Annotated in this window: 191 protein-coding genes, 2 tRNA genes and 3 pseudogenes (1 of these 196 only partly in view); 114 read left to right on the forward strand and 82 right to left on the reverse strand. The window is 52.3% G+C overall.

Annotation, left to right across the window (positions count from 1 at the left end; all coding sequences use genetic code 11):
- From EYC98_RS09955 to EYC98_RS10000, 10 genes are all read left to right on the forward strand, one after another.
- A protein-coding gene (locus tag EYC98_RS09955; RefSeq protein WP_279245194.1) for an arylsulfatase crosses the window boundary here: on the forward strand, positions 1-720 show its final stretch. Its footprint begins 801 nt before the window's first position; only the last 720 of its 1,521 coding nucleotides appear in the window; its start codon lies off the left edge, out of view; its stop codon occupies positions 718-720.
- A gap of 253 nt (positions 721-973) precedes the next feature.
- The gene (gene thrS, locus EYC98_RS09960; protein ID WP_279245195.1) at positions 974-2,899 is read left to right on the forward strand and encodes a threonine--tRNA ligase; all 1,926 of its coding nucleotides are present in this window, start codon (positions 974-976) and stop codon (positions 2,897-2,899) included.
- A 39-nt stretch (positions 2,900-2,938) separates the two neighbouring features.
- Positions 2,939-3,433, forward strand: a complete 495-nt coding sequence (gene infC, locus EYC98_RS09965) for a translation initiation factor IF-3 (protein WP_279246067.1) — start codon at positions 2,939-2,941, stop codon at positions 3,431-3,433.
- 58 nt (positions 3,434-3,491) lie between these two features.
- Complete coding sequence (rpmI, locus tag EYC98_RS09970) at positions 3,492-3,686, forward strand: 50S ribosomal protein L35 (RefSeq protein ID WP_279245196.1); 195 nt, start codon at positions 3,492-3,494, stop codon at positions 3,684-3,686.
- A 31-nt stretch (positions 3,687-3,717) separates the two neighbouring features.
- Positions 3,718-4,074, forward strand: a complete 357-nt coding sequence (gene rplT, locus EYC98_RS09975) for a 50S ribosomal protein L20 (RefSeq protein ID WP_279245197.1) — start codon at positions 3,718-3,720, stop codon at positions 4,072-4,074.
- Between the two features lie 166 nt (positions 4,075-4,240).
- Positions 4,241-5,260, forward strand: a complete 1,020-nt coding sequence (pheS, locus tag EYC98_RS09980; RefSeq protein ID WP_279245198.1) for a phenylalanine--tRNA ligase subunit alpha — start codon at positions 4,241-4,243, stop codon at positions 5,258-5,260.
- Between the two features lie 51 nt (positions 5,261-5,311).
- Positions 5,312-7,687: a phenylalanine--tRNA ligase subunit beta gene (pheT, locus tag EYC98_RS09985; protein ID WP_279245199.1), complete on the forward strand. Its 2,376-nt coding sequence runs from the start codon at positions 5,312-5,314 to the stop codon at positions 7,685-7,687.
- 15 nt (positions 7,688-7,702) lie between these two features.
- The gene (gene ihfA, locus EYC98_RS09990) at positions 7,703-8,056 is read left to right on the forward strand and encodes an integration host factor subunit alpha (RefSeq protein ID WP_279245200.1); all 354 of its coding nucleotides are present in this window, start codon (positions 7,703-7,705) and stop codon (positions 8,054-8,056) included.
- A complete protein-coding gene (locus EYC98_RS09995; protein WP_279245201.1) occupies positions 8,037-8,429 on the forward strand; it encodes a MerR family transcriptional regulator in 393 nt (130 codons plus the stop codon). Before ihfA ends, EYC98_RS09995 begins: the two co-directional genes overlap by 20 nt.
- Positions 8,430-8,493: 64 nt before the next feature.
- Positions 8,494-8,570, forward strand: a tRNA-Pro gene (locus EYC98_RS10000).
- Between the two features lie 166 nt (positions 8,571-8,736).
- Here the strand turns inward: EYC98_RS10000 and EYC98_RS10005 are convergent.
- From EYC98_RS10005 to EYC98_RS10015, 3 genes are all read right to left on the reverse strand, one after another.
- On the reverse strand, positions 8,737-10,137 hold the full coding sequence (locus EYC98_RS10005; protein WP_279245202.1) for an adenylate/guanylate cyclase domain-containing protein: 1,401 nt from the start codon (positions 10,135-10,137) through the stop codon (positions 8,737-8,739).
- Positions 10,134-11,561, reverse strand: a complete 1,428-nt coding sequence (locus EYC98_RS10010) for an adenylate/guanylate cyclase domain-containing protein (RefSeq protein WP_279245203.1) — start codon at positions 11,559-11,561, stop codon at positions 10,134-10,136. The genes EYC98_RS10005 and EYC98_RS10010 overlap by 4 nt, the downstream gene beginning before the upstream one ends.
- A gap of 299 nt (positions 11,562-11,860) precedes the next feature.
- Entirely contained in the window at positions 11,861-12,874 is a 1,014-nt protein-coding gene (locus EYC98_RS10015) for an LLM class F420-dependent oxidoreductase (RefSeq protein WP_279245204.1), read from the reverse strand.
- Between the two features lie 79 nt (positions 12,875-12,953).
- Between EYC98_RS10015 and moaC the strand changes: the two genes are divergently transcribed.
- From moaC to EYC98_RS10085, 14 genes are all read left to right on the forward strand, one after another.
- Positions 12,954-13,445, forward strand: coding sequence for a cyclic pyranopterin monophosphate synthase MoaC (moaC, locus tag EYC98_RS10020; protein ID WP_279245205.1), 492 nt, complete (start codon positions 12,954-12,956; stop codon positions 13,443-13,445).
- Positions 13,438-13,692 (forward strand): molybdopterin converting factor subunit 1, encoded by a 255-nt coding sequence (gene moaD, locus EYC98_RS10025; protein ID WP_279245206.1) that lies wholly within the window; start codon positions 13,438-13,440, stop codon positions 13,690-13,692. Before moaC ends, moaD begins: the two co-directional genes overlap by 8 nt.
- Before the next feature lie 8 nt (positions 13,693-13,700).
- Positions 13,701-14,168, forward strand: a complete 468-nt coding sequence (gene moaE, locus EYC98_RS10030; RefSeq protein WP_279245207.1) for a molybdopterin synthase catalytic subunit MoaE — start codon at positions 13,701-13,703, stop codon at positions 14,166-14,168.
- A 91-nt stretch (positions 14,169-14,259) separates the two neighbouring features.
- Entirely contained in the window at positions 14,260-14,742 is a 483-nt protein-coding gene (locus EYC98_RS10035) for a flavin reductase family protein (protein ID WP_279245208.1), read from the forward strand.
- Between the two features lie 3 nt (positions 14,743-14,745).
- On the forward strand, positions 14,746-15,276 hold the full coding sequence (locus EYC98_RS10040; RefSeq protein ID WP_279245209.1) for an NUDIX hydrolase: 531 nt from the start codon (positions 14,746-14,748) through the stop codon (positions 15,274-15,276).
- A 28-nt stretch (positions 15,277-15,304) separates the two neighbouring features.
- Entirely contained in the window at positions 15,305-16,618 is a 1,314-nt protein-coding gene (locus EYC98_RS10045) for a DNA recombination protein RmuC (RefSeq protein ID WP_279245210.1), read from the forward strand.
- Positions 16,615-17,097: a thioredoxin-dependent thiol peroxidase gene (gene bcp / locus EYC98_RS10050; RefSeq protein ID WP_279245211.1), complete on the forward strand. Its 483-nt coding sequence runs from the start codon at positions 16,615-16,617 to the stop codon at positions 17,095-17,097. Before EYC98_RS10045 ends, bcp begins: the two co-directional genes overlap by 4 nt.
- A 34-nt stretch (positions 17,098-17,131) precedes the next feature.
- A complete protein-coding gene (locus tag EYC98_RS10055) occupies positions 17,132-18,832 on the forward strand; it encodes an FAD-binding protein (protein WP_279245212.1) in 1,701 nt (566 codons plus the stop codon).
- A 25-nt stretch (positions 18,833-18,857) separates the two neighbouring features.
- Positions 18,858-19,952 (forward strand): MBL fold metallo-hydrolase, encoded by a 1,095-nt coding sequence (locus EYC98_RS10060; protein ID WP_279245213.1) that lies wholly within the window; start codon positions 18,858-18,860, stop codon positions 19,950-19,952.
- 75 nt (positions 19,953-20,027) lie between these two features.
- Complete coding sequence (locus EYC98_RS10065) at positions 20,028-21,260, forward strand: cytochrome P450 (protein ID WP_279245214.1); 1,233 nt, start codon at positions 20,028-20,030, stop codon at positions 21,258-21,260.
- Between the two features lie 9 nt (positions 21,261-21,269).
- Entirely contained in the window at positions 21,270-22,259 is a 990-nt protein-coding gene (locus EYC98_RS10070) for an NAD(P)H-quinone oxidoreductase (protein WP_320415550.1), read from the forward strand.
- Between the two features lie 2 nt (positions 22,260-22,261).
- Complete coding sequence (locus EYC98_RS10075; RefSeq protein ID WP_279245215.1) at positions 22,262-23,131, forward strand: SDR family oxidoreductase; 870 nt, start codon at positions 22,262-22,264, stop codon at positions 23,129-23,131.
- A 32-nt stretch (positions 23,132-23,163) separates the two neighbouring features.
- Positions 23,164-23,616: a nuclear transport factor 2 family protein gene (locus tag EYC98_RS10080; RefSeq protein WP_279245216.1), complete on the forward strand. Its 453-nt coding sequence runs from the start codon at positions 23,164-23,166 to the stop codon at positions 23,614-23,616.
- Positions 23,617-23,636: 20 nt separating this feature from the next.
- Positions 23,637-24,386, forward strand: a complete 750-nt coding sequence (locus EYC98_RS10085) for an SDR family NAD(P)-dependent oxidoreductase (RefSeq protein WP_279245217.1) — start codon at positions 23,637-23,639, stop codon at positions 24,384-24,386.
- Here EYC98_RS10085 and EYC98_RS10090 read toward each other — a convergent pair.
- Entirely contained in the window at positions 24,383-24,886 is a 504-nt protein-coding gene (locus EYC98_RS10090; RefSeq protein ID WP_279245218.1) for a MarR family winged helix-turn-helix transcriptional regulator, read from the reverse strand. The two genes, EYC98_RS10085 and EYC98_RS10090, sit on opposite strands and share 4 nt — an antisense overlap.
- A gap of 173 nt (positions 24,887-25,059) precedes the next feature.
- Here EYC98_RS10090 and EYC98_RS10095 point away from each other — a divergent pair, with 173 nt between their 5' ends.
- The 7 genes from EYC98_RS10095 to thrH all read left to right on the forward strand — a co-directional run bounded on the left by EYC98_RS10095 (position 25,060) and on the right by thrH (position 31,432).
- On the forward strand, positions 25,060-25,842 hold the full coding sequence (locus EYC98_RS10095; protein ID WP_279245219.1) for an exodeoxyribonuclease III: 783 nt from the start codon (positions 25,060-25,062) through the stop codon (positions 25,840-25,842).
- Between the two features lie 33 nt (positions 25,843-25,875).
- Entirely contained in the window at positions 25,876-26,211 is a 336-nt protein-coding gene (gene yajC, locus EYC98_RS10100) for a preprotein translocase subunit YajC (protein WP_279245220.1), read from the forward strand.
- A 24-nt stretch (positions 26,212-26,235) separates the two neighbouring features.
- Positions 26,236-27,264 carry a D-cysteine desulfhydrase family protein gene (locus EYC98_RS10105; RefSeq protein WP_279245221.1) on the forward strand — a complete coding sequence of 343 codons (1,029 nt, stop codon included), beginning with the start codon at positions 26,236-26,238 and terminating at the stop codon, positions 27,262-27,264.
- Positions 27,265-27,326: 62 nt separating this feature from the next.
- Positions 27,327-28,655 carry an alanine/glycine:cation symporter family protein gene (locus tag EYC98_RS10110; protein ID WP_279245222.1) on the forward strand — a complete coding sequence of 443 codons (1,329 nt, stop codon included), beginning with the start codon at positions 27,327-27,329 and terminating at the stop codon, positions 28,653-28,655.
- Between the two features lie 99 nt (positions 28,656-28,754).
- Positions 28,755-29,654 (forward strand): 5'-nucleotidase, encoded by a 900-nt coding sequence (locus EYC98_RS10115; RefSeq protein WP_279245223.1) that lies wholly within the window; start codon positions 28,755-28,757, stop codon positions 29,652-29,654.
- A 92-nt stretch (positions 29,655-29,746) separates the two neighbouring features.
- On the forward strand, positions 29,747-30,721 hold the full coding sequence (cysB, locus tag EYC98_RS10120; protein WP_279245224.1) for an HTH-type transcriptional regulator CysB: 975 nt from the start codon (positions 29,747-29,749) through the stop codon (positions 30,719-30,721).
- 93 nt (positions 30,722-30,814) lie between these two features.
- Entirely contained in the window at positions 30,815-31,432 is a 618-nt protein-coding gene (gene thrH / locus EYC98_RS10125; protein WP_279245225.1) for a bifunctional phosphoserine phosphatase/homoserine phosphotransferase ThrH, read from the forward strand.
- A gap of 18 nt (positions 31,433-31,450) precedes the next feature.
- Here thrH and pabB read toward each other — a convergent pair whose 3' ends face one another.
- Positions 31,451-32,812 carry an aminodeoxychorismate synthase component I gene (gene pabB / locus EYC98_RS10130; protein ID WP_279245226.1) on the reverse strand — a complete coding sequence of 454 codons (1,362 nt, stop codon included), beginning with the start codon at positions 32,810-32,812 and terminating at the stop codon, positions 31,451-31,453.
- Positions 32,813-33,124: 312 nt separating this feature from the next.
- Between pabB and EYC98_RS10135 the strand changes: the two genes are divergently transcribed.
- The 6 genes from EYC98_RS10135 to EYC98_RS10160 are packed head-to-tail and all read left to right on the forward strand — an operon-like array spanning position 33,125 to position 41,640.
- The gene (locus tag EYC98_RS10135) at positions 33,125-34,852 is read left to right on the forward strand and encodes an acyl-CoA carboxylase subunit beta (RefSeq protein ID WP_279245227.1); all 1,728 of its coding nucleotides are present in this window, start codon (positions 33,125-33,127) and stop codon (positions 34,850-34,852) included.
- Positions 34,853-34,884: 32 nt separating this feature from the next.
- Positions 34,885-37,692: an ATP-binding protein gene (locus EYC98_RS10140; RefSeq protein WP_279245228.1), complete on the forward strand. Its 2,808-nt coding sequence runs from the start codon at positions 34,885-34,887 to the stop codon at positions 37,690-37,692.
- A gap of 10 nt (positions 37,693-37,702) precedes the next feature.
- Positions 37,703-38,113, forward strand: coding sequence for a methylmalonyl-CoA epimerase (gene mce / locus EYC98_RS10145; protein ID WP_279245229.1), 411 nt, complete (start codon positions 37,703-37,705; stop codon positions 38,111-38,113).
- 15 nt (positions 38,114-38,128) lie between these two features.
- Positions 38,129-40,288, forward strand: a complete 2,160-nt coding sequence (gene scpA / locus EYC98_RS10150; RefSeq protein ID WP_279245230.1) for a methylmalonyl-CoA mutase — start codon at positions 38,129-38,131, stop codon at positions 40,286-40,288.
- 30 nt (positions 40,289-40,318) lie between these two features.
- Positions 40,319-41,281, forward strand: a complete 963-nt coding sequence (meaB, locus tag EYC98_RS10155; protein WP_279245231.1) for a methylmalonyl Co-A mutase-associated GTPase MeaB — start codon at positions 40,319-40,321, stop codon at positions 41,279-41,281.
- A 32-nt stretch (positions 41,282-41,313) separates the two neighbouring features.
- Positions 41,314-41,640, forward strand: coding sequence for a Rieske (2Fe-2S) protein (locus EYC98_RS10160; RefSeq protein ID WP_279245232.1), 327 nt, complete (start codon positions 41,314-41,316; stop codon positions 41,638-41,640).
- An 18-nt stretch (positions 41,641-41,658) separates the two neighbouring features.
- Here EYC98_RS10160 and EYC98_RS10165 read toward each other — a convergent pair whose 3' ends face one another.
- The 7 genes from EYC98_RS10165 to EYC98_RS10195 are packed head-to-tail and all read right to left on the reverse strand — an operon-like array spanning position 41,659 to position 47,524.
- Complete coding sequence (locus tag EYC98_RS10165) at positions 41,659-42,177, reverse strand: DUF7931 domain-containing protein (RefSeq protein ID WP_279245233.1); 519 nt, start codon at positions 42,175-42,177, stop codon at positions 41,659-41,661.
- Positions 42,170-43,282 (reverse strand): JmjC domain-containing protein, encoded by a 1,113-nt coding sequence (locus tag EYC98_RS10170; protein WP_279245234.1) that lies wholly within the window; start codon positions 43,280-43,282, stop codon positions 42,170-42,172. Before EYC98_RS10170 ends, EYC98_RS10165 begins: the two co-directional genes overlap by 8 nt.
- Before the next feature lies 1 nt (position 43,283).
- Complete coding sequence (gene purB / locus EYC98_RS10175; RefSeq protein ID WP_279245235.1) at positions 43,284-44,660, reverse strand: adenylosuccinate lyase; 1,377 nt, start codon at positions 44,658-44,660, stop codon at positions 43,284-43,286.
- Between the two features lie 32 nt (positions 44,661-44,692).
- Positions 44,693-45,337: a high frequency lysogenization protein HflD gene (gene hflD / locus EYC98_RS10180; RefSeq protein WP_279245236.1), complete on the reverse strand. Its 645-nt coding sequence runs from the start codon at positions 45,335-45,337 to the stop codon at positions 44,693-44,695.
- Between the two features lie 3 nt (positions 45,338-45,340).
- Complete coding sequence (gene mnmA, locus EYC98_RS10185; protein WP_279246069.1) at positions 45,341-46,423, reverse strand: tRNA 2-thiouridine(34) synthase MnmA; 1,083 nt, start codon at positions 46,421-46,423, stop codon at positions 45,341-45,343.
- Between the two features lie 57 nt (positions 46,424-46,480).
- Positions 46,481-46,924 carry an NUDIX hydrolase gene (locus tag EYC98_RS10190; RefSeq protein WP_279245237.1) on the reverse strand — a complete coding sequence of 148 codons (444 nt, stop codon included), beginning with the start codon at positions 46,922-46,924 and terminating at the stop codon, positions 46,481-46,483.
- Between the two features lie 21 nt (positions 46,925-46,945).
- On the reverse strand, positions 46,946-47,524 hold the full coding sequence (locus tag EYC98_RS10195; protein WP_279246070.1) for a pseudouridine synthase: 579 nt from the start codon (positions 47,522-47,524) through the stop codon (positions 46,946-46,948).
- A gap of 117 nt (positions 47,525-47,641) precedes the next feature.
- Between EYC98_RS10195 and icd the strand changes: the two genes are divergently transcribed.
- The 3 genes from icd (at position 47,642) to clpA (ending at position 51,639) form a co-directional block, all read left to right on the forward strand.
- Positions 47,642-48,898 carry an NADP-dependent isocitrate dehydrogenase gene (gene icd, locus EYC98_RS10200; RefSeq protein ID WP_279245238.1) on the forward strand — a complete coding sequence of 419 codons (1,257 nt, stop codon included), beginning with the start codon at positions 47,642-47,644 and terminating at the stop codon, positions 48,896-48,898.
- Positions 48,899-48,982: 84 nt separating this feature from the next.
- Positions 48,983-49,321, forward strand: a complete 339-nt coding sequence (gene clpS / locus EYC98_RS10205; RefSeq protein WP_420887178.1) for an ATP-dependent Clp protease adapter ClpS — start codon at positions 48,983-48,985, stop codon at positions 49,319-49,321.
- Positions 49,322-49,350: 29 nt separating this feature from the next.
- On the forward strand, positions 49,351-51,639 hold the full coding sequence (clpA, locus tag EYC98_RS10210; protein WP_279245239.1) for an ATP-dependent Clp protease ATP-binding subunit ClpA: 2,289 nt from the start codon (positions 49,351-49,353) through the stop codon (positions 51,637-51,639).
- Between the two features lie 76 nt (positions 51,640-51,715).
- On the opposite strand, the gene infA is transcribed toward clpA, so the two are convergent.
- From infA to trxB, 4 genes are all read right to left on the reverse strand, one after another.
- Positions 51,716-51,934 (reverse strand): translation initiation factor IF-1, encoded by a 219-nt coding sequence (gene infA, locus EYC98_RS10215; RefSeq protein WP_279245240.1) that lies wholly within the window; start codon positions 51,932-51,934, stop codon positions 51,716-51,718.
- 100 nt (positions 51,935-52,034) lie between these two features.
- A complete protein-coding gene (locus tag EYC98_RS10220; protein WP_279245241.1) occupies positions 52,035-52,745 on the reverse strand; it encodes an arginyltransferase in 711 nt (236 codons plus the stop codon).
- Positions 52,742-53,461, reverse strand: coding sequence for a leucyl/phenylalanyl-tRNA--protein transferase (gene aat, locus EYC98_RS10225; RefSeq protein WP_279245242.1), 720 nt, complete (start codon positions 53,459-53,461; stop codon positions 52,742-52,744). Before aat ends, EYC98_RS10220 begins: the two co-directional genes overlap by 4 nt.
- Before the next feature lie 20 nt (positions 53,462-53,481).
- Positions 53,482-54,432, reverse strand: coding sequence for a thioredoxin-disulfide reductase (gene trxB, locus EYC98_RS10230; RefSeq protein ID WP_279245243.1), 951 nt, complete (start codon positions 54,430-54,432; stop codon positions 53,482-53,484).
- 245 nt (positions 54,433-54,677) lie between these two features.
- Between trxB and EYC98_RS10235 the strand changes: the two genes are divergently transcribed.
- From EYC98_RS10235 to EYC98_RS10265, 7 genes are all read left to right on the forward strand, one after another.
- Positions 54,678-56,990, forward strand: a complete 2,313-nt coding sequence (locus EYC98_RS10235; protein WP_279245244.1) for a DNA translocase FtsK — start codon at positions 54,678-54,680, stop codon at positions 56,988-56,990.
- Positions 56,987-57,589, forward strand: coding sequence for an outer membrane lipoprotein periplasmic chaperone LolA (gene lolA, locus EYC98_RS10240; protein WP_279245245.1), 603 nt, complete (start codon positions 56,987-56,989; stop codon positions 57,587-57,589). The genes EYC98_RS10235 and lolA overlap by 4 nt, the downstream gene beginning before the upstream one ends.
- Positions 57,579-58,949, forward strand: a complete 1,371-nt coding sequence (locus tag EYC98_RS10245; protein WP_279245246.1) for a replication-associated recombination protein A — start codon at positions 57,579-57,581, stop codon at positions 58,947-58,949. The genes lolA and EYC98_RS10245 overlap by 11 nt, the downstream gene beginning before the upstream one ends.
- Before the next feature lie 3 nt (positions 58,950-58,952).
- Complete coding sequence (gene crcB / locus EYC98_RS10250) at positions 58,953-59,330, forward strand: fluoride efflux transporter CrcB (protein ID WP_279245247.1); 378 nt, start codon at positions 58,953-58,955, stop codon at positions 59,328-59,330.
- Positions 59,331-59,342: 12 nt separating this feature from the next.
- Positions 59,343-60,641: a serine--tRNA ligase gene (serS, locus tag EYC98_RS10255; protein WP_279245248.1), complete on the forward strand. Its 1,299-nt coding sequence runs from the start codon at positions 59,343-59,345 to the stop codon at positions 60,639-60,641.
- A gap of 3 nt (positions 60,642-60,644) precedes the next feature.
- Positions 60,645-62,063 (forward strand): siroheme synthase CysG, encoded by a 1,419-nt coding sequence (gene cysG, locus EYC98_RS10260; RefSeq protein ID WP_279245249.1) that lies wholly within the window; start codon positions 60,645-60,647, stop codon positions 62,061-62,063.
- 106 nt (positions 62,064-62,169) lie between these two features.
- Complete coding sequence (locus EYC98_RS10265; protein WP_279245250.1) at positions 62,170-62,697, forward strand: hypothetical protein; 528 nt, start codon at positions 62,170-62,172, stop codon at positions 62,695-62,697.
- On the opposite strand, the gene EYC98_RS10270 is transcribed toward EYC98_RS10265, so the two are convergent.
- The gene (locus EYC98_RS10270) at positions 62,694-64,877 is read right to left on the reverse strand and encodes a carboxy terminal-processing peptidase (protein WP_279245251.1); all 2,184 of its coding nucleotides are present in this window, start codon (positions 64,875-64,877) and stop codon (positions 62,694-62,696) included. The two genes, EYC98_RS10265 and EYC98_RS10270, sit on opposite strands and share 4 nt — an antisense overlap.
- 145 nt (positions 64,878-65,022) lie before the next feature.
- On the opposite strand from EYC98_RS10270, the gene EYC98_RS10275 reads away from it, so the two are divergent.
- The 3 genes from EYC98_RS10275 to EYC98_RS10285 are packed head-to-tail and all read left to right on the forward strand — an operon-like array spanning position 65,023 to position 67,929.
- Positions 65,023-65,487 carry a nitroreductase/quinone reductase family protein gene (locus EYC98_RS10275; RefSeq protein WP_279245252.1) on the forward strand — a complete coding sequence of 155 codons (465 nt, stop codon included), beginning with the start codon at positions 65,023-65,025 and terminating at the stop codon, positions 65,485-65,487.
- 25 nt (positions 65,488-65,512) lie between these two features.
- Positions 65,513-67,411: a TonB-dependent receptor plug domain-containing protein gene (locus tag EYC98_RS10280; protein WP_279245253.1), complete on the forward strand. Its 1,899-nt coding sequence runs from the start codon at positions 65,513-65,515 to the stop codon at positions 67,409-67,411.
- Positions 67,412-67,413: 2 nt separating this feature from the next.
- Entirely contained in the window at positions 67,414-67,929 is a 516-nt protein-coding gene (locus EYC98_RS10285; RefSeq protein ID WP_279245254.1) for a gamma-glutamylcyclotransferase, read from the forward strand.
- Between the two features lie 81 nt (positions 67,930-68,010).
- Here the strand turns inward: EYC98_RS10285 and EYC98_RS10290 are convergent, their stop codons facing one another.
- Positions 68,011-68,889 (reverse strand): hypothetical protein, encoded by an 879-nt coding sequence (locus EYC98_RS10290; protein WP_279245255.1) that lies wholly within the window; start codon positions 68,887-68,889, stop codon positions 68,011-68,013.
- A 327-nt stretch (positions 68,890-69,216) separates the two neighbouring features.
- On the opposite strand from EYC98_RS10290, the gene cyoE reads away from it, so the two are divergent.
- The 7 genes from cyoE (at position 69,217) to EYC98_RS10325 (ending at position 75,811) form a co-directional block, all read left to right on the forward strand.
- Positions 69,217-70,101 (forward strand): heme o synthase, encoded by an 885-nt coding sequence (gene cyoE, locus EYC98_RS10295; RefSeq protein ID WP_279245256.1) that lies wholly within the window; start codon positions 69,217-69,219, stop codon positions 70,099-70,101.
- A 16-nt stretch (positions 70,102-70,117) separates the two neighbouring features.
- On the forward strand, positions 70,118-71,206 hold the full coding sequence (locus EYC98_RS10300; protein ID WP_279245257.1) for a cytochrome c oxidase subunit II: 1,089 nt from the start codon (positions 70,118-70,120) through the stop codon (positions 71,204-71,206).
- Between the two features lie 25 nt (positions 71,207-71,231).
- Positions 71,232-73,010 (forward strand): cytochrome c oxidase subunit I, encoded by a 1,779-nt coding sequence (locus EYC98_RS10305; RefSeq protein ID WP_279245258.1) that lies wholly within the window; start codon positions 71,232-71,234, stop codon positions 73,008-73,010.
- Positions 73,007-73,624 (forward strand): cytochrome c oxidase subunit 3, encoded by a 618-nt coding sequence (locus EYC98_RS10310; protein ID WP_279245259.1) that lies wholly within the window; start codon positions 73,007-73,009, stop codon positions 73,622-73,624. The genes EYC98_RS10305 and EYC98_RS10310 overlap by 4 nt, the downstream gene beginning before the upstream one ends.
- Before the next feature lie 36 nt (positions 73,625-73,660).
- On the forward strand, positions 73,661-74,326 hold the full coding sequence (locus EYC98_RS10315; protein ID WP_279245260.1) for a heme-copper oxidase subunit III family protein: 666 nt from the start codon (positions 73,661-73,663) through the stop codon (positions 74,324-74,326).
- A 15-nt stretch (positions 74,327-74,341) separates the two neighbouring features.
- On the forward strand, positions 74,342-74,725 hold the full coding sequence (locus EYC98_RS10320) for a cytochrome C oxidase subunit IV family protein (RefSeq protein WP_279245261.1): 384 nt from the start codon (positions 74,342-74,344) through the stop codon (positions 74,723-74,725).
- A gap of 363 nt (positions 74,726-75,088) precedes the next feature.
- Complete coding sequence (locus EYC98_RS10325; RefSeq protein WP_279245262.1) at positions 75,089-75,811, forward strand: PEP-CTERM/exosortase system-associated acyltransferase; 723 nt, start codon at positions 75,089-75,091, stop codon at positions 75,809-75,811.
- 85 nt (positions 75,812-75,896) lie between these two features.
- Here EYC98_RS10325 and EYC98_RS10330 read toward each other — a convergent pair whose 3' ends face one another.
- On the reverse strand, positions 75,897-76,454 hold the full coding sequence (locus EYC98_RS10330; protein ID WP_279245263.1) for an NAD/FAD-utilizing enzyme: 558 nt from the start codon (positions 76,452-76,454) through the stop codon (positions 75,897-75,899).
- A 301-nt stretch (positions 76,455-76,755) separates the two neighbouring features.
- On the opposite strand from EYC98_RS10330, the gene EYC98_RS10335 reads away from it, so the two are divergent.
- Positions 76,756-78,282 (forward strand): arylsulfatase, encoded by a 1,527-nt coding sequence (locus EYC98_RS10335; RefSeq protein ID WP_420887174.1) that lies wholly within the window; start codon positions 76,756-76,758, stop codon positions 78,280-78,282.
- On the opposite strand, the gene EYC98_RS10340 is transcribed toward EYC98_RS10335, so the two are convergent.
- From EYC98_RS10340 to EYC98_RS10360, 5 genes are all read right to left on the reverse strand, one after another.
- The gene (locus EYC98_RS10340) at positions 78,279-79,442 is read right to left on the reverse strand and encodes an acyl-CoA dehydrogenase family protein (RefSeq protein ID WP_279245265.1); all 1,164 of its coding nucleotides are present in this window, start codon (positions 79,440-79,442) and stop codon (positions 78,279-78,281) included. The genes EYC98_RS10335 and EYC98_RS10340 overlap by 4 nt on opposite strands.
- A 31-nt stretch (positions 79,443-79,473) precedes the next feature.
- Positions 79,474-80,538, reverse strand: a complete 1,065-nt coding sequence (locus EYC98_RS10345; RefSeq protein WP_279245266.1) for a metal-dependent hydrolase — start codon at positions 80,536-80,538, stop codon at positions 79,474-79,476.
- Positions 80,539-80,542: 4 nt separating this feature from the next.
- Positions 80,543-82,930, reverse strand: a complete 2,388-nt coding sequence (locus EYC98_RS10350; protein ID WP_279245267.1) for a DUF748 domain-containing protein — start codon at positions 82,928-82,930, stop codon at positions 80,543-80,545.
- Between the two features lie 141 nt (positions 82,931-83,071).
- Positions 83,072-83,347 carry a hypothetical protein gene (locus tag EYC98_RS10355; RefSeq protein WP_279245268.1) on the reverse strand — a complete coding sequence of 92 codons (276 nt, stop codon included), beginning with the start codon at positions 83,345-83,347 and terminating at the stop codon, positions 83,072-83,074.
- Between the two features lie 385 nt (positions 83,348-83,732).
- The gene (locus tag EYC98_RS10360; RefSeq protein WP_279245269.1) at positions 83,733-85,142 is read right to left on the reverse strand and encodes a TIGR03013 family XrtA/PEP-CTERM system glycosyltransferase; all 1,410 of its coding nucleotides are present in this window, start codon (positions 85,140-85,142) and stop codon (positions 83,733-83,735) included.
- A gap of 314 nt (positions 85,143-85,456) precedes the next feature.
- Here EYC98_RS10360 and EYC98_RS10365 point away from each other — a divergent pair, with 314 nt between their 5' ends.
- Positions 85,457-85,954, forward strand: a complete 498-nt coding sequence (locus EYC98_RS10365; protein WP_279245270.1) for an inorganic diphosphatase — start codon at positions 85,457-85,459, stop codon at positions 85,952-85,954.
- Positions 85,955-85,968: 14 nt separating this feature from the next.
- Here the strand turns inward: EYC98_RS10365 and EYC98_RS10370 are convergent, their stop codons facing one another.
- On the reverse strand, positions 85,969-87,564 hold the full coding sequence (locus tag EYC98_RS10370) for an acyl-CoA ligase (AMP-forming), exosortase A system-associated (RefSeq protein ID WP_279245271.1): 1,596 nt from the start codon (positions 87,562-87,564) through the stop codon (positions 85,969-85,971).
- 117 nt (positions 87,565-87,681) lie between these two features.
- Between EYC98_RS10370 and EYC98_RS10375 the strand changes: the two genes are divergently transcribed.
- The 11 genes from EYC98_RS10375 to prsT (EYC98_RS10425) all read left to right on the forward strand — a co-directional run bounded on the left by EYC98_RS10375 (position 87,682) and on the right by prsT (EYC98_RS10425) (position 105,311).
- Complete coding sequence (locus EYC98_RS10375; protein WP_279245272.1) at positions 87,682-89,013, forward strand: UDP-glucose dehydrogenase family protein; 1,332 nt, start codon at positions 87,682-87,684, stop codon at positions 89,011-89,013.
- Complete coding sequence (locus EYC98_RS10380; protein ID WP_279245273.1) at positions 89,013-90,017, forward strand: NAD-dependent epimerase; 1,005 nt, start codon at positions 89,013-89,015, stop codon at positions 90,015-90,017. Before EYC98_RS10375 ends, EYC98_RS10380 begins: the two co-directional genes overlap by 1 nt.
- Entirely contained in the window at positions 90,010-90,789 is a 780-nt protein-coding gene (locus EYC98_RS10385) for a S1 family peptidase (protein ID WP_279245274.1), read from the forward strand. The genes EYC98_RS10380 and EYC98_RS10385 overlap by 8 nt, the downstream gene beginning before the upstream one ends.
- Entirely contained in the window at positions 90,779-91,327 is a 549-nt protein-coding gene (locus EYC98_RS10390; protein ID WP_279245275.1) for a low molecular weight protein-tyrosine-phosphatase, read from the forward strand. Before EYC98_RS10385 ends, EYC98_RS10390 begins: the two co-directional genes overlap by 11 nt.
- Before the next feature lie 209 nt (positions 91,328-91,536).
- Positions 91,537-92,304, forward strand: coding sequence for a PEP-CTERM/exosortase system-associated acyltransferase (locus tag EYC98_RS10395; protein ID WP_279245276.1), 768 nt, complete (start codon positions 91,537-91,539; stop codon positions 92,302-92,304).
- Positions 92,305-92,372: 68 nt separating this feature from the next.
- Positions 92,373-93,245, forward strand: a complete 873-nt coding sequence (locus EYC98_RS10400; protein ID WP_279245277.1) for a ThiF family adenylyltransferase — start codon at positions 92,373-92,375, stop codon at positions 93,243-93,245.
- A gap of 298 nt (positions 93,246-93,543) precedes the next feature.
- The gene (locus tag EYC98_RS10405) at positions 93,544-94,491 is read left to right on the forward strand and encodes a PEP-CTERM sorting domain-containing protein (RefSeq protein WP_279245278.1); all 948 of its coding nucleotides are present in this window, start codon (positions 93,544-93,546) and stop codon (positions 94,489-94,491) included.
- 182 nt (positions 94,492-94,673) lie between these two features.
- Positions 94,674-97,442 (forward strand): XrtA/PEP-CTERM system TPR-repeat protein PrsT, encoded by a 2,769-nt coding sequence (gene prsT / locus EYC98_RS10410; RefSeq protein ID WP_279245279.1) that lies wholly within the window; start codon positions 94,674-94,676, stop codon positions 97,440-97,442.
- Positions 97,443-97,480: 38 nt separating this feature from the next.
- Positions 97,481-100,720, forward strand: coding sequence for an outer membrane lipoprotein-sorting protein (locus tag EYC98_RS10415; protein WP_279245280.1), 3,240 nt, complete (start codon positions 97,481-97,483; stop codon positions 100,718-100,720).
- Complete coding sequence (locus EYC98_RS10420; RefSeq protein ID WP_279245281.1) at positions 100,720-102,522, forward strand: DUF1302 family protein; 1,803 nt, start codon at positions 100,720-100,722, stop codon at positions 102,520-102,522. The genes EYC98_RS10415 and EYC98_RS10420 overlap by 1 nt, the downstream gene beginning before the upstream one ends.
- Positions 102,523-102,557: 35 nt before the next feature.
- On the forward strand, positions 102,558-105,311 hold the full coding sequence (prsT, locus tag EYC98_RS10425; RefSeq protein WP_279245282.1) for an XrtA/PEP-CTERM system TPR-repeat protein PrsT: 2,754 nt from the start codon (positions 102,558-102,560) through the stop codon (positions 105,309-105,311).
- 110 nt (positions 105,312-105,421) lie between these two features.
- Here the strand turns inward: prsT (EYC98_RS10425) and prsR are convergent, their stop codons facing one another.
- Both prsR and prsK read right to left on the reverse strand, forming a co-directional pair.
- A complete protein-coding gene (gene prsR, locus EYC98_RS10430; protein ID WP_279245283.1) occupies positions 105,422-106,777 on the reverse strand; it encodes a PEP-CTERM-box response regulator transcription factor in 1,356 nt (451 codons plus the stop codon).
- The gene (gene prsK, locus EYC98_RS10435; RefSeq protein WP_279245284.1) at positions 106,774-108,840 is read right to left on the reverse strand and encodes an XrtA/PEP-CTERM system histidine kinase PrsK; all 2,067 of its coding nucleotides are present in this window, start codon (positions 108,838-108,840) and stop codon (positions 106,774-106,776) included. The genes prsR and prsK overlap by 4 nt, the downstream gene beginning before the upstream one ends.
- Positions 108,841-109,028: 188 nt before the next feature.
- On the opposite strand from prsK, the gene EYC98_RS10440 reads away from it, so the two are divergent.
- A complete protein-coding gene (locus tag EYC98_RS10440; RefSeq protein WP_279245285.1) occupies positions 109,029-110,345 on the forward strand; it encodes a nucleotide sugar dehydrogenase in 1,317 nt (438 codons plus the stop codon).
- 4 nt (positions 110,346-110,349) lie between these two features.
- Here the strand turns inward: EYC98_RS10440 and EYC98_RS10445 are convergent, their stop codons facing one another.
- The gene (locus EYC98_RS10445; protein WP_279245286.1) at positions 110,350-111,219 is read right to left on the reverse strand and encodes an AAA family ATPase; all 870 of its coding nucleotides are present in this window, start codon (positions 111,217-111,219) and stop codon (positions 110,350-110,352) included.
- 295 nt (positions 111,220-111,514) lie between these two features.
- Here EYC98_RS10445 and glmS point away from each other — a divergent pair, with 295 nt between their 5' ends.
- From glmS to EYC98_RS10515, 14 genes are all read left to right on the forward strand, one after another.
- On the forward strand, positions 111,515-113,368 hold the full coding sequence (gene glmS, locus EYC98_RS10450) for a glutamine--fructose-6-phosphate transaminase (isomerizing) (protein WP_279245287.1): 1,854 nt from the start codon (positions 111,515-111,517) through the stop codon (positions 113,366-113,368).
- Positions 113,369-113,443: 75 nt separating this feature from the next.
- Positions 113,444-114,073, forward strand: coding sequence for an XrtA/PEP-CTERM system exopolysaccharide export protein (locus EYC98_RS10455; protein ID WP_279245288.1), 630 nt, complete (start codon positions 113,444-113,446; stop codon positions 114,071-114,073).
- 14 nt (positions 114,074-114,087) lie between these two features.
- Entirely contained in the window at positions 114,088-115,635 is a 1,548-nt protein-coding gene (locus EYC98_RS10460) for an XrtA system polysaccharide chain length determinant (RefSeq protein ID WP_279245289.1), read from the forward strand.
- Positions 115,632-116,750 (forward strand): XrtA-associated tyrosine autokinase, encoded by a 1,119-nt coding sequence (locus EYC98_RS10465; RefSeq protein ID WP_279245290.1) that lies wholly within the window; start codon positions 115,632-115,634, stop codon positions 116,748-116,750. The genes EYC98_RS10460 and EYC98_RS10465 overlap by 4 nt, the downstream gene beginning before the upstream one ends.
- A 2-nt stretch (positions 116,751-116,752) precedes the next feature.
- Complete coding sequence (locus EYC98_RS10470; protein WP_279246072.1) at positions 116,753-118,216, forward strand: TIGR03016 family PEP-CTERM system-associated outer membrane protein; 1,464 nt, start codon at positions 116,753-116,755, stop codon at positions 118,214-118,216.
- 61 nt (positions 118,217-118,277) lie between these two features.
- Positions 118,278-119,099, forward strand: coding sequence for an XrtA system polysaccharide deacetylase (locus EYC98_RS10475; RefSeq protein WP_279245291.1), 822 nt, complete (start codon positions 118,278-118,280; stop codon positions 119,097-119,099).
- The gene (locus EYC98_RS10480) at positions 119,096-120,136 is read left to right on the forward strand and encodes a FemAB family XrtA/PEP-CTERM system-associated protein (protein WP_279245292.1); all 1,041 of its coding nucleotides are present in this window, start codon (positions 119,096-119,098) and stop codon (positions 120,134-120,136) included. The genes EYC98_RS10475 and EYC98_RS10480 overlap by 4 nt, the downstream gene beginning before the upstream one ends.
- A gap of 24 nt (positions 120,137-120,160) precedes the next feature.
- Positions 120,161-121,666, forward strand: a complete 1,506-nt coding sequence (gene xrtA, locus EYC98_RS10485; protein WP_279245293.1) for an exosortase A — start codon at positions 120,161-120,163, stop codon at positions 121,664-121,666.
- Position 121,667: 1 nt separating this feature from the next.
- The gene (locus tag EYC98_RS10490) at positions 121,668-122,840 is read left to right on the forward strand and encodes a TIGR03088 family PEP-CTERM/XrtA system glycosyltransferase (RefSeq protein ID WP_279245294.1); all 1,173 of its coding nucleotides are present in this window, start codon (positions 121,668-121,670) and stop codon (positions 122,838-122,840) included.
- Positions 122,841-122,845: 5 nt separating this feature from the next.
- Entirely contained in the window at positions 122,846-124,741 is a 1,896-nt protein-coding gene (locus EYC98_RS10495) for an XrtA/PEP-CTERM system amidotransferase (protein ID WP_279245295.1), read from the forward strand.
- Positions 124,738-125,940, forward strand: a complete 1,203-nt coding sequence (locus tag EYC98_RS10500; protein ID WP_279245296.1) for a glycosyltransferase family 4 protein — start codon at positions 124,738-124,740, stop codon at positions 125,938-125,940. Before EYC98_RS10495 ends, EYC98_RS10500 begins: the two co-directional genes overlap by 4 nt.
- Positions 125,937-127,115 (forward strand): glycosyltransferase family 4 protein, encoded by a 1,179-nt coding sequence (locus EYC98_RS10505; RefSeq protein WP_279245297.1) that lies wholly within the window; start codon positions 125,937-125,939, stop codon positions 127,113-127,115. Before EYC98_RS10500 ends, EYC98_RS10505 begins: the two co-directional genes overlap by 4 nt.
- A 188-nt stretch (positions 127,116-127,303) precedes the next feature.
- Entirely contained in the window at positions 127,304-128,899 is a 1,596-nt protein-coding gene (locus EYC98_RS10510; RefSeq protein ID WP_279245298.1) for a glycosyltransferase family protein, read from the forward strand.
- 196 nt (positions 128,900-129,095) lie between these two features.
- The gene (locus tag EYC98_RS10515; RefSeq protein ID WP_279245299.1) at positions 129,096-130,058 is read left to right on the forward strand and encodes a glycosyltransferase family 2 protein; all 963 of its coding nucleotides are present in this window, start codon (positions 129,096-129,098) and stop codon (positions 130,056-130,058) included.
- A gap of 40 nt (positions 130,059-130,098) precedes the next feature.
- Here the strand turns inward: EYC98_RS10515 and EYC98_RS10520 are convergent, their stop codons facing one another.
- Positions 130,099-131,280, reverse strand: coding sequence for a glycosyltransferase (locus tag EYC98_RS10520; RefSeq protein WP_279245300.1), 1,182 nt, complete (start codon positions 131,278-131,280; stop codon positions 130,099-130,101).
- A gap of 180 nt (positions 131,281-131,460) precedes the next feature.
- On the opposite strand from EYC98_RS10520, the gene EYC98_RS10525 reads away from it, so the two are divergent.
- From EYC98_RS10525 to EYC98_RS10540, 5 genes and pseudogenes are all read left to right on the forward strand, one after another.
- On the forward strand, positions 131,461-133,089 hold the full coding sequence (locus EYC98_RS10525) for a nucleoside/nucleotide kinase family protein (RefSeq protein ID WP_279245301.1): 1,629 nt from the start codon (positions 131,461-131,463) through the stop codon (positions 133,087-133,089).
- A 108-nt stretch (positions 133,090-133,197) separates the two neighbouring features.
- The gene (locus EYC98_RS10530; protein ID WP_279245302.1) at positions 133,198-134,133 is read left to right on the forward strand and encodes a lysylphosphatidylglycerol synthase domain-containing protein; all 936 of its coding nucleotides are present in this window, start codon (positions 133,198-133,200) and stop codon (positions 134,131-134,133) included.
- 4 nt (positions 134,134-134,137) lie between these two features.
- Entirely contained in the window at positions 134,138-135,199 is a 1,062-nt protein-coding gene (locus tag EYC98_RS10535; RefSeq protein WP_279245303.1) for a glycosyltransferase, read from the forward strand.
- A 183-nt stretch (positions 135,200-135,382) separates the two neighbouring features.
- Positions 135,383-135,451: pseudogene (locus EYC98_RS21785) on the forward strand (hypothetical protein); the annotation flags it as partial.
- A gap of 96 nt (positions 135,452-135,547) precedes the next feature.
- Positions 135,548-135,724, forward strand: a pseudogene (locus EYC98_RS10540) (transposase); the annotation flags it as partial.
- Positions 135,725-135,767: 43 nt separating this feature from the next.
- Here EYC98_RS10540 and EYC98_RS10545 read toward each other — a convergent pair.
- On the reverse strand, positions 135,768-136,574 hold the full coding sequence (locus EYC98_RS10545) for a hypothetical protein (RefSeq protein WP_279245304.1): 807 nt from the start codon (positions 136,572-136,574) through the stop codon (positions 135,768-135,770).
- Between the two features lie 512 nt (positions 136,575-137,086).
- Here EYC98_RS10545 and EYC98_RS10550 point away from each other — a divergent pair.
- Positions 137,087-138,595, forward strand: a complete 1,509-nt coding sequence (locus EYC98_RS10550) for a glycosyltransferase family protein (RefSeq protein WP_279245305.1) — start codon at positions 137,087-137,089, stop codon at positions 138,593-138,595.
- A 268-nt stretch (positions 138,596-138,863) separates the two neighbouring features.
- Here the strand turns inward: EYC98_RS10550 and EYC98_RS10555 are convergent, their stop codons facing one another.
- The 5 genes from EYC98_RS10555 to EYC98_RS10575 all read right to left on the reverse strand — a co-directional run bounded on the left by EYC98_RS10555 (position 138,864) and on the right by EYC98_RS10575 (position 145,605).
- Positions 138,864-139,541 (reverse strand): class I SAM-dependent methyltransferase, encoded by a 678-nt coding sequence (locus EYC98_RS10555; RefSeq protein WP_279245306.1) that lies wholly within the window; start codon positions 139,539-139,541, stop codon positions 138,864-138,866.
- Between the two features lie 183 nt (positions 139,542-139,724).
- Positions 139,725-141,758, reverse strand: a complete 2,034-nt coding sequence (locus tag EYC98_RS10560; RefSeq protein WP_279245307.1) for a hypothetical protein — start codon at positions 141,756-141,758, stop codon at positions 139,725-139,727.
- 23 nt (positions 141,759-141,781) lie between these two features.
- Positions 141,782-143,125 (reverse strand): class I SAM-dependent methyltransferase, encoded by a 1,344-nt coding sequence (locus EYC98_RS10565; protein WP_279245308.1) that lies wholly within the window; start codon positions 143,123-143,125, stop codon positions 141,782-141,784.
- Positions 143,126-143,223: 98 nt separating this feature from the next.
- A complete protein-coding gene (locus EYC98_RS10570; RefSeq protein WP_279245309.1) occupies positions 143,224-143,463 on the reverse strand; it encodes a hypothetical protein in 240 nt (79 codons plus the stop codon).
- Positions 143,464-144,105: 642 nt separating this feature from the next.
- Positions 144,106-145,605, reverse strand: coding sequence for an oligosaccharide flippase family protein (locus EYC98_RS10575; RefSeq protein ID WP_279245310.1), 1,500 nt, complete (start codon positions 145,603-145,605; stop codon positions 144,106-144,108).
- 561 nt (positions 145,606-146,166) lie between these two features.
- Between EYC98_RS10575 and EYC98_RS10580 the strand changes: the two genes are divergently transcribed.
- The 3 genes from EYC98_RS10580 to EYC98_RS10590 all read left to right on the forward strand — a co-directional run bounded on the left by EYC98_RS10580 (position 146,167) and on the right by EYC98_RS10590 (position 150,353).
- The gene (locus tag EYC98_RS10580) at positions 146,167-147,039 is read left to right on the forward strand and encodes a hypothetical protein (RefSeq protein ID WP_279245311.1); all 873 of its coding nucleotides are present in this window, start codon (positions 146,167-146,169) and stop codon (positions 147,037-147,039) included.
- A gap of 55 nt (positions 147,040-147,094) precedes the next feature.
- Positions 147,095-148,381: a putative O-glycosylation ligase, exosortase A system-associated gene (locus EYC98_RS10585; RefSeq protein ID WP_279245312.1), complete on the forward strand. Its 1,287-nt coding sequence runs from the start codon at positions 147,095-147,097 to the stop codon at positions 148,379-148,381.
- Positions 148,382-148,466: 85 nt separating this feature from the next.
- Complete coding sequence (locus EYC98_RS10590) at positions 148,467-150,353, forward strand: asparagine synthetase B family protein (RefSeq protein WP_279245313.1); 1,887 nt, start codon at positions 148,467-148,469, stop codon at positions 150,351-150,353.
- A 57-nt stretch (positions 150,354-150,410) separates the two neighbouring features.
- Here EYC98_RS10590 and EYC98_RS10595 read toward each other — a convergent pair whose 3' ends face one another.
- A complete protein-coding gene (locus EYC98_RS10595; RefSeq protein ID WP_279245314.1) occupies positions 150,411-151,367 on the reverse strand; it encodes a polysaccharide deacetylase family protein in 957 nt (318 codons plus the stop codon).
- Between the two features lie 158 nt (positions 151,368-151,525).
- Here EYC98_RS10595 and EYC98_RS10600 point away from each other — a divergent pair, with 158 nt between their 5' ends.
- From EYC98_RS10600 to EYC98_RS10615, 4 genes are all read left to right on the forward strand, one after another.
- Positions 151,526-153,277: an arsenate reductase/protein-tyrosine-phosphatase family protein gene (locus EYC98_RS10600; protein WP_279245315.1), complete on the forward strand. Its 1,752-nt coding sequence runs from the start codon at positions 151,526-151,528 to the stop codon at positions 153,275-153,277.
- Entirely contained in the window at positions 153,274-154,011 is a 738-nt protein-coding gene (locus EYC98_RS10605; protein WP_279245316.1) for a tetratricopeptide repeat protein, read from the forward strand. Before EYC98_RS10600 ends, EYC98_RS10605 begins: the two co-directional genes overlap by 4 nt.
- A gap of 227 nt (positions 154,012-154,238) precedes the next feature.
- Positions 154,239-155,216 carry a glycosyltransferase family 2 protein gene (locus EYC98_RS10610; RefSeq protein ID WP_279245317.1) on the forward strand — a complete coding sequence of 326 codons (978 nt, stop codon included), beginning with the start codon at positions 154,239-154,241 and terminating at the stop codon, positions 155,214-155,216.
- Complete coding sequence (locus EYC98_RS10615; RefSeq protein ID WP_279245318.1) at positions 155,213-156,016, forward strand: hypothetical protein; 804 nt, start codon at positions 155,213-155,215, stop codon at positions 156,014-156,016. The genes EYC98_RS10610 and EYC98_RS10615 overlap by 4 nt, the downstream gene beginning before the upstream one ends.
- Positions 156,017-156,056: 40 nt before the next feature.
- On the opposite strand, the gene EYC98_RS10620 is transcribed toward EYC98_RS10615, so the two are convergent.
- The 4 genes from EYC98_RS10620 to EYC98_RS10635 form a co-directional block, all read right to left on the reverse strand.
- Complete coding sequence (locus EYC98_RS10620; protein ID WP_279245319.1) at positions 156,057-157,730, reverse strand: sulfatase-like hydrolase/transferase; 1,674 nt, start codon at positions 157,728-157,730, stop codon at positions 156,057-156,059.
- 74 nt (positions 157,731-157,804) lie between these two features.
- Entirely contained in the window at positions 157,805-158,677 is an 873-nt protein-coding gene (locus EYC98_RS10625; protein WP_279245320.1) for a hydrolase 1, exosortase A system-associated, read from the reverse strand.
- A 9-nt stretch (positions 158,678-158,686) separates the two neighbouring features.
- On the reverse strand, positions 158,687-159,502 hold the full coding sequence (locus tag EYC98_RS10630; protein WP_279245321.1) for a hydrolase 2, exosortase A system-associated: 816 nt from the start codon (positions 159,500-159,502) through the stop codon (positions 158,687-158,689).
- Entirely contained in the window at positions 159,499-159,750 is a 252-nt protein-coding gene (locus EYC98_RS10635; protein ID WP_279245322.1) for an acyl carrier protein, read from the reverse strand. The genes EYC98_RS10630 and EYC98_RS10635 overlap by 4 nt, the downstream gene beginning before the upstream one ends.
- 239 nt (positions 159,751-159,989) lie before the next feature.
- On the opposite strand from EYC98_RS10635, the gene EYC98_RS10640 reads away from it, so the two are divergent.
- Positions 159,990-161,180, forward strand: coding sequence for a TIGR03087 family PEP-CTERM/XrtA system glycosyltransferase (locus EYC98_RS10640; protein ID WP_279245323.1), 1,191 nt, complete (start codon positions 159,990-159,992; stop codon positions 161,178-161,180).
- Between the two features lie 186 nt (positions 161,181-161,366).
- Here EYC98_RS10640 and EYC98_RS10645 read toward each other — a convergent pair whose 3' ends face one another.
- From EYC98_RS10645 to EYC98_RS10685, 9 genes are all read right to left on the reverse strand, one after another.
- Entirely contained in the window at positions 161,367-162,275 is a 909-nt protein-coding gene (locus EYC98_RS10645) for a glycosyltransferase family 2 protein (RefSeq protein ID WP_279245324.1), read from the reverse strand.
- Positions 162,276-162,375: 100 nt separating this feature from the next.
- Entirely contained in the window at positions 162,376-163,665 is a 1,290-nt protein-coding gene (locus tag EYC98_RS10650; protein WP_279245325.1) for a hypothetical protein, read from the reverse strand.
- Between the two features lie 70 nt (positions 163,666-163,735).
- Positions 163,736-167,803, reverse strand: a complete 4,068-nt coding sequence (locus EYC98_RS10655; RefSeq protein ID WP_279245326.1) for a VanZ family protein — start codon at positions 167,801-167,803, stop codon at positions 163,736-163,738.
- 191 nt (positions 167,804-167,994) lie between these two features.
- Positions 167,995-169,116, reverse strand: a complete 1,122-nt coding sequence (locus EYC98_RS10660; RefSeq protein ID WP_279245327.1) for a right-handed parallel beta-helix repeat-containing protein — start codon at positions 169,114-169,116, stop codon at positions 167,995-167,997.
- Positions 169,117-169,402: 286 nt separating this feature from the next.
- Complete coding sequence (locus tag EYC98_RS10665; protein ID WP_279245328.1) at positions 169,403-170,731, reverse strand: hypothetical protein; 1,329 nt, start codon at positions 170,729-170,731, stop codon at positions 169,403-169,405.
- A gap of 106 nt (positions 170,732-170,837) precedes the next feature.
- Positions 170,838-171,641, reverse strand: coding sequence for a S1/P1 nuclease (locus EYC98_RS10670; protein WP_279245329.1), 804 nt, complete (start codon positions 171,639-171,641; stop codon positions 170,838-170,840).
- Complete coding sequence (locus EYC98_RS10675; RefSeq protein ID WP_279245330.1) at positions 171,628-172,794, reverse strand: iron-containing alcohol dehydrogenase; 1,167 nt, start codon at positions 172,792-172,794, stop codon at positions 171,628-171,630. The genes EYC98_RS10670 and EYC98_RS10675 overlap by 14 nt, the downstream gene beginning before the upstream one ends.
- Before the next feature lie 15 nt (positions 172,795-172,809).
- Positions 172,810-174,198, reverse strand: coding sequence for a glutamine synthetase family protein (locus tag EYC98_RS10680; protein WP_279245331.1), 1,389 nt, complete (start codon positions 174,196-174,198; stop codon positions 172,810-172,812).
- A 5-nt stretch (positions 174,199-174,203) separates the two neighbouring features.
- Positions 174,204-175,307 carry an NAD-dependent epimerase/dehydratase family protein gene (locus tag EYC98_RS10685; RefSeq protein ID WP_279245332.1) on the reverse strand — a complete coding sequence of 368 codons (1,104 nt, stop codon included), beginning with the start codon at positions 175,305-175,307 and terminating at the stop codon, positions 174,204-174,206.
- Positions 175,308-175,390: 83 nt separating this feature from the next.
- Here EYC98_RS10685 and EYC98_RS10690 point away from each other — a divergent pair, with 83 nt between their 5' ends.
- Entirely contained in the window at positions 175,391-176,083 is a 693-nt protein-coding gene (locus EYC98_RS10690) for a VOC family protein (protein WP_279245333.1), read from the forward strand.
- A 35-nt stretch (positions 176,084-176,118) separates the two neighbouring features.
- Here EYC98_RS10690 and EYC98_RS10695 read toward each other — a convergent pair whose 3' ends face one another.
- Genes EYC98_RS10695 through nudC form a run of 3 tightly spaced genes read right to left on the reverse strand, consistent with a single transcriptional unit; the run spans position 176,119 to position 179,245 of the window.
- Positions 176,119-177,306, reverse strand: coding sequence for a CaiB/BaiF CoA transferase family protein (locus EYC98_RS10695; RefSeq protein WP_279245334.1), 1,188 nt, complete (start codon positions 177,304-177,306; stop codon positions 176,119-176,121).
- 51 nt (positions 177,307-177,357) lie between these two features.
- Positions 177,358-178,404, reverse strand: a complete 1,047-nt coding sequence (gene sohB, locus EYC98_RS10700) for a protease SohB (protein WP_279245335.1) — start codon at positions 178,402-178,404, stop codon at positions 177,358-177,360.
- Positions 178,405-178,417: 13 nt separating this feature from the next.
- Complete coding sequence (nudC, locus tag EYC98_RS10705) at positions 178,418-179,245, reverse strand: NAD(+) diphosphatase (RefSeq protein WP_279245336.1); 828 nt, start codon at positions 179,243-179,245, stop codon at positions 178,418-178,420.
- A 139-nt stretch (positions 179,246-179,384) separates the two neighbouring features.
- Here nudC and nhaB point away from each other — a divergent pair, with 139 nt between their 5' ends.
- The gene (gene nhaB, locus EYC98_RS10710) at positions 179,385-180,893 is read left to right on the forward strand and encodes a sodium/proton antiporter NhaB (protein ID WP_279245337.1); all 1,509 of its coding nucleotides are present in this window, start codon (positions 179,385-179,387) and stop codon (positions 180,891-180,893) included.
- Between the two features lie 44 nt (positions 180,894-180,937).
- On the opposite strand, the gene dnaQ is transcribed toward nhaB, so the two are convergent.
- Genes dnaQ through EYC98_RS10725 form a run of 3 tightly spaced genes read right to left on the reverse strand, consistent with a single transcriptional unit; the run spans position 180,938 to position 182,867 of the window.
- On the reverse strand, positions 180,938-181,651 hold the full coding sequence (dnaQ, locus tag EYC98_RS10715) for a DNA polymerase III subunit epsilon (RefSeq protein ID WP_279245338.1): 714 nt from the start codon (positions 181,649-181,651) through the stop codon (positions 180,938-180,940).
- A complete protein-coding gene (rnhA, locus tag EYC98_RS10720) occupies positions 181,648-182,103 on the reverse strand; it encodes a ribonuclease HI (RefSeq protein WP_279245339.1) in 456 nt (151 codons plus the stop codon). Before rnhA ends, dnaQ begins: the two co-directional genes overlap by 4 nt.
- A complete protein-coding gene (locus EYC98_RS10725; protein WP_279245340.1) occupies positions 182,100-182,867 on the reverse strand; it encodes a class I SAM-dependent methyltransferase in 768 nt (255 codons plus the stop codon). Before EYC98_RS10725 ends, rnhA begins: the two co-directional genes overlap by 4 nt.
- A 72-nt stretch (positions 182,868-182,939) precedes the next feature.
- On the opposite strand from EYC98_RS10725, the gene EYC98_RS10730 reads away from it, so the two are divergent.
- The 4 genes from EYC98_RS10730 to EYC98_RS10745 are packed head-to-tail and all read left to right on the forward strand — an operon-like array spanning position 182,940 to position 187,191.
- A complete protein-coding gene (locus EYC98_RS10730) occupies positions 182,940-184,484 on the forward strand; it encodes a LysM peptidoglycan-binding domain-containing protein (RefSeq protein WP_279245341.1) in 1,545 nt (514 codons plus the stop codon).
- 4 nt (positions 184,485-184,488) lie between these two features.
- Entirely contained in the window at positions 184,489-185,562 is a 1,074-nt protein-coding gene (locus tag EYC98_RS10735; protein ID WP_279245342.1) for an AraC family transcriptional regulator, read from the forward strand.
- Between the two features lie 10 nt (positions 185,563-185,572).
- Complete coding sequence (locus EYC98_RS10740; protein ID WP_279245343.1) at positions 185,573-186,694, forward strand: methyltransferase; 1,122 nt, start codon at positions 185,573-185,575, stop codon at positions 186,692-186,694.
- Positions 186,691-187,191, forward strand: coding sequence for a low molecular weight protein-tyrosine-phosphatase (locus tag EYC98_RS10745; protein ID WP_279245344.1), 501 nt, complete (start codon positions 186,691-186,693; stop codon positions 187,189-187,191). Before EYC98_RS10740 ends, EYC98_RS10745 begins: the two co-directional genes overlap by 4 nt.
- Position 187,192: 1 nt before the next feature.
- Here the strand turns inward: EYC98_RS10745 and EYC98_RS10750 are convergent, their stop codons facing one another.
- Genes EYC98_RS10750 through EYC98_RS10760 form a run of 3 tightly spaced genes read right to left on the reverse strand, consistent with a single transcriptional unit; the run spans position 187,193 to position 194,845 of the window.
- A complete protein-coding gene (locus EYC98_RS10750; RefSeq protein WP_279245345.1) occupies positions 187,193-188,842 on the reverse strand; it encodes an AMP-binding protein in 1,650 nt (549 codons plus the stop codon).
- Between the two features lie 26 nt (positions 188,843-188,868).
- Positions 188,869-192,213 (reverse strand): UvrD-helicase domain-containing protein, encoded by a 3,345-nt coding sequence (locus EYC98_RS10755; RefSeq protein WP_279245346.1) that lies wholly within the window; start codon positions 192,211-192,213, stop codon positions 188,869-188,871.
- Positions 192,206-194,845 carry a PD-(D/E)XK nuclease family protein gene (locus tag EYC98_RS10760; protein ID WP_279245347.1) on the reverse strand — a complete coding sequence of 880 codons (2,640 nt, stop codon included), beginning with the start codon at positions 194,843-194,845 and terminating at the stop codon, positions 192,206-192,208. The genes EYC98_RS10755 and EYC98_RS10760 overlap by 8 nt, the downstream gene beginning before the upstream one ends.
- A 101-nt stretch (positions 194,846-194,946) precedes the next feature.
- Here EYC98_RS10760 and EYC98_RS10765 point away from each other — a divergent pair, with 101 nt between their 5' ends.
- Positions 194,947-196,014, forward strand: coding sequence for a 3-deoxy-7-phosphoheptulonate synthase (locus tag EYC98_RS10765; protein ID WP_279245348.1), 1,068 nt, complete (start codon positions 194,947-194,949; stop codon positions 196,012-196,014).
- A 13-nt stretch (positions 196,015-196,027) separates the two neighbouring features.
- Here EYC98_RS10765 and nfuA read toward each other — a convergent pair whose 3' ends face one another.
- Entirely contained in the window at positions 196,028-196,606 is a 579-nt protein-coding gene (gene nfuA, locus EYC98_RS10770; RefSeq protein ID WP_279245349.1) for a Fe-S biogenesis protein NfuA, read from the reverse strand.
- Positions 196,607-196,777: 171 nt separating this feature from the next.
- Between nfuA and metH the strand changes: the two genes are divergently transcribed.
- The 3 genes from metH to EYC98_RS10785 are packed head-to-tail and all read left to right on the forward strand — an operon-like array spanning position 196,778 to position 202,042.
- Positions 196,778-200,479 (forward strand): methionine synthase, encoded by a 3,702-nt coding sequence (gene metH, locus EYC98_RS10775; protein WP_279245350.1) that lies wholly within the window; start codon positions 196,778-196,780, stop codon positions 200,477-200,479.
- Positions 200,480-200,484: 5 nt separating this feature from the next.
- Positions 200,485-201,828, forward strand: coding sequence for an MATE family efflux transporter (locus tag EYC98_RS10780; RefSeq protein WP_279245351.1), 1,344 nt, complete (start codon positions 200,485-200,487; stop codon positions 201,826-201,828).
- Positions 201,821-202,042, forward strand: a complete 222-nt coding sequence (locus EYC98_RS10785) for a DUF2970 domain-containing protein (RefSeq protein WP_279245352.1) — start codon at positions 201,821-201,823, stop codon at positions 202,040-202,042. Before EYC98_RS10780 ends, EYC98_RS10785 begins: the two co-directional genes overlap by 8 nt.
- Positions 202,043-202,074: 32 nt before the next feature.
- Here the strand turns inward: EYC98_RS10785 and EYC98_RS10790 are convergent, their stop codons facing one another.
- On the reverse strand, positions 202,075-202,212 hold the full coding sequence (locus tag EYC98_RS10790) for a hypothetical protein (protein WP_279245353.1): 138 nt from the start codon (positions 202,210-202,212) through the stop codon (positions 202,075-202,077).
- A 318-nt stretch (positions 202,213-202,530) separates the two neighbouring features.
- Here EYC98_RS10790 and EYC98_RS10795 point away from each other — a divergent pair, with 318 nt between their 5' ends.
- The 3 genes from EYC98_RS10795 to EYC98_RS10805 all read left to right on the forward strand — a co-directional run bounded on the left by EYC98_RS10795 (position 202,531) and on the right by EYC98_RS10805 (position 205,872).
- Positions 202,531-204,198 (forward strand): nitrite/sulfite reductase, encoded by a 1,668-nt coding sequence (locus EYC98_RS10795; protein WP_279245354.1) that lies wholly within the window; start codon positions 202,531-202,533, stop codon positions 204,196-204,198.
- Positions 204,182-204,610, forward strand: a complete 429-nt coding sequence (locus EYC98_RS10800) for a DUF934 domain-containing protein (protein WP_279245355.1) — start codon at positions 204,182-204,184, stop codon at positions 204,608-204,610. Before EYC98_RS10795 ends, EYC98_RS10800 begins: the two co-directional genes overlap by 17 nt.
- An 89-nt stretch (positions 204,611-204,699) precedes the next feature.
- Positions 204,700-205,872, forward strand: coding sequence for a cation:proton antiporter domain-containing protein (locus tag EYC98_RS10805; RefSeq protein WP_279245356.1), 1,173 nt, complete (start codon positions 204,700-204,702; stop codon positions 205,870-205,872).
- Positions 205,873-206,001: 129 nt separating this feature from the next.
- On the opposite strand, the gene EYC98_RS10810 is transcribed toward EYC98_RS10805, so the two are convergent.
- The 3 genes from EYC98_RS10810 to EYC98_RS10820 all read right to left on the reverse strand — a co-directional run bounded on the left by EYC98_RS10810 (position 206,002) and on the right by EYC98_RS10820 (position 208,770).
- Positions 206,002-206,703 (reverse strand): VPLPA-CTERM sorting domain-containing protein, encoded by a 702-nt coding sequence (locus EYC98_RS10810; RefSeq protein ID WP_279245357.1) that lies wholly within the window; start codon positions 206,701-206,703, stop codon positions 206,002-206,004.
- A 388-nt stretch (positions 206,704-207,091) separates the two neighbouring features.
- A complete protein-coding gene (locus EYC98_RS10815; protein WP_279245358.1) occupies positions 207,092-208,021 on the reverse strand; it encodes an electron transfer flavoprotein subunit alpha/FixB family protein in 930 nt (309 codons plus the stop codon).
- Positions 208,018-208,770, reverse strand: coding sequence for an electron transfer flavoprotein subunit beta/FixA family protein (locus EYC98_RS10820; RefSeq protein WP_279245359.1), 753 nt, complete (start codon positions 208,768-208,770; stop codon positions 208,018-208,020). The genes EYC98_RS10815 and EYC98_RS10820 overlap by 4 nt, the downstream gene beginning before the upstream one ends.
- A 220-nt stretch (positions 208,771-208,990) precedes the next feature.
- On the opposite strand from EYC98_RS10820, the gene EYC98_RS10825 reads away from it, so the two are divergent.
- A complete protein-coding gene (locus EYC98_RS10825; protein WP_279245360.1) occupies positions 208,991-210,643 on the forward strand; it encodes an electron transfer flavoprotein-ubiquinone oxidoreductase in 1,653 nt (550 codons plus the stop codon).
- Between the two features lie 93 nt (positions 210,644-210,736).
- Here EYC98_RS10825 and EYC98_RS10830 read toward each other — a convergent pair whose 3' ends face one another.
- Positions 210,737-211,258, reverse strand: coding sequence for a DUF1285 domain-containing protein (locus tag EYC98_RS10830; RefSeq protein WP_279245361.1), 522 nt, complete (start codon positions 211,256-211,258; stop codon positions 210,737-210,739).
- Between the two features lie 119 nt (positions 211,259-211,377).
- Between EYC98_RS10830 and EYC98_RS10835 the strand changes: the two genes are divergently transcribed.
- A complete protein-coding gene (locus EYC98_RS10835) occupies positions 211,378-212,187 on the forward strand; it encodes a hypothetical protein (RefSeq protein ID WP_279245362.1) in 810 nt (269 codons plus the stop codon).
- Here the strand turns inward: EYC98_RS10835 and EYC98_RS10840 are convergent.
- From EYC98_RS10840 to fabG, 18 genes and pseudogenes are all read right to left on the reverse strand, one after another.
- On the reverse strand, positions 212,180-213,352 hold the full coding sequence (locus tag EYC98_RS10840; protein ID WP_279245363.1) for a phosphoglycerate dehydrogenase: 1,173 nt from the start codon (positions 213,350-213,352) through the stop codon (positions 212,180-212,182). The two genes, EYC98_RS10835 and EYC98_RS10840, sit on opposite strands and share 8 nt — an antisense overlap.
- Positions 213,353-213,374: 22 nt before the next feature.
- Entirely contained in the window at positions 213,375-214,148 is a 774-nt protein-coding gene (locus EYC98_RS10845; RefSeq protein ID WP_279245364.1) for a 4'-phosphopantetheinyl transferase family protein, read from the reverse strand.
- A gap of 19 nt (positions 214,149-214,167) precedes the next feature.
- Positions 214,168-216,051 (reverse strand): SurA N-terminal domain-containing protein, encoded by a 1,884-nt coding sequence (locus EYC98_RS10850; protein ID WP_279245365.1) that lies wholly within the window; start codon positions 216,049-216,051, stop codon positions 214,168-214,170.
- Between the two features lie 107 nt (positions 216,052-216,158).
- Positions 216,159-216,452, reverse strand: a pseudogene (locus tag EYC98_RS10855) (HU family DNA-binding protein); the annotation flags it as partial.
- Between the two features lie 106 nt (positions 216,453-216,558).
- A complete protein-coding gene (lon, locus tag EYC98_RS10860) occupies positions 216,559-218,967 on the reverse strand; it encodes an endopeptidase La (protein WP_279245366.1) in 2,409 nt (802 codons plus the stop codon).
- 157 nt (positions 218,968-219,124) lie between these two features.
- A complete protein-coding gene (gene clpX, locus EYC98_RS10865; RefSeq protein ID WP_279245367.1) occupies positions 219,125-220,414 on the reverse strand; it encodes an ATP-dependent Clp protease ATP-binding subunit ClpX in 1,290 nt (429 codons plus the stop codon).
- A gap of 160 nt (positions 220,415-220,574) precedes the next feature.
- A complete protein-coding gene (gene clpP / locus EYC98_RS10870) occupies positions 220,575-221,216 on the reverse strand; it encodes an ATP-dependent Clp endopeptidase proteolytic subunit ClpP (protein WP_279245368.1) in 642 nt (213 codons plus the stop codon).
- 39 nt (positions 221,217-221,255) lie between these two features.
- A complete protein-coding gene (gene tig / locus EYC98_RS10875; RefSeq protein WP_279245369.1) occupies positions 221,256-222,599 on the reverse strand; it encodes a trigger factor in 1,344 nt (447 codons plus the stop codon).
- Positions 222,600-222,630: 31 nt separating this feature from the next.
- Positions 222,631-222,715 (reverse strand) — tRNA-Leu (locus EYC98_RS10880).
- A gap of 155 nt (positions 222,716-222,870) precedes the next feature.
- A complete protein-coding gene (locus tag EYC98_RS10885; protein ID WP_279245370.1) occupies positions 222,871-223,905 on the reverse strand; it encodes a beta-N-acetylglucosaminidase domain-containing protein in 1,035 nt (344 codons plus the stop codon).
- A gap of 285 nt (positions 223,906-224,190) precedes the next feature.
- On the reverse strand, positions 224,191-224,538 hold the full coding sequence (locus EYC98_RS10890; RefSeq protein WP_279245371.1) for a PilZ domain-containing protein: 348 nt from the start codon (positions 224,536-224,538) through the stop codon (positions 224,191-224,193).
- 32 nt (positions 224,539-224,570) lie between these two features.
- The gene (gene holB / locus EYC98_RS10895) at positions 224,571-225,560 is read right to left on the reverse strand and encodes a DNA polymerase III subunit delta' (RefSeq protein WP_279245372.1); all 990 of its coding nucleotides are present in this window, start codon (positions 225,558-225,560) and stop codon (positions 224,571-224,573) included.
- Positions 225,554-226,201, reverse strand: a complete 648-nt coding sequence (gene tmk / locus EYC98_RS10900; RefSeq protein WP_279245373.1) for a dTMP kinase — start codon at positions 226,199-226,201, stop codon at positions 225,554-225,556. The genes holB and tmk overlap by 7 nt, the downstream gene beginning before the upstream one ends.
- 24 nt (positions 226,202-226,225) lie before the next feature.
- Positions 226,226-227,242 (reverse strand): endolytic transglycosylase MltG, encoded by a 1,017-nt coding sequence (gene mltG, locus EYC98_RS10905; protein ID WP_279245374.1) that lies wholly within the window; start codon positions 227,240-227,242, stop codon positions 226,226-226,228.
- Positions 227,239-228,096, reverse strand: coding sequence for an aminodeoxychorismate lyase (pabC, locus tag EYC98_RS10910; protein ID WP_279245375.1), 858 nt, complete (start codon positions 228,094-228,096; stop codon positions 227,239-227,241). The genes mltG and pabC overlap by 4 nt, the downstream gene beginning before the upstream one ends.
- 8 nt (positions 228,097-228,104) lie before the next feature.
- Positions 228,105-229,343 carry a beta-ketoacyl-ACP synthase II gene (fabF, locus tag EYC98_RS10915; protein WP_279245376.1) on the reverse strand — a complete coding sequence of 413 codons (1,239 nt, stop codon included), beginning with the start codon at positions 229,341-229,343 and terminating at the stop codon, positions 228,105-228,107.
- A 209-nt stretch (positions 229,344-229,552) separates the two neighbouring features.
- Positions 229,553-229,789, reverse strand: coding sequence for an acyl carrier protein (acpP, locus tag EYC98_RS10920; protein ID WP_279245377.1), 237 nt, complete (start codon positions 229,787-229,789; stop codon positions 229,553-229,555).
- Between the two features lie 146 nt (positions 229,790-229,935).
- Positions 229,936-230,679: a 3-oxoacyl-ACP reductase FabG gene (gene fabG / locus EYC98_RS10925; protein WP_279245378.1), complete on the reverse strand. Its 744-nt coding sequence runs from the start codon at positions 230,677-230,679 to the stop codon at positions 229,936-229,938.
- Between the last annotated feature and the right edge of the window lie 7 nt (positions 230,680-230,686).

Genomic DNA, 230,686 nt, shown 5'->3' on the forward strand with positions numbered 1-230,686 from the left:
GATGACTTGGGCATTGCGGACAACACTATCGTGTTTTATTCGACTGATAACGGTCCACACATGAATACCTGGCCTGATGCAGCGATGACGCCATTCCGCGGCGAGAAGAATACTAACTGGGAAGGTGGCTGGCGCGTACCGGCTATGGTCCGCTGGCCTGGCAAGATTGAGGCTGATGCTGTCTCCAACGAAATCATGCACCACATGGATTGGTTGCCTACGTTCTTGGCGGTCGCCGGAGAGCCTGATGTTAAAGAGAAGTTGCTGTCAGGGCACCGCGCCATGGGCCGGAAGTACAAGGTGCATTTGGATGGGTACAACTTCTTACCTTATCTCACGGGTGAAACTGAAACTGCTCCCCGCGATGAAATCTTTTACTTCTCCGACGATGGCGATCTGACCGCATTACGCTATCAGGACTGGAAGCTGATCTTTATGGAGCAGCGAGCTGAAGCGACTATGCAGGCATGGATCGAGCCTTTCGTGCCGCTTCGCGTCCCCATGATATATAACCTGCGCCGCGATCCGTATGAGCGCGCTAGCATTACTTCCAATACCTACTTTGACTGGTTGCTTGATCATGTCTTCCTGTTGGTTCCTGCGCAGGAGTATGTAGGTGAGTTCCTGGCTACCTTCAAGAAATACCCGCCACGTCAGAAAGCCGCGAGCTTCTCGCTGGACCAGGTGATGGACAAACTCCAGGACGGCGTGGCCAGATAAAGGGCCGCGTCAAAGACGACATGAATTTCGCCCTACAGGGCGCGCCACGCCCCCTGTAGGAAGAGTTCATTCTTCCATTCCCACCCTGAAAGCACTCAACAGGCAGAATAAATTCCGCCCTACAGCGGCGTCTCTGCCTGTGGTATTATCGCGCGCTAACTTCAACCTCAATCGATCAGCATCCACACTTCCAGTAAATGAGCTGACTCACGTGGCCTTTAGTAGGGGCCACCACTGACATAGGACAGCAGCAATGCCAGTAATTACCCTGCCTGACGGCTCTCAACGCACGTTTGAGCAACCTGTTTCCGTACATGAAGTCGCAGCCGACATAGGCCCCGGTCTGGCCAAGGCGGCCTTGGCTGGAAAAGTCGATGGTCGTGAGGTTGATACTTCCTTTGTTATTGAGTCCGATGCCGAGCTGGCAATCATTACTGATCGTGATGAGGAGGGCTTGGAGGTTATCCGCCATTCCACTGCGCACCTGCTGGCAATGGCGACACAGGAGCTGTTTCCCGGTGTCCAGGTGACCATCGGCCCTGTTATAGAAGATGGCTTCTACTACGACTTTGCTTCCGGCCATGCTTTTTCCACTGAAGATCTCGGAAAAATTGAAAAACGCATGGAAGAAATCGTGCGCGATAATGTGATCGTCGAACGGGTTGTGATGACTCGCGATGCCGCCATCAAGACCTTCCGCGAGATGGGAGAACACTACAAAGTTCAAATTATAGAAGCGCTGCCCGAGGGCGAAGAAATTAGTCTGTATCGGCAAGGGCCGTGGATGGATTTGTGTCGGGGCCCCCACGTCCCCAGTACTGGCAAACTACAGGCCTTTAAGTTAACCAAAGTTGCTGGCGCATACTGGCGCGGTGACTCGAAGAACGAAATGCTACAGCGTGTGTATGGCACAGCCTGGCGCAATAAAAAGGAACTCAAGGCCTACTTGCGGCGTATTGACGAGGCGGAGAAGCGCGACCACCGTAAGTTGGGTAAGAAATTTGACCTGTTTCATATGCAAGAAGAAGCTCCGGGGATGGTGTTTTGGCACCCCAAAGGCTGGAGTATCTATCAGACCATTGAACAGTATATGCGCGAGCAGCAGCGGCTACATGATTACTCAGAGATCAAAACCCCTCAATTAGTCGACATGTCACTGTGGGAAAAGTCTGGCCACGCGGATAAGTTCGGTGATGACATGTTCATGCTCAAGACCGAAGACCGTGACTTCGCTGTAAAACCAATGAACTGCCCATGTCACGTTCAGGTCTTTAATCAGGGCCTGAAGAGCTATCGTGACTTGCCACTGCGGTTGGCCGAGTTCGGCTCCTGTCACCGCAATGAACCCTCGGGTTCACTGCACGGCATTATGCGCGTACGGGGCTTCGTGCAAGATGATGCGCATGTTTTTTGCACAGAGGAACAGGTGCAGCCGGAAGTATCCAAGTTTATCGATTTTTTGCACGAGGTATATGCCGACTTTGGCTTTGAGGAGGTCATATACCGGCTCTCAACGCGTCCCGAACAACGCGTGGGTAGCGACGAAGACTGGGATCGGGCTGAGGCTGCCTTGGCCAAAGCGCTGGATAATCACGAGCTACCTTGGCAGGAGCTGCCGGGTGAGGGTGCTTTTTACGGCCCCAAGATCGAGTTTTCGTTGAAGGACTGTATTGGCAGGGTATGGCAACTGGGCACTATTCAAGTTGATTTTTCGATGCCAGCGCGCCTCGATGCCCAGTATGTCGCTGAGGATGGATCGCGTCAGGTTCCGGTGATGCTGCACCGCGCTATCCTGGGTTCGTTTGAGCGTTTTATCGGTATTTTGATTGAGCAGTACGAGGGTAACTTCCCGGTCTGGCTGGCGCCGGAGCAGGCCGTTATTCTCAATATTACGGACAAACAGGCCGAATATAGCAAAAAGGTGGAAGATTCCTTAAGAAACAAAGGGTTTCGGGTCATTTCGGACTTGAGAAATGAGAAAATCGGCTTTAAAATCCGCGAGCACACAATTCAGCGCATTCCTTATCTGTTAGTAGTAGGGGATCGTGAAGCAGAAACAGACACTGTGGCCGTGCGTGCACGCAATGGTGAGGACCTGGGATCAATGAGTATTGATGCCGTAAGTGGGTTGCTCAGCCAGGACGTAGCGCGTCGCGGTCGTATTGCAATGGAGAAGTAGATTATCAAAAAAGAGAAAGGCAAGGGCAAGCGCTCGCCGATTAACGAAGAAATTGTAGCAACAACCGTACGTTTAATTGGTGCCGAAGGTGAGCCGATGGGGATTGTTCCCCTCACCGAGGCGCGTGCTGCAGCTGAGGCTGCCACACTGGACCTTGTCCAGATTACAGATTCTGAGCCCGTGGTCTGCAAGTTGATGGATTACGGCAAACATGTGTTCGAAGCGAAGAAGCAAAAGGCTGCTCAGAAGAAGAAGCAGAAGCGGACACAAGTTAAAGAAATGAAGTTTCGTCCAGGGACGGAGGAAGGGGATTACCAGGTAAAACTACGCAACCTGGTACGTTTCCTTGAAAGCGGGGATAAGGCCAAAGTCACACTACGATATCGTGGACGTGAAATGGCCCACCAGGAAATTGGCATGGAGCTACTCAAACGAGTAGAAGCTGATCTGGCCGAGTTAGGTAATGTTGAGCAATTTCCGAAAATGGAAGGTCGACAGCTAACTATGGTAATCGCCCCAAAGAAGAAGACTTAGCGGCCCGTGAATGCCCTAAGATCTATTTTATTAACCAACTGCAAATGCGGAGTTTATTATGCCTAAAGCAAAAATTCACAGCGGGGCTGCCAAACGCTTTAAAAAGACCGGAAGCGGTTACAAGCGTAAGTGCATGCACAAGTCTCACATCTTGACCAAGATGACCACTAAGCGTAAGCGCCAGTTGCGAGGTACCCGTGGGGTGCACGAAAACGACAAACCGCTGATTGACCGCATGATGCGGGCCAAATAACGCTTACTGATTCGAGAGATAGGAGAAGACTATGCCCCGCGTAAAACGTGGTGTGGTGGCTCACCGCCGTCACAAAAAAGTTCTAAAGCAAGCCAAGGGTTACTACGGTGCGCGTTCGCGCGTATTTCGTGTTGCCAAGCAAGCCGTTACCAAGGCTGGCCAGTATGCCTACCGTGACCGTCGTCAGCGCAAGCGTCAATTTCGCGCGCTGTGGATCACTCGCATCAACGCCCAGTCTCGTGCCAATGGCTTGAGTTACAGCCGTTTGATCAATGGCCTTAAAAAGGCTGATATTGCCCTGGATCGTCGCGTTTTGGCGGACCTGGCAGTACACGACAAGCCGGCTTTTACAGCGATCGTGGAGCAAGCGAAGGCCGCATTGGCCTAAGCCCACCCTCACCGCAACGCTTTACAGCATCGCGGTTCGCTGGCTACATGTAAAAATCAAAGGGAAAGGGCTCTGCTCTTTCCCTTTTTTTGTCAGATTCAGGAGTGCCGATAGCCTAGAGTGATTCGGTATCTACCAATAAGGTCCCATCAAGGGGAAGCGGGAAATGGAAGATTTACAGTCACTGGCCGCGGCGGCCAGAACGGCAATAGAGAGTGCCGAAGATGGCCAGGCATTAGAGACCCTGCGGGTCGAATACCTGGGTAAGAAAGGCCAGGTGACTGCATTGCTCAAACAGCTGGGCAAGCTTTCGTCCGAAGAGCGACCGGCGGCGGGTGCTGCCATCAACGTGGTCAAGCAAGAGCTGCAGGAGCTGATTGGGCAGCGCAAGGCCGCCATGGAAACGGCCGCCATGGAACAGGCGTTAGCATCCCAGACCATAGACGTCACTCTGGGCGGGCGTGGTCAGGACAGCGGGGGGCTGCATCCGGTCACGCGCACTATAGAGCGCATGGAAGACTTCTTCGGAGGCATTGGCTTTGAAGTCGTGGAAGGTCCTGAGATTGAAGATGATTATCACAACTTTGAGGCCCTCAATATTCCAGCCCACCACCCGGCTCGGGCCATGCATGACACCTTCTATGTCGATGAGCACACCGTGCTGCGCACGCACACTTCACCGGTGCAGGTGCGGGTTATGGAGAATGAAGCCCCACCGCTCAAAATCGTCTGCCCCGGCCGTGTTTACCGCTGTGACTCGGACCTGACTCACACCCCTATGTTTCACCAGTTAGAGGGCCTGCTGATTGATGAGGAGAGCAGCTTTGCTGATCTGAAGGGGCTGATTCAGGACTTCCTGCATGCCTTCTTCGAGAACGATCAGTTATCGGTACGGTTCCGCCCCAGCTACTTCCCCTTTACCGAGCCTTCTGCAGAAGTCGATATACAGTGTGTTAACTGTGGTGGCGATGGCTGTCGTGTCTGCAGCCATACTGGTTGGATTGAAGTCATGGGTTGCGGCATGGTGCACCCAAAGGTGTTTGAATATTCCAATATCGATACCGAGCGTTTTTCCGGTTTTGCTTTCGGCATGGGCGTAGAGCGACTGTCAATGCTGAAATACGGCATTAACGACCTGCGGATCTACTTTGAAAATGACCTGCGCTTCCTCGAACAATTCAACTAGTACTGCGGCGAAGTCCTATAGCGGCAAAAGCTTTAACTAACAGGATCAAACATGAAAATCAGTGAACAGTGGCTAAAGGAGTGGGTTGATCCAGGTTTACCCACCGATGAACTGGCACATCTCATCACCATGGGCGGACTTGAGGTCGATGGCGTCGAGCCAGTTGCCGGTGAGTTTAGCGGCGTTATAGTCGCCGAAATTACCGCCGCAGAGCAGCATCCGAATGCCGACAAGTTGCGCGTCTGTCAGGTGAATACGGGGACAGAAACCGTCCAAATCGTCTGCGGCGCACCGAATGCCCGGGTTGGCCTGCGCGCGCCTCTGGCCCGTGTCGGCGCTGTATTGCCTGGTGATTTCAAGATCGCAGCTGCCAAACTACGCGATGTAGAGTCTCAGGGAATGTTGTGTGCCGAGCAGGAGCTGGGCTTGTCTGACGCTAACGATGGTTTGATGGAGCTGGCGGCCAATGCGCCGGTAGGCACCGATCTACGCGATTACCTGCAGCTGGAAGATCAGGTTATCGAGGTAGATTTGACGCCGAATCGGGCCGATTGTCTGGGCCTGCTGGGCATTGCACGGGAAGTTGGAGTTCTGACCAATAGGCCAGTTAAATCCCTTGAAATTCAAGAAGTTAAAAGCACTATATTAGATGTTTTCGATGTCCAGATTGAGGCTCCGACTGGCTGTGCGCGTTATCTTGGGCGGGTTATTAAAGGTGTGGATATTTCCCGCCCCAGTCCGTTGTGGATGCAGGAGCGCCTGCGCCGCGCGGGTCTGCGTTCCATCGACGCAGTGGTCGATGTGACCAATTATGTGTTGTTGGAGCTGGGTCAGCCGATGCACGCTTTTGACCTGAGTAAGCTCGAAGGTGCAATCGTGGTGCGCGAGGCTGGAGTAGACGAAAGTCTGGAACTGCTCAATGGACAAACAGCTGAATTGACCCCGGGAACCCTGCTGATTACCGACGCATCTGGCCCTGTGGCTATCGCTGGTATTATGGGCGGACAACCCACCGCGGTTAGTGATAATACGGTGGATATTATGTTGGAAGCGGCGTTTTTTCAGCCGCTGGCGCTGGCGGGTAAGGCACGCTCCTATGGACTGCATACCGACTCATCGCACCGCTTTGAGCGCGGCGTAGACTTCGAGCTGCAGCATCGGGCGATGGAGCGAGCGACTCAACTATTGGTCGACGCAGTGGGCGGGTCGGTAGGGCCTATTACTGAGACTGTAGCAGATGCACATTTGCCTGTGCGTGCAGCGGTACTATTGCGCCGCATGCGGATTGAGAAATTGCTGGGTTTTGCTCTGGAAGATGCTGAAGTTGAGCGTATTCTCAATGGCCTCGGGCTGGCTACGAGCGCAGTAGATGGCGGTTGGAGTGTCGCCGTGCCCAGTTGGCGTTTCGACATCTCGATTGAGGCTGACTTACTTGAGGAGCTGGCACGAGTCTATGGATACAACAACCTGCCGGTGACCCATATCCATTCAGACCTGGTAATACGACCGCTGCCCGAGCGCGTGCAGTCACTGCGGAATATTCGGCGTCGGCTGACTGGGCGCGGTTATCGTGAGGCGGTGACCTATAGTTTTGTAGATCCCGCTGGGCAGGCATTGTTTGATCCGCAGCTAGAACCGGTGGCGTTGGCTAACCCGATATCGGCGGAGATGTCGGTTATGCGTACCAGTCTGCTGCCGGGTTTGATGGAATCGCTCAAACGCAATACCAGTCGTCAGCAGCAGCGCGTGCGTTTATTCGAGACTGGGCTGCGCTTTGTGCCTGATGGTGGCGAGCTGACTCAGGCGCCAACCATAGCCGGTGTCGTTACCGGACGCCTGCACCCGGAGAGCTGGAGCGAAGAGGGCGAAGCTGTTGATTTTTATGATACTAAGGGCGATGTAGAGGCGCTGTTGCAGCTGACGGCCGAGCCACAGGCGTTTCGCTTTACTGCCGCTACGCGAACCGGGCTGCATCCAGGGCAAACTGCGGCTCTTTACCGCGGTGAGGCTTTGGTTGGTTACATCGGTGCTCTGCATCCGTCAGTGCAGGCCAGCTATGACGTTAGTACCCCTGTTTATGTCTTTGAGCTGGACCTGGGATTACTGCGCGGCGCGGCGATGCCAGCGTTCGCCGAGTTGTCACGTTATCCCGAGGTGCGTCGCGATATTGCTGTACTGGTTGATCGTGAGGTGCCAGCCGCTGAGCTATTGGAGAATGTTCGAACAGTAGCAGGAACTTACCTCACAGACTTAAGGCTCTTTGACGTATATGAGGGCAAAGGCATTGATCCTAAAAGAAAAAGTTTGGCATTGGGTTTGACATATCGAGATTCTTCACGCACTCTTAGTGATGAAGATGTTAATAAGAGCGTGGATCAAGTGATTGATCTGCTTAGAAAAACATACAATGCAGAGCTTAGAAACTAGGGATCTTTTACCAGAATGACGGCGCTGACTAAATCGGAAATGGCGGAACGTCTGTTCGAGGAATTAGGACTCAACAAGCGTGAAGCCAAAGAAATCGTCGAATTGTTTTTCGAGGAAGTGCGCGCGAGCCTGGAAGCCAATGAGCAAGTGAAGCTATCCGGTTTTGGTAACTTTGATCTACGTGACAAGAGCCAGCGACCCGGTCGTAATCCCAAGACGGGAGAAGAAATACCTATTACGGCGCGCCGTGTAGTGACCTTCCGTCCGGGGCAGAAACTCAAGGCACGTGTGGAGTCCTTCGAGAAAGGTGAAGAATTTGATTCCGCGGCCTACGACTTAGGAAATTACGGTGCTGGAACGGAGCAGTAGCAGCGAAGCGTTGCCCAGCATTCCGGGCAAACGCTATTTCACGATCGGTGAGGTGAGCGAGCTTTGCAACGTCAAACCACACGTACTTCGCTATTGGGAACAAGAGTTCCCGCAGTTAAAACCGGTCAAGCGCCGCGGTAATCGCCGGTACTATCAACGTCAGGATGTGCTCACGATACGTGAGATTCGCTCCTTACTTTACGATCAGGGTTATACCATCGGTGGCGCGCGCCAGCGTATGGAAGATGACGGCTCGCGTCCGGCTACGGCGCCAGCAGTAGCTGCGGTGGACGCTCCCGCGACAGGGTCAAACCCTGGTGTACGGTCGATGATCAACGATCTCGAAGAGGTTGTCCGCGTTCTATCCTCATAGCCAAGTCGCTTAGCTTTCTAATTCGTTGATTCACACAGCAAAATCCGTATAATCCCCACCTCTTCGGGGCGTAGCGCAGCCTGGTAGCGCACTACACTGGGGGTGTAGTGGTCGCAGGTTCAAATCCTGCCGTCCCGACCAATTTCCCACCAAGCATCCACCCTAATGCTTATGTCACCACCGAGCTGGAACCTGCGACGGTCGCATCCGGAAGGCCGGCCCGCTCAAATCCTGCCGTCCCGACCAATTTATTTATACCGCCGAGAACCTCTGATCGGGTCATCACGAGCCATCCGTTTCGTTCCTTCTAGATAGTGCCAGTGTCTGGTATCGATGGCTTGAGCAACAAATGTCCATCGACATCACCCGGAATTTCCGCAAAATCAAACTCTTCACGCAACCGCCAGTAAGCGGCTTCGTTCACGGCTATAGTGTTGTCTAACGCAGTATCTTGCATCGAGTTAGCCAGCTCTACTGTGCGCCCCCAGATATCAAAGCAGGGACGGGCACTGCCAATGACGCCACTGATCACCTGCCCGGTAGACATGCCAGCCTTGAGCGTAAATGGATGATGCATTTTCTCCCCGAAATCTTCCACCGCCTCTAGTGCATCCAGCGTAAACCGCGCCAAGGCTGCATGGTCCGGTTTGTTACCATCAAAGACTCCTGTTGCAGCTACGTAATGGGTTCCCAAGGTATTTATTTTCTCTACCCCGTGTTTAACCAGTAATTCATCGAAACGAATAAAAATGTTACTGAGAAGTTCCACTAGTTGCACCGCTGAAATTCTCTGGTACAAGTCCCTGAAGCCCGTGACGGTTATAAACACCACCGTGGCCTCTTCGTGAAAATGTGCGAAGGACGTTTCTTTCTCTGTCATTCTCTTCATAACAGAGTCAGGAAAAATACTCTGTACCAATTCATCGGTGCGCAATTTCTCCAACTCCAATTCACTAAAACTCGCCACCGAGAAATTCACATAATAATTGACCACAAGAAATACCGATATCGTCACGACTATTAAAACCATGTGATAGCCAACAACGTGGAAGCCCTCAGGTATGTCGAGAGGAGCAATATCCAAGAAGTGTCTAAGTAAGACGGTTGTGAGCGCAAGTGTGCAAATCAGTATCAAAGCAATATTACGTTGCCGTATTTCAGAAGCCTTGAACACCACGACAGGCAACATAAGTATGGCTGGCATAACGTATTCATTTCCGCGCCAGGGGCCAACAACAATATGAGAGGAAATCCAGTCCAGCATAATAAGCCCCAGGAATATCCAGCGCGCTATTTGCAGCTTACCCTTCGCTTGCAAATAGAGCGTCAGCAAACACATGAGAAACGCCGGTAGGTGCGCAAATACAAATGGAAATAGCGCGCTATTTGAAAAACCGAACACTGTCATCGATATACTGATAAACATGACCGCCACGGCGCCTATGTTTACCGTGCGGGCCGCAATCCTGTCCTCTACCTGAACATAATGCTCAATACCGAGATTAAGTACGGGTGCCAGCAGGTTTTGGAACCACTGGACAGATGGACTGCGGCCGACCTCCCCATCGGCCCGAACTGGCGCTACTGGTGAACTATAGATAAGTTTTAATAGTCCCCAGGCCAGTGCAGTCAAGCTCAATAAGCCCACCACAGCGTTAATAAACGGCTCGTTGGTAGCGAGACTATCAACAAATATCTGCCACATCATAGGGTACCTCCGGCTGCGGTGGCCGGTCGCTTCTCTCGCAGCAGAATATAGGCATTATCGACTGAAGCAGACATTTCCGCGAATTCAAAGTCATCTCTCAGGCGCGAGTATGCCTGAGCACTTACGACCACGGTGTTGCCCAGTGCCGCGCCTTGCATCGCTGCTGCCAGCTCCACTGTCTCGCCCCAAATGTCGAGACATGGCCTGGCCTCGCCAATTACTCCACTTACAACCTCTCCTGCCGAAACTCCTGCACGCAAAGTGAAGCGTTCGTGGGTTTCCTTGCTAAACTCGGCGACTGCCGCGGTGGCATCCAGAGCGAACCTGGCTACGGCGGCATGTGAAGGTTTGCCGCTGAAAATCCCTGATGCAGCTACGTAGTGCGTGCCCAACAAATTAATTTTCTCCACACCGTGCTGCTCGAGAAGTTCATCAAACCGAATAAAAATCTTACTCATCAATTCAACCAGCTGTGATGCGGTCATTCTGCTATACAACGCATCAAAACCCTCGAGTGAAATGAAAATGACTACAGCCTCATCGCTATACGATGCAACCGTGGGTGCTCGTTCGCGGATCTGTTCGGCTACCTCCCGCGGGAATACAGAGTTGATCAGAGTGTCTGCACGCTCCCTTTCATTTTTCATAGCATAGAAAGAGCGCATTGAATAATTGGAATAATAGCTGATCAAACCAAACACAATCAGGCATAGAACAAGCGCATTAACCACATAGCCAATTTTGAGCGTACTTTCCCCCATAATTAACAAGCCGCCTTCATAGACCCTTCCAAGCAACAGCTGAACTATCAGGAACATGAGCAGCATCAACATGCACAGAGTGCGCTGGCGCACTTCATGTCGCTCAAACATCAATACGGGTATCAGGCACAGCACTATCAGGAAGTATTCAATACCCCACATACCGCCGACGGTTAGCTGGACAACGCACCAGTAGCCGCCAGCAAGCAAAATCATCATCCATCGGGCGAGCGTAAAGTGGTGGCTCGCGTGTAAAACGAGAACAAGCAGCCCGCATAGGAACGTAATGCCATTCAATATTGTGAGAACTACCAAACCGGACTTAACCAATCCCGCTACGACCCAAACAAGACTTAAGCTCAGAAGCGCGAAAATAATCGCATTTAGCGTCCGGGAAGCAACCATTTGCTCAACCTGTGAGCGATGGGATATGCCTAGGTTAATCAGCTTGCGCGGCGCTTGTCGAAACCGGATGCTACTGCTCGCCGGTTCTCCCGCAGTTTCGTCAGCCGGATTCTGATCATTTTTTGAGGTTGAAGCCGATTGATCGAAGTAATGCAGACTAAGCACACCCCAGGCAGCGGCAAGCAGCGTAATAACCCCGACTATGGCACTAATAAGGGGCTCATTCTCGGTCAGCCACAGTTTCATCTCTATTAGCATTAGGCATATCCTTTACCGAAGCGCGTCCTGCCTTTTATTTTTTTGTGCCGGTCGGGTCGATTGCGCAACGAGGAGTATAGCTTATGAAAACCTGATTTCTAGTTTCTGCAAGCTTTCAGCCCCGCCCGGTAATTGTAGTCTAGTCAAGACTAATTTCGATAAGCTGGATTGAGTAAAGAGGCGGCACCAGGTCGTGTGGGTCCAGGCAAAATAGGGGAAATGTGTGATAGCGCATAATCAGCGTCCAGTAAATATCCGGAGTGTCGCTTCATAAGACTTGCTGAGCTAAGTGCCCAGCATCAAAGTACCATTTCCGCCATTTCCCGCAGCAGCGTTGCGTCACCGTTAATGAGTAAAGAGGTCACCGGAGAGTTACGCCAGTCCTGCAGTCGCTCACGGATGCGATCACGTGGGCCACTCAGTGAGATTTCATCGGCGAACTCATCCGGAACAGTGGCGATGGCCTCATCGCGCTTACCTTCAAAAAACAGATCCTGAATTTGTTCTGCTTCGTCGGCAAAGCCCATGCGAGCCATAAGCTCTTTGTGGAAGTTGCGTTGCTTGGAGCCCATGCCGCCAATATAAAAACCCAGCATCGCCTTCACCGGGTATAAGGCCTGCTCCATATCGTCATTCATGTTGACGAGAGTGAAAGCGGCAATTTCGAAGCCAGCTTTAGCCTTGCTGAGCTGGTCCGCATACACTTCCTGGCGGTAGGGCGAGTAATATAGAGGTAACCAGCCGTCGGCGATTTCAGCGGTTTGGGTAACGTTTTTAGGACCTTCTGCACCCAGGAATATAGGCAGGTCAGCACGCAATGGATGGGTGATTGACTTGAGCCCTTTGCCCATACCCCAGGCGCCGGGACCAGTATAGGGCAGTGGGTAGTGCTCGCCGTCATTACTGACCGGACCCTCGCGCGCCAGAATCTGACGAATAATACTCACATATTCCCGAGTTCTGGAGACCGGCTTGGCGTAGGGCTGTCCATACCAGCCCTCTACCACCTGCGGCCCGGACACGCCCAGTCCCAGGATCATACGGCCGTTCGACATATGATCCAGCGCCAGCGCTGACATAGCGCAGGAGGCAGGTGTGCGGGCCGATATCTGAGCCACTGATGTTCCCAGCCTGATGCGTGACGTGTTCGCGCCGATCCACGCCAGCGGGGTAAAGCAATCGTTGCCCCAGGACTCGGCGGTCCATACCGAGTCATAGCCCAGGCGCTCGGCTTCTTGCGCTAGCTCTATGTGTGCGGCGGGATACAAAGCTCCCCAGTATCCTAGTTGCAGGCCCAGCGTCAGTTTTGTCATTGCTACATCCATGGTTCAGTTGGTAAACACATCAGGGTAGCCCATATAATACCTACTCCTGCTGAAGAGAAAACCCACAATGTCTAAACTTACCCATCTCGACGCTGCCGGTGCGGCACATATGGTCGATGTTTCCCAAAAGTCTGTCACCACGCGCGAGGCGATCGCCAGTGCAGAGATTGTGATGCTGCCGGCAACATTGGAGTTAATTGCCAGTGCCGGACATAAGAAAGGTGATGTGCTTGCGGTTGCCCGTATTGCAGGTATCCAGGCGGCCAAACGTTGTTCTGACCTTATCCCTTTATGTCATCCGCTAATGCTGAGCAGCGTCGATGTGCAATTTGAGCTCGATACGGTCAATTCCCGGGTAAAGATTCAGGCGCGTTGTAAACTGGCGGGGCAAACCGGTGTGGAAATGGAGGCACTTACCGCAGCTTCAGTAGCGGCACTTACTATTTACGATATGTGCAAGGCGGTGGATCGAGGTATGGTCATTGCGGCGGTGCAATTGGAGCACAAGAGTGGCGGAAAATCGGGTGACTACGCGAGAGAGGGAGCCCAGCATGCTTGAAATACTTTTCTTCGCCCGACTTAGAGAGCAGTTAGGTGTCGGCAGGCTGCAAGTCCCCTACAGTGATGCGGTGGCCACTTTGGCGGGCCTGCAAGATCACCTTATTGCCGAACACGGTGAGCTTTGGGCGCAGGCCCTGCAGGCGGAGAATGTACTGCGCGCCGTAAATCAGGACATGGCTGCCCTCGATAGTGCCCTGGCGGCGGGCGATGAAGTGGCTTTTTTCCCCCCGGTTACCGGAGGCTAGTGGCCGCCATGAATGATTTGAAGGTTAGTATCCAAACTCAGGACTTTGACGTGGCCCAGCTGCAGCGCGAATTGGGCAGCCTCGATACTACGGGCGCGATAGCCAGTTTCACGGGCCTGGTACGCAGCAATAACGCCGATCGGCAGGTGGCGGTTATGGAACTGGAGCACTACCCGGGAATGACTGAGCGTAGTATCGAAAAAATCATGGCTGAAGCGAGCCAGCGTTGGCAGTTACAGGCCATTCGTGTGGTGCACCGAGTAGGGGCTTTGCGTCCTGGTGAGCAGATTGTTTATGTCGGTGTGGCCAGTGGCCATCGTGGCGACGCTTTTGCCGCTTGCGAATTCGTTATGGACTACCTGAAGACACGCGCGCCCTTTTGGAAGAAAGAACTGACCAGTGCGGGCGAACACTGGGTAGAAGAGCGCACTAGTGACCAGCACTCGGCGCAACGCTGGGGCGCATCGCCCAAATGAGTGACGCACTGCTTAATGCGCCGTGTATAATCTGGGCCAATGATTTCACAGCTGCAAGCAAACAGCTCATTACTATCTGCTAAGGAAAACTATGACCATTGATTCCCGCGAATTTCGCGATGCGTTGGGGTGTTTTGCCACCGGCGTTACCGTAATAACCGCAAACCCTGAGGGGCAGCAGCCTTTCGGCATGACGGTGAATTCTTTTGCTTCAGTTTCGCTTGATCCACCGCTGGTACTCTGGAGCTTGCAGAATAACTCCGAGATGTTTGACGTGTGGGAGCGCGCCAGTACTTTTGGTGTGAACATATTGCGAGCGGACCAACAAGATTTATCCAATCTATATGCCCGTAAGGGCGACCATCTGCTGGAGGCTGATCATTTTGTGGCCGGTGTTACCGGTGTGCCAGTGCTCCCCGACAGTCTGGTAAGCATGGAATGCGAAGTTGAGGCGCGTTACCCAGGCGGCGACCACACTATTATTGTAGGCCGAGTAACGGCAATGGAAAACCGCGATAACGGTGAGCCCTTGCTGTTTTGTGCGGGCGGATACCGTGAATTGGCCAGGACCTGAGATATGAAGTTTTGCAGTCAGTGCGGCTCAGCAGTCACCGCGCGTATACCGGATGGCGATGACCGGGTGCGCTTCGTCTGCGACAGCTGCGACGTCATTCACTACGAAAATCCCAGGGTGATCGTCGGCTGCGTTCCCATATACGAAGACCGCATATTGCTTTGCAAGCGCGCCATCGCACCGCGCGAAGGTTCCTGGACTCTGCCAGCCGGGTTTATGGAGAACGGCGAGACCAGCGTACAGGGCGCAGCCCGAGAGACCTGGGAGGAAGCCAGGGCCAAAGTGGAGCAGCAGCAGCTTTATCGCTTGTTTGACGTACCGGGTATCAATCAGGTCTATATGTTCTATCGCGCAGTAGTGATTAACGGTGAGTGTGGGGTCGGGCCGGAGAGCAGCGAAGTCGGCCTTTTCAAAGAAGAAGATATTCCTTGGGATAACATCGCCTTTCCGGTTATTTACCATGCGCTAAAGGAGTACCTCTCCGATAGACGCAAAGAGGAGTACCCCATCAGGGTTTCCTCTATTAATCGATGACAGACCATGACGCCGGGGCAATCTTGGCGTGAAGGATATTCTTGACGCCTTAATGACCGATCCCCGCTTGCTCCTTATGTCAGTAGCTCTGTCGCTGGTACTGGTAGGGGCAGGTTTTTTGCTTTTGCGGCTGCGTTATCAACAAAAACTTGCACTGGCGGCGCTAGAGCATTCTCAGGAAGTAGGCGAGTGGCAGGCGGCTGTTTCCCGTCTGGAGGAAAGGTTGGCAGGTGAAGGTCAGGCGGCGGCCGATAAGCTGGAACTGCTGCAGGGCGCGCGCAAGCAAATGAGTGACGAGTTCAATAGTCTCGCCAACCGGATTTTTGAAGAGAAGAGTGAGCGCCTGTTGGAAAACAGTAAAAACACTCTGCAACATACGCTCTCGCCGCTGCAGAATCAGCTGCAAGAATTTCGCAAGCGGGTTGATCACGTGTATGACACTGAAAGCCGCGACCGGGTTTCGCTGTTGCACGAGCTCAATCAACTCAAGCTACTTAACAAACAGATGTCCGAGGATGCGGTAAATCTGACGCGGGCACTCAAGGGCGATAAGAAGGCGCAGGGCAACTGGGGTGAAGTTGTGCTGGAGCGGGTGTTGGAAGAATCCGGATTGCGTAAAGGCTACGAATATGAAACTCAGGTCTCACTGCAGTCTGCTGGTGGCGAACGGCGGATGCCTGACGTGGTGGTGCGACTGCCTGAGGAAAAGGACATCATTATTGATGCCAAGGTGTCCTTGGTTGACTATTCACGCTACGTGGCCAGCGACGATGAGTTAGAGAAGCGCGCCGCGCTGGCTGGTCACGTGCAGGCGATCAAAAACCATATCAAAGGCTTAAGCATCAAGGATTACGATGGACTGGAAGGAGTCCGGACGCTCGACTTTGTGCTCATGTTTATTCCCATCGAGTCTGCTTTCATGGCGGCTTTTGATGCGGAACCGGACATGTTCAGAACTGCTTACGACAAGCAGGTTATCGTAGTCAGTCCAACCACCCTGCTGGCGACACTGCGCACGGTGCAGTCAATCTGGCGCTACGAGCAGCAAAACAAGAATGCTGAAAAAATCGCCAATCAGGCAGGGGCGATTCATGACCAGTTTGCGCTGGTGCTGGAGTCACTGTCTGAAGTCGGCAAGCACCTTGATAAGGCCAGAGGTTCTTGGGATAAAACCCGCGATCGTCTTAACAGCGGGCGCGGTAATCTGGTAAGAAGAGTCCAACAGTTGCAGGAGTTGGGTGCGCGTACGCGCAAAACTCTGCCGCCGGATATGACAGATAGTGACGCAGAAGACTCGGCGCGATTAACAGACAGTAACCCTGATGAGGAGAATTTGAAGTGAGCTTTCCAAAAGTTGGCAACCTGGCACCCGTCCTGACTTTGACAGATCAAAACGGCGATAAGGTAAGTCTCAAGGACTTTCGTGGCGAGAGTAACGTGGTCTTGTATTTTTACCCCAAAGCGCTGACTCCCGGTTGCACGAATCAGGCCTGTGGTATCAGGGACCATCGCAAGGCGTTTGCGAAAGCTAATACCACCGTGCTGGCAGTCAGCCCTGACCCAGTGAAAAAGCTGGTGAAGTTCGTAGACAAGCACGGTCTGGACTTTACCCTGCTGTCGGATGAAGATCTGGTAGCCACGAAAAAGTATGGGTGTTGGGCGCTGAAGAAATTCATGGGTAAAGAATACATGGGTGTACTGCGAACCACTTTTATCATCGGCAAAGACGGTCGCCTCAAGCATATAATGGATAAAGTTAAGACCAAGAGTCACGATGCAGACGTATTGGCGCTAATCGATGAGCTAGGTCTGAAGGACTAGCCGCACAGGCTAGTCGTTTTCAGGGGTAGGAAGTATGGACACAGCGAATTGGGATCACACTACCGATTTTTTGGTTGTCGGCAGTGGTGGTGGTGGTATGACCGGTGCCATTACTGCGGCTGATGCTGGCGCTGATGTATTGGTTGTTGAAAAGACCGAACAGTATGGCGGTACTACCAGCATGTCGGGTGGTGTGATCTGGGTGCCGAACAACCACCTGATGAAGGCCGCAGGTATTGACGATAGCGAAGCTGAAGCTTGGCAGTATCTTGAGAGGGTGACTGCTGGTGAGGTGAGTGAAGAGCGTCTGCGCGCCTATATAGAAAAGGCACCGGAAATGCTGTTAGCGCTGGAGCGTAGCGGCGATGTGAAGTTTGCGGCTGCGGTGACTTACATGGACTATTACCCTGAGTTTCCCGGTGGAAAACCGGGTGGCCGCTCGCTCGAACCTGCACCTTTCTCGGCGCGTAAGCTTGACGGCCGTGAACCGCAGCAGCGCGCTTCGCATCAGGGCAAGATCATGAAAATATCCATGACCGCAGGGGAAGGTCGCAAGCTGGTTAATTTTACCTGGCGCAGTTGGCTGGTACTGGCGCGACTCATGTTGCGTTACTACCTGGATATTCCATCGCGTCTGCGTGGGCTACCCGATAATCGCATGACGTTTGGACGTTCTCTGGGCGCTCAATTACGCGCAGCACTGGCGCGGCGTGATATACCGCTGTGGCTGAATACCAGTTTTCAGGAATTGGTGTTGGAGCAGGGCGTAGTCGTGGGAGCGGTCGTGCAGCGTGGACAGGAGCGGTTACGCATTCGCGCACGGCGCGGTGTGCTGTTAGCTGCTGGTGGTTTTGATCATAACGAAGCGCTGCGGCGCAAGCATCACCCGGCCGGTTGGCAGCCGGGCTGGGCGGCGGGTAACCCTGGCAACACCGGCGATGCCATCACGGCTGGCACCGACGTAGGTGCGGCACTGGAGTTTATGCACTGCGCCTGGTGGACCCCCACTTACCTGATGCCCGACGGGCATGCCGAGGCATTGATTGCGGGTAAATCTATGCCGGGCTCTATTTTTGTGAATGCACTGGGCGAACGCTTTGCTAACGAAGCGGCACCCTATGAGGATTTAGTTAAAGCCCAATTCGCGGCTCACAGTGACAGCTCATCAACGGTACCTTGCTATATGGTGGTAGACGCCACCTATCGCAATAAGTACCCAATCGGACCTGTTGGCCCCGGCAAGGCAATGCCTGATGAACTCATACCGGGTGAGCTAAAACGCGCGGGTTTTCTGCGACGCGCCGACACTCTCGAAGAACTCGCGGGTTTGTTAGGGATCGATGAGGCTGGATTGAGTCGCACCGTCGCTCGCTTTAACCAATTCGCTGTGGACGGCAAAGACCCGGATTTTGGCCGCGGTGACAGCTTGCATGATCGCTACTACAGTGACCCGTCTGTGGCACCGAATCCCAGCCTGGCGCCATTGCAAAAGGCACCGTTTTACGCCATTCAGATACAGGCGGGTGATCTGGGCACCAAAGGCGGGCTGAAGACCGACGCCAACGGCGCGGTGCTGGATCAGCAGGATGCGATAATTCCAGGCTTATACGCCGCCGGTAACTGTTCGGGTGCCGTCATGGGTAACAGCTATCCAGGCGCGGGTTCAACTATTGGTCCTGCTATGACCTTTGCCTGGCTAGCGGCCCAGCATGCCATGTCAGATCAGGTACAATAGCGGCCCTTTTCCTTAAGAGCTTGCTATGTCTGAGCTGATTTACCCGCATTCCGAAGTGCCTGCACCCGGGGCTGTGATCGAAGTCGCCCCCGGCGTGCATTGGCTGCGCATGCCGCTGCCCATGGCACTGGACCATATCAATCTGTACTTGCTGGAAGATGATGACGGCTGGTGGATAATAGATACCGGTATAGCACTGGGTGATACTGAAAAACTCTGGCAGCAGATTTTTGATGAGGTGCTGGGTGATAAACCAGTCAAAGCCGTGCTCTGTACGCATATGCACCCGGACCACTGTGGAGTGGCGGGATGGCTCTGTGATACCTGGAAGGTGCCACTGTATATGACCATGGGCGAGTATCTAACGGCCCGTAGTTTTAGCAAAATGACCGTCGACGACCTGACCTGGACCACGGAGCAGTACTACCGTGGAGCAGGGATGGATGCCGACTATCTGGATAATATGAAAAAGAATTTTGGTGGCTTCGGTTCCGTGGTGAAGCCACTGCCGGGAGCGTACCGGCGGCTCGAGGATTCTGATTACCTGACCATTGGTGGGGTGCGCTGGCGGATCATAGTGGGAGCAGGGCATTCGCCTGAACATGCCTGTCTATATAGTGCTGCGCTGAACCTATTGATTAGCGGAGATCAGGTGATTCCAAGGATCACTTCAAATGTGAGTGTGTCGCCGATGGAGCCGGAGGGCAATCCGCTGCGTCAGTGGCTTGCTTCGCATCAGCATTTTCTCGAGCAGTTGCCGTCGGATGCTCTGGTGTTGCCAGCTCACAATACTCCCTTTTATGGTCTACATGACCGTCTACGTTATCTTGTGCAGCATCACGAAGATCACCTGCTGGCATTGGAAGAGGCCTGTCAGCAGCAGCCCAGCTCAGCCAAGGAGCTGTTACCGGTGTTGTTCAAACGTGAGCTCGATGCTAATACTATTGGAATGGCGTTGGGCGAGTGTGTGGCACACCTGAATTACCTGACCCGGCGTGGGCAACTGCGGCGAGACACCGATGCCAATGGTTGCTATCGCTACGTCTCCGTAGATGAAACCTTAGACCAACGTCTGCGTATGAGCGGGCACGAGCCGGATGAGGCGCCAATGATGGTCTAGCACTCCGCTCGCTTGATATTACCTATTTATAGCTTATAGTTTTTCTCTGTTTATACATCATTGAAGGAACGTACTATGTCAGGTTGTCCGCATATAGACTTAACTGATCCAGATACCTATCGGGGAGGTGCGCCGCGCGAGGTGTTTCGCTATCTACGCAACGAAGAACCGATTTACTGGCATGAGGACCCCGCACAAGGCGTCGGGTTTTGGGCGGTTACCAAGCAAAAAGACGTCGATTACATCTCCAAGAATCCGCTGCTGTTTTCTTCAGAAGTGAAGAGCTGTCTATTGCATGAGTCGGAGCCAGATCGCATTGAGCTGATGGCCAACCAGATGATCAATATGGATCCGCCCAGACACCTCAAGTATCGACGTCTGGTACGCAGTGCATTCACTCCCAAAAAAGTTGATTCTTACACCGAACGTTTTCGCCAAATTGCACGTGATATTGTCGCCGCCGCCATAGAAGGGGGCCAGTGTGAGTTTGTTAAGGACGTTGCTGCCGACCTGCCATTGATTGCTATCTGCGAATTGATGGGTGTGCCGCTAGAGCGTCGTGAGCGATTGTTTGAGCTGACCAATATTATGATTGGTATGGACGACCCGGAGCTTGCGACTACCGACGAAGACGGTTTGAATGCCATGGCCGAGATGTTTTTCATGGCGCAGACACTTGCAGAAGAGCATCGCGCCAATCCTGCCGATGATATTGTTAATGTGCTGCTAACGGGCACCGTGGAAGAAGAGCCGCTCACCGACGAGGAGTTCTGTCACTTTTTCCTCTTGCTTATAGTTGCAGGCAACGAAACTACCCGTACCGTGACCAGCCATGGCATGCGTTTACTGATCGAACACCCTGAGCAGTACCAGCAGTTGGTCGATAACCCAGACTTGCTGGAAGGCGCGATTGAGGAAATATTGCGTTATAACCCTGCAGTTATAGCTTTTCGTCGCACAGCTACCGAAGATGTAGAGCTGAGTGGAAAGACCATTAAGGCAGGAGACAAGGTAGAAATATTCTATGCCGCTGCCAGTGCGGATGAAGATGTGTTTACCGATGTCGATAGCTTTGATATTTTTCGAGCTGAGCGAGAGGACGTACGCAATGGCCACCGTGCCTTTGGTGTAGGCGAACACTTTTGCCTGGGTTCGCATTTGGCGCGGCTGGAGTTGAAGGTTATTTTTACTGAGATTCTCAAATATGTACGCAACCCACGCCTCAATGGTGACATCAATTGGCTGCGCTCAAACTTCATTAGCGGTATCAAGTCTATGCCTATAGCTTTTGACGTTGCTGACCAATAGGACTGTGCAATGACTATGAAATATATTGATGTAACTGAGCCAGGCGGCGCCGAGACACTGATACTGGCAACAGGTGATCGGCCAGTGGCTGCCGCTGACGAAGTGTTGATTCAGGTAGCGGCCGCAGGCATTAACCGCGCTGATATTATTCAACGCATGGGCTTCTATCCGCCGCCGCCAGGAGCCTCTCCCATTCTAGGTCTTGAAGTCGCAGGCGAAGTTTGTGCTGTGGGTGCTGAAGTCTCGCGCTGGCAGGTGGGCGATAAGGTCTGCGCGCTGCTCGGTGGCGGTGGTTATGCTGAGTATGCAACAGCGAAGGCGCTGGAATGTATGCCAATTCCCAAGGGCTATACCATGGCACAGGCGGCGGCATTACCCGAAGCGCTGCTGACTGTTTGGACCAACGTAATGCAACGGGTTGCCTTACAGCCGGGTGAAACGTTTCTGGTGCATGGCGGTTCCAGTGGTATCGGTACCACGGCGATCCAGTTAGCGCGTCAGCTTGGGTGCCGCGTGTTTGCCACGGCCGGTAGCGCCGAGAAGGTGGCGGTCTGTGAACGTCTGGGTGCTGAGATAGCGGTTAACTACAAGGAACAAGACTTTGTGGAGGTTCTGGTTAAAGCAACTGACGGTAGCGGAGTCGATGTCATTCTCGATATGGTCGGCGGTGATTACGTTGATCGTAATATCACGCTGGCCGCCGCCGACGGACGTATTGTTAATATTGCCTACTTGCAAGGCTCCAAAGTCGAGGTCAATTTGATGCCGGTAATGCTAAAGCGGCTGCAGATAACGGGCTCTACGCTGCGTGCACGGCCCGCGGCCTTTAAGGCCGAGCTGACTGCTGCGGTAGAGGCTACAGTTTGGCCTTGGTTGGAGGCTGGTGATATAGCACCGGTCATTCACGAAACTTTCCCCGCGGCGCAGGCTGCAGAAGCGCATCGCCTGATGGAAGCCAGCGATCATATCGGCAAACTGATTTTGAGCTGGGAGTCCTAGTCGTGTCAGTAAGCGGAAAACATATACTGATAACAGGCGCCACCGCGGGTATTGGCACCGCCAGCGCTCACTTGTTGGCCGCAGCGGGGGCCAGGCTGACGCTGTTAGCACGCAACAAGGCCAAGGCGGAGCAAGTTGCAGCTGATGTGGCAGCGACTAGTGGCGGGCCACCACCGCAGATACTGATTGCTGATTTTGCTAGCTTGGAGTCAGTCCGCGAAGCGGGTGCAGCCTTTGCAGCCAGTGGCGAACCGCTGGATATACTGCTCAACAATGCGGGCGTGGTATGCACCAGTCGCCGCGAGACCATCGATGGCTTTGAGGAAACTTTCGCCGTTAATCACCTGGCGCCTTTCCTGCTTACCGGGTTGTTGCTGCCCCGTTTACGGGAGTCAGCGACGGCGCGCATCGTCAACGTATCATCGGGCGCACATGCGTTCTCACGGGATATGGGGTTTGGTGATTTACAGGCCGAGCAAGGTTTCAAGACGTTCAGAGAATATGGCCGCTCCAAGCTCGCCAATATTTTGTTCACACGCTATTTGTCAAACCAACTGCAGGCTGAAGGCATCACTGTGAACTGTCTTCACCCTGGCGCTGTCAGAACCGATCTTGGCACACAGAACGGCGGCGTGATGAGCAAAGTATTGCCACTGCTGCTGCGTCCTTTCTTTAAGACGCCGGAGCAGGGCGCGGCTACTTCAGTGTTTCTGTGCGCTGATCCCAGCGTCGCGAAGGTTAGTGGCGAGTACTATATTAACTGTAAGCAGGCCAAGACCAGGCCTTGGGCTCAGGATGACGAGGCGGCTGCCAGGCTCTGGCAGGTCAGCGAAGAATTAACCGGTTTCAGTTACCCATGGGCTGCCCACTAAAGCAGCCTGATATCTCACGGAGGCAAAGCGTTATGTTGTCACAGCAAGAAATGTCAGACCGATTTGAAATTCAGGATCTCTGTTACCGCTACGCAGAGCTGGTAGATACGCGCAATTTTGATGCGCTGGCTACGGATGTTTTTACCGCCGACGCGCACATTGACTACAGCGAGCTGGGGGGCAGTGTGGGTAATCTGCAGGACACTATCAGCTTTCTGAAAAAGGCACTAACGCCAGAGACCTTTCCGAGTCACCAGCACCTAAACGGTAACATTCAGATTTCGTTGCAGGGTGACAAGGCAAGCGGGCGGGTAATGCTGTTTAACCCCCAGGAAATGAGCTTACCTGAGGGCGGCACGCAGATATTTGTATGTGGCCTTTGGTATCTGGACAAGTACGTGCGAACACCAGCTGGGTGGCGCATGCAGGAGCGGGTTGAGGAGAAGAGCTATGTCTTCAATGCGCCAGATTTCTTGAATCTCTAATGGCAGGAGTAGACGGTTCTATGCGATTTACCGATAAGCGAGTATTTGTCAGCGGGGCTGCTTCGGGTATTGGCCGCTCTGTGGCACTAGCATTTGCCTCTGAGGGTGCCAGAGTATTGGTTGCCGACCTCAATGACAGCGGTCTGGAAGAAACCATTGATATGGCAGGCACGGCTGGCGAACGCATGGTTGCGCGTCATTTTGATGCCAGTAGTCGTGAACAATGCTTCGCTATGGTGGAGGAGTGCGTCAAGGCTTTTGACGGCTTGGACGTGCAATGCAACATCGCAGGATTTGCGCGTTCACGGCATTTTACCGATTACACTGAGCAAGATTGGCAGCAAATGCTGTCGGTTAATCTTTCAGGAGTTTTCTACAGCTGCCAAGCGGCCATACCCGAATTACTGGCTAGCGGCGGTAATATCGTCAATATGGCGTCGTCGGCAGGTTTGGTCGGACAGGCCTATCAAGCCAGCTATTGTGCTACTAAAGGTGGCGTAGTTATGCTCTCTAAAGCGCTGGCGATGGAATATACCAAACAGGGACTGCGCGTTAATGCCGTATGTCCTGGCGCTGTTAATACGCCTCTTGCCGCAAAATTTGAAATCCCTGAAGGCGCCGATGGCAAACTGATAGAGCGACTGTTCCCTCTGGTCGACTCGGCCGAGCCAGAGGAGGTCGCCGCGCTGGTACTTTACCTCGCTTCAGAGCAGGCACGCTTTGTAAGCGGAGTTGCCTTACCTATCGATGGCGCGCAAACCGCAGGCTAGGGGCTTTTGCTCAGGTTCGCCCAGGACTCGGGGAGATATTCCAGCTCTATGCTGTCCACACAACGTGCCAGCTGGCTTTCAAGCGCTTCTAACTGGTCTTCTCCCGCTTTCAACGCGTATTCTTTTCGTACTTCGAGAACAACGTTCATGCTGTCCCTTACCATTTCCCGGCCCCGCTCGGTCAACCTGATTTTCTTGGCACGTCGGTCATTACCATCGATATCGCGTGCTACGTAACCGAGGCGCTCCAGTTCCTTCAAAATTTTACCCATGGCCTGCTGCGTAATTTGAGCGCGTTCAGCCAGTTCCGTCACTCTGACCGCTCCCAAGCCCAGGTTCGAGAACACCGCTGAATGACAAGGTCGCACATCAGCATGTCCGCGCTGGTGCAGTACCTTGAGAATTCTGCGTTCGTAGTCTCTACCAAACTCCAGTAGCAGTCGCGACAAGTTATTGGATAGCTGGTATGCCAAATGTGTATCGTTAGTTGAAGGGGTCATGATTCTCACCTTAGTTGGTTGCCGCATCCTTACGGTTTAAAAAACGGCCTTTGTTCTAAAGGCGATTGCGCATTATGCAGATTTCATCAATATATACGAGAGATATGTCCCCGTGGATGACGGAATTGTGACGTTAGCGTAGAATCGCGACTTTTCCTGATCTGAGCGCGCGCATGGCAAGCATCATCACTTTTAACGCCAATGGTATTCGCTCAGCTGCGCGGAAGGGTTTCTTTGAGTGGATGCTCGAACAGAACGCTGACGTCGTGTGCGTACAGGAGACCAAAGCTCAGGAGCACCAGCTCGACGATGCAGTGTTTCATCCAGCGGGCTACCATTGTTTTTATAATGATGCTGAGAAAAAGGGCTACAGCGGTACTGCGATATATTCTCGTATCGCCCCACGTGAGGTGATCTCCAGTCTGGGTTGGGATCCTGCGGATTCAGAAGGTCGTTACCTGCAAGCGGACTTCGAGAAATTCAGCGTAATTTCGCTATATTTGCCTTCAGGATCGTCCAGTGATGAGGGTCTGGCAAAAAAATATCGTTTCATGGACGCTTTCTATGATCATTTAGCCAGCCTCAGACGTAAGCGACGTGAGTTTGTTATTTGTGCAGACTGGAATATCTGCCATAAGGAAATTGATCTCAAAAATTGGCGTCCGAATAGGAAAAATTCAGGTTTTTTGCCCGCAGAGCGGGCCTGGTTATCACGAGTGTATGACGAGCTGGGCTATGTCGATTCCTTTCGCGAGATTAATCAATTGGAAGAGCAGTACACCTGGTGGTCGAATCGCGGTCAGGCTTACGCCAACAACGTTGGATGGCGCCTGGATTACCAAGTCATCACTCCCGGTTTGCGCTCCAGGGTGCGCGCTGGCAGTATCTACCGTGAGCAAAAATTTTCCGATCATGCGCCCCATACTATGGAGTTTGATTGGGACATTAACCCCTGATACATTAGCCGCCCCCTAACTAAGGTAAACCTCATGAGTCTATTGATTCCAGCTGCCCACGCCCAAGCCGCCGGTGACGCTCCTGCCGGTGGAGAAATGTTTCAGATTTTCTTCCTCGTCGGCCTGTTTGTACTGTTTTATTTCATTGCAATTCGCCCACAGCGAAAACGCCAAAAAGAGCATACGGAAATGGTTTCCGCACTCGGTAAAGGCGATGAGGTAGTCACCACCAGCGGAATTCTCGGCAAAATCGTCAAGCTGGAAGATAACTTTGCGGTGCTGCTGGTGGCTGAAAAAGTAGAGCTAAAATTTCAGCGCAGTCATATCAATGCCGTGCTTCCCAAGGGAACTCTCAAGTCAATTCAGTAAACGGTCTACTTAAGCCGCTCTGACATGACACCGGGTTACCCACCCAGAATCGAACTGGCGCAGCTGCCAACGCCGCTGCAGCCTATGCACCGGTTGGCAGCAGCACTGGGCATTAAGCATAGGCTGTGGATCAAGCGTGATGATTTTACTGACTCCGCGATGGGTGGCAATAAGCTTCGCAAACTGGAGTTTGTGTGTGCCGAGGCTATCGCACAAGGTTGTGACATGCTCATAACCTGTGGCGGTCTGCAATCAAATCACTGCCGCGCTACTGCACTGACTGGGGCTCGACTCGGTTTGCCAGTGCATTTAATACTGCGTGGTAGTCCAGAACCCGCAGATGGTAATTTGTTACTGGACCATCTGGCTGGAGCGACGATCAGTTGTTATCCGCCCGCCACTTACGTGCCTCATTTCGAGTCACTGCAAAACCAATGGCTGCAACATTACCGCGGGCAGGGCTTTAAACCCTGGTTCATACCCACTGGCGCCAGTGATGGCATTGGTGTCTGGGGCTATATCAATGCCGCTGGGGAACTGGCGGCGGATATGCAGGCCTGCGCTATTGAATCAGCCGATGTGGTGTGCGCTACAGGCTCGGGTGGCACGCAGGCGGGCCTGACGCTGGGCGCGCACTTGCATGAGTTATCGGCACGGGTGTGGGGCGTCAATGTGTGTGATGACGCTGCCTGGTTTCAGCGCAAGGTCAAAGAAGATGTTGCTGCATGGGCGCTGCGCTACACCCCTGGTCAGCCTGCGCCAGAGCTTAATGTGCGGGTGATTGATGGCTATGTGGGCCCGGGTTATGCGCGGGCTGACGCAGAGATATTTGCCACCATCAGTCAATTGGCCAGCACTGAAGGTATCGTGTTAGACCCTGTTTACACCGGCAAGGCCTTTCATGGCATGCTAGAAGAGCTGAAACAGGGGCGCTTTGGCGACGATGGTGATGTGGTGTTTGTGCATACCGGCGGTATCTTTGGCGTTTTTCCTCAGCGCGACGGGTTTTCGCAACCCATCGATCATTCCGGTGCTAATGACGCGATCGGTTAAAGACGACACACAACAATAAGAGCTAACGGCGCGGGCTATAGCGACCCGGCGGGGCACAATTAATGACAGAGTTTATTCAAACCATAAACGGGTGGGCCTGGGGTCCATTCATGCTGATTTTGCTGCTGGGCACGGGTTTGTACCTCAACCTTGGCCTGCGGTTTATGACTATTCGCAATATTCCCGCGGGCTTTCGCCTGCTGTTTAAAGGCCGTAAAGGCCAGGGCGCCGGTGAAATTAGCCCGTTCAGCGCGTTAATGACTTCGCTGTCGGCGACTATAGGCACCGGTAATATAGCGGGAGTCGCTACAGCCTTAGTGTTGGGTGGTCCAGGCGCTCTGTTCTGGATGTGGATCACTGCACTACTGGGCATGGCGACCAAATACGCTGAAGCGGTATTGGCTGTGCATTTTCGTGAGAAGGATGCGCAGGGTCGTTACTGTGGCGGCCCTATGTATTACATCAAAAACGGCTTGCATCGGCGTTGGCACTGGTTAGGTTTTTTGTTTGCTTTGTTCGGTAGTCTTGCGGGTTTTGGGCTTGCCAATACCGTGCAATCCAATTCGGTCTCACAGGTCCTGTTCACTGGTTTCGATATACCGCCGCTTTATACCGGGCTGGTATTGATGGTGCTGGTGGGTGCCGTGGTACTGGGCGGCATCAAGCGCATTGCACGTGTAGCCAGTTGGCTGGTGCCGTTTATGGCGATTGCCTATATCTGCCTGGGTCTGGTGGTTATTGGCATGCATCTGAGCGAGGTGCCGGCGGCCATTGTGTATATCGTCGACAGTGCCATGAATGGCGCCGCGGCAGCGGGCGGATTTGCTGGTGCCAGTGTCTGGTTGGCGCTGCGTTTTGGCGTCGCGCGGGGCATATTTTCCAATGAAGCGGGGCTAGGCAGTGCCCCTATTGCCCACGCCGCCGCGCAAACCGATCAGCCAGTACAGCAGGGTATGGTCGCCATGTTGGGTACATTTATAGACACTCTTATTGTCTGCACCATTACCGGCCTGGTGATTGTGATTATGGATGTTTTGCCTAGCGGCCAAACCGGTGCAGCGTTGACCGCCATGGCTTACGCCAAGGCGTTGCCGGGTGGAGATCTGGTGGTGACGGTCGGGCTATGTTTGTTTGCCTTTACCACGATGATCGGTTGGTCGTACTACGGTGAACGTTGTGTGGTCTATCTGGTGGGAGTGCGCGGTATTCTGCCGTTTCGGATACTCTGGGTGCTGGCCATTCCGATAGGTACTATGACCGAGCTCAACTTGATCTGGTTGGTTGCCGATACGCTCAATGCGTTTATGGCGATCCCCAACCTGATTGCGCTGCTGCTGCTGGGACCGTTGGTATTCCGTCTTACTCGTGAGCACTTCGAGAGTGACACTTGAATGGTGAGTGAGTAGCGCTCATACCTTCGTCTAGCGCTGTTCATGCAGCCCATTACTCGCTATGCTTTGGTACACGTCGAATCTGCAAGGTAGCTGGTAATGGCTGATAATCTCGGCGAAAAACTCATCATCGCAATCAGTTCACGGGCGCTGTTCGATCTCGATGCCAGTCATGCAGTTTATGAGAAAGAAGGGCTGGAGGCATACTCACGTTATCAGATAGAGCGTGAGGATGAGCCACTGCCACCTGGGGAGGCTTTTCCCATGGTGAAGAAATTGCTGCGCATCAACGATTCTTTGGCCGGCGAAAACCGGGTGGAGGTGGTGCTGACCTCGCGCAATAGCGCCGATACCGGGTTGCGGGTTTTTAATTCCATGCAACATTACGGGCTCAAGATTGAGCGCGCCGCTTTTTGTGGCGGTGCCAGTCCGTATCCTTACGTAACCGCCTTTGGCACGCACCTGTTTCTCTCCACCGAGCCCAGTGACGTGCGCCAAGCTCTGGAGCAAGGCATTGCCGCCGCGACATTGGTGTCGCGCAAGGGCGGTGGTGATGATCAGGGGCAGCTGCGCTTTGCGTTTGATGGTGATGCGGTCTTGTTTTCTGATGAGGCAGAAAGGGTCTTCAAGTCCAGCGGTCTGGAAGCTTTTCAGGATAGCGAGCAGGCCGCCGCCCACGAGCCACTCAGCGGCGGACCGTTCAAGCCGTTTCTGGCGGCCTTACAGAAAATTCAACAAGAGTTCCCCGCCACCGAATCACCGATACGCACGGCCCTTGTTACCGCCCGTTCAGCCCCCGCCCATGAACGGGTTATCCGCACTCTACGAGCCTGGAATATCCGCATCGATGAGTCAATTTTTCTAGGCGGTCTGGACAAGACTGAGTTTCTCCGCGCCTATCAGGCAGATGTCTTTTTCGATGATCAGCAAACTCATTGTGACTCAGCCAGCTCCCATATCGCTACGGGTCATGTGCCGCACGGAATCGCTAATCAATAGCTTTGCTGTTATGCCCAAAGTTGATTTGCTTTTGCCCTGTTAATGGCTATTCTTTATAAGGAGAACACCCTTGTTTACTTGCGGAGTGCCCAGTGAAACTACAGCAGCTTAGATACATTTGGGAGGTGGCGCATCACGATCTCAACGTATCCGCCACGGCACAAAGCCTGTTTACCTCGCAACCTGGTATCAGTAAGCAGATTCGTTTGCTGGAAGATGAATTGGGGGTAGAGATTTTTTCCCGCTCGGGTAAGCACCTGACGCATGTGACACCTGCGGGTGAAGAAATCTTGCGCACCGCGGGAGAAATATTGCGCAAGGTGGAAAACATCAAGTCGGTCGCGCAAGAGTTCAGTGAGGAGAAAAAGGGCAGTCTCTCGGTAGCAACCACCCATACACAGGCGCGCTATGCGCTGCCTGACAGTATCAGTCAGTTTATAGATCACTACCCTGATGTGGCCCTGCATATGCATCAGGGCACGCCGATGCAGATATCAGAGATGGCCGCCGATGGGGCCGTTGATTTTGCGATTGCTACCGAAGCGCTGGAGCTGTTCAGTGACCTGGTTATGATGCCTTGCTATCGCTGGAATCGATGTATCCTGGTTCCCCGCGACCACCCGCTGGCGCAGTCATCCCGGGTAACGTTGGAAGAAGTGGCGGCGGAGCCACTGATTACTTATGTGTTTGGCTTTACCGGTCGCTCGCGTCTGGATGAGGCTTTTGTTTCCAAAGGGCTCTCGCCCAAGGTTGTGTTTACCGCTGCTGATGCCGACGTCATAAAAACCTATGTGCGTTTGGGGCTTGGGGTAGGGATTGTGGCTCACATGGCCTACGACCCAAAGGTTGATGCAGACCTGATTGCGCTGGACGCAAGCCACCTGTTTGCCCCGAGTATCACCAGCATTGGTTGCCGACGCGGGACTTTCCTGCGCGGCTATATGTATCGCTTTATAGAGTTATTTGCGCCGCACCTGAATCGTGACCTTGTCGATCGGGCGTTTGCCTGCTCCAGTCGTGCGGAACTCGACCGTTTGTTTTCGCAACAGCAGCTGCCTACGTTATAAATTCCGGGCGGCGGTGCAGGCGCACTTTCACTTGTCAAAATCATGCTTAATCGTTACTGTGTGCGCCTTTAAAGTAGCCTGAGGAATTCGTCTGTGGAACTGGTATGTCTTGATCTGGAAGGGGTTCTGGTACCTGAAATATGGATAGAATTTGCCGAAAGAACAGGCATTGATGAACTGCGAGCGACTACCCGCGATATCCCTGACTACGATGTGTTAATGCGCCAACGTCTGGCTTTGCTGGATCAGCATGGGCTTAAGATAGATGACATACAGCGGGTTATAGCTGACATGGCTCCGCTGGAAGGTGCCATAGAGTTTGTAGAATGGCTACGTGAACACTTCCAACTGATTATTTTGTCAGACACTTTCTATGAGTTTTCCCATCCTTTGATGCGTCAGTTATCCTGGCCAACACTGTTCTGCCATCGTCTGGTGGTAGAGGCAGATGGTCGTGTCAGTGACTACAAACTCCGTCAGAAAGACCCCAAGCGCGCCTCCGTAAAGGCCTTTCACAGTCTGAACTATCACATCATTGCGGCAGGTGATTCCTATAACGATACAACAATGCTCGAAGAGGCCGACGTGGGCATTTTGTTTCATGCACCACAAAACGTGATTGATGAGTTTCCGCAATACGCTGCGGTGCAGGAATACGATGAGCTGAAACAATTAATTATCGCAGCCTCAGAGCGCGATATACCCTCCTGACATAGCGGTAGAGGCCGCCTATTCGGTGGCCTGAGTGGCTTCCAGCGCGCTTAAGAAGGTACCCACCTTGTCAAAAGTCTCTTGATATTCGCGCTCCCAGTTTGAGTCGGCGACGATGCCGCCGCCACCCCAGCACAACATTTTACTGGCCTGAGTTTGCAATGTGCGGATCGCAATATTGCTGTCCATACGTCCATCCGGGCTAATATAGAACAGCGAGCCGCAATAGGCCCGACGCTGATCAGGTTCCAGTTCTTCAATAATTTCCATAGACCGGCGCTTGGGTGCACCTGTTATCGATCCGCCGGGAAAGCAGTCGCGCAGTAAGGTGTAAGCATCGCGATCGGGCAGTAGTTCGCCTTTAATAGTGCTGACCAGATGGTGCACCGTGGGAAAACTCTCCAGCTCAAAGAGCTTTTCTACATGAATGCTTCCGGCGACGCAGCTACGCCCTAAATCGTTGCGCAGCAAATCCACTATCATCAAGTTCTCCGCGCGGTCTTTAGGCGAGTGCCTAAGCTCGTTGGCGCTGAGGGCGTCCGCGCCAGGATCTGCGTGGCGCGGTCTGGTGCCTTTGATTGGTCGAGTTTCTACCGTGTGGCCGTGCAGGCTAAGAAAGCGCTCCGGGGATAAACACAGTAGTTGCTCCCCGTCACTCAGCTGCATAAACCCGGCAAATGGCGCGGCCGCGAGAGGACGTAACAGTCGATAGGCGCTCCATGCGTCTCCCTCGTAATCTGCGCTGAAGCGCTGCGCCAGATTCACCTGATAGCAGTCGCCTTGCAGAATATAGCGCTGAATGCTTCGAAATGCGTCTCGATAGCTCGTGGCGCTGAAGTTGGATGAGAAATCCTCCTGCAGCTGGAACGGCTTTGGCTTGCTGATTAGGGGCTGACGTAGAGCTCGCAGAAGTTGCTCGCGTTGACGCTGGGGTAGGGCTGGTAGGGCGGCAAAGGTGCAGCGTTGTCGCAGGTGATCCTGAACCACAGACCAGAGATAGTAGCCCAGCTGGCCGGCGGCAGCATTGCTGGTAGGGAGGTGTTGCAGCGGCTTGCCAGCCTCGTAGGGTAAATGGCCCGCGACACCACCGTAGAACGGCAGGTCCTCTGCGGGTGCTGATATCCCGCCGAATAGCTCACGATGGAGCTGCCTCTGTTCCTCGAATGAATTGACAACTGCGTCGTAACTATTTGAGGTAGATAGCTTTATCGATTCTGTATGAACAGGATCTGCGGTGATAATATCGTAGCGACCGGCCTGACAGTGGGGAAAGCTCGAGTCCAGAAAGACAGCCCCCGGCAGGTCGCGGATCCGTTCGAACACAGCGCAGCTGTCGGGCTGATACGGTAGTTCCTGCAAAAAGACGGTATTGGCGGTCATACTCAAGCAAGGTGCCATTGAGGTTAATATTACTATGCGTAGAAATATTCAAATAATATTACGCAAAACGTTAGATGTAAGCGGTGAGCACACCAATTCTACGTCGCAGCCTACGCTTAATTTCGCCGTCCTCAGATTGACTTTAATGGCTCTTTTACTTAAAGTTAGCCGCCGTTTCTGTGGTCGCTAGGCATCCTATGCGCAGCGGCACTAACATGCAACCGTCCCGCGTCCTTAGGTGCTGTTAAGCAGTGCCGGGCAGAGCTTTCCACTGACTATGTCGGGGCATTACGAACCAGGAATATAGATTCTATGTGCAGTGACAAAACCGTGCTCGCGACTTTGCAAAACCCCTTTGCCGAAGCCACCGATATGGAGTTTTCGGTGCCGGGGCAGGTGGCAACAACCCCAGGTCTCTATGAACAGACGCTGAAAGCTGGCTACGAACTGCAACAGAAGCCCAGGCAAGCTGCCGGTGTGAAGGCGATAGAGCGCCAGCACCAGAAGCAGCGGATGACAATCTGGGAGCGAATCGCGGTACTTACCGACGAGGAACCTACCATTCTCTATCAGAATTGGGGGCCGAATCTGGACGGGGCATCGCTGGTTACCGCAATTATTAAGGTTAATGGTCGAGATGTGGCGCTATACGGTCACGACTTCACCGTCCGTGCCGGCTCTATGGATGCCACCAACGGCAAGAAACTGGCACGACTTTTTGAGCTTGCTGCAAAACGTCGGATACCGCTGGTAGGTTTAAACGATAGCGCCGGGGCCTATATCCCGGCTGGCGTTGGCGGCCTTGATGGCTACGCCGATGCATTTACCGCATTGCGTAAAATATCTGGTGTCGTACCCAGTATCATGTGTATGTTCGGGTTTAATGCCGGCGGTGGCTCCTACTTACCGCGCCAAGGCAGTTTCCTAATCCAACCCAACGATACCTTCTTTGGTCTGACCGGCCCGGGAGTGGTGAAGTCGGTGCTGGGTGAGGATGTTACCCCGGACGAGTTGGGTGGCCCCAAGGTGCACAGCCAGAGCGGCGTCAACGATTTTGTAGTGCCCGATGAAGTGGCGGCACTGAAAAAAGTGCGTGAATTGCTCAACTATTTGCCGAGCTACAACGGCGAGTTGGCGCCGCACCAGCGATCGTCCGACCCCGTGACTCGCAAAACCTGGGATATCGACATCCTGCTGAAGAAGGCTTTTAACTCGCCCACAGGTTTCAATACGCCCATTGATATCAGCATAATGATCCAGCAGCTGTGCGACCACGGTGATTTTCTTGAGATACAGCCAGACAGGGCACGCAATACGGTGACGGCTCTGGGTCGAATGGGCGGTAACGTTATCGGCTTTGTGGCGAACAATAGCGCGGTGGCTTCCGGCCAAATTGATATTGGCGCTGCTTACAAAAACGCGCGCTTTATACGCTTTTGTAATCTCTACAACATCCCGGTTATTTTCCTGGAAGACACTACTGGCTTTCTGCCGGGGCGTGAACAGGAAGAGGGCGGCATCGTGCAGGCCGGACGTGCCATGCTTGATTCAATTGTGGATCTGCGCACACCACGCTTCCTGGTGTTGGTGCGTAACGCCTTTGGCGGCGCCTATGCTTCTTACAACAATTACCCCACTGGTGCAGATTTTGTAGTCGCTCTGCCCACCACTCGTCTGGCAGTTATGGGTCCGGCTGGCGTGGAGTATGTTTACAAAGATGAACTGCGCGCTATTCGCGGCGCTGTGAAGTCTCGAGTGGCAGAGGCTGAGCAGCAGCAACTTGATGCCGGCCTCAGCAAAGCGGAGGCCGCGGCCAATGCCAAGGCGTTGGTTGAGGATTGGGTCAAGGTACAGGAACAGGAATTGGCCGTGCGCTACGAGCGCGAATTGATGAACCCGAATGAGGCGCTCAGTCTTGGTTCGATCTCACAAATTGTCATGCCCTCAGAACTGCGTCAGGTACTCACAGAGAACATGGAGTTTCATCTGCGTCATTACCAGCCAGAACCGATGGCTGGCACGCAGCGTGAATTTCACTAAAACAGCACCCGGTAGCCTACAAGGAAACAACCGTGTCCAACGACTTTTATCTGAATAACCCTCTCATTCACGCCGATCGACAACTGGCCAACCACTCCTCCAATTGGGTGCGTCAGTTTTCCTGTGAGCATCTGCGTCCGCTGATTATTTGCCGCGGTCCGATCCGTAAGGAAGCGATGGATGTCTTTACCGAAATGGGCATTAGCCACTTCGGCATACTGCTGTCCGAGAAAGACAGCATTGTCTATCGTAATGCGCTGGCTCCCGAGCTACGTCAATTCACCGACCCTGACCGGGTCCACCGGGTTCCTGATTACTCAGGTGCCAACAAGGAAGAGCGTAATCAACGTATTGCGCAGATCATCGGTATAGCTCGCGACAACGGCTACAACAGTATTTTTGCTGGCTACGGTTTCATGGCAGAAGACGAAGCCATGGTCGCCGCTATGGAAGGCGCCGGTCTTAATTTCATCGGCCCTTGTTCCCGCACCGTGCATGATGCTGGGCTCAAGGATGAAGCCAAGCGTACCGCGCTTCAGGTCGGTGTTAGTGTGACCCCCGGCATTGATAACGGAACTGCTTTGACGCTGCTGAAGAAGCATCCTGATACAGCCGCATTACAGGCGCTGGCGCAAGAGCATGGCCTCACTGTTGCAGGACTTGATGATGAAACTTTAAGCCTTGAAGCGCGCGCTGACTTGGTGCTAGCCGCTTCCTACAAAAAGGGCATCGATATTTATACCGTCGATGAACTGGCCGAGACGCTGACTGAAGCGGTAGAGCGGATGGCAGCGGAGTACCCGCAGAACCGTGTTCGCCTGAAGGCGATTAGTGGCGGCGGCGGCAAGGGCCAGCGTATATTAGCCATAGGCGAGGCGGCAAAAACACCAGAAATGGTGCGCGAAATTTTAAATGAAGTGAAGACCACTGGCGTTGGTGATAACAAGAACGTGCTGGTCGAGCTGAATATTGAAACAACTCGACATCAGGAAATCCAGGTGCTGGGTAACGGCCAATGGTCGTTGTCACTCGGTGGTCGTGACTGCTCGCTGCAGATGCATGAGCAGAAGCTTCTGGAAGTATCGGTTACGCAGGAGAGCTTGTCGCGTGCGCATGAAGATGCAGTAGCTGGCGGACGTGAGCAGGAAGCAGAGGTGCTGGCGCAGGACCTGGTGACGCTGCGAGGCATGGAGACCGAAGCTGAGCGCTTTGGCGAAGCTGTAGGACTGGATTCAGTATCTACCTTTGAATGTATCGTGGATCGGGATAAGCATTTCTTTATGGAAATGAATACCCGTATTCAAGTTGAACACCGGGTATCGGAATTGTGCTACGGGCTGCGTTTTAGTAATCCGGACAATGCAGAAGACAGCTTTGTGGTTAACTCATTGGTAGAGACCATGGTGTTGCTGGCAGCGCACGGACCACACATGCCCAAGCCCGAGCGTGTTTTACGTAGCAATGACACGGTAGAGGCTCGCCTTAACGCCACCAATCAGGCTCTGCGCCCCAATGCTGGCGGCGTCATCGAATATTGGTCAGATGCGTCTGCGGGTGAGATCAGGGATGACCAGGGCATAAGCCTGCATAACCCCGATACCGACGTGTTTATGAAGTACACACTAGCGGGCGCCTATGATTCAAATATTGCACTGCTGCTGACCGAAGGCGAAAGCCGGCTACAGACTTATCAGCGTATGGCCGAGGTGATTCGGCGCACCAAACTTAGTGGACGCGATCTTGCTACCAACCTCGAGTTTCACTACGGGTTGGTCAACTGGTTTATTGGCCAGAATATCAATGCTCGACCCACGACCCGCTTTATCGTGCCGTACCTGACGGCCGTGGGTGAACTCAAGCGACTGGCGAATAACATTGACCTGGTGTTGGCTTACGATCGCTTGGGTAAGGCGGCCCTGGAACACCAGCCAGAAACCGCTCGAGCGGCGTATCAACAAACACTGGAGAGCAAATACTCCCTGTTGCGCCGACCGCTGGCAGAACTGCTGGCAGAGCCACATGTGATGGCAGGGTGGCTGTCGGTAAACCAACACAACTATAAGCTCCAGGGCGGTGGTATTGAGTGGCTGGTTAATCCCATCCAATTACTGGCTGACACCTATTATTTTCTGGATATGGAGTATCGTGACGACCTGCCCGCGGCGCAGGTTATCTGGGACCACGATCATGAGTTGTTGCAGGCAGCCTTGGATTTTTACGCGCAATTGAGCGAGCGCTTGCAGGTCCAGAGCTGGGCTGATGTGCAGGCTAAACTGCAGCTTAGTGCAGCCGAGGTCGGTCAGGATGAAGAGCTCTGGGTCTCGATACAGGCAGCGCATCTCGGCTTCCAAAGCGGTATGGATATCTTGGCAGTATTGCCGTTCATTGCAGCCAGCACCGGTTTTTTCGATCTCACGGTGAACCCGGATCTGACCATCAATATTCCAGAGCGACTGCTCGACACAGAGCTGCAGGATCTTATGGCCAAGGTACTGGCGCCGCCGCCTATGGCGAGTTCGGATGAGATTCTGGCAGCCAGCGGTGGTATGTTCTATCCGCGCGAAACGCCAGAGCATGAGGCCTATGTGGAACTGGGTCAGCATTTTGAAGCAGGTGACCCACTCTACATCGTTGAAGTCATGAAGATGTTCAATAAGGTTTACGCGCCATTTTCTGGCACAGTAGACGCCGTATTAGTTGAAGGTGATGGCGTGATCATTTCCAAGGGGCAGCCGCTGTTCAAAATCACGCCTGATGAAGTGGTAGTAATCGAGTCGCCGGATGATGTTCGTGCACGCCGCCGCGTTGTGACCAACGAATTTGTAGAAAGTATGCACTGAGGATTTATCGATGATTACAGCTCTTGATCATATAGCCATAGCCGTCCCCGACCTGGACAAGGCCATCAAACGGTTTATGGAAGATTTCGGTCTCCCTTTTGACGGCACGGAAGACGTGGAGGCGGCAAAAACCACCACCGCTTTTTTCCCATTGCCCCCCACTAATATTGAACTGGTGCATCCGCTGCGAGGCGAGGGGGCAATAGCCAAATACCTGGAGAAGAAGCCCGGAGGCTTGCATCATTTGTGTTTCCGCAGCGACAACCTGGAAGAGGATATAGAGCGCCTCAAGGCCAAGGGCTATCAGTTCCTGGCCGATGAACCGAGCCCGGGCGCGCACAATTCCAGAGTTATCTTTATTCATCCCAAGAGCTGCGACGGGGTTTTGGTTGAACTTAATCAGCCTGCAGCTGAGCACTAGGGCGAGAGCAATATTATGAGTGATTCAATTTACGATAAAGCCAACACAACGCCTGAACAGTGGGCGCAAGTGGCAGCGAAGCAGATGAAAGGTAAGTCACCCGACACCTTGGTGTCTGAGACTGCCGAGGGCATAGACGTTAAACCGTTGTATACGGCTGCGGATATCGAAGACCTCGAGTACACCGACACCATGCCGGGCATGTCTCCTTATGTACGAGGCCCGCAGGCCACTATGTACGCAGGGCGCCCATGGACTATTCGGCAGTACGCCGGGTTTTCCACGGCAGAAGAGTCCAATGCTTTTTATCGCAAGGCGCTGGCCGCTGGTGGGCAGGGTGTGTCAGTGGCGTTTGATTTGGCCACTCACCGCGGCTATGACTCCGACCATCCAAGGGTTACCGGTGATGTGGGTAAGGCAGGCGTAGCGATCGATTCGGTTGAGGATATGAAGATATTGTTCGATGCTATACCGCTGGATAAAGTATCGGTATCGATGACCATGAATGGCGCGGTCCTACCGGTGTTGGCTGGCTACATCGTGGCTGCAGAAGAACAGGGTGTCAGCCAGGCCGATCTGGCAGGGACCATTCAGAACGATATCCTTAAAGAGTTCATGGTCCGTAATACCTACATTTATCCGCCCGCGCCGAGTATGAAAATTATTGGCGATATTATCGCCTACTGTACTGAGCACATGCCGCGCTTCAATACGATCAGCATCTCCGGATATCACATCCAGGAAGCTGGCGCTAATGCTGCACTTGAACTCGCTTATACCCTGGCCGACGGCAAAGAGTATATTCGCACCGCGTTGGCTTCTGGCCTGGATATTGATCAGTTTGCGCCCCGGTTGTCGTTTTTCTGGGGCATTGGCATGAACTTCTATATGGAAATTGCCAAAATGCGCGCGGCACGTCTGCTGTGGACACGCATCGTTAGTGAGTTTAATCCCAAGAACCCGAAAAGCGCCATGCTACGAACCCATAGTCAGACTTCAGGCTGGTCACTGACCGAGCAAGACCCCTACAACAATGTGGTGCGCACAACCATTGAAGCCATGGCAGCTGTATTTGGCGGCACTCAGTCACTGCATACCAATGCGTTAGACGAAGCCATTGCGCTGCCTACCGAGTTTTCGTCGCGAATTGCGCGCAATACGCAGCTGATCATTCAGGAAGAAACCGGCATTACCAACGTGGTCGATCCCTGGGGCGGCTCCTACATGATGGAAAGCCTGACGCAGGAAATAGCGGATAAGGCATGGGAGCTGATTGAAGAAGTTGAGGAGCAGGGCGGCATGGCCAAGTCGATTGAGACGGGTCTGCCAAAACTGCGCATCGAGGAAGCTGCCGCGCGTAAGCAGGCGCGTATTGACCGCGGCGATGACGTCATCGTTGGGGTCAATAAATATATCCTCGACGAAGAAGAAGACGTTGAGATACTGCAAATAGACAACGATGCAGTGCGTGACTCGCAGGTAGCCAGACTGGCTGAAATTAGAGCGGCCCGTGACCAGAGTGCGATAGACGAAATTCTTGAGCAGATATACCAATGCGCTCACAGTGGCGAAGGTAACCTGTTGGCGTTGGCTATTGAAGCAACCCGCAGGCGTGCCACTGTCGGCGAGATATCAGACGCTATGGAGCGAGAGTTTGGGCGTTTCAAGGCCCAGTCGCAGACTGTTTCTGGTATCTACGGTGCGGCTTTTCACGAAGACGAGGACTGGCAGGGTATTAGTGGCGACATCGATACCTTCGTTGAGGAGTATGGTCGGCGTCCACGTATGCTGGTTTGTAAAATGGGTCAGGATGGACACGATCGTGGCGCCAAAGTCATTGCCACCGCGTTCGCCGATGTTGGTTTTGATATTGATCTGTCACCTATGTTTTCAACGCCAGCAGAAGTGGCCCGGCAGGCCGTCGAAAACGACGTACATGCGGTTGGTGCATCATCGCTTGCCGCGGGTCATAAGACGCTGGTGCCCGAGTTGGTAGAGGCGCTGCGACAAGAAGGTGCCGAAGATATTATTGTTATCGCTGGCGGGGTCATTCCACGCCAGGACTATGATGGGTTGTACGAAGCGGGCGTGAAATGCATCTTCGGACCAGGCACGCCGATACCGCAATGTGCGCGCGAAGTGTTGGCGGCAGTAAAGGCAGCCCAGGGCGATTGAGTCTGGCACAGTTCGGGAGAGAGCAGCGATATGGTCAGCGGCATTGACTTTGAGGCCCTGCGCAGCGGCAACCGTAGAGCGCTGGCGAAAGGCATTACGCTAGTCGAGAGTAAACGCGATGTTGACCGAGAGCGGGCCCAGCTGTTGCTCGAGGCTGCGCTACCCCACAGCGGCAGTAGCATCCGTATCGGTATCACCGGCATTCCAGGGGTCGGTAAATCTACCTTCATTGAAGCTTTTGGCCTGCATTTAATCAAGCAAGGCAAGCGAGTGGCTGTGCTGGCGGTTGACCCCAGTTCGCCGCTGGCAGGTGGTTCTATTCTTGGCGACAAGACTCGTATGGAAGAGCTATCGCGTTGTGAAGACGCCTTTATCCGGCCATCACCCTCAGAAGGCGCGCTAGGTGGTGTCGCCCAAAAGACCCGCGAAACTATGCTGCTGTGCGAAGCTGCCGGTTATGACGTTATTCTCGTCGAGACAGTGGGGGTAGGACAGTCAGAATACGAAGTGGCCGCCATGGTCGACTTCTTTATGGTGCTAATGCTACCCAACGCCGGTGACGAGCTGCAGGGTATCAAGAAGGGCATTATGGAGCTTGCAGATGCGCTGGTGATCAATAAGGCCGATGGTGAAAGCGTGAATCTGGCGATGCAGACGCGCAGACACTATACGGCGGCACTGACTCTGATGCGCCATGCCTTGCATTGGGCGCCGCAGGTGATGAGCTGTTCGGCACTGCAGGATGAAAACATAGACGCGGTGTGGGATATGGTACTCGACTATGAGCAACAGGCTCGGGCTAACAATGATTTCACTGCCAAGCGTCAGCGTCAGGCCCGGGACTGGATGCGACATTTGATCAACGAGTTTCTGCAATTGCGACTGCAGCAAAACAGCACCGCGCGTGAGCTGATGCCGGAACTCGAACGGGCGGTTCTGGATCAGTCCATTACCCCTTACACGGCAGCGCGGAAAATTATAGACTGCCTGTAACACTCTGTTAGCGAACCCGGCACTGTTTGCGTATGCGTTTCATAGCACTGGAAAAACTCATCAATATGTCCGATGGCTATACGGCTCATCGTCGACTCGGCTTTCAGGATGTAGTGCTGGTGCAGCGCGCTGGTGAGCATTATGTATTTGAAGCGCAGTGTCCGCATCGGGAACACCCTCTGGACTTAGCCACGATTGACGCCGGAGAAGTTCGCTGTGGCCTACACGGCTACCGCTTTGGTTTACCCGCAGGCGATCTTATTTATGCCAGCGAAGAGCCGTGCCGGGGTCTGCGGGTTTGGCCGGTGCATTATGAGGGCAATGAACTAGGCGTTATGTGGGATGAAACTGCGCACTGAGGAGCGCGCTAAGGACAGCTAGATACGTAATTCTCGCAGTTCGTTGTCCGCCTGGCTGCGGTTCCACAGCGCGTCAAAACGTTCCGCATAGCCCTGTGCCTTGGCGCGCTGTTCCGGCGCGTAGAATGCCTGATCAGCATCCAGCGGCTTGTAAACCAAGCCGATGCTATCACTGAGCATAAAAATATCGGTGGGCAGTTCCGGGTGTTCAGCGAGTTTCTGGATGTTCACAATACTGGGCAGGCGCCGCGACAGCGATAGCAGTCTATGCCCTCGATTCACCATTGCCCGAGAATCACTGATAAGAATACGAATGTCGCAGGCGCGCGACCGTCTGGCTAGCCCGGCTAAAGCCCCTGCCAGATCCTGACTATCGAAAGCGGCGTGCTCAAGCGTTGGACTATAGATGCGTATTTTTCTCTGTGCTGCCTTAGCCAACGCAATGCAGCACTCTGTGAACTCCACCGGATAGCTAACCGGCTCGCTGCTGCCCGCGGGGATATTGTGATTTGTATCGGGATTGTCAGGATCACTCATAGTAAACGCAACCAGTGTGTAACAACTCTGTGATTAAACGTTGATTCTGCGGCAGTTGGCGCAATAATTCCAGTTCAGCGGGAAGGATTTTATGCGCACCGCAGAGGCTGATTATCAGCTCTTTCGAGGCTGAAGACGCTGGAATCGTCTGCCCATTTGCAAATATCAACAAGTCTCCAATGGTTTGCGACCAGGCCAATCGAGCACCGGCAGTGACGTGAAGCGTTGGTTCGACAAACTCCGTCTGATCTGGCAGCGGCTGAACGGGTTCCGACTCATAGCGTGGCTCGGTGACCAGTTCGCCCAGCCAACGTGCGTCGCTGCTGCCTGTCTGCAACAGCTGACTCAATTGCGCGCGGGCTTGTTCTAAAGCTGCAGTGGTAATCTCTCCCGGTAGCGGATCAACCGCCAATTGCGCGTCGCGGTAGAACAACTCGGGTTTTAGTGCTTCCAGCGCTTGATCTACCTGCCGCGACATCAGCTCGGCAAGCTGTGGTGCGCGCAGTCCCAGTGAAAATGTTGTGCATTCGCCGCGGGCAATGCCCCAATGGGCCAATCCAGGGGGTACGTAGAGTATGTCTCCGGGCTCTAGTAGATAGGCCGCGCTCTGCTCAAATTCTTTTAGTATGCGCAATTCGGTATGCGGTAGCAGTGGCGTGTTGGCGTCGCACTGCTGGCCCAATAGCCATTCGCGTTGGCCTTCACCCTGCAGTAAAAATACGTCGTAGTTGTCGTAGTGAGGGCCGACACTGGCGCCGTCGTTTGCGTAGCTCATCATCACATCGTCCACCCGCCAGCTAGGCAAGAAACGGATAAGCCGCAGCAGCTCAGCCACCTCTGGAACATAGTGGTCCACCGCCTGCACCAGCAAGGTCCAGCTGCCTTCACCCGCAAAATCCTGCTCTGCAAAGGGGCCATGTCGAAGCGGCCAATCAGGCGCTGTGGTCACTAGCCGTGACTCTACTTCTGGCTCCATTGCTAGCCCGGCTAATTCGTCGGCGTCCAAGGGGACTTGAAAGTGCGGCAGTGCCTGCCGAATGACTAACGGTTGACGCTGCCAGTAGGTCTGCAGAAACTCTTGTGCATTGAAGTTCTGCAGCTGCATCTTAAAGGTCTTTTATTTTTTTGGCCTGAGCTACCGCATTGCCAATGTAGCTTGCTGGGGTCAGCGCCATTAACTCCTGTTTAGCGGCCTCCGGGATTTCTAGAGTGGCAACAAAGGCTTGCAGAGTCTCCTGGTTCATATCCTGGCCGCGGGTCAGCGCTTTGAGCTTTTCGTAGGGCTCTTCAATGGCGTAGCGACGCATCACTGTTTGGATGGGTTCGGCCAAAACTTCCCAGCTATGGTCAAGATCTTCCACCAAACGAGCAGGGTTCAGCTCTAGCTTGCCCAGGCCTTTGAGCAAAGAATGATAGGCGATGAGGCTATAAGCAAAGCCTACGCCCATATTACGCAGTACCGTGGAGTCGGTCAGGTCACGCTGCCAGCGACTGATCGGGAGCTTGCTGGATAAATGACCGAGTACTGCGTTGGCGAGCCCCAAATTACCTTCTGAGTTCTCGAAGTCGATGGGGTTGACCTTGTGCGGCATAGTTGAGGAGCCAACTTCGCCAGCTACGGTGCGTTGTTTGAAGTAGCCTATGGAGATATAGCTCCAGACATCCCGGTTGAGATCAATCAGGATCGTGTTGAAGCGGGCTACGGCGTCAAACAACTCGGCAATATAGTCGTGGGGCTCTATCTGAGTGGTGTAGGGATTCCACGCCAAGCCAAGACTATCGATAAAGGAGTCAGCATTGGCCTCCCAGTCGATATCAGGATAGGCGGAGAGGTGGGCATTGTAGTTACCGACCGCGCCATTGATTTTACCGAGGAACTCAATGCTCTGAACCGTAGCCACCTGACGGCGCAGGCGCGCGACCACATTGGCCAACTCTTTACCCATTGTAGTGGGACTGGCGCTCTGACCATGGGTGCGCGACAGCATTGCCGCTTCGCTAAACTCAACCGCCAGGTTTGCAAGGTGATCGATAATAGACTGCATCAGTGGCATAACTTCCTGTGTCATACCATCTTTAAGCATCAGCGCATGCGACAGATTGTTGATATCTTCAGAGGTGCAGGCGAAGTGAACGAACTCATTGATCGCCTGCAGCTCGGCGTTGTCAGCAAACTGCTCTTTGATAAAGTATTCGACGGCTTTAACATCGTGATTGGTGGTGGCTTCTATGGCTTTGACGCGCTCAGCGTCCGCAACAGAGAAGTCTCGGGTAATATTCTCCAGCACGTCATTGGCCGTTGTGCTCAGCTCTGGTACTTCTGTGACTTGAGGATGGCGAGCCAGATGCTGTAACCAGCGCACTTCAACCAGTACGCGGCGTTTTATAAGACCATATTCAGAAAATATGCCACGCAATGGCGCGGTTTTGCCTGCGTAGCGGCCGTCCACAGGGGAGACAGCGCTGAGTGCGGAAAGATCCATAGTAAGCTCCGGAAAAGTGAAAGCGGGGGATTTTACACTACACCTAACTCGCGGGACAGGCGCTGCGCTCTATCGAGCAATTTACGCCGCTGGAACATAAGCTGCCAGCGGCGTCCGCCTAGCTGGTTCCAAAGGTAGGCGGAGCGAATACCTGCCAGTAGCAGTGCCCTGATAATGTCAGCATTGAGAGGATTCTCTAGCTGCTGGGCGCTGCCGCTGACCTTGATGCGAAATTTGAATGTACTCAGCGTGTCCTGGTAGATACCGGACAAGCTTTGGCAGACTTCATTCACATGGGAGGAAAAATGCTCTGATTTCACAGCTGCGTGCTCCAGCCGCGAATGCACGATGTCCTGCATCTGGGGGTTAGCTGCAAACTTACGCTCCAGATATAGCATGCTGAAAACGTATTTCACCAGCTCCTGATTCTCAGGACCATCACGGTTGGCCAGCAGCGCGGACAGATTATGCAGGCCCAGCTTTAAATTGACGACCCCGCCGTAAATAGCAGCGGTAGAGTCGGCGTCAAAGGCAAACAGACTGTTAATGACCGGGGTTAAAAACTCAGCCGGATATTCACCGGTCTTGGATACCTGATCCACCAGCCTCGCGACCTGGGTGACACCCGCCAGCGCCAACACCTGTTGCGTGATTCTGTCATGTTCTATTGGCTCCACGGTTCAGGCAGCTCCCTCTATGATGCCGCCGCCGAGGCACTCCTCGCCGGCGTAGAATACGACCGATTGGCCGGGTGTAATGGCGCGCTGGGGTTCGTCAAACTGTACTTTCCAAACGCTGTCTACTTGGGTGACCAGGCAGGCCTGGTCTGGCTGCCGATAACGCGCCTTGGCGTGACAGCGCAACGGTAAATCAGGTGCTTTGCCGCTGACCCAAAACGGCTCGCCGGTGTAAAGACACTCTTTGAACAGGGCGGGGTGATTATTGCCCTGGGCCACCAACAGGACATTATTGTCGAGGTCTTTTTCGACCACGTACCAGGGCTCCGAGGATGAGTCTGCCATGCCCCCTATACCCAGCCCCTGACGTTGACCAATAGTGTGGTACATCAGGCCTTGATGCTGGCCGAGTGTGCGTCCTTGCAGGTCGTGGATCTCTCCTGGCTGTGCGGGTAGATACTGCTGTAAAAAATCCTTGAAGCGACGCTCGCCAATAAAGCAGATGCCAGTACTATCTTTCTTGTCGTGGGTTATCAAGTCATGGGTCTGAGCCAGACGGCGCACTTCAGGTTTGGCAATTTCGCCCACTGGAAACAAAGTCCGCTCCAGCTCCTCGTGCCCTACGGCGTGCAAGAAATAGCTCTGATCTTTATTATCGTCCAGGCCTTTGAGCAGCCGGGCCGGGCCGTCATCCTGGCTGCACCGGGTATAGTGCCCGGTCGCGATGAAATCCGCACCCAGCTCCAGCGCGTAATCCAGAAAGGCTCTGAACTTGATTTCACGATTACATAGAATATCTGGATTAGGCGTGCGGCCGGCGCGATATTCCTCGAGAAAATGCTCAAAAACATTGTCCCAGTACTCAGCGGCAAAATTCGCTCCATGCAGCGTGATACCGAGCTTGTCGGCTACGGCCTGGGCGTCGGCCAGATCCTCACGAGCGGTGCAGTATTCGGTACCGTCGTCTTCATCCCAGTTTTTCATAAACAGGCCTTCGACCTGATAGCCTTGCTGCTTGAGCAGTAGGGCGGCAACGCTGGAATCGACGCCGCCAGACATGCCGACAATGACGCGCGTGTCTGCAATAGCCTTATCGGTTGGCCGGGTGAGGGCTGGGTTACTGAAATTATTGATGGTGAGTGCCTAGCTGTAAATCATAGTGAGAGGATAGCGATGGCCGTTACGGTATTGTTCCACTGCCGCCAGTACTAACGGGCTACGCAAGTGCTCTTCGGCCGCCGCGATCTCCTCGTAGCTCAGCCATAAGGCGCGCTCTATGCCGCTATCGAGCGCGCGCTCGGGTTCATGGCGCACTGGCTCGGCAATAAAGGTGGTGCGGTGGTAAGTAACGCCATTGCTAGGCGCCGTATACAGTGCCATTCCCAGCAAGCCCGTCACATTGACGTTCCATGCGGTTTCCTCCAGGGTTTCGCGCACGGCAGCCTGCACCAGATCTTCGCCCGGGTCGAGGTGGCCGGCCGGTTGATTGTAAACCAGACCGCGGCTGGTCTGTTCCTCAACCAAAAGGAACTTACCATTTTCTTCGACCACCGTGGCTACGGTGACGTGTGGATACCAGATACTCATAGCGCGCTAGTATACGGGGCGTCAGCCGCGCTTCCCAGTAGGTCTTTTGGGCATATTTACGGGCAATATCCTGAACTCACCAGGCTGCATGTCTTCCAGCTGCCAGTCACCTATCCGCTCACGCACCAGACGTAACACCGGGTAACCGACCGCTGCGCACATTCTGCGTACCTGACGATTACGGCCCTCCATGATTTGCAGACGCAGCCAACTGGTGGGCTGGTTCATGCGCTTGCGGATGGGCGGCTCCCGTTGCCACAGCTCCGGTGCTTTGGCTAGTAATTCTACCTTGGCGGGCCGTGTGTAACCGTCTTTAAGTGCGACTCCGGCACGCAACATTGCCAGAGACGCCGGCGTTGGCTCGCCTTCAACCTGCACCAGATAGCGCTTCCAGGTCTTGTGTCTGGGGTTAGTGATTTGTTGCGCCAGCTGACCGTCATCCGTTAACAGAAGCAGCCCTTCGGAATCGTAATCGAGGCGTCCTGCGACCCGAATGTCGGGATCTTCGAGGTAAGTCGCCAGTGTCTCGCGCCCCTCGCTGTCGCGAAACTGGCTAAGAACCAGATAGGGCTTGTTAAACAGATATAGGCGCGCGCTCATGATGGTGTGATGATCGGGGTTCAGTCGCTGTAAATCAAGCACGGGCGTGATGCCGATGATATACTTTTTGCAGCGCGCCGCAGCGACAGGCGGCACCCAGCAGACACGGAGTTAATAATGACCTACAAGCACATCGAGATTCCCTCCACAGGCGACAAAATAACCGTCAATGAGGACTTCAGTCTTTTCGTTCCAGACCACCCTGTGATCCCTTTCATTGAGGGTGACGGTATCGGTGTAGATATCACGCCGGTCATGATCGAGGTGGTTAATGCGGCGGTTGAAAAAGCCTACGGCGGTCAGAAGAAAATATCCTGGATGGAGATCTACACCGGTGAAAAAGCCGCCGAGCTTTACGATGGCGACTGGTTTCCCGAAGAAACGCTAGACGCGATTCGCGAGTATTCGGTAGGCATCAAAGGGCCCCTGACGACGCCCGTCGGCGGCGGATTTCGATCGCTTAACGTGGCCCTGCGGCAAGAAATGGATCTTTACGTATGCCAGCGACCGGTGCGCTGGTTTGAGGGCGTGCCGTCTCCTGTGCGCGAGCCCGGCTTGTGTAATATGGTCATATTTCGTGAAAACTCTGAGGATATTTATGCCGGCATCGAGTACCAGGCCGGGACCCCCGAGGCGCAGAAAGTGGTCGACTTTATAATCAATGAAATGGGTGCGACCAAGATCCGGTTTCCCACCAACGTCGGTATCGGCATTAAGCCCGTCTCGGAGGAAGGTACCAAACGTTTGGTGCGCAAAGCGATTCAGTATGCGATAGATCAGGATTTGCCCAGCGTCACACTGGTGCATAAAGGCAATATCATGAAGTTCACCGAGGGGGCGTTTCGCGACTGGGGCTACGAGTTGGCGCAGCAGGAATTTGACGGGCAGTTGCTAGATGGCGGCCCTTGGGTGGCCATTAAAAACCCCAAGACGGGCAAGGAAATTATTATTAAGGATGTCATCGCTGATGCCATGTTGCAGCAGATTTTGACCCGCCCGGCTGAGTACAGCGTGGTCGCTACGCTTAATCTGAACGGCGACTATATTTCCGATGCACTGGCGGCTCAGGTGGGTGGCATCGGTATCGCTCCCGGAGCTAATCTGAGCGACAGTATTGCCCTGTTTGAGGCGACCCACGGCACCGCGCCCAAATATGCAGGGCAGGACAAGGTTAACCCCGGTTCGCTGATCCTGTCTGCAGAGATGATGCTGCGCCATATCGGCTGGAATGAGGCGGCGGAGTTGATTATCACGGGTATGAATGGCGCGATCCAGGCGCGCACGGTGACCTACGACTTCGAACGCTTGATGGATGATGCGCAATTGGTGAGTTGTTCGGGGTTTGGTGCAGAAATTATTCGGCACATGGACTAGCTGGGCGAACTCGGCACTGCCAGCGGTGTCCAATTCACTTATAATGGGCCAATGATCATTCAGGAACGTATATACACTGTGAAAATGATGTCCGACGACGATAGACAGGGTGAGGACCGACTGGATGGCGATCTAGCCGTTCAGGACGCCAAACCCAAGTTAAAGAAGCCACCGCTGTTTAAGGTGGTGCTGTTAAATGACGACTATACGCCGATGGAGTTTGTCATTGAGGTGCTGGAAGTGTTCTTCCGCAAGGGCCGCGAAGAAGCGACTCAGGTGATGCTGACCATTCACACCCAAGGCAAAGGCGTTTGTGGCGTGTACACTAGAGACATAGCCGAAACAAAGGCCGGTGAGGTGAATCGCTATGCACGTGAAAGTCAGCACCCCTTACTGTGCGAAATCGAAGCGTCGGGCGAATGAGCCACGGTGCAACTGTTGGAGAATATTGAATGCTGAGTAAAGACCTGGAATTGACGTTGAACGAGGCGTTCAGGGAAGCTCGTACCAAGCGACATGAGTTTATGACAGTGGAGCACTTGCTACTGGCACTGCTCGATAATGACGCTGCTATTACCGTGCTGGATTCATGTGGCGGGGATATTGAGAGTTTGCGCGGAGAGCTGACAGAGTTTGTCGATGCCACCACGCCGCTGATACCGGAGGACGATGCGGAGCGCGATACCCAGCCGACCTTAGGGTTTCAGCGCGTATTACAGCGTGCTGTATTTCACGTGCAATCCAGTGGTAAAGATGAGGTCACCGGCGCCAATGTACTGGTCGCTATTTTCAGTGAACAGGAAAGCCAAGCGGTCTATTTCCTGAAAATGCAGAGGATTGCTCGCCTGGATGTTGTTAACTTCATAACGCATGGCATCTCACGCTCTGAAGAAGATGGACATGGCGGTGAAGAAAATCCGTTAAACGGCGAAGAGGCCGGGGGCGAGGCAGACACTAATCCGTTGGATAGCTATGCCAGCAATCTCAATGCAGAAGCCGAGGCGGGGCGCATTGACCCGTTAATTGGCCGTATTCCTGAGGTAGAGCGTGTCTCACAGATTCTGGCTCGGCGCCGTAAAAACAATCCTCTGCTGGTTGGGGAGTCCGGAGTCGGCAAGACCGCCATTGCGGAAGGTTTGGCCAAACTGATTGTCGATGGCGAAGTGCCCGAGGTGTTGAAAGGAAGCGTCGTGTATTCTCTGGATCTGGGTGCACTGCTCGCCGGTACCAAATACCGCGGTGATTTCGAAAAACGTTTGAAAGGCTTACTCTCAGAGCTCCAAAAACGCGAAGGCGCAATCCTCTTTATTGATGAAATTCATACTATTATAGGCGCAGGAGCGGCCTCCGGCGGGGTCATGGATGCTTCCAATCTACTTAAGCCGCTGCTGGCTTCAGGCAAGTTGCGCTGCATAGGCTCTACCACTTTCCAGGAATATCGGGGCATCTTCGACAAAGACAAGGCGCTGAGCCGTCGCTTCCAGAAAATTGATGTACTGGAGCCTTCAGCGAGTGAGACCTACCAGATTCTGATGGGTCTCAAGAGTCGTTACGAAGAGCATCACCAGCTGCGCTATACCAACAAGGCGCTGAAGGCGGCCGCTGAGTTGGCAGAGCGCTATATTACCGACAGGTTTTTGCCGGATAAGGCGATAGACGTGATTGATGAGGCGGGAGCCTTTCAGCAATTGCAGGTGCCTTCAAAGCGCAAGAAAGTGATTGGTACCGGCGACATTGAGTCGGTTATTGCCAAGATTGCAAGAATTCCACCAAAGTCAGTCAGCGCTTCAGACAAGCAAGCGCTGCAAAAGCTGGAATCTAACCTGCAAATGGTAGTCTTTGGTCAGGATGAGGCGATCAGCACACTGGCTACTGCGATTAAGCTGGCACGGGCTGGCTTAAAGTCCGCGGAAAAGCCGATCGGTTCATTCCTGTTCGCCGGCCCTACCGGAGTCGGTAAAACTGAAGTCAGTCGGCAGTTGTCCAAGATTCTGGGACTTGAACTAGTGCGCTTTGATATGTCTGAGTATATGGAGCGTCACACAGTGTCGAGATTAATCGGTGCGCCTCCAGGCTACGTGGGCTTTGATCAAGGTGGCTTGCTGACGGATGCAGTGACGAAAAACCCGCACTCCGTGGTGCTGCTGGACGAGGTCGAAAAGGCGCATCCTGAGGTTTTCAATCTGTTGCTACAAGTGATGGACCATGGCTCGCTCACGGACAACAATGGCCGCCGCGCAGACTTCCGCAATGTCATTCTGATCATGACCACTAATGCCGGAGCTGAGAATATCAGTCGCCGCAGTATCGGTTTCGCGGAGCAGGACCACAGCACAGATGGACTCGAGGCCATTAGCCGCATGTTCACGCCGGAATTTCGCAATCGGCTGGATGGCATCATCCAGTTTGCGCCATTAGATAGCTCAGTGATCTATACCGTGGTCGACAAGTTTCTCACTGAGCTGCAATCGCAGCTGGATGAAAAACGCGTCACACTGGACGTCGACGATGCGTCTCGGCTGTGGTTGGTAGAGAAAGGCTATGACGTGAATATGGGCGCGCGTCCTATGTCTCGCGTGATTCAAGAGCATATCAAGAAGCCACTGGCCGAGATGGTGTTGTTTGGCGAACTGGCTTCAAACGGCGGTATCGCCAAAGTTCGCGTCAATGATAGCGGCGACGGTCTTTCTGTGAGCACGGAAGAAGAGAAGTCAGACGAAGTCGCCGAAATGGCAGACTAGCGCTAATGCCTGTGTGTCGGGGGTTCTCTGCACCCCTGGCAGCCACAGCATACCAAAAGGGGTGCTGCGGAGGAGGCTAGCGAGCTCGGTAGGTAATACGGCCTTTGGTAAGGTCGTAGGGCGTCAGTTCTACCCGCACCTTATCGCCAGTCAAAATACGGATGTAGTTCTTGCGCATTTTCCCAGAGATATGCGCAGTAACAATATGCCCATTTTCTAGTTGCACGCGAAATGTGGTGTTGGGAAGTGTATCGATCACTTCGCCTTCCATTTCAATCTGATCTTCTTTTGCCATTCGGCGCGGTTCCCGGGTAATTAATAGCCGCGCATTTTGCCCTAATTAACCGGTCAAGGCTACCGCCAATTACCTGCATTAGTACCTCTGCTATTGTCTCCTAAAGCAGGTCGACCCAGCGCCCGTTGATCAGCAGCTCTAAAGGCCGATACTGGGTTTTATAAGACATTTTTTGACAGTCTCGTATCCAATAGCCGAGATAGAGATAGGGCAGGCCCGCCTCGGATGCTTTTTGGCGTTGCCAGAGAATGCTAAATACGCCAAGACTACGTTGCGGCATATCCGGGTCAAAAAAGGTATAGATAGCGGACAGGCCATCATTGATACGATCGGTGACGGCGACGCCAACCAGTTTTCCCTGGGCTCGCATCTGGTAGTACTCGGTTACCCCCCATTCATCGCTGAGGAAAGACAGGTACTGGTCGCGCAGCGGCGGAAACATATCGCCATCGCGATGCCGTCCAGCGATATACCGGCAATACAGGTCAAAGTACTCATCGCCCCGAATATCGCTAACTTGGTCGATAACGAGGTCTTGATTACGTTGCAGGGTGCGCTTCTGGTTGCGCCTGGGCTTAAAGTCGTCGACGCGAATTCGAGCGGGGATACAAGCACTACAGCGTTGGCAGTGGGGGCGGTATAAGTGTGACCCAGAGCGCCTGAATCCCAGCGCTGATAGCTCGCTATAGAGGTTGCCGTCCACTTCAGTACGTGGATCGACAAACAGCGTGGTGGCCTCTTTGTCCTCCAAATAGCTGCACTCATGGGGATAGGTAGTGTAGACCTTAAGATTACGTAAAGACGACGTCATACCACTTCCCGCGCCTGCACATCAAGTCGCCAGACTTCCGTGGCTACTCCCGCATTCACGGTAGACTCGGACAAAAATTCCTCGAATTCCATGCGTGAAATATTGCGTGCTCCCAGAGAGTTGAGGTGATCACTTTCTACCTGGCAGTCGATAATCTCAACGCCCAGCGTGGTCATGAACTTGACGGCCGCCGTCAACGCCATTTTGGAGGCATTGCTGGCCAGGGAAAACATGGATTCGCCAAAAAATACTCGGCCCAGGGCAACGCCATAGAAGCCACCGACCAGAGTGTCCTGTGCGTCCCAGACCTCAAAGGAGTGGGCAAAGCCCTCCCGGTGTAATTCCATGTAAGCGCGGCCCATGGCGTTGGTGATCCAGGTAGTCGAGCTTTCCTGTCGCGGACCTGCGCAGTGACTGATGACCTGATGAAAAGCGCGATCAGTGGTTATTCTAAAATCGCTGCTGCGCATGGCTTTGCGAAGGCTGCGAGATATTTTCATCTCGTTGGGGAATAGCACGGAACGCGGGTCCGGGCTCCACCACATGATGGGCTGGGGATCTTCATACCAGGGGAAAATGCCTTGTCGATAGGCATTCACCAGACGCTGCCTGGACAGATCTCCCCCCACAGCCAGTAACCCGTTAGGGTAATTTAGCGCTTCGGCTGTCGCGGGAAAGTCCAGACTATCGCGGTCAATACGTTTAACTCTTACCATTAGCAGCTATGTTGCGATATTCAGCTGAGGTTGTCGAGGTAACGCTCGGCATCCAGCGCCGCCATGCAACCAAAACCGGCGGAAGTAACCGCCTGACGATAGATATGATCTCCCACGTCACCGGCTGCGAACACTCCGTCAGAGCTGGTGGCGGTGGCATTGCCCTCGGTGCCACTGTGAATCTTGATATAGCCGTCTTTCATCTCTAATTGGTCCTGAAACAGGTCCGTGTTGGGCTTATGTCCAATGGCAATAAACACGCCGCTGAGTTCGATGTCTCTGGCAACGCCGTCGGCAGTGGATGCTATTCGCATACCTGTAACACCCGAGTCATCACCCAGCACTTCTTCCAACGTATGGTCCCAGTGGATGGTGACATTACCGTTACGTTCTTTCTCAAATAGCTTGTCCTGCAGAATTTTTTCAGCCCGTAAACTGTCCCGGCGGTGTACCAGTATGACTTCTGAGGCAATGTTAGACAGATACAGGGCTTCCTCAACAGCGGTATTACCACCGCCGATGACGGCTACCTTTTGTCCCCGGTAGAAAAACCCATCGCAGGTGGCACAGGCGCTAACACCTTTGCCCATAAACGCTTCCTCTGAGGGCAGTCCCAGGTACTGGGCTGAAGCGCCGGTGGCGATAATCAGTGAATCGCAGGTGTAGCTGGCGGTGCCCTCTAAAACGATAGGGCGAGCTTTCAAGTCTACCGACTCAATATGATCAAAAATGACCTCGGTCTCAAAGCGCTGACTGTGCTCCAGCATGCGCTGCATCAGATCTGGCCCCTGCAGCCCTTCTACGTCACCGGGCCAATTGTCGACGTCCGTGGTGGTGGTCAACTGCCCACCCTGTTGAATACCGGTGATAACCACCGGTTGCAGATTGGCTCTGGCGGCGTAGATAGAGGCGGTGTAGCCGGCGGGGCCGGAGCCGAGAATAATGAGTCGGTGGTGCTGAGGGGTGCTCATGCTGGATACCTGGTAGCTGGGTCAATGGAGTGTCTAATGCGCTTTAATGGAGGCGCAAAGCATAAATTAAAGTCCCACGCTGTGCAAAAGAGTGTGAATAATTCTAAATACCATCGCTAAGCTTTTGAAATAAAATAAAAAATTAAGCATAATCGTACCGGACAATTCGCACATTGCGCGAAGGGTTTCGACATGTGTTCTCACAAACGGTTTTATGACAGTCCTGATCTCGGGCGGGGTATGGTTTGGTAGCAGAAGCCACAACAGCTAGAAATTTTCTTGGGCCCAGATTGCGCGAAGGCGCTTTCATAGGAATAACGGCAGCTTGCCTGTATTTGTTGCTGTCCCTGATTACCTATTCGCCTGCGGATCCGGGGTGGTCAGGAACCGGTAGCCAGGGTTATGTTGGTAACGCGGGTGGCCCGGCCGGTGCCTGGCTTGCCGATGTGTTCTTTTCGTTGTTTGGTTATCTGGCCTACCTGTTTCCGGTAATGTTGGGCTATCGTGCCTGGATACTGTTTCAGCATCGCCACGAGGAGGCGCCGGTCGACTGGGTAACACTGGTTATCCGCGTAGTGGGCCTGAGCCTGGTGATGATCGCTGGCACCGCCTTGGCGGCGATGAATGACTTGGGTACTGCTGCATTGCCGCAGGGTCTGGGCGGGGTTTTAGGGCTGGCCGTGGGTGGTTCATTCACCGACGCCTTCAGCGTCACTGGCAGTCGTCTGATCCTGGTGGCTGTGTTTCTGTTTGGGGTCACCGTATTCACGGATCTCAGCTGGTTGCGACTGATGGACACCCTGGGTGCTGGAACTTTGCGCCTGATTGAAGGTAGCCGGCATAACATCCTGCTGCGTTACGACCAGTTTATGGAGAAACGGGCGCAGAAAAAGGTGCAGGAAGAGCGCAAGGCTGTTATCACCCAGCATGTCGAGAAAGAGAAGAAACGTAAACCCCCTAAAATAAAACCGCTCCAGGTAGCCATTAAAAAGAGTGATCGCGTCGAAAAAGAGAAGCAGCAACCGCTGTTTGATGCGCCTGTCACGGGTACCTTACCACCGCTGGATTTACTGGATGAGCAGGTGCGTGACCCCAGTCGCGGCTATTCGCCAGAGGATCTGGAGAAATTATCGAAGATATTAGAGATCAAACTGGCTGATTTTGGCGTCCTGGCGGAAGTGGTGGCAGTGTATCCGGGGCCTGTTATTACGCGCTTTGAAATCCAGCCCGCTGCCGGTGTTAAGGTCAGCCGTATCAGTAATCTGGCCAAGGATCTGGCGCGCTCGCTGGCGGTTATTAGCGTGCGCGTGGTAGAGGTCATTCCCGGTAAGTCGGTGGTCGGTATTGAGATCCCCAACGAAGACCGGGAGATCGTCAACTTCCGTGAAGTGTTGTCCTCGGAAGCATTTGAAGATTCCAAGTCACCGCTCACCCTGGCACTAGGCCACGACATTGCCGGGCAACCAATCGTCGCTGACCTTGGGCGGATGCCCCACCTGTTGGTTGCCGGTACCACCGGAGCGGGTAAGTCGGTAGGCGTCAACGCCATGTTGGTGAGCTTTCTGTATAAGTCGACGCCCGCGGACGTGCGGTTGATTCTGGTGGATCCAAAAATGCTGGAATTGTCGGTCTACGACGGAATTCCACACTTGTTGACGCCGGTTATTACCGATATGAAAGACGCGGCCAATGGCTTGCGCTGGTGCGTGGCAGAAATGGAGCGTCGTTATAAGCTGATGGCTGCCCTGGGCGTCAGGAACCTGGCAGGTTATAACCGCAAAGTGCTTGATGCGCAGAAAGCAGGGGAGCCGCTGAAGGATCCACTGTGGGTGCCAGACGCCATGTTTGAAATGACAGACGAGGAACAGGTGGCCCCGGACCTGGAGAAGCTGCCGTTTATCGTTGTTGTGATAGACGAATTCGCCGATATGATGATGGTAGTCGGCAAGAAGGTGGAAGAACTTATCGCGCGTATCGCGCAGAAGGCAAGAGCCGCCGGTATTCACATGATACTCGCCACTCAGCGTCCTTCAGTGGATGTTATCACCGGCTTGATCAAGGCCAACGTGCCTACGCGTATCGCCTTCCAGGTGTCATCGAAGGTCGACTCCAGAACCATTCTGGATCAGGGCGGTGCCGAACAGCTGCTGGGTCACGGCGACATGTTGTATTTGCCCCCCGGCACCGCAGTGCCGGTCCGAGTGCATGGTGCGTTTGTAGACGATCATGAAGTGCACGCGGTGGTAGCGGACTGGAAACGACGCTCCGAACCTCGTTATATCGATGGCCTGTTAGATCAGGGTAGCGCCACTGCGGCGCTTCCGGGCGAAGCGCCGACCGGTGATGATGGCGAAGAAGTCGATGCCCTCTATGACGAAGCCGTGTATTACGTGACGCAAAGTCGGCGCGCCAGTATTTCGTCGGTGCAGCGTAAATTACGGGTTGGCTATAATCGCGCAGCACGACTGATTGAATCGATGGAAGCGGCTGGCGTGGTTACTGAAATGGGCACCAATGGTCAGCGCGAAGTGCTGGCGCCACCACCGGTGGAGTCATGAAGGCGCTACTGGTTTTTGCGCTTAGCCTGTTGTGGATGAACCCGGCTGTGGCGGAGTCCGGCTTACAACAGCAGCTGGCGGCCATCGTCAGCCTCAGTGGCAGTTTTGAGCAGCGTGTGTTGGATGATTCAGGCGTTGAGCTGGAGGTCAGTAATGGGCGTTTCAAGGTGCTGCAGCCAGGCTATTTTTACTGGGCCATTGATAATCCCGATGCACAGCTGCTGATTGCCAATGGCAAAACGCTGGTGCACTACGACGCCGAGTTGGAGACAGCGACAGAGCGTGGCTTGGATGAGCAGCAGTCGAGTAGCCCTCTGGCAATATTTGCAGATGGCGGTGCCGGCCTTGAAGCGCACTATGAAGTCTCGGTGACGGACGGGGGAGGCTACCTGCTAAAACCCCGCGTTAGCGATGGCAGCTTTGTAGAGGTTGAATTACGATTGAACGCCGACGTTCCCGGCAGCATGCGGGTATTGGATGCGCTGGGCAATACCACGCAGATCGAGTTTTCCGAGGTATTGCTGAACCCGCCGCTGGAACCTGCTGAGTTTACGTTTGTGCCGCCCGACGGGGTTGATTTTTATCGTTATGAGCAGTGATCTGTTCTCAGATCCTGAACCCGCCTACCAGCCCCTAGCAGCGCGCGTGCGCCCGCAGACGTTGGCGGATTATTATGGGCAACAACATCTTTTGGGAGCCGGTAAACCACTGCGTGAGGCAGTAGAACGCGGCCAGCTGCATTCTATGGTGTTGTGGGGCCCGCCGGGTGTGGGCAAGACCACACTGGCCAGAATGCTCGCCGCTACCGCTGAGGCTCACTTTATCGCGCTCTCGGCGGTCCTGTCCGGGGTCAAAGAGATACGTGAAGCGGTAGCGCAGGCGCAGGATCAGCGCTCGCGCGGACGTGCCACTATCCTTTTTGTGGATGAAGTACACCGCTTCAACAAGTCACAGCAAGACGCCTTTTTGCCGTATGTGGAAGACGGCACGCTGATTTTTGTTGGCGCGACCACCGAGAACCCTTCGTTTGAACTGAACAACGCGCTGTTGTCACGCAGTCGTGTTTACAAACTGCGTAATCTCGACACCGATGAACTTTGTCAGGTGCTCGATGGTGCGCTGGCCACATTGGGCACAGCGACAACAGTAAGCCCGGATAACCTTAGAAAGCTGGCATTGAGTGCAGACGGCGACGCCAGACGTGCGCTCAATCTGTTGGAGCTGGCACTTGATCTTAGCGCCGAAGGCGATCTGAGGGAGAGCCCTGCAGCAGCAAATGACAGCCAGGTTATAGACGAGGCGATCATTGAAGAAGTACTGCAGGGCTCTTTGCGCCGCTTTGACAAGGGCGGCGACCTGTTCTACGACCAGATATCAGCCTTGCACAAAGCCGTCAGAGGGAGTTCACCTGACGCTGCTCTGTACTGGTTTGCCCGTATGCTGGACGGCGGCTGCGACCCACTCTATCTCGCCCGGCGCGTGGTGCGCATGGCCAGTGAAGATATTGGCAATGCGGACCCGCGCGGATTGAGTATCGCGCTGGATGCCTGGCAAGTGCAGGAACGTCTGGGTAGCCCGGAGGGCGAGTTGGCGTTGGCTCAGGCCATCAGTTATCTGGCCAGCGCGGCCAAGAGTAACGCGGTTTATAGCGCCTGGAAGGCTGCCGTTGCGGACGTCGAGTCACAGCCCGGTTACGAAGTGCCTATGCATTTGCGCAACGCCCCTACGGAGTTGATGAAGTCGTTTGGACATGGTGAGGAGTACCGCTACGCACACGACGAACCCGGTGGCTTTGCCGCCGGCGAAAATTACTTTCCACCTGAATTGCGCGATCGCGTTTATTATCACCCGACGGATAGAGGCCTGGAACAGAGGATCGCAGACAAGCTCGCGAGCCTGCGCGAACAGGATAAAAACAGTACAATACGCCGCTATGAAAATCCTGCCGATTCAGACTGAACTATGAAACACATGCTGCTGATAGCACTGGGGGGAGCCGGTGGTGCTCTGGCACGACATTGGTTGTCGAGCGTCATGTCCGCATCTTCCGCCAATCATTTTCCCATAGGTACGCTATCGGTGAACGTGCTGGGTTCGTTTTTGATTGGTGTTATGTACGTCATTATTGTTGAGAAGGGGTTGATACACCCTGACTGGCGCAGTGTATTCATTATTGGTTTTCTCGGCGCTTTTACAACCTTCTCTACGTTTTCGCTGGAGGCGGTGACGTTGTTGGAGAACGGGCATGCGGCTATGGCTGCGGGATATGTGCTACTGAGTGTGGCAACCTGCCTTCTGGGCGTATGGCTTTCTATGGTTTTGACTCGGTTTATTTGGTAACAGGTTCACTAAATGCTTGATATAAAAATGGTTCGCAAGGACCCCGCCCTGGTTGCAGCTGAATTGGCGCGGCGTGACTTGAGTTTTGATATAGACGCTTTTCTGGCGCTGGATGCCAGACGCAAGCAGGCTGACATCGATAGTCAGAATTTGCAGGCAGAAAAAAAGCAGGCCTCCAAACAGATTGGCGAACTGGTCAAAGCGGGCACGCCGGTAGATGAAGCCAAGCAGACCGTTAACGCGGTGCTGGAGCGTATTTCTGCACAACTGGATGAGGCTGCCGCGCAGGCACGCCAGCTGCAGAATGAGCTGGATAATTTGATGATGTCGCTGCCCAACCTGCTTGCTGCCGTGGTGCCGGTGGGTAAAACAGAGGCAGATAATCAAGAGCTGGAGCGTTGGGGCGAGCCCACGGTGCCAGAGTTTGAGGTGCTGGATCACGTCGATGTGGGCGCACAACTAAAGGGTCTTGATTTTGAAATGGCAGCCAAGATCACCGGTGCTCGTTTCGCCGTGATGAGTGGGCCAGTGGCGCGACTGCACCGGGCGCTGACGCAGTTTATGCTTGACCTGCATACGCGAGAGCACGGTTATACAGAGCTCTATGTACCCTATATCGTCAACGCAGATTCATTGCGTGGCACCGGCCAGTTGCCAAAATTTGAAGAGGACCTTTTCAAATTGCGACATGATGTGGATTTTTACTTGATTCCCACCGCCGAGGTGCCGATAACCAATATGGTCCGCGATCGTATTATCGAACCCGATGAATTGGGTGAAGGTTTACGCTATGTTGCTCATACACCGTGTTTTCGCAGCGAAGCTGGCAGTTATGGCCGCGATACCCGGGGCATGATCAGACAGCACCAGTTTGAAAAAGTCGAGTTAGTGCAAATGGTGCGACCAGAGCATTCAGCGGCTGCCCACGAAGCTTTGACCGGTCATGCCGAGGCTGTTCTCAGAGCGCTGGAATTGCCCTATAGAAAGGTCCTGTTGTGCGCGGGAGATACCAGTGCCAATGCGAATACCACCTATGATCTGGAGGTTTGGCTGCCGGCGCAACAAACCTATCGCGAAATTTCATCCTGCAGCAATTTCGGTGATTATCAGGCCCGGCGTATGAAGGCGCGGTGGCGTAACCCGGAGACCGGTAAACCGGAGTTGTTGCATACCCTGAACGGTTCTGGTCTGGCGATTGGCCGCACGCTTGTGGCAATCCTGGAAAACTACCAGCAGGCTGATGGCTCGGTATTGGTACCGTCTGCATTAGGCCCTTATATGGCCGGGCTAGAGCGCTTGTCTCCACCCTGATCGATGGACTATTTACCTCTCTTTTTTGAATTAACCAACCGCCCGGTCTGGGTCGTTGGCGGTGGTGGTGTGGCGCTGCGCAAGCTGCGGTTGTTACTCAAGGCTGAAGCGCAGGTCACCGTCATCGCCCCTGAAGTGGACGCGGAGGTTGAGCAATTGCTGGCGGGCAACCAAGGCCGCTACGTGCAACAGTCATGGCAGCAGTGGTCAACGTTACAGGGCACAGAGCAACCGTTGCTAATCATATCGGCAACACCGGATATCAGCGTCAATGAAGCGGTAGCGCAATGGGCAGGAGAGCGTGCTATACCCGTCAATGTGGTAGATAACCCGGATCTATGCAGCTTTATATTTCCGGCGTTAATTGACCGCAGCCCTTTGTTAGTGGCAGTTGGCAGCGGCGGACGCAGCCCGGTGCTGGTTAGACGCACGCGCAGTTTGATTGAAGCGGCGCTGCCACATGCCTACGGAAAATTAGCGCATTTTGCCGGGAGTTTGCGCGACAAGGTAAAGCAGGCGCTGCCAGACCTTGAGGCGCGTCGATTGTTCTGGGAATCAACCCTGGACGGCCCCATCGCGGAACTGGTGCTGTCAGGGCAGGAGCAACGTGCTACCGAGCAGTTGGAGCGATCGCTGGCAGAGGCTCCTGTGGAGAGCAGCGGGGAGGTGTTTTTGATTGGCGCTGGCCCTGGAGACCCTGACCTGATGACGTTTCGAGCTGCACGTCTGCTGCAGGCGGCTGACGTGGTGGTCTACGATCGTCTCGTCACAACCCCAATATTAGAAATGGCGCGACGAGATGCAGAGAGAATTTATGTCGGCAAGCGGCGCGATCAACATACATTGCCGCAGCAGGAAATTAACCAGTTGCTGCTGGAGCTGGCTCAGAAGGGCTTACGAGTCGCGCGCCTGAAGGGCGGCGACCCCTTTATATTCGGGCGCGGCGGCGAGGAAATTGAATTGCTGGCGGCGCATCAGATCCCCTTTCAAGTAGTGCCCGGCATTACCGCCGCCAGCGGTTGCGCCAGCTATGCCGGTATTCCACTGACGCACAGAGATCACGCACAGTCAGTACGTTTTCTGACTGCACACCTGCGCGATGGCAGTGTCGATCTGCCCTGGCAGGATCTTGCCAGCGCCAGCGAGACTCTGGTCTTCTATATGGGCTTACAGGGTCTATCGGCTATTTGCGCTAATCTGTGTCGCTGTGGGCGCGATGAGAACACCCCGGTCGCACTCATAGAACAGGGCACTACCCGCCAGCAGCGTACTTTTGTGGGTACTCTGGCGACCATGCCGGAACGGGTGGCGGATGAGACTATTCACGCTCCAACGCTAATCATCGTCGGTGGTGTGGTCAAGCTGCGCGAAAGCCTGGCCTGGTACGGTGAATCCAGCAAGTCCGGACGCTGGCCGCCTTGATGACCTGCGCAGATGCAGGTCGGTCGGGTAAACACTTGGTATAGGCGGGTCCGGTCGCCAGCAGGAGTGCTATAGTAAATTCACCCTAATAATAACTGGAGTTGTCATGACCCAACAACGCAAGCAGGTCATTATCAAAAATGAGTTTCAGCATAAGCTGATACTGAGCACTGTTCTAATCACCCTGATTTCGCTGAATGTCATCATTCTGGCGGCCTCGCTTCTAGAGCAGCGGTTGGGCAATGACGGCAGCCTGTTCAGTGTATTCACTCTGACCGTGGCCGGGCTGGAAATTGTCGCGGTCATCATGGTGTATTTCATTAGCCGTGACATCAGCTTCCATATAGCCGGTCCTGTGTATGCTATAGAACGCACCATCAAGGGTCTGGGAGAGGGTAATTTGTATCAGGTACTCAAGCTGCGCCCGCGGGATCAGTTTGCGGAAGTATCAGAGGAACTTAACCTGGTGATGGCGGATTACTGTGAGCGACTGCAGCGTGCCAAGTTGTTGGCTAACCAGATCGCCCAGCAGAACCCCGACGCCGCGAGCGCGGCGTTGTGTGAAGAATTGGCCTTTTTTATCACCCAGGTCGATGAAGCAAGGGACGATAGCAGTACTAACGTACGTCTTTAGGAGTTGCTAGCCACGGCCTTGTTGCCTATCTGCAGGGCATCTAACAGGATATTACCGGCTTCACGCAGCAAAATATCCTCGTCTTCATCCTCGTCTTCATCGTCTTCTTCTGATTCTGCTTCCTCACTGCTGTTTACTGCAAGCTCGTCTGCTGTAATGTCATCAGCCACAGGTGCAGTTTCTGCGTCTAGCGCTGCGTCCATGACCGCATCTGAGTCATCGCTGACGGCACTGGCGTCAGCACTTTCTTCCGGCTCGTCTTCGTCAAGGCTTTCAAGCGGGTCTAACCCTTTCGCAATGCGGCGCTTATTTTCAATATCGAGGGTCTTCTGAGTTTGTGTTTCGCGCAGCTGCAGCCGCGCGGATTCCTGCAGCGGTAGCGTGGTGATTTTACGCGCCTCAGCAGCCAGGGCTATGCTGTCTTCCAGATAAATAAAGTCAGGGTCGCTCGCCACACGCTGTTGGTACTGGTCTTTCAATGCGTCCAGCGAACCGGGAATATCGTGGTATTTGCGATGCCTGACCGGGTTGATCTTGTCCCAGTTCAGCGCGTGATCCAGACTACTTTCACCAATTTGTTCCTTGTCATACTGAGACGGAAATTCAACGTCGGGAATGACACCGCGATGCTGGGTGCTTTCACCGCTAATACGGTAGAACTTTGACTCGGTCAGCTTCAGTTGACCTTCGGGCAACGGGATCAAAGTTTGCACCGTGCCTTTGCCAAAGGACTGCGTGCCAATGATGATGCCGCGCTGATAGTCCTGAATCGCACCGGCAAAAATCTCCGAGGCCGAGGCGCTTAAACGGTTAATCAAAACAGCGACCGGGCCTTCATAGTAAGCAGAGCGTAACCGCTTACCGTCACGAAAGACTTTGCTGGAAGAGTGGCGTATTTGTACGGTGGGACCGTACTCAATAAACAGCCCGGTAAGCTCATTAGCTTCTTGCAATGATCCTCCGCCATTATTGCGTAAATCAATAATAATGCCCTCTACGCCGTCAGCCACCAATTCGTCCAACAATTGTTTGACGTCCCGGGTGGTGCTTTTGTAGTTTTCGTCACCCTGGCGCAGAGCTTCAAAATCGATATAAAAAGCGGGAATATCAATCACGCCGACACGCCGCACGCCGTCACCGTCCGGAATCTCAACGATCGATTTCTGCGCACTTTGCTCCTCCAGCTTGACTTTATTGCGCACAATGGTAATCACCTTGCGGGAATCGGTTGACTTGGAGCTTGCTGGAATAACCTGCAGGCGCACGGTGGTGTCCTTGGGACCTCGTATCAAATCCACGACCTCATCCAGTCTCCAGCCGATGACATCCTGAAACTCATCATCACCCTGAGCTACGCCTATGATGCGATCTGAAGGCTTCAATTCACCCTGCTTGTCCGCCGGTCCAGCAGCCACTACGCGAGTGACCTTGGTATATTCATCCTGCAGCTGGAGAACGGCTCCAATACCTTCCAAAGATAAACTCATGTTGATATTGAAGTTTTCAGAGGTACGCGGCGACAGGTAATTGGTGTGCGGGTCATACAGCTCGGTCAGCGCATTAGCGTATACCTGAAACGCGTCCTGCTCGTTGTATTGTTGGACCCGGTTCTGTTGGTTTTCGTAGCGTTTAATGAGCGTGCTGGCTAGCTCGTCTTGGGGCTTGTCGGCAAGTTTCAGGCTCAGCACTGCACTTTTGATTTGGAGCCGCCAGCGCTCATCTGCCTCAGACATATCTTTGGCCCAGGCACGCTTCTCAGGCTCTAGCGAGAGGCTCTCATCGACCTCGAAGTCCATTGCCTCAACCAGCGCAGGTAGCTCGCGCACCACCCATTCAAGTCGGGTCTCAAGCCGTTGCTGGTAACGGTTGAAAATCTTGAAGCCAGTGTCGAGATTGCCCTCTCTGAATTCATCGTCCAACTGCAGACGTTGCGGCTCGAATTCGTCCAGATCACTTTGTAAAAGAAACAGGTGGCTGGGGTCGAGACCGCGAAAATAGGCGTCAAACAGGTCTGAGGCAAGGGCATCATCAAATTCGCGCTTAGAGTAGTGGCGTGTTTCAAGTTTGTTGACTAAATCGATTGCGGTGGTGGATTGCTCCTTGGTATAGGCAACAGCGGCCACGCTATCGTTACTAAGCAGGGCGCCCGCCAGCGATAGTATCAGTATAAGCGTCAGCAACAGCGCCGACTCCCGCGGTATAAAACGGGAAGGCGCGGCATTCGATGTCAGCGAGAGGTTATTAAGGACTCGATTCAAAACAAAATCACTCTATTAAAGGTGGTAAAATTGACGCTACAGTGTACCAGTATCGGCGGAGAAAACTATGACGTCCTTGTTCGATGTTTTGACATCACCAGCTGGATTAAAGTTCGATCAGTGGCTGGTAAAATTTTCCGGATACTCACTGGTTAATCGGGTTTTCGCAAGGCAAAGCGGTATTCAATCCAGGCCCGCGTTATTGTTGGAGACCCGCGGTCGTAGCAGCGGTTTGCCGCGGCGCGCCGTATTGCCCTATTTTTGTGATGGCGAAAAGCTGGTAGTGGTGGGCTCTATGGGCGGAGCGCCCGTTGACCCGCAGTGGGCCAATAACCTGCGTGCTTCAGGGGAAGCGAGACTCTGGGTAGCACGGCGTCAGCTGGCGGTGACTGTCAGGGAGGCGGACGGTCAGGACTATGAGCGCCTGTGGCTTATGATCAGTCAGTTAGTGCCCGTCTATATCGACTATCAGTCCCGCTGTCAGGCCAGTCGTAGAATCCCGATTATGGTATTCTCCATCGCAGAAAAATAGTGTGAAAATTAAGGTACCCAGTTCAATGACAGCGATCCAACTATTACCTCTAACTCTGCTAACCGCGGCGCTATCTGGGACTGTGTTGCCTGCCTGCGCACAAACTGGCGACGGCCTGGAGACCGTTAACGTCGTCGGTACCCGGTTGGATTTATCCCCATCCGAAATGAGCGGCCAGATATCCGTGGTAGACGCAACTGAGATCGCTGCCCGCAACAAGGATCGGCTGGAGGCGCTGTTACAGTCGCTGCCCGGCGTCAGTATTAACCAGCAAGGCGGCGCCGGCGGTGTTAGCAGTCTTTACGTCCGCGGTGGAGAGGCCAATTTCACCATCGTTCTTATCGATGGAGTGCAGGTGAATAATCCGGTGAATACTCGCGGCGGAAGTTTCGATTTTTCCACCATAGATGTCAGCACCGTCACCCGCATTGAGTTAATCAGAGGCCCGCAGTCGGCTATTTACGGAGCGGATGCTCTATCCGGTGCGCTCAACCTGATTACCCGCCCCCCGGGTGACGGGCCAACGGCCAGCCTGCGAGCAGAAATCGGTGCCGATGGATACTCCAGAGGCACGGGAACTTTAGCGGCTGGCACGGCCGAGCGTGGCATTGTCGTCAGTGCCGGAACCCATGACTCCGGTGAACCCGTGCCGGGAAGTCGTCAGCAGATCGATTTCTTTAATACCCGCTTCAACTACTCACTGAGCCAGGACTGGCATTTGTCCGGCGCCCTGCGCTATAGCGACAGTGAACGTACTAGCTTCCCAGAGGATAGCGGTGGTCCCGAACTGGCGGTCTGGCGCGATTTGGATGAGGCTGCGAGTGAGTCGGCGTCGACTCAGTTCAAATTAAGCGGCCAGCTACTGGATAATTGGCGCAGCGAGCTCACTTTCAATTGGTTTGGGTTCGACGGCGAAGAAATGTCACCAGGTATTGCCCCGGGATCTAACATTCCGCCCACCGGTTCCGACACCGACTTTGACCGCTACCAGCTCAATTGGAACAATAACCTCAGCTGGGAGCGAACTCGCCTCAGCTTTGGCCTGGACGGGCGCCGCGAAGAGGGCGATAGTCAGGGCTATGTAGATTTTGGAATATTGATCCCGGCGGATTTTAGCCTGGAGCGGGATACGCTGGGGGCGTTTGTTGAGGTGCAGCACGATATCACCGCAGCCTTGTCCGTTTCCTTGGGTGCGCGCTATGACGATCCGGATGCTATCAGCAGCGAAACCACAGCGCGTGTTGGCGCCGTGTGGCGTATTAACGACGGTAACACCGTATGGCGTGCCAATTGGGGGCAGGGTTTTAAGCCACCGAGTTTTTTCGCCTTGGCCCACCCCTTGGTCGGTAACGCGGATCTCAAATCTGAAACGGCTGAGAGCTGGGATATCGGGGTCGAGCATCGCTTTGCCAATGCGCTTTCGATTAACCTGGCCGTGTTCGAAAGCCGCTTCGACGACTTGATTGATTTTGATGACGCTACCTTTACCAACATTAATCGTGATCGCGTCGATAGCCGGGGGCTGGAGTTGGGGTTGCAGCTGCCTCTCACGGAGCGTGGACGCGTTGTGGCACATGCGACCTATCTGGATATTGATATACAGGATAGCGACGATCAGCTGCGTGGGCGCCCGGAGTATAAAGCGGGAGCCACGGCGTTCTACGAGTTGACTGAGCGTGTCAGCGGCAGCCTTGAGTACCTGTGGGTAGATTCTGTTGTTGAATCGAGTTTGCATACCGGGGACAGCCTCGATTATCAGCTGGATGCCTACAACACGTTGGACCTGAGTCTGGCCTGGCAGGCGCAGGAGCAAGTCAGGGTTGAGTTTTCGATCACTAATTTGCTGGATGAAGACTATCAGCAGGCGGTTGGCTTTCCTGCGCCAGGCATAGCGCCGCGGATCGCACTGCAGGTATCGCTGTAGCGATGACTGAGCATTGGGTATTTGGCTATGGTTCATTGATTTGGAAGGCGGACTTTCCTTTTTTGGATCGCCGCCAGGCGACTATCAGCGGCTGGGAGCGGCGTTTTTGGCAGGGTTCGCATGATCATCGAGGCACACCGGAGGCGCCGGGCAGAGTGCTGACGTTGACCCCGGTGCCTGGTGCTGTCTGTTCGGGAGTGGTTTATAAAGTCACAGAGGATGTATTTGAGCATCTGGACCACCGTGAGAAAAACGGCTATCGACGGGTGACACTGGATGTGGATATTGATGGCGGCGACAGGGTGTTGGGGACAGTATATTTTGCTGATCACGACAACCCGGCATTTTTGGGCACCGCTCCACTCGCTGAAATTGCGGCGCAGATCGAGCGCAGCAATGGTCCCAGTGGTTCTAACGCTGAGTACCTGTTGGAGATAGCCAGTGCTCTGCGTGTGCTGCGCACTCAAGATGCACACGTGTTTAGGCTTGAATCGTTGTTGAAGGGCAGGGGCTGCTGACCAAAGTTCAGCATCAAACGGGGACGGTACTTACGTTGCCAACAGCGCCTGGGCATAGCGCTGGCAAAGTTTAAGAATGACTTAGGCAGTAGGTTTATCGCTCACCCGTGAATCCGGGTCGAAGTCGTACTCTCCCATACGAAAACCGGCAGGAATGTTTTCCCGGACCGTCTTTATGCGTTGATACATGCTGCCGTGAGAACCTCCCAAGAGGGCATCCTCAACCATCTGGTCTTCATCACAGCGGCGCGCGGCATTGATCAGTCTGGCGAAGGTATGTTCAAAATTCTCGGTATGGCGTGTCCTGATCTCTGTGCCAAACAGCAGTTTGTAGCGGTAGGTCTCTGAGCTGATAGTGAGCAAACGCAGCATTTCACGGGAAAACACTTCCGGGTCGTCACGACCCATAGTCATCCAGAGATGGGAGAGCTTTTCGGTTGAAACTGTCTCTTCATTGCTTTCCGACATCTGGCTAGACAGGTATATCATCCCGACAATGGTGCCCAGCTGAGAACGCACCAATTCCGCCATTTTGAGAAAAGACTCACGGCGTTGATGCAGCTCACTGCGCGCGATAGCCTGAGTTTGTTCGACTGCCTGCTCGGCTGACTTTTGAATTTCGATAAACTGCATTTTCATAGCGTCGGTATTCAGGCGTAGCTCTTTCTTTTGTAGAAAGTACCCAATGACCAGCCAGAGAAACGCCAGCGGTGCGAAAGCACCCTCCAGGAAGCTGCCCATTCGCTCGACAGAGAGGTGAGTGAAGTCAAGCCAGCCCACCTCATTGCCGATGTAGAGCGACATCAATATCAGATAGACGCAGGTTAGGGTGAGACCGAACAGAACGCGCCAGTCCTGATCATAGGGCGACTGATAGTCAGCGGCCGCAATTTTGGGATGCCCGAGCCGGTCCATTACTACGTTAGGCGCATCTGTTTCGGTGCTGTCGTCGTCGCTCATAGTTATCGCTTTCTCACTGTGCGGAGTGTCATCAGACCTTGCTGACGGACATCAAACAAGGGCAAGTGTACAGAAAGTTGGTTATTCGTGTCAGTGTCGATGCAGCGATCACAGGACTACTCTATTGGAGGTTACCCATTAAATTAGGCAGAAAAGGCGCTGGCTTTTAAGTCTATATTGCGCTAAAACAATAGGCGTGCCATGAGATCGCGGCATAAGCAGTAACGTTGTAAGCCTTAAATATTTGGTTTTGTTATTAGGACAAGCGTCCTTAATAACAAATAAAAATAAGTATAACTATAACAACAACCAGCAGGTTAGATCTGTATGGGGGCACCGGCAACAACTGTACGTTCACAGGCGGCTGACTATGTCGAGCTGACGAAGCCCCGTATTGCCCTCGTTGCGCTGGTTACAACCTTTGCCGGTATGTGGCTTGCGGCCGGCCCCACGCTTGAACCCTGGCTGATCGTTTGCACGCTCACCGGTACCTGGCTTGCCTCAGCTTCTGCAGGTTTGCTGAACAATTATATTGACCACGATATCGACCCGCTCATGTCGCGCACCGCGAATAGAGCCACAGCAGCCGGTAGGCTCGAATTACAGCAGGTTTTGCAAGTAGGGCTGGCGCTGGGAGGAGCGGCGTTTGTTGTGCTGTTCTTGACTGTCAATCTATTGTCTGCCGCGCTAGCGGTCGGCACCATCTATTTTTATGTTGTGATCTATACGATGTGGCTTAAACGCCGCACCGACCTGTGTACAGAGATTGGCGGTATCGCTGGCGCCTTACCCCCCGTTATTGGCTATGCGGCCGTGACCGGCGAGATCGGTCTGCCTGCCATCTTGCTATTTGTCATTATGTTTATCTGGCAGCCACCTCACTTCTGGGTGCTGGCTTTACTGCGCGAAGAAGAATACCGCCGCGCTGGTATCCCTATGCTGCCAGTCACTAGCGGCAGTTTTGTCACCAAGGCCAAAATGCTGCTCTATACGGCCGCGCTACTGCCAGCAACCATGGCGCTGGCTGTGACTGGCTACGCGGGACCAGTGTATCTAGTGGTTTCTTCCATCGCCGGTCTTGTATACCTGGTATGGACGATAGATTTCGCGCGCCGGCCCGTGCAGCGCAAGCGCGCGCTTAACTTGTTTCTTTTTTCCATAGCTTACTTGTTGTTGGTTTTCACGGTGATATTTATCGACAGCCACTACTGATAAAGGATTGGGATCTATGGCTCTGGCAATTGTGTTGATATTGATGGTGATCGGTTCGGTCATCTTTCATTTCTGGAGTCCTTGGTGGTTCACTGAGCTGGCTTCTAACTGGGGCGCTATGGATACCACGATCCTGATTACCTTTTGGGTGACCGGCTTCGTGTTCATCGCCGTTAATCTGTTTATTGCTTATTGTGTAATTAAATTCCGTCACCGTCCCGATCGGACGGCGGCTTACGAGCCGGAGAACAGTAAGTTGGAGGCATGGTTAACAGGTCTCACCGGCCTGGGCGTAATCGCCATGCTTACACCGGGGCTGATTGTTTATACAGACTTTATCAACGTGCCCGATGATGCAGTGATTATCGAAGCGGTTGGGCAGCAGTGGCAATGGAGCTATCGTTATCCCGGACTCGACGGTGCTTTGGGCAAGGCCGACAATCGCAACGTCACCTTCGACAATCCACTGGGCATAGATCCTGATGACCCTTGGGGCCAGGATGACATTGTCGTTACTGGCGCCGCTGCGCATATCGAACTGGATCAGCCGATCAAGTTCAACCTTAGATCCAAAGATGTACTGCACGATTTCTACGTCTCCCAGTTTCGCGCCAAGATGGATGTGGTGCCCGGGCTGGTCAGTTATTTCTGGATGACGCCTACGCGCTTGGGCTCTTTCGAGGTTATGTGTGCCGAACTGTGCGGAGTGGGACATTACAACATGCGCAGCGAAGTAGTGGTCGATAGTCGAGAGGACTACCAGGCGTGGCTTTCGCAACAAACCACTTTTGCGGAAAGCCAGGGCAAACCAGCACCGGTGGGTAACCTGATTGAACGCGGAGCGCAGTTGGCGCAGCAGCACGGCTGTATAGCGTGCCACTCTCTGGACGGTAACCGCGGGGTGGGTCCTAGCTGGAAAGGCATGTACGGACGCACCGAGCAACTGGCCGATGGCAGCACGGTTACTGCCGACGACGCTTATTTGCGAGAGTCCATCACCGATCCTGGGGCTAAGCTGGTAGAGGGTTACCCCCCTGTTATGGCAGCTTATCCCATGGGAAGTGATGATCTCGATGCACTCGTCGCTTACTTCAAGACGCTCTAAGACTAACGGCTAGAGGAAAACAGTAATGGCATATGCTGATCAAGACACTGGACACCATGCAGGCCCGGACAAATTTATCTGGAAGTATGTCTGGAGCCAGGACCATAAGGTGATAGCGGTGCAATATGGCTGTACAGCTATAGCTGTCGGTATATTGGCGCTGGTCCTGTCCTGGCTGATGCGCATGCAAATCGGTTTTCCCGGCAGCCTGGAGTTTATTGATCCCAGCGCGTATTACCAATACGTAACGATGCACGGCATGATCATGGTGATTTATCTGCTGACAGCGTTTTTTCTCGGCGGGTTTGGCAATTACTTGATTCCCTTGATGTGCGGCGCCAGAGATATGGTGTTCCCGTTTTTGAATATGCTCAGTTATTGGTTCTATCTGCTGTCCGTATTGATTTTGTTAGCGAGCTACTTTGTACCAGGGGGGCCGACGGGGGCAGGGTGGACTCTGTATCCACCACAGTCGATTTTGCAGGGTACACCGGGAACAGACTGGGGCATTATTTTGATGCTCGCGTCTTTGGCGGTGTTTATTATCGCTTTTACTATGGGCGGTCTGAATTACATTACTACCGTACTGCAGGCGCGGTGTCGTGGTTTGACGCTGATGCGTATGCCGCTGACGATATGGTCGATCATTACCGCTACGGTTTTAGGCTTGCTGGCTTTCCCCGCCCTTTTTGTCAGCGCCATCATGCTGATGTTTGATCGAGTATTGGGTACCAGCTTCTTTATGCCCTATATAGTGCACATGGGGCAGGCACTTGAGACCGGTGGTGGCAGCCCGGTTTTGTTTCAGCATCTGTTCTGGTTTTTTGGTCACCCTGAAGTTTATATCGTGGCCTTGCCGGCATTCGGATTAGTCTCAGATATTTTGAGCACGCACGCGCGCAAAAATATCTTTGGTTATCGCATGATGGTATGGGCGATTCTGGCTATAGGCGGCATTAGCTTTATCGTCTGGGCGCACCATATGTATGTTTCAGGTATGAACCTCTACCTGGGCTACTTTTTTGCCACCACCACATTGATCATCGCGATACCCACAGCCATCAAGGTTTACAACTGGACCCTGACGTTGTGGCACGGCAACATTCATCTGAATACCCCCATGCTATTTTCCATTGGTTTTATTAGCACCTTTTTGATCGGCGGGTTGACGGGGCTTTTTCTCGGTAATGTAGCGGTTGATATTCCGCTCTCCGATACCTACTTCGTGGTCGCGCATTTTCATATGGTGATGGCTATAGCGCCAATCATGGTGGTGTTTGCAGCCATCTATCACTGGTACCCAAAAATTACCGGGCGTATGTATAACGAAACGCTGGGGGTTATCCATTTTTGGGTGACCTTCGTCGGTACGTATCTGATTTATTTTCCCATGCATTATCTGGGTTTTGAGGGCATGCCCCGACGCTACTACGCCTATGAGGGTTATGAGTTTATCTCGGAGTCTGCACATAGCCTCAACGAGTTTATCTCTGTAGTAGCTATCCTGGTTGGCGTGCTGCAGATACTTTTCATTATCAATATGTTGATGAGTTTGAAGACAGGCAAGCTGGCGGGCGCCAATCCGTGGAACGCAACGACGCTGGAATGGCAGACGCCACAAACACCGCCGGCACACGGTAACTGGGGAGACGAGCTGCCAGTGGTCTATCGCTGGGCCTATGACTATAGCGTGCCCGGTGCCGACGAAGACTTTATCCCGCAAAATCAGCCTGGCGAACTGGGTGATGGGCGTGAGGTGGGAGATGATACTGGGCATAGCTCTGGAGAGGGCGCACCAGCATGACTACACTGATTAAAACGCTGGCGGAAAAACCCTGGTTGTCTGGGCACGATGGCGTAGGAGTTCCCGCTGAGGTCGCAATTTTCGATCTGGCGAAGGAGAAAGTAGGGCTGCGAGCGTTTTTTGCCGTGGCTGCTTCCTTGTTCATGCTGTTTGTCGTCGCCTATCGATTGCGCATGGTCTATAGCGATTGGGTGCCAGTACAGGACCCAGGTGTGCTCTGGCTCAGTACTGGGCTGCTGGTAGTGGCCAGTGTTGCGCTGCAGGTGAGCAGCATTTTCATGTCGCGACAGCATGACCAACGGGCATTGACTGCGTTCTACGTCGGCGGGGTATGCACACTGTTGTTCGTGTGTTGTCAGCTAGTGGCCTGGAGTGAACTCAGCAACGCTGGCTATCTGGTGTCAACAAACCCTGCCAGCAGCTTCTTCTATCTGCTGACCGCCGTACATGGCTTGCATGTGATCGGTGGCCTGGTGGCGTGGCTGCGTACGGCAATACGCATGCGCAGTGCTGAGCCGGGCGCGGCGCGCATCGCAGTAGACCTATGCACCCTATATTCGCACTTCCTGCTGCTGGTGTGGGCGGGACTATTTTACCTGCTGCTCAATAGCTGATAAGGCCGAACGCAATCGTTTGAGAGGATATTCTTTATGGCACAATCGGATACGGTAGAAGGCGTCGAGGGGCTGGCGCAAGATTGGTCCAGCGATCGAGAGGCATTCCGCGACGTGCCCTGGGGCAAAGGGATGATGTGGATATTCCTGCTCAGCGATACCTTTATTTTCACCACTTTTCTCACGGGTTATATGACTGTGCGGCTATCAGCCACTGCACCCTGGCCGGTGCCCAGCGAAGTGTTTGCACTAACGCTGTTCGGCGAGTCTATTCCGCTTATTCTTATCGCCATTATGACGTTTGTATTGATTACCAGCTCCGGCACCATGGCACTCGCGGTCAATTACGGATACCGGCGTGACAAGCGGAAAACCTTTTGGTTGATGATCGCTACGGCCACGCTGGGCGCGATGTTCGTTGGTATGCAGATATTTGAGTGGAGCAAGCTCATCTCAGAGGGTGTGAGGCCCTGGGGTAATCCAATGGGCGCTGCTCAGTTTGGTGCCAGCTTTTTCATGATTACGGGCTTCCATGGCCTGCATGTCTCGATTGGAGTGATATACCTGCTGGTGGTCGCCTTCAAGGTCAAGCGTGGCGACTACGACAATCGTGGTTACGAGATAGTAGAAATTACTGGGCTTTACTGGCACTTCGTGGATCTGGTCTGGGTCTTCATATTTGCCTTCTTTTATTTATGGTGATGCAGGAGTAGTTCCATGTCGCAGTCTCAAGCTCAACCGTCTGGTGTTGTCTATGAAGGTGGTCAGCAACATCCTTTGGGTGTCTACATAAGAATATGGATTTTGCTGTTTGTACTTAGCACCCTGTCTTACATGGTCGACTACTTTCACGTGGAAGGCTATTTGCGCTGGACCCTGATATTGGTCTTCATGGTGCTTAAGGCGGGCTTCATCGTCGCGATATTCATGCATATGATGTGGGAGCGCATGGTATTGGTGACCGCTGTACTGTTACCGCCTCTAGCGTTGCTGGTGTTGATAGGCATTATGGCCATCGAGGGTGACTTCACTTATGACATGCGGGATATCTGGATGGGGCAGGATACAACGCTGCAGCCATTACCCCCGGTTCACCACTGATTGTCGTCCTTTTGCCTGCAGGGCCTCTTGCTGGCTGCAGTTTGGTACTGAAGGCCAGAGCAGAGGTGGAGTAGTAGCCCTTAGGACCAGAAAGTTCCCTATAGGGTCAAATTCACAAGCGGCCCCCTGAAAATTGAGTCTACTGTCAGAAAACTTTACAATCCCCCGCTTACCGTGCCTGGTTCACACTTTAAGTCATTGTAATTAAAAGCATTTGACATATTGGGCGCGATTCTTGCTTTAACTACCTTCACTCAAACGGAATTGAGCAGTTTTGTAGTTAGCCCTCTATTGTGCGCTGAGACCACTTTTGGGTTACTTAATTAGGTGCATAATGTGCGGTTAAAAAGACACGTACCCTCAATGGCCGAGCGTTTCCTGGACATTTTTGATGTCAGTCTGGTTCACAGCGCCATGCAGATCGAGCAGGCTCAGCGGATTCGATTCCGGGTATATTGCGAGGAAAAGGGTTACGAGCCGGCTATCCATTTTCCCGACGGACTCGAGAGAGATAAATTTGATAGTCATTCCAGCCATTGTCTGGTGACACACCGCGAGACTGGTTTGGCTGCTGCCTGTATTCGGCTGGTATTTGCCGATGACGACCTTGGGATTCCCTTTGAAGAGCATTGCGCAAAAAGCGTGTTTACAGAATTTGCTGGCATTATTAACGATGAGCGCGAGCAGGTCGGTGAGTTTTCCCGGATTGCAGTGGATCCTACCTTTCGCGGTTATGGAGTGGCTGAGTTTGCCAGTTCTGGTGAAGGTTTTTCAGCTCAGGACCGGGCTACCTTCCCGCTGATCTCGGTAGCAGTTCTGGTGTCTGCTTTCGCGCTTGCTGAGTTGAACGGTCGCCCGCATATTTTTGCGATGATGGAGCAGAGCCTGGCTCGTATGATGGCTCGCGCCGGGGTATTAATAGAAGCGGCGGGTGTTGAAGTGGACTATCACGGTCGGCGCCGACTGCATTATGCGAGCACGGCGAATGTGGTGGCTAATCTGCAGCCAGCGTGCCGTGAGCTCTATGGCGTCATCTACGCTGAGTTTGCAGAGCGTGTCAGTAAGGATGCCCAGCGCCAAGCCTGAAGAGCGTTAAACGACATCTTCTCTGCTTGTGATTCGACATACAAGAAGGACTGGGAACTCTGCGTCCCCAGCGTTTGATGAAAAGCTAAGGCAACGTTTGCATCGTGTCCTGAAATTTCTTTTGCGCCTCAACGACCACTGCTGGCGTTGCATCACCCTCGCCAGCGTGCTGTAAACCCGGGTGCGCGTCGACTATCTTGGCAAGGATCGACTCCTGCTCTGCGCCCACATCAACGAAGAAAATGTGCTTGCCAGCGTCCAAATCTTGCTCAAAACGTTTGAAATCCTGGTGCGGTTCCTGAATACCAAAGAGACCACCTTCCCAGGTGCAAAAGCCTAATACGACCACTGCCAGAAAACCGAAGGGAACCCAGCCAACAGCCTCACTGGCACCTGATATATACGCCAGAAAAATGATCAGGGCGGCAGCAATTACCCCTATCACAGCGCCAACTTCGGTGCCGCGTACTACGTTTTTCTTTAATACAGCCTCTACCGGGTGCAGATGCTCACGCTGTGCTACACCAGCGTCATCGCGGCTCAATACGTGCATTTGCGGGGTCGCAACTCCCAGTTTTTCCAGCTCGTCTTCAACGTGATCCAGGTCGTCCAGATCTTCACTGATATAGTAATGACGTTTCATGAAATACCCCTTTGTTATGGTTTGTCATCTGTCGATGGTTCTGAGGTAGACCACTTCGATTACCGATGAACGCGCCAACTAATGCGCTCAGTTGAATCGAGTGTGGTTTCATTAATACGCCGCTTTGTGCTGGATAGAAAATAACTTTATCGTTTAAACAATTCGCTTTTTATACCATTAGCGAATTATAAGATTAGGCGTCTCGCTATTCCTTGATCGTATCAGCCTCACTCTAAAAGCTGGGTTAGAATGAGGCCTGTAGTTCGCTAGCCCAGCGCGCGTAAACTCAAGGATAATGATAATGGCTAAACTGTCTCTATTATGTATTGCTTTACTAACTATGTTGGCAGTGCCAGCACAGGCAAAGACCGACAAACCCAATATTTTGGTGATCTGGGGTGACGATATCGGCATGTGGAATATCAGTGCCTATCACCGTGGCATGCTTGGCAGCCGCACTCCCAACATAGACCGCATAGCCAATGAAGGTGCGCTGTATACCGATTATTACGGCGAGCAGAGCTGCACCGCCGGGCGCTCCTCGTTTATTACCGGGCAACATCCGTTTCGCACCGGGTTATTAAAGGTAGGTATGCCGGGCGCAAACATCGGGCTTAGCCCAAAAGATCCCACCATTGCGGAGTTACTCAAGCCATTGGGATACGCCACCGGACAGTTTGGCAAGAATCACTTGGGAGACAAAGACGAGTTTTTGCCGAGTAACCATGGCTTTGACGAGTTTTTCGGTAACCTTTATCACCTGAATGCAGAGGAGGAACCGGAGACCTACTTTTACCCCAAGGATCCAGCATTCCATAAGCGCTTTGCACCGCGCGGTGTGATTCATTCCTATGCGGATGGCAAAATAGAAGACACCGGCCCGCTGACGAGAAAACGCATGGAAACGGCTGATCAGGAGTTTACCGATGCTGCCCTCAAATTTATCGACAAATCCCATAAGGCCAAAAAACCATTCTTCATCTGGTTTAACGCAACCCGCATGCACGTCTGGACCCGACTGGCGCCGAAGTGGGTAGGTAGCTCTGGCTATGGTTTGTATGCCGACGGCATGATGGAGCACGACGGTCATGTTGGTCAGTTGCTGGGGAAGTTGGATCAGCTGGGTATCGCCGATGACACGATCGTGGTTTATTCAACAGATAATGGCTCACAGACTAACACCTATCCGGATGGCGGTTCCGAGCCCTTCAAAGGCGAGAAGGGCAGTACCTGGGAGGGCGGGTTTCGAGTACCGGCGTTGGTGCGCTGGCCCGGGAAGGTCGCGCCTGGCAGTGTCATCAATGATGTGACACATCACATGGATTGGTTGCCCACTTTCCTTACCGCGGCTGGCGAATCCGATATAGGAGATAAGCTGAAGCGTGGACATCGTGCCGGAGACAAAACCTTCAATGTACACCTGGATGGGTATGATCAGACCGATGTGCTCACGGGTAAAGGTCCAGGGAAACGGGAAACGGTTTTTTTCTTTGATGATAATGCCAACCTGAATGCCCTGCGTTGGCGTGACTGGAAGATTCACTTTGCCATTATGCCTAACGGTTGGAGCGGTCAGCGCGAAGTGCTGACATTTCCCACCGCGATGAACCTGCGCACAGACCCTTTCGAAACTTCCATGGACTCCGGCATGTTCACCCGCTGGATGGCAGATAACTTATGGTTATTCGTGCCCATGCAGCAGGAAGTAGGCAAATGGCTGATGACCTACCGTGAATTTCCGCCGCGGCAGGCGTCAGGAAGCTTCACTATTGATAAAGTGATTCAACAAATGCAGATGGCTCAGCAGCAAGGCGCCTCGCAGCGCTAGCGATTGCTGAGCAGGTCTCTGGCCACGACCCACTTGTGTATTTCGGTGGGTCCGTCGTAAATACGCATCAAGCGCACTTCGTTTGCCATTTGCTGCAGAGGCAGTTCCTTGGTCATACCCATGGCGCCATAGCACTGCATGGCGCGATCGACTGTGGTCCAGGCCATTTCTGTAGCGTGTGCTTTGAGCATGGAGATTTCGCGCCTCACAGACTGACCCTGATCCAATTTCCAGGCGGTGTGGTAGGCCATCAAGCGGGCACTGTGAATGTTGCTCTCGGCTTCAGCCAACCAGTTCTGAATAGTCTGCTTTTCCGACAGAGCTGAGCCAAAAGTGTGCCGCTGAGGAGCGTACTCCAGCATCATATCCAAGGCGCGCTGTGCAATACCGATACACCAGGTGGACATCTCCAGACGGCGGGTAGAGAGCCGCAGCTGCATAGGAGCAAAACCCTTACCCTGTTCTCCCAACAGGGCAGTAACCGGCAGACGGCAGTCCTCCAGCTCGAGTTCAAAAGTCGCGTTACCCCCTATCATGGGTATTTTGCGGGCTATACGCAGTCCGGGTGTGCCCGCGTCCAGCAAGAAGGCGGAAATGCCGCCGCGACTGCCTTTCTCTTTATCGGTGACCGCCATCAGAATGGCAAAGTCCATCACATCGGCGCGCGTAATCCATATCTTACGTCCGTTGATGACCCATTCATCCCCGTCGAGGACTGCGGTGGTTGCCATCGCGGCAGGGTCGGTGCCAGCGCCAGGCTCGGAGATAGCTATCGCTGAAATAGTTTTACCGGCTACGTAGGGTGCCAGATAGCGTTCTCGCTGAGCTTCTGTAACCGTTGCTGCAAGCATGCTCAGGTTGGGTGAATCGGGTGGTAACACATAGGGCACTACGGACTTACCAATGGCCTCGTTTACCGCAACCAGAGCCACCCCTGGAAGCGCCATGCCGCCGACATCTTCAGGTGCATCCAGACCCCACAGCCCCAGCTCGCGGGACACTGAGTCCAGAGTTTCACGCTCTGCTGCGGTAATGTGCGCGCCTTCGCCCCGGGCTTCGCGCTCGAGCACTCGTGACTCCAACGGATATAGGTGGTCCTCCACAAAGTGGTTTACCAATTCTTCCAGCTTGCGAAACTCTTCATCCAGTTCAAAATTCATAGTGGTTCTGCCTGTGGTTAGGTATCTAGGTTCACGCCCCGGGTATTAGTTGTGGTAACGCGGGCTGGTCTGTCGCCGGGCGAGAGGGCTCAGTATAGGTTCCCAGCAACATGCTACGAAATACAGTCAGCTGGTCAGGGTTGGCATCCCGCATGGCCTGGTAGGCGACGTGTTGGTTTAGGTTAGCAGTGGGAGACAATACAATACTCCATAAACCGGACGCGCTGTTGGGAAGCATAGAATAGCGAATGTCTGTGACGCCATTTTCCAGCGTCAGGCTCTTGGCGATGTAGCCATTACTAAACCAGCGGAAGCGCTCAATATCTTTGGCTTGCTGGGAGTCTGGGTCGAGCCAGGGAAGGTCACGGGCAATTACCAGTTTTTCCAGTTTTTGACCCGGGTAAATTTCTAGTTCGATTGCCACTCGTGCGGCGTCGACATAATAGTTGTCCGCTGTCTCGTAGACAATTTTCCACACCAGCAAGTTGCCGAAACTGGGTTTGGCTTCCAGCCTGAGCGGAACATGGCCGCGTGTCGTCGCCAGTTCCCAGCCGGCCTCGACCGCGCGATCGCGCTGCAGTAAACCGATGGAGGGATAAATCAGCGCCCACAACAAAGCGATCCGGGCCAGGCCGGGGCGCTTCCGAACCGCTGCGATTAGCACCAGCATGAGTAGCGGCAAAGTAAACAACGGATCGATCACAGAGACCGTATTCCAGGCGATACGTGCGTCACTGAAAGGCCACAACAACAGGGTGCCGTAAGTTGTGCAGGAATCAAGCAGAGCATGGGTGGCATAACCCAGGGTACAAAACAGGATGGACTGCTTCTGGGTGAGGCCGCGGCGTCGGCCTATCAGTCGATGAAGAATCAGTCCGCAAAGCAGTCCGCCAAAGGGAATAAATAGTAGCGAGTGAGTAAATTGCCGATGATATTCGAGGAACAATAGCGGGTCAGTGGGCGAACGAATCAGTACATCAAGGTCTGGCGCCATACCGGCCAGACAGCCGAGTATGGCGGCGGTAACCAGATGACCAGGCTTGGCGACAGCCTGAGGCGCCGCCGCGCCCAACGCAGCTTGAGTCAGTGGATCCATAAACTTACAATCCTAGCGATACACCAGAGAGCTTGCCTTCCGCCGCCACCGACGCTTTGCAGGTATAGACGCGCTTGGCCTCTATACCGTGTTGCTGAACCAGCAATTGTTTCAGCCGTTGTTGACGCAATCGCGCCAATTCAAGCAACTCCGCCGTACCAGCCGCATCAATAACAGGAGGAGGGGATATAGCAGGATCATCCGTCGTCGCAGGACCGTCTGCAGTCGCAGCTATCCGCGCCAGCAATGCTTGATGATCGTCTCTGCCCGCGGCTCCACAAACCTGCAGTTCGAGGCTGGGCCGCTCGGTAAGTAAAACAGACAGTTTCTCAGTATAGGCCAGATTATCGACGCTTGGCTCGGCGCTGAGTGCAGTAAAAATCATCGGATCCAGAGACATTTTTCCAGCGGCCTTGAGTCCCATTTCGGCACCCATCCAAATCGCCCCATAGGGCTGCAGGGCGAGTTTGAGATAAGTTGTAGACCCGGCCATCAGAGCTTTACCCAAAGCGGTACTAATGACCTGATCAACACCGATGTCTGGGTCATCAAGCCGGCCACTGACTGGCACCTTCAATTTGATATTATCTTTGCCGTCGCGCAGCATATCGAGGGCCAGCCCCAGCGGCATCGGTAACGGCGCGCTCGCTTTAACATTCGGTGCCGACTTTACCTTCAGTTTACGCAGCACCATGTTGTTTTCGCTGGTCAGTTTTTCATCGGCAATGCGGGCTTTGAATTCGTGATCATATTGTCCGGCGACTAGTTCATAGCCCAGCAAGTCTTCTATATAAGGCGACAGCACGGGCAGGCGAATAGATTCGATATTACCCTGTATATCAAGGTATACGGCCTCGGCAAGTGGTGCTATCTCTCCAGACGCATCGACGCGTCCATATTCGCCGACGCGGGCTACCAGGTTCATTTCGGTCGGATCTGCAGCAGCTGATGAATCCAGATTACCCAGCGATAACTTGTCGACCAGTAAAGTGATGTTCATGGGGTGAGTAAATTTCTGGTCGCTAAACTCGATGCTGCTAGCGGTAAATTCCGACTGCTTTATTTGCCAGCTGAACTCGTTCACTGCCGCGGGAGTGGCTTTCGATTGCCCGCCATCTGCCCCTGCATCGGCCACTGACTCCGTGTCTACTATGAAGCTCTCATCGAGCGAATCTATAATTCCCATAATCAGGCCCTGACTTTGCAGATCGCCAGCTGGAGTCACCACAATACGGGAAGTGAGCGCGGAGCTTGTCAAAGAGCTGATAACCAGCCGATCGTCCGCCAACGCTAGTTCCTGCACGGTGATGCTGCCCGCTGCGGCAGGGCTACTATCGTCGTCTGTAACCACTGTCTTCAGCTCGAGCAGTTCGATTGTTTCGATCTCTACAGCGGCGTCCGCATCCAGTTCAAGGCCTGCTACACGCAAATGCTTCCATTGCAGCACACGGAGGCTTTGCCGGGTGTCGTCTACCTGCAGTTCAGCGACGGTCAAGTCACCGCGCACACTGACCTGAGGATTAGCTAGCGCATTCGAAACGCCTATGTCTCCACTCCAGGTTGCGTTGGGGATTCGCGTAGCGAAGTGTCCGCTGGTGGCCCCGAGTTCCTGCAATTGCAAATCAAACGAGCTCGTTAGAGCATCGATAGTGCCATCAATGCGGCCATTGAGCTTCAAGATACCGGCAAGATCTGTGACGGAGGACGGCAATTGGCCAGCAAAATCGGCGAGATTCAGCTGTTCAATATCCACTGCCAAGGCTAGCTCGGGAGACTCCGCAAAGGGTGATATCGTGCCATCAACCTCAACCGATGCGTCGTTCCAGCGCATCTGCAGCGAAAGGCTGCTGGGTGCTATCTCGGCGGTAGACAGGGCACTCACTGTTAGGAGGTCAATGGCAGCAGTGGCCTGGAGACCAAAGGCATCCAATTCCACTTCTGAGTTTTCTATGGTTAGGCTGTGCAGAGTAAACAGCGGCAGGACCAGATCACCAGCGGATTCCGCTTCGGTTTCGCCGCCCAGAGGAATCACGAGAATAACGTTACCACGCTCGTCTTCTTCAATGCGCAGAAACAGACCGCTGGCGTTCACCGACTCCACCACTATATTACCGCGTAAGAGTTCGAGCATAGCGATATCCACAAACAGGCTGGCGCCACTTAAGCTAGAGCTAGCATGTCCGGCGACTTGCAACCCCTCGGCACTGACACGTCCCGTGAACAGGTTGATATCCAGATTTTCCAATTGGGATTTGACGGCCAGAGATTGATCGACATTCTTGATCAAGAGGTAGCGTGTGAGCAGCGGTAGAACGCTGACAAATAGAGCCAGCAGCAAGGCGCATACAGTCAGAATAACCAGCCAGCGCTGCTTGAAAACGGGGGATATCATGCGGGCACAACTTCTCTTAACAGTCTAATAGGGGGAGCCATGTTAGAGGTAACAGAGGGTAGAGACAAACGGGAAATTCACAGGTAGAGCGCAGCGGGGCGGCTACCTGTTGGTGTCGGTGGTGTTGGCGCTGTGCCGTACCTATCCGACGAGGCGTCGGTCGGTGTCACGACGACGGTCCAGGTGGATCACTTCGCCGCTGACCAATTCGAGCGGAAACACCTTGGCCTCTGTCTTGCGACGATCTGCAGAACTGCGAACGACGTAAAGTTTCTCTCCCACGTGGACCGTATCACCTACGTCGGCGAGGTCACGTTTGTCGGACACATAGTTGCGTGCGGCCACTGTAAATACGTAGGCTGAGATGACAACGGCCCCAAAGCCCAGAACTCCCAGAGTGATAAGTACAGTTTGCATGTCTTGCGTTGCCTCCAGTGTGCCACTTCCCAGTGTGGTTTATAAAACCACCGCTCTATTTAGAAGCGTTAGTAGGTAAGGCTATCCTGCCCTTAGCCTAAAAACAAAGCAAAAACCGGGCCGACTTTTGAATAGCTTTCAAAATCAGTGACTTACTCTATCGAAAAAGCCTTGTACGTGAGTTGTTGTAAGTTTTTCTGACACTGTTTGAGCGACTTTTAGGCGGTTACCCGCGTCAAACCGCTCAGCGACGATATGCCACCAGCCATCACTTTATTATTAGTTGCCATGAGTGTATATCGAAACCTGCGAGCGTTGAAGCGCAGTGGGGGACAAATTGGTTGCTTTTGAGGTAACCCAAACAGGTCACCGATAGAACTGGCGGCTAGCGCGCGCCTTTGCCGAAAAGTACCACTTCTACGGTGCTAATAAGAATCAGGAAGTCCAGGAACAAGCTATGGTTCTTCACGTAGTAGAGGTCAAACTGTAGTTTCTGTGCAGCATCTTTGGCATCGGCACCATAGGGATAACAGAGCTGAGCCCAACCGGTAATGCCTGGCTTTACATAATGTCGAGCTGCGAAATGAGGGATTTCAGCGCTCAGCTCGGCAACAAATTCAGGGCGCTCGGGACGCGGGCCGATAAACGCCATATCACCTGACAGCACGTTCAGTATCTGCGGTAGCTCATCGATTCTGCTGCGGCGTATAAAGCGACCCACCCGCGTAATGCGATCGTCATCTTTAGTGGCCCACTGCGCCTTGCCATTCTTCTCCGCATCCACCCGCATGCTGCGGAACTTAAGGACATCAAACAGCTGTCCATGCAATCCGACTCGCGACTGGCGATATACCAGCGGCGCGCGAATGCCGTCTTCGAGCCAAATGGCAAGAATGGTCAACAGCATGACCGGCCAGGTTGCCATTAACAGTAAGAAACTGGCGGTGACATCCAGCGCACGCTTACCCAGTCGGGTTAGCAGGCTCAGCTGGAAACCATCTGAAAATACCATCCAGCCCGGAGTTACGAATTCGAGCATTATTTTGCCAGCTTCCTGCTCAAAGAAGCTGACGACATCCAGAACCTGGATACCATGCAACTTGCTATCCAACAGGTCCTCGATAGGCAAACCCGCGCGGCGATCATCCACTGCAACCACAATCTGGTCGATGTTATTGGTGGTGGCGTAGTCAGAGAGCGAACCGGAGATGGTAACTATGGGTTCACCGGTGACGATGGCTTCATCAGCGCTGGTGTTAACAAAGCCGACGAATTTGAAGCCCACCCTGTCGCTGCGCCTGCGCATATTGTGCAGCACGGTGTTAGCCGCGCGTCCGGCGCCAAGCACCAGTACACGTCGCTGTAACTGATCGCGGTCTACCAACTTACTGAACAGGTAGCGACACATCAGCACCAGCACCAAACCAGCACCCACCGTTTGAATAAACAGCTCCTGCCACTGGAACAGGTCGGGCAAAATATAGAAGATCGCTGCCATCACCAGGGACATAGCCAGGAACGCACCCAGCGTGCGGCGTATGACTCCGCCTGAGCCCTCGCGCATCTGCGGCTGATAGAGGCCCATAGCGGTCATACACAGCACCGTGGCGATCGCAAAAGTTAACGGTAAAGGAGCGAACCAGCCAGCCAGTTCGGCCCGCGCGGCGGCAGTTTCAGATTGTATCTCTGTCATGGTCGACAGATGGAAGGCAAAAATAAGCATGAAACCCTCTACCAGAGCTAAGTAGAGGATCGCCGGATGGATATAGTGCTTGAACAGTCGTACCTTGCCCATCAAACAGCCACTCCAGAGGAGCACAGACTGCGACGAGCAGGGCGGTGTGGTGTGTTTGATGTAGGCTTCATATAATGTAAGGCTATTAAGTAATCTAGCGAATCCTTGCCGTTAGCTTCAAGGGCACATTAGCGAGTTGACAGGGCCGATGCCAGCAATGATTCCGTGGTTGGGACGCAGTTCACAGAAGCACCCCGGCTACAGCGACATTTGCTCTCAAGAGCGCAACAATGTGTCCGTGAGTGGGTGGTGAGCAGCACAGTAAAAAGGTGTTCGGTAGGAATGTTTCTCAGTAAGGGTATCAGAGGTACTTCATGGAACGAGAAAGCATGCGCATAACGGCGGCTGCAGCTCCGCACGTCGAGGTAGTGATAGAGGTGCCCCGCGGAAGTTTTCTGAAGCGCGGTAGCAGTGGCTCCATCGATTTTGTGTCGCCTGTGCCGTGCCCCTATAACTACGGCTCTGTACCTGACTACATTGGTGGGGAGGGGGATTTACTGGATGCGGTGGTACTGGGCCCCAGACTGGCTGCTGGCACCAAAATTCGGGTCCGTGCTTATGGCGCAATCGGCTTCTCGGAGCGGTTTATGTATGATGATAAATTGATTTGCTCAGAACAAGATCTGACATCAAGTCAGCGTCGTAATCTTCTGATATTCTTCACTTTTTATTCTCGGTGCAAGGGGGTCCTGAACCTGTTTCGAGGGCGTCGCGGACGCGCTCGCTGTGAGGGATGGAGCGAAGCGGCGGAAGCGCTGGGTCGGGCTATCCCAGCCGGGGATGTGCCGGCCAGGACTCGCGCTAGCTATTAATAGACGCCGGTCTGTTAATTGCGCTGAGACTCCTGTGACATAAAATAGTTGGCAAACTCTCTGGCTAATTGAGCGCGATCAATCTTGCCGTTTGGGTTTCTAGGCAGTTCAGCGCGCACTTCGATATGCCTGGGTAGCATAAAATTCGGTAGCTCCTTAGTACAGACTGCCGTCAGGTCAGCCGCTGACACTCCTGGAGCGCAGCTGGCTACCAGCACGATAGCCTGACCCAAGTCAGGATGCTGTATGCCCAGTGCGACCGCCTCCGAGATCAGTTTTGACTGGTACAGGACATCTTCCACCTCAGTGGGGCTGACACGGTACCCGGAGGTCTTGATCATCTCGTCTTTGCGGCTGACGAAATACAGGTAACCCTCTTCATCTATTGTTACTTCGTCGCCAGACCACACCGCAAGTTCCTGCAAGGGTAACTCCGGGGGTTGCCCGGGAGCGGGGCGAAAGCGCTGGGCCGTTTTTTCCTCGTCGCGCCAGTAACCCAGTGCAACCAGTGCTCCGCGATGCACGAGCTCACCGGCTTCGCCAGGCTCACAGGGGCTGCCGTCCTCTCGCACCACCATAATCTCGGCATTGGGAATTGCCTTACCCATGGAGTCTGGCCGCACGGCAATTTGTTCCGGCGGTAAATAGGTGGAGCGGAAGGCCTCAGTTAAGCCATACATTAGAAAAATACTGGTGTCCGGAAGGGCTTTCTGCAGCGTTTGTGTCAGCAAGGGTGGCATGGCACCGCCCGAATTGGTGATATAGCGCAGGCAGCTTTGCGCTTCTGTCGGCCACTCCAGGGTAGCCAGCTGCTGCCATAGCGGCGGCACTGCGGCGAGCCCGGTTACACCGTGGCGAGCTACTGCTTTGATAACGTCCCGCGGCAGCAGGTAATCCATCAGCACCACGCCTGCGCCAACGCAAAATGTGGTTGTGAGCTGGCTCAAACCATAGTCAAAGCTGAGCGGCAGCACTGCCAGTAGCACATCGTCGCGCGTGTTGTGGAGGTAGTCGGCAACGCTTTTGGCACCGGTTACCATGTTGCGATGAGACAGTACGACCCCTTTCGGGTTGCCGGTACTGCCCGAGGTATACAAAATTGCAGCGACATCAGCGTCTATTCTGCGGGTCTGGGGAACGGTTGCCTCCCCCGTATCAGAAAACTCAGTCCAGCCCAGTGTCTGATAGTGTTGGCCATTTCCCGCCAGGGGTGCGTCCTCTATGGTAATGACAGACTTAAGGTCCTCACACGCTGCCAAAGCAGATTCCAATTGAGTCAGGCGTTGGTCGGCGGTAACCAGTGCTGTGACGTTACAGTCGCGTAAAATATAGGCGACCTGCGCCGGCTTGAGCAGCGGATTAATCGGCACAAACACAAGATCTGCCGCTGCGGCACCGAATAAGGCATACACACTCTGAGGAATCTTGGGCAGATAGACGCCTACTCGTTGTCCGGGTTGCAGCCCTAAACCTTTGAATCCCGTCGCACAACGGATTACCTGCGACCATAAATCTGCGTAAGTAGTCGCGTCTTGCTTGAAATACAACCCCACAGCGTCTGGTTGCTGCTCCGCCTGTAGGCGAATGAACTCGTGAATCAGCTCTGACATAACGTGAAAACTTTCCTTTCTGTGAACCGTGTATTGGTATCGCGCTGCAGCTGAGACTATCATAGACCCCGCTTTATCATTGGGCTACGGCTCTCAAAAACAGCATAAGGACCGTCGATGAAAGTTACAATTTTTGGCTCTGGGTACGTAGGTTTGGTGACCGGCGCGTGTCTGGCAGAAACCGGTAATGATGTTATTTGTGTTGATGTGGATGCAGATAAAATCGAGCGTCTTAACGCTGGGCACATCCCGATTTTCGAGCCCGGGCTGGAGCCGATGATAGAAAAAAATGTCGCCGATGGACGCCTCCGCTTCACTACCGACGCCAAAGAGGGCGTAGAACACGGCCTGTTTCAGTTTATTGCTGTAGGCACACCGCCTGACGAAGATGGCTCAGCCGACCTCAAGTACGTGCTCACAGTGGCAGAGACCATCGCCACCCATATGACCGAATACAAAATTGTGGTCGATAAATCGACGGTACCCGTTGGCACCGCCGACAAGGTTGCCGAGACGATCGGGAAGACCCTGGCCGCCGCGGGCAAAGAGCCAATATTTGATGTCGTGTCCAACCCTGAGTTTCTTAAGGAGGGCGCCGCCGTCAGTGATTTTATGAGCCCTGATCGCATCATCGTCGGTACCGACAACCCCAGAACCAGCGAATTACTCAAAGCGCTGTATGCACCGTTTAACCGTAATCGAGACCGTATGATCACTATGGATGTGCGCTCCGCGGAGCTGACCAAATATGCGGCGAATGCGATGCTGGCGACCAAAATCAGCTTTATGAATGAGCTGGCTAACTTGGCTGAATTACTAGGCGCCGATATTGAGCAGGTTCGTCACGGCATCGGTTCCGATGGCCGTATTGGCTATTCCTTTATCTACCCTGGCTGTGGTTATGGTGGATCTTGCTTTCCCAAGGACGTTAACGCCTTGGAGCGCACTGCGGCCGGTGTCGGCTATGAGGCACAACTGCTGAAAGCGGTTGAAGACGTCAACTCGCGGCAGAAGTCGGTATTGTTCCAGAAAGTCTCGGCACATTTTAAGGGCGACCTCAGCGGTAAAACTTTTGCTGTATGGGGCCTCGCTTTCAAGCCTAATACGGATGATATGCGCGAAGCCCCAAGCCGGGTGTTAATGGAGTCCCTGTGGCAGGCGGGCGCAAAGGTGCGCGCCTATGACCCCGAGGCCATGGCCGAGTGCCAGCGCATCTACGGTGATCGCGACGACTTGTACCTGGCGGAATCTGCCGACGATGCGCTGGAAGGCACCGATGCACTTATTGTAGTCACTGAGTGGCAAATGTTCCGTAACCCGGATTTCATGACGCTCAAGCATCAGCTCAATCAGCCGGTTATATTCGACGGCCGCAACCTCTTCGAACCCGCATTCCTGAAACAGGAAGGGTATACTTATTACGCTATAGGCAGGGGAGAGATCGCTTAGTGAAAGTTTTGGTAACCGGTTCGGCCGGGTTTATTGGTTCGCATCTGGCCCAGAGACTGCTAGACCGCGGAGATGAGGTTATTGGCCTCGATAATCACAATGATTACTACGACCCGCAGCTCAAGGAAGACCGTCTGGCACAGTTCGCGGATCACGAAAATTACCAGCATGTGCGTATGGATTTAGCCGACCGAGAAGGTATTGCTGAACTGTTCAAGCAGCATCGCCCACAGGGAGTGGTCAACCTGGCGGCTCAGGCCGGAGTGCGTTACTCGATTGAAAACCCGCTGGCCTATATCGATAGCAATGTGGTCGGCTTTGCCAACATTCTTGAAGGCTGTCGCCACAATAACGTTGAGCATCTGGTGTACGCTTCCTCAAGCTCTGTATATGGCGCAAATACCTCGATGCCGTTCTCCGTGCACGACAATGTTGATCATCCCCTGAGTTTTTATGCGGCCAGTAAAAAGGCCAACGAACTCATGGCGCATACCTACAGCAATTTGTATGGCTTGCCGACTACTGGTCTACGGTTTTTTACCGTCTACGGTCCGTGGGGACGCCCGGACATGGCGCTGTTTCTGTTCACCAAAGCGATACTCGCGGGTGAAAAGATACAGGTCTTCAATTATGGCAATCATCGCCGTGACTTCACCTATGTCGACGACATCGTTGAAGGCATCGTCAGAATTCTTGATAAACCAGCGGTAGCTAACCCAGAGTGGAGCGGTAAGGCGCCCGATCCGGGCTCAAGTTTTGCCCCCTGGCGCGTCTATAACATCGGCAATAATAATCCGGTGGAATTGATGGATTACATTCAGGCGGTTGAAGACAGCCTGGGTATGAAGGCCACCAAGGAACTGCTGCCGCTGCAACCCGGCGATGTGCCAGATACCTACGCAGACGTTGAAGACCTTGTGCGCGAGTTCGACTACAAGCCCGCGACGACAGTGCAGGAGGGCATCTCACGCTTTATTGACTGGTATCGTGTCTATTATGGCTAGCCTCGCCCGGCACCTGCTGGTCACGTTGTTATTTCTACCTCTGGCTTTCAGTAGCGCTAGCAGTGCCAACAGCCTTGCCGATCTTATTGAAACCATACGACCCGGCATCGTAGGCGTCGGTAGCGCTCGCCCGGTCAAGCAACCGGGCGCGAAGGGCCCCCCCGTAAAATTCTCGGGCACCGGATTTGTGGTGGGAGAGGGGGACCTGGTGATCACCAATTACCACGTGCTGCCGCAGAAAATGGACACCGACAATAATGAGACGCTGGCCGTGTTTGTGGGACGCGGCAAGAACAGCCGGGTCGTGCCAGCCGTAGTATTGCGCACCGACCCCCAACATGACCTCGCATTGTTAAAGATCGATACCCGTTTGCCGGCCCTGCAATTAGGCCAGGACCGCAACATCCGTGAGGGTGACTCAATCGCCTTTACTGGCTTCCCCATTGGCGTAGTGCTGGGGCTGCACCCGGTAACGCACAGGGGCATCATCTCGGCGATTACACCTACGGTAATACCTGCCCATAACTCCAGACAACTGACGCCAGAGCAGGTAAAGCGTATACGTAATCCGTTTGACGTCTACCAGTTAGATGCGATTGCCTACCCGGGTAATAGCGGCAGTCCCGTATACGAAACCGAGAACGGTACTGTTATCGGTGTCATCAACAGCGTTTTCGTCAAGGAAACCAAAGAAACCATCATGCAAGACCCTTCCGGTATCAGTTATGCGATACCCGTTAAGTATGTGGTTAAATTGTTGAATGCTGACTAGGCTGAAACAACTGTTGGGCCTGCGGTCGCCGCAAGTGTCAGTGCTAATGGTATGTACCGCCAATATCTGTCGCTCGCCCATGGCGCAGGGCTTGTTAGCCGCCAAAGCCGCAGAGCTGGGCTGGAGCAAGCTCGTCAGGGTAGACTCAGCCGGTTTGCACGTGGCGGTTGGCGGCCAACGGCCAGATGTCCGGGCGCAGGGGGTCTGTAACAAGGCAGATGTCGATATCGCAAGGCAGCGTTCCCGAAAGGTCACCCCTGAAGATTTCCTAAGCTACGACTATATTCTAGCGATGGACAACAGCCACCTGGAGCAGCTGATAAAGCAGTGTCCTGAGGAACAGGCGCACAAAATATTAGCGATAATGAGCTTTCATCCAGATACAGCGCTAGAAGAGATTCCAGACCCCTATTTTGGCAACCAGGCCGGCTTTGAGCACGTTTTTGGCCTGCTGGACGACTCCATGCCAGCGCTGTTAACAGCGATTCAATCGCAACTGACGCTAGACCCCGCAAAGCCAATCTCTGAAAGCCCCTAGTAAAACCCCCGGTAAAACTGAACACGTATCACGGTATCAGGCACCCAAGAGCCTGCACGCTATCATTTACAGATTTGCTGGCGTTAGACTGAATGTAAGAAGAATCGCAAAAAGATAGTGATATGGCTTTTACACCATTACAAAAACAACGGGTACTCAGCCGGCAAACTGCCCCGGACCTAAATATCCGGGGCAGGGCAGGTGAAACTGTGCAGCAGCAACCCCCGAAAAACAGCACTGAGTCGCTCGCAGAGAACTTTCAACAGTACTTCGCAGCGGAGCTGTCTCATACTAACGAACAGCTGTTAGCGGTCTACAAGGTTCGCTATAGGGTCTATTGCGAAGAATTTGCCTATGAGCCTGCGCAGTCGTTCACCGACCGCGAGGAGAAGGACGAGTTTGACGGCCACTCGCTGCATTGCTTAATGACCCATCGCTCCAGCGAGCAACCGGCTGGCTGTGTGCGCGTAGTGGCCCCTGGCAATGATCAAATCACGCCCATGGAAAAGTATTGTATGGACAGCATCGATCCTGCTTTCCACCAGTATTTGTATGATGATCGCGAGCGTATGTGCGAATTCTCCAGATTGGCCGTTGATGCTGCCTTCAGACGCAGACCGGGTGAATCTGTAACACGTTTCGGACAGGAGGACGCGCTGGATGTATCGCGCAAAGAGCAGCGTACTTTCTCGCTAATTGCTGTTGCGGCGTTTCTGGGCGCGTTTGCGATCTCAGACATCACCGGCCGAACCAATGTATTTGCCATGATGGAGCCGTTTTTGCCGCGCTTGCTGCGGCGTTCAGGTATTACCGTTCATCGAGCCGGATCTGATATTGATTACCACGGCACACGAGCGGCGTATTTTGCAACGACAGAAGAGGTGCTGGCGGGCATGAACCCTGAGCTGAAAGCGCTCTATGATGCAATACACCGTCGCTTTGCTGCTACCTATGGAAAGCTTCCCGATTTACATTGAACAGCGTCATTAGCACCCAGAGAATCAACTAACAGGCGTCTTACGCCGGGATTGATACAGGAAAGACTGTGACTGCTTCATTTAACTACGAACAAGCGTTCTCCAGGAATATTGGTTGGGTAACCGATGCCGAGCAGTCAGTTCTGCGCAGCAAACGTATTGCTATTGCAGGACTGGGCGGCGTGGGTGGTAGCCACCTGCTAACCCTCACACGTCTCGGTATTGGCGGCTTCAGCATCTCAGATATGGATGTGTTTGAAGTGCCCAACTTCAACCGTCAGGCCGGCGCGACGCTGTCTAACGTCGGTCGTGCCAAATGCGAAGTCATGGCTGAAATGGCTACAGACATTAATCCAGAGCTGGAACTGCGCACTTTTGATGAGGGTATCAATGCAGGCAATGTCGACGCCTTTCTTGAAGGGGTGGATCTGTATGTGGATGGCCTCGATTTCTTTGCCCTTGAGGCGCGCAAGACTGTCTTCAATGCCTGCTCAGCCAAAGGTATACCGGTGGTCACCGCCGCACCGCTGGGTATGGGCACTGCCATACTGAACTTCCTGCCCGGGGGAATGACCATAGAGGAATATTTCCGGTTCGAGGGCCATAGCGAAAAGGAACAGGCGCTGCGCTTTATGCTGGGCCTCTCACCCGCCTTGTTACAGATGGGATACCTGGTAGACCAGACCAAAGCAGATTTTGAGGCCAAGAAGGGCCCCTCGACGCCTATGGCCTGCGAAATGTGTGCCGGTGTTGCGGCTACTCAGGCGCTAAAGATCCTGCTTAAACGAGGAAAGGTTATTTCGGCACCCCGTGGGTTGCATTTTGATGCTTACCGCAACAAGTATAAAATTACCTGGCGGCCCTGGGGTAACCGCAACCCGCTGCAGCAGCTGGGTTTGATGGTGGCGCGTCGAGTTGTTGCGGGCCAAAACCCTCTGTAGAACGTCTCCTGCTAACCAGTGTTCATCAGGCACTATGAGGCCAGGAACGGCGCGAACGAGCGTGATACGCTAGTGATTGTGGTCGCGGTGCAGAAAAACGCTAAATCTAGTGTCAGAAAATTTTACATCTCCACCATTAAGTGACGTTAGAACTCTCCAAGAATATTTTAAGTTATTGAAAAATATAGATATTAAAAATTTGGCACGCCAGATGCATAGTATTACGTGTAACGAGATTAGCGAGCTTTAAAGTTGCTACCTTGGCTTTGAAAGAAACTTAAACGAAAGGATGATTGCCATGAATTACACAACCATAGGGCTACACGCAGTCAGGGGCGCTATCGCAGCATCAGTGCTCGCCGCCAGCGTTGGGGCCAACGCTGCTCCAGTTCTGGGATGGAACAGTCAATTTTATTTTGATTTGGGAACAAACAAGTTTGACGAAGCGCGGGGTAACGGCACAAATTACGACGCTGACTTCCGCACCGGCCCCATGACGTCATTAGGCTTCGGCTCGCTACTTGCTACATCTGTATACAAAACGGCTGAAATTGCACCGGGCGTCTTTGCACCCACTGGTACCTTCTACGACACTAACAATGCCGGGACCATGGCCCAGATTGTTGATGGCGCCAATGCCGGGTTGGCAGCACCGGGTCCAAATGAAATCAACTTTAATGACTTTGGCGGACTTCTTCCCGACCTATTTAACAACATGCAGAACGGCGACACAGAAGGTTTTGGTCAGAGTTGGTCCCTTATCGTTGACTATACCTTCGAAGGCAATTTTCTGTCTGGCGAACCGCAGTACACGTCGGGTACTGCAGACATTATTCTACTTGATCTTGTCGCTGACCCAACAGGTGGAGCCAGAGAGACCGTTGTTGAAATGACCGTCACAGGTTCAGCAGTGCAAAATGCGCTTCTCGAGGTCTTTTTCGAGATTACGGACGCAAAAGCCGGGTTTCTGTGGATAGAGAACGGCAATGGCCAGTTCTTAGATGCATCGACAATAGAGAACGGTGAAGCTCGTCTGAACACGGATGTTAATGAGCCGATACCCGTTGGTTTGACGGACTTGACCGATAACAGTGGTGAGATCTACGCTGTTGGTCAGTCAGTAGGAGTACGTCAGACCGATCTGGCTGGCGCGGTTAGAAACCGTGTTCCAGAGCCGGGTAGTCTGTTCCTGGTCAGCCTCGGGTTGCTTGGTCTGACAGCACGGAAGAAGCTTCTTCGCAAGTAATACTGAAGTAAGCATGAACAAGGGGAGCATTAGCTCCCCTTTTTTTGTATAGATAAGGCGAGCTTTAGCGCTTTTTTATGCGTGAACTCACATAATTCAAATAAAACCATCCAAGGCACTTGTACAGCCGCCTGTGCTGGCTCACCATTAGAGGGTTATTAAGCTATAGAGAAGACTATCCTGTGAGCATTTCACCATTGTTTCGGCTCTTGGCCGCAGCGAGTTGCATACTGCTTTTATCTGCCTGCGGTGGTGCTACATCCGAAGCCGAGTATCTGGCAAGAGCACAGTCCAGCACTGAGCAGGGCGAATATAACGCGGCAATTATTGACCTAAAGAATATACTGAAGGAAAACCCGACGCATGCCGAGGCACGCTACCTGTTGGGTGAAAGCTATATTGCTGTAGGTGACTCTTTGGCCGCTGAGAAGGAACTGCTTCAAGCACAAACCCTCGGAATAAGTGCCGACAAGGTAACGCCTGCTCTATCCACTGCTCAGCTCCAATCCCGTCAACTTGAGAAACTTGAAGCTCTCGATGTTGGGTTGGTGAATGATGATAAGCGGCGCGCGCATGTTTTGGCGAATAAAGCGCTTGGGGTATTGAATGTCGGTGACGTCGGCAAAGCCTCGTTGTATTCGGCAGCCGCTCTTGACCTGGCGCCGAATAACTTAATGGTCATAGTGGCTAATGCACAGGTCGCTGCTGCGGGTTTGGAAGAAGATTACGCATTAGCAGAGCTGGATAGAGCATTTGCCATCGACCCTGATTACGCTCCTGCTTGGAGTTTGTTAGGTGATCTGTACCACAGCCAGAAAGAATTGGTCAAAGCCGAAGAGGCATACTCAAAAGCTATTGATAGCTCAATAGTACATGCAGACCAGCTATTCCGTCGAGCGCAGGTGAGGGTAGCACTGGCACGCTATGAAGCGGCGCAAGAAGACCTTGATAAGCTAAAGTCGGGTTTTTCTAAAGCGAGCAACTTTAACTACTTGCAGGGTCTTGTTTTCTTGGAGACTGGGTCGTTGGTGGCGGCCAGAGGCGCGTTTGAGGCGGCAGTTGTAGCCAATACTAAAAACCCTCTTGCGCTCTATCAGCTTGCCGCGGCTCAGTTCTCGTTGGATGAATTGCAGCAGGCTCAGTCACATGCCAGCCAATTTTTGAGTGTGGCGCCCGAATCCCGGCGCGGGCAGCTACTGATGGCGCAAATTTACCTTAAACAGCAGAATTTAATTGAGGCAAGAAAATTACTGGCGCCATTAATAGACGACACCTTTTATAGCCTGACTGCAAAACAACTGCTGGCCGGCGTAGAGTTGCGCGCGGGCAATGCCCGCAAGGCTGCCAGTTTACTCGCTGAACTGGTAAGCGCCATTCCCGACTCGGCTACCTTGCGCGTGCAATCAGGTATAGCGCTTATTCAAGCTGATAATGCAGACGCCGCGATCAAAGAGCTGAAAACAGCGCTACAAATTGACTCATCACTTGAGTCCGCCTACACCGCCTTAACCAGGGCTCTGATGGGCCTGCAGCGTCGAGATGAGGCAAAGGCCGCAGTTGCAGACTATCTGGAGAATTTTCCATCAAGTGCAGCGGCGCAGTACCTGGCTGGCGAGATCTACGAAAACAGTGGTAATGAAACGCAGGCTATCAAGTACTTTGAGGCGGCTATTAAGCTAGAACCCTCACAGCCGCAGGCTAACCATGCGCTGGCAAAGTACGCGACTGCCAATAAGGATTACACAACCGCCAGGGCCCGACTGAAAGCTGTTCTTGAGGCGGATAAGAACCATCTGAAGACACTGATGAATCTGGCGGCTCTTGAGGCATTGGTCGGCGATAGGGAGGCATTTAAGGAACTTCTGCAGCAAGCCTCTGCGGCTCATCCTCACCAGGCGCAGCCGCAGATTGTGCTCGGCCGCTACTATATAGCGACCGGTCAACCATCAGAGGTGCCATATTTGATGGCGCAACTGGACCGGACGTCCAAGAGCTCAGCTCCGGTCTTAGAAGTTCTTGCGATGGCTAGCATAGCGCAGAACAATTTTGCCGACGCAGAATTGCTGTTAGAGCGACTCCTCGACGGTAAAGCGCCGAGCGCACAGGGCTACTACCTGATGGCTCTGGCGCAGGCCGGACTGAATGACACAGAAAGAATGGAGGAAAACCTCAAACGGTCGATTAACTTGAACCCTAAATTGCGCGATTCCTGGCTAGCATTAGCATCGCATCAAGTTGGCAGCGGTAAGCTCGAAGCAGCAAAGGAATCGGTGCAAGAGCTCAAAGACCTGGGGGCCAATAAAGACCGCATATTGAGATTGGAGGCTGCTATCGCTGCCGGGGGGGGGGATTACCAGTTGCAAAATGATTTGCTTGAGCAGCTTTCCAGCGAGGTAATAAATAGCAAAGATGTGTTGAATATGGTGACAGCCAAACTTGCTAGCGGTGATGAAGCCGGCGCGATTCAGCTGCAGCGTGACTGGCTGGCCAAAAATGAGGGTGATTACATTAACGCGTTGGCCCTTGCTAATAGGCTGGTCGCGCGAGGTGATTCGGCAGGCGCAGTAGCCGTTTATGAGTCGAGCCTGAAGCAAAACCCCAATAATTTTCTCGTGCTAAACGAAATTGCATGGACCCTGCTAGCAACTGAGCCTAAGCGCGCATTGCAGTATTCCAAGAGATCCGTTGAGCTGGCGGCTGAGGTGCCAGCTGTACTGGATACATATGCAATGGTACTAGCCGCTAACAAGCAGCTCGATTTAGCGAGGCGCACCATTGACCAGGTTCTGGCCAAAACCGATCGTCAGTCTTTCAAGTATCACAGCGCTTTGATTTACCTGCAGCAGAAACAAAAAGACGCTGCGATTCAACAGCTCACCAATCTCCTGCAGGACCCGGCTGCTTTCGAGGAACGGCAGTCGGCAGTCGAGTTACTGGCTAGCTTGCAGTAGCCAAACAAGCCAGGCCCAGTTAAGCAGGACTGAATTAAATGGTAGCGGCAGGAAATAACGATGCAGTAAAGGCAGTTGGGGCAACCGGCGCAGATCGGGTCGTAGCGGCAGCTGTCGACTTCGTCATCAGCTGGCCCAGCCTGATCGTTACTATAGGTATAGCACTGATACTTGGAGCCGGCGTCTTTTTGCCGACGCTGGTCACCGATACTCGTCCCAATGCGTTTCTGGATGCTGATAATCCAGCTCTGGTATACCGCGAGCAGGTGAAGCAACAATTCGGCCTTAGCGACCCACTGATTGTAGCCGTCCAGAATGAATCCGAAGGCGGCATCTACAACTCGCAAACTCTCAATTTGGTTCAGTGGTTGAGCGATGAAATATTCGACCTACCCAATGTAGACGCCGCATCTTCCTTTAGTTTAGCGACCGAAAAGAGCATCACCGGCAGCTCTGAAGGGCTGGAGGTAGAATTACTCTTTGAGGATCAGCCCGGTAGTGCTGAGGCTGCGCAGGAGCTGCGCCAAGTGTTGGATAGCATGCCTGTTTACCAAGGCACGCTGGTATCCAGAGATGGCAGTGTCACTCTGCTGGTCGTAGAGCTGGAAGATGAATTTCAGGTAGAGCAAACTTATCAAAGCATTATGGATGTCATTGCCCGTGCTCCGCTGCCTGATTCGGTGAGCTTGCATGTGGCAGGTGAGGGCGCAATAGCGGGGTTCTTGGCGCAGTATATTGATGCTGACGCCAAGCGCCTTAATCCCCTGGCCTGGGTCATCATCATGTTGATTTTGTTCGTGGCCTACCGCCGGTTCAGTCCGTTATTGATGGCCAATGTGATTATCGCCGCATCAGCGGTGATTAGCCTGGGCGTTATGGCAGCGAACGATATTCCATTTTTTATGATTACCAGTGCGTTGCCCGTGATTCTCATCGGTATATCGGTGGCAGACACCATACATATTTACAGCCATTACTTTGACACTCAAATCGGCGCTCCCGAGCTCGAGACTAAACCTCTGGTGATGCAAACGATGCTCGCGATGTGGCGTCCTATTACCCTGACATCGCTGACGACAATGGCCGGCTTTATGGGTTTGTACTTTGCCGCTCTGATGCCACCTTTCAAATATTTTGGTCTATTTGCAGCGCTGGGTGTTTTTGTCGCCTGGGCCTATTCAATGACAGTGTTACCGGCAGCGATGGTGTTGCTAAAACCGCAGGCAAGCCCCGCGTTCTCTGCGGCAAGAGAAGGTGCTGGCAGCGACCTGTTTTCAGGCCTTATGCGCCTCATGCAGCGTATTTCGCTGGGATCGCCGCGTTTGATTTTGAGTGTCTTTGTTGTGATATCCCTGGCAGGAGCCTATGCGGCCAGCCAACTCAAGGTGGACGAAGAACCAATAACCATTTTTGACCCTTCAGAGCCAATATACCAAGCAGACGCGGTGATTAACCAGCATATGGACGGCTCCAATGCACTGGATATTGTCGTCCAGACCGACGCTGCGGAAGGGCTGTTTCTCCCGGCAAATATGCGCAAAATTGAAGCCCTGCAGAACTATGCAAAAAGTCTGCCGCATGTCGGTGGTGCTATATCCATTATTGATTACCTTAAGCAAATGAACCGCGCGCTTAATGATGGCGATCCCGAGATGTATCGTCTGCCCGATTCTGCGGAGGCGGTCGCGCAATACTTTTTGTTATATTCAATATCGGGCGACCCGTCTGACTTTGAAGAAGAAGTCGACTACGACTACCAAACAGCCAACATCCGCGTCAATATAAACTCCGGTAGTTATCAAAAGTTCAAACCGATTGTGGAGCAGCTGCAAGTCTATATAGATAATGAGTTTAACGATGACGGCATTCAGGCAAACCTGAGTGGCAGGGTAAACCTTAACTATCACTGGATCAGCGACCTGGCTCGTAGTCACTATTTGGGACTGATGCTGGCGTTGGTGCTGGTCTGGGCAATGGCTTCGTTGTTGTTCAATTCAACACTGGCGGGAGTTTATGCTCTGATACCAGTCGCTGGTTCGGTATTATTGGTGTACGCAGCAATGGTGATTGGCGGGCTTGAACTGGGCGTGGGTACGTCCATGTTCGCCGCCGTTGCGATTGGGCTAGGTGTCGACTTTGCGATCCATACCTTGTCGCATCTACGCAAAATACATCGGGAGAAAGCCGATCAGTCTGCTGATATTTTTACCGCCTTTTACCAGACAACCGGTAAAGCGCTGCTGTTTAACTTCCTGGCGATTGCCTGTGGCTTTGGCGTACTCATCATCAGTAGCGTCAGTTCCCTCAATAACTTTGGCGGGATTTTGGTCGTGGCGATAGCGAGTAGTTTCGTGGCGAGCATGACTTTGTTGCCGGCGTTGGTTTATTTGTTTCAACCTGCCTTCATTAGCGGGACACTAACAGGTGCGTCAATTAGTGGTTTGAGAGTGCGAACGCTACTGGTCACGGCGGCAGTGACTGTTGTCGCATTCATTGCGATTGGCAGTAATTCGGCGGCTGCTCAACAGGTCGGCGAAGCTACACATTTAGCGCCTGCCGACGAAATTGTTTCTCGTATCAATCAAGTGGACGACGGCGGCTTTGTCACCCGAAAATTGACGATGCAAATGGTGGACAGGCGCGGCAAGATAAGAGAGCGCCAAACCATTATCTACCGCAAAGACTTCGAGGATGAGACCAGAACAATATTGTTCTATCTACAGCCAGCCAATGTCCGAGATACAGGGTTCTTAATTTGGGATTATGCCGATAACGAACAGGACGACGACCAATGGCTGTATGTACCTGCTTTACGCAAGGTGCGGCGGATATCTTCAGCTGACCGCGGAGACTATTTTCTGGGAACCGATTTTTCTTATGAAGATATAAAACAGGATGGGAAGCTGGAGCAGCGTGACTACTCGTTTGAAACCCTGGCAGCCGAGCAACTTGATGAAGTGACTACCTATCGTCTGCTGGGGACTCCGCGCTCCCCGGAAATCGCTAAAGAGCTTGGTTATTCACGTGCTGAGTTTTGGGTGGATCAAGCCAACTGGGTTATTGTTCAGTCCAAGTTTTGGGGCCTGAAGGGAAAGCCGCTGAAGACACTAACCGTATCCGACATCCATCAGGTTGATGGCATCTGGACCCGACATCGTTTGGTTATCGACAACCATAAGACAGGGCATAGCACTCGTTTCGTTTTTTCTGAAGTGGATTACCAAACACCTGTCAATGAGACTCAGTTTAGTAAAAGAGCACTGGCGCGCGGTCATTGATGAGGTATTTCAAAGCGCTACTGCTGATCTTTGGTTTATCCTGCTCCGCCCTCAGCTTCGGCCAGGTGCTAGAGGCTCTGCGGCTGTCGAGCGCTGAAGAAAAGACACGTCTGGTATTGGATCTGAGTGCTTTGCCCAGCTACAGCATCGACAGGACAACAGACCCAGCGCAGTTGCTTATAGATATTGAAGCGACCAGCCTGGGGGACTCTATTGTTTTACCTGAGTTGACGGGCTCTGCTCTGAACAACATAGCTCTGCAAACTCAAGATAGCGCTGTGCATGTTATCCTGGATCTGGTCCAGCCTGAGCTGGTTATAGATGATTTTCTGCTAGGGCCGCATCTATTGCGCGGTAACAGGCTGGTATTGGATTTTTATCCAGCCAGACCTACTAGCATTGCCCCCCTTGCTGCGCCGGCTGTAGTTGTCGAAAAGGTGCCAGAGAAAAATCAAAACGTTGTTACTGAGGTACCGTCAGAGAGTTCACTACCAGCTGAAAGTACCGACGAGATTGCGGCGCGTGCTCCAGCAAAAGCTTCATGGCCGTTTACGTTCAGCGGTACTTGGGAACAGGAGTGGGCTGGTTATACAGACGATGGCGACAGTCAAAAATTTGAGGCGACTATAGAGCCACGTGTGGACCTTGAATTGCCTTCCGGTGCCAGCATCACCACCATTTTTCGAGTGCGGCTAGACACCGTCGGAGACATCGGTCCAGAGGCCTCTCGCCCAGATAACTATTCAACGATCAATGGTCCCTTCTATAACGACGCACATGCCGAGCTCAGTCTGCGCGAGATGTACCTGGATGCGGAGTGGGGCGACAACTTTTGGCGAATTGGTAAGCAGCAGGTAGTTTGGGGGCAGGCTGACGGCATTAAAGTTCTAGATGTGGTTAATCCACAGAGTTATCGCGAGTTCATATTGGATGACTTCGACGACTCCCGTATTCCGTTAACCATGTTGAACCTGGAAATACCGCTGGCCAACGACAGTACGTTGCAGCTTCTGTGGATACCAGATACCACCTACCATGAGCTTGCTGAAGCAGACACTCCTTACTTCCTGACATCTCCCAAGTTAGTGCCGCAACCGGTGCCGGGATTGGAGACGCGAGTAGACAAAGCCAACAAGCCTGATGATTTTCTGGAGGACAGTGAAGCCGGCCTGCGATACTCAAGCTTCTGGGGGGGCTGGGATGTCACACTCAATTATCTTTACCACTATCAAGATTTCCCAGTGCTCTACCAGCAGTTAGAGAAGACTGCTACAGGTGTTGAAATGCTCATAACGCCCGAGTACGAAAGGAATCACCTGTTTGGTGGTACGTTGAGTAACTCTATTGGTACCGACCTGATATTGCGCGCTGAAATCGCCTACAACAGCGATAGCTTTCATGTTAGCTCTGCTATAGATGAGCAGGGGATAGGGCGCAGCGCCGAAGTTTCAGGGGTTGTAGGACTGGACTGGCAACTGACTTCCAGCACGCTGCTAAGCGGTCAGTATTTTCAGAGTAGCTTGCTGGATTATGAGCCGAGTATTCAAAGAGAAGAGAGCGAACGAAACATCTCCGCGTATCTTCAGCAGTTCTTCTTAAACGAAACGCTGCAGTTTTCCGGTCTTTTACTTTACTCAACCGATACTGAAGATACCTGGGCGCAGGTCAAATTGAAGTACATGCTGCAGAGCAACCTTGAAATATGGCTGGGAGCAGATGTGTTCAGCGGCGATGAAGAGGGTCTGTTTGGACAGTTTGAAGATACCGATAGAATATTGGTGGGCCTGGAGTGGGGCTTCTAGTTGATTTTACTAAGTTTACGATGGGATGAATGTACATGTTGAAGCAGTTTTTGTTAGGCGCGTTAACGGTTGCACTGGTTGGCTGCGGTGGGGGTTCCACCAGCGAGTCTCATGCTGAGGCTGCACGTTTACTCATAGCGCAGGGCGATTCCGCCGGCGCGGTTATCGAGCTGAAAAACGCTCTGCAACTGGATGGGGCCAACGGCGAGGCGCGCTTTCAGCTCGGCAAAATATATTTGGATGCCGGGCAGATATTGGAGTCTGAGAAAGAGCTGCGCAGGGCGGCGCAACTGGGCGTTAGTGATGATCAAGTACAGCCAGTACTGGCCAATGTGCTGCTGCCTTTGCGAAAATTTGAGGAGCTAGAGGGTATACAAATAGATACTCTTAGCGATGATTCGGCGGCCGAGGTCTTGACGATGCAAGGCCTGGCAAAATTGTCGGACGGCGAGCTAGACGCTTCAGCAGAGCTATTACAACAGGCATTGGAAAAAAATCCTGCGTCAATTACCGCGATGATTGCGAAGGCACGTCTGCACGGGGCTAACTCCGAGCTGAGCACTATGCGCGAGCAGTTACAGAGTGTATTGGAGCTTGATCCTGAAAATTCACAGGCATGGACACTGGTCGGCGATGTAGAACAGCAACAGGACCGCCGGGATCTTGCCATGGAGGCCTACGCCAGCGCGATCGAATACGGGAAAAGACCGCTGGATCCGCATCTGAAACGGGCCTACCTGCTTATTCAAGACGGCGACTTTGAGTCTGCGCAAAAAGATATTGACGTGCTGATGAAAGTTGCTCCAAACAACCCCAGTGTCAATTATGCTCAGGGGCTGATTTACTTTCAATCTCAGGAGTATGAAAAAGCCGTAACTGCATTTGCTGTGTCTGAACGTGATAAGAAAAATTTCCCCCTGGCGCTGCTGTTTGCTGGAACCTCACATTTTGTACTAGGCAGCAAGGACCAGGCTGAAGGCTACGCGAACCAGTTTCATGCGATAGCATCCGATAATGTTGCTGGTAGAAAACTACTGAGCACGATTATTCAGTCGAAAGGCGAGCATGAACGTGTTGAAAGCTTGATGAGACCGGTCATCGAGCGCTACCCCAATGATATTGACGGTTTGAACTTACTGGCCAATTCATTGATGGCCCAGAATAAGACAGACGAGGCTCTAGATCTCCTCGCAAAAGTCGCCGAACTGGCGCCAGACTCTTCTGCTGCGCAAATTCGTCTGGGCGCTGGCATGTTGGCAAGCGGAGATCAAAGCTCTGGTATAGCCAGTCTGCAATCCGCGCTCAAAATTGATCCTCAGTTTCAGCAGGCAGACATTTTGCTAGTGCTTAGTTATATGCAACAAGGTGAGACTGAGCAAGCATTGGCAGCGGCGAAGGAATACCGAACGCGTAACCCTGTCAGCGTAGCACCACTCAACTTGCTAGGGCGCGTCCATCTGGCAATGGGCGATGAGGCGCTGGCTAAGGAGAGTTTTGAGAAAGCCTTAACCATTGAACCCGGCGACCCGGCCGCACACAGTAATCTTGCTCAGCTGGCTCGAAACAGCGAGCAGCTAGATGTTGCACGGCAGCACTATGAACAGATTTTAAAATACAATGAAGACTTCCTTTCAGCCCTGGTGCAACTGGCTTCACTGGATGCTATGGCTAACGATGAAGCGGCGATGGTTAGCAGGCTGGAGCAAGCAATTGCTGCACATCCCGAAGCACTCGAACCGAAGTTGATTCTGGCGAGATACTATCTTTCTACGGATCGTGCGCAAAAGGTTCCAGTATTGTTCACCGAACTAGATAGTACTCTGCAAGATGTGCCGGCAGTCTTAAACGTTATTGCCCTATCTCAATTGGCAGAGAAGGATTACGCCGCGGCGCGCTTCACGCTGGAGAAGCTCAAGCAAGTAGCGCCGGGTTCGGCGCAGATGCATCATCAGATGGCTATGGCGCAAGCTGGTTTAAACAATCCAGAAAAGCTACAAGAAGAATTAGAGCAATCCATAGCGCTGGATCCTGAATATCTACCTGCGAGACTCGCACTAGCACGACTGCTTGTCTCTGCAGGGAAACTGGATGAAGCCAAGGTGCATCTCGGCTACTTGTCTGAGGTGGCACCAGATTTTCCTGATGTGTTATTTCTGGAAGCTTCTGTGGCGCGCTTGGAAGGCAAGCCAGACCAAGCGCTAGCAGCACTGCAGTTGGCGTTTGAGAAACTCCCGAATGAGACAACCCTGGTGGCTTTAACCGGGCAGTACAACGACATGCAGCGCAGTGACGAGGCTCACAAGCTACTGACGGGCTGGGTTGCAGACCAGCCACAGGACATATTGCCGCGTATGGCGCTGGCCGAATCCTGGTCACGGCGCGGGGCTACTGACAAATCGGTGCTGGAGTACAAAGAGGTGCTGAAGCTAGATGATTCAAACATGATTGCTCTGAATAATCTGGGCTGGCACTTAACAGAAACAGAACCCAAGTTGGCCCTGCGCTATGCGGAGCGGGCTAATACCCTAAGCCCTGATACGGCAGAGATTCTTGATACGCTGGCGATCGCGCAATTGAAGAATGACGACGTGCTGCGAGCGCAGCGAAGCATAGAGAGAGCGCTGGAACTGAGTCCTGAGCAGCCTTCCATTTTGTATCACTCCGCACTGATAGCGGTGGAGTCCGGGGATAAGTCAGCGGCCAGGGGCTGGCTGGTGCAGGCCATGGCAGTCGAGCAAGCGTTCCCAGAGCGCGCTGAAGCAGCGAAGCTGCTGAAGAGTATTAATTAGGCTAAGAGTATTACCGAGTTTAAGGGCTGACCATTGATCACGGCGCTAATGCCCTGGCGAGATTGGGGATTGGGCATTGCGCAGAGGAGCAAGCCCAATCTCTGTAACGGCTAGATTTTTATGCCGTACTTTTCCAGCATATTGTATAAGGTGGGGCGGGTAATCCCGAGCACGTTGGCGGCATCTGAAATGTTGTCGCTACAGTGGCGCAGCGCACGCTGTACTGCCTTGCGCTCGGCATCGTCGCGTATCTGCTTCAAATTGAATGGCATGGGCTCTGTGATATTCGCCTCAATTTCCAGATCCTCCAGCGTGATCTGGCTGCCCTCGGACATAATGACAGCACGCTTTATGCGGCTTTCCATTTCCCGCACGTTACCCGGCCAATCGTGGGACTCGAGCGCGAGTATGGCCTCTTTGTCGAAGCCGTTAACGTTCTTTTTGTAGTCGTCTGAAAACCGTTGCAGGAAACTCCTGGCTATAACCAGAGCATCGCCTTCGCGCTCTTTAAGCGATGGGATATCGACGGTTATTTCACTGATACGATAGTACAGGTCTTCCCTAAACGAGCCGTCTTTGATGTTCTCGCTCAGGTTTTGGTGGGTTGCACCTATTATTCGCACATCAACAGGGATTTCCTTGCGCCCGCCAACCCGCTCGATTACACGCTCCTGCAGAAAACGTAATAGTTTTGCCTGCAGCTCTAGCGGTAAATCGCCGATTTCATCAAGAAACAGAGTGCCACCATTGGCGTGTTCAATCTTGCCGATAGTCTGTTGAGTAGCACCGGTAAACGCGCCTTTCTCATAGCCAAACAATTCACTTTCCAGCAAGGTGTCAGGTATCGCAGCGCAATTGATGGCCACCATACGTTCGTTCTTCCGCGGGCTCAACTCGTGCAGAGCGCGCGCAAACAATTCTTTACCGGTGCCGCTGGCGCCGAGTAAGAGCGTAGTAATGTCCGAAGGTGCGACCTTTTCAATGGTACGGCACACTTTGAGCATTTGCGGGCTGGTGGCAATGATGCCGTTCAGTGGAGTGTGCTGCTGGTACTCCTGTAGCTTTTTGTTCTCCAGCTCAAGTTCGTAAACCTGATAGGCACGATCAACAATTAGAGAGAGGATATCGGCATCCACGGGTTTCTGGTAGAAGTCGTAGGCGCCCAGACCAATGGCCTTGATGGCGTTGGCCCGGTCATCGTCCCCGGTCACCACGATAACCTTGGTTGCTGGCGCCAATGCGAGTATCTCTTGCAGTGTCGCCAGACCTTCGCTGACACCGCCCGGATCTGGTGGTAAGCCCAGGTCACACAGCACGACGCCTGGAACATGGCGTCGTAACAGGTTAATGCCATCTTCTCGATTGCCTGCGATCACTACTTCGTAGCCTTCAAACGCCCATTTTAACTGGCTTTGCAAGCCCTCATCGTCTTCAACGACCAGGAGATGTCTATCCGCCTTCTTCACAAACTTATATCCTCGGAATCTTCAGCACATGGTATCACTATGGTGAAAATTGAACCGAGACCAAGGTCACTATTTACTGAAATATCCCCCCCCAAAGAGCGAATATATTCACGGCTCTCGAAAGCTCCTACGCCCATACCCGTGAGCCCCTTGGTGGAATCAAATGGCTTAAACAGTCGATTTTCTATGAACTCTGCTTCCATACCCTGACCGTGGTCCTCGACCAACACGATCGCCTGATGCTGCCCAGCCAGCAAAGTGACTTCAATGGGCTGATCTTTCAGGCTGGCTTCCTGAGCGTTCTGGATAATATGAGAAAACACAGTGCTCAACTGCTCTGCATCGGCCTCAACGACTAACGCAGCATCAATAATCTTTAGTGACGGGGAGGGCTCACGGGCTGCGCAACGTTCTACGATGTCGCCTAGCAGCTCAGCCAAATTCAGTGCCCTTGGCGAACTGCCGCGGATACCGCTGCGCATTTGTTCCATAAGCCGTGACATACGATCGACCGAGTTGCGTACGGTTTTGATCACGTCATCGACAAAAACCGGATTGTGTTTATGCTTTTCCGCGTTGGAGACAATCAGCGATTGCTGCGCAAGAATGTTCTTGAGGTCATGAACCACATAAGCAGAAAGCCGGTTAAAGGCTTCAAACTGGCGGGCCTGAACCAAAGCGCGGTTAGCATGGTATTGAGCCAGATGCATCGCCGCCTGCTGCCCGGCAACTTTCAATAGATCGCGGTCTTCCCAGTTGATGGACATCGATGTATCGGGTTCCAATAACAGCAACAGACCCAGTGGCTCTTCGTCGAAGATAAGCGGCACGATCAGCCAGAACCTTGGATCGTCCAATAACTTTTGCGGAATCGTCAGGTTTTCATAAATGCCTGGTTGACTGCGATATTCCTCCAAGTCTATAACCCAGCCGGTACCTTGAATAAACCGCGCAATATTATCTAACTCGTTTTCACTCAGCGAGATGCTTGCGCCTGCTTGCCACTGCTCAACGAACTCATAGCGTCCTGACTCCTGCTTGACCCAGAGTCTGCCGCCAGTGCTGTTAACGAGCCCGGCAACTGAAGTAATGACGCGTGCCGGAACGTTGTCCACTGCGCCTGCGAGGTTGCGGGTAAAGTTAGACCACTCATCACGGTAGTCGTACTTGAAGCTGAAAAAATGCTTGCTGAGCAATACCCGTATCTTGGCCCGAATGCGATCGGAGAACAGCATCACCACAAGCACAATACCGCTGGTACACAAGAACATGACTTGCACCACGCCGCCCCAGCTACCGCCGAAGTAGCGGATCAGGTAGCCGAACAAAGACATTGCCAGCAAATAGACGCCGGCGGCCATCAGGGTAAAAGAGTGGAAAACCACCTGTCGCGAAACGTGTATACGCAAGTCCCAGCTTGGATTACGTGCCACCGAAACGGCTATTAGCGGCGCTGCCAGCGCGCTAACTATACCCCTGATACTGACCAGGAACGGATTGACATGTCCGAGCAATAACGCCTCGGCATACAAGTAGAAATCGAACGCAAAGACAATACCCAATCCCACGCACATGTACTTTATGGCCCAGCGCTCGTCATTGGATGAATTGCGAAAGATCTGTTCTACAAGGACCAGAGAAACAATGGCTACAGACAGCCATACTGCGGGCTTGGCGGTGATGTTTATCCAGCCTATGAATGGAAATGCGCTGACAAAATACGGTAGCAGCACCAGCAATGAGAGCACCAGTGCAGCGAACAGTAACAGCAGGCTGCTATAACGAGTGGTTTCTTCGTCACCCCGCAGTTCGAAGATCCTGAGAAGCAGCAAGCACCAGCTAATGGAGCGACACAACTCGAAAAAGTCCATCACCACCAGCGGAACGGCCTGACTCCAGTAGGCCGCGGCCATCATGGCAGTCCATACCACTGTTGAGACACTGGCAAATATAACCAGAGTTGCAAATATTTTGCCGCGCCACGTGACCAGAAACAGCGCGGTCAGTATGAAGTAGGATACTGCTGCGAACAGATAGCCATAGAGGCCAATACTATAGGTCACAGAGAATACTCAGGTAGGCAATGCGCATGAGTTGCATAAAAATGGGTGGTTCCAATCAACTGTAATCCACTAACAGTAGCGGTCCCGCAGTAGCGTGTAAACACACAGCTAGGGCGTGTGGCAGTAAATTTGAAAAGTGTGAACTGTGATGCTGGTATTCTGATGCCGAATAAGGTTTTATTGCGTCCATGAAACAGACTATAGCTATTGTAGGACTAGGATACGTGGGGTTGCCGCTCGCCGTTGCGTTTGGGAAAAAGTGCGCGACTATCGGGCTGGACCTTAACGAGGACAAGCTGACGCACTATCGGGCGGGCAGAGACCCTAGCGGAGAAGTTGCCAAGGCGGACTTGCAGGCAGCGAGCCAGTTAACGTTTACCAGTGAGCCTGCTGATTTGTCCGTGGCTGATATCGTTATTGTCGTGGTGCCGACACCCATCGACGATGCACATAAGCCTGATTTGTCTCCATTGCGCGGTGCCTGTACTTCGGTAGGGGCACACCTCAAGCCCGGAGCTATCGTGATTTTTGAATCGACTGTTTACCCGGGCTGCACCGAAGAAGTCTGTGTGCCCATTCTGGAAAGTGCCTCGGGAATGAAGTGGCTGGGGCGGCAAGGTGCAGATGACAGCGAGGGAGACGATGGCTTCTACATCGGGTATTCACCAGAACGTATCAATCCGGGTGACAAGGTGCACCGGCTGGAAACCATTATCAAGGTCGTATCCGGAGATACGCCAAAGACACTGGACACCGTGGCAGCACTCTACGAGTCCGTCGTCGATGCTGGCGTGCACAGGGCAGCCAGTGTCCGGGTCGCAGAAGCGGCTAAAGTTATTGAAAATACTCAGCGCGACCTGAATATCGCGCTGATGAATGAACTGTCTCTGATCTTTAACCGAATTGGCATCGATACTCTGGACGTGCTGGAAGCGGCTGGGACCAAGTGGAACTTTTTGCCGTTTCGCCCAGGATTAGTGGGAGGGCACTGTATTGGTGTCGACCCCTACTATTTGACCTACAAGGCTGAAGCAGAGGGGCATGACGCCCAAGTGATTCTGGCCGGGCGTCAGATCAATGATGGCATGGGTAAATTTATAGGTGAGCAAACCGTCAAACGCTTGGCGCAGTTGGGCAAGCCTGTGACGGGTGCCACCGTGGTAATACTAGGGTTAACCTTCAAAGAAGATTGTCCTGACCTGCGTAACTCGCGAGTTATCGACATCATTCATGAGCTGCAGGAGTATCGCTGCAATGTGGTGGTGCATGACCCGCTTGCCGAATCTGTTGATGCTGAACGCGAATACGGCGTGAGTCTGACAGACTGGGACAATATTCCTGCCGCAGACGCTCTGGTGCTGGCGGTGCCGCATGCCCAATACCTGAATATGACGGTCTCAGATTACGGCAAGCTACTGCGCGAGGACTCTGTTTTGATTGATGTGAAGTCAGTGCTGGACCGCGACGAACTGGCCGCCGCGGCGATAGATGTGTGGCGGTTGTAAAAGCCTAGCGCCACATATGATCGGCGGTGGGGCTTTGCCCTAGATTGCGATTGACCGGCAGTAATTGTTCTTCATTAAGGCTTTCAATCACCTCACGAATATCATTTTCGCCAATTTCGTGCAGTTCCTCTACCATCCCATGCAGCATCAGTCGGCCACAAATAGTATTGATCAGTCGTGGAATGCCGCCGCTAAAACGATGCATATAGCTGAAAATAGAGGGATCGAAACTGGGATCCCCCTTCCAGCCTACCTGCGCCAGGCGATGTTTTACATACTCTTCAGTAAATTCCAGGGTCAGCGCCTCCAGGTGGCAGGCAGCGACGATTCTCTGGTGCAGCTGAGTCAGGCCCGGGGACAGCACGGTTTGGCGCAGCTCTTCCTGGCCGACCAGAAATATCTGTAACAGCGGTTCGTTGTTCTGTTGCAGATTCGTCAGCAGCCGCAATTCTTCAAGGGCATTGGCCGGCAAGTCTTGCGCTTCATCAATAATCAACAGCGGGCGTTTGCCTTCGCGGCGCAATTTAAGAAACAGGCCTTCCAGGTCATGCAGCAACAAGGCCTTCTGTTCCACTCTGCCATTCAACCCGAAATTCAGCACCACCAGTCGCAACAGGTCATCGGCTTCTATCTGGGTGCAGGCCAAGCTGGCAAATACGGTATTGCCGTCGGAAAGATCGTGCACCAGATCATCGATCAGGGTGGACTTGCCGGTACCGGGCTGACCGGTCACCATGACAAAGCCTTCGCCGCGGTGCAGCGCATACTGCATGTAGGCTTTGGCCTTTTTATAGCTGGGATGCCGATAGCACAGGCGTGCATCTGGGCTCAGGCGAAAGGGCTCTCGATCAAGGTTATAAAATTCTTCGTACATAATGTCCCATTTAACGTGCTAACTATCGCACTATCTCATGCCGCATGTGAGGGCGGTCACATTCCGCGCAGTGCGCGGATGAGTCAGCCGACGAAATTGCTATACTCGAAAGTGTACTTATACTCTGTCTGCATTCAATTATACAACACTCGAAACAAACAGAATGTGATGGCCGTCAAAACTATGTGGCTTTTACTGCTTAAATGACAGCTTATTAGTGCTTATAGTGCCGCTATCGCGCAGGATGTCGTAGATAGTGCAAAAGTCTTAGAGATTGAATCAGGGAGTTCAGGGAATGTGTGGAATTATCGGGTATGCCGGTAACAAAAATGCCGCGAATGTTGTGATTTCAGGGCTCAAGCGCCTCGAATATCGCGGTTACGACTCGGCCGGTATAGCCCAGGTCTCGGCCACTGCCGGTCAACCCCTGCTGCTGGTCAAAGCGGCAGGTAAAGTGGCGGAGTTGGAAGGGCAGTTGGGTAAGCAACTTGATAACCCCACTGATCAGCAGGCCTCGGGCCTTGCGATAGGGCATACCCGCTGGGCGACTCATGGCGAACCTACGACTGAGAACGCTCATCCTCATTTGAGTCAGGATGGTAATTTTGCTATTGCCCACAACGGTATCATCGAGAACTACCTGACCCTGCGTAGCAAGCTGACGCAAAAAGGCTACGAATTTATCAGTGAGACTGACTCGGAGGTTATTGCCCACCTCATTCAGGATGTTTACGAAGGCGACCTGCAGGCCGCCGTCATGACCACTCTGGGACAGTTGGAAGGCACCTATGGCCTTATCGTTGTGTCATCGCTGCATCCAGACACACTGATCGCCGCCCGTAATGGCAGCCCAGTGGTTATCGGTATTGGCCAGGGCGAAACCCTGATTGCCTCGGATATAAGCGCACTGATTAGCCACACCAAGCGGGTGGTGTACCTGGATGATGGCGACGTAGTCACCGTGTCCAAGGACAGCTTCGACATAACCTCATTAAAGAACGTACCAGTATCGCGCGACGCAACTGAGATTGACTGGAACGTTGAAGAGATAGAGAAGGGCGGTTTTGACCACTTTATGCTCAAAGAGATCTACGAGCAGCCGACAGCTCTGACCAACAGCCTCCGAGGTCGGCTAGACCTCAAAGGCGCCACTGCAAAGCTCAGCGGCATGCAGCTGGGCCCGTCAGACCTGGCCCATATTGATCGTATTACTATAGCGGCCTGCGGTACCTCCATGTACGCCGGTATGGTCGGCAAGTATCTTTTCGAAGACTTTGCCAGCATACCCACCGATGTAGTGCAGGCGGCGGAATTTAGAGATCGCAACCCCATTATGCAGCGCGACTCCATGATGCTGGCGATTAGCCAGTCAGGCGAGACTGCCGACACACTAGCAGCAGTGAGAGAGGGCGTGCGTAAGGGTGCCACCATATTGGGGCTCTGCAACGTAGTTGGCTCTACTATTGCCAGAGAAACCGGACGCGGCGTCTATCTGCATGCCGGTCCTGAAATCAGCGTTGCATCCACCAAAGCGTTTACCTGTCAGGTAGCCGTATTGGCCATGATGTCGGTGTTACTCGGCCGTACCCATCGAATGTCTGCCGAGTCGGCCAACCGTGTTATCAGCGAACTGACCCGGCTTCCGGAGCTGGCTCAAGCGGTAATCGACCAGGAAGACAAGATTGCCAAGATTGCTGAGAAGTATGCCCATATTGAGCACGCCTTCTTTATAGGCCGCGGCTATTTGTTTCCGGCAGTAATGGAGGGCGCTTTAAAGTTGAAGGAAATCTCTTATGTTCACGCCGAGGGTTACCACGCGGCCGAGCTGAAACATGGCCCCATCGCATTATTGACCAAAGACATCCCGGTCATCGTTGCGGTGCCCGAGAGCTCTGGCAAAGCCAAAACCATTGCCAATATGCAGGAGTGCCGTGCTCGTAAAGCTCCAGTACTGGCAATTGCTACGGCTGGCGATACCGATATTCACGCCCACAGTGATGACATTATAGAAATACCGCGCTGTGAAGAGTTTGTGGCGCCTATACCCGTAGTCATAGCAGAACAGCTGTTTGCCTATCATATGGCCCGACTGCGCGGCTGCGAGATCGACCAGCCCAGAAATCTTGCTAAGTCGGTCACAGTTGAGTGAGCCTGCGGTAGGCAGGGGAAAGCAACGCGTGCTAGACTAAAAAAAGGTTCTCAAGTTTCCCAAGGTGGGTTAAAAATGCACAAGATATCAATGCCTTATCTCAAACCGTTAGGGGTGTTCCTAGCTGTGATGCTAGTAGCAGGCTGCAGCTCTAATCAGTATCCACCTGTGTCGGCGGACCAGCGCTCGGTAGAGGTCGATTATGACTACGTTATTGGCGCCGGTGACTCAATGGAGATCTTCGTCTGGGGTAACCAGGAGTTGACCACCACGGGTATCGTGCGACCCGATGGTAAGTTCACCACCCGATTGGTAGAAGACTTAGAAGCGAGTGGAAAGACATCTACCGAGCTGGCTCGTGATATCGAAGAGGCCTACTCCGAGTATGTGAAGAGCGCTGTCGTCAGCGTTATTGTGAAGAGCTTCAAGGGTGTTCCAGTGCAGCAGGTGCGGGTGATTGGAGAAGCCTCCAAGCCTCTCAGCGTGCCATTTAATAAACACATGTCTTTACTCGACCTGATGATCGCGGTAGGTGGCATGACGGATTATGCGGCGGGTAATAAAGCAGTATTAATCCGCAGCTTCGAGGGCAGGGAAGACACTTTTGGACTGCGCCTGGATGACCTAATAAGAGATGGTGATATCAGCGCCAACGTTACTCTGTTCCCCGGTGATATCGTGATTATCCCCGAGTCTTGGTTCTAAGCGAGTAGCCTTCAATGCAAGATATATTGGCACTAGTATATACCTACGCCCTTGGGGTCTGGCGCTTCCGCTGGCCCGCTTTGATATGTGCGTGGGTACTTTCCATAGCCGGGTGGATATTTGTCTACCAAATGGAAGATGCCTACCAAGCCACAGCGCGTATTTACGTAGATAACAACACTGTATTGGGGCCTTTGCTACGCGGGCTGGCGATTCAGCCCAATATCAACCAACGCCTCAGCCTAATGACCAGAACTCTCCTAAGCCGCCCCAACCTTGAAAAGCTGATGCGAATGACCGACCTTGACCTTGAGGTTCGCACCGAAGCAGAAGCAGAGGAGTTCCTGAATGAGTTCCGTAAGCGTATTTCCATCAAGGGAGACAGACGTAACCGATCGCTCTATTCTATTTCATTTGTGGACGAGGAGCGCGATACGGCCAAGCGAATTGTGCAAGCGCTGATTACAGTTTTCATTGAAAGTTCACTGGGTGATAAGCGCGAAGATAGTTCAGACGCACAGGCTTTTCTCGATGAGCAGATTGCCGACTATGAAATCCGCCTAATAGAGGCTGAACAAAGACTGGCGGACTTTAGACAACGTAACATGGGTACGCTCGATGGAAACGCAAGTGGCTATTACCAGAGGTTGGCTGGAGCCAAAGAGCAACTGGAAGTGGCCCAGCTGCAACTGAACGAGCTGAGGAACCGCGGCAAGGAGTTACGCCGGCAGTTGGACGGCGAGGAACCGGTCATGCTGTCCAACTCCGGCGGGCAATCCAGTAACTCGCCGATCGATGCGCGGATAGCAGCACTGCAAGTGTCGATGGACAACTTGTTGTCGCGATACACGGAAAAGCATCCGGAGGTAAGACAAATACGAGCGCTGATAGCCGCATTAGAAGTCGAGCGCGCGCAGGAAATAGATCAATTGCTGGCTGGGGACACAGACAGTTACTCGGGAATGGTTACCAGCCCTGTTTACGAAGGTATGAGAGCCATGCTGGCTGAGACAGAAGCCAACGTTGCGTCACTTGAGACACGAGTGCAAGAATATGACCGACGAGTCAAGGATCTTGAAGATAAGGTTAGCAATATTCCTGTTATTGAGACGGAACTGAAACAACTTGATAGAGACTACGGTGTTATTCGTGGCCAGCACAGCAAGCTTCTACAGCGCCGGGAATCAGCCTTGATGTCGCAGAAGGTAGAGCAGAACGCGAACGATGTGACGTTTAGAGTAATTGACCCTCCATTCGTTCCTACTCGCCCAAGCGAACCTAATAAACTCTTGCTGAGCGCAGCGGTGTTGTTCGCTGGAATAGGCGCAGGGATAGGTATCGCCTTACTGTTGTCGCTACTCAATCCTCGGATTTACGAACAAAGAAGTCTTTCTAATCTTACCGGACTGCCTATGTTAGGCACTGTTTCGGTGATCGAGAACGCAACACAAAAGCGTCAAAGTTTGATTGCCCTGACAACCTTTACGGGATTAGCTGTTCTCCTATTTGCAATGTTTGCCGGGGTAGCGGCGATAACTCAAGGAATGGTGCCTGGCGTATGAGCATAATCGAGAAAGCGGTTGGCAAGCTCGGCGACAAAGTCCACGAGTCTAGAAAGATTGAGTCGGAAGTGGCGGACACGGAGAACCCTGTTTCGCTGGATAACAAGGTGCTGTCTGCGCGTGATATACCAGCTGATGTTGAAGGCAGCGCCCCTGACAGATCATTGCAGTCGGAAACCAGGCTCAGAAAAGATGTACTTCAGGTAGCGGCTGGGAAAGCGGGCTCTCTCCCTGAAATAGACCAAGGCCTGCAGCCTGACACTCGGGTCCGGACATCGACAGCAGCAGCTTATGCAGTTCAATCCGAGTCGGAGTCGCAGGCGACTGCATCATCAGGCGAACTGGTTATTCAGATTCCCTTTGACCGGCTCAGTGAGAGAGGAATGATCACGCCGCAGGCGCCACGCGCGCAGATTGCCGAGGAGTACCGGGCAATCAAGCGCCCGTTGCTCATGAATATCAGTGGCCGTGGCGCGACAAAAGTAGACCACTCCAATTTGATTATGGTCACTAGTGCTTTGCAAGGTGATGGCAAGACATTTTCAGCGATTAACCTAGCACTGAGCATTGCTATGGAGCAGGACAAAACGGTGTTGTTAGTTGACGCTGATGTGTCCAAGGCATCCGCGGGCAACATGCTGGGAGTACCGGATTCACAGCCAGGCCTAATTGATATTCTTGAGGGCAAAGGTTTGTCGGTACGCGATGCAATACTCAAGACCAATATCAGTAATCTGCGCATTCTACCGGCTGGTAACCTACATGAAAGATCAACCGAGTTGCTCGCCTCGGAAAGGATGCGTCAACTGATGCAAGAGCTATCTGAGCGCTACTCTGACCGCGTTATAGTGTTCGACTCGCCGCCGTTGCTGCTGACCAGTGAGGCTGCCGTATTGTCCAATGTGATGGGGCAGATTGTCTTTGTAGTGGGTGCCGCTTCTACGCCGCAGTCGGCAGTAAAAGATGCGGTTGGCAGGCTGGGTGAGGACAAGGTTATTGGCATGGTCCTGAATAGAGCTAGCCGATCGCGCCTGGGTAGTTACAACAAGGGTTATGGCTATGGCTATGGCTATGGCTATGGTGAGGGTGCACGCAAAGGGAGCGAGACAGATTGAGAGTGGCACTTGCCAGATTAGCCGTCTGTATCGTCGGCTCGGTTTACGCATGCTCAGGTCTGGCGGCAGAATGGACCCGCTCTCTTAGCATCGCTCCCAAACTGGTGCTTACCGATAATGTCTGCCTTGAAAGTGAAAATCCACAGAGTGAGTGGGTAGCCAGCGTAGTTCCCAGGGTAGGTGTTAATGGCAAGGGGGCCCGTGCGACTTTTCGCCTGTATGGTGGCCTTGAGTTCCACTCTCTGGACAACAATAAAAATACCTGTGGCAGCAGCGGTCTGGCCAACAACCGCGCCAAGTCGCCTATTCCGTCCTGGGGTGCAATTGCAACCAGTGAACTGGCGAGGGATTTGTTTTTCTTTGATGCAGGGGCCCGCGGCAGTACCAATAATGTCAGTGAGTTTGTGTCCGGTAGTGACGATGCGCTTAACCGTTCAGGCAACTTGAACATAACCCACAGCTACTATGTTAGGCCCTACATCGATACTCGCTTAAAAAGCTTCGCACAACTGTATCTCGCCTATCAGTACGACGACCAAATCAACTCTTCCGATTTGGTGGGGGACAGTACCAAAGAATCCGTCTCACTGCGCCTGAGCAGTATCGCCAGCGCTATCTATTGGCGGATTAATGGAAGCTGGAACGAACTCAGGTACGACCGGCCGGCTTCGACTAGTGAACTGGCTTCATTAAGCGGCACCGTTGGCACCAATATTAATCGAGAGCTGTCTATTAACGGGACCATCGGTAAAGAATACAACGATTACTTAGCTCTCGCCGATGAGATAGACGGCGAATTCTGGGACGTAGGTTTTGTGTGGACTCCGCACTCAAGATTTACGCTAACTGCAGGCATCGGCGATCGTTTTTATGGGCCTGCGCCACGCTTTAGTGTGTCGTACCGACATAAACGGCAGTTGTTTGTAGCCGGTTATTCTCGCACCTTGAGCTATACGCGTGATTTGAGAACGCTGGATGAGAATAGCAACCAGGACATATTGGTCGATGAAAGTGGTGACGTCGGGGCCGACCCTGAAGAGATCAACCAAGGGCAGCCAACCACGCTTAATCGCGCGCCCATTCTTAATGACCGTTTTTACACCAACTATCGCTATCAGGGCAAACGCTCGTCTTTTTCACTGGGTGCCAGCTATTCTGACCAGACGCGGGCGGGTGCAGGTAATGATGTAGCCTTTACTAGGGTAAATGCGGGTATTGGCCGCACACTCACGTCAAATTTGAGTGTAAGGGCTAATGCATCGTGGTATGAGTACGCGCCCGATACCTCGGACGGGTCGCTGCGAACTGAATCCCAAACACGACGAATCGGCTTTTCGCTTAACAGAAAGTTTGCACAAAAAACCAGTGCTTCGCTTAGTTATCAGTACACTGAGAGAGAATCAGACTCGGATTTCAATAACTACCAGGAAAATCGATTAACGTTGTCGGTTCGATTCGCTTACTAGGCACTCAGTAGATATGACCTCCATTGAGCCGAACTCGCCAAAACCGCCTGTTGTAAACGCAATGACGGTTGATGTAGAAGACTACTTTCAAGTATCCGCGCTGGAGGCAGTGTGTCCTCGATCCTCGTGGTCATCCAGTGATTACCGGGTCAAGAATAACGTTTATAGAATCCTTGAATTGTTCGAGTCACACGATGTCAAAGCCACCTTTTTCACGTTGGGCTGTATCGCAGAGGAGTATCCGGGCATGATCCGGGAGATGGTTGAGGCGGGCCATGAAATAGCGAGCCATGGCTGGGATCATGTGCGCGTTAGCCAGCAGCAACCGGAGGAATTTCGGCAGGATGTTACAAGGACCCGCAAGTTACTGGAAGATACTTCAGGAGCAGCGGTTACCGGATACCGCGCTGCGAGTTACTCAATCAACGAGGAAAACCTGTGGGCCCTGGATATTCTGGCAGAGTCAGGGTATCTCTATAGCTCAAGTATCGTGCCGGTAAAGCATGATCTATACGGTATGCCCGAGGCGCCACGTTTTGCGTTTGATGCAGCCGGCGGTGCATTGCGTGAAATACCCATCACGACCGTCACTATAGCGGGCAAAAATATCAATTGCGCGGGAGGCGGATGGTTCAGGTTGTTCCCTTACGCTTTCTCACGATGGGCTCTGCGACAGGTCAACGAACAGGAAAACGAATCTGCTGTTTTCTACTTCCATCCGTGGGAGATCGATCCACAACAGCCCCGCTTCAAGAACCTGGCGCTCAAAAGCCGTTTTCGGCACTACCTTAACCTTGAAAAAATGCAGCCACGGCTTGAGCGGCTGCTGGGAGATTTTCAGTGGGCAAGAATGGACCAGGTTTTTATGGATGCTGACAAATGAGCCAGTCTGAGCCACAGGTAGTTGCGCTAGAGTCAGGCAACCTTGAGGCCTGGGACGAATACGTACGGGCACATTCTGCCGGCAGCTTTTTCCATCTGTCTGGTTGGAAGCAAGTATTAGAAGAGGCGTTTGGACATAAAGCGCACTTCATCTGCGTTGTAAATGACGGCGTTATTGAAGGTCTATTGCCGCTGTTTCACATGAACAGCTTGCTCTTTGGCAGCTCTTTAAGCTCATCTCCATTTTGTGTCTACGGCGGCATTCTGGCATCTTCAGAGTCAGCGGAAAACCTATTGCGCGAAGCGGCCTGTGAGTTAGCAGGAGAGCTTAAAGTAGACGCGCTGGAGTTTCGCAACACTGAACCCAAAGCTGCGGACTGGAAAACAAAGGATCTGTACTACACCTTTCGCAAAGCCATTGCCCCTGATGTTGACGCGAATATGAAGGCTATTCCCAATAAGCAACGAGCCATGGTTCGCAAAGGCATCAAGGCGGGTTTACACAGCGAAGAAACTGGTGATTCCAGCAGGCTCTACCGAGTCTACTCTGAAAGTGTAAGAAACCTGGGCACTCCTGTTTTTACCTCACGTTACTTTCAGATTTTGCAGAAAGTGTTCGGCGATGCGTGTCGTATCTTGATGATTACCCAAGAAGATAAAGATGTGGCGGGGGTACTCAGTTTCTATTTTAAGGGCGAGGTGTTGCCCTACTATGGCGGCAGTATTGCTGCCGCGAGATTTATAAAGGGCTGTAACGACTTTATGTATTGGGAGCTGATGCGGCGCTCTTGCCAGGAAGGGCTGACGAGCTTCGACTTCGGTCGCAGCAAAAAAGGCACGGGGCCGTTTAGCTTCAAGAAGAACTGGGGCTTTGAGCCAACGCCACTTTACTATCAGTATTTTCTGGTCGAGGCAGAGCAGATGCCCGATGTGAACCCTTTGAACCCCAAGTACAAACTAATGGTAGATACATGGAAGAAGTTACCGCTACCCGTCGCCAATCTGATTGGTCCTTTTTTGGCCAAGAGCCTGGGTTGAATTAGACTGATGCGCGCGGTAATTATGAGGCCCCCAGCCCTGTTGTTAGTCACTTTCTATCTGCTGCTACTTGCCATTTATTCAGATACATTTTTTTCCATGGTTAGTATCTGGGAGAACTCCCAGACTTATGCGCACGGTTTTCTAATTATCCCCATTACCTGCTGGCTTATCTGGGAGCGCCGGGAATATCTAGCTCAACTCTCACTCAAGCCTGAGTATCTAGCGGTGCTACCTTTAGCGGGCGCTGTACTGCTATGGTTACTGGCTTTTCTCGTGGATGCGCTTGTCATTCAGCAATTCGCGCTAGTCGCTATGCTGATCTGCGGTACCTGGTTAATATTGGGCCGGTCCGTGAGCCTGGCCATTGCCTTTCCCCTGGGTTTTCTGTTTTTTATGGTTCCGGTCGGTGATGATCTGGTGCCGCCCATGATGGAGTTCACTGCCGACTTCACCGTCGCAGCTGTCAAACTTAGCGGTATTCCTGTCTATCGAGAAGGTCTGTATTTCTCTTTACCGACCGGTAACTGGAGTGTGGTCCAAGCCTGCAGCGGCATCCGCTATTTGATCGCTTCGCTAACACTTGGTTGCCTCTACGCATATTTGACCTATCAAACGATCTGGAAACGAAGCCTGTTCATAATCGCGAGCATTATAGTGCCGGTGTTGGCGAACGGCTTACGAGCCTACATGATTGTTATGATTGGACACTTTAGTGGTATGGAACTTGCCACTGGTGTTGACCATTTGATATACGGCTGGGTATTTTTTGGCATCGTCATGTTGATATTGTTCAGTATTGGTTCAATTTGGCGCGAGCCAGCTCCCAGTATGGATACACCTTTAGATGGACAGCTAACCGAGGGTCGTCCCAAGCAGCTTATCGCCGGGTTGGTAGTTGCTTGCGCCACATTGATGCTAGCTCCGACACTGCTCTCTTTGCGGGCAGACCCTGTGGTTTCGACCGTGGCGTTATCGTTACCTCAGCGCGCTGATCAATGGCAAGCCGTTTCGGGAAACCCCTTGCAATGGCGGCCGGCGCCAAGAGATGTTGATCGGCAAGCCCTGCAGTATTTTAGTAACGGCGATAAATTGGTCGGATTGGGTCTGCAGCAATTTTATCAACAAGAGCAGGGCAGGGAGCTGGTGCGTACTGGCGATTTCTGGTTTGACAAGTCCCTCGCCTCATCTCGTTTTGCTGGAAAAGGCTGGGAAGAGATTTCGATAACTGATGACATTAGAGTAAACGCCAGAAAAATTAGAGTTCGCGTGGGTGGCGACAGTGGAAATGCGATGCTTACTATTTATTCCTGGTATCGCATTGGTGAAAACTATACGGCTAACGCCTACGTAGCAAAGCTATTAGAGGTGTGGAGCTTTCTCAGCTTCGCTGAACCGCAGGCTGTGCAATATTATTTGGTGACAAACCAGACATCACCGCCAGGTGGCGAGCGAGCTGTTATTGAGTCATTTTTGAGTGACGCGCTACCGGAAATCAACGCGGCCTTGTTTGAGCCCGGAGCGCAGTGATATGGCGACGGGGGAGGCCAGACCGTTGATTGTGCACGTGCTGTATTCACTTGGCGCGGGCGGCCTCGAGAACGGGCTTATCAATATCCTCAACCGCATGCCAACAGAATGTTATCGACACGCTATCGTATGTCTTAAGCAATCAGGCGAATTCGAGGCACGCATAACTGCGGATATCACCGTCTATTCACTCAACTGCAAAGAAGGCCACGATATCGGGCTTTACTGGCGCTTCTGGTGCCTGCTACGCAAGCTGAAGCCAGCGCTGGTGCATACACGCAATATTGCTGCTCTGGAGATGCAAGCACTGGTTTTTCTTATGCCAGGCGTCAAGGGCGTACACGGCGAGCATGGCAGAGATATTTACGATGTTGCCGGAGAAAATACACGCTACCGCTATCTACGTCGGGCTATGAGCCTTTTTGTGGACCGTTTCATTACCGTTAGCCAGGACTTACAGGCCTGGTTAATCGACGAGGTGGGCATTCCCGCGCGTAAAATTGTGCAGATCTACAACGGGGTCGACACGGTTAAATTCGCACCAAAACCAGTGTCTCAGATCGCATCTCCGGATACCGACAGTGAAAGCGCTCCAGTAGTGCATATTGGTACGGTAGGTCGCTTAGCCGCCATCAAGGACCAGGCGTCATTACTCAAGGCCGTGCATCAACTCCTTCAAGCCCAGCCGGCTCTGCGCAACACCATCAGCGTAACGCTGGTAGGCGATGGTCCTCTGCTGCAGGAGTTGAAGTTACTGGCCAAAGAACTGGTGCTGGATGACATTGTCATCATGGCCGGAAACCGGGACGACATTCCGCAGTTGTTACAGCAGCTTGATCTCTTTGTACTGCCGTCTCTGGGCGAGGGTGTCTCCAATACAGTTCTGGAGGCTATGGCCACAGGCTTACCCATCATTGCCACGGCAGTGGGTGGCAATTGCGAGCTGGTCAGTGATGGTGTTAATGGTTTATTGACGCCCGTCTGCGACGTAAACGCTTTGGCCGACGCTCTGGGTGACTTGATTACTGATGCGGATAAGCGCCAGAAAATGGGTCAAGCCAGCCTAAGACTCGTTAAATCCGGGTTTAGTTGGGCGCGCACAGTCGAACAATACAAAGCTGTTTACGATGCTTTACTAGCAACACCGGGTGATCACGCCCGAGCAGGAGTCTAGCCTATATGTGCGGTATTGCAGGCATGTTCGATCTCAGAGGCAGGCAAACGTTTGACGCCAAGCTTCTGCATGCTATGAACGAGGCGCAGTTCCACCGTGGCCCGGACGAGGGCGGCACGTTTCTGGAGGCGGGCGTGGCACTGGGCCACAGGCGCTTGTCCATCATCGATTTGTCTAGCGGACAACAGCCGATGAGCAGCGCTGATGGCGATATTGTTGTTGTGTTTAACGGCGAAATTTATAACTTCCGTGAGCTCGCGGAAGAGCTCAAGGCACGCGGACACCTATTCAAGACCCGCTGCGATACCGAAGTGATTCTCTACGCCTGGCGCGAGTGGGGCGAGCGATGCGTCGATCATTTTCGAGGCATGTTTGCGTTTGCTATTTATGACCGTAAAGAGCAATCGCTATTCCTGGCAAGAGATCGATTGGGCATCAAACCCTTGTACTACGCGATATTGAGTGACGGCCAATTGATATTCGGTTCTGAGCTCAAGGTTCTAGCAGCCCACCCAGGCATGCCTAGAATTCTCGATCCCTTCGCGATGGAAGATTACTTTTCGCTGGGCTACATACCAGAACCCAGAACCATGTTCACTGGCGTCCAGAAGTTGCACGCAGGACACACTCTTTATTTCAAACGCGGACTCCCCGAACCGACCAGCAAACAGTATTGGGATGTTAGTTTCACGCCCCATGCTGTTGCCAGTGAGGAGGAATGGACTGAAGAACTGATTCGGCGAATGCGCGACGCGGTCGATGTAAGAATGGTTGCCGAAGTCCCATTGGGATCATTCTTGTCCGGCGGGGTCGATTCCAGCGCCGTAGTGGCAATGATGGCCCAGTTACAGAGCGACCCGGTTAACACCTGCGCTATAGGCTTCGATGTTGCTCAATACGACGAAACAGATTTTGCACGAATGGTCGCAGATCGCTACCAGACCAATCACTTTGAGCGTGTGGTAGACAGCGACGACTTTGACCTGCTGGATACGCTGGCCCACCATTACGACGAGCCCTTTGCCGACAGTTCCGCGCTACCTACTTATCGCGTCTGCCAATTGGCCAGACAACAGGTCACAGTGGCCCTGTCAGGGGATGGCGGCGATGAAAACTTTGCCGGCTATCGCCGGCATCGCTGGCATATGAATGAAGAGGCCCTGCGCAGCAATATCCCGCAGTCCATACGCGGGCCACTATTTGGTCTGGCGGGTGCCATTTACCCGAAGGCTGACTGGGCTCCCAAAATGTTCAGGGCAAAGAGCACGCTGCAATCACTGGCGCGCAGTTCTGTGGAGGCTTATCTGCATTCTGTATCAATAACCACCGATACCCAGCGGCAAAAAATGTTTAGTGCGTCTATGCACAGCGACCTGCAAGGTTACCGCTCCGTAGAGACTTTTAATCACTACGCAGACAACGCGCCTACTGATGACCCCTTGTCATTGATTCAGTATATCGATCTTAAGACCTACCTTTGCGGCGACATCCTAACCAAGGTGGACCGTGCCAGCATGGCCCATGCCCTGGAAGTAAGAGTGCCTCTACTGGATCATCATTTTGTGGAGTGGGTCTCTGGATTACCGCCGAGCATGAAATTACGTGGGCAAGAAGGCAAATACCTGTTGAAGAAGTCCCTGGAGCCGCATTTGCCCAATGACGTTCTTTACCGGGACAAGATGGGCTTTGGTGTACCTCTGGCAAACTGGTTCAGGGGGCCCCTGAAGCAGCGGTTGCGTGATTCAATCGCCGATGGTGGCCTCGCCGACACTGGCTACTTCGATAGAGACTACTTGAAAAAATTGGTGAAACAGCACGAGAGTGGACAAAATGACCATAGCGCGGCTCTATGGTCGCTGCTGATGTTTGAAGCCAGTATGCGCACGATGGGTGTGACGTGAGCCAAGCGGACGCCAATGTCAGTCTGCTGGTGATCTCCAGCCTTTACCCAAATCCGGCGCAAGAGCGGCATGGGATTTTCGTTGAGACTCGACTGCGTCATCTGTGTGAGGCAAAACCAGTTAGCGCTCGGGTTATTGCTCCCGTGCCATGGGTGCCGCCACTGTTAGGTGGAATGGCGCGGTATCAACAGTATGTCGGCATACCGGCGTATGAAGAGCGCCATGGTATACCCGTTCACCACCCGAGATACCTGGTGATACCGTATATCGGCATGCTGCTGACACCGTTCTTTATGTTTCTGTCGCTGCTCATGGCAGTGAACAGGTTGAAGCGGGAAAATATAGAGTTCGACCTTATAGATGCCCACTACTACTACCCGGATGGGGTAGCGGTAGCACTGCTGGCCACCATATTGAAGCGCACCTTTACGGTGACGGCGCGCGGTACCGATATTAACCTGATTCCAGAAGTGGCGCTGCCCAAAAAAATGATCTTGTGGGCTGCAGGCCGCGCTGCAGCTTCAATTACTGTCTGTAGTGCTCTCAGGGACCGTATGGTCGAGATCGGAGCCGATGGACGGAAAGTACACGTGATGCGCAACGGAGTTGATCTGGAGCTATTCAGACCATTAGAGCGTGAACAATGTCGTTCAGAACTGCTGGTATCAGGAAATACGCTAATCAGTGTAGGGCATCTTATTGATCGTAAGGGGCATGATCTGGTCATCGCCGCGTTGCTCGATTTACCCGACTATTCGCTTGTCATTGCCGGTGATGGCGAGGAACTTGGCACGCTGCAGCAGCTGGTTGCTCAGCATTGCCTTACTGAACGCGTACGCTTTCTTGGCGCTGTAACACAACCGGAGCTATGTCGTTGGTTAAATGCGGCCGATGCTCTGGTTCTAGCCTCCAGTCGCGAGGGCTGGGCCAATGTGCTACTGGAATCCATGGCCTGTGGAACGCCAGTGGTAGCGACCAGTATATGGGGCACGCCGGAAGTGGTGGCAGCAGAGGAGGCTGGTGTTTTGGTGGAAACAAGGACCGCTAGCGGTATATCGAAGGGAGTGCAGAAGCTGTTTGCCGACTATCCGCAGCACTCAAAAACGCGTGCTTACGCGGAGCTGTTCTCGTGGGATGCGACAGTCAACAGCTTGTATAGCCTTTTTCACTCTCTTACCGCCTGTAAGGCTCAAGCATGAAGATACTTTATCACCACAGAGTGGCGTCAAAAGATGGCCAATACGTGCATGTGGCAGAGATTGTAGCGGCATTGCGAGAGCTGGGACACGAGGTGATCGTATCCGAACCAGGATCAACTCAAAGTAAGTCCTTTGGCAAAAGCTCAGACGCCGTATCCAATATCAGGAAATATCTGCCAAATTTTATTCATGAATTTGCGGAGTTCGCCTATAGCCTTTTTGACTTCATAAAATTAGTAAGGCTTATTCAGGTTCATCGTCCAGACGGGATCTATGAGCGATATAACCTGTTTTTCCCTTCAGGCATATGGGCGAAGAAAATTTTCAAAATTCCGTTGGTTCTCGAAATCAATGCCCCGCTTTATGAAGAGCGCTCTACGCACGGAGAGCTTTCGCTGAAAAGGCTTGCCGAGTGGAGCGAGAGTTATGTATGGCGCAATGCCGATTTTGTATTACCGGTCACAGGTGTATTGGCAAAGAGGGTGCTGGCGCGGGGCATCCATACAGAGAAGCTGCGAGTCATTCACAATGGTATTAATCGAAAACAGTTTTCGGAGCTAATTTCTGACGTTAGCGTGCGCGAAAAACATGGTCTCCAAGGACAGTTGATACTAGGTTTTACAGGTTTTGCACGAGAATGGCACGGGATTGATCGCGTGCTCGATTTTTTGGCTGAGCACCGCGATGAGAACTGGCACCTTATGCTGGTTGGGGACGGGCCGGTTACTACGAAACTCAACTCACAGGCCAGAAGACTTGGGATCGAAAACAAGTTCACGGTTACCGGTATCGTCTCAAGAGAACAAATCCCGGAGTACGTCGCGAGCTTTGATATTGCGTTACAACCCGATGTCGTCGACTACGCCTCTCCTCTAAAACTATTTGAGTACATGGCTTTGGGTAAAGCTATCATCGCCCCTGACAGTCCGAACATACGGGAAGTTATTACAGATAGAGTTAATGGCCTATTATTTGATCCAGCCAACTCAACATCATTTGACGATAAGCTGGCCGCGCTGTGCTTTGATGGCGCTCTCAGAAGCCGGTTTTCAGAAGATGTTAAGCAGGCACTTTGTGAGGGTGAGTATTTCTGGGATTCCAATGCGGAGAAAATCGCTGCAATATTGCTTTCCCGGACTAATTCCCATGTCGGACTCGGTACACAGGCGCCATGACCGTCGCAAGATTATCTGCTATTAAATTTGAACAATGTCTTTTTTTAAGTGAAGCCTTTATACACTTGCGTTCTACCTGTGTGGTTTCACGAAAGCTCGGGTCGCTATACAGCGCCAAGTTATTGACATGCGAATTACCCAATTGTAATCGTCTATTATTCCGTGCAAATTATTAGGGCTGTGCAAGCATGCGGTTAAGAAAGTTACCGAATAACGATAACCTGGAACGCTTTCAGAAGTTTTTACTACTTCTCGCATCGCTATTCATTCTCTCGACTGTTCCTGCATATTGGATTCAAGTACCTGATTCTGGGTGGTATTTAACGAGTGCGGAGACTTTACTCGCTGAATATCGATATTGGTTTAATGGGGCGCCCAATCTACATTACTATCCAGGTTTTTCGTCGATTCTGATACCGCCGCTGGTGCTTTTCGGTAAGAACTTTTTTGCACTACAGTTTTATGTAGCATTTATTGCCTTGCTTGGAGTTTGGGGGTTAAGGAAATACTATTCAGTTAATACCTATGGCTACACCGCCTTATTCTTGCCCATACTGCTTATAACATCTTCCATTTTCACTGAGTACATGTATGTTCTTTACAGCGACTGTACGTTTTTAGCGTTAACAATATTTGCTCTCTTATCCTGGCGTAAATATCTAGAAACTTATCAAGTTTCATATTTGGCTATTTGCTTTCTTTTAGTTTCCATAAGTTCATTGGTACGATTTCAAGGTTTATTTCTTTGCGCCGCTTTCTCGGTAGCTTTGTTGATGCATGCCTGGTCTCTACGTAAGCGGGTAGATATAGTCAAAATGGCCTGTTTGCTTACTTTGTGCGGTCTGGTGTTTTTACCTTTTGGTATTTGGACGATTCGTAACTATCTTCTCTACACGCCCGATACGTTTAATATGGCTAACTCACGATTCTTCGGTTTGAGTGGATTAGCTCTATATGCTGAAGGTTTCCCGGGCGGTACTTCCTTAGCTGGGATTAGTGAGGGGGGGTATATTCCAATTCAAAGAGCTGCACTTTTTTTTGGAGGGTTGCTTGAGTTTTGGTACGGCGGTATCACCCTAACAAATAAGAAGATCATATTGCCACTGATTCTCCTTTTATTCGCTTTCGGAGTTAAACCTTGGTTAAAGAGAGCAAATTATTTAGAGTTTTTCTACGTATTGTTTTCTCTCGCCTATATTGGTAATTCTATTTTTTTCAAGAATAACTTACATATTGTTCTACGCTATTGGATACCGATATTACCGTTTTTTGTTATGATTATGGGACTTGGGATACAGTCCATTCTTAATTGGAAGCTTTTAGCTTTTACAAAACCGGTATCGCAAGCTTTTACAGTTTTGTTTGTCATTACTTTACTCGTTATTTCCCATCCTAACCTAACCAAGCATATCGGATTAGAAGAGAGAAGAGGAGAAGAATCACGAGCGTTAGCTGCTGTAAAAGTCTTTACGGACATCAATATACCTATTAATGCAGTAGTAGCGACGACAGAATGGGGGATTATGCCGTCTACTATAGATAGAAGGTCCTTTCCTGTTCTAAATGACCCAGATCACAAAGAAACGATAGCTAGAATGTTGAAATATCAAACAGAATTCTTGATAACTTACGGCAAGTTTAGCCGCAGGGACGTTCATGCGCTGAATCTGGTTACCAAGCATAGTGATGTATTCACAAAGGTGTTTGGGGTAAATGAAGGTGTGCCTAATTTGGCCATTATGGTTTATAAGATTAACTTGAATAAATTAGAAAATATTCTGTAATGTCCTGACATTTTTGTGTCGCGCTTATCGTTAAATAGCGGTTTTGCCGCTTCGTAAGCAGATTTTACTCCCCAAACTGTGATCAAGTCCGCGTATCCGAGGGGTGTAAAACTCGACTTCCCTGTGCATTCGGAATAGCATCAACCAGTGAGTTCTTAGTAACGCAATAATCCCATTACGGCGCGGCTTTAGCTATATGAAACTAATTGTACAGATCCCTTGCTTCAATGAAGAGGGTACACTGCCAGCCACCTTTAATGACATTCCCAAGGTCATTCCTGGGGTTGACATAGTCGAGGTTCTCATTATTGATGATGGGTCAACCGACCGCACCATCGAAGTGGCCAAAGAACTCGGTGTCGACCACATAATTATCAATAAGAATAACAGGGGACTAGCCAGATCATTCCGTACCGGGCTGGATGCATGTCTTAAGCTTGACGCTGATATTATTGTGAACACTGATGGCGATAATCAGTACGCTGGGTGGCACATACCCAAATTAATACAACCTATAATTGATGCGCGCGCCGACATAGTCATCGGTGACAGGCAGACTGACAATGTGGTGCACTTTTCTAAAGGCAAAAAGATCCTGCAGAAACTTGGAAGTGCCCTGGTACGCGGGCTTTCTGAGACGAGCGTGCCCGATGCTGTGAGTGGCTTTAGGGCTTATAGCCGTGAAGCAGCCCTGCAGATGAATGTCGTTTCCCCCTTTAGCTACACCATTGAGACGCTTATTCAGGCGGGTAAAAAGCACTTAGCTGTGGTGTCAGTAGCAGTGGACACAAATGGAAAAACGCGAGACTCCAGGCTCTTCACAAGTATTCCAAAGTTCATAGAACGACAAGTAACCACTATTGTGCGTATGTACACTATGTATCAGCCGCTGCGTGTCTTCTTCTTCCTCGGGATAATACTGACCTTATTGGGGATTGTGCCGATAACACGTTTCATCTATTTCTATTTCACAGATGGTGGAGCAGGACATATTCAATCGCTGGTACTTGGCGGCACTTTTACCATATTGGGATTTTTCTCATTTCTTATAGCGCTATTAGCCGACTTAATTGGGTTCAACAGGCAATTATTGGAGATGACGCTGGAAAAAGTCCGACGACTTGAGCTTGAGATGGTGGGGCGAGAAAAAGATAGGTGATCGACCGCCGCAGAGCGACCTTGCTGCGAAACTAAGGTAGCTAATCTGGAGTTTGAAATGAACGCTCCACAACATCTCTAAATTGCTCTGCGACAACCCTCGAGTCAATGAGTGGCATATTACTTGTGTCCAGCGTCTGCTGACTGAGTTGCTTAGACATTTTTAGGACAGCTTCAGCAAGGTCGGAGGCACTACCTGGTCTAACCAGCATGATTCCTGGGGTTTCTTCTGAAATCAGTTCGTTCATCGCTGGTGAATCTGCAGTAATCAAGGCTGTGCCTGCAGCAAGGATTTGAAAAACCTTGTTCGGGATTACTCTAAGTGACTTACCTTTAGCATTGAAAACTCCAAGACATATATCGGCGTTTACAATATTTTCTATCAGTTCGTCGTACGGGACCCATTCAATTCTTGTTATCGTGTTTAGAACTTTGGCGCGAATCATTTCATCAATTTCAGTTTGCAGTTGGCCCTTACCAATAAGAATCCATTCGACGCCGCATGCTCCAGATTGTTCGAGCAGTTCCGCGGCTTCGACAATAACATCGATACCATGCAGCGGTATAAACTGACCATAAAATAGAACCTTGACCCGCTCAGGCGATTCCTGAGATGGCGAAGAAAAAATCTTACGCGGAAATTTTTCACTTTCCATTCCAACCCAAACCGACTGCACACTGTCCGCAGGCATGCCAAAAAGCTCTTCGATATATTTCGCGTGGGACCAGGTATCAATAAGCCTGATGTCAGCCAAATTAATGGCTGCGTGTTCAACGTAATATAACAGTTTCGCGATGATGCCTTCCTTGTTCAAAAGCTCCCGGTCTATCACCGTTGTATCGTAGATGCTTATGAAAATATCCAGGCAGATTTTTGCACCGCGCATCCTGGCAAAGGGATATAGAATAATAATATCAATGATCCCCATGTAGGGTATGAGCACCAAATTGTGTTTAGGCGCCCGCAAGTATCTAAAAATCAAAACGGGATAGGCAAATAGCCATTTAGTCAGAATACCCAACTTAGCGCGCACGCCCGTCAGCTGAGACTTGTCCTCAACGCCTCCCCATACGTCCCTATGGCATTCGATTACTTCGCCGAAGACTAGTCGTGAGGCTGCTATAAGTATCCTGGTACGAGGTTTGCCGGTATCGTAGGTTCCCCAAACAAGTAACTTCTCATTTATCAAAATAATTCCCGCCGGCACAAATTTTTTCTCCATATCCCAAACCAGGACCTGGGAATTTTTGCATTTACAGATGTAATTATACGACACGAGCGGAAACCAAGAAAATGACCAGACGCTGAATTAGAGCGAAATAGTGACATTCCCAAGCTTGAATAAGTGACATTCAATCGCCAGCAATTTTTAGTTTAACGTAAACGAGCATGTAGCTAGTGAATGTATCTGGGAAAAGTCCAGATTCCTCTCATATCCTTTGACCAAATACACCGGCTCTCATACACTATATTCTCAAACGGTAAATATCTAATGCCGAAAAGTAAACCACATATTCCTATGAATAGAGAAAACGGCTCGGCTATGAACTCCATCAGTCACAGCGAAAATGACCCAGCAAAAAGAATCGCGTCAATAAGAAATCTTTTCAATCTCCTGGATCAATCTGGTATCACCTGGGCGATTAGAGGAGAACCTATGGAGCTCTTCAGTTGGGTTAGAGCGGGATCTCGGAAAGATATCGACATCTGGGTCCCGTTGAATGACATGGAAATGTGCATTGATGTGGCTATCTCTGCTGGAGGGGTCCCTGTCTGCTCAAGGCCCGGGGTTATGGGCAAGGCTTCCGTACTCAGCGCTATTTTTGTATTTATAGACGTAGACGGTTCAGTCATCTCGATGGTGGACTTCAACGGTGGCCCGTCAAGCGCAGGCATAGTAAAAGTGTCAGATGAGGAAACTTACATCAATTCCATTCAGAGACCTGCGGGAGTGCCAAGATTTTCAGGAGGAGCAATTCTTACCGATTCGATCGTTAGAAGATTGGTTAGGGGAAAAGGGTTTACCGAGTCGAGAATTGATAATGCCAGATCCCATTGGAAGAAAATGGACGACGATGGAAAGAGGCAGTGGTTGGACCTTCATAGAAACAATTTCAACAAAGAGGCAAGCGCTTTTCTGACTAGAATTCTGCAGAGCAATAGCGGACAAATTCTGGAGCAGGATTGGAGAAAGGCAAGAAATAATATGCTCTTGAGCTATTTTGGAAGTAGGCCTTTCCTCCTTATAGTAGGAGTCATTGACAAACTTCTTTATTCCAGAAAGCCGAGGCAACGAACTATTAATCCCGCGGGGGCCAGGCCTGCTGCAACATCGGTTGCGATAATAGGCACCGATGGAACAGGGAAATCGAGCACAGTTAGTAGCGTAGAGCAAAATTTGCGTAGATTTTGCCTCCCTGTAGAAATATTCTATTTCGGAAGAGTCCGTGGCGGACTACCCGGGGTTGAATTTCTGCAGAAAAAGCTCAGCACACTCTTCACCAAAAAGTCCGGTGAAGTATATTTGGACGCGGGACCGAAAAGCGAAGATCGCTCAGCGCTGGAGAAAGCTACCAGATGGATTGGCAGCTATTTTTACGTTCTGGACTATTTTTCAAGATATGTAGTGTATGTTTTTCCATCCATTATCAGAAGGAAGATTATAGTATTTGATCGCTACGTATATGACTTGAAAATTATGCCCTATTCAAGCCGCGTTGCAGCTCTTTTGATTGAGAAAATTGTTCCAAAACCCAGTTTGATCTGCTTTTTGGATGTGGATGAAAATACGATATTTGCTAGAAGAAAGGAACGCACATTGGAAGAGGTGGTGCGTCAGCAAGACATTTTGAGAAACGCAACGCAGCGCAATACAGCAAAAGATAGACGCATATCAATAAGTGGTAAGTTCCCCTTGACCGACACGGCTTATCAGCTTACCAGAGCAGCGATTACCGTCTCTTTCAGAAAAGAAATCCAGAATCTTGGTATAGAGCACAAGGTTCTTGCGGATGTAAGATCGAAGATTTGATCCAACGGACTCTTCCAATTTAGGGAAAAATATATTGCAGCGGCAAGCAACTGCGTCTGTTTTTGAAGTCAACCGATAGATATATACAACTATGTTCATAGGCCGCCAATGCTCCTGAAAAAACAGCACCTATCTGCAATTTTACTGGTATCCATAACGATACTCAGTTTTTTCTACATTCGAGAGTATTCAGACCAGTTTCTCAAAATCACTGAGGTTGGGGCCAGCAGCATTGCCATTTTGGTTGTATTATTTTTGGTAAGCAGAGCTCTAATTGTTCTCCCAATGATTTGGTTTTTATCGAAACATAATGCCAGGATGAGCGTCCTGGAGGCAATAAAACTCGACTTAAGTACTGCCTACCTAAACTATCTTCCACTTAAAGCTGGCCTATTTGCAAAGGGGGCTTACCTCAAAAAGGTACACAATATACGCTACACGGATTACGTTTCTATTTCCCTATCGCTGACCATCATCCAAATGCTAACGGTGGGTGTTTTAGGAACCGGTATATCGATCTACATTAACTCAGGGGTTTTGATCTCATCCATTTTCATTGGATTAAGCACGGCGTGCATCCTGGTTCTAAACATCCCTACTAAATGGTTAAGAAGTAATTTTTTTGAGAAAAACCGAGTATCGAGTGTTATTGCAGATATTGTTGTCGGGTGGCAAATAATGACCAGTGATTCCCGGTTTTTCGCCATTGTATTGCTATTCATTTGCTCTGCCACGCTGTCTGTCGGACTCCGTTTGGTACTCTGCTATTCGTTCTTGTCTTTAGAAACCGGAATTGCTGAAATTCTTCTTATATCTCTCGCATCAATACCAGTTCGAGTTATTGGGATAGTACCTGGCGCAATTGGCATAAGAGAAGCGGTGATCGGCGCCTTCGACTTGGCTTTGGGCGGTAACTTTCAAGCTGGAGTAATTGCGGCATCACTCGACCGGCTAATTTTGCTAGGATGTTTGTTTGTACTTGGTCCACTTGCGACACATAGCCTCTCTAAAAAAATGCTAGATCAACCCGAAGATACCGGATGAGACCATGAAGAAAGTTATATTTATCGGGATGGATCTCTTTCCTCCCTACAATGAATTTTGCTCAAAGCTAGCGGAGATACTGATAACAGGATTGAGTTTGGGTCGAGGGTATCAGGTAATTTCTTTCGGTAACCCCGGGGTAAAAATGTCTAGCGCGCCAAACGAGAATTATATAGCGGTTCCAAACTACCATGTGCTCATGAACGCAATATTGTTGCCTATATGGATTGTACGATATTCATATGGGGAGAAAGCAATAGTTCATTTTTTGATGCCGGCAAAACATACGAAATATGTAAAGGCGCTTATTTTTCTTTGCAGATTGATGGGTCATACAACGGTGTTCACTTTGTTAAAAAGCAGCGATGACCAAATAGTGTGTTCATCGAATTCGGACCGCATAGTCACCCAAAGTCAGTGGTCAACAACCCGTGCGAGAACGCTATTGGAACGAAAAGATCGGATACGAGAGATTGTTCCAGGCTCAGTGGAATTCGAAAACCACCTTATTGAGCGAAGGCCCAGAACGGTACTCTTTGTTGGCGTACCGTGGAAAAGGTCTGATTTTGAAAAGAGAGGGGTATACTTCTTTTTTGAACTTGTGAAGGAAACCTTCGAGGTCGACAAAAGTATAGAGTTTATTTTGGTAAATCGATCGATTACCAATCGCGATTATATTGAGGAATTAGCAGGCAACACTAAAGGTAACTTAACTATTGAGCATAAATCGGTAGAAAAAATGGGTGATCTTTTTTCTTCAGTCTCTATTTTTCTCTGCTTACATCAAAATATGGAGTGCCCTGATCCACCATTAAGCGTAATCGAAGCCATAAGCTGCGGCTGCCCTATTATTTCCACCAAATTCAATTCTGTCGCTGATGATATTGAAACTAGCAACTGTGGTGATATCGTCGCAGTTGATGCTTCCTCTTTCGCGGAGTCGATTACACGGATTTCAGACAATAGTGGACCTTATCTCGACAACGCCAGGAGACTAGGCAGTTCCAGCTATCAGATTGCTCGTTTCAAAGAAAAGTATAATACGCTCTACAGCGAGCTGGATTAATCTGTTCGCCAATACTTGGGGAATATCTGATTAATTCCCGATTTCTGCGATATTGAACCCGTCCACCTTTACTAGGAAACGGTTTCCCATGAAACAACAGACACTGGCTGAAGGCGAGTTTGAGAAATTCCGTAAAAAGACGCGTGAAGAACAGTTTCTGGACGAGATGGAAATGATCATTCCATGGCGGCAGCTCACTTAGAAAAGTACCAGTCAAAAGACAGGGAGTTCTACTTTGACTATGAGTCTACGCCACCCGGTCCCATAGTAAGATCTAGGGAAGAGGTTCTCAAAAAATTGGTGAAAACGATTTTGGCAGTGATACTAAAGTGTCAAACACCAAACAACAAACACCAGCGCCGATTTACCGCGATGGACGACAAGATTCTCTTCCTGTACAACCAAGGTATGACCACCGGGCAAATCGTAATCACCTTCAAGGAAATGTACGGTGCTGATGTCTCAGCAGCCCCGATCTCCAAGGTCACCGATGCCGTCATCGAGCAGGTTGTCGAATGGCAGTCCTGAATCGCCCGGTTTGTATATGTAAAGCAACCAAATATTCACTTCAATTACCCATGATCTTTCGTATTTTTCTAATCAGTCTATCGAACACAAACTTGCAGCTCGCGTAAAATCGGACGAAGCCGTACCTTGTATCTCCGATATTATTCGAAAGAAATGCAAGGGCCTCAAGTGGATCTTCTTCAAAGCAAAACTCAATGCTACGAGAAAGTCGCTGATTGAAATCTCCAAAGCTAGTGAACTGCCGCCTGACGGTCAGCTCATCATCGCGATAGGGATGGTTTACGGGAATATTATGCAGCACGCCCATCCTGGACTTATGCCTACTACAGAGAAGATAAATTATTATGTCCAGTCCGGTACCTGTTTTGATCATATAGAAGAAGGGCAATGCCAGTCTCAATATATTTCTTGAGATCATGAAACATTGTACTTCAACGAATTGACCAAAATCTATATCTAGAGCCTGTTGCTTAAGGTGCGGCCAGTCAGCCTTGCTATCGGCGGTTAGAGCAGGTTGTGATACCGCCAGTTCGTTAATCATGGCCGCAGATAACCAGGTGCTGAAGGCGTCTGATTCAATCTGAATATCGTCATCAATGAATATGTAGTAATCATACTCAAGAACTTCTGGGTACTTCGCTAGGAGTGCAAGGAAGTTCGGCATCTTGAAATCCGTGTTTTGTAAAAAATAGTCTGTCTGCGGTGGCGCAACCGGATCTTCGCCATAGTAAACAATGGCAGTAGCAAAATTTTCTCTTGATTGGAGACCTTGCAACCAATCGAGGGCAAAAATTCTCTCACCAGCAGAACAAAAGACAAGACAGCTTGCATCTTCAGACTTATTCAATGATCTTTCCTCAACTCGATCATCGCTGACAGATATCAACGATTCGGCCACTTCGTAGGCCCAATAATATGCCAAGTCAGTGGCATGCAGCGAATTGTTTTTCTCAAATCTTTGACAGCAGTCAACTAGATGCGCTGATCTCTGCTATTACTGATGCCTCAATAGAAAAAGTAGCAATATCTGTCGATAAATATCTGCGGTTGTGGGATAAGCTGGCAGTCGATAGAGAGTCGGAAATAGCGCACCTCGATTATTCTTCCGGAGTTTTTACTGGAATGTCAGGACCGTGATAGATCTCGGAATGACTGCAGGCGCTATCCGAAATGGGAGATTCAATAGCTACCATATTTTTTACGCTACCATAATATCGGAATTTCGGTATGCTACGTATAAAAGCCTCAATAGAAGATACAGATGGCTAAGCACATAATTATTAGTGAATATTTGTACCTATGAGATCGTTTATCGCGCTAGCAGCTATTAATGTTTCGGCCTTTTTGTATAGGACTCTGGTGACTATATTAAGCCTCCCTCTTGTCCTTCGAGAATTTAGATCATCCAACCTTCGATTTACTATCATCGTCGACGCTAAGACAGAGCCGGATGATCTGGTTCGAGCATTGCAACGTCAAATCTATCGAAATTTCGAAGTTATTATTCTAGGTGAGCAGGGCACTCTGGACGGCTACAGACTTGACTTTGATATTTCATACCAAAGCGAAAAGCATTTTGTGGCGAGAAAAGCATTAGCTAGCGATATAGTTTGCTACATCCATTCACTGCAGCACTGGAATAACCCTCTTAAACTGGTCCTACTAAGCAAAGAATATAGACTCAATAGGGTTAAAACGATTAACTACGAAGATGGGGATTATTTTGAGGACACCCTAGACGCACTTTTCATAGTCAAGGCTCAGATGTTCGAGACTGAAAAGTGGTCGCACTATTCGGATTTGTATTTGCAATATGGCTGCCCCAGATTTGGCGCCGGAGCACTGGATGTTAGAAGCGCAATTCAAACATTCATAGAGAATAGCTGCACAAACGACTCCGAGAAATTGGCGACTTTCAATAGAGTTGTCGCGTGGGCTGAAAAGTCTGAGTCTGATTTACGAGGAGCAGAGCCTAAAACATTTGCCATCTACGTCCCGTGTAACGATTACTACATTGGACGTCAGTGGGGCGATTACCACTTGGGGAAGAGTATAGTATCTGAGCTATTTTCAGCGGGCTACCGAGCAACCCTTGTCTGTTTTAATCAGTGGAAGAGTTCATCCAGGTTCGACTTTTCACTAACTATTCATGGCACTCATACTAATCCATTTTGCGAAAAGGATGCACTGAGAATACTATGGATTATCAGCCACCCCGAGAAAATTAGGGGTTTGGATATTGACTCCTATGATCGAGTGCTGATCGCTTCACAAACCATGACAGAAAAATATCGCTCGATTTTCCCGGATAAGAATATCGATTTTCTGCCTCAATTCTCAACTATGGTGCCACAGACTAAAGAAGTAAAACATGCTGCGCATGACGTTCTATTCGTAGGAAACTCTCGAAATGTATTTAGAGAGTCGGTGCGATATGCGAGTGAACTGGATATTGATTTTGCAGTCTATGGCGACAATTGGAATAAATTTTTGCCTGCCAAGTTTATCAAGGGAAAGTTTCTGCACAATGAACTTTTGGGAACCATGTATGGCTCGGCTAAGATCGTACTAAATGATCACTGGAAAGAAATGAAGGAAAACGGCTTTGTAAATAACAGAATTTACGATGTGATTTCAGCTGGGGGCTTTGTAATTTCAGACTATTTTGAAGAAATCGACAATCAATTTGAAGGTCTTCTAGTGACTTATTCGGATTTTGGAGAGTTTGAAAATATTGTCAATTATTATTTGGCCAATGAAGATGTGAGACTCGAACGAGCTGAAGCTTTGCAAGATCTATTCGGAGAAAGGTTCACTCCAGCCGCCGCTGTTGAGAATATCCTGAGCGGCGTGGAGGCGCGCGAATGAGAGGCAGGGGAGCTTACTTAGAGGGAAAGCCAAGAAGCGCAAAATCTATTTTCTAATCATTTTTCAACGCAGATAAATCCTTGATTGTTAGCTGTACAAAAAATTGGCTCTCGCCACGAATTCCCACATAATTGGCGCCACTTGCAACTACAGTTTTCTCATGCTTATATCTGCCCAGCCGAAAATGTATATCGTTGCTCCAGCTCCTAAAGATTTGGTCTGGAGCTACTTCGCTTCATTTTGATTTAGTAGACAATTAGCAAACCCATCAAGGCTGGCTTTTCCCGTTGTGAGTGCATACAAACACAAACTGAAAGGTATACAAATTTTTGAAAACATGCATCAACAACCACTCAAAAGGTGAGCGATTGAAGGAACTCCCCTTATAATCCCTGCGGCGGAACTGTCGCTCTGTCCTGACTACATCCAGGCCAGCGCCTTCAATGAGTTGCAGCATGGTTTTAAGTGTAAAAAATCGCAAATGTGTTCGATCAAAAATACCGCGATCATTGTAGGGCCATACGCCCTTTATATAGACATGAATGAACATGTCTATATGCTGAATATTCGGAAGTGAAATGATAATTCTGCCATTTTCCGATAAGCGGTTTACAAATGTGGAAAGCAACTTCCATGGGCTTTTAAGGTGTTCTAAAACATCGCCCAGAATAATATAGTCAAACTGTCTATCGCCCAGCAATTGATCTACATCTATCACATCTAAATCACCGATATGTACCTGAGCGTAGAATTGATTAGCAATCGCAGCCATCTCAGGGTCGAATTCGAAGCCAACAACTTCTTGAGCAATTCCTTTATCAAGCAAATATTTTCCATTGCTGCCAGTAGCACAGCCAACGTCGAGGACACTAAGGCCATCACCTCTGATTTGTTCTAGCAAGTCTGTGCGCGGACTGATGTAAGATGAATTAAACGATGTAGACACAATATACCTCTGCGTGTGACTGCGCGATATTACCGCTACAGAAACTGATTTCCATTTTAGTTTCAGCCTATGCAAACGAAGATATTACTGCAACAGTTCACCAGGATTTTCTGTCTTTGTACCTAATATTGAAGGAAACTCACCATGCAAGCTCATGGGTGACAAGAGCATTTCAAGAATGTACTAATCGCTAGACGTAGTGCTTACCAGTTCAATCTGGTCAATATAGATTGGTTCCCGGTAGAGGAAACTGACCGTGTGTAATCCTTTGTCCAGAACCCAAGACGACTTATAGGAACTCCAGTGCCACTTTTCTCTTACTGCAATATCCCATCTGAGAGGGGCGCCGTCATTGATGCGCAAAAATGTAGAATCACTGTTGCCATTCGGCGCAAGTACACGAATACGAATTCGCACCTCCGCTTTCTCCGCTAAGGAAAATTGGTAAGTTTTTGTGCCTAAACTTACGTAGCTACCATGAACGCCTGGAATCGTGTTTCCGACTTCTGTAGCGGGACTCAGAAATCCGTTCTCAGCCTCGATAACTTTATTGACAGGAAATACGGTTGCAACACCCCTGAAATTTTCCGTGGAATTAGAGGTCGAGTAGTTGATTTCGCCGACTGGCAACAACTTCTGCCCGTCATCTATCTTGAATTTCTGCATGGTTTGATTCGATTGGTTGACTCGAAAAAAGAACCGTTCTGGTTGAGGCATGCTAGTAAGTCGATCATTATTCCACCAAGGCATCGTTTTGTGCAAACTTGTTTGCATCTCTAGAAATTGTTCGACCCCTTTTGATATGTCCAGAATACTTACGCTTGCTAGGATACGGCTTAGTGGCTTTTCGGAATCGGCGAGACTCGGTTTAATAAGCAACAAGCTTCTATGGGACCTACCATCATTAGTATTCTTCCAAAGACTTTCGCTTTTTCGATAGTTACTGCCGTGATCGCCGTTAACAATAATGAGGGAGCGATCATAGCGGCCTAGTTTTCTAAGCTCCGTTACCAGATCCAAAATCAGTTTTGTGGCGCATTCTGACTGAACTGCCATTGAGCTATTGTTGATTTCCTCGCAGTCGCTTGAGTAGATGTACGGACTATGGGGGAGCAAGAGGTGTATGTAGGTATAGCGACTATGGCCAGTTAGCTTGTGCTCATTTTCGAGGTAGTTTAAATAGCTCAGCATCGACTCTTGCGGTGCTGAGTCAGCTAGAAAGGTATTTTTATTCAGGCTGGCATAAGTCGTTGGGTCAATGAGGACTCGATTTTCCGCGAGTTTTTTACTTAATAGATGAGGTAGTACCCGGTAGACCCACAGCGCAATAAAGGCATCACTATTGTCGAAAGTTATCTCCATCGAGTTTTTCGAGTGCACATATGTTTCATCAAATAGGCCTAAATCGAAGGGATAAAGCTTTCTTGTATAAGCAGACGTGGAGTAGCCGGTATCTTTTAGTTGCTGCAAGAATGAGCTTTCGCTATTGAAAGCGCGATTCTGGTAGCTTAGATCGGTTTCCTGTGATCGGTACTCCTCTCCGAGAAACATTGAAGGTATCGACCAGTTCGTCATATCATATAAAGCTGCAGCGTTTGAATAATATTTAAACCCGCTAAGTTTTGACTTGAGCGTATCGGAAATTTGCGTGTCGAAAAAATCGGATTGATACTCGTCTAGTACAAGATGATAAATATTAGGTAGTCTCTCCTCAGATGATTTGAACTCGGGTTGCCGGGGCAAACTTTGGTGAGTCCCTTTTTTCAATTCAACATTATTGCCCACACTGATTACTGTTTGTAGAACTAGCAAAGTACCGAACACAGCTAATAGCGAGACAAATTTGCTAGGCTCGACCCTACTCGCCAGTCCCGCAACAAAGAAAAAGAAGAATAACGTATAAGTAAACAGCGAAGGCGCTGTCTCCATACCCAGACTCTCGATCCCGCGAAGCAAACTATATATAAGTAATCCAGGACCGGATAGATAATACAGCCAAATGAAAGCACGGCTGACCAGCGATAATCGCAAACTCAGCAAAAACAGACCGAAAAAGAGAGTTATAAAGGCTGCAATGATGAATGGCGCCAATACTGTCCACTGATAGTTCAGCTCAGATTGGTTTATTATATATAGGGGCAGTGCATTGGAGATGAAGACAAGTATCGGGGTCGGTAGTAAAGAGAGGAAGCGCAGGTTCGAGTTTTGATTGGGCATGTGGAATTCGTTATATCGATATACTAGTGTCGTTTTAGTAGATACAGAACCCTGCAGCTACCGCTAACTTTTTGTTTTTCAATCACGGTGAAGTAGGCGTCAATCGAACGCTCAAAACCCTCTTCAGTATAGTCAGGAAATATGTCCTCCCTGGTCGCTAGCAAGCGTTCTACCTGTGAGTCCGATTTAGGTACAAATTCCAGAATAACCCACCGCGCAATACCTGCAAACATTTCCGCGATATTCTCGAGCGGTACGTTGTTACTTAACGCAATATGATGAATTAGTGCCAAAGCAAGGAGTGCGTCACACTGAGCCCGCTTGGTAAATGAATCGCGCTCACAGTTTTTCCACCCGATGCTTGGGGACGGAGCAAACAAATTTTGAATCAGTGGAGTTATGTTTGATGGCCCTTGTTTTTTTGCCTCTCGATAGTTGGCCTCAACGGCGACCGGGTCAATATCCTGCGATATCACCTGCTTGCAATGCGTCGCGGCGACTCGGCTGAACACTCCGGTATTAGCTCCCAAGTCTTGGACTAGATTGAGTTCTTCTGGAATGAGTTGAAGGTAGTTATGAACAATGGCACGTTTGTTATCGGCGGCCTTATCGCTATAGTTAGTGTTTTGGTAATAATCCCCCCATTCTGTATTGGGTAACTTCCACTCCAGCTTGTTAACCACATTGGCAAGGTTTTGAACCATGGCCTGCAAGCCCTTGCGGGAAAGCCCAGCAGTTTTTTTCCCTTCACTGCCTTTCTCTGAACTGGCGTAGTTTACTTGTAGTTTTGCATGTAAATGTATGTGTGCCGTAAGTGCTAGATTCAGCCGTGTTTTCATGGGCAGCAATTTGCTGGCAAGGGGGAGGGGGATTCCATCGATATTCGTTACCAATAGTTTGGCCAGTTCTATATCCGTGTACGCCATTAATGCCAACGGCGCCAAAAAGTGCTGGCAGAACTGTTTGTAAGCTACCCAAGGTGTGTCTTCCCGGTAACTCTCAAAAGATAGTGTGTCGATGAAAAATGGGCGTCCGTCGAGAAATTGCACGTTATAAGCAGAGGCGTCCTTCAAGGACATCCCAAATTTGAGCGCGTTCGCTTGTACTTTCAGCGTGAGAATTGCAGCGTCTTTAAGCTGACTGAAACACCATTCGTAGGGATAGGAAATATATGGTAACTGCGACGGCTGAATAATCTTGTATGCGTGTTTAGGCAACAGTTCAGTGGAATCGTAGATTTCAGTGTGAGGGATCAGAAGATTCTTTTCAATTAGCTGCTTGTAGAGCCCGGTTTGCATCAACTGATCATAATTGGCCCGACCAGCCGCATTTATTTGGCGGTAAATGCTACCTTCATGGGAAAACACAAATCCACTTGGATCTCTGAATGATGAATCGAGCCTACCCGTTGATGTTGAGTTCTTGGACAGAAGCGGCACCTATTCAATTAGTCTTAGGTTGAAAATTAATCTGATTGCTTAGTCTCTGACTCATCTTCTTCCAAAAGATCAGCAGGTTTTTTCCCACCAAAAAAGCTCGTTATCTTGTACCAATATGTCTTTAGGGCAAACCAAGAGACAGCAATCACGGCTATTAGACTCTGAAGGATCATGCTCCCAGTCCCAGGGTCAAGATAGGAGAACGCTAAAGACGGAAAAAACAGCGTAGATACACCAATTATTATTTGATCTATTTTTGATTTCATAGCCGTCCCTTCATTTACTGCGCGAAAATCTGCTCATTTTGCTGAGGCTTGGTAGGCTTGGCCGGTTCGCACCGCCAATCGAATCTATAGACTGCTGAACTTTACCGCTAAACTCTAGCTTTGAACAGGAACTAGCTCACAAAGTGGCATTGTTTTGACCCCATTTTCCGATTTATGAAGAAATTTGGAGCGCCCCATCACTTTTCGCCCCCTGCTGCTTGAGATTAAAATAAAGGGAGATGACTACTACGCTTACACAGAGAGGGAGCGTCAACAAGGAGCAGGACTCTGAAAACCAAATAGGAGCAGCACTAGAGCTGGTGCGTAGGTTTAAGGTTTAAGGTTTAAGGTTTGCCAATGTAAGTCGCAAGTAGGCCCTCCAGAAGGCACAATTTTGTAAACGCTTGAATAACTAGGTTTTGGCACGCAGTCGCCAACTTTGGCGAGCACCAGTATACAACCAGCCAAAGGGGAGAATAATTGAACGCACTTCGGTCCTCGACGACGGTCAATGCTGGGTCCGAAATCGGGAATTTTCTGGCATTGTATAACCAGAGTTGGCCTCACAGGACTCTTGTCCAATTGACGACGGTGAAAAAAAACGCATTCGCGTTTCTACTTCAGCGATCAGAAGAATGACAACTACGCATGTTTAGATTTTCTAGTAAGAAATAATCTAGCGTGTTCGTACATTTCCAGCAAAACCTGATCTTGGAAAAGATACGCTCTCATGACCAAATAGCTGGCAAGCGTACCTGCATAGCAAATCAAGGCTACCGAGTCAGTTTGAAAGACTTGGTAAAATAAATATGCGGCGCAAAGGCTACCAAATAGTTGAAGAGTGGATTGCAAGTTTGTGACCATTAGATTTACTTGAAATCGCGTATGAAATATATAGTTTAGATACAAATAAATTGCCAGCCCCGTGCATACATTCCCAATGAGCATGTAATAAATATTCTCTGTTTGGTAGCCAATCAGTACAGATGCTATTACCCCTGCAAGGCGTATTAGCATGCAATAGCTTAGATACTGTGGTTCGCGAAGTGCACTGATCAGTGTGGTGTAGGTGCCAGTGTATGCTGAGACTATCGCAGCCAGGCATATGATGGAGAACATTGGTGCAGTGCTAGTCCAGTTCGGGCCCAGAAGCATAGATATTATGAGATCAGAAAAAACGATAAATACTGTGTGCACGGGCAAGATCAAAATGTCTTTTATCTTAAAAATATACGACATATTGGCTCGAATAATGGTTCCAGCGTACTGTTTATCTCCGGTCTTTGAGTGGATGTCTTCGACGACCTGGGATAAATTGGCTTTGTCCACTGAAGAGCAGATCACCGAATAATATATTGAACTTAGGCTGCTAGCCATAGCCAAGTGCCCCAATGTGGCGGCCCCAAAGTATCGACCTACGAAGATATGCCCCAATTTTGCGTTTAGGAAATCGCCCATTTGAGTAGCGAAATACCAAAATCCGTAACGATAAACCTTAAGAATTCCTGTAAAGCTTAACTTTAGCGGAACTCGAGGGGGGGCGAACACGTAACTAAGGCCTAGCTGCGCCACAGCGGCAATTACCATCCCAATTGCAAGGGCCAGATAATTCCCTAGCCAGATCGCCAGAGCAATAGTGCTAACCACAGATATTAGCTTGGCCCCGACCTGGCTGTAGATGCTAGGCCTGAAGTTTTTTTCTTTCGAGCACAGAACCAGATTGAAATTGGCGCACGACTCGATCACCAGGACCCAAGCGATAATTTTCAACGCTACGGCCGAGTCTGCAGAATTAAGCAGGTCGGCTAGATAGTCGCTTGAGAAAAAAATTGAAAGTGAAAGAAGCAGACAAAGTAGTATCTTTCCCAGGAAAACAGAAGAATAAAACTCATCAGAATCGTCACTAGAGGAAATTACATTGGCTGCGAAGCCTATACTCTGCAATCTCATGGCCAGTTCTTGAACGATCATGGCGACTGCAATTATTCCATAGTCATCCGGACTGAGAATCCTTGCTACAATAAGCGTGCTTAGCAGGCCAAGCGCACGAGCTATCAGCTTCGCTGCTAGTAACGAAGAAGCGTTTTGCATGATTGAATTATTGGTCATAGCATCCAGAAATTGGGATTTGGTACCTTCCATTTGCCCAGCCCATGCGTCTTATCGGCAACTAGAATTGGAAAACGAGTGACAAAGTTTGCGGTGTACGTCTAATACATTGATAGGACGGTACCATGTTTAGTGATGCGATTACCTCAGGATCGCGCTGGAATCTTCGGAAATTGTGATACGTTCTTCAAACTTAGTCATCATATACCTTGCGATTCTAAGGTTGTAGATATGTGAGTTGCTCTCCTGTTTCATGGTTTACGTCCAGAACGGTAAAGATGGTGATCCGGGTACCTAGCTAAGTGCTTTACTTGGCTTTTCTGTGAGTAGCTTCACAGCTAAAGTGTTTATTTGGCTAATCCGCTGGGATTCATCGTAAGTTTAATTTACTGTTTGTTACCACCCTGCCCGCTGTGACTGAAGTTTGGTTCTAGGGGCGTGGGAATCACATCCAGGTAGTCTTTAGCTCAATGGTAACTAGACTACCCATTTAGGCTGGAGTTTTGAGTAAGCCAAGTTATGCACAGATTTAGAAACTCACTTGCCAGATACAGGTTTGATCGCGCGTCCAGCAAGGTTCGAGACCTGGCTCCTGTGGAGAGTAAACACGATCCGAGTCTGGTGATCGTTTCCCTGGTCTATCATGATGCCGTCGACATGACACTGCTGGCAATCAATAGTTTTTTGAGCCAGATTAGGCGAGGTAGAGTTGAGCTCATTGATGATGGATCACTTACGCCGCAGGACTATCAGATTCTTACTTCTCAGATCCAACATCTGAAAATTGTTCATATTTCTGAAATTGATGTCGGTAGTTGTCCTCGCGGAGGTTGCTGGGAGAGACTGGTCCACATACTCCGTCTGAGCGAACATTCATACGTAGTGCAAGTAGATACTGATACGCTGACGCTGGGTGTAATCACAGAGGTGGACCAGGCGATACGAGACAACGGCGCATTTACAATAGGCGGTCCAATGTTCGCTAAGGCGGTTCACACCGACTACATGGCGATGCTTGCCAACAGATGGGATACCGAGCATGTGCAAGCCTTAGGCGAGCGGCAACTCTCAACGCTAGAGTCTATCGAACTTGAATACTATTGCCGTGGGTGTGCCGCTTTTACGGGCTTTCCCAAAGGCGGAAGTACGGTATCGACGCTACAGCAGTTTTCTGACGAGATGGATTCGCGATTGGGAAGTCATAAATGGTGTGAGTGGGGATCGGAACAGCTTGCTTCAAACGTAATGATTTCTTTGACGTTGGCACCTCAGATACTACCCTGGCCGAAATATCAGAACTTTGGATTCCCTGAGATAGCAATAGGGTCGAAGCTTAGAGCCTCCGATTTTTCTGGTAAAACGAGTGTGATTCACTTTATCGGTAGCAATAGGTATGACGGTGGGATTTATCGAGAGCTGGCTGAAGCCTATATATCAAGACAGAAAACCATAGAGAGCGCACTATGATACATGAGCGCCGTTTCTCAAGCGTTTGCTTCGCTGAGGTGGCAAATATCTAATCATGAGAGATATCATTGTTACACTTTTGATATTTGGTAGCCTCCCATTTATCCTCAGGCGTCCTTATATAGGCGTGTTAGCATGGGCTTGGATCAGCTACATGAATCCCCATCGCCTTACTTGGGGGTTTGCGTATGACTTCCCATTTGCGCAGTTGGTGGCTATCGTTCTTTTCGCCTCACTACTGTTCAGTAAGGAAAGTAAGAAGTTGCCCATGGATGGTGTTATGGGCGTGTGGATAGCGTTCCTACTGTGGATGACGATCACCACGATATTTGCAATCTATGAGGACCGAGCGTTTGTTTACTATATACGCGTGGTCAAAGTTCAATTGTTAACACTTATTACAATCGTCGTGATGACAGATCAAAAGCGTATCGACTTGCTGATCTGGACGATCTGTTTATCCATTGGGTTCTATAGTGTCAAGGGCGGTATATTTACTCTTGCCACCGCGGGTAGTTACCGGGTGTGGGGCCCTGGGGGCAGTTGGATCTTCGAAAACAACGCCATGGCACTTGCCACTCTGCTTGTAATTCCGTTAATGATCTATCTACACAATATCAATACTGATCGGTGGATACGGTTAGGACTCAAAGCGGCTGTTTTGCTCAGCTTTTTTTCTGCGCTCGGCTCTCAATCCCGAGGGGCACTGGTCGCTACGATCGCCGTGGCTGCCTATTACTGGTGGCAAACCAAGTCGAAATTTGTAACTGGTGCCGCTATTTTTGTACTTGCGGTGACTGCTTTTAACTTTATGCCTGCCTCCTGGCACGAGAGAATGGGGACGATTGACAACTATGAAGAGGACTCTTCCGCCAACAGCCGCCTGGATGCGTGGAGGTATAGCGCTGCCGTTGCCAGTCAGAGATTGACGGGGGGTGGCTTTAACTCATTTTCTAAAGCGACATACGCTTACTACTATAAACCAGTCCCTAAAGCCTATGTTTCTCATAGTATTTATTTCAGCGTAATAGCGGCGCATGGTTGGCCCGGTTTCATCATGTTCATGACGATTATTGCTCTTACTTGGAGAAACCTTTCTTCTCTGGCAAAGCAGACAAGAAATTCCCCAGAAGATGCACGCTATTTTCAGCTGGCTAAGATGCTCAAGGTCAGCCTTATCGCGTACCTATCAGGGGGCGCATTTCTTAGTTTGGCCTATTTTGATCTCCCCTGGCACATTGTCGCTATCGCGTTTTTAAGCACACATCAGTACAAAAATCGACGATCGGAGTCGACACCCAAGAAAGTTGTGCCAGACTTCACAACAAAATACCCAACATGACCTGTATTTGTATTGCCGGCAATTATGCTCATGCGCTGCAGGTCTGCTAGCAGATGTAACGTACAGCCCAACTCTGGATTGCAATATGTTAAATAAATTAGATTCTAGCTTTTTTGGGTTTTGGGATAATAGCCCGCGCAGTGAAGCTCAGCGCGAAGCTGTTATTTCTTCCATGGCTACTGAAGATAGTAAAGTTACCTGCAGACATTACTCAGAGAAATCGCACCTGTCGGCGGGACAGTGCGCCTCTACCAAAAATTTTCAGGATGCAGCCTTAACAGTAATGTGCTTGGGGAGTCCAACCTGGCTTCACCAAGGTTCATCTAGTGACAGCTCTATCCATGACGTCGCCAATTGCATTTCCAAGGCCTATCTATCCGATAATAAAGCCTTCCTTAGTGACGCATCAGGCGAATTCCTAGTGGCTATTTTGGATGAGACAAAAAACGAGGTTGTCTTAGCGGTCGATCGTTTTTCACGCCGACAGGTCTACTACTCTGAAACGAGAGATGGATTGGTTTTTTCTGATTCATTGGAATGTCTTCTGCGGCACCCCAAAATTCATCGAGTTATAAGGCCCCAAGCAATATATGACTACCTGTATTTTCATATGGTGCCGGCACCGGGAACAATATATCAAGATATCTATAAGCTTCCCGCAGGCAGTTACCTAAAATTCAGCGCAAACACTAATACATGCGAAGTAAAACGGCATTGGGCCCCTGAGTTTGCCGAGAGCAGTGACTCCGTTGAGCGATTACAAACCGATCTTGTCCCAGCATTGCGCTCTGCTGTAGATAAAGCGTGTAAAGGACGAGACTACGCTAAAGTCGGTGCTTTTCTGAGTGGCGGCCTCGATAGCTCTACTGTCAGCGGCTTACTAACTGAAATTTCATCAGGGTTATCGCCGGCATTAACAATCGGTTTCAATGAGCCGGGGTATGACGAGGTAGAGTATGCGCGGTACTCCGCAGAACGATTCGATACGCGTTTGCATGAGTATTATACAAATCCGCAGGATATCTCAGATATTGCTCCTCTGATCTCCCAGTCTTACGAGGAACCTTTCGGCAATTCTTCAGCTGTACCGGCGTACTGCTGTGCGCGTATGGCTAAGGAACAAGGTATAGAGCTCTTGTTGGCAGGCGATGGTGGCGATGAGTTGTTCGCCGGCAATGAGCGATATTTGAAGCAAAGGGTATTTGAATATTATAGGATTTTGCCTGGCCTGATTCGCGACACGCTGTTAACACCAATCATAAATTGGCTTCCGTCTAGTATCGGTCTGTTTAGCAAATCGCAGAGTTATATTGAGCAGGCCAACGTTCCGTTGCCCGACCGACTACAACATAGGTACAATTTTCTTAATCGAGAGGAACTTGATGGGCTATTTACTGAAGAGTTCGAAATTCAGATTTCCAGAGAACACCCTCTGCAGCTGCAGCGACAGGTTTTTAGTCAGCCTGAGAATGCCAGCACGCTAAACCGAATGCTGTATCTAGATTGGCAGTACACCCTTGCGGATAACGACATCCGTAAGGTGTCAGAGATGTGTCATCTGGCTGGAGTTGAAGTGAGCTACCCGATGCTGGATGACGAGGTAGTGGATCTTTCATGCCGGGTACCGTCCTCTGCGAAAATGCAAGCTAATACCTTGAGAGCATTTTATAAAAATGGCGTCAGGGGGTTTCTCGGAGAAAGAACTATCAACAAAGGGAAGCACGGTTTCGGCCTACCTTTTGGTATGTGGATGCAGTCGAACCCCGACCTGAAAAAAATGGCAGAAAACGCCTTCGACGGTTTAGCAAAGCGCGGTATCTTTAATAGTGATGCTCTTGCTCGTATTCTCGTATTACATCAGGACTCGCACGCCTCCTACTATGGTGAATTTGTCTGGGTACTGTTGTCACTGGAATACTGGTTACGGGAATACGATTCCAAAAGCGAATTACCCTTTAAAATCGAGGACTGATATTGCTGCAAAGCTGGCGGGTATTCAAGGTAATAAACTTCTGAGCTTGCACCAACGCTAGATATAGTTTTTCAGCAAACGCAAAAGAAACTTGCCCGGTGTCTTGTCCCAAGGCGTGAATCGGTTAAGTTCGAACATATTACTGTTACGACTGGAGTAACCAGTCGAGGTGCTAACAGCAGCTGAGAAACCCGCCGATTTCACAATTTCCACCTGCGTCTGGGTGTAATCCTTACCGGGCATGCCGTTAGGGTATGCGAACAGGCTCACCGGCTTTTGCAGTATCTCTTCCAGTCGTTTCTTACTGTCGTAAATCTCCGCCTTGGCGGCGTGTTCATCCAGCGTTGCAAGAATGGGGTGGTTCATGGTGTGCGCGCCAATAGTCACGTTGGCCGTACCAAGGGTTTTTAGTTCAGCTGTTGATAACATGAGATCTTCAGGTATTGCCGCACCGGTGAGCTCCACGATTTTACTGGCGGCCTCTGTACGAGCCGCTGGCGGCAGATATTTGATCGCATTAATGACCGTATTGATCGCCGCTCGCCGCGATTGTGCATCATGCAATGACAGGGGTTCAGCCAAACCCAGCTCTGACAAATCAAGTGCTGACCCGTTGTAGTCTCGCAAGCTCTCCTGCACCCGGTCATTGAACATAATTCCGCCATCCAGATAACCGGGCGCAACGAATATGGTCGCGTGCACGCCTTTAGCCTCGAGTATTGGCAGAGCAAGATGGAGATTATCAGCGTACCCGTCATCGAAGGTTATCGCCGCCGCTCTGGGCGGTAAGTCATCGTTCTGCAGAGCGAGAAGAGCTTCCTCCAATGGCAGAACGTTGAAATAGCGCGCCAAAATGTCCATTTGCCAGGCAAATTCCTGAGTATCCGGCTCGCTAGGCTGTAAAGGGTCCTTGCATGGCAGCACCCGGTGGTAAATCAGAATCTGTAGTTTGGCCCCATTTACCCCCGAGGCCATCAGATTATGTAGCGGCTTTACTATAGAAGGATGTAGCAACTATTTTTCCTCGGTTGGCTCGATCTAGCGGCTTTATAAGTACTGGCTCACATAAACACAAAAAATGTCACCCGAAAACCGTGATAACAGGGTATGCGGTTTGTCGGTAAAGGGCGCACCTGTATCATACGATGTATTGAAACAGGCCAGCAATAACAATGGTTTCCAAGCGATCAAGAACAAAAGTCCTGGTACTGGACGGCGATATGCCGCACAGCGTTGCGATAGTGCGCTCACTCGGCCGTCAAGGCGTACAGGTAGATGTAGCTGCTTATCACTCGGCACCACTTGCCGGTTACAGTCGCCATGTCTCACAGATACTGCACTATGCCAACCCTCTGTGTGATGAAATTGATTTTGTCAGCACCATCAACCAATGGCAGTTGCAACATCATTATGACCTTGTCATTCCCGTCACTGAGCGCAGCATGGTTGCGCTGCACAAGCATCGGGCCAGCTTGGAAGATATTAGCCGAATTGCGATGCCCGATCAGAACAGCCTGGAAGTCGCGCTCGATAAGCAGAAAACCTTTCAGCTGGCAGAGTCCCTGAATATCCCGGTACCGAGGGGTAACGTTATCGAGCAGGGTGATCCGATAGATCATGTGCCAACCACCATCACTTTCCCGGCGGTCTTGAAGCCGGGGCGCTCAGTGGCCGCTGGAGGCGGGACGGCAAAACAGATCAGCGTAGATTATGCGCTGGACGCGGCAGAGTTCATGCCAAAGGCACGTGATCTCTGCCAACATGGCTCGTTAATTGTGCAAGAGTACTTCCGCGGTGATGGCATTGGTATAGAGGTACTGGCAGCTCACGGTGACGTTATCTATGCCTTCCAGCACAAACGCCTGCATGAGCTGCCGTTGACGGGCGGTGGCAGCACGTTACGGCAAAGTGTGGATATTGACTCGGTGTTGTTAGATGCCTCTGCTCGGCTATTAAAGGCGCTGCAATGGCATGGTGTGGCGATGGTAGAATTTAAGCACGACGCTGGCACTGGCGAGTATCGACTTATGGAGATCAATGGCAGATTTTGGGGCTCGCTGCCACTGGCCATAGCGTCTGGCGCGGACTTTCCGCGATTGCTGCTGGCCTTATATCAAGACGACCTTGCTGCAGACTCGTTACCTCACTACCAGCGAGGTGTGATATGCAGGCGCCTGGATAATGACTTATTGTGGACAGAGACTGTGCTAAGAGGTGCAGATACGCGAGGCCTTGTCGAAGTACCGGATAAGAAAGAGGCACTTAAAACACTGGTCTCTATGTTTGGTCGCAACCAGTATTTTGACGTACAAAGCCTGGCAGATATCAAACCGGGGCTTGTCGATCTTGGCCGTATAGCCGGAACGTATGCCGAGCGACTGACATCGCTTGCCGCTGATAAGCTTGAGCGCTTTAGACATGGCAGGGCAGGCAAGCGGAAGCAGCTTGTAAAAGCGCTAAAGTCGTCAAAAAGTATCCTCTTTGTTTGCTATGGTAATATCAATCGCAGCGCATTGGCAGAATACGTCTTTCTGGCTAAAGCGGCTGAAGGCTATTGTTCGGTAGCATCTGCAGGTTTTCACGAGGCTGAGGGACGCCCGGCAGATCCGCAAATGCAGAAGGCCTCAAGGTTAAAAGGTATAGACCTTGGGCCGTCGGCTTCCAGCATTCTTGACCGGGATATGCTGCAAGGTGCTGACGTAGTATTGGTAATGGAAGTCAGCCATATCAAACAAATTGAGCAGCAATACCCTGACCAGTGCCATAAGGTTTTTCTGTTAGGGTTGATGAAGCAACAAGCCGGCGCTGACAATTGCGAAATAGCAGACCCTTACGGTAAGGTTTCCAAGGCTTACGAAAACTGCTTCAATGAAATATCTGACAGTATTGGCAATATCGTCAGTATCAGGGAGGACAACTTATGATCAATGGGAATAGTATTCGACGGCTGTTTACGGTGCTGCTGCTCGGTCTCTTTGCACTCCCTGCAACGGCCCTTAATTTTGTACCAACCGAAGCCGAATGGCTGGCCTGGTCAGATCAATGCAGGGCCAGATACATGGCTTCGAACGCCGGCGCCAAGAGCAAGTATCGCGGCAGAGTCAACAGCGCAACAGTATCGGCCTGGAAGGCCAAGATGGGTCCGTCGCTCTGGCTACACATGCATCACGCCTGTGCTGGGCAAGTTCACTTCAATAGAGCGCGCACCGCAGCAAGCAGTTCGGAGCGTAATCGAGAGATAAAAACAGCAATATCTGACCATAATTACACCTTGTCCAAAACCACTAACCAGAATAATTGGTATGCCTATTTCGCCGTGAGCCTTGCGCAGATATACCGTTATCAGGAGGAGTATGACAAGGCTATCGCTCTGGTAAGCCCGTTTACGGACACAAACCCAGCCTATGAGGCGCCGTACTTACAGTGGTCTTTGGTTCTGCGTGACCAGGATAAGCTGAGCGCGGCCATTGCTGTGCTGGAGAATGGCAATAGCGCGACGGAGGGGAAATCCATGGAGATCCACTACTTCCTCGGCCTCAATTACCACCAGAAGGGTATGTATGACCTATCACTCCAACATGCCAAAGCGGCTTATAAGTTGGGTTATCCGTTACCCGGCCTGAAAAACAAGTTGATGCGATCCGGTCACTGGGAGTAGGGCGCCTCCCAATCGGCCTACTGCGTGCAGGCACGCTATGGCGGGAAATACGTGAAACGCCTCACAAATGCCTGAGAAACTAACGATCTCTTTCCATTTCTATCCTGGATTCATGCAAAATAGTGCTTTATCTGTAAAAGCCAAGTTCGCGCCATAGCTGAGTTATCACGCTTGGCCGGTTTCACACCGGTGGCGCGACATGACATAACCACGGGTGCCATATAGACATGACAACTGCTTCAGCTTACTTTTCCCTTATCATTCCAACACGCGACCGAGCCGAGCTTTTCAAGCTGGCCTTGGATTCGGTGTTGGTGCAGTCTTTTGAAGACAAAGAAGTGATAGTGGTCAACGATGGCTCAACTGGCGCAAGCCTGGATGCCTACAAAGCGCTGGAAGCTGTTTACCCAGCCGTTACATTTCTTTATTTACCCAACCGTCCCAACGGGCACGGTCAAAGCTATGCCATGAATTATGGAGTGTCGCATTGCTCAGGCAAGTACATTGGCTTTTTGGATGATGATGACTATTGGACGGACCCAGCGCATCTGAGCCGGGCGCACGCTTCCTTGTCGGCGCAACCCGAGGTTGAGCTCTACTATACCAACCAGAAAGCGTTCTTTTTCGATGGCTCTGAGAACACCAAGCACGTCTGGCTCGACTATCTTGATGACCAGCTCGCTGGCAAGCCTCAAGACAGTGAAATGAGTACCGAAGTTGACGTTCCCTTTTTGCTTACCAGCCCAGGGTTTGCGCACCTGAATTGCTCAATTTTCAAAAGAGAGCTGTTTGATCGTATCAAGGGGCTTGATGAAAATATCCGCTACGAGAACGATCGAGATGTTTTTATAAGATCAATCGATAGCGCACACAAAATCCTCTTTAACCCCGCCTATGTATCCAGGCACCATATACCCAATCACAACGACGCCAGTAACATGTCTACGATTGTCTCCGCCAACCAGAAGCGTCTTTATCAGCTACAAATTTATGACAAGGGCGCTCTTTTCGCCAGCAAAGAAGCCATCCGCGATTTTTGCATGATCGGAAAGGGATGGGTCATGAAAGCCATAGCGGAAGACTTCGCTGCCAACGCCAATTTCAAACTAGCCTCATGGTATGCGCGTCAGGCTCTCGCCGCGCTACCCAGCGTGAAGTGGCGGCTTTATTGCTACTACTTGCGTCTGCGGAGCCTGTCGAGGTGACCGAATCAAGCTCCAATACAGCCCCCCCGAGCATTCAGCCATGGTTGAATCTTATCAAGCACCCACGCACCCTGGGGCGCTACCAACAAATATTCCTGTTTAGCCATATGCGCGCCAATACCAGTCTTTTTGGCCATTTGCTGGGCGCCAGCCCTGAGATCGAAGGCTACTACGAAATGCATATTGGCTACTATTCCTGGAAGAGCCTCTGGCGACAGAAGCTACTGCATTTCGCTGACCACCCAGTCAAGCCTCAGGGCCGTTACATGTTCGACAAAATACTGCACTCAGAGCACACAGTGGACGATTTATTTCTTACAGATAACCATGCTCGCCTGTTTTTTTGTTTGCGGAATCCAGAACAGACCATACCGAGTATCGTCAAACTCTGGCGTGATATTGACCCCTCCCATGACTACTGTCAGCCAGAGCTGGCCGCTCGTTATTACTGCGAGCGTTTACTAGAGCTGCAGAAGCTTGCTGACCGCGCGCAAGTTGGCTACTACTACTTTGATGCGCAATGTCTGCGCGATGACAATGCTCGCTGCCTAGATACGATTTCCGAATGGTTGCAACTGGAACAGCCGTTGAGCAACGACTATAAAGTACAGCCTCGGACCGGAGCCGCCAGAGCTGGGGATCACTCCAGTAATTTGCTGCAGGGCAAGATTGTGCCTGGCAGCTCAGATTACTCGGCGATCAAGGTTGCAGACGATCTATTGGCGCAGGCGAATACCGTGTACTTCTCAGTTCGCAGCCAATTAGTCCGCGGCGCAGCTATGGCTGTTACCAACGATTAGCCAGCTGTAAGCCTTAGTTGATGTTTGATGCTCGATAGCATTACGGACTGACCAACTCATTGATGTCTACGCGATTCCAGACCGGCAACAGGCCCAGACGCGCTCTGAAGCGTGAGTTAAATGTCATGGGGTCTTCTAACGGGCTAAGTAGCGATGGACCGTACACCGCTTCGACTTGCTCAGAGTCATATCCTAATGCCTCAAGTAATGTCGGGAACAGCGCATAGTGGCTACTGGCGTTGTGTTTTTTCAGCAGCACTGCTTGCAGCTGAGGGTTGAGTGCCGTGCCGCCGATAACCACCATAGGCACCACGCCTTCCTCCATTGCAGGCACTGCCCCAGGCGTACAGTGCGAACGTAAACCGGGCTCACCGCGCTCATGAAAGCTTTGGCCATGGTCTCCCGTGTAAAAGATCAGAGTCTGATTCAGTTCCAGATCTGTAAGAAGTTCACGAAAAAACTGCCCTACGGTCCACTCAATAGTGTTCTTGTATGAATTCTTGTAAAGATCCCATTGTCCTGAAAATAATTCAGGCATCCTGCCGCTGACGGCTGTGTCGACAAAGGAACCAGTGGGCAGACTGGGCTGAAACCTGGCGTACGTTGGTGGATACTTGTCATTAATAGGAAAGTGCGGGCCCAGCTTGTTGACCAAAATAAGCTGTTGGACATCGTCAGCTAAGAGTTTTTTCAATGCTTTGCCGGCCTCGATATCACGATATAGCGGTTCTACCCCATGAAACTGAATGATCCTGCCGATGTGTGCGATTTCCTCATCGGTCATGCCATTAAAGAATCGATGTTCTGACTGCGCATCAATATACACCGTTGCCAACCCAGCCTTGGCGGCGTACTCCCATATAGACGGCATTGACTTGAGGTGCTCGCGATAATTGTCCCGCCTACCGCCGAAACGCAGGATCATATTGCTGCCGATACTGCAGTTGGTGGCGGAAACAGAGAGCCCCAGATTGAGAACTTCTATCCCGGGATAATTTTCCTGTAGCCCGGAATCAACGCCACGTGGATGGTTGATATCCAGGTAGTCGCCACGCAGGCTTTCGTCGATGATCAACACCAGGTCACCCGCTAACGTATCTCCGGTTCTGGGTATTGTCACAGGTAGGCGGGCTACATCCGGGTCCACAACCTCTTCATAGACGGCCAGAGAAAAAAACGCATAAACGGGAATGCCAAAGGGTAGGGCGCTGGCACCAGAGCCACCGCGTGCAAACAGCAGCACGCTTAAAGCCAAAATCACGCCAGCAGGACCTATAACGCTCAAAAAACTTGCAATACGGGATTCACCCGGCCGCATAGATCGCGCGGGAGACATAAGTATCGCTGCGAATAATGCAGCGGCGCATGGCAAGCTCGCGAGCAGTGGCTGCGCATACTGCTGCATGGCATCGCCCAGGAAATTGCGCGATGCATACAGTTCAAGAAAGGCGTCATAGGTCAGGTGATCGGCCATGACATGGAAATAGCTCAGTTCGAACAGCACGCCACCAGAGAGCAAAATAGCCCAGGCCAGCCTTACCAGGAACAAACGGCTCAGGGCGCCCAGAATGACACCAAAAATAACCAATCCCACTAATACTAAATAGGCCAGCAGGCCAGCTACCCCTTCAAAGCTCTGTATGCGCTGTAGTAGAGGTGCGTAGCCTAGTGCCAATGCCAGCGCGAAGAGAATGGTTTTGATATAGGGGTACACCTAGTCTTTTAACCTGTCGATGTGCGTCGCTGTTGCGGCAGGGACTAAACCCCTGTTGGCTTCAGGTAATTGCACTAGTTTCCGCCTGCCTCCAACCATTCTATAGATGCAGCAATAAATGCTTGCTGAGCGGCCGGTGTGGAAAATGTCTGGTCGGCAGACTCAACGTCAACTCTGGTGACATCGGGGGACCGCAGCGCGGTCTTCCATCGCTTATGGCGCGCTGTGAACGCGTCAAACTGCTGCCGCACCAGGCTTCTTTCGCTCATGACAAGCAAAGTAGAACCCTTGAAGTCCGCCAGACCCTGCTGCATCTTTATGGGCAGGTCCGCCGGTATTTTTACAGCTTTGGGTGCTGCCACAGAGGATTCTCCGGCCCCAGTCATTGGGCTCCTTTTTTTGAACGGCCTAGCTATTGCGGTTCGCAAGTATGCTGCTATTAACGACCGTTTAACTAGCAGCTTACGGTAGAAGTCAGGCTGCAAGAGTCTTTGCAGAAGCTGCTGTCTTGATACGATTGCTTTGACCTTATCCGTAGCAAGAAAGGGATTGCTGAGTATCCAGCCAGATACCTGCGGATCGCTGTGGGCATTGATCATAATAGCCGCTGCCGCGTCACAGCCTCCCCATAAAACGACTGTTTCCAAACCCGGCACCTGGGCGCGGAACTGCGCTATCGCGGTATTAATATCTGGCCCCAGGTCCTGATAGACACCCATGTCGCCGACACTATCACCTATACCCCGTTGGTCAAATCGCATAACCGCCGTACCGCGCCGCGCAAACTTCCTGGCGAAGGTCACCAGTTGCCGTGCGCAACCCGCGCGATACTGCAGTTCGCCGGCAGACAGCATCAAGATACCGGTTTTACGGCATTGCTCTGGCAAATGGATTATCCCTATCAGCTGTTCATCATTGCAGGGAAAAGAGAATGTCAGTTCGGTCATGATTGCAGTTTACGCCAGGGGCAGGGCAGTAGTGCTGGCTAACAATTGGCTCATGTCAGCGCGCCTGGGCAGCTCCCACAACGGCGGGAAGTCCAGCTCTACAATCTCCACCGCGTTGCCTGACGCCCTGAGATATTCATCGACTCGTGTTCTGGCAAGCGTAGCAGCGCCGCCTGCGGTGATGCTTCTTTCTACCCAATGCAGGGCCTTGCCCTTTAGCGCAGGCATATTCAGTAGTTCAACCTGGTCGATCTCGGCCACCAGCTTGCCACCGAGCACATAGCCGCCAACCTCAACATTCTGACCTGCCGCGAGATTCTCACGAATTTCTTTAGTGGTCTCGGGTTTTTCTCCTCTGTCGACAAGTTTTGCCACCCGTTGTCGTAAAACCTGAGTCATGTAAGCTCTGCCCGCGGTAACGGGTTGCCATAGTAACAGTGCATCGCAGTCATCAGGCTCGCTATTTGCTACGTCCGCCGCTAGTAACCCACCAAGGCGCGTACCCCAGAGTATGGTTTTTAGGTTTCGCTGTGGATTCACGCTATTAATGACCGAAATCACCCCGGCTTTCCACACTGCCCAGGTAGCATCCGCCAGTTCACCGCTGCTGTCCCCCGTACCGTAAAGGTCAATAGAGATACAGTAATAGCCTTCTCTGGCAAACATTTCGCCCTGTTGGAGACAAATGTGCCGCATGCGATTCATCTCTTCGCCATAGGCAGGAATATGGATAATCAAAGCGCGAGGTGGGTGCTGTGGTTGAAAATGCAGCGTAAACAGCTGACCAGCATCGGTAGCCATAAACTTGGGGGACACGCTGATCATGACAGTTTGCTGTCTATAAATGCAGCCACAGTACCAAAAGACTCGAATAGCTCAGCGGTCAATTCTTCATCCTCAATCTCGCAGCCGAGTTGTTCCTCGATTGCGTTGACGATAGACATAATAGTCAGTGAATTGAAGTCTGGAAATGCGCCCATCAGCGGTGTGTTCGCCGTGATATCGACCTCTGGCCGACTCAGCTGCAAGCTGGCACAGATTATTTCTATCGCTAACGAGAGAGATTGTGGCATAGGGTGTTTCCCAAAAACTTCACTCATGATAATGGATTATAGTCAGTGCCCTACATAACTGATTTAAAAAACTTGGAAGCCTGTCACAACTCCTTCCTAATCTTCGAAGATTATTGCTACACCGTGTCTACGGTAGCATGCATAATAACCTCTCATTGATCTAACTCACAGCTCTCCGGACGGTGTATGCGGCAGACTAATCGCAGGCAAGATATTACTATAGCGACCACTGAGGCAGGATGAAGAAATTACTGTTTCTGGTGCATCGCCTGCCTTATCCTCCAAACAAGGGGGACAAGATATCATCCTATAATATTCTCAAGTATCTCTCGCAGCACTGGCGGGTGCATCTGGGCACGTTTATCGATGACCCTGACGACTGGCAATATACTGATACGGTCAAAGCTATGTGCGAGAATTCATGCTTTGTAGGGCTCAAAAATTCCACTAAAGCAGCCGCGATAATGAAGGGGTTTTTTCGTGGAACGTCTTTCACAGAGGCCTTTTATAACAATAAGGATCTCTTATCATGGGTGTCCAGCGATATTGACAGCGAAGCCCCGGATGCAATCTTCATCTACAGCGGCGCTATGGGCCAGTATCTACCCTCTGCTGTGCCCGCCAGCACTCGCATAGTCTTCAATTGCGAAGACGTCGATAGCGAGAAATGGCGAAATTACTCACACGCCAAGGTTTGGCCGCTAAGTTACATCTATGGACGAGAGGCTAACAAGCTGCTGACTTTCGAGCGTGCCATAGCCACCAGGTCACATGTGACGTCTTTTATCTCTGAAGCCGAAGCTAACCTTTTCAAAAAGCGCGCGCCTGAATGCGCACATAAGACACACTATCGTCTGCAGGGCGTCGACGCTGCCTATTTTGACCCTGAATTGAATTTTTCCAATCCCTATACCACATCAGAGAAAGCCTTCGTCTTCACCGGCGTCATGGATTACCTGCCGAATATTGATGCGGTAGTCTGGTTCTGCGAGCGTGTGGTACCTGCACTTTTCAAGATCGACCCTGATTTTCGTTTCTACATCGTTGGCATGAAACCCACAGACCGTGTTCTGGAACTGGCCAGGCACCCTGCAGTTGCCGTAACCGGTGCGGTTGACGATGTGCGGCCATATCTCAAGTATGCCTGGTGTGCCTGTCTACCTTTACAAATCGCCCGAGGCATTCAGAATAAGGCGCTGGAGGCTATGGCTATGGCGTTGCCGGTAGTGGCGACCAGGGACGCTTTGGTTGGCATAAACTGCCAACACCTGGAAGATGTGCATGCTGCTGATAGCTCGTCGGAGATGATTGAGGAGTGCTGCAGGATACTGGCGGCGCCCAGGAAATACTGTCAGCCAACCCGAACAATGATAGACAATCACTATGATTGGCCCAGCAACCTGGCCAAACTAGCGAAGTTTCTAGAGTAAAGGAATTTTTAGCTGGTTAATCTGAACTTTCCCGTCTAGGCTGAGTTATTACAGGACGGCCGTGCTCTTATCAGATCCTAAAGTAAATAGGTTTTCGACACTATTTAAAACGCTGGTTTTACATTTTTCTTCTACCTATATTTGCGTTTTAACCTAGCTATATCCATTGATAATCTACAAGTAAAATCACTTTATTGGAATAATATATGAGAGTTCTATTAGCTGCTCTGAGCTTTCATATTTAACTGATTTAGAGTTGTGAAGAGAGATTAGAGGCTCTTGTTCAAGAACTCTCATGAAACGTTTGTACTTAGCTCCACCATCGAAATAAACTGCTCTACCAGATTCCCTTTTACATTTATCAATAAAATCTGAAAAATAGTTAAAGTGAAAAACAACACAGCGTGCTTCAGCGTAACGCGCTTCACCGCTAACACGATGAAACCCTTTGTCTATATATAAACCCTTTTGATACCTAACCAGCGGGGTTTTATCACACTCAGTTCTCCAACCAAAAACTCGCTCATTCACACTTTTGGTAGCACTTTCACGATCAAAATAATGACAAGCCTCAAAAAAGCTCTCACCTTGATTATAATCAGCCTCCCGTATCGCTTTATCAGAGTACATATCAATCCATAAAGCCCTTAAACAGTTCGCATTAGCGTCTTGCAATTCCTCGATTAGACTAAGCAATCCTCTTTTTTCGCTATGATCAAAAACCATTAGCTCGTCCGCATCAACGGTTACACACCAATGGCCTTGCCCGAAGCTGTTAAGCAAAAATAACCGCCAATTTAATTGATATGTATACGACTCTTTAGTGTGAAAAAGGTGGACATCTTTTTGCTTCAATAAATATTCAGTCAACCCATCATCAGAGTTATTATCAAGTATGAAGAAAGTGTTAACACCAAGTTTTCGATAGTATTCCAGAAAGAATGGGAAACGTAACATTTCATTCTTGGCAATGGCAAATAGTCGAATCTCGTTTTTGTCATTGGAAATAACATAGTCGCTTAGTTTCCTAATTTGATTTTTACTTCTCAAATATTGAAAATTTTTACGAAGATAATCGATGATTTTAGCAACCACATCTGAGTCCTAGTTTATTAACCTGATCGCCATTTAAGCTAATGCTATACATGGCTCTGTTCTACAAAAAACGGCATCGATTCTACCGTCATTATTTACACTAATCCGTTAACGAAATACTGAGGAGAATCGGCACCATGTTGCCCGTTTTCTCATCATGGCCCCTTCCGACAAGATACATGTTTCCGAAGTCGTCTTTTGTTGAAGTTCCGTACAACAAAGTACCTTTCGCATCACTTAATCCTAGCTCAATTTTTTTGTTCAGATCAGTGGCCATTTCAAAAATAATAAGATCATAATTCTGACTTCTCGGCGCACGTCCAATGATCGCTACGTAGTTGCTGCCATCGAGAGGGAATAGTGAGGGTATATAGGCGCCGCCCTTCGTATGTATTCTGCCCCTATAGGTGAGCTTATCCTTGGTGTTTGCAAAAACGTCCAAATAGTAGAGGCCGCCATCACTGGTTGTAAAAATCAAATCCCCATTTTTCATGCTGGTGTAGCCTATGATACCGTGGTGGCTATCCATACTCATGGCCCTATAGGACGGCATTGGGTAGGCACCGACCAGATTGAGATTTACATCGTATTCATTGAGAACAGCTGTCGGAATATCATCCGTGTCGATAGTTACATACGGTACATAGGCATGCCCCTTCGGGTCCACCAGGAAGTTACGTGAGATATGCCCAGTAACTGAGCCAACAACAATACGTTCAACCTGCTCAGTATAAATGTTGAACTGGTAGAGCACATGCCCCCAATAACCAAGTGCATATACATAATTACGGTAGAGATTAATCGCTATCAATGCCTCGTCAGCTGCGAGTATATGTTCCCAACTAGTATCCTCAGGACGTTTACGCCATAGGTGACCGCCCCAGGTTGGATTGACATCCGAACTTTCTCCTTGTTCATCAAAACTGGCAAAGTAGAGATAGCCATCATCAGCCTGGTAAAACTTTGAATGCAGCTTGTTTTGGCCCATACCCGGCCTGTGCAGACCCAGTCGCTTTAGTTCAGTGACAGTATCACTTTGTTGCACCAGGCTATTGGAGCTAGGTTTATATTGCGCCAGAAAAGCTGTTTCGTTTTCCCCGGCGTGGCTGGAAGCACCAAGGTAAATATTGCCGTTGTCATCGCGGCCTACTGCACCCCATATCGCTTCAGCGCTGGCAGGAAAGTTAAGCTCTATATTTTCTACAAAGGGTGCTGTGAAAATGTAGGACTTTGGTAGAGTAAAACGGGTGCCCACTTGTTCTTCAAAGGTTCGCTGCGAAATATACATATCTTCGGGAGTTTCTTGCTCACAACCGACAATAGAAAATAGCACCAAGGCCAGGCATGGGTATACAATCTGAAAGCGATTTTTGCTCGAAGATATATTCACGGCAGTTCAAACCCCGACGGCGCAGCAGACTGAAAACTTCCAACTTCCAACTTCCAACTTCCAACTTCCATCAAAACAATAGCCTTATTGGATTGGTATAGGCGAGCAAGTCGTCTTTAAGTGGGTAATAAAGCCGTACTCTGGCCCGTACAAAGCAACTTTCCAGCTCGCTCTCTGCGTTGCTCACCCTAAAAGCCCCGGTGTGGTACGCCTCTTCGGCGACCAAAACGCCTTCGTAAACAATCTCAGGGCGTCCCGTGCTGCAATTACTTATTATCTCAGCGGTCAATGGATCGTTGATGCTGGCTTTACCGCGCCGCAGTGAAATACTGACCAATACGGTGTTCTCAGTTTCAACCAACTGGATAACCGAGCCGGGATGAACCGGGGTTTCTAAGCCATCGATTTCAAGGGTCAGTTTCAGAGCATCCAGTATGCCGTCATGATCAGACCAGTAGGTGCCGGCTTGCATCCCCTGTATCAGCCCCTTGTAAGAATACTCTGGCACGGAGACGTGAATTCTGGAAAACGCGCACGGGCCCTTATCCAACTTGTCATTGTGATAATCAGAGGAAGCGATAGCGCCGCCAACGTTGTACCCCTGTGTCAGCAATTGATCCCAGACGCCGCCAACACTTGCGGCAGCTGGGTCCCAGTGATCTACGGTAAGTTCCGGCTCACGGTAACTTCCTAACACTTTGGCATTCTGGTGCCCTGGTGCGCCGGCAATGGCATTGAATACTTTCCCTTGTGGATCCCAGCGCAAAAAGTTTTGGGTCACTTCTGCGGCACTACCAGCCTTGCGTGAGGGGTGATTATAAAACGCTAGCAGGGGGACCTCTTGGCTCCGGTATTTAGCAATCGCTGTCAGTAACGCCACATCACCCTGGGCGTCCTCGCTGGTGTTTTCTGCCAATGCAGCCAACATTGGCAAAACACTGGATTCCTTACTAGGATCAACAATCACGTTTACATGCTCGCGCCCGCCGTAAGACGGCATATTGAGTTCAACGCCGCCTAACAACAGAAAATCAGGGTACATTGACCTGAGTGTGGCAAATTCCTGCAACTGGCGCGTGTCAACCGTGGTCTTAGCATCAGAGTGATCGGTAATCGCCAAGGCATCGCAGCCACCGTCCACTGCTAGCTTAACTAACTCGGCCGGTGAGAGGCTGCCATCAGAAAAATTGGTATGGCTGTGACCATCAAAAACGATGGTGCCTTTGCGGCCAGCCCATTCGGGTGCACTGATAACTGTGGGGGAGCCACCGCTCATCAGCCAAAACGGCAGTATCAACAGTCCGGCCAGAACTAGCGCTGCCAAGGCTTTTCGCTGATGCCATAAAAAAGTAACGAATGCCTCCCAGAGGGACAGCGCCATTTTTCTTAACCGCACCTGTTCTCGCAAATGCGCGATGTGCTCATCGATGAGATGACGTAATGTATACGAAGGTGTCTCTTTAGTGCGCTGCGCCAATAGGTCCAGATCGGTTATAGCGTTTGCATCCAGTTCGAGTTCATAGCGGGTCCAGCTGCCCGTTTTCTTGCGTAGCTTGAAGTAACTCACATCGCTGCCGCGGTATTCGTTAAGGACTGAATCCTCCAGGTGCTTACGCCTGGCGGCTATTGCAATTAACTCTGCGCACAAAAGTGGGGGCGAGATACCCAGTCGCTTTTCAACAAGCGTCAGAAAATTAGACTGATAAAGATGAAGGTTAAGCTTTAATATTTCAGTATCGCCTGATACAGCCGCATCAATCGCAGGCTGCCTAATGGCATCCGCCGCTGAGTCGCTGGCTGCCTCGTCGCGCACTTGCAGGCTTTGGACGGCAAGCGAACTTTCCTCTGTGTAATCGTCTTGCTCTGGCAACGCGTTACTCCCCGCTAGGTGCCACCGCTGGAAGACCGTCATTCCAAAACACAGGCCTACCGTGATTACTATTTGCACACCAGCCCATCTGGCAAATAGCGCGCCGCTATCAAGTTTGGTTTCCCTGTCGGGGCCCAGCAAAAAGTCGACACCCGAAAACACAAGCCCATATTTCCTGACCTGTTGTTCAAGACCAAGATTTAGCAGCCACCAGCCCAGTGGCACCGTTAACAGTATAGTCACTAATAGGGCCATCTTAACAGCGAGCTGTCTTTCAGGGCTTAACGTGAACGCTAGGGCAGCAGCGCTCGAGGCAATAAGTGCCACAAGCAGGCATAAAAACAAGCTGCCGCCAAAAACATGATCGCCTTTGGCTGAAATTAGCTCCGTCAGGTTATCGGTAGAGGCCCAGTCCAACACAATAACTTGACTGCAATATAGACAGCTCAGACCGAAGATGAGCACTGCGACCACTTTTTTGCCTGAATAACCTTTGGAGAACCCGCCGCTGATGCCGGTGAAAAACCACATGGAAATTGCACCGAAAATTAGCAATGGTGTTATAAGTGCTGCAAAGCGAACCCACGGTTCCAAAAACTCGATAAGCGGGTTCAGGTTATCGGGGCCCATCGTATTGAAAAGTGAAAATCCCCAATGCCCGAGCAGCTCTTGCTGAATAACGCCTTCCAAAAATACAGTCGACCCTGTTATATCCAAGATGCTCTCACGCGTCACCGCAAGCAATACCAGAACGTATACCACGAAGGTGACTTTCAGTAGCGCCAGAGGAATGCGCACAAATAACTGCTTGGTGCTAGTCAGTTCTGCGGCTAGCCAGGCTGAACCGACACCCAGAGACAGTGCAGCCAGACTGAGGCAGAAAATATCGAAACCATTCCCGCCAAAACGAAACAGCTCCAGTATATTGTAGGGGACCCCTGGTTGATTCAATACAAAGAGGGTAGCGAATAAAAAAACAGCGCAGTAGCTGGCCACCGCGATGGCTACGCTCCTGCGTTTACCGGGCAGCCCGCCGATGTAAGGATGGCTGATCCCGGAATTATCTAAAGTTCGGCTTTGGAGCCCGGGGGCAACTGACGTATCTCCCGTGGCAAAATCAGCATCAATTGTCTTAATATTATGCAGGCTGTGCACGGCATAGGCGACGCTCGAATACAGAAGCGCATCAGTCACTTCCGGTGAACCCGCTAGCAGCTGTGTTTGCAGAAGTTCTGTAAAAAACAGGCTGGCCGCAACCGCCAGCGTCGTTGTGCGCGTGGCGAACTGTTTCGCGTTCCCCAGCAGCCAGGCGACAGCGGTAAAAACAGCAAGCTTTTCACATAATGCAGCTGAATTAGTCAGCATAGAACCTTCAAGAAACCCCGAAAAGGGCACCCAGCTAAATGACTTGGAATAGTCCGCTAACGTCCATGGGAATAGGGCTGTAAGTTGGTAACTAACAATCAGAGCTATACCCAGAGCATATGGTTTTCGTATAACTCTCTCCTGCAGGATAGGCCAGCTAGCAGCGGCCAAGAAAACAGCCGTGGTCGTCGTTAGCGATAGACTATTAGAAATAACAATTACTTTAGCAACGCAGAGCGCTATCGGGATTGCGGCCAGTAAAGGTAGCTGTATATCTCTATCGAGTCGGAAGCGAACGCAGTAGAAAACCAAAATCCAGGCGCTGTATTCCAACAGGAAATCAGTCATCGACCAGGACGGAGTGAGAAAGAGTGGTTTTAATGCCTCTTTGTACGCCTTCCAATCCACGGTAGGTACAAAGGGAATCAGCTGGGAGGCAAGCCAGAAAACAACTATCACTAGTGGCAGAGTCTGCGCCGTTGAGCGTCCAGCCGAGCTAGCCAATTGGGCCAGAGGGAAACGCTTCGCTAACGGCCAGCCAATGCAAGCACCAACAAGGTTAGGGTATAAGTCGAATAAAGATGCGTCTCTTAATGGGACAAATATCTGCGCCAGCTGAGCGCCCAGGGCAACTATCAGCCAGGCTACTGCGAGGCTTAGGCCGCGTAGATTGTGTGGCAGGTGCCAGACGAAATACCCAAACGGCACAAAGAGAATAATGTTACCAAGAATGTCGCCTAACCCGGGAACACGTGCCGCAGTGCTTGCTAATGCCGTCCATTGTTTGGCGGCAGCGACGGTAGAGAATTCGAACGGAAATAGTGATCCATAAATAATGGCCACACAAGTCGCCAAAAATCCCCACTTAGCAAGCGTGGTCACATCGGTAGATTTATGCGTCATATTTGCGCTTGCAGCCATCTTTGATAAACGGCTCTGATTAATTCCATTAGTATGATCAAGACTCGGGCCCATGATGACCAAACGTTGGTAGCCAGTATGCCATACAGTGGGTTTTGGCATAAGACACTAACAGGCTTGCAATCGCCTGCCGGCAAACTGCTGTAGAGACTGAGTCATCGACGCTGTTTAGGCTAGCTCCCGTCTTGCCCGCTGACCTCAGGTAGAAAAGGGTAGGCCGGCAGCCCCGCCTGTGCCCGGGTATCGAACAAAAGATTACTGTTAGAACCTGTATAAGCGTCGCTGCCGATGATCAGGTTGGCGGTCATGATCAGCGCAGGGGAGGGTTGTTTCGCATGATAAAGCACATCTCTACCGTTACGTTCCAGCAGAATCACATTGTCCTGCAGCGTCACCGCATTACTTTTGTACTTGTAGCCCTCTAATCCGTAACCGATCATATCCCCGTTGGCAGAGCCAGGGCCCTGTGCCAGTACCGAGCGTTTGATACTCAAGACCCCACCGTTAGAAATATCCAGAAGCCGGCTGTTACGTGATGAGAAAGACGCTATGACGGTATTGCTAATGCGCGTGCTGGCGCTGCGCGACTTGATCTCGTGGCCTTCACTTTTAGCCGCCAGAAACAGGCTTCGATCAATAATAAGCTTCCCGCCGCCGATGTAAATTCCGTGTGCACGGCCCCGATTACCCAGACGTTCGAACCGGCTGGAGTAAATACGCACGGTACCCGGTGAGCCACCGGTGAGCACGCCTTGTTGGCTGTCGTGAAAATATACGTGCTCAAGAACCAACCCTGAACCGGAAAGCCTGACGCAGGCGCCATTTTTGTCGCGCACCGTAATAAAGCGGCACTCAATGTTATGCAGGGTGGTGTTATTACCCTGAATGACCATGGCGGCCTTACCCTGAATAGCCGCTTTTTCAATAACCACATGTCCGCGACCCAAAATCGTTACATTGTTGGCTTTGACAGCGAATCCGGTCCGGTAAACACCAGCGCCAATTTCCATCAGATCGTTGTCCTTCAGTGCTTTGGCGGCATCCTTCAATGATGCATAGACTCGGTCACCGACACGAATTTCAGTAGGGAGAACATCTCCGTCATAGGCCAGCGGTGCCCAAGGCGCAAAATTGCTGGAGATTTCTTCGTGCAGCGGAAGCTTCGCAGCGGCCTCAACATTCATTGCAGGCTTTAGGCTGGGCATTTTCTCCCAAGCGTCACCGGCAAGCCGCAAGGCCTTATTGGCTTGCTCGGGGTAGGAGAACCATGCGCCAAGCACCAGGGCGTGCGCCATAAGTCCTACAGCCACCAAATACACAAGGGTTAGCCATTTGAGGGGTTTAAGGTAAGACCGGACTGTCATCACTTCCCCTATTTAACATAATATACATTATGCGCACTTATACATATCTGAGGGTGTGAAGTGATAGATAACAGTATCCACGCCAAAAGCCACACTCTAAACTCACTATCGCCCATTACCCCGTGTACATCACTTTATGCTCTGGATTCAGTGCCCGTGTGTGTCCTGCGGCACCAATACCGCAGCTGGAACAAACGTTATGCACGTACGAGCGCATTTATCCTGCCGCCGCGTCGTACTGTTCATACAAGTACACGTGCCGCCTATTATCGTGGTCCCACAAATCCTGCCCAGTGACATCCGCCCATTCGCTGCGTGTGGCTGGTTCGACGGCTGGATCAATAATGATCTCCCAGGCTAACCGCACGTTGTCCACGTCAGTTACTGCAGACAATTCCGCGGGCTCTATGCGGCTGACAGCAGCCTGTGGGTTAACTTCCTGCGCCATTCGATGAAACCCCGGCTGCTCAGGGTCCATGGTCATCAGGCTCGCGATCCCGCGTTTAACAGGCTCACGGTATCCCGCGCAATCGTTCAGCCAGATCAGTCCGCGGGTGTCGGATGTTTTTGCATAGCCCAGGTCAAAGTAATCATGTGGCGTGAATGGATTGAGCTGCAATACCTTGAGAATAGCGTCCATACCCGTACCGGTTATAGAGAACGCCTGGCGCAAACGGTGCACCGTGATAGGCGCCAAATGATGATACTGCTCCTGTGCCAATTCGATAATATGTTCTTCGCCATGACGCTCTGCTACTGCGTTATGACAGCCATAGTTCAGCAGGAATACGTCGAGCATGAACTCCTTGCACAGGTTGGTCAGCGTTCCGTGTGTCAGCCTTTCGAGGCAAAAATCACGCTGAAAATCGCCGCTGTAATCATCCATTCCTTCACCTTCAGATGACAAAACGTCGAACTCAAATCGGGCAGCCAGCGTGTTAGATGTATGGGTTAAGAAAGGACAATCTTCGGCCAGGGCAATATCATCCTGAATCACTACCTGCCACTTACACGGTCCCTTCTCCGGCAAAGTTTTCACAGGCGGTCGGTACAATGCCTTGCAGCGCATTTGCGGATTGACTGCTATCACGGTGGCGTCAAATGTCGGATCTTCCATGTGGTGACAAATTTGAGTTTGCATGGCCTCGTCGCCACCAGACATCTTGTAGACATGATTAAACGGGCCGCAGGTGCTGGTCCAGAAGTAGCCTTCGCCGGGTGATACCAGTTCGTAATGAAAATTCAGGTAGTTGTGCGGCGCGCCTATATCGAGTTGAAACCCCTTCAAAGCCACACTGACGTCGTCGCCCTCTATATTCAGGAACTGTCGATTACGGTAGTTGTAGATGGGACTGGTGCTCATCCATTCATCGCAGGCAATCTGTGTCTGCGCCTCGATACCGAATTTAAGCGCCACCGGCAGCAGTGCGCTGCGATCATGGATATGATTCGCCAACATAATATCGCGGCCATATTGAGCCAGCAGGTCATGATCGAGATCCTGCAGGGTCAGGTCGGGGTTAAAATCGCCAGTGTAATCCTTCATAGCAATGCCTATAGCTGCGCCCTCCCACCTTATTGCGGGCTGACATCCTGTTAAATAATACAGCCTATTCGACACCTGTCGCCAGCTGATTTCGGAACAATACTATTCATTTTTCTTTATATAAATCATTGAGATAGGCGGCAATTCTAACGCCAGACTGAAATATACGCTGACGCATTACCGAGTCGTGCTGGTCGGTATAGCCACGACCAATGGAGGTTTGTTGTGGATACAGGCCTTTTCGTAATGTCGCACTTTCAGCAATCCAGACCTGAGGGTCGGCATTCAACCAGGCTTTAACCTGCGTGGCCGTAAACCTCGCATGCAGCGTGTTAGTCCATTCCTCAACGGACTGTTCCTGCAGTTTGATCATTTTTGAGTCCCAGACTGTATGCAGGTTGGTAGTCTTACCCTCAAAGCGCACTTTGATCTTGTTGCCGCCGCGGTCAAGACCGTTGCCAACGTGAAAAGGCTGGTGCAGGTCAGCGATTATGTGAATGCTGAAACGCAGCGCCAGTTGCCGCTGCGCCACACTGGATGTGGGGTCCAGTAAGATATTGCGAAACCTGGCCAGGGCCGACACAGCATCACCCTGCTGCGGCGCACCCACATCAGCATACAGTTTGCCATCAGGCACGGTTACGTAATGCCAGGGGCCGGCAACTTCTTGCCAGAAGTTGGAAGGATTACTGCGCATTTCATCGGCCCAGGTCGAGGCTCGCGCCAGGCTTTCACTGCCAATCACTTGCTGTATGCCATCGCGCGCCGCCGGGCTCAGATGTTGCTCTGCAAGATTACCGCTAACGCGGTGTCCTGTAGGGCCCCAGGCTAATGCCGGTGTTGTGCAAAGCAGAACCAACCCTATGGTGCAGGCCAGCAGCGCGCCGAGCTGCCAACTAGAGCTGACCACGGCAGGCCTGTTCAAAAATTCGGCTGTAGGTATCTGCACTGTGCAAGATCGGGTTGGTGGCTGCGGTTGAGTCAACTGCAGCCATCGCGCCAATGCGTGCGGATTCATCGTCAACGATGCCAATCTCCGCCAGACTATGGGCAATACCGGTTTGCTCCCGCAGGCTCAACACCCACTCCATAACGGCGCTAAACCCAGTGCCGGGCAGACCCAGACTGCTGGCGATGAGATGCATGGTATCGCCGATAGCCGCTTCATTTGCCTTGAGCACATAGGGCATCAGAATCGCATTCAGTACCCCGTGATGGGCATCGTAAACAGCGCCTAGCGAGTGGGCAAGCGCATGCATACCGCCCAGTCCACGTTGAAACGCAGTAGCCCCCATACTGGACGCAACCAGCATATTGGTGCGCGCGGTTAAATCACCGCCCTGCTCTACCGCCGTCAACAAATTGTCTTTGACCAGGCGCATACCCTGCAGCCCAATACCCTCGGCCATAGGATGGTAGCCAGGTGCACACAGGGCTTCGAGATTATGTGATAGCGCATCCATGCCGGTGGCTGCGGTAAGACCAGCGGGCAGGCCCACAGTGAGTTCGGGGTCGAGAATTACCAGAGTCGGCAGCATGCCGGGGTGCCAGACAATCTTCTTTAGCTGTATTTCAGGGTCGGTGACTACGGCAGCGCGGCCCACTTCGGAGCCAGTACCGGCCGTAGTGGGTATAGCGATAATCGGTGCCGCGGCGACTTTATCAAAACCCGACCAATTGCCGTCTGAATCCTGTTGCTGCCAGAGCGTTCCTGACTGTGGCGCCAGTGCAGCTATGGTCTTGCCACAATCGAGGGCCGAACCCCCGCCAAGCGCAATCACCCCATCGTGTTTACCGCTGCGAAACTGAGCGGCACCCGCCTCCACACTGGCCGCAGTTGGATTACTCTTGATATCACTGAACACACCGGCACCGTTAGCGCTGGAGCTACATAAAGCCACCAGAGTTTGAGCAAAAGGCAATGCAAGAACCCCCGGGTCGGTGACCAATAACGGCCGGTTTATACCCAGCGTAACGCAAGCCGCCGCAACCTCAGCCAGCCGCCCTGCGCCCACGCTAATGGCGGTAGGGTAATTCCAGTTTGCCTGCAGTATTTCTGTCACCGAAATTCTCTCTGTCTAGATGATTTCAAAGTAGCGTTGTAATTCCCAGTCGGTAATATGCTTGCGAAATTCTTGTTCTTCCCATTCTCTTGTCGTCGCATAGTGCTCGACAAAGGGCGCGCCAAAGAGCTCCCGAGCGGCACTGGAACTGCGCAACCGCCCCGCTGCCTCGTGCAGCGTCGCCGGTAACGCCAGTTGTGCCGAATGCTCTTGTTCGTAGGCGTTGCCGGTTATCATCGGTTCCGGCTCCAACTGGTGCTTGATACCATAGAGCCCGGCGCCGAGTGCTGCAGCCAGTGCGATATACGGATTGGCATCGGCAGAGCCGAGGCGGTATTCCACCCGCTGCGACTTACTGGAGCCCGGAATCACCCGCAACGCAGTGGTGCGATTCTCGACCCCCCAGGTGGCATGGGTTGGCGCCCAGAAGCCCGGCACCAGACGCGAAAAGGCATTAACAGTTTGCGCCAGCATGGCCAGTAGCTCGGGCATCAATTGCTGTTGGCCGGCGACAAAATGGCGCTGCATGGCGCTCATATTATGCGGCTGCGTTTCGTCATAGAACGCGGCGTTACCGCTCGCTGTGTCCGTCAACGAAATATGAATATGACCACTCTGCCCCGGATAATCATTGGACCACTTGGCCATAAAGGTGGCCATCATGTCGTTGCGTTGCGCCCAAACTTTGGTAAAGGTTTTGAACAGATTGGCCTTGTCTGCCGAAGCCATCGCCTCGTCTACCGTAATGGCGGCTTCCAGCACACCGGGGCCGGTTTCTGTGTGCAGGCCTTCCAACGGGAAGTCCATGGTCTCGCACAATGCCAGCAGTTCGCTATACCACTCGGCGTGGGTGGAATTGCGCAGTACCGAGTATCCGTAAAAGCCCGGTGTCACCGGCTGTAGATTACGGAAGCCCTTGGCCCGCACTGAGTCAGGAGTTTCGTTAAACAAAAAGAATTCGTATTCAAAGGCAGAGCGCACTGCCAAACCCATATCATCAGCCTGCTGCAGCACCCGTTGCAGCAGATTGCGCGGACAGATTGCGGCCGCCTCACCGGTAAACTCACCCAGAAACAGCAACATATTGTCTTCCAGCGGCAGCTCGCGGCAGGTCTCCGGCTGCAGCCGCACAGGAGCATCCGGGTAGCCGGTGTGCCAACCGGTAAACGCCACGCCGGGGTTTTCATAAAGCTGATCATTGCTATCCCAGCCCAGCACCACGTCGCAAAATCCAAAACCGTTATCCAGCGCCGAAAAAAACTTCTCGCGACTCATATACTTGCCGCGCAACACACCATCGATATCGGTTACCGCAACTTTAATATGACTCAGCTGACGCTGCTCAACCAGCTTGCGAGCATCCGCCAGGGTGACTACATCCTGCGCGCGCATTGTTGTTGTCATGCTGACTACTCCTTGAACTCGACCTGACTGCGGGCCCGGCCACCGGGTCCACTGTAGGCCATCCCAAATCCCGGTGCATTCTCAAACTCTACGCTACCAAACTCATCCACCAGCTTGCGCCAACGTTTTACCAGTTCATCTTCAGCCGCGTAATCGAACGGGTCCTGCAGAACCTGCTCCTCGATGCCGCCTGCGTCAGGCTGGTTGGCCAATAGCCAGTGTGCCGTGCGCGCCAGTGCCTCTGCTGGCGCAACCTTATCGCGGTAACCCAGATCTGCCCGCAGAGCTGCAATATCCTGCACCCGGTGCGTAGACAGCGGCTGCGCCATAAAGGGCCGCGCGCAGGGAGCCAGCTCATAGGGCATATTGATCACGTCCCAATCGTGCTTTAGCTCGGTAGCAATGATCTCCACCACCTGCCGCACGGTTAACACCTGCTCATCGGCCACGTTATAAATCTTGCCCTCACAGGCCGCCGGTTGATCAACCGCCAACAGCAGCGCATGGGCAATATTCTCGGCGTAGCCAAAGCTCTGCAGCGTGAGTCCGCCGTCGGGAATAATAATGTGCGGCCGCTGATCGCGGATCCTGCGTACCACCATCCATTCCCTGGGCGCCAGCTGGTAGGGGCCATAGACATAGGGATAGCGGAAATGGGTCGCCTGCGGCTGCAATTCAAACAGGGTTTTTTCGGTGCGCCGAATACGAAAGCCCTTCGAGTCATCTTCTTCGCGCAGCACCTTGGGGGCATCTTCGCGTATCGGCACCGGCACACCGGCCGGGTCAAACGCAAAGGGGTTCATGTATCCCAGATAGGCCGGGCCACCGCCCGCAGAGATAAATCGCTCCACCCTGCCCTGCAGCGTCGCCGCCACCGCGCGTAACCTGCCGTAGGTGGCCACGCAAACATCAAACTCACGACCAGCCAGCGCCTGCTGCAAACAATCAGGGTCATAGGCATTGGTATGGATATGCTCAACCTGCGCCGGAATTTCGTCAATCTCATGATTGCCGCTATGCAGTATGGCTACCTGATAGCCCCGCTCCAGCAAACCATTAACGATAAAATGTCCTGTGGGGCCAGTGCCCCCTACTACTAATGCGTGCAAATCATCCCCCTCAGTTGAGGAAATCTTTGCACTGTCGTCTGCGCTTTGCAATCATCCTTTACCTATCCTTTCAGGCAGTCCTTATGATCACCGGTTTTGACAGTATCGTTATTGGCGTTCCCGACCTGCAAGCCGCCGCCCGAGAACTCGGTGCCGTGACCGGAGAGCTCGCCCTGACCGCAGACACGGCGCGGCTGGATCTCGCTAACATAAGCCTGGAGCTGCGCCTGGACGCGCAGCTCACGCAAGCAAAGATTATCGGTTTGACGATGCTGGATGACAGTCTCAGCGCGTCCACTGCGCCGCAGTCGTTGGATGCGGGTATTACCCGGGGGTTGTGCCTGGAGCGGGTCGCCGCTGCTAACAAGGCAGAGCCCGCAGGTGCCACCAGCACCGGGTTAACTGCAGTTGATCACGTGGTGCTGCAAACCGGCGACGCCGATGCCTGCATAGAGCTGTTCGGCGAGCAGGGCTTGGGGCTGCGACTGGCGTTGGACCAGCATAAACCTGAATGGGGCGGCCGCATGGTGTTTTTCCGCTGCGGCAAGTTGACGCTGGAGATTATTCAAAATGACAAGGCCCCGGCATCCACTGATCACTTTTGGGGAATTACCTTTATCAGCCAAGACCTGGAGCATACGCTGGAGGCCCTCGACAGCGCAGGCGCCAGCCACTCGGAGTTACGTGCCGGCCGTAAACCCGGTACCCGGGTCGCCACCGTAAAGTCCCATTGCCTGGGTTTGCCTACGTTACTGCTTGAGCATCCCGCAGCTTAGCGGCAGCGGGTTTAAGACGGCCTTACCCCACCTTATTATCCGACTACGCCGCCCTCGCGCCACTGCTTGATTTGCTCGGGGGTCTTGCCAAGGGTCGCCAGGATTTCATCGGTATGCTCGCCAATCGCAGCCATGGTGCGCAGCGGCGGTGATGGCGTGCCTTCAAAGTTGGGCGGATTATTAGGCTCAATCACAATGCCGGCTTGCGGATGAGTCACCTCCGCAAAGCTGTTATTGGCAATCATTTGTTCATGCTGCGGCAACTCGCCCAGGTGCATGGCTCGCGCACAGGGAACATCTTCTGCGTCCAGCGCGGCAATCGCGGCATCTGTCGTCATGGCCAGGGCGCGGGGCTCTACTACCGCCATCGCTTCCAGCAACTCCACGCCATGTTGGTTACGGCCCATCACAGTGGCAAATTTGGGGTCCAGATCGTTGACTCCAAACACTCGGCAATAGCCCATAAACTGGCTGTCGGTAACCGGGGCGGCGGTTCCATAACCGTCACTGAACTGCAGCAACTTCAGACCTTTGGCCACGCTGATACCATCCTGCGCGTTGGGGTTAGCGAAGGTATCAGTGCCAGAAACATCGCACCATAAAAAGCTGCTGACCGCATCGACCATAGACAGACGAATATGCTGCCCGCCCTGCCCGCGCTCGCGGGCAAACAGCGCCGCGGTCAAAGCCTGACTCCCGGTCAGCGCCGTCAGCTTGTCGGAAAAAAGCTGGTAATAACCGGTGGGCACACCGCTTTCAGGGTTCGCCTGACTCTGCGCGACACCGCCGAACGCCTGTATAACATTGTCGTAGGCGGCTTTATCCCGGTAGGGTCCACGATCGCCGAACCCACACACCGACATATAGATAAGCTCAGGATTAACCTCACACAGGTCCGCGTAACCAACGCCCAGTCTATCGGCGACGCCTGGACGAAAATTTTGCAGCACTATGTCGGCATCCGCGGCCAGTTCTTTGAGTAACGCAACGCCCTCGGCGCTCTTCAGGTCCAACGCCAGCGAGCGCTTGCCGCGGTTGGTGTTGTGGTACAAGCCGGTAACACCCTCACAGCTGGCGCCAAGATAACGCATCACGTCGCCCACACCCGGGGTTTCCACCTTGATGACATCGGCTCCCTGGTCGCTGAGTACGGTCGCGGCCATTGGTCCAGCAATCATGGTGCCCAGATCGAGGATCTTGACACCGCTTAACGGTCCACTCATAGCTATTCACTCCCTCAATTAGCGTGTATCCAAGCAGCGGTAAACGGGGTATTACAAGTTAAAGCGTTGCACCGACAGCTGCCAGACTTTCATTAAGGCGCGCTCTACCGAGCCTTCTGCTGCCATGCCCAGCTTCTCCTGCCAGCCCTTCTTCAGAATGTGTCGAATTTCAAAAACATCCCGTTCCGCGAGCGCGCCCTGAATATAAGTGTCGCTGGTCATCAGTTCATCCACCAGGCCTTTATCGATAGCCTGCTGTCCATACCAGACTTCGCCGGTGGCGACCGAGTCAATGTCCAGCGAGGTGCGATTTTCTCCAACAAACTGCTTAAACAGCACGTGAGTGTCTTCAAGCTCTTCCTGCAGTTTCTCGCGATGAGCATCGGTGTTTTCACCAAACATGGTCAAGGTTCGCTTGTACTCACCGGCGGTCAGCTGTTCGTAATCAACATTCGCTTTCTTCAGCAAACGGTGAAAATTCGGCAGTTGAGCCAACACGCCAATGGAGCCGATAATGGCAAATGGCGCTGCGAGTATGTGGTTGCCAACGCAAGCCATCATATAACCGCCGCTGGCGGCGACCTTGTCGACCGAAACGGTGAGCTTGATGCCGGCGTCCGCAATTCGTTTCAGCTGACTGGAAGCCAGGCCATAGCTGTGCACCATGCCACCACCACTTTCGAGCCGCACTAATACTTCATCACCATTGCGAGCCAAGCCAAGCACTGCGCTGATCTCCTCACGCAGGTTATCCGTAGCCGAGGCGCGAATATCACCGTCGAAGTTCAAAATGTAAAGTCGCAGCTTATCGTTGCTGGCTGTAGAGCCGGCTTTCTTCAACTGCTTGGCTTCTTTCTTGGCTGCCTTTTTTTCTTCCTTGTGCTTTTGCTTGGCAATCTCATCACCAAACACTTCAGCCTGCAGCGCATCCTGAATGTCCTTGTAGCGGTCATTCAGCTTGCGAATTTCAATATGGCCCTCGGGTTCGTGGCGCTGCCTGCTGCCAAGCGCAAAAACGCCGCCCGCTACCAGCAAAATTGCGACGACCAGGGTAACTGCCTGTGCCAGAAATAGTCCGTATTCGTACAAAAATTCCAAAAGTGTGTCCTCTTTAGCTGCGGCCAGTGGCCGCTTGATTGTCGATATGATGGCGGATCAGTTGTCCGGATATGGAATGTACCGGTGGTATTGTCGGTAACTTATCCGGGCTAAACCAGTGTGCTTCCGCTATTTCTTCGTCTTCGCAAACAATTTCACCGCCATCATATTCGGCGAAAAAGCCCAACATCAGTTGGTTGGGAAATGGCCAGGACTGAGAATTGAAGTAGCGGATGTTGGTGACGTCAACGCCAACTTCTTCTTTCACTTCACGGACCAGGCACTCCTCTACAGTTTCCCCCGCCTCGATAAAGCCGGCTAAGGTTGAAAACATTTCGATGGGAAAGTTGGCATTGCGAGCCAACAGCATGTCAGGGCCCCGCGTAATAAGCACGATAATGCAGGGTGAAATACGCGGATAGATTATGCTGCGACAAGGCTTACAGACCTTGGCCCGATCTGACTCGTGGCTGCCCATATTCTCCCCGCAACGGCCGCAGAAACGATTGTCGCGCTCCCAGGCCAGCATTTGCTGGGCACGACCCGCCAGGGCGAACATCTCGTCAGAGACCCTGCCGAGTATGCTGTACAGATTACTCGCCTGGTAATGGTCCACACCCAGTGGTGTGTTGTGATCAAGCTCGCGGGCATAACAGGGCTTGCCGTGCCAGTAACCCAGAAATTGCTGGCGCACCGGCGCCGGGCTCAAAAATCGAATTTCATTGCGCGGCAACAGACAGGGGTCGCTGGCGCGGTTATCGGTCACCAGGTTGTCGCCGTGGAAAACAAAATAGTGCGCATCATCCACGTTCTCGGGCTCTTTATGGTCAGGTTCGAACATATGGCTGCGTATCTCTAAAAAACTGGACCGCTATAGTACTCTATGCCACGGCCTCAACAAAGATGCTGTCAATGGTACGCACAAGCCCTCCAATCACGTAAACTTCCGGCATTCAATGTCGCTCGGACCAAGAATCCCCATGCCTGACTCTATTGCCGGCTCGCTGGCACGTAATTTCCTTGGCACCGCGCCAGATTGGTACAAAAAGGCAATCATCCTGTTTTTGCTGCTGAACCCGCTGGTGCTGTGGCTCATGGGGCCTTTTGTCACCGGTTGGCTGTTGATCGCGGAATTCATCTTCACTCTGGCACTGGCGCTCAAATGCTACCCCCTGCAACCGGGAGGATTGCTCGCTATCGAGGCCATCGTTATTGGTCTGGCCAGCCCCGAGGCGGTTTACGGAGAAACGCTGGCCAATTTTGAAGTCATTCTCCTGCTGATGTTTATGGTCGCTGGTATCTTCTTCATGAAGGAACTGCTGTTATTTTTGTTCACCGGCATTCTCCTCAACGTGCGCTCCAAGAAACTCCTATCGCTGCTGTTCTGTGGTTCTGCTGCCTTTCTCTCGGCGTTTCTTGATGCCTTAACGGTCACCGCCGTCCTGATTGCCGTCAGCGTTGGCTTTTACTCGGTCTACCACAAAGTAGCCTCGGGCAAAAAAGTCACCCATGACGAAGGTCATGATCACGCCGAAGACAGCCAGGTTATTGAATTTCATCGCAGTGATCTGGATACGTTTCGCGACTTCCTGCGCAGTCTGGTTATGCACGGCGCAGTCGGCACGGCTCTGGGTGGCGTCTGCACCCTCGTAGGCGAGCCGCAAAACCTGCTTATAGCAACCATCGCTGGCTGGGATTTCGTTACCTTTTTCATGCTCATGGCGCCAGTCACAATGCCAACGCTGGTTGCCGGATTGGCCACCTGCTGGCTGCTGGAGACGACCGGAAAATTCGGCTACGGCACCCTGTTGCCAGACCCGGTTCGGGCGGTATTAGAGGAGTTTCAGTTACATGAGGTCGCCCGCCGCACCACTCGCGAAAAAATGCGCCTGGTCGTACAAGGCTTGGTGGCAGTGCTACTGATTGTTGCACTCGCAAGTCACTGGGCTGCTGTAGGCTTAATCGGCCTGATGGTGATCGTTCTGCTGACGGCTTTTAACGGCATTATTGAAGAACACCAGATTGGTAAGGCGTTTGAAGAGGCGCTGCCGTTCACCGCACTATTGGTCGTGTTCTTCTCGGTGGTCGCGGTAATTCACGAGCAGCATTTGTTCAGCCCCGTCATCAACTACGTGTTGGGCATAGAAGGCAGTTTCCGCTACGCGGCGCTGTTTATTGCCAATGGTGCTCTGTCCATGATTAGCGATAATGTGTTTGTCGCCACGGTTTATATCACAGAGGTGCACGAAGCCTTGTTGGCGGGTTCCATTACCCGTGAGGAGTTTGACATTATGGCCATTGCCATCAATACGGGCACTAACTTGCCTAGCGTGGCTACACCCAATGGTCAGGCTGCCTTCCTGTTTCTGCTGACATCGGCGCTGGCGCCGCTTATTCGTCTGTCCTACGGGCGCATGGTTATTATGGCGCTGCCTTACACCATCACCATGAGCCTTACTGCCCTGCTGTCCGTGTACTTCTTGCTCTGACTGCAGGCTCGCAGTCATTGGCAGAATAAAGTCTGCGCTACAGCCTATTGGCTACGCCAGAGTACGTCATCACCGCTGGCCCCGGCGATGCTGTCCAGACTACTTTCATGTGCCGCTAACTCATCAGCGCTGGCGCGTATCACACGCAGTGGACGACGTTCAGCAGGCAAGCGCCGAATCCCTGTCTGGTTATTTTCCCCGTCGGCGCCAGTTTCGCCCGCACCAAGCTGAAAGGTAACCTGCCCGCCCGTCATCAGCAGATAAACATCCGCCAATATCTCTGCATCCAACAACGCACCGTGCAGGTCACGCTGAGAATTATCTACCATGTAACGCTGGCATAGAGCATCCAGACTATTACGTTGTCCAGGGTGCTTCTGGCGCGCCATCTTCAGCGTATCAATGATGCTGCAATGGGTTTCGATCGGTTGCAGCTGACTCTTTAGTTGTTTGAATTCGCTGTCAATAAAGCCCACATCGAAAGGCGCATTGTGAATAATCAATTCTGCGCCATCAACGTAAGCCAAAAAGTCTGCGGCAATTTTCTCGAACACCGGTTTATCGGCCAGAAACTCATTGGTAATGCCGTGCACTTCTATCGCGCCAGCGTCGATGTCTCGCTGCGGATTGACGTATTGATGGTAGTGCTCTCCGGTGAGTTTACGGTTAATCAGCTCTACACAGCCGATTTCAATAATGCGGTGACCCTGGCTGGTTTCCAGTCCAGTGGTCTCAGTATCAAGGACAATCTGTCTCATAATTCGTCAATCCCGCGATTTGCTAATTGGTCTGCTATTTCGTTCTCCCGGTGGCCACTATGACCTTTGACCCAGTGCCACTTGACCTCATGACGCTGGCTCTGCTCTTCCAGAGCCCGCCACAAGTCGGCATTCTTGACTGGCTTGCGCGCGGCGGTTTTCCAACCTCTGAGCTTCCAGTTCTCTATCCATTCGGTAATACCTTTGCGCACGTACTGTGAGTCCGTGGTCAAATCAACGCGACAGCCCTGCGTGATCGCGCGCAGTCCCTCAATCGCTGCCATTAATTCCATGCGGTTATTGGTGGTGTCTGCGGCACCGCCATAGAGTTCCTTCTCCTTGCCTTTATAGCGCAGCAAAGCACCCCAACCTCCGGGCCCGGGGTTGCCGCGACAAGCGCCGTCGGTAAACAATTCTACGGTTTTGTCGCTAGTGCTATCTTTTGGTTTCATGCAGCGTGATCTGTGTTGCGGGGACTGGGGACCGGTTTGTTAACGCCAAGTCCGAACAAACCAGTACTCAGTCTGCTCTGCCATGGCTTACGTATCGGCGTATAAGGTATGACTTTCTTCTGTGCATGCAGCGCATAGACGCCGCCCAGCGGCCACTGGTGCCGGTGTAAAAAACTATCAATGCGCTTGCTGGTACTCAGCAGGCGCCCGCCACCCACGGGCGGAAACGCGTAGGTATAGCTGGATGACAGCACTTCACTACCCAGCAGGTGGAGCCAGTCACGCAGTCGATGGCTGCTTAAACCGTGTAGGTGATGCCATAAACTGTCGGGGTGCAGGCCACGCAGCGTGGTGCTCAAGCCAAACCCGCTGTAGGGGTTCACACCCAGCACAATCAGGTGTCCTTGCGGTGATAACACGCGATGCACCTCGCGCAGTAACTGATGCGGGTTCTCGGCAAACTCCAGCGCATGGTGTAAAACGATGGCGTCAATACTGTCGCAGGGAAATGGCAGCGCCTGCTGGTCAGTCAACAGACCAATATCCGCGCCAGACTGGTGACAGGCATAGATCGTATGATTGAGTGTATTGGGCGCGGCCAGCGGCGTGTTACGAGTGATGCCCAACTGTAAAAGATGATATCCAAACACTTTTTGCAGCATCTGATTAACCAGTTGGCGCTCGTGCTCCAGTAGGTGCTGACCACCGGGTCTTGCAAACCAGCATTCCAGTTCGGCACAAATATCGCTAGAATTAGACATCATAAGGCGCCATCTTACCGCATCTAAAAAGCCGCTGGTCGGCAAATTCTTTTTTTAGGATGATTTATTTTATATATGTTAAATATCAATAGCTTGGGTATCACTGTTAAAGCTATCTGTGCGGCTTTATTAGTGGGATCAGGCACCTTAGCTCTAGCCCAGCCAGAGACCGATGCGGCAACCGCAGCAGCCCAGCGCGATCTTTGGCAGCGTCTGCGAGCCGGCCTACAGCTAAATCACCTTGAACATGAGCGCATTGAAGTCGAGCGTAACTGGTACGAACGCAACCCGGATTACATGCTGCGGGTCAGCCGTCGTGCACAGCGCTATCTCTTTTATGTGGTGGAACAGGTAGAGGCGCGCGGTATGCCGATGGAGCTGGCGCTGCTCCCAATAATGGAAAGCGCGTATGACCCGTTTGCCTATTCACACGGCCGCGCCGCCGGGATCTGGCAAATTATCCCGGGTACCGGTGAAGAACTCGGGCTGACTCAGGATTGGTGGTACGACGGCAGGCGTGATCTAAGGGCCTCTACTGCTGGCGCGCTGGACTATCTTGAAAAGCTATCGGCAGCCTTTGACGGCGACTGGCTTAAGGCCCTGGCCTCTTACAATGCCGGTAAGCGCCGCGTTAATGACTCTATTCGCGCCAACCGAAAGCGCGACCGCCCGACTGATTTCTGGTCACTCAAACTGCCAGCTGAGACACGTAGCTATGTACCTCGTCTGCTGGCACTGTCGCAGATTTTTGCGGAGCCTGACCGTTTTGGTATCGCACTCACACCGGTATCAGATACACCCTACTTTGGCATTGCACCTACCGGAGGGCAGATAGACCTTGCCCAGGCTGCTGATCTGTCGGGGCTAGACATAGAAGCACTATACCTGCTCAACCCGGGCTTTAACCGCTGGGCAACGGCCCCCGATGGTCCCCACGAGTTGCTACTGCCAATTGCAGCCTTGGCCAACTTTAACGCCGGTTTGGAATCAATGCCTGCGGCAGAGCGCATATCCTGGCAGCGCTACATCATTCGAAGTGGTGATTCCCTGTCGGTTATTGCACGACGCTTTAATACCGGCTCTGATGTCATTCGCGAAGTGAATGGCATCAAGGGTAACCAGATTCGAGCCGGCGATGTTCTGCTAATCCCCACTGCCAGCGAACCACCCAGCACTTATGCGCTCAGCGCACAGCAGCGCACCCAGCGGCGCCAGAACGGCGGCGATGAAGAGGTACGCCTGAATTATAAGGTACAAGCGGGTGATAGCTTCTGGAGTATTGCCAACGAGTACGGTGTTACCTCACGACAACTGGCACAGTGGAATGGACTGGCCGTTCGCGATCCGATTCGACCGGGCCAGAAGCTGGTCATTCGTGGCGTCGCGCCTGAGGCGCAGACCGCGGCCGAGCCAGTCGCGCTTATCGGCCCGCTCAGTCGAGAACCGATGATGCGCAAGCTAGGCTACCGCGTCCGCAATGGCGACTCCCTGGCCCTGATAGCCGACAAGTTTGATCTCACCATTGAGGACATCATTGGCTGGAATAGCAGCCTGCAAGGCAAGAAATACATTCATCCAGGACAGGTGCTCACCCTGTATGTAGATGTCCGCGGTGGCTGAGCCTATGCCGATTGCAGTGGACGGCACCGATACGGTGCCATTGAAGTACTTGCGCACCCTGTTACGTGCCGCCGGTGAGCAAGGCTACGATACTGACACGATTATTAGTCGGCTGGGGCTGCCCCCCACGCTGATGGAGGCTACGAGCGACGCTAATACGCCGGTTGCGGCGGCGACCTACAACCGCGTCTATACCCATCTTATGTCGCTACTGCAGGATGAGTCGCTGGGCATCAGCATGCGGCAGCCGACACCCAGCGGTTCTTTTCGGATGCTGGCACTCTACGTCATTCACTGCGGCACGCTTGAGAACGCGTTCCTGAGAGCCGATGAGTTTCAGACATTTTGTCGCCAATTGGCGGGTTTACCTGCAGTGAATAGAGAACCCTTGCGCTATCTCGAAGATGGACGGGTTCTGCATATCATGCCAGACGCGTCCGAATTTGCCGCTCAGAACACGGAATTAGCCTGGTATTCGATTGCGCACACCATGGCGGTTTGGCGACGCTTCAGCAGTTGGCTGATCGGTACCAGTATCGATCTCCACGAGGTTCATATCCAATTACCTGAACCGGCCGACCCCGGCTACCTGGCACGAATTTTTGATTGTCCGTTGTTGTTTGACAGCGAGCACAATGGTTTTGTCTTCGATGCCAGCTACCTGCAGGCGCCTCTGATGCACGACGAAGAGTCGCTAAAAGCATTTCTGCGCAACGCGCCTTTTCACTTACTGGCCAACAGCGAGGTCGAAAGCGACGAAGGCATTGTTGCGCAAATGCGGCGCGTAGTGGGTATCGACCTGAGCCGCGACTTTCCCAGCGTGGTGGATATGGCCGAGCGCTTGCATATGTCGGTGCGCACTTTGCGCCGGCGTCTGAACGAAGTGGGCACGACGTATCAGGAATTCAAGGATCGTACGCGCTGCGACGCCGCCACCCGTTTACTGAACCGCCCGGAACTGAAAATCAATGCCGTGGCGGTACTACTGGGTTTTGATGAGCCCAGCGCCTTTCATCGTTCCTTCAAAAAGTGGACCGGGTTAACGCCGGGTGAATACAGACAGTCGCTTTACACATGATGCGCTGCTGATGCTACAGACACCATTTGGCAGCTTTCAACTGCAGCGCTATCCGCGTCCTCCCGCCGCACAATTGCAGGCGTGGAATGGGGCCGACATGTTGCTACTTGAGGCATTGGCGGCCCGCGGCGTCTTCGAGGCAAAGCAAATCATCACCGTTAATGACGAACACGGTGCGCTTAGCATACCCCTGGCCGGTAGTGCTATCTGGACAGACTCCAGACTCAGCCAAATCGCGATCGCCCAAAATGCCGCGCTGAATGATGTGACTCTTGGGCATTTTATTGATGCTGAAAATGAGCTGGATGCCAGATACTCGGCAGTGTTGCTGCGCATTCCCAAGCAGCTTTCACTGCTACGTTGGCAGTTACAATGGCTACGTGAGCATCTCCCAGCCGGCACGCCGGTATTATGTGCGGGTATGGATAAACACTTGCCGCGAGGTTGCGCTGAAGTTTTGGAGCAATACCTGGGGCCGACAGAACGGCATCGGGGCAGCCGTAAGGCGCGCCTTTTCAGTACGCTTATCGACTCCACGCTTAGCGCAGTAGAGCCGTTTTTTTTAAGCTATTCCATTGATCAGTTGGAACAGCCATTAGACACCGCCGTCAACGTGTTCAGTCGCCAGCAACTGGATATAGGCAGTCGCTTTCTACTGGAACAGGCACGATCGTGGCCTAATGCACGCACGGTGGTTGATTTAGGCTGCGGTAACGGCTTGCTGGGCCTGGTGGCGATGACTGCGTCGCAAACGCCACCCGATGACGTCATATTTATCGACGAGTCGCGTCTTGCGCTGCAATCAGCGCAGCGCAATACCGAGCGACTGCAGAACGCCAGCACTCGGTGTCACTTTCTGCACAGTGATGGCTTGCTGGACTACCCGCAGCAGTTGCCTGCACCAGATCTGGTGCTCTGCAACCCACCTTTTCATCAGGGCCATCTGGTCGATGACTGGATTGGCCGTCGGCTACTGAGCCAGTGTGCCTCCGCGCTGACTAGCGGCGGCGAGTTATGGTTGGTCGCCAATCGGCACTTACGCTATGTCGACAGCCTGACTCGCGAGTTCGCCAGTGTCGAACAGGTAGCGCGCAACAACAAATTTATAATCTACCGGGCGGTGGCAAAATGAGTGACGTACCAACCGATTCGGTCGTGGGCATTATGTTTGTGTGCCTGGGCAATATCTGTCGCTCTCCCAGCGCCGAGGGTATCTGTCGCAGCAAGGTAGAGCAGCGCGGGTGGCAGCAATGGGTGCGTGTTGATTCAACCGGCACCGCTGCATTCAACATTGGTAAACATCCCGACCCGCGGGCCATAGCCGCTGCCGGGCGCGCCGGTTATGATATTTCACACCAGATAGCCCGCCAGATAGCACCAGAAGACTACGCCAGCAATCACTACATTGTTGCAATGGATAGAGTTAATCTTAGTAGCGTCAAAGCCTGGGCACCGGGTGGCTACGGCGGCGACATAGGACTACTCATGCACTATGCCAAGCGCGCCACGCACAGCCAAATAGCCGACCCCTATTACGCCGGCACAGAGGCTTTCGATAAGGTCATCGTGACGCTGGAGTCTGCCATCGACGACCTGCTGGATGTTATCGGCCAACGCGCCGGCGTATGACTTAGACCCACTTAATAATCAGCTGACCTTCCACCGCGGCCTGATGCGCCAGAGCTTGCGCCTGTTCGCCGAAGGCCTGCTCCACCTGTTCACGCCTTATTTTCAAGGTTGGCGTCAGCATCGCGTTCTCGATGGTCCAGGGATCACAGGAAATTAGCAACGTGCCAATGCGGGCATGATGCTCAATCTCACTATTTACTTGCTCCACAACAGCACGCAGATCAGCTTCTACTTTGGCACGATCGGTCTCTTGGGCCAGCGCACTCAGTACACACACCATGGCTGTCTTGGAGTAGCCTCTACCCAGCAAGCACTGTTGTTCGGTATGCGGATTGTCTGAGAAAATCGCTTCAATTGGCGGCGGCGCCACAAACTTCCCCTGAATGGTTTTGAAGTAGTCTTTGACGCGGCCGGTTATAAAAATAAAGCCGTCTTCATCGACTCGCACTTTATCACCAGTGTGCACCCATCCATCGACAAAAGTTTCTGCAGTTTTTTCGGGACTGTTGTAATAGCCGACTGCGCATCCAGTGGCGCGAATCTGTAATTCATCTTCCGCACTGAGACGTACCTCTACCCCTTCAATGGGTAAACCGATGGATCCAATTTTGCGGCTCTCGTTGGAGTTGGCAATGAGCCCCATGGCCTCGGTCTGGCCAAAACCTTCCATCAGCACCAGCCCAAACCGTTCGAACCAGTGGATCAGCGCGGGCGGCGTGGGTGCAGCTGCAGTCAGCAGGTAATCTGCCTCATTCAGTCCCAGCATATTGCGCACGGTAGCGCCGGTTCCCTCAGCGTCATCTTCCAGCGCTTTATCGACAGCTTCCTGCGAACCAAATCCGCCGATAATCATCTGCTGTATCTGCTCCCAAACCCGTGGCGGACCAAACATAAAGTGCGGTCTGGCGTCACCTAGATCGCGCACTAGCGTAGGCAGCGACTCATTGAAGTTAACAGTGCCTCTGGTCATCAGCGACACGCCCGAGATCAACTGGCGTTCGGCGATATGTGAAAGCGGCAGATAGGAGAAATAACGTCCGGCATCCCTGATGCCAAAAGGTTTCAAAAAACGGGTGATAGGAATAACAAAAGAATCGTGGGTCTGCATGACGCCCTTGGGAACACCGGTCGTACCCGAGGTAAAGACGATGGAAAACACCTCTCCTGGTGTCGGTTCGTGGTCCGCGCTTTTGCCGCGGAAAGGACCCACCAATTCCTCCCAGGTCAGGTGCGGTTGCGGCACCTCGACGCCGGGAAAACACACCAGCTGAATATTTGCTGGCAGAACCTCGGAAACGGCCTCCCAGTTTTCGGTCTCACCGACAAACAGCAACTGCATGTCAGTAAAGTCCATGACATATTCAGCGGTATCTTTAGGCAACGTAGTGAACATGGGGATTACCACGTTACCCGAGGCAGCAATGCCCAGGTCAGTCATCACCCAATGCGCACGGTTGCGCGACAAAATACCAAGGTTTACTGCCCGCTGTGGGAAACGCTGTTCCAATGCCGCCGCCAGAGCTTGCACTTCCGCATGGCATTGACTCCAGCTCCAGTCGCTAAATTCATCGCCCTGCCGGTCCCGCAGCCAAATGTCATCGGGGTGATTATCGTTCCAGTGTTGCAGGTAAGCATTCAGGGTATCAAACATTTGCATCTCTCTTATTATGGTTGTAATTACAAAGGCAGCCAGTGCGCTATGAGAGTGAAATATAGCGCACATTTAACTGGCTTGTTATCAATTGCCGCTAAATTCTGCGCGTAGGCAGTCAATTGCTGGGCATAACGATCTGACTCGCGACGACAAAAATCCTCGAGCGTTTCACCGACTGCAGGACTTGAGCTCTTATAATCAATAATCCAGCGCACGCCGTCTTCCAGATAAGTCCGGTCGACAATGTACTCAGCAAGGCGGCCGTCGCTGCGCAGTGAGCTGATCGCGTATTCACTTTGCGCCTGCTCTCGCTCTGAACTGACGATATGACGTCCGCGTGAATCACCCAATACGTTATTCACTGACTGCTGCACTAGAGCACAAGCCTCCGACAGATCAGCCCTGTCGACGCCCAGTTGCTGTAACTGTGTCTGCCACCAGGCATCGTAAGCTGAGCTGTCAAAGTTGGCCAGCTCAGTACTGTCCAGAGCCGACAATCGCTGCAGACTCACATGCACCATCGTGCCAACGTGGCGATGCATGGGGTTGCCAGGAATAGCCGGAATATTGGCCTCGGTATTAGCTGGCATCACTGCCGGCGGTTGCGACAACGGCTGTATTAACCTGAGCCGCAGGTCCGCTGGTATTGGCTCAGGACTCTCTATGGGCCCCGCTACCGCTAACAGCTTGGCTTGTGCGCTAAACACCGGCCACAACGAGTGCAGCAGCGAGCCGTCGCCCGGCTCTTTCCAAGCCTCAGCTTTAGCATCGAGTTTGATTCCTGCACTCAAATAGAGACGGGAAATCGCGCGCGTGCACCCGACATAAAGCAGGCGAGTTGCCTCAAGGCGTTGCTTGCGCGCCTGGTCATCACGCAAAAACTGATAGAGGCTGCCCTGAGTTTTCTTGCGATCATCCATGGCCAGCAAAAATGCGGTACGCAAGTCGCTGCTATGATATTCGTTCCAAAGCAACATCTGACGCTTGTCCGCCGCCGTGCCTCGTTCCAGCGCGGGAATCACCACCCAGTCGAATTCAAGGCCTTTGGATTTGTGCAGCGTCATCAACTGCAGCTTGCTATCGGCATTTGTACCAGGCGCGTAAAGCCTGGCCACGCGCTCCAATAATAGTTGGCGGTCATACACTCCGCCGCCGCTATCGAGCGTACCCAACAGTGCAAATAGGGCGGCGGCGTCTTCCAGCTCGCCGCAGGCAGCTGCTATCTGAGGCCCACCCAGCGCTAACCATAACTCTTCCAGCAAGTACTGCAGTGGTTGCTGCTGACGCCGCACAAGCGCAGGGGCCATTTGTGCCACCAAAAAATCGAGCTGAGTCTGCCCCACATCGCTGAGCAGCCCGTTGCTACCGTCAGTCAGTGTGAGAATGGCCTGCCACCAATTGTCACCACCCACATTGCTTGCAACAATATGCATGTCTGACAGACTAAGACCGCACCACGGTCCGCGTAACAAAGCCGCCCATGCAACATCATCGGCGCTGTTGTGAACGGCGTCGCAGAGATTGAGTAAATCGATAACCACCGCAGATTTTGCCAGTGCGTCAATCTCTTCGGCATGCCAGGGTATGCCAGCCAATTTTAGTGCGCGGATTATCGGTATCAGATGACTGCGACTGCGCACCAGCACCGCCAATGATTCACACTCGGGATCGGCCAGCCCTGCCTGCAAAAGTGCAACGATGTCCTGTGACTCTGCCAGCCGCTGCGGATCATCATCAAGGTCAAATGCGCGCAGCAATACCTGAGCCTGAGCGCCGTTGGCTTTTTGCGCATGCGCCGGGGAAAAGGCAATCTCGCAGCGCGGCAAATTGTCTTGGTCGGGGAACGCCTGTCTAAAACTATCGTTCACCCACTCAACCAACGGTGCCTCACTGCGGAAATTAGCAGACAGCTCCAATAGCTCTGGTCTGACACCGTTAAAGCCCGCTTCACGCGCACTCATAAACAGCCCAACATTGGCGTCTCTGAAGCCGTAAATCGACTGCATGCCATCACCGACTATAAAGAACGTACGCGGGTTATCGGGGTTGGCCTCATTGTGCTCAAGCCAGCCCCGGGTCAGACGCTGAACCAGCGTATACTGATTGACCGCGGTGTCTTGAAACTCGTCGAGCAAAATATGACTCAGCGTGTAGTCCAAACGCATACTCAACTCGGTCGGATTGTCATCACTGCCCAATGCCTGCTGTGCAGCCAGTGCTACCTGCACATGATCAACCACGCCGTGCTGCTGAAAAACCACCGTCAGCTGCGCCGCGAGAATGGGTAACACCCGGCCCATGGCTAAAGTTAACTGCCATTCTTCGCCACCCTGATCCGCCGTTGGTAGAGTCCGTAATAAGCATAGCTCAGCGAGTAATCCCGGTTGCACCTCAAGCTCAGCGATCAAGGCATACAGGCGCTGCTTAAACTCAGTCGGCTCCCCGGCTCCGGCGGGAAAGCCCTGGCGCTTGTCTACTTTAAGCCGCCAGCCATTGGACCCGGTTAACAGCAAGTCAGCGAAACGCTGCCACAGCCCTAACTCTGAAGGCTCCGGCAGCGGCCAGGCATCAACCGGGTCGTGCTGCAGATTCTTAAGGCTATAGTCCAATAGCGTCTTTAGCTCTCCTGCATACGGTGCCAGTAATGTGGCTAGCTGTTGCAGATGGTCGCCTATCAAGATGCTGACACTGTGCCGTAAACCCTCCAGCGAAACGCTGTCCTGCAAACCACTGCCGGTAAAAGGCAGCCACTGATCGCGTTTCGCCAACATGCCGCTGAATAAAGCTTCCAGCTGCGGCCAATTGTTATCGAAGTGCAGCATTAGCGCACCCAGGTCCTCGCTTTGCGGATGCCCGGTCTCCAGAAAATCCAGCAGCGCCTGAGTCGCCTCGAGGTAATAGGGGCCGGCATTATCAACCGGGCTTACTGGCCCCCCAAAATTCGACAGCACTGGCATCTGGCGAGTTAAGCTGGAGCAGTAGCTGTCAATGGTCTTGATATTGAACACACCTGGATTGTCTAGCAACCGCCACTGCTTTTGCTGATCCCGCAGCTGGTCACGCTGCAACACCGCCGTGGCCAGCTGCCAGGTCAACGCGCCATTGGCATCCACCGGTTGCGGCAGGTTGTGCGCGCGTTCCAGCGCCCCGTAAACGCGCTCGCGCATCTCTGCCGCAGCCTTACGCGTAAAGGTTATCGCCAACACTTCCTGCGCATCGTTCACCCTGGCCAACAAGGTCAGGTAGCGCTGTATTAGCAGTTCGGTCTTGCCAGAACCCGCAGGTGCGGTAACGCAGAAGCTTTGCAGCGGCTCCAATGCTCGCTGCCGCTGCTGGTAGTCAGCAGGCCGTTGCGGCTGATCAGTCATCGGCTACCACCTGCCCAATGCGACAGAGTGCTTGCAACCCACAGTAGCGACAGCTGTCATTGGTGTTCAGCGGATTAACCGCCGCATGCCCCGCCAAAAACTCCGTTGCCAACCGCGTCAATACCTCATGCCAGTGTTGCCGCGCTTCTTCCCAGTTCTGCGGCGCCAGCTCCAGATTTTTGGTAGCGGCAGTCAAGTCACCCTCGATGCCAGCACCCTGCTCTTGCGTCGCAATTCCGCGATACCCCACCTCCTCCAGCGGCGGCATGGCAAACGCAATACCACCCAGCTCATCGCCTAATGCCTGAGCATACAGTGGCAGCTGTGGCTGTCGTGGACGCTCGCCAAACCAGTCTTTGGGTTTGTTGTCGCCGCTCTTGTAATCGACAACCAACAGACTGTTGTCCTGCAGACGATCGACACGATCTATACGCAGGCTCAGATTGAGTGTTTGCAGGACCAGACTGACCTCGGACTCGCGCGCTTCAACAGTAAAGCCTTCTCGCTGTGACTCAATCTCGAGCCAGCGTTGCAGCATCGCGGAAAGTCGCGTCTGCTCAAGCTCCAGATAACGGTGCCCTATCATTGTTTGTTGTTCAGCAAAACGCGTAATTGCAGCAGCGCTGGCGGTTTTACACAGTGCTGCGCGGGCTGCCTCATCGGTAGCGGCCAACACCTGGGAGTCACCAATCTCGCCCCACAGCTGAAACAATGCATCGTGCAATAAGCTGCCGCGATCAGAAGCTGTCAATCCAATACTCAAGTCCGACAACGGTCTGACGTGAAGCCGGTGGTTGGCGAAGGCCCTGAACTCACACTGTGATTGATCAGCCAGCAGCCCGCTACCACCACGAATCTGTGCGGCTTCGACAGCATCGACGGCGGGTGCCTGAACCTCAGATTCCAGCCTCTCTAGTGTGAGCGGTGGCTGCTCCTGCCAGAGCTCGGGGGTTCTGATTTCAGGCACAGCCGGCAATGATTCAAAGTGTTGCAAGAGCGCGCTCGGGCGCAATGCTATGCCGCCCTCCTGTGCCACATAGCTGGCACAAATTTCGGCATTGCAGGATTCAAACTGCTGCATCAAACGCTGCGCAAACTCACGCTCGCGACGGGCATCAGCATGCGGCATTTCTCGCTGGCGTTGCAGTGGTACAGGGATGAAGGGGTTGGGGCTGGGCGCGGCCGGCCACTGCATCCCGCCCATACCGACTAACCAAACCTTATCAAATACCAGCCCTGCAGCCTCAAGCAATCCCAGCACCTGTATTGAGGTGCTGGGCGTCTGACGCTGGTACAGGCGTCCGGTCAGCGCTTGCCTTAACAGTGTGAGCGCGCTGGAAAAATCAACAACACCGGTTATAGCATCCAGCTCTGTAAGCCCTTCCAGTGCAACGTAAAACTGCTCAATCTGCTGAAATTCGTCCGAATCAAGAGGCCCCGCGCCGGGCCAACCCAACTCCGCCAAACTGGATTGGAGTAGCGTTACCCAACGCGCCAGGCGGTGTTTCTGTTTCAGTTCGCGACTACCGTGGAGACCCAACAGAGCGCCACCCAGGCGGAGGTCTCTGGCCATATAGCGCCATTGGCCGGCGCTGATAGCGGCGCGACCCCTGCGATACAATCGCCTTAACACCGGTACGATAACGCTATCTGCATCGCGTCCGTAATAGCGGCTGTGTAACAACAAGCACAGCCCTGCCACGTCAATATCCCCCTGCACCAAATCCAGCAGCTGTATGGCATCACTGACCGGCGGTGCGCTGGCCAGGGGTATGCCACCGGAGAAGTTAATCGGCAGCTCACCGGCACGACTCAGCGGTAAACCAAATGCCCGGCACAGTTGCCGCTGCAGCGCCTGACGCTGGCCCTGCATATCGGGCAACAGGACGCCAATACGTGAGTCCGGGTTAGCCTGCCAGCTCTGGTGTGCCCATTGTGCCGCCAGCACCATTTCCTGCTCAGGGCTGGTACAGGGCTGCAGTTGGCGTCGTTCTGGGTGGGTTTGCTGACAATGGTGATGCAATTTCGAGGCCTGAGCCTCCAACGCTTTCTTATATAGCGGGGATAACTCGTTGAATTCAACCAACACCAGTGCATCGCAGTGAGGCAGTTGCGACTGCTGCGCCAGCATTTGCGGCAGTGTCATCAAACCCAGAGACTTCAATTTCTGCTCGAATGCCAGCGCCCACTGCTCAAACAGAACTGTATCAGCATGTTCGCGGAAAGCTCCGATAATGGGCTCGCGCTGCCATTCAACTTGCCACAGCTGCAGGCTTCGGTGGGCGTCTCGCGCCAGCGCTGCAGCGGCTCTCGGACGTAACAACGCGCCAGAGTCCGGATTCTCTTCAATACATTGCTGCCACAGGTGTAATTGCTGAGCCTCACTGGCGAGGCTCAAGCCAGACTCTTGCCAGGGGTCCAGGCGCTCGAGGCTGAGCTGCCACCACTGTTCCAGCGAATACACCGCTGGCGTCTCCCAGCCGAGAACGCCTTGTGCCTGAAGGTGCAGCCCCCACGCCAACTTGATCTGTCGGGCCAGTCGCTGATTGGGCGTCAGCACAGGTACGCCAGCCTGTAGCCAGGGCAACAGAGGCTCTATCGGGTAGAAACTGGGCGAAGATCTTGGGTTCACAGGTATCTCATTGGCAAGGTGAGTATTCTAGCGCGCCGCTTTGCTATAGAATAGCGTCCCTTTTTTTAAGAATGCGTAAAACGCGCGGAAATCGGAATCCCATGATCGAAACCAAGCTCGACGATGTCAATGTTGTCAGACAGCATGTCCTGATTACCCCGGAGCAGCTGAAATCGGAAGTCGTTATGTCCGAGGCCGCGGCACAAGTACTCAGCGATAGCCGTAACACCATCAATAATATTCTGGATCGCAAAGACCATAGGCTGTTTATAGTGATAGGTCCTTGCTCTATCCATGATGTGGATGCCGCAATGGACTATGCACGTCGTCTCAAGGTACTGGCTGACGAAGTATCAGATTCGCTCTACCTGGTGATGCGCGTGTATTTTGAGAAACCGCGCACCACGGTGGGCTGGAAAGGCCTCATCAATGACCCCGATATTGACGATTCTTTCAGAATAGAGGAAGGATTACGTAAAGGACGCAAACTGCTGCTGGATATTCTGGAACTGGGTCTACCCACTTCTACAGAGGCGCTGGATCCAATTTCACCGCAATACCTGCAGGACTGTATCAGTTGGTCGGCAATTGGCGCACGCACTACCGAGTCCCAGACTCACCGGGAAATGGCCAGCGGGTTATCCTGCCCGGTCGGCTTTAAAAACGGTACCGACGGCGGACTCACAGTGGCGGTTAACGCACTCAATTCAGTCGCCAATCCGCATCGTTTTCTGGGCATCAATCATACCGGGCAGGTATCCGTGATGGAGACGCGCGGTAATCGCTACGGCCATATCGTGCTGCGGGGCGGCGCTAAGGGGCCCAACTATGATTCAGTGCACATTAGACTGTGTGAAGAAGCTCTGGAAAAAGCCAAGCTGCCACCTAATATTATGGTCGATTGCAGCCACGCCAACTCCAATAAGGACCCTGAGTTGCAGCCGCTGGTACTGGAAAACGTCGCTAATCAGATTGTGGAAGGCAACCAGTCTATCGTCGGTGCCATGTTGGAAAGTAATATTGTCGCTGGCAACCAACCCATACCGGACGATTTGTCACAACTTCAATACGGAGTCTCTATAACTGATGGCTGTATTGACTGGGGCACCACAGAACAGGCCATACGTCTGACCCATGAAAAGCTCAGCGCGGTTCTCCACCAGCGCTGAGATAAGCGACGGCTTAGGTGTAGTAGGCGTTAGTACGATCGGTGTGGTCGGTAATGTCACGCACCGCTGACAGCTGAGGTAACTGCTCCATGAGCGTTTTCTCAACTCCACCTTTGAGCGTCGCGTCGACCATGCCACACCCCTGACAGCCGCCACCAAATTGCAGAATCGCTATTTTGTCCTCCGTCACTTCGATGAGAGAGACTTCACCGCCATGAGCCGCCAGTGCAGGGTTCACTTCGTTATACAGAACATAATTGATGCGGTCTTCTATCGGGCTATTGTCATCCACTCGCGGCATTTTGGAGTTAGGCGCCTTTATGGTTAGCTGCCCCCCCATACGGTCGGTGGAGTAGTCGACCAACGCATCTTCCAGATATGGCAGACTATGCCCTTCGAAAAAAGCGCTAAAGCGCTCAAATTCCACTCTCTCGTCATCATCTTTGATATCGTCGGCGCGAGCGTAGGCAATACAGGTTTCTGCACGGGAGGTGCCCGGCTGGTTTATAAACACCCGCACGCCAAGCGCATCGTCCTGTTTGCCGAGCAGATCGGCAAGGTAATCCTGAGCGGATTCAGTAATGGTAACCATGTCTAAACGTTCCTGAGTAATTTACTCAGGTATTCTAAGCAAAAAACCGCCCGTTGGCGATAGCCATGACGCAGATCATCGCCAAAATGCCCACGAATCTATATCAATATATTTTGATATAGATCCTAAATCTGTTAGGATGCGCCCTTTCCCGAGCACGTGAATCAGGCCATGAGTAATACTAGCGTTACCAAACCCAGCATCCAGGCAAGCCTTGAAGAACGCATACTGATCATCGATGGCGCTACTGGCACCATGATTCAATCCTACGAGCTGCAAGAGGTGGATTATCGTGGTGAGCGTTTCACCGACCATCCCAGTGATCTCAAGGGCAATAACGACCTGCTGACGCTGACGCGCCCCGATGTGGTGCATAACATCCACCGCGCCTACCTGGACGCCGGCGCTGACCTGATTGAAACCAACACGTTTAACGCCACAGCCACGGCCCAGGCAGACTATGGATTAGAGGCTATCGTCGAAGAGCTCAACCTGGAAGCAGCTCGAATCGCCCGCCGCGCCGCCGATGAGGTGACATTGGAGAATCCCTCCAAACCTCGTTACGTTGCTGGCGTAATCGGACCGACGCCACGAACGGCGTCTATTTCACCTGATGTTAACAACCCGGCAGCTCGTAATATCGACTATGACACGCTGGTCGCTGACTACAGCGTCGCTACTCGAGCCTTAATCGAAGGCGGCTCCGACATCATCATGATCGAGACCATTTTCGATACACTCAACGCCAAGGCCGCCATCTTCGCCATTCAAGGCGTGTTTGAGGAACTCGGCATTGAGTTACCGATAATGATCTCTGTGACCTTCCCTGATATCAGCGGACGTATTCTGTCCGGGCAGACACCAGAGGCATTCTGGAACGCCATTGCACACGCCAAGCCATTGATTGTCGGCACCAACTGCGGCCGACGCTTTCAGGAAGTGCGCCCCTTTGCCGAGGAGTTGGCTAACGCCGCGGACTGTTATTTCAGTGGTCACTTCAACGCCGGCCTGCCCAACGCGTTTGGTGATTACGATGAATCACCGGAACAGATGCATGCCGAACTTCGTGAATTTGCCGAGCGCGGATTTTTAAATCTGGTAGGCGGCTGTTGTGGCACCTCGCCGGCTCATATTGAGGCTATTGCCGCCGCTGTTGATGGTATCGCCCCAAGAGCTATACCCACTCCCATCCCTGCCTGCCGCCTCAGCGGCCTGGAACCGTTCAATATTGATGCGGATTCTCTCTTCGTTAACATCGGTGAACGCTGTAACGTGACCGGCTCAGCGCGCTTCAAGCGCCTGATTATTGAGGACGATCTTGCCACCGCGCTGGACGTCGCCCGTGAGCAGGTAGAAGACGGCGCCCAGATCATCGATATCAACATGGATGAGGGCATGCTGGATTCTAAGGGCGCCATGGTGACCTTCCTCAACCTGATTGCTGGCGAACCCGATATCAGCAAAGTGCCGGTGATGATCGACTCCTCCAAATGGGACATCATTGAAGCCGGCCTCAAGTGCGTGCAGGGTAAGGCTGTCGTCAATTCCATTTCGATGAAAGAAGGGGAAGCGCAGTTTATGGCCCAGGCCCGTCTCTGCCGCCGCTACGGCGCTGCTGTTGTGGTGATGGCATTTGACGAAGACGGTCAGGCCGATACTGCCGCGCGCAAAATTGAAATTTGTAAGCGCAGCTATGACATCCTGGTGAATCAGGTTGGCTTTAACTGCAACGATATTATTTTTGACCCCAATATCTTTGCTGTCGCCACGGGCATTGAAGAGCACAACAATTACGCCGTCGACTTTATCGAGGCTGCGGCCGTGATTCGCGAGCAATGCCCCGGCGCGCAGATTTCTGGTGGCGTCAGTAATGTCTCGTTTTCGTTCCGTGGCAACAACCCGGTGCGCGAGGCAATACACTCGGTATTCCTTTATCACGCCATTCGTTCAGGCTTATCCATGGGTATTGTTAACGCCGCTCAACTTGCGGTTTACGATGAATTGGATCCGGAGTTGCGCGAGGCTGTTGAGGACATCATCCTGAATCGCCGCGAAGACGGCACCGAACGTTTGCTGGATCTCGCTGAACGCTACCGCGGTGATGGCACCACGGCGGCACGCAAAGAGGATTTGAGCTGGCGCGAAGAGTCGGTCAAAAAACGTCTGGAACACGCTCTGGTTAAGGGTATCAACACCTATATTCTGGAAGACGCCGAAGCGGCGAGACTGGAGGCCACCCGCCCTATCGAAGTGATCGAAGGCCCGCTAATGGATGGCATGAACGTCGTTGGCGACCTGTTTGGTGAAGGAAAGATGTTTCTGCCGCAGGTAGTCAAGAGCGCCCGTGTTATGAAGCAGGCCGTAGCCTACTTACAGCCTTACATCGAAGATGAGAAGGACGAAGACAATAGCTCGAACGGCAAAATCCTCATGGCCACTGTGAAAGGTGACGTGCATGACATTGGCAAAAACATTGTCGGCGTGGTCTTGCAGTGCAACAATTTCGAAGTTATCGATCTCGGGGTGATGGTGTCTTGCGACGAAATCCTGCGCGTGGCCAAAGCAGAGAACGTCGATATTATCGGGCTCAGCGGTTTGATAACCCCGTCGCTGGACGAGATGGTGCATGTTGCCAGTGAGCTGCAGAGACAGGGTTTTGCGCTGCCACTGATGATTGGTGGAGCGACCACTTCAAAGGCCCATACCGCCGTAAAGATTGAACCGGTCTATAACGCTGAAGCTACTATTTATGTTCCCGACGCGTCTCGCAGCGTGTCGGTAGCTACCCAATTGGTGAGTGACAACAAACAAGCTTTCGTTGAGAAAACCCAAGCTGATTATGAAGTGGTGCGCGTGCGCACAGCAAAACGCAAGCCTAAGGCAGAACGTCTGCCTTATAAGGAAGCACTGAGTCGTGGTTTCAAACCTGACTGGGGCAACTACCAGCCACCGGTTCCTTCTTTTCTGGGTGTGCGTGAGTTTAAAGACTATCCCCTGCAGGATCTGGTCGACAATATCGACTGGACCCCGTTCTTCATTACGTGGGAGCTGGCCGGCAAATACCCGGCGATCCTTACCGATGAAGTCGTGGGCGAAGCTGCCACGCAATTATTCAGCGACGCCCAGGCGATGCTGAAACGCATCATCGATGAGCGCTGGCTGACTGCCAATGCGGCCATTGGCTTCTGGCCTGCGGCTCAGGTTAACGGTGATGATATTGAGGTCTACACCAACGAAGACCGCAGTGAAACGCTGGCTACCTTACACCACCTGCGTCAGCAGATGGCCAAAGCGAACGGGACGGCCAATTACAGCCTGGCCGATTTTGTGGCGCCCGCCGAGACCGGGGTCAAAGACTATGTGGGCGGCTTTGTCGTCACCACCGGCGTCGGTATCGATGAGCGCGTCGCAGCCTTTGAGGCCGAGCATGACGATTACAATTCTATTCTACTTAAAGCCCTGGCTGATCGTCTTGCAGAAGCCTTCGCAGAGACCATGCATCGTAAGGTTCGCAAGGAATACTGGGGCTACGCCGCCAGCGAAACGTGGAGCAACGAAGATCTGATTCGCGAGCGCTATCAGGGTATTCGTCCGGCTCCCGGCTACCCCGCCTGCCCGGATCACACCGAGAAAGAAACCCTGTTCCAATTGTTAGACGCAGAGCCAAAAACTGGCGTTAGCCTTACGGAAAGCTTCGCCATGCTGCCCGCCTCCTCTGTATCCGGTTTCTATTACTCACACCCGGATTCAACCTACTTTGCTATCGGCAAGATTGGCCGCGATCAGGTAGAGCAGATGGCACAGCGCAAAGGCGTACCGATAGATCAAGTAGAACGCTGGTTGAGACCGAATCTAGATTATCAGGCCGTGTAGTCAGGGTGCCTGAGTCCCGCTCCGGACAGATTCTCACACTGGGTTTACCGATTACTGCGGCCATGCTGTCGCAGAGTCTGCTCACGCTGGTTGATACCGCAATGGTGGCGGCACTAGACGACGCCAGTGCCCTAGCCGCTGTCGGGCTGGGTGGCTATGCCAGCTACTTTGCACTGGCATTGGTGCTGGGCCTGTCGGTTGGCGTGCAAACAGTGGTTGCGCGCAACATCGGCGCCGGCGACAGTCAGACCGCTTTCAAAGCCCTCAATAGCGGTCTGCTTATGGCTGTGGTAGGCGGTCTGGCACTAACTTTTGCCTGTTATTTTGGCGCGCCTTTGCTGGCTAATCTATCCGATGATATGCGCGTTGGAGAAATTGCCATAGAGTACTTTGGCTGGCGCTCACTGGGTCTGACCGCAATAGCCATCAACTTCACCTACCGTGGATACTGGACCGGTATTCGGCAAGTCAAAGTGTTTATTCGTATGGTGCTGTTGGTGCAACTGGCCAATTTCGGATTTTCCTACTGCCTGATCTTCGGCGCCTTCGGTTTTCCGCAGATGGGCGCAGCCGGCTCCGGGCTTGGCACCACATTATCAGTGTCATTGGGGGCGGTCGGCTATACGCTGCTGACCCGCTATAGCCGACATGGCGAGTTACTCTTCAAAGCGCTGCCCGATCAGGCAATTTCAAGGGACATACTGCGCCTCTCTGTGCCCAACGGCCTGCAGCAGGTCTTTATTGCCGCTGGCATGTTGGTCTATTTCGCCCTACTCGCCCGTATTGATGTTGCAGCGCTGGCAATCGGACACGCCATTATCAATATTTCCCTGTTTATCATTCTGCCCGGCAATGGTCTTGGTATGGCCGCCACTACTTTGGTGAGTCAGGCCTTGGGTCGCGAACAACCCGATGATGCTCACCGCTGGGGCTGGGATACGGTAAAATTGACAGCCGTGTTAATGGCGGTACTGGGGATTCCCTTATGGTTGTTTCCGACTTCCATATTGAGCTTGTTTCTGCCACAGGAACTGGTGGAGCCGGCTACTCTGCCGCTACGCATTACCGGCATCAGCGCGGTCTTGCAGGCAGTGAGCATGGTCCTTAGCCAGTCCTTACTGGGAGCCGGTCAAGCCAGACAGGTAATGGTATACTCGACGGCTATGCAATGGTGCATCGGGCTGCCGTTGGCAGCGCTGGTGGGCATTTATTTGGGCTACGGCCTACTGGGTATGTGGTGCGTGCAACTGGTAGAGCGCGTGGCCGCTGCAACAATTTATACACTGCTCTGGCAACGCCGTAACTGGGCGCCTACGAGAAGTCTTCAGGTAGCAACTAACAATGAGTGATTCAGAGCAAGCTCCGAAAAAAAGCCTTAACCCGCTGAGCTATGTCGGCAGTACCCTGGCCGCTGCATTTGGTGTGCAGTCGAGTAAAAACCGGGAACGGGATTTTCAGGACGGTAAGGCGATCCACTTCATCGCCACCGGCATTATTGCTACGGTGTTATTTGTCGGCGGGATGTATCTGCTGGTTAAGCTCATTCTGGACAACGCCCGCTAGAGACAGGCGACTTAAGCGCCGCCCGGAAGATATCAGGAAGGCATTCCCGCGAGCCAGAAGCACAAGGTGCCGATGACAATGGTCATAACCGCAACTACGGCGATTGCATCAGCGCTGCCATCAGTAGGGTCTTTTTCTTCGGCTTGAGGTGCAGGGGCGTTATCGGACATGTTCTCTCCTAGTGTGAGGTGCTCCAAGGCGCCGCATTATACCGCTATTCCGGTTATGTTCCAGTCCTCGCGTTTACGCTTGCGGTGCGGGCGTGACAATAGCGGTTTGCGGCGCTGCCCCGCCCTTCTGGCCACCCTTATTCCCGGCTAAGATAGCTCTTGTATCTTATTGTTTCTATTGATTAATGTTCTGAGCAGCTGAGCTAAGTCTTAGCCCGGTAGCGCTGCGTGAGAGTTCTCTGCACAGATGAAAGAATGCGTTTTCGGCACCCATGATTTCTGGTATGGTAGCGCCCTTTCCAAGCCGTCGGATTTTCCATGTACGTATACGATCAAGTGGACCAGCGCATCATTGATGAGCGGGTAGCGCAGTTTCGGGACCAGACACAACGCTTTCTGGCCGGAGACATAGCCGAAGAACATTTCTTGCCACTGCGACTGCAGAACGGGCTGTACGTGCAGCGCCTGGCGCCTATGCTGCGCATCGCCGTGCCCTACGGCATGATGAACAGTGCGCAACTGCGTAAACTGGCTGAAATCAGCCGCAATTTCGACAAGGGCTATGCTCACATCAGCACCCGTCAGAACGTGCAGCTGAACTGGCCAGAACTGGCCGATGTTCCTGACATTCTGGCTGAATTGGCCAGTGTGCAGATGCATGCCGTACAAACCAGCGGTAACTGCATACGCAACACCACCACCGATCAGTTCGCCGGGGTTGCTGTTGACGAGTTGGAAGATCCAAGGCCATGGTGCGAAATCATTCGGCAGTGGTCCACCTTCCACCCCGAGTTTGCATTTCTGCCGCGTAAATTCAAAATTGCAGTGTGCGGCACCGAATCAGACCGGGCCGCCATCCACGCCCACGATATTGGCCTGGAGCTGGTACCGCACCCTGACAGCGGGGAAATCGGCTTTAAGGTGCTTGCCGGTGGTGGCCTCGGCCGCACACCTGTGATTGGCTCAGTGGTCTGTGAATGGCTGCCCAAAAAGCACCTGATCACCTACCTTGAGGCCATTCTTCGCGTTTACAACCAGCTGGGACGGCGCGACAACAAGTACAAGGCGCGTATTAAGATTCTGGTTAAGGCCATGGGCGTGGAAGCTTTCCGCGAACATGTGGAAGAACAATGGAAAGCGCTTAAGGATGGACCCAGCACACTCACAGATGCTGAAATAGATCGCTGCAAAGGCTTTTTCACCGAACCGGCTTACAAGCAGATTGATGGACTTGCAGCGGCAGCCACGGTTAAAGCCCAAGGTGAGCAGAACCCTGAATTTGGCAACTGGGTGACGCGCAACACCGTCGCCCATCGCGTGCCAGGCTACCGTATCGTCAATATTTCTCTCAAGGCCACCGGCTATGCGCCAGGTGATATCAGTGATGTGCAGATGGAAGCTGTGGCCGACTTTGCCGACCAGTACGCTTTTGGTGAACTGCGTTCGACCCACCAGCAAAACCTGGTACTGGCCGACGTCGAGCAGGAACACCTGTTCGACCTGTGGCAAAAACTGGATGCACTGGGCCTGGCTACTGCCAACATTGGGTATCTGACAGACGTCATATGCTGCCCGGGTGGCGATTACTGCGCGCTGGCAAATGCCAAGTCGATACCGGTAGCAGAGGCCATACAGGACCGCTTCGATAACCTCGACTACGTCTACGACCTGGGGCCGCTGGACCTGAACATTTCCGGCTGTATGAACGCCTGCGGTCATCACCATATTGGTCACATAGGCGTACTCGGTGTCGATAAAAAGGGCGCCGAGTTTTACCAGGTAAGCCTGGGCGGCAGTCAGGACAAAGACGCCTCCATTGGCAAAATCCTTGGACCCTCCTTCCAACAGGAAGATATGGCTGATGTGATTGAAAAACTACTCACTACTTTTGTTGGCCTGCGCCAATCGGAAGAGTCCTTCCTCGATGCTTATCGCAGGGTGGGCCTGGAACCGTTCAAGGAGGCTGTATATGCCAAAGCTGATTAAAGATGGTCGGGTAGTTGATGACCAGTGGCAAGGCGAGATCCTGCAGCCGGAACAGATCCCTGAGTCCCCTGCTGCGCCGGTTGCGGTGCAACTGGAACCGGGACAAGGCCCAGCTACTATACCCTGCGCACTGTCTAACCTCGGGCTGGTGACAATATTCTTTCCGGCATTTACCGATGGCCGCTGTTTTTCCTATGCCAGAGAATTGCGAGAAAGCGGCTATACCGGTGAGATAAGAGCTACCGGCCACTTCATTCGAGACCAGTTATTCTATTTGCAGCGCTGTGGTTTTAACGCATTCCAGTTTGCTGAAGAAGTGGATCTTGATGCCTGTCTCGCGAGCCTGTCTGATTTTAGTGAAAGCTACCAGGCCGCGGTGGACCAGCCAGAGCCGCTGTTTTTACGACGCTGATCTCAGCCACCAGTGTCTGGCGCTTCGTAAGCGCAGCACCGGCGCAAATCTATACACCGGTAGCCCACAGTTCTTGATATAGTCGCCTCATGGATTCGACCAGCGTAACTTTTTCATTTTTCCTGATTTTCAGCGGCGCTGCAGTACTGGCGTCGGTCGCGCTATATACTCGGCAACCACTGATTATTGCTTATATTGTGCTAGGCGCCGCTCTTGGGCCCTCCGGTATGAATATGGTGAACGACGTCAAACTTCTGTCGGATATCGCCCACGTTGGCATCATATTTCTGCTGTTTCTACTCGGTCTGGACATGCAGCCGCAGGCGCTATGGTCCACGCTGCGCAAATCGACTCTGATAGCGCTGATATCATCGGCGCTATTTCTCGGTACCGGATATGGTGTGGCGTGGCTGTTTGGCTACACTTCCTTTGAGTCACTGATCATTGGCGCTGCGATGATGTTTTCCTCAACCATTATCGGCATCAAACTGCTACCAACCACGGTGCTGCACCACCGACACATCGGTGAGCTGATGATAGGGCTGTTGTTGCTGCAGGATTTACTGGCCATTTTGGTGCTTATGTTATTGTTGGGCGCTGCAGGTGGCAGTGAAGATAGCACCAGCGCGATGATGCTGGCGGTGGTCAGCCTGCCTTTGCTGGCGGGTGGCGCTCTGGCCATGGTGCGTTGGGTGATTATTCCATTGATCACCCGCTTCGACCGCTTTCACGAATACATTTTTCTACTCGCGATTGGCTGGTGCCTGGGCCTGGCCGAGGCAGCTTCTGCCCTGGGGCTGTCGGCAGAGATAGGTGCGTTTATTGCGGGCATCACGATCGCCACCAGTCCGATTTCTCAGTACATTGCGGTCAACCTGAAGCCGCTACGCGACTTCTTTTTGATCCTGTTTTTCTTTTCTGTCGGCGCCCGCTTTGAGATCGAGCTGCTCGGTGATGTACTGCTAGCGGCGGTGGTTCTGGCCGTGATGGCATTGGCCTTAAAGCCGGTGGTCTATCGGTTCCTGCTCAAGGGCGTCAGCGAAAAGCGCACCCTGGCCTGGGATCTTGGTTTTCGTCTGGGGCAAATGTCCGAGTTCTCGCTGCTAATTGCGTACATGGCTGCCGGTAGCGCGCTGATTTCGCAGCAGGCATCGTCGCTGATCCAGGCAGCGACAATTATCACCTTCGTGCTGTCGTCCTATATCGTGGTGCTCAACTACCCTACCCCTATCGCGATTTCAGATCGTTTGCGTCGTGATTAACCGCGACCAGGACGAGTAAATTAGTCGGGGACTCATCGTCCCCACTGATACCGACCTCCCCTCTAGGACCTAATTCATTCTGCCAAGAGAGACTAGACAGGGAGTGCACCCATCAATATACGGATCGTCCTAGCGCGCAGCAGCCCTTTTTTTGGCCGCAACAAGTCCACCCAGGGCAGAAACAAACAGCCAGGCAGCTGCAGGCAGCGGCACGGGGCTGGGTACTGGTGCAAAGTTAGCGCCAAAATCACCCAACTGAAATTGCCCTGATGAGAGGTCACTCCTGTATGACTGCTCATAATCAACATAATCTGTATCGGCAAAAACCAGTGCCGAAGTTTCACCCGAACCTATTCCCAAAATGGGCTCAAATTCTTCGTTGTACTCGTTGAACTGGAAATTAAATGACCCGGCAGAAAATCCGTCGAAGCGATAGGCTGTCATCGCTGGAACTTCGCCCGGTGCATTGCTGTCATCAATATACCCGACATCGAATGTCTCATCGCCGAACCCACCCAAACGCAGTGCGTGAATCGAAGCGCTCGATGAGATATCGTTTACTACCTGCCAGGTAAACGTCAGTGTATTGTCACCGGCTCTCCATACCTCCGATGTAACAGAACCCGTGGCAACAATCGCATTGCTATTTTGAACATCGCGGACACTAAAGGAGCCGGTCGTTGTATCAATCAGGCTCCCAAAGCTAAACGGCGAGGTTCCGATGAGTGGTTCAATGTAACCGTTCGGAGCCAAGGGCGCCGCGGAGGAAAAAGCTGACGACAGAAGCAATGCAGTACCCGACAGAGCACTGAGTAAAGAAGTAGATTTCATGAAATATCCCTATATTTTGAAAAACTTGTTAAACGTCCCTATTAAGTGCGGTACTACAAAATCGCTTACCGTCGCTCTGAGCTAAACCGCGGGTTGTGCTGAGACAGAATGTTACGCTATTCCACAAAGCAAGGATTAAGCCAACTGTTTATCACCTTGATCTATATAGGTATTTTATTTCGAGGCGGCGAATAAAGTCTCTCTTTGTAAAAAACTCTGACACTGAATCTCACCGGCAAGATTGGTGCCACCGGGGTCTGGGTTGCCAGGTTTAGGGCAGAATTGATTCTGCCAACCGCACCCAAAAGGCTTCCCCAAAACGAAAAAACCGGCCATAAGGCCGGTTCTAAAAGCATCAGCAGCCCTCTCGGGCTGCTTCAGTCATCGATCAGAGTGCAGCGTCCAACTCTGGAACAGCCGTAAACAAATCCGCTACCAGACCATAGTCGGCCACCTGGAAGATGGGAGCATCGGGGTCTTTGTTGATCGCAACAATAACCTTGGAGTCCTTCATACCCGCCAGATGCTGAATCGCACCGGAAATTCCTACAGCAATATAAAGGTCCGGAGCAACAATCTTGCCGGTTTGCCCAACCTGCATATCATTCGGCACAAAGCCCGCATCAACAGCGGCACGTGATGCGCCTACTGCAGCGCCTAGTTTGTCGGCGATAGCTTCGAGCATGGCAAAGTTCTCACCATTCTGCATACCACGACCACCGGAGATGATCACGTCAGCAGCCGTCAGCTCAGGACGCTCTGAAACGGCCACTTCTTCACTGATAAAGCTAGAGATACCGGCGTCGTGAGCTGCGTCAACAGCTTCTATCGTGGCAGAGCCACCGCTGTCGGCAACACCATCAAAGGCGGTTGTACGCACGGTGATAACCTTCTTGGCATCGGATGATTGTACGGTAGCAATAATATTGCCAGCGTAAATCGGACGCTTGAAGGTATCTGCAGACTCAACCGAAATAATGTCTGAAATCTGACCCACATCCAGCAGTGCAGCAACCCGCGGCAGGTAGTTCTTACCGTTGGCTGTTGAAGGTGCAAGGATATTGTCATAGTCGGCGCCCAATTCGGCGATCAGCAGAGCCAGATTTTCGGCCAGTTGATGTGCGTAGGCTGCATTATCTGCAACCAACACCTTGCGTACGCCAGCGACTGCTGCGGCGGCGGTTCCGGCGGCAGCACAATCAGCTCCTGCGATCAGAATATCTACATCGGCGCCCATAGCTTGAGCCGCAGCGACGGTGTTCAGTGTCGCAGGCTTAATGCTGTTGTTGTCGTGTTCTGCAATAACTAGAGTACTCATGAGATTACCTTCGCCTCGTTCTTCAGTTTGTCGACCAGCTGCTCTACGCTCTCGACGATGATGCCAGCCTGACGTTCTGCGGGTGGCTCAACCTTGACGGTAGTGAGATGCGCGCTGGGCTCAACGCCCAGATCAGCCGGAGTGTAGACGTCCAACTGCTTCTTCTTTGCCTTCATAATGTTAGGCAGAGAAGCGTAACGCGGCTCATTCAAGCGCAGGTCGGTAGTAACGATCGCAGGTAGATTCAAAGCGATTGTCTGCAAACCACCATCTATCTCACGTGTTACATTAAGTTTGTCGCCTTCTACCTTGATTTCAGAGGCAAAAGTACCCTGAGGCATATTGGTCAATGCACCCAGCATCTGGCCGGTCTGGTTGTTGTCACCATCAATGGACTGCTTGCCCAGAATAACCAGCTGTGGCTCTTCTTTAGCAATAACACCCTTGAGCAGTTTGGCAACCACCAGAGGCTCCGGAGAACCGTCTGTTTCTACCTGAATACCGCGGTCGGCACCCAGCGCCAGGGCTGTACGAATCTGTTCCTGACAGGACTTATCGCCAATAGATACGGCAATGACTTCAGTCGCGACGCCAGCTTCTTTAAGGCGTACTGCCTCTTCAATCGCGATTTCACAGAAAGGATTGATAGCCATCTTAACGTTATTCAGATCGGCACCAGTCCCATCGGCTTTGGCGCGAACTTTGACGTTGTAATCGACAACGCGTTTCACAGCAACAAGAACCTTCATGGATTCTCCATAGAGTTTAAGGGGTGGGTTTTGTGGTAGACCACAGTTTTCGGGCGGCTATGATGCCGCCATCTACCCCTTAGGTCAAGACCAATAGGGGCCTCCAGGATGGACAAAACCTGACCTGTATCAATGCTCGCTATTCGTTAGATAAATGGAGTTTTTGCTTTAGAAATTATATACTTGGCGTCCACTTATCCAGTAGTTGAGAGGCATAGCCGTGGAACGCGAAGCAATGGAATTTGACGTCGTCATCGTAGGAGCAGGGCCCGCAGGCCTTTCTGCGGCGTGTCGCATCATGCAGCTGGCAGCAGAGAAAGAGCAGGAAATAACGGTCTGCGTGGTTGAGAAAGGCTCAGAGGTTGGTGCGCACACCCTGTCTGGCGCAGTACTCGAACCGCGGGCTCTGGCTGAATTGTTCCCCGATTGGCAGGAACGTGGGGCGCCGCTTAACACCGAGGTTAAGGAAGACAAGTTCTTTCTCTATACCAGCGGCAAGGGCGCAATCAAACTACCCAATTTCTTTATCCCCAAGCCCACGCATAACGATGGCAACTACATTGTATCCATGGGTAATGTCTGTCGCTGGATGGCTGAGCAAGCCGAGGCGCTGGGCGTAGAGGTCTACCCTGGCTTTGCGGCCTCTGAGGTACTGTTTCACGAGGACGGTCGTGTCAAAGGTATAGCAACTGGTGATATGGGCGTCAGCGCCGCCGGAGAGCACAAAGATAGCTACACGCAGGGAATGGAACTCCATGCCCGCTACACACTTTTTGCCGAGGGCTGCCGAGGGCACCTGGGCAAGCAACTCATCGAGAAGTTCGGTTTGGATGCTGATTCTGATCCTCAGCACTATGGTCTGGGCATCAAAGAAATCTGGCAGATAGATCCGGATAAGCATGATGAAGGTCTCGTGATCCACGGTCTCGGCTGGCCGCTGCAGGAAAGCGGCTCCACTGGGGGCGCCTTCCTCTACCACGCCGAAAACAACCAGGTTTATATTGGTCTGATTACCGACCTTAATTACAGCAATCCGCACGTTAGCCCGTTTGAAGAGTTTCAACGCTGGAAGACGCACCCTGAGACCACCAAGTATCTGGAAGGTGGTGAGCGCATTTCTTACGGAGCTCGCGCTTTGGCCAAGGGCGGCATTAATTCCTTGCCAAAAATGCATTTTCCGGGCGGCCTCCTCATCGGTTGTGACGCCGGCACCTTGAACAGTGTCAAAATCAAGGGTAATCACACCGCTATGAAGAGCGGCATGTTGGCTGCAGAGTCGGTCGTTGAGGCACTGGCCAAAGGCGATGAGGCCGCAGCGGATCTGGAGACTTACGCAACGAATGTTGAGCAATCCTGGCTCTATGATGAGCTGTATACCACCCGGAACTTCTCTGGCTTTATGCACAAGTTCGGCTGGCTGATTGGCTCTGCCATGATATGGATCGACCAGAATATCTTTGGCGGCAAGATGCCATTTACCCTGCGCGATGAAAAGCCTGACTATGCAGTGATGAAGCCCGCTGCGGAAAGTAAAAAAATCGACTACCCAAAGCCCGACAACAAAATAACCTTTGATCGGCTGACCTCGGTCTTTCTATCGAATACCAATCACGAGGAAGACCAGCCCTGCCATTTGACACTGCGCGATGACAGCGTGCCGATTGGGGTTAACCTGCCAACCTGGGACGAGCCCGCTCAACGCTACTGCCCTGCCGGTGTCTATGAAGTGATTGAAGACTCCAACGGTCCGCGTTTTCAGATCAATGGGCAGAACTGCGTGCACTGCAAAACCTGCGACATTAAAGATCCGTCGCAGAATATTGTCTGGGTAACACCAGAAGGCCTGGGCGGACCTAACTACCCCAACATGTAGAGCGACTTATTGTGCCGAGTGCAGCAGCACTCGGCACAATAAAATGGGACTCACAGAACACGCCACAAACAGCTCAAGCAACACAGGGCTGACTCAACCCAGTTTAAAATACGTCCCGCAACTACTAATCCCAATACCGCTATCATTTTCCTCGCAGGCATTGACCAGCCGGTACCACGCGGCACGCGAGAAAACAGCGCCCAAACCATGATCTATTTGCACCGCTGGAATATCTTCCATGCCCTCCAAACGTGGCAAGTACAATGGATGCGCGGCATCAATAAGATAACGCCGGTCTGTGTTCAACGTGACGGTTAGCTCTTGCCCGCCCGCACTCTCCGCTATCTCAAAATCCGTCACCAGCAGTGGCAGCGCATCGACCTTCAATCGCCACTTTTCTGCGGGTGTCACCAAATAATACTCACCATCATCTTCACGCCGTAAGATGCTCGCAAACAGCCGCACCAGCGATTGGCGCTCAATAATCGTGCCCTCGTGCACCCACTGACCATCACGCTTGATGGTGATATCAATATCACCAGAAAGCTCAGGGTTCCATAAATGTAGCGGTGGCGAGTCAAAATTCCGGGATTGAGGTGTCGTACCTGTGGCCACGGTCCCAGTTATTTGTCGCGAAATTAACTCTAGTGTGTCGTCAGTCATTCACTTAGGTTATAACGTAGTGTCATTAGATTAAAGGACTCTTGGTTATGTTTGGTGGTCTTGTCCAAAGGATGACCGGGTGGCTTTCACGTAAAGTGATTCCACTGCAGGATTCATTGTGCGACTTTGAGCGTATTCGGCATGAGATCAAGGCCTGTGACGTCGTTCTGGTCGAGGGCCGGTCGCGCATCAGCAATGTCATCAGGCTGGTTACCCAGAGTCCCTGGTCACATGCTGCGCTCTATATCGGACGCCTGCATGATATTGATGACCTCGAATTGCGGGAGATCATCACCCGCCACTACTTCGGTCCCCTGGATCAGCAGCTAATCATCGAAAGCGAGCTGGGAATGGGCACAGTGGTAAGGCCACTTGCGGTCTACAAAGGTGAACATCTGCGTATCTGTCGGCCCCGCGGCATATCCCACCAGGACTGTCAGGCTGTGTTGAGTTATGCCATCCAACGACTGGGCAGTGCCTACGACGTGCGGCAAATCTTCGACCTGGCGCGTTTCATGTTTCCCTGGTTTATACTGCCGCGCCGCTGGCGCTCCAGTCTGTTTAACACCAACCCGGGGGAGACGACCAGAACCGTCTGTTCTACCATGATTGCAGAGGCCTTTGGTTCGATTCAGTTTCCGATATTACCGCTGGTAAAGCGTGAACTGGGCGGCCAGGTGCGGCTGTTTATGCGCAACCCGAAACTATGTACGCCACGGGACTTCGACTACTCCCCGTATTTCGAGATTATCAAATACCCCTTCATGGACCTGCATTCCTACTCAGAGCATCGCTTGATGCCCTGGACCGGGTCTGGAGAGCTCACAGAAGAAGAACGACAACTTTACGTTACAGTTACCGCAGAGGATCGAATCAGCTGATCACTCTCACATTGACCACACCTTCGATAGCGCACATCTTGGCGAGTACCGCCTCACTGGGGCAGGTTTCCACGTCAATCAGGTTATAGGCAACGTCATCACGACTTTTGTTCAACATGTCCATGACATTGATATTTTCATCAGCCAGCAGTGACAGCAGATTACCCAACATTTTTGGTACATTATTATTGGTAATTGCCAAACGGATGCCAGATGTTTTCTCAAGAATTAGGGTAGGAAAATTAACTGAATTGCGCACGTTGCCGTTTTCCAGAAAATCCTGCAGCTGATCTGCAGCCATAATCGCGCAGTTTTCTTCAGCCTCCTCCGTACTCGCACCAATGTGCGGCATAAGGATAACGTCGTCGCGCCCTATCAGACGCGGCTCCGGGAAGTCAGCGATATAGCGGCGCAGCTTTCCAGCTTCGAGCGCATCGATAACCGCACCGGTATCTACAATTTCCTGACGGGCGAAATTCAGCAGGCACAGGCCGGGCTGGCATTGTTGCAACAACTCGGCGTTAATTAATCCGCGAGTGCTCTCAATGGCCGGCAGGTGCAGAGTCACGTAATCGCAGCGCGAGAAGATGGAAGCCAGAGCATCTACTTTTTCTACCCGGCTAGACAGACGCCATGCAGCATCAACAGAGAGCGCTGGATCATAACCGCAGACTTTCATACCCAGCGTAAGCGCCATATCGGCAACCAGTGACCCGATCGCACCAAGGCCGACGACACCGAGGGTTTTACCGGCTATCTCGCTACCCTTGAATTGCTTTTTCTGGCTCTCTAGCGTCTTATTCAGCTCCGCCTCATCGGTAATGTCACCCAGGCTATGCGCATAGCGAATACCCTCACTGATACCTCTAGAGCCCAAAAACAAGGCGGCAGCGACCAACTCCTTTACCGCATTGGCATTGGCCCCGGGAGAATTAAATACCGGTATACCGCGGCGAGTGCATTCAGCCACCGGAATATTATTGGTGCCCGCTCCAGCTCTACCGATGGCCAATACTGACTCGGTAATTTCATCAACGGCCAGCTTATGGCTGCGCAGCAGTATGGCATCGGGCGAAGAAAATTCGCTGGCCAATTCATAGTGCTCTCTGGAAAAACGTTCCAGGCCTTTGACAGAAATCTGATTCAGGGTTAGTACTTTGTACACGGTGTTTACCTCCCGGTAGACGTCAAGCCACCTGACCCAAGCTGGTCAGGGGAAGTTCTGTAACTGCGCCAAACGGCACTGTCGAAAATAGGCGAAGTCTGGCTTCCGCAGACTCTACGGCGACTGAGACAGTTTGGTCTGCAATCGGTTGCAGCGACCAGAAACGCCAATCCTGCCGCGCGACGGCGTCTTCCACCAAACGAATAGAACCAGGCTCTTTGCAGTCAAAGCTGAAGCTATCCAGAGACTTGCTGTGCCCTTCCCCTCGCGCTTTGATATACGCCTCTTTAAGCGTCCAGATACGCGCAAACATCATTTGCTGGCGCTCGCCGTCGAGCTTTTGAAGGCAGTCAACCTCGTCGCCGGCAAAATAGTGCTCAGCCATGGCCAACAGTCCAGAGTCCGGGTGGCTGGTCTCAACATCTACACCTACATGACCGGCATAAGTGACTGCGCACGCCACGGAACGAGAGCTGTGAGAGAGATTAAAATGCAATGGCGCTGCTTCTTGATTGGTCAGCTGCAGACTTGGTTTACCCGATGCATTCCTGACAAACTCTAAAGAATCGGCAGCCTGCTCAAGGTAATGACTGAGCACATCACGCAGAAATGCCTGACTGATCAGATATTCGCGCCGGTGCTCAGCATTGGCCAGCGCCTTATAGCTGTCCAGCTCAGCCTGCCCGAGAGCCTGCACGTAGCGCTCCTCGACGCCCTGATCACTTATGTCTGTGGTATCGGTAACCCACAGATGTACGGCGTCTGCTGTATCCAACGCCGGTTTTATAGAATTCATGTGCTTTTCCTGGTGCCGCCTAGCTCTTAACTATATCGGCTTCTGCCCTGAGACTGCGTTGGTAACTGCCATCTATGGTGCGGCTTTTATCCTGCAACACCTGATTCATCAGCCGCTCACGCCGCACTGGAACCAACGCCTGCAGCTGTCCCGCACTTACTCTGGCCAATTCAAAGATTTCTATATCGCCAGCGGCAGTGGCGACAAAATCGAAACGACTCTGCCCCTCGCTCGGCGCTTTAGTGGTAAATGCTTTACGCAACAGTTCTGGGGACAGAGTACGACTGTCGCGTTTAACCGCCAGCTCTACCTGCCACTCATAACCCAATTCCTGGGCCAAACCGTCAATACTGTCGCCAGACTGCAGGCGAGCAATAACTTGCTCGGAGGCAGCGGAGGCTGCGTCCAGAGCCGCGGCCTCGGTGGCTAAGGCCTCGACGGTCTCACGCACACTCTCCAAAGACTTTAATGTCGGCAGTTTATGCTCGACCACCCGTAACACCAGAAAACGCGAGTCAGCTAGTTCAATAACTTCACTATTGAAGCGGTCTTCAAGCACTTCGCTACTAAACGCAGCGCTAACCACCCGCGGGTCACTGGCAACAGCGGCGCTAGTATCACGAAATATTTCAACCCCGGTGTTCACAGTCAGGCCCAGACTCTCGGCCGGAGCACTCAGAGTTTCCGCATTAAAAACCTGATCGCGCAGCTCCTCTACAACCGATATCAGCCGGCGAGCGGCCTGCTCTTGCATCAAGCGCTGTTCCAGTTCGACCCGTGCAGTTGCGTAATCCAACTCGCTGCCCGCCTGTATTTCAGTGACCGTCAAAATATGCACGCCGGCATCACTCACAATCGCCTCAGAGATCTCGCCAACCTGCAATTCAGCAATGACAGATTCAAGCTCTGGTGGGAAGCTGTCTCCGCTAGTAAAGCCAATTTCGCCCCCAAAGTTAGCGGAACCCAAATCTTCTGAATACAGTTTGGCAAGTTCGGCGAAGGTCTGATCGCTGGACTGCACGGCCGCTGCGACTTCAGCGACCCGTGCCTGATACTCATCTTCCCCTTCAGACTCTGATTTCTGCAGCAAGATATGTGCAACTCCGCGTCTTTCAGCAGTCTGCATAGAGGCCTTTTCAGCCTCAAACAGTTCCTTCACCTGCTGCTCAGAAACCGGCTCCAAAAAGTCACTCGCTCTTACCTCTATCGTTTCCGCCATAACAGATTCAGAGGTTTGAAAGCGATCTGCGCTAGCTTGATACCACTGTTGAATTTGATCTTCGGAAAGACTGACGGCGTCGCGAAAGCTGTCCAGGGGCATTACCAAAAAGCGGATATCTCGCTGTTCTTCAGCCACCACCGCAGCCAACTCTAACTCCTGCGGGGTAACGAACTCAGAGGCCGTAACCCCGGCGCGCAGCTGGGTTGACAGCAGATCTTCGCGCAGTGTCTCTTGAAAGCTGGCGGGGCTGTAACCCTGCTCAGCCAACAGCATGCGATAACGGGTCTCGTCGAAGCGACCGTCAACTTTGAATGCGTCCATACTGCCGATTATTGTACCTATGGTAGCGTCAGGCACCGCCAAGCCATAATCCGCGGCCTGCTGCAGCAGTAATTTCTTCTGAATCATGAATTCTAATGCCGGCCCCGCCAACATTTGATCGTCCAGCATGGCCGGGTCGATATTGTCACCCATACTCATCAACAGGCGGCGTTTTTGCTGGTTGATTTGCTGTTGCAGCTCGCTAGCAGCTATGCCTTCACCGTTAACTTCGGCGACATAGGCAATGCCGCCACTGGTTAGTATGGATTCAACTCCGAACAGAGCGAACGTAGCGACAATAAGACCAATGATAACTTTGGCCATTGTGCCTTGAATATTCTTGCGAATGTTTAGCAGCATTTTCTAAGATCTACCTAAAAAAAAAGCGCACCGTGGAGTGCGCCTTTTTGTGTTACGGCTGATGCCCCGCCTAAAATGCCGGCGCGGCCTCCCGAGCAACTAATGATCTAGCTGTTGACGGCGTCTTTAAGAGCTTTACCTGCTTTGAAGCCAGGCACTGTCGCCGCCGGAATTTGGATCTCGGCGCCAGTCTGAGGGTTACGACCAGTGCGAGCAGCTCTGTCCTTGACGCTAAATGTTCCGAAGCCAACCAAGGCCACCGAGTCACCTGCTTTGAGAGCGCCAGTAATAGAATCGACGACCGCATCCAGGGCACGCCCTGCTGCTGCTTTTGGAATATCCGCTGATGCCGCAATAGCATCGATTAGTTCAGTTTTATTCACACTTATCCCCTTATAGAAAAATGCGTAGCATTGTTTTTATGCACTAAATACACAAGCATTTAGAGGGGCGACTGTATATCAGAACCGAGAATCCGGTCAACACACGAACGCCTAATAATGCTATTTAATGCGTATTTATTCGGTTTTCACCGTCTTTCGAGCCATCTCCGGCAACGATGGGCTCTGCCAGGTAATCCTCATCACTCAGTGGCTTTGGCATTGACTCCAATGCAATCTCCAAAACTTCGTCAATCCACTTGACGGGTTTGATGGCAAGATCGGCCTTAATGTTATCCGGGATCTCTATTAAATCTCTTTCATTTTCCTTCGGTATAATCACCGTTGTAATGCCACCGCGATGCGCCGCGAGCAGCTTTTCCTTGAGCCCGCCTATCGGCAACACTTCGCCCCGCAGCGTGATTTCTCCTGTCATGGCAACTTCTGAACGCACCGGAATTCCGGTCAGCACCGATACCAACGCGGTAGCCATAGCGACACCGGCACTGGGGCCATCCTTAGGCGTGGCACCCTCGGGCACGTGAATATGGACGTCATGTTTGTCATGATAGGCCGCGACAATGCCCAGCATCTGAGAGCGACTGCGCACCACGGTGGTGGCGGCCTGAATAGACTCCTGCATCACATCACCCAGCGACCCTGTCATCACCTGACGGCCTTTGCCCGGTATTGAGACTGATTCAATAGTGAGCAGTTCACCGCCCACCTGAGTCCATGCCAAGCCGGTGACTTGCCCGATCTTGTTTTCTTCTTCCGCCGAACCAAAGCTAAACTTCCGCACGCCGCTTAGATCCGGCAGCATTACCGCGTCGACTTCCTGCGGAGCCTCTAGCTCGCTGAGACTGAAGGCCTTGACCATCTTGCGACACACCTTGGCGATTTCGCGCTCCAGAGCGCGCACGCCCGCCTCACGGGTGTAGTAGCGAACGATATCGGTTATGGCGTCGCGGGCGATAGTTAACTCGCCCTTTTTGATGCCATTGTTCTTCATTTGCTTGGGAATCAGGTACCGCTCAGCGATATTCACCTTTTCATCTTCGGTGTACCCTGGAATACGAATGACCTCCATCCGATCCAACAAGGGCGCGGGGATGTTCATGGTATTGGAGGTACAGACGAACATCACGTCCGACAAATCGTAATCCACTTCGAGGTAGTGGTCGTTAAAGGCGTGGTTCTGCTCAGGATCAAGCACCTCAAGCATGGCTGAAGCCGGGTCACCCCTATGGTCCATGCCCATTTTGTCAATTTCATCTAATAAAAACAAAGGGTTACGGACGCCTGCTTTAGACATTTTCTGCAGTAATTTACCCGGCATGGAGCCGATATAGGTACGCCGGTGACCGCGAATCTCAGCCTCATCACGCACTCCACCGAGTGCCATGCGCACAAACTTACGGTTGGTGGCTCGGGCAATCGACTCGCCCAAAGAAGTCTTACCTACACCCGGAGGGCCCACCAGACAGAGCACAGGCCCCTTAATTTTACGCACCCGCTTTTGCACCGCGAGATACTCGAGAATACGCTCTTTGACCTCATCAAGACCGTAATGATCGGCATTAAGAATATCGCCTGCGCGCTTCAGATCATGCTTTACCTTACTCCGCTTGGACCAAGGCACGCTGAGCATCCAATCGATGTAGCTGCGCACCACGGAAGCCTCAGCCGACATGGGAGACATCATTTTCAACTTGTTCAGTTCTGCGCCAACCTTGTCTTCTGCTTCCTGCGGCATTTTGGCGGCCTCTATGCGCGCCTGCAGCTCATCCATCTCGCCCGGCGCTTCGTCCAGGTCTCCCAGCTCTTTCTGAATCGCCTTCATTTGCTCATTCAGATAGTACTCGCGCTGGCTTTTCTCCATTTGCTTCTTGACGCGACCCCGGATACGTTTTTCTACCTGAAACAGGTCGATTTCGCCTTCCATGAGCTGCATGAGGTGTTCCAGCCGTTCCCGAATACCAGACATTTCCAGCACGCGCTGCTTCTCATCCAGGTCCACGCCCATGTGCGCTGCAATGGTATCGGCCAGACGGCCAGGCTCATCGATACCAGACAGAGAGGTCAACACCTCTGTCGGAACCTTTTTACTCAAATTGACGTATTTTTCGAACTGCGAAACGGTCGAGCGTACCAACGCTTCCGCTTCCTGGTCTGGAATCACTTCACTTTCAATTTCTCGCACTTCCGCCACCGCGAAGGGGCCGTCGTCGTCGATACTCCCGAGGCTGGCACGGTAGCCGCCTTCGACCAGAACCTTGATGGTGCCGTCCGGTAGTTTCAGTAACTGTAGAATGCTGGATACCGTACCTACCTGGTAGACATCATCAACACCGGGGTCATCATCAGCCGCATTGCGCTGGGCGACCAGCAGCACTTGCTTGTCGTTGGCCATCGCGTCTTGCAACGCTTCTATGGATTTTTCCCTGCCGACAAATAGCGGCAGTACCATATGCGGATAAACCACTACATCACGCAGGGGTAACAAAGGAAGTTTTACTAAGGAAGAAGCGCCCATACATGTCTCCAGGAAATCACTCTAGGTGATATGGGGATGTTTATAAAAAATGCAAGCGCGGCTAGCTCGGTAGCACTTACGTTTTGCGCTGTACCGCCGAGGTAAAGTGCTGAGAGCGCCTTCGTGGGCCCCCAGTCAGTAAACTCTACCCCAACCGCTACTCGTCTGTCGTAGCGGCTTTCGGTGTCTCGGGCTTCTGAAGCACCAGCAAAGGCTCTGAATCGCCCTTGATCACGGATTCGTCGATAACCACTTTGCTGACATCGCTGCGCGATGGGATGTTGTACATACTGTCCAGTAACGTCGCCTCTAGAATCGAGCGTAGACCGCGTGCTCCGGTTTTACGCTCCATCGCTTTCTCTGCGATTGCCCGCAGGCCGTCTTCGCGAAAATCGACTTCTACGCCTTCCATCTCCAGCAATTTGGAGTACTGCTTGGTGAGCGAGTTTTTCGGCTCGGTAAGAATCTGCACCAGTGCCTGCACATCAAGCTCTTCAAGCGTCGCTATAACCGGCAAGCGACCCACAAATTCTGGAATCAGCCCGTAACGGACCAAATCTTCTGGCTCGAGGTCGAGCAGCACTTCCCCAACATTTTTACCGTTGTCTTTGCTTTTGACCTCAGCACCAAAACCAATACCGCCCTTATCCGAGCGATCCCGAATGACCTTATCCAGGCCAGCAAATGCGCCGCCACAGATAAACAGGATATTGGAAGTATCAACCTGCAGAAACTCCTGCTGAGGGTGCTTGCGACCGCCCTGCGGCGGCACTGAAGCCACTGTTCCTTCAATCAGCTTCAGCAATGCTTGCTGTACACCCTCGCCAGAAACGTCCCGCGTTATTGAGGGGTTGTCAGATTTGCGCGAAATTTTGTCAATCTCATCGATGTAAACAATACCCATTTGGGCCTTTTCCACATCGTAGTCGCACTTCTGCAACAGCTTCTGAATGATGTTCTCAACATCCTCACCCACGTAACCGGCTTCGGTGAGAGTAGTCGCATCAGCGATGGTAAATGGCACATTCAAAAGTCGCGCCAAGGTCTCTGCCAGCAGCGTTTTTCCGCTACCAGTGGGACCGACCAACAGAATGTTACTTTTCCCGAGTTCGACGTCGTCACCACGCCCGTCATCATAGCGCAGCCGCTTATAGTGATTATAAACAGCCACTGAAAGTACTTTCTTGGCGCGTTTCTGCCCGATCACGTATTCATCAAGAATTGCCTTGATATCCTGCGGTACCGGCAGACTTTCCTGGCCACTGTCGCCTTTCGCTTCCTGTACTTCCTCGCGGATAATGTCGTTGCAAAGATCAACGCATTCATCGCAGATAAATACCGAGGGGCCAGCGATCAGCTTGCGCACTTCATGCTGGCTTTTGCCGCAGAAGGAGCAGTACAGCAATTTGCTGCCATCGTCGCCCGATTTAGACGTTACATCAGTCATTAAGCTTACCTATATGTTCCTGATTCCAGCTTGTCTTACGTTAAGATGCTTTTTTTCAAGCCCGTTTGCAAGCCCTGTAGTCGGTTTTGCGAAGCCGGTTACACTTACAGCCTTGCCTTTAGGCAAGTGCCTCTTTTGTGTTGACTGGCCCGCTGGCAGGCTATTCCTCGCCGCCCGACTTCTTCTCTACCACCATGTCCACCAGGCCATAGGCCATGCTGTCTTCGGCGTTCATGAAATTATCTCGCTCAGTGTCATTCTGAATAGTTTCCAGAGTCTGACCGGTATGCTCGGCCAACATCTGGTTCAAGCGCTCGCGAATAATGAGAATTTCCTTGGCATGAATCTCAATATCCGTGGCCTGCCCCTGAGCTCCGCCACTAGGCTGGTGGATCATGGTACGGGCGTTAGGCAAGCAGGCGCGCTTACCCTTGGCGCCACCGGCCAACAGAAACGCACCCATACTGGCTGCCTGTCCGATACAGGTAGTGGTTACATCGGGCTTGATATATTGCATCGTGTCATAAATTGCCAAGCCAGCTGTCACCGATCCACCCGGGCTGTTGATATACAGATGAATGTCTTTGTCGGGGTTCTCACTTTCCAGAAACAGCAACTGTGCCACCACCAGATTCGCCATGTGATCTTCTACCGGACCAACGATAAATATCAGGCGTTCCTTCAGCAGACGCGAGTAGATATCGTAAGAGCGCTCGCCCCTGGAAGTCTGCTCAACAACCATCGGAATCAAGCCCAGGTTATTGATAGTATTAGAGTTCTGTCCGTCGAACTGATGTGTCATTTTCTCGTCTTACTCCCGAATATTGCGTTTAGGGGTCCTTTACAGACCCTGATTCTGGGCGTTGGCCTCCTGAGCCTTGGCCATCGCATCTTTATAGCTGCATTCCTGCTCAGATACGCTAGCAGTTTCCAGCAGCTTGTCCACAACTTCTTCTTCCAAAACCATCGCTTCAACCGAAGAAAGCTGCTCCTGATTTGAGTAGTACCAGTTAATCACTTCCTCCGGGTCCTGATACGTCGCTGCCATCTCTTCAATATGGGCGCGTACTTTCTCCGCATCGGCCTTGATCTCGTCGCGCTGTATCAGCTCGTGCAGCACTAGACCAAGCTTGACCCGCCGAGTGGCCTGCTCTTCAAACATTTCTGCCGGCAGCAACGACTGCAGGTCCAGGTCCGGAGTTGCACCGGCGCCGCCGAACTGTTGAAACATTTGCTGGCGCATAGTATCCACTTCCGAGGCGATCAGGGCCTTGGGTATTTCCTGTCCACTGTGTGACTCCAATACTGCATCCATCACCTGTTTCTTGACAGTAGCCTTGAGTGCGTTGTCCAACTCGCGCCGCATATTGTCGCCAATCTCTTTACGGAACTGCTCTTCGCCGCCATCTTCAACGCCGTACTGCTTGAACAGCTCTTCGTCCAGCTCCGCCAACTTGTGCTCCTGCACAGCGTTCACTTTTACCTTGAACTCTACCGCAGCGCCCTTAAGGTCCTCGCTGTGGTAATCATCCGGAAAGCTCAAGCTCAAAACCTTTTCATCGCCTGCTGACAAACCTTCAATTCCGCTTTCGAATCCTGGAATCATACGGTTAGAACCGAGTTCCAGATCAGAAGCTTCCGCGCTGCCGCCGTCAAAGGGCTCGCCATCACGGGTTCCGGCGTAGTCGATGTTGACCTGATCGCCTTCTTTGGCAGCGCGACTGACGTCTTCCCAGCCACCTTGCTGCTTACGAAAGACAGCGATCATATCGTCAACATCTGAATCAGTGACCTCAGCGGCCGGCTTTTCCACCGCAAAACCAGCCATATCCTGCAGCTCGATTTCTGGAAACACTTCAAATGTCGCGACAAATTCGAGGTCTTTGCCCTCTTCCATGGTCTTTGGCTCGATACTGGGCTGGCCTGCGGGGCGCAGGTTTTCCTGAGTAATCGCCTCATAGAAAGATTGACTCATGACCTCGCCGACGACTTCCTGGCGAACACCTGCGCCGAATCGCTGGCGCAACACACGCATCGGCACTTTGCCTGGCCGAAAACCGTCCAGACGCACAGTCTTGGCGGCCTTTTGCAGCCGTGTGTTGATTTCGCTCTCGACCTTCTCAGAAGGTACGCCGACTGTCAGTCGACGCTCCAAACCGGACGTCGTTTCAATAAAAACCTGCATGAATCATCCTCAGATAACTTCAGAATTGTAATGGTGCGAAAGGAGAGACTCGAACTCTCACGTCTTGCGACACTGGAACCTAAATCCAGCGCGTCTACCAATTCCGCCACTTTCGCTTTTTGTGTGGGCCGACACCAAGGCTACATTCCGCTTTAGCTATGAGCATTAAGCGCCTGATTTTTATGAGGTAAAAATCAGCCTTCTATAAGCCATCTGGTGCCCTTACAAGGGCGGGGATTCTGCCACAAAGCAGCCTCTGGTTCAACTGTTGTCAGTCGGTAAGACAGGCCGGGTCAAACTGGTAGTCCCCGGCCAGCCAATCGGCAATTTCAGCGGCTGCGGGATCCGCCATCGCACGGTACACGGCTGCCAGCGCTAAACGCTGCTCAGCGCCGATAAGCTGCAGGCCCTGATGCTCGAATAACGGCCTATCCAGCGCCAGTTGCCGACTTAGATCCTCGGCGAAATAATCTTCGAGCTTTGGCTCGGGGCCACCGTACAGCTGAGCCAGCCCGGCTAATGGAAATTGCGATAAGTATGCTTGATTCATCGGGTTGCAGAAGTGCCCGCTCAGAGCCTCGTGTAAACCAGGATCCCGCTCAGGCAATGGCTGCAGATGTAGAAATTGACTGGCTTTGGCACCATCGTTGACCGGATAGTTGTCCCACAAAAGCGGGGGTCGACGCAGCATTGAAGTGATTTCAGTGACATCACTGGCAACCACCCGCTTCGCGCAAACCTCGTTGCCAGTCCACATGATCGCAATCTCGGCCGGCACTGTGGCTCCCAGCTCTTCCCAATAATGCGCCGGCATTTTGCCGAAGTAGGACTCTAGCTGGGCATCGTAACTGTAGTAAGTGGGACACATGAGCAAATGCTGAGCATGGCTCCAGCGCTGCACATCAGTCAGTATCTCTGCCTGACGCAGCGCAAGGTCAGGGCAATCGCCGGGCATGTCGTCAAACAGTATTGCCAGGACGTTAACGCCCAATTCGTCGATTCTCGCCAGCTTTTCGCGCAACCTGCGTCGTTCCTGATCGCCGTAATGCTGATAGAGGGCGTAAGGCGAAAGTCCAACGCCGAAATTCAAGCCGGCACTGCGATAATGGCCGGCCAGACTTGCCAGCTCCTGCTGCTCCAGGCGCGGCCAGGGGCGCCACCAGTCGCGGCGCAGGTACGGGTCACCCTTGGGACAATACAGGTAACTGTTCAGGCCCCACTGGGTCAGCAACGGCGCATAGTCACGCCGCGCCTGCCACGACCACTGACGGCCGTAGAAGCCCTCAACTATGCCGGTAAGAAACATAAGGTGTTAGCCGTTGCGTCGCGCTCATATATGAGGCGTTTTTTTTATAGCCATTCGTATTAAGAGAATTCGTCATAGCGCTGGCAAACCACAGATATTGAGCAATAATTAAGAGGTAGGTATCTATCCCCATCTGTAGCGGATACCTGCTGGAGTAGTCAGTACTCCACTTTAGGAAAGCAATTACTTTATGTTTCCCTTCTAATGGTCTTATTGGGCTCCCCTAGCCGGGGGCCCTTTTTTAATGTACTAAACTGTGACAAGCACGGCACCGACTGCCCCTTGTTACATCGTGTGTGTGGGGCGATCAGACTGTAACGAACCTGCCAGGTGAACTTCAATCTTGGCGTTTGCCGTGGCATCCTGCTCACTGAACTGCACTCCGATACCCGCAGTGCGATTACCCTGGGCACCACGCGGCGTCACCCATACTACTTTACCGGCTATCGGGATTTTCTCTGGCTCATCCATCAGGTTGAGCAACATAAACACTTCATCGCCGATGTTATAGGCCTTATTGGTAGGCACAAACAGGCCGCCATACTGTAGATAGGGCATATATGCCGAATACAGTACCGCCTTGTCTTTAATGGTCAGAGAAAGGATTCCGTTGCGATTATTGGGCTGACTCATACCTGTGCACCTATGTTGAACTCGCACTTAGTCTAACATTGCGTGGCAGACTCACCCAAACAGTTAACAAGACGCAGCGCACAATTTTCAATAGTCATTTGCCGGTTAGGATTAGCCCCATTGGCGACCAAACGTCGCAATTCCTGTAATTCCTCGTGCAACAAGAACAAGGGCCGTAAATCCCCGACGCCAGCACCAACCCCAGCGCCTGCAGTACTCTGACAGCGAATCTCGTTGCCTACGCGTCGCTCAAATAGCTCGATTACCTCTCCCAGCTCGATATCTGCTACCAGTTGCGGAAACTCAAGCGGACTAATGCGGGCGCCCAGCAGCCCGTCAAGACCCTCTCTGAGGGCACGCAGAGCATCCATACCGTCACTCCGATACAATTCAGCTGCCAGCATGGGACGATTATCACTCGCCTCCAGCAACTCAGCCGCCAACGCCGGGTCACCGCAGACAGTGGTTAACCATGCTGTAGCCTCGGTCGCCGCCGGTTGTGCCAGATTAAGACGCTGACAGCGACTGCGAATAGTCGCCGGCAAAGCGCCGGCAACGTGGCTGACCAAAATAATAGAGGTACTTTCGGAAGGTTCTTCGAGACTCTTCAGTAGCGCGTTGGAACCATTAACATTCAGTGCCTCAGCAGGGTCCAGGGCAATGACCTTACGCGCACCCAGGCCAGGCGTCTGATTCGCAAAATGTATCGCGGCGCGAACCTGATCCACTTTGATTACTCGCTTGCCCGCTTCGGGGGCTAGCCACAGCAGGTCGCCGTGATTACCCGCTCGCAGCAAGACGCAGGATTTACAATCGCCACAGGCAGTGCCTGCAACCGGCGCATAGCACAGTAAACGCGCGGTCAAGGCAGCCGCAAACTGCTGCTTCCCAATACCCACATTGCCGGCCAATAGCAGCGCCGGAGGAAAGCTATCATCAAGCAGTGCCTGTTGTAATTGTTGCCACTGCGGTTGCTGCCAGGGCAGCGGCGCTAAGGGCCAGCTCTTGTCGGGTGTCAGCATGTTGCCTGCTTGAGCCGGTCGAGCGCAGCACAGACGTCCGGCGTAACCTGCGCCAAAGGTCGAGCGGTATCAATAATCTGGAAGCGCTGTGGTTCTGCGGCGGCCCGGGCCAGATAGCAGTCCCTGACGCGCTCAAAAAACGCCATTTGCTCACGCTCAAACCGGTCTAGCTCAGCACGCTCTCCAGCGCGACTCATACCCACAGCTGCCGGGGCATCCAGCAGCAAAGTGCAGTCGGGGCGCAAGTCGCCTTGAATAGACTGCTCTAGTTCACGAATAAAATCGACTGAGAGCCCGCGGCCTGCGCCCTGATAAGCGTAGGTGGCATCCGTGAAACGGTCACAAATTACCCATTCACCTCGCGCCAGCGCGGGTTCGACTACCTGTCGCAAGTGCTGAGCACGCGCCGCAAACACCAGCAACAACTCTGCATGCTCCGTTACCGGCTCCTGCTCTACCGTTAACAATAAACCCCGGATTTTCTCACCCAAGGCTGTGCCGCCGGGTTCCCGGGTCAGGCAGTGGGCAATACCCTGCTCGATTAGCCAGGCTTCAATAGTCGCTATATTAGTCGACTTACCGACACCCTCGCCGCCCTCGATAGTAACGAAAAGCCCACGCTGGGGCTGAGATTCAGACACGCTTTCAGTACTCCCTGCGCAAGTTCATGGGGTGGATCGATAGTCCTTACGCCGCTGCAATTGATAGGCTCGCACTGCAGCTTCGTGGTCCGCCAGTGTAGCGGAAAAAACATGTGAGCCGTCGCCTCGCGCGACAAAATACAGAGCTTCACCTGGCTCCGGGTTCACGGCAGCCTGCAAGGCTTCGCGCCCCACCAGGGCAATAGGCCCCGGCGGCAGGCCACGATGGCGATATGAATTGTAGAGGTTGCCCGCATCCTTTAAATGCCGACGCGTCAAATTGCCATCAAAGCCAGGCCCCAGTCCATAAATAACCGTAGGGTCTGTTTGCAGCCGCATACGCTGCTGGAGCCGTCGCACAAAAACCCCTGCAATCGTCGGTCTTTCGGCAGCTACCGCGGTTTCCTTCTCTACTATTGAAGCCATGATAAGCGCCTCGTAGGAGTTGTCATAGGGAAGCTCTGGCATGCGCGACTCCCAGGCCGCAGCTAACTCACGCTGCAAGCGGCTATGCGCCTGCAGCAAGACATCCCAATCACTGTCGCCACGGGCGTAGTTGTAGGTATCGGGGAAAAACTGGCCCTCAGCACTGCGGTGTGGCGCCACCAGTTGCAGCAAACGCGGGTCATCGAGACCACTAATTTCTCTCTGCAGTACCGGTTGTTGCTGCAGAATCGTCAGCGCCATCGTCAGGGTAATGCCCTCGGGCAGCGTAACGCTGTATTGCACGACCTGCCCGTCCAGCAGCACCTCTAAAATTCTGGCTGGAGAGTCGGTAGCAAGAAACTGATATTCACCGCTCTTGATACGGTGATCAAGCTGCTGAAGTCGCACCGCCCACTGCCACCAATCACCGTGTGTGAGCACATTGGCAGCGACCAGTTCAGCGCTCACAGCACGCAGCGAGCTGCCCGGTGCGACGATAACGGTGGCCTCTACCTGCGCTGCATGAGGGTTGTGCCACCATTTGTTGAGGGTTTGCGCAGTCATTGCAGCCACAACAATGGCGACCAACAGTCCACCCAGCAACCAGCGCATCATGCGGCTTCCTCGGACCAGTCGCAGAAGCTGTGGCGCAGTTGATCAGTGACGCTATGTTCGGGAAACTCGACACCGTCAACGATCGCCACCTGACGCACGCCCTGTAAACTGCTGGTCAAAAATATTTCACTGGCACGCTGAATATCGGCCGCACCCAAGCTGCGCTCAGCTACGCGCAATCCGCAGCGGGGCGCCACAATGCTCAGCAGGGCGTCACGAACTGTGCCGGCGATGCCGCAATTAGATAACTCAGGTGTGACCAGTACACCGTCCAGCACTAAAAAAACGTTAGCGGCGACACCGCTGATAAGATGGCCTTCAAGGTCATAGAGCAGGCCTTCGTTGAATCCGTGACGGCGCAGTTCGCGCGCGGCCAAAACCTGATCAAGACGATTACAGTGCTTGATGCCGGCGAGCCGGGGGTGTCGTGGCAGTTGATACTCACAGGTACGCAGCGTCAATGCTGGCAGCTCACTGCGCCAAGGCAAACTAGTAGCGAACGCTGACATAACGACGCTGGGCTGCTCATGCTCACCGCCATAGCCTCTGCCCTCGGTTTGATCCAGCGCGTTGCCGCGGGTCAGTAATAGTCTCACGGTGGCGCTGCCGCAAGCGGCGGCTGCCAAATAATCGGCGGTCGCTGCAAACTGATCAGCAATACGACTTTCCGGACAGGGTATCTCAAGTACCTTGCAGCCGTGCTGCAGGCGTTCCATATGCGCCTGAAGCAGGTGATAGCGGTCCTTTTCGTAACGCAATGTCTCGAAAAGTCCATCACCATAAACCAGACCACGGTCAAGCGGGTCAATCTGTCCGGCTAACTGCATATTGACCCAGTGAGCGGGCAATACCATGCTGGGAATCAGACTTTCTTGAACAGCAGACTGCCGTTAGTACCGCCGAAACCAAAGGAATTGGACAGCGCAAAATCAATCGGTCTTTCCTGCGCCGTATGCGGCACAAAATTAAGGTCACACCCCTCATCGGGGTTGTCCAGATTAATGGTCGGCGGCGCCACCTGGTCGCGCAGCGCCAACACGGTGAAAATAGCCTCCACTGAACCCGCGGCACCCAGCAGATGTCCTATCATCGACTTGGTCGAACTGACCGCGACCTTATCTGCAGCAGCGCCCATTATGGTTCGCACCGCCTGACACTCGGCGCGATCGCCAGCCGATGTTGAGGTGCCGTGAGCGTTGATATAGTCAACCAGTGCAGAATCTACCTCTGCATCATTCAGCGCGTTTTGCATGGACGCCGCTGCACCCCGCCCGTCCTCTGGCGGCAATGTCATGTGGTGCGCATCGCTGCTCATGCCAAAGCCCGCCAATTCTGCATAGATGCGTGCGCCGCGTGCCTTGGCAAATTCGTATTCTTCCAACACCATAACGCCAGCGCCATCACCCAGCACGAAACCATCGCGATCCCGGTCCCAGGGGCGACTCGCACCTTGAGGATCGTCATTACGTGTAGATAATGCTCGGGCAGCAGCGAAACCGCCCAAACCTACTCTGGTAGTAGCCATTTCAGCGCCGCCAACCAGCATGACGTCAGCGGTACCCAGCTGAATCTGCTGTGCACCGACACCGATATTGTGAGTGCCTGTAGTGCAAGCAGTCACGATCGCAAGGTTGGGACCCTGAAATCCGAAACGGATCGACAAATTCCCAGCGATCATATTAATGATTGAGCCGGGCACAAAAAATGGCGAAATCTTACGCGGACCTGAAACCCGGACAATTTCCGCATTTTTCTCTATTTGGCCAATGCCACCAATACCGGAACCAATAGCAGCACCCACCCGTGGCGCGTTCTCTTCGGTTATTTCCAGGCCGGAGTCTCGCATGGCCTGAATGCCAGCAACCATTCCGTACTGAACAAAGGTATCCTGCTTCCGCGCATCCTTGGGAGCCAGATAGTCTGAACTATCGAAATTCTTGACCGCCGCGCTAAAGCGTGTGGTGTATTCACTGGCGTCAAAAAGATCAATAGTCTCAGCGCCGCTCTGCCCGCGCAAAATATTAGCCCAGGTGTCCTCCACGGTGTTACCCACCGGGGTGACCATACCCATACCTGTTACGACGACTCTTCTGCGCGACACTTTTAGTCCCTCATTCTTGCTACTGTCTGCCAATTCGCATCGCCGACTGAACAGCAAGCGCCAAAGCCGTGTGCAAATTTGTAGGTTTCGCCTTGCCGGGTGCCACTACCAGCAATCTGGTATGGCAGCCTAATAAGATAAACCTAATACAACAAAAGCCGCTCTATCAGGTAATAGAAACGGCTTTTGCGGGTGGATCAAGGGCTAACTCAGGTAAGGTTGCTATTGATATAATCAATGGCCAACTGAACAGTTGTGATCTTCTCTGCTTCTTCGTCAGGGATTTCAGTTTCAAATTCCTCCTCCAAAGCCATCACCAGCTCAACAGTATCCAGGGAATCGGCACCGAGGTCTTCAACAAACGAGGCCGAAGTCTGAACTTCCTCTTCCTTCACGCCCAACTGCTCTGCGACGATCTTTTTTACACGTTCTTCAATGCTGCTCATGTTATTAATTAGCTCCTAGTAATACGAAATAAAGCGTTGTCACTGGTTGTTCGCTGCGCATTTTAGCCTTTTTTTCGGAGAGAGTAATATCTTTTTTGGAACCCCCCTTTCAGAAGCTATTATTATTGATATATTTCATACACTTACTACATGTACATACCGCCATTTATGTGGATGGTTTCGCCTGTGATATAGGCCGCCTGAGCCGAAGCCAGGAAGCTCACCACTGCTGCGACCTCCGCCGCTGAACCAAGCCGCCCTAGCGGGATCTGCTGTTGCAGGAGTTCACGCTGATCATCGCCAAGCTCCCTGGTCATATCGGTATCAATAAAGCCCGGCGCAACACTATTCACAGTGATACTGCGACTACCCACCTCTCGCGCCAGTGCGCGGCTAAAACCCTCGGCACCGGCCTTGGTCGCTGCGTAGTTACTTTGCCCAGCATTACCCATGGCCCCAACCACCGAGGTAATGTTGATGATGCGACCCCAGCGCGCCTTTGTCATACCTCTGAGCACGGCTTTGCTAGTGCGATAAAGCGCGTTCAGGTTGGTGTCTATAACATCACCCCATTCGTCTTCTTTCATGCGCATGAGAATATTGTCGCGGGTAATACCGGCGTTATTGACCAAGACGGCTGGCGCCTCATAGCGCTCCTTAATAGCCGCCATTACGGCAGTGACGTTGTCAGTATCACCCACTTGCAAAACCATGCCACAACCCGGGTTCTGCATTTGTTGCAGGTACTCGGTAATACCGGCCGCACCCGCCTCACTGGTAGCAGTGCCCACTACAATAAACTCATCCTCGGCGAGCCGTTCGGCAATAGCTTTACCAATGCCGCGACTGGCTCCGGTAACAAGCGCTACTTTCACAGGTGTATCAGACATGATTTTC

The organism is Candidatus Litorirhabdus singularis (assembly GCF_026262625.1).
Taxonomy (GTDB): domain Bacteria; phylum Pseudomonadota; class Gammaproteobacteria; order Pseudomonadales; family Halieaceae; genus Litorirhabdus; species Litorirhabdus singularis.

Excerpts from the sequence above, each read along its gene's own strand:
- clpS (WP_420887178.1), top strand. The coding sequence starts at position 48,983 with ATGATGTCCGACGACGATAGACAGGGTGAGGACCGACTGGATGGCGAT.
- EYC98_RS10790 (WP_279245353.1), bottom strand. The coding sequence starts at position 202,212 with ATGTCCGATAACGCCCCTGCACCTCAAGCCGAAGAAAAAGACCCTACT.
- aat (WP_279245242.1), bottom strand. The coding sequence starts at position 53,461 with ATGGTAAGAGTTAAACGTATTGACCGCGATAGTCTGGACTTTCCCGCG.
- EYC98_RS10520 (WP_279245300.1), bottom strand. The coding sequence starts at position 131,280 with ATGGAGAAAAAATTTGTGCCGGCGGGAATTATTTTGATAAATGAGAAG.
- EYC98_RS10465 (WP_279245290.1), top strand. The coding sequence starts at position 115,632 with ATGAGCATAATCGAGAAAGCGGTTGGCAAGCTCGGCGACAAAGTCCAC.
- EYC98_RS10815 (WP_279245358.1), bottom strand. The coding sequence starts at position 208,021 with ATGAGTACTCTAGTTATTGCAGAACACGACAACAACAGCATTAAGCCT.
- EYC98_RS10570 (WP_279245309.1), bottom strand. The coding sequence starts at position 143,463 with ATGAAATCAAAAATAGATCAAATAATAATTGGTGTATCTACGCTGTTT.
- mce (WP_279245229.1), top strand. The coding sequence starts at position 37,703 with ATGATTACAGCTCTTGATCATATAGCCATAGCCGTCCCCGACCTGGAC.
- EYC98_RS10730 (WP_279245341.1), top strand. The coding sequence starts at position 182,940 with ATGTTAAATATCAATAGCTTGGGTATCACTGTTAAAGCTATCTGTGCG.
- EYC98_RS10755 (WP_279245346.1), bottom strand. The coding sequence starts at position 192,213 with ATGACTGATCAGCCGCAACGGCCTGCTGACTACCAGCAGCGGCAGCGA.
- pabB (WP_279245226.1), bottom strand. The coding sequence starts at position 32,812 with ATGACCGCCAATACCGTCTTTTTGCAGGAACTACCGTATCAGCCCGAC.
- clpP (WP_279245368.1), bottom strand. The coding sequence starts at position 221,216 with ATGACACATCAGTTCGACGGACAGAACTCTAATACTATCAATAACCTG.
- EYC98_RS10665 (WP_279245328.1), bottom strand. The coding sequence starts at position 170,731 with ATGAAGGATTACACTGGCGATTTTAACCCCGACCTGACCCTGCAGGAT.
- EYC98_RS10035 (WP_279245208.1), top strand. The coding sequence starts at position 14,260 with ATGACCATTGATTCCCGCGAATTTCGCGATGCGTTGGGGTGTTTTGCC.
- EYC98_RS10355 (WP_279245268.1), bottom strand. The coding sequence starts at position 83,347 with ATGCAAACTGTACTTATCACTCTGGGAGTTCTGGGCTTTGGGGCCGTT.
- infA (WP_279245240.1), bottom strand. The coding sequence starts at position 51,934 with ATGGCAAAAGAAGATCAGATTGAAATGGAAGGCGAAGTGATCGATACA.
- EYC98_RS10625 (WP_279245320.1), bottom strand. The coding sequence starts at position 158,677 with ATGACCGAACTGACATTCTCTTTTCCCTGCAATGATGAACAGCTGATA.
- moaE (WP_279245207.1), top strand. The coding sequence starts at position 13,701 with ATGAATGATTTGAAGGTTAGTATCCAAACTCAGGACTTTGACGTGGCC.
- EYC98_RS10090 (WP_279245218.1), bottom strand. The coding sequence starts at position 24,886 with ATGACCCCTTCAACTAACGATACACATTTGGCATACCAGCTATCCAAT.
- EYC98_RS10560 (WP_279245307.1), bottom strand. The coding sequence starts at position 141,758 with ATGCCCAATCAAAACTCGAACCTGCGCTTCCTCTCTTTACTACCGACC.
- EYC98_RS10105 (WP_279245221.1), top strand. The coding sequence starts at position 26,236 with ATGACACCGGGTTACCCACCCAGAATCGAACTGGCGCAGCTGCCAACG.
- clpX (WP_279245367.1), bottom strand. The coding sequence starts at position 220,414 with ATGACTGATGTAACGTCTAAATCGGGCGACGATGGCAGCAAATTGCTG.
- EYC98_RS10585 (WP_279245312.1), top strand. The coding sequence starts at position 147,095 with ATGAGAGATATCATTGTTACACTTTTGATATTTGGTAGCCTCCCATTT.
- EYC98_RS10600 (WP_279245315.1), top strand. The coding sequence starts at position 151,526 with ATGGTTTCCAAGCGATCAAGAACAAAAGTCCTGGTACTGGACGGCGAT.
- EYC98_RS10530 (WP_279245302.1), top strand. The coding sequence starts at position 133,198 with ATGCTCCTGAAAAAACAGCACCTATCTGCAATTTTACTGGTATCCATA.
- EYC98_RS10170 (WP_279245234.1), bottom strand. The coding sequence starts at position 43,282 with ATGCAGCTGCAGAACTTCAATGCACAAGAGTTTCTGCAGACCTACTGG.
- EYC98_RS10005 (WP_279245202.1), bottom strand. The coding sequence starts at position 10,137 with ATGATGTGGCAGATATTTGTTGATAGTCTCGCTACCAACGAGCCGTTT.
- EYC98_RS10160 (WP_279245232.1), top strand. The coding sequence starts at position 41,314 with ATGCGTTTCATAGCACTGGAAAAACTCATCAATATGTCCGATGGCTAT.
- EYC98_RS10015 (WP_279245204.1), bottom strand. The coding sequence starts at position 12,874 with ATGACAAAACTGACGCTGGGCCTGCAACTAGGATACTGGGGAGCTTTG.
- EYC98_RS10535 (WP_279245303.1), top strand. The coding sequence starts at position 134,138 with ATGAAGAAAGTTATATTTATCGGGATGGATCTCTTTCCTCCCTACAAT.
- EYC98_RS10655 (WP_279245326.1), bottom strand. The coding sequence starts at position 167,803 with ATGACGCATAAATCTACCGATGTGACCACGCTTGCTAAGTGGGGATTT.
- EYC98_RS10055 (WP_279245212.1), top strand. The coding sequence starts at position 17,132 with ATGGACACAGCGAATTGGGATCACACTACCGATTTTTTGGTTGTCGGC.
- EYC98_RS10640 (WP_279245323.1), top strand. The coding sequence starts at position 159,990 with ATGAAGAAATTACTGTTTCTGGTGCATCGCCTGCCTTATCCTCCAAAC.
- EYC98_RS10080 (WP_279245216.1), top strand. The coding sequence starts at position 23,164 with ATGTTGTCACAGCAAGAAATGTCAGACCGATTTGAAATTCAGGATCTC.
- EYC98_RS10725 (WP_279245340.1), bottom strand. The coding sequence starts at position 182,867 with ATGATGTCTAATTCTAGCGATATTTGTGCCGAACTGGAATGCTGGTTT.
- EYC98_RS10060 (WP_279245213.1), top strand. The coding sequence starts at position 18,858 with ATGTCTGAGCTGATTTACCCGCATTCCGAAGTGCCTGCACCCGGGGCT.
- EYC98_RS10365 (WP_279245270.1), top strand. The coding sequence starts at position 85,457 with ATGGAACGAGAAAGCATGCGCATAACGGCGGCTGCAGCTCCGCACGTC.
- EYC98_RS10220 (WP_279245241.1), bottom strand. The coding sequence starts at position 52,745 with ATGACGTCGTCTTTACGTAATCTTAAGGTCTACACTACCTATCCCCAT.
- EYC98_RS10405 (WP_279245278.1), top strand. The coding sequence starts at position 93,544 with ATGAATTACACAACCATAGGGCTACACGCAGTCAGGGGCGCTATCGCA.
- EYC98_RS10740 (WP_279245343.1), top strand. The coding sequence starts at position 185,573 with ATGCTACAGACACCATTTGGCAGCTTTCAACTGCAGCGCTATCCGCGT.
- EYC98_RS10690 (WP_279245333.1), top strand. The coding sequence starts at position 175,391 with ATGATCACCGGTTTTGACAGTATCGTTATTGGCGTTCCCGACCTGCAA.
- icd (WP_279245238.1), top strand. The coding sequence starts at position 47,642 with ATGACCTACAAGCACATCGAGATTCCCTCCACAGGCGACAAAATAACC.
- EYC98_RS10285 (WP_279245254.1), top strand. The coding sequence starts at position 67,414 with ATGACTGAGCATTGGGTATTTGGCTATGGTTCATTGATTTGGAAGGCG.
- EYC98_RS10370 (WP_279245271.1), bottom strand. The coding sequence starts at position 87,564 with ATGTCAGAGCTGATTCACGAGTTCATTCGCCTACAGGCGGAGCAGCAA.
- nfuA (WP_279245349.1), bottom strand. The coding sequence starts at position 196,606 with ATGGTTACCATTACTGAATCCGCTCAGGATTACCTTGCCGATCTGCTC.
- EYC98_RS10590 (WP_279245313.1), top strand. The coding sequence starts at position 148,467 with ATGTTAAATAAATTAGATTCTAGCTTTTTTGGGTTTTGGGATAATAGC.
- cyoE (WP_279245256.1), top strand. The coding sequence starts at position 69,217 with ATGGGGGCACCGGCAACAACTGTACGTTCACAGGCGGCTGACTATGTC.
- pheS (WP_279245198.1), top strand. The coding sequence starts at position 4,241 with ATGGAAGATTTACAGTCACTGGCCGCGGCGGCCAGAACGGCAATAGAG.
- EYC98_RS10245 (WP_279245246.1), top strand. The coding sequence starts at position 57,579 with ATGAGCAGTGATCTGTTCTCAGATCCTGAACCCGCCTACCAGCCCCTA.
- EYC98_RS10420 (WP_279245281.1), top strand. The coding sequence starts at position 100,720 with ATGAGGTATTTCAAAGCGCTACTGCTGATCTTTGGTTTATCCTGCTCC.
- EYC98_RS10290 (WP_279245255.1), bottom strand. The coding sequence starts at position 68,889 with ATGAGCGACGACGACAGCACCGAAACAGATGCGCCTAACGTAGTAATG.
- EYC98_RS10525 (WP_279245301.1), top strand. The coding sequence starts at position 131,461 with ATGTATCTGGGAAAAGTCCAGATTCCTCTCATATCCTTTGACCAAATA.
- EYC98_RS10135 (WP_279245227.1), top strand. The coding sequence starts at position 33,125 with ATGTGCAGTGACAAAACCGTGCTCGCGACTTTGCAAAACCCCTTTGCC.
- EYC98_RS10385 (WP_279245274.1), top strand. The coding sequence starts at position 90,010 with ATGGCTAGCCTCGCCCGGCACCTGCTGGTCACGTTGTTATTTCTACCT.
- EYC98_RS10835 (WP_279245362.1), top strand. The coding sequence starts at position 211,378 with ATGACCGGGTGGCTTTCACGTAAAGTGATTCCACTGCAGGATTCATTG.
- EYC98_RS10195 (WP_279246070.1), bottom strand. The coding sequence starts at position 47,524 with ATGAGCGCGCGCCTATATCTGTTTAACAAGCCCTATCTGGTTCTTAGC.
- EYC98_RS10110 (WP_279245222.1), top strand. The coding sequence starts at position 27,327 with ATGACAGAGTTTATTCAAACCATAAACGGGTGGGCCTGGGGTCCATTC.
- EYC98_RS10735 (WP_279245342.1), top strand. The coding sequence starts at position 184,489 with ATGCCGATTGCAGTGGACGGCACCGATACGGTGCCATTGAAGTACTTG.
- lon (WP_279245366.1), bottom strand. The coding sequence starts at position 218,967 with ATGGGCGCTTCTTCCTTAGTAAAACTTCCTTTGTTACCCCTGCGTGAT.
- EYC98_RS10785 (WP_279245352.1), top strand. The coding sequence starts at position 201,821 with ATGAGTGATTCAGAGCAAGCTCCGAAAAAAAGCCTTAACCCGCTGAGC.
- EYC98_RS10325 (WP_279245262.1), top strand. The coding sequence starts at position 75,089 with ATGGCCGAGCGTTTCCTGGACATTTTTGATGTCAGTCTGGTTCACAGC.
- EYC98_RS10445 (WP_279245286.1), bottom strand. The coding sequence starts at position 111,219 with ATGTACGAAGAATTTTATAACCTTGATCGAGAGCCCTTTCGCCTGAGC.
- moaC (WP_279245205.1), top strand. The coding sequence starts at position 12,954 with ATGTCTAAACTTACCCATCTCGACGCTGCCGGTGCGGCACATATGGTC.
- EYC98_RS10515 (WP_279245299.1), top strand. The coding sequence starts at position 129,096 with ATGAAACTAATTGTACAGATCCCTTGCTTCAATGAAGAGGGTACACTG.
- serS (WP_279245248.1), top strand. The coding sequence starts at position 59,343 with ATGCTTGATATAAAAATGGTTCGCAAGGACCCCGCCCTGGTTGCAGCT.
- EYC98_RS10810 (WP_279245357.1), bottom strand. The coding sequence starts at position 206,703 with ATGAAATCTACTTCTTTACTCAGTGCTCTGTCGGGTACTGCATTGCTT.
- clpA (WP_279245239.1), top strand. The coding sequence starts at position 49,351 with ATGCTGAGTAAAGACCTGGAATTGACGTTGAACGAGGCGTTCAGGGAA.
- EYC98_RS10610 (WP_279245317.1), top strand. The coding sequence starts at position 154,239 with ATGACAACTGCTTCAGCTTACTTTTCCCTTATCATTCCAACACGCGAC.
- nhaB (WP_279245337.1), top strand. The coding sequence starts at position 179,385 with ATGCCTGACTCTATTGCCGGCTCGCTGGCACGTAATTTCCTTGGCACC.
- EYC98_RS10635 (WP_279245322.1), bottom strand. The coding sequence starts at position 159,750 with ATGCCACAATCTCTCTCGTTAGCGATAGAAATAATCTGTGCCAGCTTG.
- rplT (WP_279245197.1), top strand. The coding sequence starts at position 3,718 with ATGCCCCGCGTAAAACGTGGTGTGGTGGCTCACCGCCGTCACAAAAAA.
- rpmI (WP_279245196.1), top strand. The coding sequence starts at position 3,492 with ATGCCTAAAGCAAAAATTCACAGCGGGGCTGCCAAACGCTTTAAAAAG.
- pabC (WP_279245375.1), bottom strand. The coding sequence starts at position 228,096 with ATGGTATTGCCCGCTCACTGGGTCAATATGCAGTTAGCCGGACAGATT.
- EYC98_RS10065 (WP_279245214.1), top strand. The coding sequence starts at position 20,028 with ATGTCAGGTTGTCCGCATATAGACTTAACTGATCCAGATACCTATCGG.
- EYC98_RS10115 (WP_279245223.1), top strand. The coding sequence starts at position 28,755 with ATGGCTGATAATCTCGGCGAAAAACTCATCATCGCAATCAGTTCACGG.
- EYC98_RS10085 (WP_279245217.1), top strand. The coding sequence starts at position 23,637 with ATGCGATTTACCGATAAGCGAGTATTTGTCAGCGGGGCTGCTTCGGGT.
- prsT (WP_279245282.1), top strand. The coding sequence starts at position 102,558 with ATGTTGAAGCAGTTTTTGTTAGGCGCGTTAACGGTTGCACTGGTTGGC.
- EYC98_RS10275 (WP_279245252.1), top strand. The coding sequence starts at position 65,023 with ATGACGTCCTTGTTCGATGTTTTGACATCACCAGCTGGATTAAAGTTC.
- EYC98_RS10750 (WP_279245345.1), bottom strand. The coding sequence starts at position 188,842 with ATGTTTGATACCCTGAATGCTTACCTGCAACACTGGAACGATAATCAC.
- xrtA (WP_279245293.1), top strand. The coding sequence starts at position 120,161 with ATGAGGCCCCCAGCCCTGTTGTTAGTCACTTTCTATCTGCTGCTACTT.
- EYC98_RS10010 (WP_279245203.1), bottom strand. The coding sequence starts at position 11,561 with ATGCTAATAGAGATGAAACTGTGGCTGACCGAGAATGAGCCCCTTATT.
- EYC98_RS10495 (WP_279245295.1), top strand. The coding sequence starts at position 122,846 with ATGTGCGGTATTGCAGGCATGTTCGATCTCAGAGGCAGGCAAACGTTT.
- tig (WP_279245369.1), bottom strand. The coding sequence starts at position 222,599 with ATGCAGGTTTTTATTGAAACGACGTCCGGTTTGGAGCGTCGACTGACA.
- metH (WP_279245350.1), top strand. The coding sequence starts at position 196,778 with ATGAGTAATACTAGCGTTACCAAACCCAGCATCCAGGCAAGCCTTGAA.
- EYC98_RS10300 (WP_279245257.1), top strand. The coding sequence starts at position 70,118 with ATGGCTCTGGCAATTGTGTTGATATTGATGGTGATCGGTTCGGTCATC.
- EYC98_RS10320 (WP_279245261.1), top strand. The coding sequence starts at position 74,342 with ATGTCGCAGTCTCAAGCTCAACCGTCTGGTGTTGTCTATGAAGGTGGT.
- EYC98_RS10390 (WP_279245275.1), top strand. The coding sequence starts at position 90,779 with ATGCTGACTAGGCTGAAACAACTGTTGGGCCTGCGGTCGCCGCAAGTG.
- glmS (WP_279245287.1), top strand. The coding sequence starts at position 111,515 with ATGTGTGGAATTATCGGGTATGCCGGTAACAAAAATGCCGCGAATGTT.
- mltG (WP_279245374.1), bottom strand. The coding sequence starts at position 227,242 with ATGATGCGCTGGTTGCTGGGTGGACTGTTGGTCGCCATTGTTGTGGCT.
- EYC98_RS10375 (WP_279245272.1), top strand. The coding sequence starts at position 87,682 with ATGAAAGTTACAATTTTTGGCTCTGGGTACGTAGGTTTGGTGACCGGC.
- EYC98_RS10415 (WP_279245280.1), top strand. The coding sequence starts at position 97,481 with ATGGTAGCGGCAGGAAATAACGATGCAGTAAAGGCAGTTGGGGCAACC.
- nudC (WP_279245336.1), bottom strand. The coding sequence starts at position 179,245 with ATGTTCGAACCTGACCATAAAGAGCCCGAGAACGTGGATGATGCGCAC.
- EYC98_RS10350 (WP_279245267.1), bottom strand. The coding sequence starts at position 82,930 with ATGATATCCCCCGTTTTCAAGCAGCGCTGGCTGGTTATTCTGACTGTA.
- EYC98_RS10820 (WP_279245359.1), bottom strand. The coding sequence starts at position 208,770 with ATGAAGGTTCTTGTTGCTGTGAAACGCGTTGTCGATTACAACGTCAAA.
- EYC98_RS10605 (WP_279245316.1), top strand. The coding sequence starts at position 153,274 with ATGATCAATGGGAATAGTATTCGACGGCTGTTTACGGTGCTGCTGCTC.
- EYC98_RS10310 (WP_279245259.1), top strand. The coding sequence starts at position 73,007 with ATGACTACACTGATTAAAACGCTGGCGGAAAAACCCTGGTTGTCTGGG.
- EYC98_RS10795 (WP_279245354.1), top strand. The coding sequence starts at position 202,531 with ATGTACGTATACGATCAAGTGGACCAGCGCATCATTGATGAGCGGGTA.
- EYC98_RS10165 (WP_279245233.1), bottom strand. The coding sequence starts at position 42,177 with ATGAGTGATCCTGACAATCCCGATACAAATCACAATATCCCCGCGGGC.
- EYC98_RS10460 (WP_279245289.1), top strand. The coding sequence starts at position 114,088 with ATGCAAGATATATTGGCACTAGTATATACCTACGCCCTTGGGGTCTGG.
- EYC98_RS10190 (WP_279245237.1), bottom strand. The coding sequence starts at position 46,924 with ATGAGTATCTGGTATCCACACGTCACCGTAGCCACGGTGGTCGAAGAA.
- moaD (WP_279245206.1), top strand. The coding sequence starts at position 13,438 with ATGCTTGAAATACTTTTCTTCGCCCGACTTAGAGAGCAGTTAGGTGTC.
- EYC98_RS10765 (WP_279245348.1), top strand. The coding sequence starts at position 194,947 with ATGATCGAAACCAAGCTCGACGATGTCAATGTTGTCAGACAGCATGTC.
- EYC98_RS10695 (WP_279245334.1), bottom strand. The coding sequence starts at position 177,306 with ATGAGTGGACCGTTAAGCGGTGTCAAGATCCTCGATCTGGGCACCATG.
- EYC98_RS10490 (WP_279245294.1), top strand. The coding sequence starts at position 121,668 with ATGGCGACGGGGGAGGCCAGACCGTTGATTGTGCACGTGCTGTATTCA.
- cysG (WP_279245249.1), top strand. The coding sequence starts at position 60,645 with ATGGACTATTTACCTCTCTTTTTTGAATTAACCAACCGCCCGGTCTGG.
- lolA (WP_279245245.1), top strand. The coding sequence starts at position 56,987 with ATGAAGGCGCTACTGGTTTTTGCGCTTAGCCTGTTGTGGATGAACCCG.
- EYC98_RS10745 (WP_279245344.1), top strand. The coding sequence starts at position 186,691 with ATGAGTGACGTACCAACCGATTCGGTCGTGGGCATTATGTTTGTGTGC.
- thrS (WP_279245195.1), top strand. The coding sequence starts at position 974 with ATGCCAGTAATTACCCTGCCTGACGGCTCTCAACGCACGTTTGAGCAA.
- EYC98_RS10280 (WP_279245253.1), top strand. The coding sequence starts at position 65,513 with ATGACAGCGATCCAACTATTACCTCTAACTCTGCTAACCGCGGCGCTA.
- acpP (WP_279245377.1), bottom strand. The coding sequence starts at position 229,789 with ATGAGCAGCATTGAAGAACGTGTAAAAAAGATCGTCGCAGAGCAGTTG.
- EYC98_RS10335 (WP_420887174.1), top strand. The coding sequence starts at position 76,756 with ATGGCTAAACTGTCTCTATTATGTATTGCTTTACTAACTATGTTGGCA.
- EYC98_RS10440 (WP_279245285.1), top strand. The coding sequence starts at position 109,029 with ATGAAACAGACTATAGCTATTGTAGGACTAGGATACGTGGGGTTGCCG.
- EYC98_RS10360 (WP_279245269.1), bottom strand. The coding sequence starts at position 85,142 with ATGGGCAAGGTACGACTGTTCAAGCACTATATCCATCCGGCGATCCTC.
- EYC98_RS10630 (WP_279245321.1), bottom strand. The coding sequence starts at position 159,502 with ATGATCAGCGTGTCCCCCAAGTTTATGGCTACCGATGCTGGTCAGCTG.
- EYC98_RS10315 (WP_279245260.1), top strand. The coding sequence starts at position 73,661 with ATGGCACAATCGGATACGGTAGAAGGCGTCGAGGGGCTGGCGCAAGAT.
- EYC98_RS10455 (WP_279245288.1), top strand. The coding sequence starts at position 113,444 with ATGCACAAGATATCAATGCCTTATCTCAAACCGTTAGGGGTGTTCCTA.
- EYC98_RS10505 (WP_279245297.1), top strand. The coding sequence starts at position 125,937 with ATGAAGATACTTTATCACCACAGAGTGGCGTCAAAAGATGGCCAATAC.
- EYC98_RS10510 (WP_279245298.1), top strand. The coding sequence starts at position 127,304 with ATGCGGTTAAGAAAGTTACCGAATAACGATAACCTGGAACGCTTTCAG.
- trxB (WP_279245243.1), bottom strand. The coding sequence starts at position 54,432 with ATGAGCACCCCTCAGCACCACCGACTCATTATTCTCGGCTCCGGCCCC.
- EYC98_RS10805 (WP_279245356.1), top strand. The coding sequence starts at position 204,700 with ATGGATTCGACCAGCGTAACTTTTTCATTTTTCCTGATTTTCAGCGGC.
- holB (WP_279245372.1), bottom strand. The coding sequence starts at position 225,560 with ATGCTGACACCCGACAAGAGCTGGCCCTTAGCGCCGCTGCCCTGGCAG.
- EYC98_RS10345 (WP_279245266.1), bottom strand. The coding sequence starts at position 80,538 with ATGGATCCACTGACTCAAGCTGCGTTGGGCGCGGCGGCGCCTCAGGCT.
- EYC98_RS10890 (WP_279245371.1), bottom strand. The coding sequence starts at position 224,538 with ATGAGTCAGCCCAATAATCGCAACGGAATCCTTTCTCTGACCATTAAA.
- meaB (WP_279245231.1), top strand. The coding sequence starts at position 40,319 with ATGGTCAGCGGCATTGACTTTGAGGCCCTGCGCAGCGGCAACCGTAGA.
- EYC98_RS10575 (WP_279245310.1), bottom strand. The coding sequence starts at position 145,605 with ATGGAAGGTACCAAATCCCAATTTCTGGATGCTATGACCAATAATTCA.
- EYC98_RS10850 (WP_279245365.1), bottom strand. The coding sequence starts at position 216,051 with ATGCTGCTAAACATTCGCAAGAATATTCAAGGCACAATGGCCAAAGTT.
- EYC98_RS10660 (WP_279245327.1), bottom strand. The coding sequence starts at position 169,116 with ATGGCGCACGCCCTGGTGCTTGGCGCATGGTTCTCCTACCCCGAGCAA.
- EYC98_RS10330 (WP_279245263.1), bottom strand. The coding sequence starts at position 76,454 with ATGAAACGTCATTACTATATCAGTGAAGATCTGGACGACCTGGATCAC.
- scpA (WP_279245230.1), top strand. The coding sequence starts at position 38,129 with ATGAGTGATTCAATTTACGATAAAGCCAACACAACGCCTGAACAGTGG.
- EYC98_RS10040 (WP_279245209.1), top strand. The coding sequence starts at position 14,746 with ATGAAGTTTTGCAGTCAGTGCGGCTCAGCAGTCACCGCGCGTATACCG.
- dnaQ (WP_279245338.1), bottom strand. The coding sequence starts at position 181,651 with ATGAGACAGATTGTCCTTGATACTGAGACCACTGGACTGGAAACCAGC.
- fabG (WP_279245378.1), bottom strand. The coding sequence starts at position 230,679 with ATGTCTGATACACCTGTGAAAGTAGCGCTTGTTACCGGAGCCAGTCGC.
- crcB (WP_279245247.1), top strand. The coding sequence starts at position 58,953 with ATGAAACACATGCTGCTGATAGCACTGGGGGGAGCCGGTGGTGCTCTG.
- EYC98_RS10475 (WP_279245291.1), top strand. The coding sequence starts at position 118,278 with ATGACGGTTGATGTAGAAGACTACTTTCAAGTATCCGCGCTGGAGGCA.
- EYC98_RS10095 (WP_279245219.1), top strand. The coding sequence starts at position 25,060 with ATGGCAAGCATCATCACTTTTAACGCCAATGGTATTCGCTCAGCTGCG.
- pheT (WP_279245199.1), top strand. The coding sequence starts at position 5,312 with ATGAAAATCAGTGAACAGTGGCTAAAGGAGTGGGTTGATCCAGGTTTA.
- ihfA (WP_279245200.1), top strand. The coding sequence starts at position 7,703 with ATGACGGCGCTGACTAAATCGGAAATGGCGGAACGTCTGTTCGAGGAA.
- EYC98_RS10340 (WP_279245265.1), bottom strand. The coding sequence starts at position 79,442 with ATGAATTTTGAACTGGATGAAGAGTTTCGCAAGCTGGAAGAATTGGTA.
- EYC98_RS10480 (WP_279245292.1), top strand. The coding sequence starts at position 119,096 with ATGAGCCAGTCTGAGCCACAGGTAGTTGCGCTAGAGTCAGGCAACCTT.
- purB (WP_279245235.1), bottom strand. The coding sequence starts at position 44,660 with ATGGATCTTTCCGCACTCAGCGCTGTCTCCCCTGTGGACGGCCGCTAC.
- EYC98_RS10845 (WP_279245364.1), bottom strand. The coding sequence starts at position 214,148 with ATGAATTCTATAAAACCGGCGTTGGATACAGCAGACGCCGTACATCTG.
- EYC98_RS10070 (WP_320415550.1), top strand. The coding sequence starts at position 21,270 with ATGACTATGAAATATATTGATGTAACTGAGCCAGGCGGCGCCGAGACA.
- EYC98_RS10800 (WP_279245355.1), top strand. The coding sequence starts at position 204,182 with ATGCCAAAGCTGATTAAAGATGGTCGGGTAGTTGATGACCAGTGGCAA.
- EYC98_RS10885 (WP_279245370.1), bottom strand. The coding sequence starts at position 223,905 with ATGTTTCTTACCGGCATAGTTGAGGGCTTCTACGGCCGTCAGTGGTCG.
- EYC98_RS10305 (WP_279245258.1), top strand. The coding sequence starts at position 71,232 with ATGGCATATGCTGATCAAGACACTGGACACCATGCAGGCCCGGACAAA.
- EYC98_RS10680 (WP_279245331.1), bottom strand. The coding sequence starts at position 174,198 with ATGACAACAACAATGCGCGCGCAGGATGTAGTCACCCTGGCGGATGCT.
- EYC98_RS10265 (WP_279245250.1), top strand. The coding sequence starts at position 62,170 with ATGACCCAACAACGCAAGCAGGTCATTATCAAAAATGAGTTTCAGCAT.
- yajC (WP_279245220.1), top strand. The coding sequence starts at position 25,876 with ATGAGTCTATTGATTCCAGCTGCCCACGCCCAAGCCGCCGGTGACGCT.
- rnhA (WP_279245339.1), bottom strand. The coding sequence starts at position 182,103 with ATGAAACCAAAAGATAGCACTAGCGACAAAACCGTAGAATTGTTTACC.